Source organism: Curtobacterium sp. NPDC098951 (assembly GCF_044759965.1).
In the GTDB taxonomy this organism is placed as follows: Bacteria; Actinomycetota; Actinomycetes; order Actinomycetales; family Microbacteriaceae; genus Curtobacterium.
In genome coordinates this window covers 1-228627 of record NZ_JBIWAG010000002.1, presented here as the reverse complement: position 1 = coordinate 228627, position 228627 = coordinate 1, and the positions used below count along the sequence as shown (strand labels likewise).

The 228627-nt window shown below is 72.1% G+C and carries 207 protein-coding genes, 5 tRNA genes and 1 riboswitch (1 of these 213 only partly in view); of the genes, 137 read left to right on the top strand and 75 right to left on the bottom strand.

All coding sequences use genetic code 11. From position 1 onward, the window contains the following. Positions 1-1479 carry the 5' portion of a long-chain-fatty-acid--CoA ligase gene (locus ACIQUC_RS05785; RefSeq protein ID WP_402264303.1) on the bottom strand. The gene continues 210 nt to the left of window position 1, outside the view, so 1479 of the gene's 1689 nt are visible here — the first part of the coding sequence; it begins with the start codon at positions 1477-1479; the stop codon falls past the left edge of the window. A gap of 169 nt (positions 1480-1648) precedes the next feature. On the opposite strand from ACIQUC_RS05785, the gene ACIQUC_RS05780 reads away from it, so the two are divergent. Further along, entirely contained in the window at positions 1649-2581 is a 933-nt protein-coding gene (locus ACIQUC_RS05780; RefSeq protein ID WP_402264300.1) for an oxygenase MpaB family protein, read from the top strand. A 57-nt stretch (positions 2582-2638) separates the two neighbouring features. Here ACIQUC_RS05780 and ACIQUC_RS05775 read toward each other — a convergent pair whose 3' ends face one another. The 4 genes from ACIQUC_RS05775 to ACIQUC_RS05760 all read right to left on the bottom strand — a co-directional run bounded on the left by ACIQUC_RS05775 (position 2639) and on the right by ACIQUC_RS05760 (position 7025). Then, positions 2639-3565, bottom strand: a complete 927-nt coding sequence (locus ACIQUC_RS05775; RefSeq protein ID WP_402265676.1) for an aldo/keto reductase — start codon at positions 3563-3565, stop codon at positions 2639-2641. A 296-nt stretch (positions 3566-3861) separates the two neighbouring features. After that, the gene (locus ACIQUC_RS05770) at positions 3862-4428 is read right to left on the bottom strand and encodes a TIGR03086 family metal-binding protein (protein WP_022905367.1); all 567 of its coding nucleotides are present in this window, start codon (positions 4426-4428) and stop codon (positions 3862-3864) included. Positions 4429-5390: 962 nt separating this feature from the next. Then, positions 5391-5951 carry a YceI family protein gene (locus ACIQUC_RS05765; RefSeq protein ID WP_022908461.1) on the bottom strand — a complete coding sequence of 187 codons (561 nt, stop codon included), beginning with the start codon at positions 5949-5951 and terminating at the stop codon, positions 5391-5393. Positions 5952-6080: 129 nt separating this feature from the next. Next, positions 6081-7025, bottom strand: coding sequence for a hypothetical protein (locus tag ACIQUC_RS05760; protein WP_402264296.1), 945 nt, complete (start codon positions 7023-7025; stop codon positions 6081-6083). Between the two features lie 702 nt (positions 7026-7727). On the opposite strand from ACIQUC_RS05760, the gene ACIQUC_RS05755 reads away from it, so the two are divergent. The 8 genes from ACIQUC_RS05755 to ACIQUC_RS05720 all read left to right on the top strand — a co-directional run bounded on the left by ACIQUC_RS05755 (position 7728) and on the right by ACIQUC_RS05720 (position 16643). Next, on the top strand, positions 7728-8732 hold the full coding sequence (locus ACIQUC_RS05755; RefSeq protein WP_402264293.1) for an aldo/keto reductase family protein: 1005 nt from the start codon (positions 7728-7730) through the stop codon (positions 8730-8732). A 204-nt stretch (positions 8733-8936) separates the two neighbouring features. Further along, positions 8937-9434 carry a GtrA family protein gene (locus ACIQUC_RS05750; RefSeq protein WP_402264290.1) on the top strand — a complete coding sequence of 166 codons (498 nt, stop codon included), beginning with the start codon at positions 8937-8939 and terminating at the stop codon, positions 9432-9434. Continuing rightward, positions 9431-10939: a glycosyltransferase gene (locus ACIQUC_RS05745; RefSeq protein ID WP_402264287.1), complete on the top strand. Its 1509-nt coding sequence runs from the start codon at positions 9431-9433 to the stop codon at positions 10937-10939. Before ACIQUC_RS05750 ends, ACIQUC_RS05745 begins: the two co-directional genes overlap by 4 nt. Further along, positions 10936-12924, top strand: a complete 1989-nt coding sequence (locus tag ACIQUC_RS05740; RefSeq protein ID WP_402264284.1) for an ArnT family glycosyltransferase — start codon at positions 10936-10938, stop codon at positions 12922-12924. Before ACIQUC_RS05745 ends, ACIQUC_RS05740 begins: the two co-directional genes overlap by 4 nt. A gap of 59 nt (positions 12925-12983) precedes the next feature. Then, positions 12984-13814 (top strand): DUF4397 domain-containing protein, encoded by an 831-nt coding sequence (locus ACIQUC_RS05735; protein WP_402264281.1) that lies wholly within the window; start codon positions 12984-12986, stop codon positions 13812-13814. Positions 13815-13908: 94 nt separating this feature from the next. After that, on the top strand, positions 13909-15060 hold the full coding sequence (locus ACIQUC_RS05730; RefSeq protein WP_402264278.1) for a glycosyl hydrolase family 8: 1152 nt from the start codon (positions 13909-13911) through the stop codon (positions 15058-15060). Beyond that, positions 15057-15803 carry a class F sortase gene (locus ACIQUC_RS05725; protein WP_402264275.1) on the top strand — a complete coding sequence of 249 codons (747 nt, stop codon included), beginning with the start codon at positions 15057-15059 and terminating at the stop codon, positions 15801-15803. Before ACIQUC_RS05730 ends, ACIQUC_RS05725 begins: the two co-directional genes overlap by 4 nt. Before the next feature lie 45 nt (positions 15804-15848). Next, the gene (locus ACIQUC_RS05720) at positions 15849-16643 is read left to right on the top strand and encodes a polyprenol monophosphomannose synthase (RefSeq protein ID WP_402264272.1); all 795 of its coding nucleotides are present in this window, start codon (positions 15849-15851) and stop codon (positions 16641-16643) included. A gap of 259 nt (positions 16644-16902) precedes the next feature. On the opposite strand, the gene treZ is transcribed toward ACIQUC_RS05720, so the two are convergent. The 3 genes from treZ to glgX are packed head-to-tail and all read right to left on the bottom strand — an operon-like array spanning position 16903 to position 23413. Next, a complete protein-coding gene (gene treZ / locus ACIQUC_RS05715) occupies positions 16903-18657 on the bottom strand; it encodes a malto-oligosyltrehalose trehalohydrolase (RefSeq protein ID WP_402264269.1) in 1755 nt (584 codons plus the stop codon). After that, a complete protein-coding gene (gene treY / locus ACIQUC_RS05710; RefSeq protein WP_402264266.1) occupies positions 18654-21179 on the bottom strand; it encodes a malto-oligosyltrehalose synthase in 2526 nt (841 codons plus the stop codon). The genes treZ and treY overlap by 4 nt, the downstream gene beginning before the upstream one ends. Then, complete coding sequence (gene glgX / locus ACIQUC_RS05705; protein WP_402264263.1) at positions 21176-23413, bottom strand: glycogen debranching protein GlgX; 2238 nt, start codon at positions 23411-23413, stop codon at positions 21176-21178. Before glgX ends, treY begins: the two co-directional genes overlap by 4 nt. A 129-nt stretch (positions 23414-23542) precedes the next feature. Between glgX and ACIQUC_RS05700 the strand changes: the two genes are divergently transcribed. From ACIQUC_RS05700 to ACIQUC_RS05680, 5 genes are all read left to right on the top strand, one after another. After that, a complete protein-coding gene (locus ACIQUC_RS05700) occupies positions 23543-23866 on the top strand; it encodes a hypothetical protein (protein ID WP_402264260.1) in 324 nt (107 codons plus the stop codon). A gap of 99 nt (positions 23867-23965) precedes the next feature. Then, positions 23966-24077, top strand: a riboswitch (TPP riboswitch). Beyond that, on the top strand, positions 24074-24712 hold the full coding sequence (locus tag ACIQUC_RS05695) for an ECF transporter S component (protein WP_402265673.1): 639 nt from the start codon (positions 24074-24076) through the stop codon (positions 24710-24712). Its footprint overlaps the riboswitch before it by 4 nt. Then, positions 24709-26352 carry an ABC transporter ATP-binding protein gene (locus tag ACIQUC_RS05690; protein WP_402264258.1) on the top strand — a complete coding sequence of 548 codons (1644 nt, stop codon included), beginning with the start codon at positions 24709-24711 and terminating at the stop codon, positions 26350-26352. Before ACIQUC_RS05695 ends, ACIQUC_RS05690 begins: the two co-directional genes overlap by 4 nt. Next, positions 26349-27170 carry an energy-coupling factor transporter transmembrane component T family protein gene (locus ACIQUC_RS05685; RefSeq protein WP_402264255.1) on the top strand — a complete coding sequence of 274 codons (822 nt, stop codon included), beginning with the start codon at positions 26349-26351 and terminating at the stop codon, positions 27168-27170. Before ACIQUC_RS05690 ends, ACIQUC_RS05685 begins: the two co-directional genes overlap by 4 nt. Beyond that, positions 27163-27831, top strand: coding sequence for an ATP-binding protein (locus ACIQUC_RS05680; RefSeq protein ID WP_402264252.1), 669 nt, complete (start codon positions 27163-27165; stop codon positions 27829-27831). The genes ACIQUC_RS05685 and ACIQUC_RS05680 overlap by 8 nt, the downstream gene beginning before the upstream one ends. A 331-nt stretch (positions 27832-28162) precedes the next feature. On the opposite strand, the gene ACIQUC_RS05675 is transcribed toward ACIQUC_RS05680, so the two are convergent. Together ACIQUC_RS05675 and ACIQUC_RS05670 are read right to left on the bottom strand one after the other, a co-directional pair. Next, positions 28163-29146 carry a carboxypeptidase-like regulatory domain-containing protein gene (locus tag ACIQUC_RS05675; RefSeq protein ID WP_402264249.1) on the bottom strand — a complete coding sequence of 328 codons (984 nt, stop codon included), beginning with the start codon at positions 29144-29146 and terminating at the stop codon, positions 28163-28165. Positions 29147-29322: 176 nt separating this feature from the next. Then, positions 29323-29712: a MerR family transcriptional regulator gene (locus tag ACIQUC_RS05670; protein WP_402264246.1), complete on the bottom strand. Its 390-nt coding sequence runs from the start codon at positions 29710-29712 to the stop codon at positions 29323-29325. Between the two features lie 236 nt (positions 29713-29948). Here ACIQUC_RS05670 and ACIQUC_RS05665 point away from each other — a divergent pair, with 236 nt between their 5' ends. Further along, a complete protein-coding gene (locus tag ACIQUC_RS05665) occupies positions 29949-31469 on the top strand; it encodes a SulP family inorganic anion transporter (RefSeq protein WP_402264243.1) in 1521 nt (506 codons plus the stop codon). 303 nt (positions 31470-31772) lie between these two features. On the opposite strand, the gene ACIQUC_RS05660 is transcribed toward ACIQUC_RS05665, so the two are convergent. The 5 genes from ACIQUC_RS05660 to ACIQUC_RS05640 form a co-directional block, all read right to left on the bottom strand. Continuing rightward, positions 31773-32117 carry a metallopeptidase family protein gene (locus tag ACIQUC_RS05660; protein WP_402265671.1) on the bottom strand — a complete coding sequence of 115 codons (345 nt, stop codon included), beginning with the start codon at positions 32115-32117 and terminating at the stop codon, positions 31773-31775. A gap of 127 nt (positions 32118-32244) precedes the next feature. Next, positions 32245-32320, bottom strand: a tRNA-His gene (locus tag ACIQUC_RS05655). 111 nt (positions 32321-32431) lie between these two features. Next, positions 32432-33058 (bottom strand): oligoribonuclease, encoded by a 627-nt coding sequence (orn, locus tag ACIQUC_RS05650; RefSeq protein WP_022907434.1) that lies wholly within the window; start codon positions 33056-33058, stop codon positions 32432-32434. A 780-nt stretch (positions 33059-33838) separates the two neighbouring features. After that, a complete protein-coding gene (locus tag ACIQUC_RS05645) occupies positions 33839-35080 on the bottom strand; it encodes an MFS transporter (RefSeq protein WP_402264240.1) in 1242 nt (413 codons plus the stop codon). Next, on the bottom strand, positions 35077-35523 hold the full coding sequence (locus tag ACIQUC_RS05640; protein ID WP_402264237.1) for a MarR family winged helix-turn-helix transcriptional regulator: 447 nt from the start codon (positions 35521-35523) through the stop codon (positions 35077-35079). Before ACIQUC_RS05640 ends, ACIQUC_RS05645 begins: the two co-directional genes overlap by 4 nt. A gap of 61 nt (positions 35524-35584) precedes the next feature. Here ACIQUC_RS05640 and ACIQUC_RS05635 point away from each other — a divergent pair, with 61 nt between their 5' ends. Next, entirely contained in the window at positions 35585-35875 is a 291-nt protein-coding gene (locus tag ACIQUC_RS05635) for a hypothetical protein (RefSeq protein ID WP_071295918.1), read from the top strand. A gap of 96 nt (positions 35876-35971) precedes the next feature. Then, positions 35972-36232, top strand: a complete 261-nt coding sequence (locus ACIQUC_RS05630) for a thioredoxin family protein (protein WP_022907438.1) — start codon at positions 35972-35974, stop codon at positions 36230-36232. On the opposite strand, the gene ACIQUC_RS05625 is transcribed toward ACIQUC_RS05630, so the two are convergent. Genes ACIQUC_RS05625 through ACIQUC_RS05615 form a run of 3 tightly spaced genes read right to left on the bottom strand, consistent with a single transcriptional unit; the run spans position 36176 to position 39320 of the window. Beyond that, complete coding sequence (locus ACIQUC_RS05625; RefSeq protein ID WP_402264233.1) at positions 36176-37675, bottom strand: DUF6716 putative glycosyltransferase; 1500 nt, start codon at positions 37673-37675, stop codon at positions 36176-36178. The genes ACIQUC_RS05630 and ACIQUC_RS05625 overlap by 57 nt on opposite strands. Further along, positions 37672-38544, bottom strand: coding sequence for an N-acetylneuraminate synthase family protein (locus ACIQUC_RS05620; protein ID WP_402264230.1), 873 nt, complete (start codon positions 38542-38544; stop codon positions 37672-37674). The genes ACIQUC_RS05625 and ACIQUC_RS05620 overlap by 4 nt, the downstream gene beginning before the upstream one ends. Then, the gene (locus ACIQUC_RS05615; protein WP_402264227.1) at positions 38541-39320 is read right to left on the bottom strand and encodes a cytidylyltransferase domain-containing protein; all 780 of its coding nucleotides are present in this window, start codon (positions 39318-39320) and stop codon (positions 38541-38543) included. Before ACIQUC_RS05615 ends, ACIQUC_RS05620 begins: the two co-directional genes overlap by 4 nt. Positions 39321-39480: 160 nt before the next feature. On the opposite strand from ACIQUC_RS05615, the gene ACIQUC_RS05610 reads away from it, so the two are divergent. From ACIQUC_RS05610 to ACIQUC_RS05600, 3 genes are all read left to right on the top strand, one after another. Continuing rightward, the gene (locus ACIQUC_RS05610; protein ID WP_402264224.1) at positions 39481-41856 is read left to right on the top strand and encodes an ArnT family glycosyltransferase; all 2376 of its coding nucleotides are present in this window, start codon (positions 39481-39483) and stop codon (positions 41854-41856) included. Positions 41857-41865: 9 nt separating this feature from the next. Next, a complete protein-coding gene (locus ACIQUC_RS05605; RefSeq protein ID WP_402264221.1) occupies positions 41866-42426 on the top strand; it encodes an AAA family ATPase in 561 nt (186 codons plus the stop codon). A gap of 14 nt (positions 42427-42440) precedes the next feature. Beyond that, positions 42441-42513: transfer RNA gene (locus ACIQUC_RS05600), tRNA-Arg, on the top strand. A 58-nt stretch (positions 42514-42571) separates the two neighbouring features. Here ACIQUC_RS05600 and ACIQUC_RS05595 read toward each other — a convergent pair. Both ACIQUC_RS05595 and ACIQUC_RS05590 read right to left on the bottom strand, forming a co-directional pair. Beyond that, entirely contained in the window at positions 42572-44032 is a 1461-nt protein-coding gene (locus ACIQUC_RS05595; protein ID WP_402264218.1) for a hypothetical protein, read from the bottom strand. Between the two features lie 100 nt (positions 44033-44132). Then, a complete protein-coding gene (locus ACIQUC_RS05590) occupies positions 44133-44399 on the bottom strand; it encodes a hypothetical protein (protein WP_022907443.1) in 267 nt (88 codons plus the stop codon). Between the two features lie 164 nt (positions 44400-44563). On the opposite strand from ACIQUC_RS05590, the gene msrA reads away from it, so the two are divergent. From msrA to ACIQUC_RS05575, 3 genes are all read left to right on the top strand, one after another. Beyond that, on the top strand, positions 44564-45091 hold the full coding sequence (gene msrA, locus ACIQUC_RS05585) for a peptide-methionine (S)-S-oxide reductase MsrA (RefSeq protein ID WP_402264215.1): 528 nt from the start codon (positions 44564-44566) through the stop codon (positions 45089-45091). Between the two features lie 38 nt (positions 45092-45129). Beyond that, entirely contained in the window at positions 45130-45333 is a 204-nt protein-coding gene (locus ACIQUC_RS05580; RefSeq protein WP_070416606.1) for a hypothetical protein, read from the top strand. 120 nt (positions 45334-45453) lie between these two features. Then, positions 45454-46083: a single-stranded DNA-binding protein gene (locus tag ACIQUC_RS05575; protein WP_402264212.1), complete on the top strand. Its 630-nt coding sequence runs from the start codon at positions 45454-45456 to the stop codon at positions 46081-46083. A gap of 28 nt (positions 46084-46111) precedes the next feature. Here the strand turns inward: ACIQUC_RS05575 and ACIQUC_RS05570 are convergent, their stop codons facing one another. Beyond that, the gene (locus ACIQUC_RS05570) at positions 46112-46834 is read right to left on the bottom strand and encodes a hypothetical protein (protein WP_022907447.1); all 723 of its coding nucleotides are present in this window, start codon (positions 46832-46834) and stop codon (positions 46112-46114) included. Positions 46835-46991: 157 nt separating this feature from the next. Between ACIQUC_RS05570 and ettA the strand changes: the two genes are divergently transcribed. Together ettA and ACIQUC_RS05560 are read left to right on the top strand one after the other, a co-directional pair. Further along, positions 46992-48677, top strand: a complete 1686-nt coding sequence (ettA, locus tag ACIQUC_RS05565) for an energy-dependent translational throttle protein EttA (RefSeq protein ID WP_402264209.1) — start codon at positions 46992-46994, stop codon at positions 48675-48677. A 29-nt stretch (positions 48678-48706) separates the two neighbouring features. Next, positions 48707-49162, top strand: a complete 456-nt coding sequence (locus ACIQUC_RS05560; protein WP_031262723.1) for a thioesterase family protein — start codon at positions 48707-48709, stop codon at positions 49160-49162. A gap of 92 nt (positions 49163-49254) precedes the next feature. On the opposite strand, the gene ACIQUC_RS05555 is transcribed toward ACIQUC_RS05560, so the two are convergent. Continuing rightward, a complete protein-coding gene (locus ACIQUC_RS05555) occupies positions 49255-50112 on the bottom strand; it encodes an acyl-CoA thioesterase (protein ID WP_402264206.1) in 858 nt (285 codons plus the stop codon). A 57-nt stretch (positions 50113-50169) separates the two neighbouring features. Here ACIQUC_RS05555 and ACIQUC_RS05550 point away from each other — a divergent pair, with 57 nt between their 5' ends. Continuing rightward, a complete protein-coding gene (locus ACIQUC_RS05550; RefSeq protein ID WP_402264203.1) occupies positions 50170-50871 on the top strand; it encodes a hypothetical protein in 702 nt (233 codons plus the stop codon). A gap of 37 nt (positions 50872-50908) precedes the next feature. Next, entirely contained in the window at positions 50909-51751 is an 843-nt protein-coding gene (locus ACIQUC_RS05545) for an NAD(P)H-binding protein (protein ID WP_402264200.1), read from the top strand. A 2-nt stretch (positions 51752-51753) separates the two neighbouring features. Here ACIQUC_RS05545 and ACIQUC_RS05540 read toward each other — a convergent pair whose 3' ends face one another. The 3 genes from ACIQUC_RS05540 to pepN all read right to left on the bottom strand — a co-directional run bounded on the left by ACIQUC_RS05540 (position 51754) and on the right by pepN (position 55921). Continuing rightward, positions 51754-52194 carry a globin gene (locus ACIQUC_RS05540; RefSeq protein ID WP_022907453.1) on the bottom strand — a complete coding sequence of 147 codons (441 nt, stop codon included), beginning with the start codon at positions 52192-52194 and terminating at the stop codon, positions 51754-51756. Beyond that, positions 52191-53264 carry a mechanosensitive ion channel family protein gene (locus ACIQUC_RS05535; protein ID WP_022907454.1) on the bottom strand — a complete coding sequence of 358 codons (1074 nt, stop codon included), beginning with the start codon at positions 53262-53264 and terminating at the stop codon, positions 52191-52193. Before ACIQUC_RS05535 ends, ACIQUC_RS05540 begins: the two co-directional genes overlap by 4 nt. A gap of 77 nt (positions 53265-53341) precedes the next feature. Next, the gene (pepN, locus tag ACIQUC_RS05530) at positions 53342-55921 is read right to left on the bottom strand and encodes an aminopeptidase N (protein WP_402264197.1); all 2580 of its coding nucleotides are present in this window, start codon (positions 55919-55921) and stop codon (positions 53342-53344) included. 125 nt (positions 55922-56046) lie between these two features. Here pepN and ACIQUC_RS05525 point away from each other — a divergent pair, with 125 nt between their 5' ends. Further along, positions 56047-56691, top strand: coding sequence for a DsbA family protein (locus tag ACIQUC_RS05525; RefSeq protein ID WP_402264194.1), 645 nt, complete (start codon positions 56047-56049; stop codon positions 56689-56691). Positions 56692-56727: 36 nt separating this feature from the next. Here the strand turns inward: ACIQUC_RS05525 and ACIQUC_RS05520 are convergent, their stop codons facing one another. Further along, positions 56728-57246, bottom strand: coding sequence for a GNAT family N-acetyltransferase (locus ACIQUC_RS05520; protein WP_402264192.1), 519 nt, complete (start codon positions 57244-57246; stop codon positions 56728-56730). On the opposite strand from ACIQUC_RS05520, the gene ACIQUC_RS05515 reads away from it, so the two are divergent. From ACIQUC_RS05515 to ACIQUC_RS05505, 3 genes are read left to right on the top strand one after another with little or no spacing between them, the layout of a single operon-like run. Continuing rightward, on the top strand, positions 57245-57886 hold the full coding sequence (locus ACIQUC_RS05515) for a helix-turn-helix domain-containing protein (protein ID WP_402264189.1): 642 nt from the start codon (positions 57245-57247) through the stop codon (positions 57884-57886). The two genes, ACIQUC_RS05520 and ACIQUC_RS05515, sit on opposite strands and share 2 nt — an antisense overlap. A 22-nt stretch (positions 57887-57908) precedes the next feature. Further along, on the top strand, positions 57909-58406 hold the full coding sequence (locus ACIQUC_RS05510) for a ribose-5-phosphate isomerase (RefSeq protein ID WP_022907460.1): 498 nt from the start codon (positions 57909-57911) through the stop codon (positions 58404-58406). A 9-nt stretch (positions 58407-58415) separates the two neighbouring features. Next, the gene (locus tag ACIQUC_RS05505) at positions 58416-59345 is read left to right on the top strand and encodes an Fpg/Nei family DNA glycosylase (protein ID WP_402264186.1); all 930 of its coding nucleotides are present in this window, start codon (positions 58416-58418) and stop codon (positions 59343-59345) included. 6 nt (positions 59346-59351) lie between these two features. Here ACIQUC_RS05505 and ACIQUC_RS05500 read toward each other — a convergent pair whose 3' ends face one another. After that, positions 59352-60827: an amidohydrolase gene (locus ACIQUC_RS05500; RefSeq protein WP_402264183.1), complete on the bottom strand. Its 1476-nt coding sequence runs from the start codon at positions 60825-60827 to the stop codon at positions 59352-59354. Next, on the bottom strand, positions 60824-61477 hold the full coding sequence (locus ACIQUC_RS05495) for an FMN-binding negative transcriptional regulator (RefSeq protein ID WP_402264180.1): 654 nt from the start codon (positions 61475-61477) through the stop codon (positions 60824-60826). The genes ACIQUC_RS05500 and ACIQUC_RS05495 overlap by 4 nt, the downstream gene beginning before the upstream one ends. A gap of 183 nt (positions 61478-61660) precedes the next feature. On the opposite strand from ACIQUC_RS05495, the gene ACIQUC_RS05490 reads away from it, so the two are divergent. The 7 genes from ACIQUC_RS05490 to ACIQUC_RS05460 are packed head-to-tail and all read left to right on the top strand — an operon-like array spanning position 61661 to position 70176. Then, a complete protein-coding gene (locus ACIQUC_RS05490; RefSeq protein WP_402264178.1) occupies positions 61661-63253 on the top strand; it encodes an ABC transporter substrate-binding protein in 1593 nt (530 codons plus the stop codon). A 16-nt stretch (positions 63254-63269) separates the two neighbouring features. Next, positions 63270-64670 carry a M14 family zinc carboxypeptidase gene (locus tag ACIQUC_RS05485; protein ID WP_402264175.1) on the top strand — a complete coding sequence of 467 codons (1401 nt, stop codon included), beginning with the start codon at positions 63270-63272 and terminating at the stop codon, positions 64668-64670. Beyond that, positions 64670-65611 (top strand): ABC transporter permease, encoded by a 942-nt coding sequence (locus tag ACIQUC_RS05480; RefSeq protein ID WP_402265669.1) that lies wholly within the window; start codon positions 64670-64672, stop codon positions 65609-65611. The genes ACIQUC_RS05485 and ACIQUC_RS05480 overlap by 1 nt, the downstream gene beginning before the upstream one ends. After that, complete coding sequence (locus tag ACIQUC_RS05475) at positions 65608-66498, top strand: ABC transporter permease (protein ID WP_022907467.1); 891 nt, start codon at positions 65608-65610, stop codon at positions 66496-66498. The genes ACIQUC_RS05480 and ACIQUC_RS05475 overlap by 4 nt, the downstream gene beginning before the upstream one ends. A gap of 41 nt (positions 66499-66539) precedes the next feature. Beyond that, on the top strand, positions 66540-67949 hold the full coding sequence (locus ACIQUC_RS05470) for a serine hydrolase (protein ID WP_402264173.1): 1410 nt from the start codon (positions 66540-66542) through the stop codon (positions 67947-67949). Next, complete coding sequence (locus ACIQUC_RS05465; protein ID WP_402264170.1) at positions 67946-68527, top strand: GbsR/MarR family transcriptional regulator; 582 nt, start codon at positions 67946-67948, stop codon at positions 68525-68527. Before ACIQUC_RS05470 ends, ACIQUC_RS05465 begins: the two co-directional genes overlap by 4 nt. Further along, entirely contained in the window at positions 68524-70176 is a 1653-nt protein-coding gene (locus tag ACIQUC_RS05460) for a dipeptide ABC transporter ATP-binding protein (protein WP_402264167.1), read from the top strand. The genes ACIQUC_RS05465 and ACIQUC_RS05460 overlap by 4 nt, the downstream gene beginning before the upstream one ends. 306 nt (positions 70177-70482) lie before the next feature. On the opposite strand, the gene ACIQUC_RS05455 is transcribed toward ACIQUC_RS05460, so the two are convergent. Beyond that, positions 70483-71310 carry a helix-turn-helix domain-containing protein gene (locus ACIQUC_RS05455; RefSeq protein WP_402264164.1) on the bottom strand — a complete coding sequence of 276 codons (828 nt, stop codon included), beginning with the start codon at positions 71308-71310 and terminating at the stop codon, positions 70483-70485. A 66-nt stretch (positions 71311-71376) separates the two neighbouring features. Next, positions 71377-71955, bottom strand: a complete 579-nt coding sequence (locus ACIQUC_RS05450) for a hypothetical protein (RefSeq protein WP_402264161.1) — start codon at positions 71953-71955, stop codon at positions 71377-71379. 96 nt (positions 71956-72051) lie between these two features. Between ACIQUC_RS05450 and ACIQUC_RS05445 the strand changes: the two genes are divergently transcribed. The 3 genes from ACIQUC_RS05445 to ACIQUC_RS05435 are packed head-to-tail and all read left to right on the top strand — an operon-like array spanning position 72052 to position 75219. After that, complete coding sequence (locus ACIQUC_RS05445; protein ID WP_402264158.1) at positions 72052-73563, top strand: sensor histidine kinase; 1512 nt, start codon at positions 72052-72054, stop codon at positions 73561-73563. Between the two features lie 40 nt (positions 73564-73603). Next, the gene (locus tag ACIQUC_RS05440; protein ID WP_022907474.1) at positions 73604-74266 is read left to right on the top strand and encodes a response regulator transcription factor; all 663 of its coding nucleotides are present in this window, start codon (positions 73604-73606) and stop codon (positions 74264-74266) included. Further along, positions 74263-75219: an EamA family transporter gene (locus tag ACIQUC_RS05435; RefSeq protein WP_402264155.1), complete on the top strand. Its 957-nt coding sequence runs from the start codon at positions 74263-74265 to the stop codon at positions 75217-75219. Before ACIQUC_RS05440 ends, ACIQUC_RS05435 begins: the two co-directional genes overlap by 4 nt. A 36-nt stretch (positions 75220-75255) precedes the next feature. Here the strand turns inward: ACIQUC_RS05435 and ACIQUC_RS05430 are convergent, their stop codons facing one another. The 3 genes from ACIQUC_RS05430 to ACIQUC_RS05420 all read right to left on the bottom strand — a co-directional run bounded on the left by ACIQUC_RS05430 (position 75256) and on the right by ACIQUC_RS05420 (position 76966). Continuing rightward, the gene (locus ACIQUC_RS05430; protein WP_402264153.1) at positions 75256-75408 is read right to left on the bottom strand and encodes a hypothetical protein; all 153 of its coding nucleotides are present in this window, start codon (positions 75406-75408) and stop codon (positions 75256-75258) included. 101 nt (positions 75409-75509) lie between these two features. Then, a complete protein-coding gene (locus ACIQUC_RS05425) occupies positions 75510-75833 on the bottom strand; it encodes a hypothetical protein (protein WP_402264150.1) in 324 nt (107 codons plus the stop codon). A 101-nt stretch (positions 75834-75934) separates the two neighbouring features. Continuing rightward, entirely contained in the window at positions 75935-76966 is a 1032-nt protein-coding gene (locus ACIQUC_RS05420; RefSeq protein ID WP_402264147.1) for a LacI family DNA-binding transcriptional regulator, read from the bottom strand. A gap of 111 nt (positions 76967-77077) precedes the next feature. On the opposite strand from ACIQUC_RS05420, the gene ACIQUC_RS05415 reads away from it, so the two are divergent. The 7 genes from ACIQUC_RS05415 (at position 77078) to ACIQUC_RS05385 (ending at position 86549) form a co-directional block, all read left to right on the top strand. Then, positions 77078-78373, top strand: a complete 1296-nt coding sequence (locus ACIQUC_RS05415) for a sugar ABC transporter substrate-binding protein (protein WP_042723887.1) — start codon at positions 77078-77080, stop codon at positions 78371-78373. Next, positions 78373-79251 (top strand): carbohydrate ABC transporter permease, encoded by an 879-nt coding sequence (locus tag ACIQUC_RS05410; RefSeq protein ID WP_022907480.1) that lies wholly within the window; start codon positions 78373-78375, stop codon positions 79249-79251. The genes ACIQUC_RS05415 and ACIQUC_RS05410 overlap by 1 nt, the downstream gene beginning before the upstream one ends. Further along, positions 79248-80243 (top strand): carbohydrate ABC transporter permease, encoded by a 996-nt coding sequence (locus ACIQUC_RS05405; RefSeq protein ID WP_022907481.1) that lies wholly within the window; start codon positions 79248-79250, stop codon positions 80241-80243. Before ACIQUC_RS05410 ends, ACIQUC_RS05405 begins: the two co-directional genes overlap by 4 nt. Next, positions 80243-81631 (top strand): glycosyl hydrolase, encoded by a 1389-nt coding sequence (locus ACIQUC_RS05400; protein ID WP_402264142.1) that lies wholly within the window; start codon positions 80243-80245, stop codon positions 81629-81631. Before ACIQUC_RS05405 ends, ACIQUC_RS05400 begins: the two co-directional genes overlap by 1 nt. 99 nt (positions 81632-81730) lie before the next feature. Continuing rightward, complete coding sequence (locus tag ACIQUC_RS05395; protein WP_402264139.1) at positions 81731-84835, top strand: alpha-mannosidase; 3105 nt, start codon at positions 81731-81733, stop codon at positions 84833-84835. An 84-nt stretch (positions 84836-84919) separates the two neighbouring features. Beyond that, positions 84920-85879, top strand: a complete 960-nt coding sequence (locus ACIQUC_RS05390; RefSeq protein ID WP_402264136.1) for an endo-beta-N-acetylglucosaminidase H — start codon at positions 84920-84922, stop codon at positions 85877-85879. Positions 85880-86258: 379 nt separating this feature from the next. Further along, a complete protein-coding gene (locus ACIQUC_RS05385) occupies positions 86259-86549 on the top strand; it encodes a DUF1905 domain-containing protein (RefSeq protein WP_402264133.1) in 291 nt (96 codons plus the stop codon). Between the two features lie 46 nt (positions 86550-86595). Here ACIQUC_RS05385 and ACIQUC_RS05380 read toward each other — a convergent pair whose 3' ends face one another. From ACIQUC_RS05380 to ACIQUC_RS05370, 3 genes are all read right to left on the bottom strand, one after another. Continuing rightward, on the bottom strand, positions 86596-86832 hold the full coding sequence (locus ACIQUC_RS05380; protein ID WP_022907485.1) for a hypothetical protein: 237 nt from the start codon (positions 86830-86832) through the stop codon (positions 86596-86598). Beyond that, positions 86829-87422, bottom strand: a complete 594-nt coding sequence (locus ACIQUC_RS05375; RefSeq protein WP_402264130.1) for an ArsR/SmtB family transcription factor — start codon at positions 87420-87422, stop codon at positions 86829-86831. The genes ACIQUC_RS05380 and ACIQUC_RS05375 overlap by 4 nt, the downstream gene beginning before the upstream one ends. 637 nt (positions 87423-88059) lie before the next feature. Beyond that, positions 88060-88133: transfer RNA gene (locus ACIQUC_RS05370), tRNA-Gly, on the bottom strand. A 54-nt stretch (positions 88134-88187) separates the two neighbouring features. Between ACIQUC_RS05370 and ACIQUC_RS05365 the strand changes: the two genes are divergently transcribed. From ACIQUC_RS05365 to ACIQUC_RS05345, 5 genes are all read left to right on the top strand, one after another. Then, the gene (locus ACIQUC_RS05365; protein WP_402264127.1) at positions 88188-88526 is read left to right on the top strand and encodes a hypothetical protein; all 339 of its coding nucleotides are present in this window, start codon (positions 88188-88190) and stop codon (positions 88524-88526) included. 57 nt (positions 88527-88583) lie between these two features. Beyond that, positions 88584-88660 (top strand) — tRNA-Pro (locus ACIQUC_RS05360). Positions 88661-88711: 51 nt separating this feature from the next. After that, on the top strand, positions 88712-90019 hold the full coding sequence (gene tig / locus ACIQUC_RS05355) for a trigger factor (RefSeq protein ID WP_402264125.1): 1308 nt from the start codon (positions 88712-88714) through the stop codon (positions 90017-90019). 168 nt (positions 90020-90187) lie between these two features. Beyond that, entirely contained in the window at positions 90188-90817 is a 630-nt protein-coding gene (locus tag ACIQUC_RS05350; protein WP_070416573.1) for an ATP-dependent Clp protease proteolytic subunit, read from the top strand. A gap of 29 nt (positions 90818-90846) precedes the next feature. Next, positions 90847-91506, top strand: coding sequence for an ATP-dependent Clp protease proteolytic subunit (locus ACIQUC_RS05345; protein ID WP_031262502.1), 660 nt, complete (start codon positions 90847-90849; stop codon positions 91504-91506). A gap of 109 nt (positions 91507-91615) precedes the next feature. Here the strand turns inward: ACIQUC_RS05345 and ACIQUC_RS05340 are convergent, their stop codons facing one another. Both ACIQUC_RS05340 and ACIQUC_RS05335 read right to left on the bottom strand, forming a co-directional pair. Then, complete coding sequence (locus ACIQUC_RS05340; protein WP_402264122.1) at positions 91616-92344, bottom strand: copper resistance protein CopC; 729 nt, start codon at positions 92342-92344, stop codon at positions 91616-91618. After that, positions 92341-93066, bottom strand: a complete 726-nt coding sequence (locus tag ACIQUC_RS05335; RefSeq protein WP_402264118.1) for a YcnI family protein — start codon at positions 93064-93066, stop codon at positions 92341-92343. The genes ACIQUC_RS05340 and ACIQUC_RS05335 overlap by 4 nt, the downstream gene beginning before the upstream one ends. 194 nt (positions 93067-93260) lie before the next feature. Here ACIQUC_RS05335 and clpX point away from each other — a divergent pair, with 194 nt between their 5' ends. Continuing rightward, complete coding sequence (gene clpX, locus ACIQUC_RS05330) at positions 93261-94541, top strand: ATP-dependent Clp protease ATP-binding subunit ClpX (RefSeq protein WP_022907244.1); 1281 nt, start codon at positions 93261-93263, stop codon at positions 94539-94541. A 210-nt stretch (positions 94542-94751) separates the two neighbouring features. Here clpX and ACIQUC_RS05325 read toward each other — a convergent pair whose 3' ends face one another. From ACIQUC_RS05325 to valS, 4 genes are all read right to left on the bottom strand, one after another. Next, positions 94752-96779 (bottom strand): M3 family metallopeptidase, encoded by a 2028-nt coding sequence (locus ACIQUC_RS05325; protein ID WP_402264115.1) that lies wholly within the window; start codon positions 96777-96779, stop codon positions 94752-94754. A 212-nt stretch (positions 96780-96991) separates the two neighbouring features. Beyond that, positions 96992-97582, bottom strand: coding sequence for a TetR/AcrR family transcriptional regulator (locus ACIQUC_RS05320; protein ID WP_402264113.1), 591 nt, complete (start codon positions 97580-97582; stop codon positions 96992-96994). 272 nt (positions 97583-97854) lie between these two features. Beyond that, positions 97855-98106, bottom strand: a complete 252-nt coding sequence (locus tag ACIQUC_RS05315) for a hypothetical protein (RefSeq protein ID WP_402264110.1) — start codon at positions 98104-98106, stop codon at positions 97855-97857. Between the two features lie 61 nt (positions 98107-98167). Continuing rightward, entirely contained in the window at positions 98168-100762 is a 2595-nt protein-coding gene (gene valS, locus ACIQUC_RS05310) for a valine--tRNA ligase (protein ID WP_402264107.1), read from the bottom strand. Between the two features lie 277 nt (positions 100763-101039). On the opposite strand from valS, the gene proP reads away from it, so the two are divergent. Next, on the top strand, positions 101040-102620 hold the full coding sequence (proP, locus tag ACIQUC_RS05305) for a glycine betaine/L-proline transporter ProP (RefSeq protein WP_022907236.1): 1581 nt from the start codon (positions 101040-101042) through the stop codon (positions 102618-102620). Between the two features lie 219 nt (positions 102621-102839). Here the strand turns inward: proP and ACIQUC_RS05300 are convergent, their stop codons facing one another. Genes ACIQUC_RS05300 through ACIQUC_RS05285 form a run of 4 tightly spaced genes read right to left on the bottom strand, consistent with a single transcriptional unit; the run spans position 102840 to position 108320 of the window. Next, positions 102840-104756, bottom strand: coding sequence for an ATP-binding cassette domain-containing protein (locus ACIQUC_RS05300; protein WP_402264103.1), 1917 nt, complete (start codon positions 104754-104756; stop codon positions 102840-102842). Continuing rightward, positions 104753-105634: an ABC transporter permease gene (locus ACIQUC_RS05295; RefSeq protein ID WP_402264101.1), complete on the bottom strand. Its 882-nt coding sequence runs from the start codon at positions 105632-105634 to the stop codon at positions 104753-104755. Before ACIQUC_RS05295 ends, ACIQUC_RS05300 begins: the two co-directional genes overlap by 4 nt. Continuing rightward, entirely contained in the window at positions 105631-106656 is a 1026-nt protein-coding gene (locus tag ACIQUC_RS05290) for an ABC transporter permease (RefSeq protein WP_402264098.1), read from the bottom strand. Before ACIQUC_RS05290 ends, ACIQUC_RS05295 begins: the two co-directional genes overlap by 4 nt. Positions 106657-106691: 35 nt before the next feature. Then, positions 106692-108320, bottom strand: a complete 1629-nt coding sequence (locus ACIQUC_RS05285) for an ABC transporter substrate-binding protein (protein ID WP_402264095.1) — start codon at positions 108318-108320, stop codon at positions 106692-106694. Between the two features lie 32 nt (positions 108321-108352). Between ACIQUC_RS05285 and ACIQUC_RS05280 the strand changes: the two genes are divergently transcribed. Together ACIQUC_RS05280 and ACIQUC_RS05275 are read left to right on the top strand one after the other, a co-directional pair. After that, on the top strand, positions 108353-108967 hold the full coding sequence (locus ACIQUC_RS05280) for a TetR/AcrR family transcriptional regulator (RefSeq protein WP_022908574.1): 615 nt from the start codon (positions 108353-108355) through the stop codon (positions 108965-108967). Positions 108968-108978: 11 nt separating this feature from the next. Next, entirely contained in the window at positions 108979-110478 is a 1500-nt protein-coding gene (locus ACIQUC_RS05275) for a phospholipid carrier-dependent glycosyltransferase (RefSeq protein ID WP_402264092.1), read from the top strand. A gap of 96 nt (positions 110479-110574) precedes the next feature. On the opposite strand, the gene ACIQUC_RS05270 is transcribed toward ACIQUC_RS05275, so the two are convergent. Then, on the bottom strand, positions 110575-111606 hold the full coding sequence (locus ACIQUC_RS05270) for a cation diffusion facilitator family transporter (protein ID WP_022908576.1): 1032 nt from the start codon (positions 111604-111606) through the stop codon (positions 110575-110577). 246 nt (positions 111607-111852) lie between these two features. On the opposite strand from ACIQUC_RS05270, the gene ileS reads away from it, so the two are divergent. From ileS to ACIQUC_RS05245, 5 genes are read left to right on the top strand one after another with little or no spacing between them, the layout of a single operon-like run. Continuing rightward, complete coding sequence (gene ileS / locus ACIQUC_RS05265; RefSeq protein ID WP_402264089.1) at positions 111853-115101, top strand: isoleucine--tRNA ligase; 3249 nt, start codon at positions 111853-111855, stop codon at positions 115099-115101. Beyond that, positions 115098-116552, top strand: a complete 1455-nt coding sequence (locus tag ACIQUC_RS05260; protein ID WP_402264087.1) for a bifunctional folylpolyglutamate synthase/dihydrofolate synthase — start codon at positions 115098-115100, stop codon at positions 116550-116552. The genes ileS and ACIQUC_RS05260 overlap by 4 nt, the downstream gene beginning before the upstream one ends. After that, positions 116549-116956, top strand: coding sequence for a DUF4233 domain-containing protein (locus ACIQUC_RS05255; protein WP_022905376.1), 408 nt, complete (start codon positions 116549-116551; stop codon positions 116954-116956). The genes ACIQUC_RS05260 and ACIQUC_RS05255 overlap by 4 nt, the downstream gene beginning before the upstream one ends. 36 nt (positions 116957-116992) lie before the next feature. Further along, positions 116993-117412: a nucleoside-diphosphate kinase gene (ndk, locus tag ACIQUC_RS05250; RefSeq protein WP_022905375.1), complete on the top strand. Its 420-nt coding sequence runs from the start codon at positions 116993-116995 to the stop codon at positions 117410-117412. Positions 117413-117428: 16 nt separating this feature from the next. Next, entirely contained in the window at positions 117429-118277 is an 849-nt protein-coding gene (locus ACIQUC_RS05245) for a DsbA family protein (RefSeq protein ID WP_402264082.1), read from the top strand. Positions 118278-118350: 73 nt separating this feature from the next. Here the strand turns inward: ACIQUC_RS05245 and ACIQUC_RS05240 are convergent, their stop codons facing one another. Both ACIQUC_RS05240 and ACIQUC_RS05235 read right to left on the bottom strand, forming a co-directional pair. Continuing rightward, positions 118351-119202: a DsbA family protein gene (locus ACIQUC_RS05240; RefSeq protein WP_402264080.1), complete on the bottom strand. Its 852-nt coding sequence runs from the start codon at positions 119200-119202 to the stop codon at positions 118351-118353. A 100-nt stretch (positions 119203-119302) separates the two neighbouring features. Then, complete coding sequence (locus ACIQUC_RS05235) at positions 119303-119905, bottom strand: vitamin K epoxide reductase family protein (RefSeq protein WP_402264077.1); 603 nt, start codon at positions 119903-119905, stop codon at positions 119303-119305. Between the two features lie 328 nt (positions 119906-120233). Here ACIQUC_RS05235 and ACIQUC_RS05230 point away from each other — a divergent pair, with 328 nt between their 5' ends. Both ACIQUC_RS05230 and ACIQUC_RS05225 read left to right on the top strand, forming a co-directional pair. Further along, complete coding sequence (locus ACIQUC_RS05230) at positions 120234-123116, top strand: Rne/Rng family ribonuclease (RefSeq protein ID WP_402265666.1); 2883 nt, start codon at positions 120234-120236, stop codon at positions 123114-123116. 293 nt (positions 123117-123409) lie between these two features. Beyond that, positions 123410-124186 (top strand): hypothetical protein, encoded by a 777-nt coding sequence (locus tag ACIQUC_RS05225; RefSeq protein WP_402264075.1) that lies wholly within the window; start codon positions 123410-123412, stop codon positions 124184-124186. A 570-nt stretch (positions 124187-124756) separates the two neighbouring features. Here the strand turns inward: ACIQUC_RS05225 and ACIQUC_RS05220 are convergent. After that, entirely contained in the window at positions 124757-125029 is a 273-nt protein-coding gene (locus ACIQUC_RS05220; protein ID WP_022905370.1) for a DUF4031 domain-containing protein, read from the bottom strand. A 179-nt stretch (positions 125030-125208) separates the two neighbouring features. Here ACIQUC_RS05220 and rplU point away from each other — a divergent pair, with 179 nt between their 5' ends. From rplU to ACIQUC_RS05145, 15 genes are all read left to right on the top strand, one after another. Beyond that, positions 125209-125517, top strand: coding sequence for a 50S ribosomal protein L21 (gene rplU / locus ACIQUC_RS05215; protein WP_022905369.1), 309 nt, complete (start codon positions 125209-125211; stop codon positions 125515-125517). Positions 125518-125531: 14 nt separating this feature from the next. Then, positions 125532-125783, top strand: a complete 252-nt coding sequence (rpmA, locus tag ACIQUC_RS05210) for a 50S ribosomal protein L27 (protein ID WP_022905368.1) — start codon at positions 125532-125534, stop codon at positions 125781-125783. An 86-nt stretch (positions 125784-125869) separates the two neighbouring features. Then, a complete protein-coding gene (obgE, locus tag ACIQUC_RS05205; protein ID WP_022905365.1) occupies positions 125870-127384 on the top strand; it encodes a GTPase ObgE in 1515 nt (504 codons plus the stop codon). Positions 127385-127391: 7 nt separating this feature from the next. Beyond that, a complete protein-coding gene (gene proB / locus ACIQUC_RS05200; RefSeq protein ID WP_402264071.1) occupies positions 127392-128210 on the top strand; it encodes a glutamate 5-kinase in 819 nt (272 codons plus the stop codon). A gap of 373 nt (positions 128211-128583) precedes the next feature. Further along, positions 128584-129849, top strand: coding sequence for a glutamate-5-semialdehyde dehydrogenase (locus ACIQUC_RS05195; protein ID WP_402264069.1), 1266 nt, complete (start codon positions 128584-128586; stop codon positions 129847-129849). Positions 129850-129891: 42 nt separating this feature from the next. After that, positions 129892-130092, top strand: coding sequence for a hypothetical protein (locus tag ACIQUC_RS05190; protein ID WP_022907293.1), 201 nt, complete (start codon positions 129892-129894; stop codon positions 130090-130092). A gap of 11 nt (positions 130093-130103) precedes the next feature. After that, positions 130104-130703, top strand: coding sequence for a nicotinate-nucleotide adenylyltransferase (gene nadD, locus ACIQUC_RS05185; protein ID WP_022907294.1), 600 nt, complete (start codon positions 130104-130106; stop codon positions 130701-130703). Continuing rightward, positions 130700-132160: a hypothetical protein gene (locus ACIQUC_RS05180; RefSeq protein WP_402264066.1), complete on the top strand. Its 1461-nt coding sequence runs from the start codon at positions 130700-130702 to the stop codon at positions 132158-132160. Before nadD ends, ACIQUC_RS05180 begins: the two co-directional genes overlap by 4 nt. Before the next feature lie 107 nt (positions 132161-132267). After that, positions 132268-132642, top strand: coding sequence for a ribosome silencing factor (gene rsfS / locus ACIQUC_RS05175; protein WP_022907296.1), 375 nt, complete (start codon positions 132268-132270; stop codon positions 132640-132642). 117 nt (positions 132643-132759) lie between these two features. Continuing rightward, positions 132760-132832: transfer RNA gene (locus tag ACIQUC_RS05170), tRNA-Ala, on the top strand. Positions 132833-132958: 126 nt separating this feature from the next. Continuing rightward, entirely contained in the window at positions 132959-133882 is a 924-nt protein-coding gene (locus ACIQUC_RS05165; protein ID WP_402264062.1) for an aldose 1-epimerase family protein, read from the top strand. Further along, positions 133861-135393 (top strand): anthranilate synthase component I family protein, encoded by a 1533-nt coding sequence (locus ACIQUC_RS05160; RefSeq protein ID WP_402264059.1) that lies wholly within the window; start codon positions 133861-133863, stop codon positions 135391-135393. Before ACIQUC_RS05165 ends, ACIQUC_RS05160 begins: the two co-directional genes overlap by 22 nt. Before the next feature lie 102 nt (positions 135394-135495). Continuing rightward, positions 135496-136353: a hypothetical protein gene (locus tag ACIQUC_RS05155; RefSeq protein ID WP_402264056.1), complete on the top strand. Its 858-nt coding sequence runs from the start codon at positions 135496-135498 to the stop codon at positions 136351-136353. Between the two features lie 113 nt (positions 136354-136466). Beyond that, a complete protein-coding gene (locus ACIQUC_RS05150; protein ID WP_402265663.1) occupies positions 136467-138077 on the top strand; it encodes a DNA polymerase Y family protein in 1611 nt (536 codons plus the stop codon). Positions 138078-138099: 22 nt separating this feature from the next. After that, positions 138100-141594, top strand: a complete 3495-nt coding sequence (locus tag ACIQUC_RS05145) for an error-prone DNA polymerase (protein WP_402264053.1) — start codon at positions 138100-138102, stop codon at positions 141592-141594. A 48-nt stretch (positions 141595-141642) separates the two neighbouring features. Here ACIQUC_RS05145 and ACIQUC_RS05140 read toward each other — a convergent pair whose 3' ends face one another. Together ACIQUC_RS05140 and ACIQUC_RS05135 are read right to left on the bottom strand one after the other, a co-directional pair. Beyond that, positions 141643-143121 carry a sensor histidine kinase gene (locus tag ACIQUC_RS05140; protein ID WP_402264050.1) on the bottom strand — a complete coding sequence of 493 codons (1479 nt, stop codon included), beginning with the start codon at positions 143119-143121 and terminating at the stop codon, positions 141643-141645. Beyond that, entirely contained in the window at positions 143118-143795 is a 678-nt protein-coding gene (locus ACIQUC_RS05135) for a response regulator transcription factor (protein ID WP_022908633.1), read from the bottom strand. The genes ACIQUC_RS05140 and ACIQUC_RS05135 overlap by 4 nt, the downstream gene beginning before the upstream one ends. 216 nt (positions 143796-144011) lie before the next feature. Between ACIQUC_RS05135 and ACIQUC_RS05130 the strand changes: the two genes are divergently transcribed. Further along, positions 144012-144311 (top strand): hypothetical protein, encoded by a 300-nt coding sequence (locus ACIQUC_RS05130; protein ID WP_148287079.1) that lies wholly within the window; start codon positions 144012-144014, stop codon positions 144309-144311. Between the two features lie 14 nt (positions 144312-144325). Here ACIQUC_RS05130 and ACIQUC_RS05125 read toward each other — a convergent pair whose 3' ends face one another. Continuing rightward, positions 144326-145420 (bottom strand): aromatic acid exporter family protein, encoded by a 1095-nt coding sequence (locus ACIQUC_RS05125; protein WP_402264046.1) that lies wholly within the window; start codon positions 145418-145420, stop codon positions 144326-144328. 35 nt (positions 145421-145455) lie between these two features. Between ACIQUC_RS05125 and ACIQUC_RS05120 the strand changes: the two genes are divergently transcribed. Together ACIQUC_RS05120 and ACIQUC_RS05115 are read left to right on the top strand one after the other, a co-directional pair. Then, positions 145456-146745, top strand: coding sequence for an aminoglycoside phosphotransferase family protein (locus tag ACIQUC_RS05120; protein WP_402264043.1), 1290 nt, complete (start codon positions 145456-145458; stop codon positions 146743-146745). 519 nt (positions 146746-147264) lie between these two features. Next, positions 147265-149391, top strand: a complete 2127-nt coding sequence (locus ACIQUC_RS05115) for a DEAD/DEAH box helicase (protein WP_402264040.1) — start codon at positions 147265-147267, stop codon at positions 149389-149391. Positions 149392-149491: 100 nt separating this feature from the next. Here ACIQUC_RS05115 and ACIQUC_RS05110 read toward each other — a convergent pair whose 3' ends face one another. Next, positions 149492-149764 (bottom strand): mycoredoxin, encoded by a 273-nt coding sequence (locus ACIQUC_RS05110; RefSeq protein ID WP_022908628.1) that lies wholly within the window; start codon positions 149762-149764, stop codon positions 149492-149494. Between the two features lie 68 nt (positions 149765-149832). Between ACIQUC_RS05110 and ACIQUC_RS05105 the strand changes: the two genes are divergently transcribed. Genes ACIQUC_RS05105 through ACIQUC_RS05095 form a run of 3 tightly spaced genes read left to right on the top strand, consistent with a single transcriptional unit; the run spans position 149833 to position 152524 of the window. Continuing rightward, complete coding sequence (locus ACIQUC_RS05105) at positions 149833-150162, top strand: PadR family transcriptional regulator (protein ID WP_402264037.1); 330 nt, start codon at positions 149833-149835, stop codon at positions 150160-150162. Beyond that, positions 150159-150998 (top strand): hypothetical protein, encoded by an 840-nt coding sequence (locus ACIQUC_RS05100; RefSeq protein ID WP_402264034.1) that lies wholly within the window; start codon positions 150159-150161, stop codon positions 150996-150998. Before ACIQUC_RS05105 ends, ACIQUC_RS05100 begins: the two co-directional genes overlap by 4 nt. After that, the gene (locus ACIQUC_RS05095; protein WP_402264031.1) at positions 150995-152524 is read left to right on the top strand and encodes a CYTH domain-containing protein; all 1530 of its coding nucleotides are present in this window, start codon (positions 150995-150997) and stop codon (positions 152522-152524) included. Before ACIQUC_RS05100 ends, ACIQUC_RS05095 begins: the two co-directional genes overlap by 4 nt. 92 nt (positions 152525-152616) lie before the next feature. On the opposite strand, the gene ACIQUC_RS05090 is transcribed toward ACIQUC_RS05095, so the two are convergent. Then, the gene (locus ACIQUC_RS05090; RefSeq protein ID WP_402264028.1) at positions 152617-154761 is read right to left on the bottom strand and encodes a S9 family peptidase; all 2145 of its coding nucleotides are present in this window, start codon (positions 154759-154761) and stop codon (positions 152617-152619) included. Then, positions 154758-155996, bottom strand: a complete 1239-nt coding sequence (locus ACIQUC_RS05085) for a Fic family protein (RefSeq protein ID WP_402264025.1) — start codon at positions 155994-155996, stop codon at positions 154758-154760. The genes ACIQUC_RS05090 and ACIQUC_RS05085 overlap by 4 nt, the downstream gene beginning before the upstream one ends. Before the next feature lie 126 nt (positions 155997-156122). Between ACIQUC_RS05085 and ACIQUC_RS05080 the strand changes: the two genes are divergently transcribed. Then, positions 156123-157322, top strand: a complete 1200-nt coding sequence (locus ACIQUC_RS05080) for an amidohydrolase (protein WP_402264022.1) — start codon at positions 156123-156125, stop codon at positions 157320-157322. An 88-nt stretch (positions 157323-157410) separates the two neighbouring features. Here ACIQUC_RS05080 and ACIQUC_RS05075 read toward each other — a convergent pair whose 3' ends face one another. Together ACIQUC_RS05075 and ACIQUC_RS05070 are read right to left on the bottom strand one after the other, a co-directional pair. Continuing rightward, positions 157411-158301, bottom strand: coding sequence for an aminodeoxychorismate lyase (locus tag ACIQUC_RS05075; RefSeq protein ID WP_402264019.1), 891 nt, complete (start codon positions 158299-158301; stop codon positions 157411-157413). Between the two features lie 34 nt (positions 158302-158335). Further along, positions 158336-158686: a hypothetical protein gene (locus tag ACIQUC_RS05070; protein ID WP_022908622.1), complete on the bottom strand. Its 351-nt coding sequence runs from the start codon at positions 158684-158686 to the stop codon at positions 158336-158338. 96 nt (positions 158687-158782) lie between these two features. Between ACIQUC_RS05070 and ACIQUC_RS05065 the strand changes: the two genes are divergently transcribed. Further along, entirely contained in the window at positions 158783-159319 is a 537-nt protein-coding gene (locus ACIQUC_RS05065) for an 8-oxo-dGTP diphosphatase (RefSeq protein ID WP_402264016.1), read from the top strand. On the opposite strand, the gene ACIQUC_RS05060 is transcribed toward ACIQUC_RS05065, so the two are convergent. From ACIQUC_RS05060 to ACIQUC_RS05050, 3 genes are all read right to left on the bottom strand, one after another. Continuing rightward, positions 159316-159600 carry a hypothetical protein gene (locus tag ACIQUC_RS05060; protein ID WP_022905776.1) on the bottom strand — a complete coding sequence of 95 codons (285 nt, stop codon included), beginning with the start codon at positions 159598-159600 and terminating at the stop codon, positions 159316-159318. The two genes, ACIQUC_RS05065 and ACIQUC_RS05060, sit on opposite strands and share 4 nt — an antisense overlap. A 143-nt stretch (positions 159601-159743) precedes the next feature. Further along, complete coding sequence (locus tag ACIQUC_RS05055) at positions 159744-161372, bottom strand: ABC transporter permease (protein WP_402264013.1); 1629 nt, start codon at positions 161370-161372, stop codon at positions 159744-159746. Between the two features lie 144 nt (positions 161373-161516). Next, positions 161517-163205, bottom strand: coding sequence for a sodium:proton antiporter (locus ACIQUC_RS05050; protein WP_022908619.1), 1689 nt, complete (start codon positions 163203-163205; stop codon positions 161517-161519). Between the two features lie 116 nt (positions 163206-163321). Here ACIQUC_RS05050 and ACIQUC_RS05045 point away from each other — a divergent pair, with 116 nt between their 5' ends. The 3 genes from ACIQUC_RS05045 (at position 163322) to ACIQUC_RS05035 (ending at position 166543) form a co-directional block, all read left to right on the top strand. After that, the gene (locus ACIQUC_RS05045; RefSeq protein WP_402264009.1) at positions 163322-164578 is read left to right on the top strand and encodes an inorganic phosphate transporter; all 1257 of its coding nucleotides are present in this window, start codon (positions 163322-163324) and stop codon (positions 164576-164578) included. Beyond that, entirely contained in the window at positions 164578-164874 is a 297-nt protein-coding gene (locus tag ACIQUC_RS05040; protein WP_022908617.1) for a hypothetical protein, read from the top strand. The genes ACIQUC_RS05045 and ACIQUC_RS05040 overlap by 1 nt, the downstream gene beginning before the upstream one ends. A 196-nt stretch (positions 164875-165070) precedes the next feature. Beyond that, positions 165071-166543, top strand: coding sequence for an aspartate ammonia-lyase (locus ACIQUC_RS05035; RefSeq protein ID WP_042724125.1), 1473 nt, complete (start codon positions 165071-165073; stop codon positions 166541-166543). Positions 166544-166601: 58 nt separating this feature from the next. On the opposite strand, the gene ACIQUC_RS05030 is transcribed toward ACIQUC_RS05035, so the two are convergent. Then, entirely contained in the window at positions 166602-167693 is a 1092-nt protein-coding gene (locus ACIQUC_RS05030) for a YihY/virulence factor BrkB family protein (RefSeq protein ID WP_402264005.1), read from the bottom strand. A gap of 101 nt (positions 167694-167794) precedes the next feature. Then, entirely contained in the window at positions 167795-169117 is a 1323-nt protein-coding gene (locus tag ACIQUC_RS05025; protein ID WP_402264002.1) for an MFS transporter, read from the bottom strand. Between the two features lie 69 nt (positions 169118-169186). Here ACIQUC_RS05025 and ACIQUC_RS05020 point away from each other — a divergent pair, with 69 nt between their 5' ends. Genes ACIQUC_RS05020 through ACIQUC_RS05010 form a run of 3 tightly spaced genes read left to right on the top strand, consistent with a single transcriptional unit; the run spans position 169187 to position 172697 of the window. Further along, positions 169187-169558, top strand: coding sequence for an FKBP-type peptidyl-prolyl cis-trans isomerase (locus tag ACIQUC_RS05020; protein ID WP_022908613.1), 372 nt, complete (start codon positions 169187-169189; stop codon positions 169556-169558). Next, complete coding sequence (locus ACIQUC_RS05015; RefSeq protein ID WP_022908612.1) at positions 169558-170394, top strand: aldo/keto reductase; 837 nt, start codon at positions 169558-169560, stop codon at positions 170392-170394. Before ACIQUC_RS05020 ends, ACIQUC_RS05015 begins: the two co-directional genes overlap by 1 nt. A 59-nt stretch (positions 170395-170453) precedes the next feature. Continuing rightward, positions 170454-172697: a HelD family protein gene (locus tag ACIQUC_RS05010; protein ID WP_402263998.1), complete on the top strand. Its 2244-nt coding sequence runs from the start codon at positions 170454-170456 to the stop codon at positions 172695-172697. A 210-nt stretch (positions 172698-172907) separates the two neighbouring features. Here ACIQUC_RS05010 and ACIQUC_RS05005 read toward each other — a convergent pair whose 3' ends face one another. Genes ACIQUC_RS05005 through ACIQUC_RS04995 form a run of 3 tightly spaced genes read right to left on the bottom strand, consistent with a single transcriptional unit; the run spans position 172908 to position 175339 of the window. Continuing rightward, on the bottom strand, positions 172908-173180 hold the full coding sequence (locus tag ACIQUC_RS05005) for a protealysin inhibitor emfourin (protein WP_402263995.1): 273 nt from the start codon (positions 173178-173180) through the stop codon (positions 172908-172910). Positions 173181-173208: 28 nt separating this feature from the next. Continuing rightward, positions 173209-174258 carry a M4 family metallopeptidase gene (locus tag ACIQUC_RS05000; protein ID WP_402263992.1) on the bottom strand — a complete coding sequence of 350 codons (1050 nt, stop codon included), beginning with the start codon at positions 174256-174258 and terminating at the stop codon, positions 173209-173211. Positions 174259-174292: 34 nt separating this feature from the next. Then, positions 174293-175339, bottom strand: a complete 1047-nt coding sequence (locus ACIQUC_RS04995; RefSeq protein ID WP_402263989.1) for a glycoside hydrolase family 6 protein — start codon at positions 175337-175339, stop codon at positions 174293-174295. A 111-nt stretch (positions 175340-175450) separates the two neighbouring features. Here ACIQUC_RS04995 and ACIQUC_RS04990 point away from each other — a divergent pair, with 111 nt between their 5' ends. The 7 genes from ACIQUC_RS04990 to ACIQUC_RS04960 all read left to right on the top strand — a co-directional run bounded on the left by ACIQUC_RS04990 (position 175451) and on the right by ACIQUC_RS04960 (position 180553). Further along, the gene (locus tag ACIQUC_RS04990; protein ID WP_402263986.1) at positions 175451-175897 is read left to right on the top strand and encodes a VanZ family protein; all 447 of its coding nucleotides are present in this window, start codon (positions 175451-175453) and stop codon (positions 175895-175897) included. 101 nt (positions 175898-175998) lie between these two features. Then, positions 175999-176268, top strand: a complete 270-nt coding sequence (rpsO, locus tag ACIQUC_RS04985) for a 30S ribosomal protein S15 (RefSeq protein WP_070416523.1) — start codon at positions 175999-176001, stop codon at positions 176266-176268. A gap of 139 nt (positions 176269-176407) precedes the next feature. Beyond that, the gene (locus tag ACIQUC_RS04980) at positions 176408-177058 is read left to right on the top strand and encodes a CE1759 family FMN reductase (RefSeq protein ID WP_402263982.1); all 651 of its coding nucleotides are present in this window, start codon (positions 176408-176410) and stop codon (positions 177056-177058) included. 192 nt (positions 177059-177250) lie between these two features. Next, positions 177251-178501: an FAD:protein FMN transferase gene (locus ACIQUC_RS04975; RefSeq protein ID WP_402263979.1), complete on the top strand. Its 1251-nt coding sequence runs from the start codon at positions 177251-177253 to the stop codon at positions 178499-178501. Beyond that, positions 178501-179058, top strand: coding sequence for a ferric reductase-like transmembrane domain-containing protein (locus ACIQUC_RS04970; protein ID WP_402263976.1), 558 nt, complete (start codon positions 178501-178503; stop codon positions 179056-179058). The genes ACIQUC_RS04975 and ACIQUC_RS04970 overlap by 1 nt, the downstream gene beginning before the upstream one ends. After that, positions 179055-180341, top strand: coding sequence for an NADH-ubiquinone oxidoreductase-F iron-sulfur binding region domain-containing protein (locus ACIQUC_RS04965; protein ID WP_402263973.1), 1287 nt, complete (start codon positions 179055-179057; stop codon positions 180339-180341). The genes ACIQUC_RS04970 and ACIQUC_RS04965 overlap by 4 nt, the downstream gene beginning before the upstream one ends. Beyond that, the gene (locus ACIQUC_RS04960) at positions 180338-180553 is read left to right on the top strand and encodes a ferredoxin (RefSeq protein ID WP_402263970.1); all 216 of its coding nucleotides are present in this window, start codon (positions 180338-180340) and stop codon (positions 180551-180553) included. Before ACIQUC_RS04965 ends, ACIQUC_RS04960 begins: the two co-directional genes overlap by 4 nt. A 10-nt stretch (positions 180554-180563) precedes the next feature. Here the strand turns inward: ACIQUC_RS04960 and ACIQUC_RS04955 are convergent, their stop codons facing one another. Beyond that, the gene (locus tag ACIQUC_RS04955) at positions 180564-181784 is read right to left on the bottom strand and encodes a coiled-coil domain-containing protein (protein ID WP_402263967.1); all 1221 of its coding nucleotides are present in this window, start codon (positions 181782-181784) and stop codon (positions 180564-180566) included. A gap of 278 nt (positions 181785-182062) precedes the next feature. Here ACIQUC_RS04955 and ACIQUC_RS04950 point away from each other — a divergent pair, with 278 nt between their 5' ends. Further along, positions 182063-184336 carry a polyribonucleotide nucleotidyltransferase gene (locus tag ACIQUC_RS04950; protein ID WP_402263964.1) on the top strand — a complete coding sequence of 758 codons (2274 nt, stop codon included), beginning with the start codon at positions 182063-182065 and terminating at the stop codon, positions 184334-184336. 246 nt (positions 184337-184582) lie between these two features. Here ACIQUC_RS04950 and ACIQUC_RS04945 read toward each other — a convergent pair whose 3' ends face one another. Continuing rightward, the gene (locus ACIQUC_RS04945) at positions 184583-185110 is read right to left on the bottom strand and encodes a YbhB/YbcL family Raf kinase inhibitor-like protein (protein ID WP_402263961.1); all 528 of its coding nucleotides are present in this window, start codon (positions 185108-185110) and stop codon (positions 184583-184585) included. Positions 185111-185969: 859 nt separating this feature from the next. Next, entirely contained in the window at positions 185970-186617 is a 648-nt protein-coding gene (locus ACIQUC_RS04940) for a TetR/AcrR family transcriptional regulator (RefSeq protein ID WP_402263958.1), read from the bottom strand. Between the two features lie 249 nt (positions 186618-186866). Here ACIQUC_RS04940 and ACIQUC_RS04935 point away from each other — a divergent pair, with 249 nt between their 5' ends. Together ACIQUC_RS04935 and ACIQUC_RS04930 are read left to right on the top strand one after the other, a co-directional pair. Beyond that, the gene (locus ACIQUC_RS04935; RefSeq protein WP_402263955.1) at positions 186867-188201 is read left to right on the top strand and encodes a M16 family metallopeptidase; all 1335 of its coding nucleotides are present in this window, start codon (positions 186867-186869) and stop codon (positions 188199-188201) included. Between the two features lie 8 nt (positions 188202-188209). Further along, the gene (locus tag ACIQUC_RS04930) at positions 188210-188812 is read left to right on the top strand and encodes a histidine phosphatase family protein (protein ID WP_031261117.1); all 603 of its coding nucleotides are present in this window, start codon (positions 188210-188212) and stop codon (positions 188810-188812) included. Positions 188813-188852: 40 nt separating this feature from the next. Here the strand turns inward: ACIQUC_RS04930 and ACIQUC_RS04925 are convergent, their stop codons facing one another. Next, the gene (locus tag ACIQUC_RS04925; RefSeq protein ID WP_402263952.1) at positions 188853-189329 is read right to left on the bottom strand and encodes a GNAT family N-acetyltransferase; all 477 of its coding nucleotides are present in this window, start codon (positions 189327-189329) and stop codon (positions 188853-188855) included. A gap of 23 nt (positions 189330-189352) precedes the next feature. On the opposite strand from ACIQUC_RS04925, the gene dapB reads away from it, so the two are divergent. After that, on the top strand, positions 189353-190099 hold the full coding sequence (gene dapB / locus ACIQUC_RS04920; protein ID WP_402263949.1) for a 4-hydroxy-tetrahydrodipicolinate reductase: 747 nt from the start codon (positions 189353-189355) through the stop codon (positions 190097-190099). Positions 190100-190103: 4 nt separating this feature from the next. Next, positions 190104-190565: a tetratricopeptide repeat protein gene (locus ACIQUC_RS04915; protein WP_402263946.1), complete on the top strand. Its 462-nt coding sequence runs from the start codon at positions 190104-190106 to the stop codon at positions 190563-190565. Positions 190566-190681: 116 nt separating this feature from the next. On the opposite strand, the gene ACIQUC_RS04910 is transcribed toward ACIQUC_RS04915, so the two are convergent. Beyond that, on the bottom strand, positions 190682-191590 hold the full coding sequence (locus tag ACIQUC_RS04910) for a TIGR01777 family oxidoreductase (RefSeq protein ID WP_402263943.1): 909 nt from the start codon (positions 191588-191590) through the stop codon (positions 190682-190684). Between the two features lie 36 nt (positions 191591-191626). Between ACIQUC_RS04910 and ACIQUC_RS04905 the strand changes: the two genes are divergently transcribed. The 14 genes from ACIQUC_RS04905 to dapF all read left to right on the top strand — a co-directional run bounded on the left by ACIQUC_RS04905 (position 191627) and on the right by dapF (position 206715). Beyond that, positions 191627-192451 (top strand): thymidylate synthase, encoded by an 825-nt coding sequence (locus ACIQUC_RS04905; RefSeq protein WP_402263940.1) that lies wholly within the window; start codon positions 191627-191629, stop codon positions 192449-192451. A 38-nt stretch (positions 192452-192489) separates the two neighbouring features. Continuing rightward, positions 192490-192975, top strand: a complete 486-nt coding sequence (locus ACIQUC_RS04900; protein WP_402263937.1) for a dihydrofolate reductase — start codon at positions 192490-192492, stop codon at positions 192973-192975. A 142-nt stretch (positions 192976-193117) separates the two neighbouring features. Continuing rightward, entirely contained in the window at positions 193118-194095 is a 978-nt protein-coding gene (dapA, locus tag ACIQUC_RS04895; protein WP_031262666.1) for a 4-hydroxy-tetrahydrodipicolinate synthase, read from the top strand. Positions 194096-194144: 49 nt separating this feature from the next. Beyond that, the gene (locus ACIQUC_RS04890) at positions 194145-195821 is read left to right on the top strand and encodes a ribonuclease J (protein ID WP_022907388.1); all 1677 of its coding nucleotides are present in this window, start codon (positions 194145-194147) and stop codon (positions 195819-195821) included. Positions 195822-196017: 196 nt separating this feature from the next. Next, complete coding sequence (locus ACIQUC_RS04885; protein ID WP_402263934.1) at positions 196018-198981, top strand: DNA translocase FtsK; 2964 nt, start codon at positions 196018-196020, stop codon at positions 198979-198981. Further along, positions 198978-199631, top strand: a complete 654-nt coding sequence (pgsA, locus tag ACIQUC_RS04880; protein ID WP_402263931.1) for a CDP-diacylglycerol--glycerol-3-phosphate 3-phosphatidyltransferase — start codon at positions 198978-198980, stop codon at positions 199629-199631. Before ACIQUC_RS04885 ends, pgsA begins: the two co-directional genes overlap by 4 nt. Further along, positions 199628-200143 (top strand): CinA family protein, encoded by a 516-nt coding sequence (locus tag ACIQUC_RS04875; RefSeq protein ID WP_402263929.1) that lies wholly within the window; start codon positions 199628-199630, stop codon positions 200141-200143. The genes pgsA and ACIQUC_RS04875 overlap by 4 nt, the downstream gene beginning before the upstream one ends. A 154-nt stretch (positions 200144-200297) precedes the next feature. Further along, positions 200298-200606: a helix-turn-helix domain-containing protein gene (locus ACIQUC_RS04870; RefSeq protein ID WP_022907384.1), complete on the top strand. Its 309-nt coding sequence runs from the start codon at positions 200298-200300 to the stop codon at positions 200604-200606. Positions 200607-200692: 86 nt separating this feature from the next. Beyond that, entirely contained in the window at positions 200693-200917 is a 225-nt protein-coding gene (locus ACIQUC_RS04865; RefSeq protein WP_022907383.1) for a DUF3046 domain-containing protein, read from the top strand. Between the two features lie 295 nt (positions 200918-201212). Next, entirely contained in the window at positions 201213-202280 is a 1068-nt protein-coding gene (recA, locus tag ACIQUC_RS04860) for a recombinase RecA (protein ID WP_022907382.1), read from the top strand. Beyond that, the gene (locus tag ACIQUC_RS04855; RefSeq protein ID WP_402263924.1) at positions 202277-203203 is read left to right on the top strand and encodes a regulatory protein RecX; all 927 of its coding nucleotides are present in this window, start codon (positions 202277-202279) and stop codon (positions 203201-203203) included. The genes recA and ACIQUC_RS04855 overlap by 4 nt, the downstream gene beginning before the upstream one ends. Before the next feature lie 29 nt (positions 203204-203232). Further along, positions 203233-204732, top strand: coding sequence for a tRNA (N6-isopentenyl adenosine(37)-C2)-methylthiotransferase MiaB (gene miaB / locus ACIQUC_RS04850; RefSeq protein WP_402263921.1), 1500 nt, complete (start codon positions 203233-203235; stop codon positions 204730-204732). A gap of 145 nt (positions 204733-204877) precedes the next feature. Continuing rightward, complete coding sequence (miaA, locus tag ACIQUC_RS04845) at positions 204878-205828, top strand: tRNA (adenosine(37)-N6)-dimethylallyltransferase MiaA (protein ID WP_402265658.1); 951 nt, start codon at positions 204878-204880, stop codon at positions 205826-205828. Beyond that, positions 205825-206715, top strand: a complete 891-nt coding sequence (dapF, locus tag ACIQUC_RS04840) for a diaminopimelate epimerase (protein WP_402263918.1) — start codon at positions 205825-205827, stop codon at positions 206713-206715. The genes miaA and dapF overlap by 4 nt, the downstream gene beginning before the upstream one ends. A 311-nt stretch (positions 206716-207026) precedes the next feature. Here dapF and ACIQUC_RS04835 read toward each other — a convergent pair whose 3' ends face one another. After that, positions 207027-207641, bottom strand: a complete 615-nt coding sequence (locus ACIQUC_RS04835) for a class I SAM-dependent methyltransferase (RefSeq protein ID WP_402263915.1) — start codon at positions 207639-207641, stop codon at positions 207027-207029. A 61-nt stretch (positions 207642-207702) separates the two neighbouring features. Between ACIQUC_RS04835 and hflX the strand changes: the two genes are divergently transcribed. Next, positions 207703-209241, top strand: coding sequence for a GTPase HflX (hflX, locus tag ACIQUC_RS04830; RefSeq protein ID WP_402263912.1), 1539 nt, complete (start codon positions 207703-207705; stop codon positions 209239-209241). Positions 209242-209446: 205 nt separating this feature from the next. On the opposite strand, the gene lexA is transcribed toward hflX, so the two are convergent. After that, the gene (lexA, locus tag ACIQUC_RS04825; RefSeq protein WP_022907347.1) at positions 209447-210091 is read right to left on the bottom strand and encodes a transcriptional repressor LexA; all 645 of its coding nucleotides are present in this window, start codon (positions 210089-210091) and stop codon (positions 209447-209449) included. A gap of 236 nt (positions 210092-210327) precedes the next feature. Here lexA and ACIQUC_RS04820 point away from each other — a divergent pair, with 236 nt between their 5' ends. The 9 genes from ACIQUC_RS04820 to scpB all read left to right on the top strand — a co-directional run bounded on the left by ACIQUC_RS04820 (position 210328) and on the right by scpB (position 217369). Next, positions 210328-210693 (top strand): LysM peptidoglycan-binding domain-containing protein, encoded by a 366-nt coding sequence (locus ACIQUC_RS04820; RefSeq protein WP_402263908.1) that lies wholly within the window; start codon positions 210328-210330, stop codon positions 210691-210693. Positions 210694-210791: 98 nt separating this feature from the next. After that, positions 210792-211916, top strand: coding sequence for a histidinol-phosphate transaminase (locus ACIQUC_RS04815; protein ID WP_402263906.1), 1125 nt, complete (start codon positions 210792-210794; stop codon positions 211914-211916). Further along, positions 211913-212515, top strand: coding sequence for an imidazoleglycerol-phosphate dehydratase HisB (hisB, locus tag ACIQUC_RS04810; RefSeq protein ID WP_402263900.1), 603 nt, complete (start codon positions 211913-211915; stop codon positions 212513-212515). The genes ACIQUC_RS04815 and hisB overlap by 4 nt, the downstream gene beginning before the upstream one ends. Next, entirely contained in the window at positions 212512-213153 is a 642-nt protein-coding gene (gene hisH, locus ACIQUC_RS04805; protein WP_402263898.1) for an imidazole glycerol phosphate synthase subunit HisH, read from the top strand. The genes hisB and hisH overlap by 4 nt, the downstream gene beginning before the upstream one ends. Positions 213154-213248: 95 nt before the next feature. Then, positions 213249-213995, top strand: coding sequence for a bifunctional 1-(5-phosphoribosyl)-5-((5-phosphoribosylamino)methylideneamino)imidazole-4-carboxamide isomerase/phosphoribosylanthranilate isomerase PriA (priA, locus tag ACIQUC_RS04800; RefSeq protein ID WP_402263895.1), 747 nt, complete (start codon positions 213249-213251; stop codon positions 213993-213995). Between the two features lie 4 nt (positions 213996-213999). Next, on the top strand, positions 214000-214836 hold the full coding sequence (locus ACIQUC_RS04795; protein WP_402263893.1) for an SseB family protein: 837 nt from the start codon (positions 214000-214002) through the stop codon (positions 214834-214836). A 71-nt stretch (positions 214837-214907) separates the two neighbouring features. Further along, entirely contained in the window at positions 214908-215786 is an 879-nt protein-coding gene (locus tag ACIQUC_RS04790) for a ParA family protein (RefSeq protein ID WP_402263890.1), read from the top strand. Continuing rightward, positions 215770-216690 (top strand): segregation and condensation protein A, encoded by a 921-nt coding sequence (locus ACIQUC_RS04785; RefSeq protein WP_402263887.1) that lies wholly within the window; start codon positions 215770-215772, stop codon positions 216688-216690. Before ACIQUC_RS04790 ends, ACIQUC_RS04785 begins: the two co-directional genes overlap by 17 nt. After that, positions 216680-217369 (top strand): SMC-Scp complex subunit ScpB, encoded by a 690-nt coding sequence (gene scpB / locus ACIQUC_RS04780; RefSeq protein WP_402263885.1) that lies wholly within the window; start codon positions 216680-216682, stop codon positions 217367-217369. The genes ACIQUC_RS04785 and scpB overlap by 11 nt, the downstream gene beginning before the upstream one ends. Before the next feature lie 70 nt (positions 217370-217439). Here the strand turns inward: scpB and ACIQUC_RS04775 are convergent, their stop codons facing one another. Further along, positions 217440-218357 (bottom strand): hypothetical protein, encoded by a 918-nt coding sequence (locus tag ACIQUC_RS04775; protein WP_402265729.1) that lies wholly within the window; start codon positions 218355-218357, stop codon positions 217440-217442. A gap of 234 nt (positions 218358-218591) precedes the next feature. On the opposite strand from ACIQUC_RS04775, the gene ACIQUC_RS04770 reads away from it, so the two are divergent. The 7 genes from ACIQUC_RS04770 to ACIQUC_RS04740 all read left to right on the top strand — a co-directional run bounded on the left by ACIQUC_RS04770 (position 218592) and on the right by ACIQUC_RS04740 (position 226615). Further along, positions 218592-219374 carry a pseudouridine synthase gene (locus tag ACIQUC_RS04770; protein ID WP_402265655.1) on the top strand — a complete coding sequence of 261 codons (783 nt, stop codon included), beginning with the start codon at positions 218592-218594 and terminating at the stop codon, positions 219372-219374. Between the two features lie 76 nt (positions 219375-219450). Further along, positions 219451-221790 (top strand): Ig-like domain-containing protein, encoded by a 2340-nt coding sequence (locus ACIQUC_RS04765; RefSeq protein WP_402263882.1) that lies wholly within the window; start codon positions 219451-219453, stop codon positions 221788-221790. An 80-nt stretch (positions 221791-221870) separates the two neighbouring features. Beyond that, entirely contained in the window at positions 221871-222995 is a 1125-nt protein-coding gene (locus ACIQUC_RS04760; protein WP_402263879.1) for a prephenate dehydrogenase, read from the top strand. Positions 222996-223180: 185 nt separating this feature from the next. Next, positions 223181-223846 (top strand): (d)CMP kinase, encoded by a 666-nt coding sequence (cmk, locus tag ACIQUC_RS04755; protein WP_402265652.1) that lies wholly within the window; start codon positions 223181-223183, stop codon positions 223844-223846. A gap of 68 nt (positions 223847-223914) precedes the next feature. Further along, positions 223915-225435 carry a ribosome biogenesis GTPase Der gene (der, locus tag ACIQUC_RS04750; protein WP_402263876.1) on the top strand — a complete coding sequence of 507 codons (1521 nt, stop codon included), beginning with the start codon at positions 223915-223917 and terminating at the stop codon, positions 225433-225435. 8 nt (positions 225436-225443) lie between these two features. Beyond that, complete coding sequence (locus tag ACIQUC_RS04745; protein WP_402263874.1) at positions 225444-226034, top strand: hypothetical protein; 591 nt, start codon at positions 225444-225446, stop codon at positions 226032-226034. Between the two features lie 59 nt (positions 226035-226093). Then, positions 226094-226615, top strand: a complete 522-nt coding sequence (locus tag ACIQUC_RS04740) for a hypothetical protein (RefSeq protein WP_402263871.1) — start codon at positions 226094-226096, stop codon at positions 226613-226615. Between the two features lie 33 nt (positions 226616-226648). Here ACIQUC_RS04740 and ACIQUC_RS04735 read toward each other — a convergent pair whose 3' ends face one another. After that, positions 226649-227524: a helix-turn-helix domain-containing protein gene (locus ACIQUC_RS04735; RefSeq protein WP_402263868.1), complete on the bottom strand. Its 876-nt coding sequence runs from the start codon at positions 227522-227524 to the stop codon at positions 226649-226651. Positions 227525-227627: 103 nt separating this feature from the next. Between ACIQUC_RS04735 and ACIQUC_RS04730 the strand changes: the two genes are divergently transcribed. Next, the gene (locus ACIQUC_RS04730; protein WP_402263865.1) at positions 227628-228500 is read left to right on the top strand and encodes an oxidoreductase; all 873 of its coding nucleotides are present in this window, start codon (positions 227628-227630) and stop codon (positions 228498-228500) included. Positions 228501-228627: the final 127 nt, after the last annotated feature.

The following is a 228627-nucleotide window of genomic DNA, read 5'->3' as shown; positions in this document are numbered from 1 at the left end:
GATGCCGACGACCGCCACCTCGCGGACGCTGGGGTGCTTGAGCAGTGCGTCCTCGACCTCGGTCGGGGAGACGTTGAACCCGCCCGTGATGATGAGCTCCTTGAGGCGGTCCACGATCCGGACGAAGCCGTCCTCGCCGATCGCCACGATGTCGCCGGTCCGGAACCAGCCGTCCGGCGTGAAGACCTCGTCGGTCGCCTCGGCCTTGCCCCAGTACCCGCGGAAGACCTGCGGCCCGCGCACCTGGAGCTCGCCCGGTTCGTCCGTCCCGAGGACCTTCGTCGGGTCGTCCGGGTCCGCCACCCGCGCCTCGGTCGAGGACAGCGGCAGGCCGATCGACCCGAGCCGACGAGCAGGGGACACCGGGTTGGCGAGCAGCACGGGGGAGCACTCCGACAGGCCGTAGCCCTCGACGAGGTAGCCGCCGGTGCGGGCCTCCCAGGGTTCGACGACCTCCTTCGAGAGCGCCATGGCCCCCGAGATGCCGATCTGGATCCCCTGGAGCGACACCTTCGCCGATTCGGCCGCGTGCTGCAGCCGGGCGTAGATCGGGGGCACCGCCGGCAGGAAGGTCGGCGGGTGGTGCTTCATCGCCTTGAGCACGAGGGCCGGGTCGAACGCCGGGAAGAGCACGAGTCGCGAGGCCATGCTCATCGCGAAGGTCAGGCAGAGCGTCAGGCCGTACGCGTGGAACATCGGGAGCACCGCGTAGACCACGCTGCCGTCTCCCGGCTGGATCTGCGGCACCCACGCCCGCGCCTGCGCGGCGTTGGCGATGAGGTTCCCGTGCGAGAGCACCGCGCCCTTCGGAACGCCGGTCGTGCCGGAGGTGTACTGGATGAGCGCGACGTCGTCGGTGCCGGGGCGCGCATGGCGCTTCGACAGCTTCCGGTTCGACACGAGGTCGTCCCAATTCGTCGTGCCGCGGACCTTCGTGGTCAGCTTCGCCCGGGACTCCCGGGCCTTCGCCACCGGCAGCGACAGCGCGATCCGGGTGCTGCGCGGCATCGCCCGGGTGAGGTCCACCGAGACGATCGCGTCGAGCCGCACGTCCGAGGGGAAGTCCTGCAGCGATGCCACCGACTTGTCCCAGGCGATGGCGACCGTGGCGCCGTGGTCCTCGAACTGGTGCCGGAGCTCCCGAGGCGTGTACAGCGGGTTGTGCTCGACGACGACCGCGCCGAGGCGGAGCACCGCGTAGAAGGCGACGATGTGCTGCGGGCAGTTCGGCAGGACGATCGCCACCCGGTCGCCAGCGGTCACCCCGAGCTTGCGCAGACCGTTCGCCGCGCGGAGGATCTGCTCCTCGAGTTCGGCGTACGTCGTCGTCCTGCCGAAGAACTCGAGCGCGACCTTCTTCGGGAAGCGCCTGGAGGACTGCTCCACGATGTCGTACAGCGAGCCCGTCGGCTCGTCGATGTCGTGCGGGACCCCCGGGGCGTACGAGGCAAGCCAGGGACGAGGCGTGTCGATGCTCACGCCGACCAACCTAGCGGGCCACCCGGGCGACGGCTGGGAGGCATCGCACGCACGCGCCCCGCTCGCATGCACCCGCCCGCCCGCTCGTCGACGCGTGCGTCGACGCCGGCGCACGCGCTGTTCGCGCGATGCCGGGCGCGTTGTCAGGGGCAGGACGGACGATGGCCTCATGCCCTCTGTCGCCGACGCCTTCCGATCCCGCCTCAACGACACGTTCACCGGTGGTGCCACGGAGCGCCCGGCGTGGATCGACGAGCTCGAGCAGGGCACCGACGCCGGGTTCTTCGGACCCGGCTCCGCGACCTGGTCGGTGCACGGCGGGAAGCAGACGATCCTCGCCGGTGTCCGGGCGCTCCTCGTACAGGCCCTGCACCCCGGCGCGCTCGCGGGCGTCGCCGACCACTCCCGCTACCGCGAGGACCCGTTCGGTCGCCTCGCCGGCACCATCCGCTGGATCTACACGGTCTCGCACGGTGACACCACGGCGGCGCGGTCCGCGAGCGCCTGGGTCCGGCAGCTGCACGAACGCGTCCGTGGCGAGTACGTCGACGGGCACGGGGTCACGACGCCCTACGCCGCCAACGACCCGGACCTCGCCCGGTGGGTGCACCTCGCGTTCACGGACGCCTTCCTCCGCAGCGCGCAGCTGTGGGGCGACCCCATCCCCGGCGGCGCCGACGCCTACGTCCGCGAGTGGGCGATCGCCGGCCGGCTGATGGGCGTCGAGGACGCTCCCGAGTCCGAGGCCGAGCTCCGCGCCCAGATGAACGGGTACCTCGACCGCGGGGAACTCGTCGCGACCGCGCGGACGCTCGACGTGGTCCGGTTCATCAAGGACCCGCCGCTCGCACGCCTGCTGCGCCCCGGGTACCGCGCGCTCTTCGACGGCGCGGTCGTCTCGCTCGACCCACGACACCGCTCGATGCTCGGGCTGCGGACGCCGTCCGTCGGGCCGATCGAGTTCCCGGCCCGCCGGACGGCCGGCGCCGTGCTCGACGGCATCGGTGCCGTGCTCGGCCACCAGCCCGGGACGGAGCGCGCAGCGCTCGTCCGCATCGCGCGGCTGGACGGCGCGCGATCGGCTCCGGACACGACCGTGTGACGGACGGGAGGCGCGGTGCCAGCCGGCACCGCGCCTCCCGTCCCACAGGTTGGTGCGTCAGAAACCGGACGGCACCCGGGGTGTGTACGCGGATTCGAGTCGCGTGACCTCGTCGTCGGTGAGCGTGATCCGGCTCGCGGCCACGGCGTCGTCGATGTGGTGCTCCTTCGTCGCGCCGACGATGGGCGCGGAGACCGCGTCCTTCCCGGCCACCCACGCCAGGGCGATCTGGGCCATGCTCACGTCGTGTGCCTCGGCGACCTGCTGTACCGCGTCGACGATCGTGCGGTTCGCGTGCTCGTCCTGGCGGTAGAGCGTCTTGCCGAACTCGTCCGTGTCCGCCCGGCTCCCCGAGCCCTGCGCGTCCCACGGGCGCGTGAGCTTGCCGCGTGCGAGGGGGCTCCACGGGATCACGCCGACGCCGGTGTGGGCGCAGAAGGGGTGCATCTCGCGCTCCTCCTCGCGTTCGAGGAGGTTGTACTGGTCCTGCATGCTCACGAAGGGCGTCCAGCCGTGCAGCTCGGCGACGTGCTGCATCTCGGCGAACTGCCACGCCCACATGCTGCTCGCGCCGATGTACCGCGCCTTGCCGGCCTTGACGACGTCGTGCAGCGCCTCCATCGTCTCCTCGGCCGGGGTGTGCGGGTCGAAGCGGTGGATCTGGTACAGGTCGACGTAGTCGGTGCCGAGGCGGGTCAGCGAGGCGTCGATCTCGTGCATGATCGCCGCCCGTGAGAGCCCGGCGCCGTTCGGGCCGGGGCGCATGCGGTTGAAGACCTTCGTGAAGACCTGAACCTCCTCGCGCGGGGCGAGTTCCTTGAGGAGCGTGCCGGTGATCTCCTCGCTGCTGCCGGCGGAGTACACGTTCGCGGTGTCGAACGTCGTGATGCCGGCCTCGTAGGCGCGGCGGACGAAGGGGCGGGCCTCGTCGATGCCGACGCTCCACTCGTGGGCGCCCTTGTCGGGGTCGCCGTAGGACATCATGCCGAGGATCACGGAGCTGATCTGGAGGCCGGAGGCGCCGAGGCGGGCGGTGTCCGGGCGGGGCGCGGGCGCGTCGGCGGTGGGCGCGTCGGTGTTGCGCGTGTTCGCGTTGGGCGCGTCGGGGCGGCCCGGCGCCGAGTGGGCGGTTTCGGTTCCGGGAGTTGCCGAGCGGGCGGTTTCCGGGGCTGCCGAGTGGGCGGTTTCGGGGCTTGCCGAGCGGGCGGGTTCTGCTGCGGCGTCGGCCGCGTTCGTTCCCGAGCGGGCGGATTCGGGGCTTGCCGAGCGGGCGGATTCTGTCATGCTGCCACCCTGGCATCGCGCCCTGTGACCGCGAGGAGGCGGACCTGCAGCGGCGCATCATCGTCGACGTCGACCGGGGCGGCGTAGAGGCCCGTCGCGGCGAGGTCCTCGATCTGCGGCTCGAAGTGTTCCCACACGGCCTGCACCAGTTCGTCCGGGAGGGTCTCGTCGCTGCCGGTCGCCCGCGCGAGGTCCCACGTGTGGATCGTGATGTCGCTGGTCTGCTCGGTGAGGTACTGGCCGGCGGGGACGACGTCCGTGGCGAGGTGCACCGGCGTGTCAGCGGGCGTTCGCTGCCATGCCTCGATGGCTTCGGCGGCGAACTTCGCCCACTCGGCGGCGAGGTCGGGGCCGACCGCCTCGAGGTCCGCCTCGGCCTGCGCGTAGTCGCACCCCGTCAGGAGCTTCGGGATCCACCGCTGTTCCTCGACGACGTGTCGCACGAGGTCTCTGGTGGTCCATTCGGAGTCGGGGGTCGAGGCGTCCCAATCCGTGACGGCGGCGACGCGGCGGCCGAACTCGGCTGCCGCGAGGGCCTGCAGCGCGATCCAGTCGGTGGCCATGGTGGTGCTCCTGTTCGTGGGTCCTGCGGGGTGCTGCGTGCGGGGTGCTTCGTGCTGTCTCGAGTCGAGCGGCCGATCACGGTCTCGTGCGTTCCGCGCGGGCTCGTGGTGTTCCGTGTTCGCCTGCAACCGTGCTGTACGGGTTCCGATTCCCGGCGACCGGAGTGGTCCGGTGTCGGGCGCCGCAGCCTCACGCTACTGCGCACGGTGCGGCGCTGGTCGCGTGCGGCCGGCCGCGAGCGGGCGGATGCGGCGGGGCCGCGAGCGGGCCCATGCGGTGCGGCCGCGAGCGGGCGGTTCCCGTCGACTGGTGGGCGGTGCCGATTGGCGAGCGGGCGGAACGTGGCCTGGTGCGGTTGCCGCCTGGGCCGGATTCGCCCGCTCGACACGTCGAGCGCCGGCCCCGGTCACGTGCCACCGCGACGAAATCGTCTGCGTGCCCCGAGACTCGAGCTCCGCAGCTCGCACCGGCGGGCGCGGGGCCGAGCGGGCGGAACGGGCGCGCTCGAGACTCCGGACCGGACAGGCTTCGCCCGCTCGATGGCGACGGGCTGCCGGAGGCACGACCGGCCCGACGCTGCGCCACACAACGACTGCGTTCCCACGCGCAGGACGTGCGAGCGGGTGAAATCGACCAGCTTCCGATGGTGAACATGACGTACTTCGCCCGATCGACGGGGGCGCGGAGACGAGGGCACGGAGACGGGGCACGGAGACGAGAGCACGGAGCGCTCCGGACCAGGACGGTGACGCGCGACGCGCGACGAGAGACGAGCGACGGGCAACGCGCGACCGGCGACGTCCAAGCGACCCGCCCCCGACCCCGCTCCGGGAACGACGAACGGCCCGGCTCCGTGGGGGAGGAGCCGGGCCGTTCGTCTCGGGTGCTGCAGAGTCCTGCTGTTCGGTGTCCCTCAGGTCACGCGCAACGCGGTGACCCGCGGGTCAGGAGGTGCGAGGTGTCAGGCCGCCTGGAGGACGAACTGCACGTCGAGGTTGATCGTCACGTCGTTGCCGAGCGTGAAGCCACCGGCCTCGAGCGCCGCGTTCCAGTTCACGCCGAACTCGGTGCGGTCGATCTTGGTCGAGGCCTCTGCGCCGAACTTGACCTGGCCGTAGCCGTCGGTCGTGAAGCCACCGAGCTCGGCCTTGAGGACGACCGGCTTGGTCACGCCGCGCAGAGTCAGCTCGCCGGCGATGTGCAGGTCGTCGCCCTTGGCCTCGATGCTCGTCGAGCGGAAGGTGAGCTGCGGGTGCTCCTCGGTGAGGAAGAAGTCGCTCGTCTTGAGGTGCTGGTCGCGCTGCTCCTGGCCGGTGTTGATCGATGCGACGTCGATGTTAGCCTCGACGGTCGACTCGAGCGGGTTCTCGGCGGTGACGACGGTGGCGTCGAAGGTCTCGAACTTGCCCTTGACCTTGCTGATCGCGAGGTGGCGGACCGAGAACGTGACCTCGGAGTGCGTGGGGTCGATCTTCCAGGTACCGGTCTGGTAGCCGGGGATGGTCGAGGCGGTGAGCGTCATGGTGACTCCTTCGAAGCGTGTGGACTGCGTTCCCGAGCAGGCGTCGGGCGGAACCGCGATTCCATGCGCCTGCATCGAAGTTGATGCTAGCCCATTCTGCACGCGTTTGGTTGAAGCGTCAACTAATGTTCATCTCGATGACGCAGGACGGCGTGTCGGACGTGGGTCGTGCCTCCCGGCTGACACACCGTCGAGCAGGCGACGCACGCGCCGGACGAGCGCGTCGATCCCCGGGCCCACGTCGTCCGCGGTGGCGCGCAGCAGCCACCATCCGGCGTCCTTGAGGTGTTCCCCACGAGTCAGGTCCTTCCGGAACGAGCGTTCGTCGGTGCGGTGCAGATCGCTCTCGTACTCGATCGCGACGCGAGCGTCCGGGTAGGCCAGGTCGACGCACGCGATCCAACGACCGTCGACCACGACGTCGTGGTTCAGCGCGGGCTGTGGGAGTCCGCGCCTCGTCAGGGCGAGCCGGAGTCGGGTCTCGCCGGGGGAGCGTGAGCCGGGGCGGATCTCCGCGAGCGCCGCTTGGACCCGACGGATGCCGCGCGCTCCGCGGAAACGGCGGGCCGCCGCGACGAGTTCGGCGTGGTCGCACCAGCCGAGCCACCCGATGAGCGCGTCGCCGACCACGATGAGTTCGTCGCGGTTCAGGAGTGTCGCCAGCGCCACGAAGGTGTCGGCGGGATGCGTCAGTGCGGCGGTGCCCGAGTGGACGACCTGCAGTCTGCCTCGTCGTGCACGGTGGCCGATCGTGCCGCGGACGCGGAGTGCCTGGTCGGTCCCCATCGTCGTCACGTGCACGCGGTGGTCGCGTTCGAGGCGTCGGGGGAGCGGGAAGCCGAGGATCGCCGCGGCGGTCGTGTGGCTGAACGCCTGGTCGGGGCGCAGTCGTGGCTGCACGGCTCGTGCGCGCTCGTCGTGGGTCTGCGGTTCGGCCCAGGCGCGGATGCCGTGGAACGGCCGGAGGAACGCGCGGGAACGAAGACGGCCGGCGCTGACGCCGCGACGCAGGGCCTCGCGGACGCGGAAAGGGCGGCCGCGGAGGGCCATCGGGAAGGTCGCGTCGACGTGCATCTGGTCAGCGTGGCCGCTGCCCCCGCTTCGCAGCGGGGATCGGCGCGATCTGTGGACGATGAGCGCGCACCGCCACCTGTGGACGGATGGCCGGCACGCGGGTTCGGGCCGGGAGGCGCGGCGCGAGCGGGCGGAACGGGTGCGTTCGGAGCGGGGTCGGGTGCGGGTTCCGCCCGCTCGGCGGGTCCGGCGTGCGGGCTCGCCGATGTGGGCGGGTTCGGGCCGGGAGGCACGGCGCGAGCGGGTGAAACGCGTGCGTTCGGAGCGGGGTCGGGGGCGGGTTCCGCCCGCTCGGCGGGTCCGGCGTGCGGGCTCGCCGATGTGGGCGGGTTCGGGCCGGGAGGCGCGGCGCGAGCGGGCGGAACGCGTGCGTTCGGAGCGTGGTCGGGTGCGGGTTCCGCCCGCTCGCGCCCGCCCCGCGCGTTCCGCCCGCTCGCGCCTGCCCCGCGCGTTCCGCCCGCTCGCGCCCGCCCCGCGCGTTCCGCCCGCGCCCGCCCCGCGGGTTCCGCCCGCTCGCGCCTGCCCCGCAGGATCCGCCCGCCCGCACCCCGCCCGCCCCGCTCGTGCCCGCCCCGCGCCCGCTCGCCCCCGCCCCGCGCCGGACCCCGCCCGCCCGCGCCCCGCCCGCCCCGCACGGGACCCCCGCACCCAGGTACTCGCACGGCCCCTCACGGCACGGGGAAGCCCGCTAGCGTCGGCAGCATGGAATTCAGGTACCTGGGCAACTCCGGACTCAAGATCTCCGAGATCACCTACGGCAACTGGCTGACGCACGGCTCGCAGGTCGAGAACGACGTCGCCACGCAGTGCGTGCGGGCAGCGCTCGACGCCGGCATCACCACGTTCGACACCGCCGACACGTACGCCAACACGGCAGCCGAGCAGGTCCTCGGCGAGGCGCTCAAGGCCGAGCGCCGCCAGTCGCTGGAGATCTTCACGAAGGTCTACTGGCCCACCGGACCGAAGGGGCACAACGACGTCGGGCTCAGCCGCAAGCACATCACGGAGTCGATCGACGGCTCGCTGACCCGTCTGCAGACCGACTACGTCGACCTCTACCAGGCGCACCGCTACGACCACGAGACCCCGCTCGAGGAGACGATGCAGGCCTTCGCCGACGTCGTCCGCCAGGGCAAGGCGCTGTACATCGGCGTCAGCGAGTGGAACGCCGAGCAGATCCGCGCCGGCGCCGCCCTCGCGAAGGAGCTCGGGTTCCAGCTCATCTCGAACCAGCCGCAGTACTCGATGCTGTGGCGGGTCATCGAGGGCGAGGTCGTGCCCGCGTCGAAGCAGCTCGGCCTGTCGCAGATCGTGTGGTCGCCGATCGCGCAGGGTGTCCTCACCGGCAAGTACAAGCCGGGTCAGCCGCTGCCCGAGGGCTCGCGTGCCACGGACGAGAAGGGCGGCGCGGACATGATCAAGCGGTTCATGCGCGACGAGGTCCTCGAGGCCGTGCAGCGCCTACAGCCCGTCGCCGACCAGGCCGGTCTGACCCTCGCGCAGCTCGCCATCGCGTGGACGCTCCAGAACGAGAACGTCGCGAGCGCGATCGTCGGCGCCTCCCGTCCGGAGCAGGTCACCGACAACGTCAAGGCCGCGGGTGTGCGGCTCGACGCCGACGCCCTCGCGGCGATCGACCAGGCCCTGGGGGACATCCCGGAGCGCGACGCGTCGAAGACCGTCAGCCCGGCGTCGCGCCCCGCGTAGACGCGGCCACCTGCCGGACGGGAGGCGCGGTGCCGGCTGGCACCGCGCCTCCCGTCCGTTGCGTGGGCGCGTCCACCGCGACCCGCATGTGAACAGCAGGTGTCGCGAAACTGGCAGAAGCCTCCGGATGGCTGTACCCCACCCAAACCACCTCGCGAAGCCCCCCGAATCGGGGGCATGACCCGAACCGATACCCCCGTTGTGGTGCCACGCGCCACCGGAGCGGTGCCCGTCCCGTCGCGCGTGCCCCTCGCGCGACTGCTCACCCTGGCCCGCCAGCTCGTCTCCTTCGGGAGCATCGGCGCCGTGTGCTTCGTCATCGACCTCGGCGTCTACAACCTCCTCCGCGCGACCGTGATGCCCGACGGTCCCATCGCCGCGAAGATCGTCTCCGCCGTCGTGTCCACGGCCGTCGCCTGGATCGGCAACCGGTTCATCACCTTCCGCGCCGAACGGCAGACCGGCCGACGCGAGACCGTCCGCGAGGGGTTGCTCTTCGCCGTCACGAACCTCATCGGGCTGGGCATCGCCGCGGCGTGCCTGTTCGTCTCCCACTACGTCCTCGGATTCACCTCCACCCTCGCCGACAACGTCGCCGGCAACGGGGTGGGTCTCGTGCTCGGCACCGCGTTCCGGTTCGCCGCGTACAAGGCCCTCGTCTTCCGTTCCACCGACGCTCACGCGAAGGAGCTCGCCGAATGACCATCTCCGCCATGCTGCTGACGGCCGCCGGGCCGTTGCTCCAGCCGAACGAGGGGACCGCTCCGTCGAGCGTCCCGAACCGCGGTACGACCGACGTGCCGACGGGAGGCTCGGGTCAGGTCCCGCAGGCCGCCTGGTCGGTCGGCGAGTGGGTCGGGTACTCGGCCCTCATCGCGATCTCCGTGCTGCTCACGATCATCGCGCTCACCACGCTGTGGTGGATGCTGCACGCCTGGCGCTCGCGCGACGCGCTCAAGTCGACGAGCTTCAGCCAGACCCCGCGTCCGGCCGCGCACCGGTTCACGCTGCTGGTCCCCGGCCGCCACGAGCAGGACGTCATGGGGGAGACCCTCGACATGCTCGCGAAGCAGGACCACCCGGACTTCGAGATCATCGCGATCGTCGGCGAGGACGACCCCGAGACGGACGCCGTCGTGCGTGCCGCCGCGGCCCGGCACCCGGAGCTCATCCGGGTCGTCGTGGACGACACCCTGCCGAAGAACAAGCCGAAGGCGATGAACCTCGCGCTGCAGTACGCGACGGGCGACATCGTCGGCGTGTTCGACGCCGAGGACGAGGTCTACCCGCGGCTGCTGTCGCTCGTCGACTCGCGCTTCCAGGAGACCGGCGCCGACGTGGTGCAGGGCGGCGTGCAGCTGATGAACTTCAAGTCGAGCTGGTGGTCGCTGCGGAACGTGCTCGAGTACTACTTCTGGTTCCGCTCGCGCCTGCACTTCCACGCCGGGTCGAAGTTCATCCCGCTCGGCGGCAACACCGTCTTCGTGACGAAGGAGCGCCTGGACTGGTCGAACGGCTGGGACGCGCACTGCCTCGCCGAGGACTGCGAGCTCGGCGTCCGCCTGTCCGCCGACGGCGCCAAGGTCGTCGTCGCGTACAGCCCCGAGGCCGTCACCCGTGAGGAGACCCCGCCCACCTTCGCGTCGCTCCTCAAGCAGCGGACCCGGTGGAACCAGGGCTTCCTGCAGGTCCTCGGCAAGGGCGAGTGGAAGAAGCTCCCGTCGTTCCGGCAGCGGTTCTTCGCCCGGTACATGCTCACGATGCCGTTCATCCAGGCGGCCACCGGGCTCCTCATCCCGCTCAGCGTCCTGATGATCCTGTTCGTGAAGGTGCCGACGGCGATCGCCCTCGTGTCCTTCATCCCCGTTGCGCCGACGCTCATGCTGCTCGCGGTCGAGATCGTCGGCCTCAACGAGTTCGGTCGGCTCTACCAGGAGAAGGTCCGCTTCCGTGACTACGTGAAGCTCGTCCTCGGCCTCGTGCCGTACCAGATCTTCCTCGCCGCGGCGGCGGTCCGGGCCGTGGTCCGGCACGCCAAGGGCCAGAACGGGTGGGAGAAGACCGAGCACACCGGGCAGCACCGGACGGCTGGGCAGCCGGCCGAGGTCGTCGGGTTCGCCAACGCGGTCACCACACGTGTGCCTGCATCACCCGACCACGCGGACGACCGCGAGCTCGCCACCTCGACCACCGGAGGGAACCGATGAGCGCCAGCATCACGAACACCACCGGCATCCCGATCCGCGGCGCCGTCGCCGGGTCCGGCATCGGCGCGTGGTTCCGTCGGCACGCCGCGAGCCTCGGCTGGCTGCTGCCCGTCCTCGCCGTCACCGTCGTGGTGCAGACGTGGAACATGTCCGGCACCCCGCAGCGCATCGACGACGAGGGCACGTACACGGCCCAGGCGTGGGCGATCGCGCACCTCGGCGAGATCACCCACTACACGTACTGGTACGACCACCCGCCGCTCGGGTGGATCCAGATCGCGGGGTACACCTCGCTCACCGGCGCCTTCGCGCGCTACCCGTTCGCCGTCGAGGCCGGGCGCGAGGCGATGGTCTTCTTCGCCGCCGTCTCGAGCATCCTGCTCTTCGTCCTCGCCCGTCGACTCGGGAGCGGCCGGGCCACCGCCGCGGTCGCCGGACTCGTGTTCGCGCTGTCGCCGCTGGCCCTGCAGTACCACCGCACGGTCTACATCGACAACGTCGCGACGCCGTGGCTCCTCGCCGCGTTCGTCCTCGTGCTCAGCCGTCGGCAGCAGCTCGCCGGGTTCGCCGGCGCGGCCGCCTGCCTCGGCATCGCCGTGCTCTCGAAGGAGACCTACCTGCTCGCGCTGCCGTTCCTCATCTGGATCGCGGTGCGTCGGGCCGACCGGAGCACCCGTCGTTACACCCTGAGCGTCGCCGGAGCCGTCCTCATCGTCATCGGTGGCGGCTACCTGCTGCTCGCGGCGGTGAAGGGCGAGCTGCTGCCCGGTGCCGGACGAGTGAGCCTCCTCCAGGGCATCACGTACCAGCTCGGTTCCCGAGCGGCCAGCGGCTCGGTGTTCGACGCGGGCAGCCTCGCGAACGAGGCCGCGTCGCAGTGGTGGGCGCTCGACCCGGTGTTCATCGTGCTCGGCTCGGCGGCCGCCGTCGTGGGGCTGTTCCTCCGCCGGGTCCGCCCGATCGCGGCGATGCTCGTGTTCCTGCTCCTCATGATGTTCCGCCCGAACGGGTACCTGCCCGTGCCGTACGTGATCATGCTCATCCCGTTCGCCGCGCTCCTGATCGCCTACACCGCCGAGCGCGCCGTCCTCACCGTCCTCGGTCGCCTGCGCGGCACGTCCGGGACCTCGGGCCGTGCGATCGTCCGTCGTGGCCTCGGCACCTCGTGGGCCGTCGTCACGTCCGCGGCGCTCCTCGTGGCGCTCCCGCTGTGGGGCGCGCAGCTCCGTGGGTTCGTGCTCGGCAACCTCGACCTGCCGATGCAGCAGGCCGAGCAGTGGGTGGGCGACAACGTCCCGAAGTCCTCGAGGCTCCTCGTCGACGACGCCATGTGGGTCGACCTCGTGCAGGACGGCTTCGCCCGGAACAACGTCATCTGGTACTACAAGCTCGACACCGACGCCGCGGTCGAACGCCAGTCGCCGAACGGCTGGAAGGACTCGGACTACGTCATCACGACGGACTCCATGCGCACGGGTGGCAACTCGTCGACGGACGTCCGACAGGCGATCGAGAACTCGACGTCCGTGGCCGCGTTCGGCACCGGCAACCAGCGGGTCGACGTCCGGCGCATCCACTCCGAGGGGTCGACGGCCGCCGAGGCCGCGATCACCCGGGCCTCCGACGTCCGGAAGACCATGGGCACCGAGCTCGCGGCGAACCCGGCGCTCCGGGCCGACTCCGGGACGAAGTCGCAGTTCCGTGCCGGCCAGGTGGACTCGCGGGCGATGATCGCGCTCGGGCAGGTCCTCGCCGACCGGCCCGTCGAGGTCGAGCGGTTCACGCCGATGACCGGCGAGACCGGACAGCCCTTCCGTCGGGTGGTGCTGCAGGCCTCGGGGAGCGCCGAGGCCACCCGCATCGCGGCCACCCTCGACGCGATGGCGGACGACTTCCGGCCCGCATCGGTCGAGCGTGACGGGGCCCGCCTGACGGTGGTCTACACCCCGGCCGACCCGACCACGACCGCCACGAGCGCCACGTGACCCGCGCGCCCGCCGCACCCCCGCACCAGACCCGAACCACGACCAGAAGGAGCACCACCATGCCCGCACCTCGTCGCACCCTCCTCGTCGGCGCCCTCGCCACGAGCCTCGTCGCCGCAGCCGTCGGCCTCGCCCCGCAGGCCGCCACCGCCGCGACCACCGCCGCACCCGCCGCGGGCAGCTCCGGCGAGGGCTGGCTCCGCGTCGGCCACCTCTCCCCGGACACGAAGGGCGTCGACGTCGAACTGTCGAGCCTGTCCGGCGGCAAGAAGGTCTTCGAACTCGACGACGTCACCTACGGCCAGGTCAGCCCGTACCAGGAGCTGCCGGTCGGCACCTACGTCCTGTCGATGCGCGCCGCGGACGCGCCGGACTCCACGCCCGTGATCTCCACCGACGTCACGGTGGACGAGGGCGACGCGAGCACGGTCGTCGCCTACGGCACGAACGCGAAGCTCCGGACGACCGCCTTCACGGACGACCTCCAGCAGCCCGGTGACGGCAAGGCGAAGCTCCGGCTCGTGCAGGCCGCGACCACGGCGAAGTCGGTCGACGTGAGCACCTCCGAGGGCACCGCCGTCGCCGAGGACGCCGCGTTCGGCACCGCCACGAAGTACGCGACCGTCGACGCCGGCAAGTGGACGCTCGACGTCTCGGGCAGCGGGCAGCGGGGGACGGCGAAGGTCGACCTCGCGGGCAACACCGTCTCGACGCTGTTCGTGCTCGACGACAGCAAGGGCGACCTCACCGTCGTGCCCGTCACCGACGCGGCAGCGACGGCGTCCACGCCGTCCGGCGGGGTCCAGACCGGTGGCGGCGGCGCAGCCGCCGACCCGGTCGAGCAGGCCACCCACGAGCTGATCGCGACGCTCCGGTCGCTGTTCCGCTGATCGCAGGACAGGAGGCGCGGATCACCCCGGCGGGTCCGCCCGCGTGATCCGCGCCTCCGGGCCCACCCCGCACCCACTCAGGAAGGCAGGCCGCATGACCCGCAGGACCTGGATCCCCGTGACCGCCGCAGCCGCGGTCATCGTCGCGCTCGGCATCGCGCTCGTCGCGGTGCGCCCGTGGGGCGCCTCGCAGCCGGAGGCCGGAGGCGCGTCGACCCCGACGTCCTCGGCGGCGCCGGACGCAGCGCGCTCGCCCGAGCAGCTCCGGACCGACTTCCTCGACCGGTACGTCCGTGACGGCCGCGTCGTCCGCACCGACCAGGGCGGCGACACCGTCAGCGAGGGACAGGCGTACGGCCTGCTCATCGCCTACGCGAACGGCGACCGTCGGCGCTTCGGCGAGATCTGGTCGTGGACGAAGCGGCACCTGCTCACCGACGACCACCTGCTCGCGTGGCGGTGGACGCCGGACGGCGGCGTCGCGGACGGCCAGTCCGCGAGCGACGCGGACCTCGACGCCGCCAGGGCACTCGTGCTCGCCGGGTCCTCGTGGGACGAGTCCCGGTACACGGCAGCGGGGAAGACCATGGCATCGGCGATCCTCGAGCACGAGACCGCCACGACCGACCTCGGCACGATCCTGCTGCCAGGGCCGTGGGCCGACTCGGAGCCGTACCGGTACGACGCCTCGTACGCGTCGCCGGTGGCCTACCAGGTGCTGGCGAAGGCGACCGGCGACGACCGCTGGGACGCCCTCGCCACCGGGTCCCGCGCCGTCACCGCGGCCGTGCTCGAGCAGTCGGACCTGCCGAGCGACTGGTCGCAGGTGCACGCCGACGGCAGCGTCGACCCGATGCCCGCCACGGGTGGTGACGACCGCGTGCTCTACGGGTACGACGCCATGCGCCTGCCGCTCCGGTACGCCGAGGCGTGCTCCACCGGAGACCGCTCGCTCGCCGGCTCGATCGCGCCGACGCTCCGCCGGCAGACGCAGTTGGCGGCGCAGCTCGACCTGGGCGGCACGGCCGTGACCGGTGACACGAACGCCCTCGCGTACGTGGCGCGGGCGGCGGCGGAGCAGGCCTCCGGGCAGTCGGCAGCGGCCGCCGCGGACCTGCGTCGGGCCGACCGGACGGCCGCGACGACGCCGACCTACTACGGGGACGCGTGGGCGGCGCTCGGCGCGACGATGCTCACGTCGGACGTGCTCGGCGGGTGCGCCACGGCGGCCGGGGGTGCCTCGTGAGCGGGCGGCGCCGGGCGTCCGGCAAGCCGACACTCGGGCTCGGCGGACCGCGGCGTCGGGGCGTGATCGTCGGCGCCGTCGTCGCGGGGGTGCTCGTGGTGGGCGGGGTCGCCGGGGTCGCGGTCGCGGCGACGAACAGCACCGGCGGCGCGACGGACGCAGCTGCGTCCTCGTCAGCGTCCGCTGCTCCCTCGTCCTCGACCGGGTCGTCGGCCGGGTCGTCCACCGGGTCGTCCACCGCCGGTCGGAACGGCGCCGCGGGGTTCCAGGACCCGGCAGCCCCCGCCGCCCGCTCCGACGCGACCCCGGTCCGCGTGACGATCCCCGCCATCGGGGTGTCCTCGTCGCTCGAGGACCTCCACCGGGGTGCCGCCGGCGAGCTCGACCCGCCGAAGGACTGGGACAGTGCCGGCTGGTTCAGCGACGGCATCGTCCCGGGCGAGGTCGGCCCCGCCGTCATCGCCGGGCACGTCGACAGCCCCACCGCCGCAGCCGTGTTCTTCCGGCTCGACGAACTGGTCCCCGGCGACGCCATCCACGTCGCCATGTCGGACGGCTCCACCCGGACCTTCACGGTGGAGCGGTCCGAGCGTGCCGCGAAGTCGGCGTTCCCGACGAGCGACGTCTACGGCACCGCACCCACACCGCAGCTGCGCCTCATCACGTGCGACGGCACGTTCGACACGGCCACAGGGCACTACACGGACAATCTGATCGTGTTCGCAGAGCTCTCGTCGGACTGACGCAGCGACCGGCCGATATCTTCGATGAGAAGCGCAAGGAGCACCATGAGCACGACACTGGTCATCATCCCGACCTACGACGAGGCGGAGAACGTCCGACCCATCGTCGAGCGCACGCTGGCGGCCACCGACGAGACCGTGCACGTGCTCGTCGTGGACGACAACTCCCCGGACGGCACCGGCGACATCGCCGACGAGATCGCCCTCGAGACCGACCGCGTGCACGTGATGCACCGCACCGTGAAGGACGGCCTCGGCGGCGCGTACCTCGCCGGGTTCGCCTGGGGCCTCGACCACGGCTACGACAAGCTCGTCGAGATGGACGCGGACGGCTCGCACCACCCCGAGTACCTGCCGTGGATGATCGAGCTCGCCGACACGAACGACCTCGTCCTCGGGTCGCGCTGGATCAAGGGCGGCACGGTCGAGAACTGGCCCTGGTACCGGGAGCTGCTCTCCCGCGGCGGCAACCTCTACACGCGCCTCGCCCTCGGCATCGCCGTGCGCGACGCGACCGGCGGCTTCCGCGTGTTCACCTCGCGGGCGTTCGAGCGGATCGACCTCGCCGGCGTCGCCTCGAAGGGCTACTGCTTCCAGGTGGACCTCTGCTGGCGCGCGCTCGAGGCCGGCCTCCGCGTCGTCGAGACCCCGATCACGTTCACCGAACGCGAGTTCGGTGTGTCGAAGATGAGCGGCAACATCGTCCGCGAGAGCCTCACCCTCGTCACGAAGTGGGGCATCGACCGGCGCATCCGCGAGGCCCGTTCCCTCGTCAAGGACCACCGCCGACTGCCGTCGGTCCGGGCGAACGCGCACGCGGTCGCCGACCACGCGGCCTGACGAACCGAACCCGGGTCGCCCCGCGGCCGGGGACCGACCGTCCACGGACAGGAGGCGCGGTGCCAGCTGGCACCGCGCCTCCTGTCCGTCATGGCGCTGTCCGTCATCGCGACTGTCCGTCGTCGTGACGAGTCCCGTCGGCCGTGTCGTCGCGTCCGCGGGGCGTCGCACGCAGACGGACGGCCCGCGGGGCCTCGCACGGAGACGGACGGCCCGCGGCGGTGTCGCCACGGGCCGTCCGGTCACGCATCGGCAGCGGTCAGCGCAGCACGACCACACCGCGCCCCGCGAAGCGGACGCAGTCCGTCTCGACGTCCGCCTCGCCGAAGCGGTAGAGCTCCTCGCCCGTGGCGCCCGGCACGGGCACCTCGGCCGCGTCGTCGAGGAAGTTCACCACGACGTGCACCGGGCGGGCGTCGGGTCCGAGCAGCCCGCGGGTCAGGACGAGCCACCGGCGGTCCTCGCTGAACCGCACGGCGTTCGCTTCGTAGCGCTGGTCGACGAAGGCCCCGTCGGTCCGCCGCAGCGCGACGAGCACCCGGTAGGCCCGGAGGATCGCCGCCCCCCGCTCGGACTCGACGTCCGACCAGTCGAGCTTCGAGTTCGTGAACGTCGTCGGGTCCTGCGGGTCCGGCACGGCGGACTCGTCCCAGCCGTGTTCCGCGAACTCCGTGATGCGCCCCTCGGCGGTGGCCTTGCCGAGCTCCGGTTCGGGGTGCGACGTGAAGAACTGCCACGGGGTCGAGGCAGCGAACTCCTCGCCCATGAAGAGCATCGGCGTGAAGGGGCCGAGCAGCGTCAGCGCGGCGGCGATCACGAGGCCCTCGTCGGTCAGGCTCGCGGCGAGCCGGTCGCCGGTCGCGCGGTTGCCGATCTGGTCGTGGTTCTGGTTCGCCACGACGAGCGCCGTGGCCGGCGAGGTCCCGCGGTCGATGGGCCGTCCGTGCCGCTTCCGCCGGAACGACGACCACGTGCCGTCGTGGAAGAAGCCGTGCTCGAGCACCTTCGCCAGTGCCGAGAGGGGAGCGAAGTCGCCGTAGTACCCGTTCGTCTCACCGGTCAGGGCGACGTGCACGGCGTGGTGGAAGTCGTCCGACCACTGCCCGGCGAGTCCGTAGCCCGCGGCGTCCTGCGAGCGGAACATGATCGGGTCGTTGAGGTCGGACTCCGCGATGAGCGACAGCGGCCGCCCGACGAACGCCGAGTACGCGTCCGTCTCGGAGGCCATCGCCTGCAGCAGGTGCGGCCGGGTGGTGTCCCGCAGGGCGTGCACGGCGTCGAGCCGCAGCCCGTCGACGTGGTGGTCACGGAACCACATCCGCACGTTGTCGAGCACGTAGCGCCGGACCTCGGGGTGCTCGACGTTCACCGAGTCACCCCAGGTGTTGCCGAGCCCCGCGAGCAGGTACGGCCCGTACAGCGGCAGGTAGTTGCCGCTCGGTCCGAGGTGGTTGTAGACGACGTCCTGGATGACGCCGAGACCGAGGGTGTGCGCGCGGTCGACGAAGCGGTCGTACGCGTCCGGTCCGCCGTACGGCGCGTGCACCGCGAACCAGCCGACGCCGTCGTAGCCCCAGTTCCACTCGCCGTTCACCGCGTTGACGGGCAGGAGTTCGACGAACTCGACGCCGAGCTCGACGAGGTGGTCGAGCTTCGCCGCGGCGGCGTCCAGCGTGCCCTCGGGCGTGTAGGTGCCGACGTGCATCTCGTAGATGACGCCGCCGCGGGCCGGACGCCCGGTCCAGGCGTCGTCCGTCCACGAGAACCGCGCCGGGTCGACGACCTCGGACGGGCCGTGCACCCCTTCGGGCTGGAACCGGCTGCGCGGGTCGGGTCGCACGGCGTCGTCGTCCCCGATGCGGAAGCCGTAGCGGGCACCCACGACGGGGGCGATCCGGTCGGTCGTCCACCAGTCGTCGTCGCCGCGGGTCAGCGGGTACTCCGTGTCGTCGACCACGAGGCGCACGCGCTCCGGTGTGGGCGCCCAGACGGCGTAGCGGTCGGGTGCGGTCATGCGTGACCCTCCAGGATGTCGATCTCGGCCTGCGCGTCGGATTCGTCGGCAGCGGCAGCGGCAGCGGCAGGCGCGTCGGTGGTGTCGGGACCGGCGGCGACACCGGTGCCGTGGGTCGCCGCGGTGCCGTCGCCCGCCGCGGTGCCGTGGGCGTTCGCCTCGGTGCCGTGGTCGGTCGCCTCGGCCACGTGAGCCGGCACGAGCAACGCCACCGGGTAGTCGGTGAGCAGGTCGGCGAGGGCGATGCCCCGGTCGGCGGGGACCCGGCGGCCGGTGAGCAGGTCGACGCGGTCCGTCGGCACGGCGTGCACGAGGGTGTCCCCCCATCCGCCGACGCGCTCGAGGCCGATCGGCAGGCGCGTCGCGATCGTGATCGCACCCCCGCGGTCGAAGGCGAGCACGTGGTCCGCCGCGCTGCCGGTCGCCTCGAGCGCGAGGTAGCGGGTGAAGAGCTCCGGGTGGTCGCGCCGCACGCGGAGCGCACGACTCGTCACGAGGAGCTTCGCCCGGCCGTCCAGCCCGACTGCGGGCAGCTGTTCGGGCCCGTCGTCGTCCGGCCCGTCGAGCTCGGCCAGGACGTGCCGACGCTCGGTGTAGTCCACCGGCCGGCGGTTGTCCGGGTCGACGAGGGACCGGTCCCAGGACTCGGTGCCCTGGTAGACGTCCGGGACGCCCGGTGCGGTGAGCTGCACGAGCTTCTGCCCGAGGCCGTTCGACCACCCCGCGGCGTCGATCCGTTCGTCGAGGGCATCGAGGACGGCGACGACGGCCGGGTCGTCGAACGCGGCGTCGACGAGCGCGTGCATCCGGCGTTCGAAGTCCTCGTCCGGCGCCGTCCACGTGGTGCTGTCGCCGGCCTCGCGCGACGCCTTCTCGGCGTAGGCGTGCAGCCGTTCCCGGCTGGCCGGACGGGCGCCCACGATCGCCTGCCAGAGCAGGTCGGAGAAGACGGCGTCGTCGAGCGGCGCGAGTGACTGCAGCCGCGCGAGCGTGCTCGCCCACTCCGGCCCGAGCTCGGCCAGCACGGCGATCCGCGCACGGGTGTCCTCGCTGCGCTTGGTGTCGTGCGTGGTGAGGGTCGTCATGGTGTGCGGCCAGCTGCCGAGGCGGTCACGCTGCGCCTGGTGGAAGTCGTCGACCGAGACCGAGAACACGCTCGGGTCGCCGCCGACCTCGCTCAGGGACGTCAGCCGGGACGTCCGGTAGAACGCGGTGTCCTCGACGCCCTTCGCCATCACCATGCCGCTCGTCTGCTGCAGGCGGATCGCCGCCGCGTTCGCCGGGTCGATGAGCGCGGGCGCGATCCGGTCGATCACGTCGCCGAGGTCCGGCCGTGCCGCAGCGGCACGCTCGAGCGCGGCGATGAGGTGGTGGGCGCCCTCGGGCAGGTAGGTCCGGTACACGTCGAACGACGCGACGATCTCGGCGACCGCGTCGACGATCCGCTCGTGGGGGAGCGGTGCGGACGCGGCGCCGCCGGTACCCGGGCCGAGCAGCCGGGCGAGCCGCTCGACCTCGCTGCCGAGGATGCCGTCCGCGATGCCACGACGGGTGTCGTGCGTCAGCCGCTGCCAGTCGGTCGGTTCGGCCCCGGACGCCGCGGTCAGGGACGCCTCGCCCGCCGGGTCGACGAACACGCGGTCGAGCACCCCGAGGGCGTCGTAGCCGGTGGTGCCGTCGACCGGCCAGCTGGACGGCAGTTCCTCGCCCGGCTCGAGGATCTTCTCGACGAGCGTGTACGCGCCGTCGGTGAGCGCCGCGAGGTCCTGCAGGTACCCGGCCGGGTCGTACAGGCCGTCGGGGTGGTCGATGCGGAGCCCGTCCACGAGGCCGTCGCGGAACCACGCCCCGATCGTGCTGTGGGACGCCGCGAACACCTCGGGCTCCTCGACCCGGATCGCCGCGAGCGTGTTCACCGCGAAGAAGCGTCGGTAGTTCAGCTCGTGGTCGGCGCGCTTCCAGTGCACGAACTCGTAGTGCTGTCGCGCGTGGACGTCCGCCACCGAGTCGCCGTCGTGCACCGTCCCGGGTGCGGTCGGGTACGCGGTGTCGCCGAGGTACAGCCGGCCGTCGCGGAGTTCGACCGCGTCGAGCAGCCGGTCGTCGAGCACCGGCACGCGCAGCTTGCCGTCGCCGGCGTCCCAGTCGACGTCGAACGCCCACGCGACGGGGGAGCCCTGGCCCTGTTCGAGCACGGACCACCACCACGGGTTCGACGCGGGCGTGGCCACACCGACGTGGTTCGGCACGACGTCGACGAGGACACCGAGCCCGACGGCGTGCGCGGCCTCGGCGAGTGCACGGAGCGCTTCGTCCCCGCCGCGTTCGGCGTCGACCCTGGTGTGGTCGACGACGTCGTACCCGTGCTGCGAGCCCGGCTCGGCCTGGAGCACGGGCGACAGGTAGAGCCAGTCGGCACCGAGGTCGCGCACGTAGTCGACGACGTCCCGTGCGGCGCCCAGGTCGAAGTCCGGCGTGACCTGCAGCCGGTACGTCGACGTGGGGACCCGACGCGCGGTCACTGCTGGCCGCCGCTCGTGGCGGAGGGAGCCGTGGCACCGGCGGGGTTGATCGGAGTGACGGCGTCCTGCGGTGCCGCCGTGGCCGGTCGGCGTGCGTCGGTGTCCACCGGGGTCACCGTGACCTCGAGGTCCGGCTCGGCGCGCAGCACGATCATCGAGCGCGCGGGGACGTCGAGCGGGGTGCCGGCGTCGAGGACGTCGTCGCGCGCACCGGGCTCGGCCGTGTCGATCCGGACCGTCCAGCCCGGTGAGTACTCCTCGGGAGGGAGGGTGAACGTCACGGTGTCGTCGTGCGCGTTGAAGTAGGTGATGAACCCGACGTCGGTGACGCGCTCGCCGCGGGAGTCGCGCCCGCGGATCCCGTTGCCGTTCAGGTACATGCCGACGCTCTTGCCGAAGCCGGAGTCCCAGTCCTCGGGTTCCATCGCGTCACCGGAGGGTGTGAGCCACACGACGTCCGGCAGCGGTTCGTCCTGCCCGCGGCGGACCGGACGCCCGTTGAAGTACCGCGTGCGGCGGAACGTCGGGTGGTCGTGCCGGAGCTTCACGACGTCGGCCGTGAACTGGACGAGGTCGTCGTCGGCTGCCTCCCAGTCGATCCAGCTGATCGCGGAGTCCTGCGCGTAGACGTTGTTGTTGCCGGACTGCGTGCGGCCGAGCTCGTCGCCGTGCGCGATCATCGGCACGCCCTGGCTGAGCAGCAGGGTCGCCAGGAAGTTCCGGCGGCGCTGCAGCCGGAGGGCGTTCACGTCCGGGTCGTCGGTCGGGCCCTCGACGCCGGAGTTCCAGGAGCGGTTGTGGCTCTCGCCGTCGTTGTTGTCCTCGCCGTTGGCGTCGTTGTGCTTCTCGTTGTAGGCGACGAGGTCGTACAGCGTGAAGCCGTCGTGCGCGGTGATGAAGTTGATGCTCGCCTTGGGCGTCCGGCCGTCGTGCTCGTAGAGGTCGGCGGAGCCGGAGATGCGCGAGGCGAACTCACCGAGCGTCGAGGGCTCGCCCCGCCAGAAGTCGCGCACCGTGTCGCGGTACTTGCCGTTCCACTCGGACCACTGCGGCGGGAAGTTGCCGACCTGGTAGCCGCCGGGACCGACGTCCCACGGCTCGGCGATGAGCTTCACCTGCGACACGATCGGGTCCTGCTGGACGAGTTCGAAGAAGGCCGCCAGGCGGTCGACCTCGTAGAACTCACGGGCGAGGGCCGCGGCGAGGTCGAAGCGGAAGCCGTCGACGTGCATCTCGGTCACCCAGTAGCGCAGCGAGTCCATGATCAGCTGCAGCGAGTGCGGGTGGCCGACGTTGAGCGAGTTGCCCGTGCCGGTGGTGTCCATGTAGTACCGCTTGTCGTCGTCGACGAGGCGGTAGTACGCCGCGTTGTCGATGCCGCGGAAGGACAGCGTCGGGCCGAGGTGGTTGCCCTCGGCCGTGTGGTTGTAGACGACGTCGAGGACGACCTCGATGCCGGCCCGGTGCAGCTCGCGGACCATCGCCTTGAACTCCTGCACCTGCTGGCCGTGGTCACCCGACGACGAGTAGTGCGAGTGCGGCGCGAAGAACCCGATGGTGTTGTAGCCCCAGTAGTTCGACAGCCCCTTCTCCTGCAGCGTCGAGTCGTTCACGAACTGGTGCACGGGCATGAGTTCGAGCGTGGTGACGCCGAGCCGCTGCAGGTGCGCGATGACCGCCGGGTGTGCGACGCCGGCGTAGGTGCCGCGCTGCTCCTCGGGTACGTCGGGGTGCGTCTCGGTGAGGCCCTTGACGTGTGCCTCGTAGATGACGGTCTCGCCGTAGGGGATGCGCGGCGCCCGGTCGCCCTGCCAGTCGAAGAACGGGTTGATGACGACGCCCTTCATCATGTGGGCCGCCGAGTCGTCGTCGTTCGTCGAGTCCGGGTCGCCGAACGTGTACGAGAAGAGCGCCTGGTCCCAGTCGATGTCGCCGCTGGTCGCCTTGGCGTACGGGTCGAGCAGGAGCTTCTTCGGGTTCGCGCGGAGGCCCTTGTCGGGGGCGTACTCGCCGTGGACGCGGAAGCCGTACTGCTGGCCCGGTCCGACGTTCGGGAGGTACGCGTGCCAGACGTACGCATCGACCTCGACGAGGTCGATGCACTGTTCGTTCCCGTCGTCGTCGAAGAGACAGAGTTCCACGCGTTCGGCGACCTCGCTGAAGAGGGCGAAGTTCGTGCCGCTCCCGTCGTAGGTCGCCCCGAGCGGGTACGGGTTGCCGGGCCAGGTGTGCAAACGGTCCTCCAGTGGTGGGTCACGCCAACATATCGGCGCGGGTGCTCCACGTCCGCAGACAAGGCCCCACGGTGGACGGATCCGCTCGGACCGCAGCCTGTGGAGGAACCGGCGAGTAGCCTCCGGGCCATGGCCAACATCGTGACGCAGATCGCAGAGAAGGTGCGCCCCGCCGGCGTCGCCACGAACTACGGGGAGCCGGTCGAGGTCGGTGACCAGACCCTCATCCCGGTGTCCCTCGGCTGGTTCGGCTTCGGTGGCGGCGGGGACGGCGACGAGAGCGGCGGCGGGGGCGGCGGCGCCGTCTCGATCCCGATCGGCGCGTACGTCCGCCGACCGGGCAAGGACCTCGAGTTCGAGCCGAACCTGATCTCCCTCCTCGCGGTGAGCGTCCCGGTCATCTGGGTCACCGGGACGGTTCTCCGCAAGCTGGTCCGCGTCCTCAAGAAGTGACGTCCTGACGGACAGGAGGCGCGGTGCGGGCCCGCACCGCGCCTCCTGTCCGTCGTGCGGTCGCGATCCGTCACCCGGTCGCGCACGCGTTTATGATGGTGGGACACACACGGGAGTCCGGGACCGCCGGGCTGAGAGGGAGCGAGTGGCGCTCCGACCGTCGAACCTGATCCGGGTCATGCCGGCGCAGGGAGGAGTCCTCGAATGATGCCCATCGGCACGTCGTCAGCAGTACCGTCCACCGTCACCCGTTCACTGCGGTGGCGCGTCGTCGACATCGTCGTCGCGAGCGTGCTCGCCGTCGCGATCGGTGTCGTCTTCAAGCTCTGGGAGTTCGGCTACGAGCCGATCAGCGCCGTGATGGCGCTCGTGCTGCCCGGCACGCAGGCGCTGTTCGGCGGGGTCTGGCTGCTCGCCGGCCCCGTCGTCGCGATCATCGTCCGGAAGCCGGGCGCCGCGCTCTACGCCGAGGTGGTCGCCGCCTCGGTCGAGGCGCTCCTCGGCACGCAGTGGGGGTTCCTCACGCTCGAGGCCGGCCTCGTGCAGGGGCTCGGCGCCGAACTGGTGCTCGCCCTGTTCCTGTACCGCGTCTACCGTCTGCCGGTCGTCGTGCTCGCCGGGGCCGCGGCCGGTCTCGCCCTGGGCATCAACGACACGGTGCTCTGGTACCCCGGGCTCGACCTCGCGTTCAAGATCGTCTACGTCGTCTCGGCGATCGTCTCGGGTGCGCTCATCGCGGGCGTCGGCTCGTGGTTCCTCGTCCGCGCCCTCGCTGCGACGGGCGTCCTGTCGTCCTTCGCCGCCGGTCGCGAGCACGCCAGGCGCCGTCCGCGCGTCGTCGCGTGACCAGCACCGCCGCGCGGATCACCTTCGAGGACTGGGGCTGGCGGTACGCGGAACGTGACGCCTGGGCCGTCCGAGGCGTCGACCTCCGGGTGGAACCGGGGGAGCGGGTCGCGGTCGTCGGCCCGTCCGGCGCCGGCAAGTCGACGCTCCTGCGGGCCGTCGCGGGCGTGCTCCCGGACGAACCGGACGCCACCGACGACACCGCCGCCTCGGTCCGGGGAACGGTCCTCGTCGACGGTGGCGAACCCCGTGCGGTCCGCGGGCGCGTCGGCCTCGTCATGCAGGACCCCGAGGCGCACACCGTGATGTCCCGCGTCGGCGACGACGTGGCGTTCGGATGCGAGAACGCCGGGGTCCCGCGCGACGAGACCTGGCAGCGCGTCCGGCACGCGCTCGAGGTCGTCGGCCTCGACCTGCCGCTCGACCGGTCCACCACGATGCTGTCCGGTGGGCAGCGGCAGCGGCTCGCCCTCGCCGGTGTGCTCGCCATGCGCCCGGGAGCCCTCGTGCTCGACGAGCCGTGCGCGAACCTCGACCCCGCCGGGGTCGTGCAGGTCCACGACGCCGTCCGGGCGCTCCTCGACGAGACCGGGGCGACCCTGCTCGTCGTCGAACACCGGATCGGCACCTGGCTGGACCTGGTCGACCGGCTCGTGCTGCTCGAACCGGCCGGCGGTGTCGTCGCCGACGGTGCGCCGGCGGATGTCCTCGCCGCCCACGGCCCGACGCTCACCGCCGCCGGCGTCTGGGTGCCGGGATCGGAGCCCGCGCGCGGTTCGGCTCGTCGGAGCACCCGCACGCCGCCGCGAACGGGCGGAACGGGCGCGGTCGCCACCGGGGGACCGAGCGGATCCCGCCCGTTCGACGAGGCGGGAGCGGACGGCGGCACGGACGCACCCGTGGGCGACGCCGTCCTGCTCGCGGCGCGCGGGCTCGGGACCGCCCGGGGTCGGCGGCAGCCGGTCGGGAGCGGGATCGACCTCGACGTCCGGGCCGGACGCGTGCTCGCCGTCACCGGGCCGAACGGTGTCGGCAAGTCGACGCTCGGCCTGACGCTCGCCGGACTCCTGCGCCCGGCCGCCGGCTCCCTCCGCGCGGGCACGGACCTCGCCGACGGGATCGGCGACGCGCCCGCCGCCTGGACGAGCACGCAGCTGGCCGGTCGGATCGGCACGGTCTTCCAGGACCCCGAGCACCAGTTCGTCGCCCGCACCGTCCGCGAGGAACTCGCCGTCGGCCCCCGGGCACTCGGCGCACCGGACGTCGACGAGCGGGTCGACGAGCTGCTCGACGCGTTCGGTCTCGCGCACCTCGCGGACGCCAACCCGTTCACGCTGTCCGGCGGCGAGCAGCGGCGGCTGGCGATCGGCACGGTCGTCGCCTCGCGGCCGACCGTCATCGTGCTCGACGAGCCGACGTCCGGGCAGGACCGGGCGACGTGGCAGGCCGTGGTCGAACGCCTCGGCGGACTGGCCGACGCCGGCACCGCGATCGTCGCCGTGACCCACGACCAGGACCTCGTCCGCGCCCTCGACGCCGACGAGGTCGTGCTCGGCGCGACCGGGGTGACGGCGGTGAGCGGAGCACCCGCCGCGCCGGTGCGGGGCAGGCACGGGCCGGCCACGGGGGTGTCCCGGTGACCACGCACCCCACCGCAGCCGGTCTGCCCGGACGAGCCGCGCCTCCCGGCCCACCCGACGGCACCACGCGCGCCCGTGGCGTCCGCGGGGTCCAGCCGGTCGCCTCGCTGCTGGGCGTCCTCGCGCTCGGGATCTGTCTGGTGCTGAGCCTCGACGTCGTGTCCGCGACCGTCGCGCTCGGCCTGGAGCTCCTGCTCCTGCCGCTGCTCCGGATCCCGCCGCGCACCCTGTTGCTGCGCACGTCGCCGGTCCTCGTCGCGGTCCCCCTGACCGCGCTGAGCATCGCGTTGTACGGGCGGGCCTCCGGTCGCGAGTGGTTCGACCTCGGCTTCGCCCACGTGACCGACGGGTCCCTCGAGCTCGCGCTCGCGACGGCGTTGCGTGTGCTCGCGGTCGGCCTGCCGGCGGTGGCGTTGTTCGTCCGGGTGGACCCGACGGACCTCGCGGACGGGCTGGCGCAGCTGCTGCGGCTGCCCGCACGGTTCGTGCTCGGGTCGCTGGCGGCGATCCGGATGACGACCCTCCTCGGAGACGACTGGCGACAGCTCGGCATGGCCCGTCGTGCCCGGGGCGTCGCGGACACCGGCCGGCTGCGGCGAGGCGCGTCGATGGCGTTCGCGCTGCTCGTGCTCGCGCTGCGGCGGGCGACGACGCTGGCGGTGGCGATGGAGTCGCGCGGGTTCGGCGCTCCCGGGCGGCGGACGTGGGCACGGACCGCCCGGTTCGCGGGGCCGGAGTGGGCGATGGTCGGCGTGCTCGTCGGCATCGGGGTCGTGTCGATCGTGGTCGCCGTGGCGGCGGGGACCTGGCGTGCCTGAGCGCGGCGCCGTCGGCGCTTCCGGCGCTGTCGGCGCGGCCGGCGCCGTGGACGCGGCCGGTGCTGTCGGCGCTGTCGGCGCGGCCGGTGCCGTGGACGCGGCCGGTGCTGTCGGCGCTGCCGGCGCTGCCGGTCCGGCGGACTCGCTCGTCGAGGGCCTCGCCGCCGCGGCAGCCGGGGTCGCGACCGCGTCGGGCACCCGGCTCGTCGTGCTCGTCGACGGGCGGTCCGGCACCGGGAAGACGACGCTCGGCACCGTGCTCGGCGACCGGCTCGGCGCCGAGGTCGTGCACCTCGACGACGTCTACCCGGGGTGGGACGGACTGGCCGCCGCCGCTCGGGCCGTGGTGACCGACGTCCTGGGGGAGCCGTCGGGGTACCGGCGGTGGGACTGGGCGACGTCCTCGCCGGCGGAGTGGGCACCCGTCGACCCCGAGCGCCCGATCGTCGTCGAGGGGTGTGGTGCGCTCTCGCGCGGTTCGGCGCCGCTGGCGTCGCTCCGGGTGTGGCTCGAGGCCGACGACGGCACCCGGTGGGACCGGGCGATCGGCCGTGACGGCGACGTGTTCGCCCGGGAGTGGGAGCGCTGGGCAGCCCAGGAGTCGGCGTTCATCGCGGCCGAGCGGCCCGCGAAGCTCGCGGACGTGGTGCTGCGGACGTAGCGCGCCGCGCCTCCGTGCCTCCCGCTCGGCGCCGCGCCGCGCCGCCCGCCTGCCGCCCGCCCCGCCCCGCGCCGCCCGCCCCGCCCCGCGCCGCCCGCCGCCCGACGACTTCACGGGCTGGTCGACACCTCACGCTTGGACACGCCCGTGAGGTGTCGCCCAGCGCGAAACCTCGGCGCGGATGCTCCGTGCCGTGCCGTGCCGTGCCGTGCCCTGCGCCGCCCGCCGGCGCCGCCGGCCGTCCCGCGAGCGAACGTCACGGGCTGGCCGACACCGCACGCCCGGACGCGCCCGTGAAGTGTCGGTCAGCGCGAAACCTCGGCGCGGATGCTCAGCGCACTGCGGCGTCCGGGACGGCCCCGCCCCACCCGTTGAACCCGCCGAACACGACCCGGACGGGTACGGCCTGCGCGCGCCCGGTCACGTACCGGTACCCGCCAGCCGGACGTGCGAGCCACAGTGTCCGCGCCGGCGTCGCACTCGTCGCCGCCGTCCGCAGCTCCACCACGTACTGCCCCGAGGGGATCTGGAACTGCGCGGTCTGCTCGCTGTCGAGCACCGTCGAGAACCGGGTCGAGGACGACGCACCGGTCGCCACGTCGGTCACCGTGACGCGTGCGCCGCTGAGCTGTGCCGACGAGGTGCCGGACGTCGCGAAGACGAGCAGGTCGTAGTCGCTGTGCGCGTAGTGCCGTGACAACGTCACCTGGGAAGCCGGCAGCGTCCCTCGCTGCTGGTACACCCGGGTCTTCCAGACGGCGGGCGAGGCCAACCCGTTCGCGTACGCCTCGATGCGGTACAGCCCGGTGCTCAGGCCGACGAACCGGTACTCGCCCGCGCCGTCCGAGGTCGTGCGGAACACCTGCGAGGTGTCCTCGTTCCACGCGTACATCAGGCGTCCGGCGGCCGGGCCGTCGGGTCCGACCACCCCGCCCTGCACGGTGGCGCCGACCACCAGCGGCACGGTGACCGCGACCGTCGAACCACCGCGCACCGCGATGCCCGCGCGGAGGCCGGGCGCGTACGTGTCTGCTCCGTGCGGCGGCAGCTGCCGTGTCGTCACCGTGACGGTGTCCGGTGCGGGGATGCCCGTGAACGTCGCGGTGCCGTCGTCGTCGGTGGTGGCGTTCCCGATGACGACGTCGACGCCGATCGCCGCGAGCTCCACGTCCGCCAGGCGGATCGGGGTGCCGTCCGGTGAGGCGAGCTGCACGGTGATCGCCCCGGAGCCGAGCGCGGTCGCCGGTGGCGCCACACCGACCAGCGCTGCCGCCGCCAGTGCCACGACGAGTGTCGTCCCGGTGATGAGTCGCATCGCGTTCCCCGATCGCTCGCCGCTCGTGCGTTGCGTGGGACTGTACGCGGCGACGCGCCTGCGCGCGCGACCCCGCCGTGCGGCGCGTGCGGACGCACCGGCCAGGAGGCGCGACCCGCCCTGCGGACGCACGTCGCGCCTCCTGGCCGGTCACCGCTCGGGCGGTCGGGCCGCGGCTACCGACTGCGGAGGATCCCGAGGAACTCGTCGGCCATGCCGAGCTGCTGTTCCAGCTTCGCGCGGCGCAGCTCGGTGTCGCGGACGTACGCGTCGAGCTCGCCACGGAGGCGGGCTCGTTCGGCGTCGTCGTCGGTCCGGTCGAGGGCGTCGACGACGGCCAGGAGCTCGGCCATCTGCTCGAGACTGAACCCGAGGGGCTTCATGCGGCGGATGACGAGCAGTCGAGCGAGGTCCGTGTCGGTGTACAGCCGGAACCCGCCCTCGGAGCGACCGGAAGGACGGAGCAGACCGACCTCGTCGTAGTGGCGGATCGTGCGGTGGGACAGGCCGGTGCGTTCGGCGAGGTCGCCGATGTGCATCGTGGTCGGTGCCGCGTCGTCCGTCATGCCAGGAGCCTCCGTGCCGTCGTCGTGTCCTGGCGAGCGTACCGCCGCGCGATCTGCAGTCCCGGTCTTGCGCACCAACCCTCCCGTTGCGTTAGAGTCGAACCACAGCAACTCTCCCGCGACGGAAGAGTTGAGATGTGCCGCACGCCTCGACGTCGCCGGCCGTGCGCGATGACGCGCCCCACGAACAGCTCTCGCGGGCGCAGCGCCCGCACCCCACCATCCGAAGGAGAACCGTGACGACCGTCACGCAGTCCGTGCCCGTCCAGGCGCATCCCAGTCCCACCGTCCTGTCCGCCCTGCGGAACCCGAAGGTCCTGCTCCGCGAGGTCTTCGCCGGCCTCGTCGTCGCCCTCGCCCTGATCCCCGAGGCGATCTCGTTCTCGATCATCGCCGGCGTCGACCCCCGTGTCGGCCTGTTCTCGGCGTTCGTGATGGCCGTCGTCATCTCGTTCGTCGGTGGCCGAGCCGCGATGATCACCGGCGCCACCGGCGCGATCGCCCTCGTCGTCGCCCCGGTCGTCAAGGAGCACGGCCTCGACTACCTCATCGCCACCGTCCTGCTCGGCGGGGTCTTCCAGCTGATCCTCGGCGGGCTGGGAGCGGCGAAGCTGATGCGGTTCGTGCCCCGGTCGGTGATGGTCGGCTTCGTCAACGCGCTCGCCATCCTCATCTTCACCGCGCAGCTGCCGAACATCATCGGCGTCTCGTGGCTGGTGTGGCCGATCGCCGCCGCCGGCATCGCGATCATCGTCCTGCTGCCCCGGTTCACCACGGCGATCCCCGCACCGCTCGTCGCGATCGTCGTCCTGACCCTGGTGACCGTGTTCGCGTCGATCGCCATCCCGACCGTCGGTGACGAGGGCAAGCTCCCCGACAGCCTCCCGACACTGGTCATCCCGAACGTGCCGCTGACCCTCGAGACCCTCACGATCATCGCCCCGTACGCACTCGCGATGGCCCTGGTCGGGCTCCTCGAGTCGCTGATGACGGCGAAGCTCGTCGACGAGGTCACCGACACCGGCTCCCGGAAGACCCGAGAGGCCCTCGGCCAGGGCGTCGCGAACATCGCCTCCGGATTGTTCGGTGGCATGGGCGGATGCGCGATGATCGGGCAGACCATGATCAACGTGAAGGCCTCCGGTGCCCGCACGCGCATCTCGACCTTCCTGTCCGGAGTCTTCCTGCTCGTGCTGGTGGTCGGTCTCGGCGACGTCGTCGCGATCATCCCGATGGCCGCCCTCGTCGCCGTCATGGTGATGGTCTCGGTCGGCACCTTCGACTGGCACAGCATCAGGCCTGCCACCCTGAAGCGGATGCCTGTCGGCGAGACCATCGTCATGGTGCTCACCGTCGTGATCGTGGTCGCCACCGACAACCTCGCGATCGGCGTCATCATCGGCGTCGTCGCCGCGATGGTCGTCTTCGCCCGCCGCGTCTCCCACTTCACGAACGTGTCGCGGAGCATCGAGACGCTGCCGGACGGCGCGCAGCATGCCCTGTACGCGGTCGAGGGTGAGCTCTTCTTCGCCTCCTCGAACGACCTCACCACCCAGTTCGACTACACCGACGACCCGGATCTCGTGGTGATCGACATGACGAGGTCGCATGTGTGGGACGCCTCCACCGTCGCGGCGCTCGACGCGATCGAGACGAAGTACCACCAGCACGGCAAGCGCGTCGAGATCCGCGGGATGAACGACGCCAGCCGGGCGTTCCACGGCCGCCTCGCCGGCACCCTCGGATCCGGTCACTGACGACCACCTCGACCTCCGCCCGGCCCCGACGGGGCACCGAGTGAACGGGCGGAGCCGTGAGGCCGGGACCTGATTCCCCGACCTCGCAGCGGGCATCGTCGCGTCGAACCGCGACGGTGCCCGCACCCGCCCGTCGTGTCGCGCGGGGCGGGCTGCGCCCGTCGTGCCGCGCGGGGCGGGCTGCGCCCGTCGTGCCGCGCGGGGTGGGCTGCGCCGCCCCGAGACTCGGCTCGGCGGACGGTTTCGCGCCGCCGCGCCGCGAAACTGTCCGCGGGGCCGAGACTCGGGCGCGGGAGCGGCGGGCTACGCCCAGCCGAGCTCGTGCAGGCGCTCGTCGTCGATGCCGTAGAAGTGCCCGATCTCGTGCACGAGCGTGGTGTGCACCTCGTCCTTGAGTTCCTCGAGCGTGTCGCACTCGGCGAGGTGCTGCTTCCGGAACACCACGATCCGGTCGGGCAGCTCGCCGAAGCCGTACTGGCCGCGCTCGGTCGCCGCGACGCCGTCGTACACGCCGAAGAGCTGTTCGCCGTCCTCCGGTTCGTCCTCGACGACGAACACTACGTTGTCGAGTCCGTCGACCATCTCGTCGGGGAGCAGGTCGAGCTCGTCGGTCACGAGCTGCTCGAAGGCATCGGCGGACATCTCCATCACGCCGCCGATCGTCTCACGGCGTGCTGGCCGTCCGCGCGGCGAAGCCGCACGGCGCCGGAGGCGCCCAGACAAACACTGAGGGAGAGCCCCGGTTGCGTCTCACGCAACCGGACTCTCCCTCGACTGGGGTGAATAACGGGTCTCGAACCCGCGACCTCCTAGACCACAACCAGGCGCTCTACCAACTGAGCTATATCCACCATGTGCACACCGGGCGACCGGCGCGACCACTCAATAGTAGTACATGCCGGAGGCGGGTCGGACCACGTGGGGCGAGCCGCGCCTCCTGGACGCGCCGGAGGCGGCGTGTCCTACTGCGCGAGCCGCGGCTCCCACTTGGTGACGACCTCGTTCGCGACCGCCTTGACGTCCTCCGAGGAGGGCCCGGGCTCGGCGACGAAGCCGGCGCGGCGGTAGTACTCGAGCTCGCGGATGGACTCGAGGATGTCCGCGAGCGCCCGGTGCCCGCCGTGCTTCTCGGGGGCGTTGAAGTAGACGCGCGGGAACCAGCGGCGGCAGAGCTCCTTGATGCTCGAGACGTCGACGCTGCGGTAGTGCAGGTGGCCGTCGACGCGGGGCATGTACTTCGACAGGAACGAGCGGTCGGTGCCGATCGTGTTGCCCGCGAGGGGAGCGGAACCCTCGGCGGGGACGTGTTCGAGGATGTACTCGAGCACCTGGTACTCGGCGTCCGCGAGGCTCACACCGTTCGGGATCTCCTCGAGCAGCCCCGAGGTGGTGTGCATGTTCGTGACGAACTCGTTCATGTTGTCGAGCGCCGACTGGTCGGGCTTGATCACGATGTCGAAGCCGGGGTGCACGGGGACGAGGTCGAAGTCGGTGACGACGACGGCCACCTCGACGAGTTCGTCGACCTCGAGGTCGAGGCCCGTCATCTCGCAGTCGATCCAGACGAGGCGGTCGTTCGCAGTTGCCATGGTGTCGATCCTATTCCGCGGTGGCGCGGGGCCCGGTGCTGGGTGGGAGTGCGGGCTGGCGCTCGGGGGGTCGCTCGGGTGCTGGGGTGCTCGCTCGGGTGCTCGGTGGCGCGCGCGGGCGATCGCGTGCTGGGTGGCGCGCTCGCGAGCGGGCGATGTCTGCAACGCTCGTGGCGCGACCGGGACGTTTCCCGCCCGCTCGCCGGGTGGGCTGCCCGAGCGGGCGGGGGAGGAGCGCTGAACGGGCGGATTGTGCGGCGACCTTGGCGGGCGCGGAACGGGTTCCGCCCGCTCGCTGCGCGCTCCGCGCGAGCGGGCGATCGGTGCAGCGCGAGGGGCGTACGCCGAACGTGTTCCGCCCGATCGCGCCCTCCGGTGGGTTGAGGGCGACTGCCTGGAGGCGCGGGCCGGCCCCTCGGGACCGTGTCGCGCCTCCAGACGGTCACCCTGCGGACGGGCGCAGCTGGCCAACGGGCGAATCCGGTCGCGTGCCCGCGGTCGCCACGACGACTTCCGCCCGCTCGCGCGGGGGAGGCGCGAGCGGGCGGGATGTGGTGGGTGCGGGGCGTGAGCGGGACGTGTTTCGCCCGCTCGCGCGGCGGTGGCGCGCGCGGGCGGGATGTGTCGGGCACGGGGCGTGAGCGGGACGTGTTTCGCCCGCTCGCGCGGCGGAGGCGCGAGCGGGCGGGATGTGGTGTGTGCGGGGCGGGAGCGGGACGTGTTTCGCCCGCTCGCGCGGGGGAAGCGCGAGCGGGCGGAAGGGGACGAGCGGGCCCCGGGCTAGGCCATCTCGCCGGCGCCGATGGCCTCGGCCTCGACGCGCTCCGGCTCGGCGCCGTCGTCCACCCGGCGCAGCACGCGCGTGGTGCACACGACCACGACGAACGCGACGGCGACGGACAGCCCCGCGAAGACGTACGCGGCGGACGGGGCGAAGCGGTGGGCGAGCAGCGTGGCCACGGGTGGGGCGATCGCGCCGCCGATGAAGCGCACGGCCGAGTAGGCGCTCGACGCGACGGAGCGGGGGAGGTCGGTGGCCTCCATGACGCACTCGGTGAGGACGGTGTTGAGGACACCGAGCACGAGACCGCCGACGATGACCGAGATGACCAGGCCGACCTGCGAGTGCACGACCACGGCGGCGGCGAACAGGTCGAGCGCGAGCAGCGGGAGCGCGATCTTCAGCACGGTGGTGCGGCGGAGTCGGGCGGTGAGCATCGGGGCGACCCAGACCGAGGTGATCGCGAGGCCCACGCCCCAGCCGAAGAACGTGAAGCCGATGCCGAGCGCGCCGAAGCCGAGCGGGAAGGGCGTGTACGCCAGCAGGACGAAGAAGCCGATGTTGTAGAAGAGCGCGGTGACGGCGAGGGCGGCGAGTGCCGGACGACCGAGCGCGCGGAACGGTGCGGAGAGCTTCGTCGGGGTCGGCTTCTCGAGGCCCGAGGACTTCAGGAGCGTGACGATGGCGATGAACGCGATGGCCATGAGAGTGGTGACGCCGAAGAACGGGCCGCGCCAGCTCACCGAGCCCAGCAGGCCGCCGACGAGCGGGCCGACCGCGATGCCGAGGCCGAGCGCCGCCTCGTACAGGATGATCGCGGACGCGGTGCCGCCCGAGGCCGCACCGACGATCGTCGCGAGGGCGGTGGAGATGAAGAGCGCGTTCCCGAGGCCCCATCCGGCGCGGAAGTCGATGATCGTCCACACACTGTTCGACGTCGCCGCGAGCACCGAGAACAGCACGATGAGCGCGAGGCCGATGAGCAGCGTGTTCTTCGCACCGATGCGGCTGGAGACCCAGCTGGTGAAGAACATCGCGACACCGGTGACGGCGAGGTAGCTCGTGAAGAGCAGCTCGGTCTGGGCGGCGGTGGCCCGCAGCGACGAGGCGATCGCGGGGAGGATCGGGTCGACGAGCCCGATGCCCATGAAGGCGACGACGCAGGCGAAGGCGATCGCCCAGACCGCTGACGACTGCTTGAGGATGCTGCCGGACTGTCCGGCGGGTGCGTGGGCGTTCACGCGTGGGTCTCCGTTCTGGTGGCGGTGGAGGTGCGGGAGGCGATGATCTCGACGGCGTCGTGCAGGGTGTCCCACTCGTCCTCGGTCAGGTCGGCGAAGAGCGGGCCGACCGTCCGGGTGAGGGTGACCCGCCAGGACACCAGCCGTTCGTGGCCGGCCTCGGTGAGTTCGATGAGCTGCCCGCGCGAGTCGTCCGGGTCGACGCTGCGGGTCACGAGGCCGTCGGCGAGCATGCCGGCGACGAGCCTCGTCATCGTCGGCTGCGCGACGCGGGAGGCGGCCGCGAGCTCGCCGAGGCGGAGCGGCTGGTCGGTCTCGAGGATGCCGAGCGTGCGCCAGACGGCGGAGGAGGTGGTGTTCCCCGTCGCCTGCGCTGCGGTGCGGATCAGGCGGTTGACGGAGACGAGGAGCGTCTCGATCGTCTGCTCGCGCGGTGATTCCATAGCAAAACTATATAGCGAAGCTATGAAGTCGTCAACAGGTGGCCCCTGGTAGAAGGGATGCATGAGCGACATCACCATCCACGAAGGCGACGAGTACACCGCGATCTTCCACGGCGGACCCTTCGACGGCACGACCGACACCCGCACGGCCACGAGCGACGCGCTGGACGACGAGGTCACGGTGTTCGCCGACGTCGAGGGCCTCCAGACCGCGTTCACCTATCGCATGACGAAGTCGCGCCAGGTGCTCGACCAGACCTCGGCCGAGTTCGAGTACGTGCCGGGCGAGTCCGACCCGGTCGACGACCTCGCCGACCGCGGGGACCGCAGCGGCGAGTTCGACCGCGAGTAACCGACGGCGCCGCGGCGCGCGGCGGACATCGCGCACCGCGGCACCCCGCTCCACGCGGCGGGAGTAGAACCCCGCCCGCCCGCGTTGCAGGACTCCATGCAGCTCGACCTCTGGACCTCCTCGTTCTGCGCCCCGTGCGCCGCCGCCCGCCGGGTGTCGGCCGAGGCGTCCGAGCTCGTCCCCGGGCTGCACGTCACGGAGCGGGACGTGGCGAACCACCCCGACCAGGCGGAGGACCTCGGCATCCGGTCGACCCCCACGATCATCGTGCGGCGGGACGACGGGGCCGAGGTCTTCCGTTCACCCGGCGTCCCGACCCGGGACCAGCTGCTCCTCGCGATCGCCAAGGCGATCTGACCCGCCCACGCGCGACGCAGCTCCGGGCGGCCGGTCTCCGAGTCGACCCGGCGCCTCCCCGCGCTGGCTCGTCGGCGCGAGCAGCACCGGCGGCTCCGCCGGACGCAGCAGTCGGCGTCCCTGCCGCAGCACCCGCTTCAGCGCCCGCACCGGCGCCCCGATCGCCAGGGCGACGGCTCCGAGCACACTGCGGTCGTCCGGCCCGAGGGCGTTCTTGCGCTCCCAGGCCCGGCGGAGCACACCGCCCCGGCTCCGGCGCGCGGCCGGCCGATCGCGCAGCACCCCGGCGTCGCGTGACGCCATGAGCCGCTCGGCCCGCTCCGCCCAGTCGTTCTCGGACTCCGGGTGGAAGTGGTTGTCGTGCATCCACGCGGGCCGGACCGTCCCGAACCGGCCGTCCACGAGGTCGATCGCGTCGCCCTCGAGGCCGCTGCCCACGAACGCCTCGTTGATGAGGTGCCGGCCGATGCCGAAGTCGGTCAGGGTGAGCGCGGGGATGCCCCGGGCCGCCGCCTCGAGCACGGCCGTCGAGCTGATCGTCACGAGGGCCACCGCGCGGTCGAGGTGGACCGACATCGGCCCGCTCTCGACCACGAGGTTCGCCGGGGCGTCCGCGGGCACGAGGTCCGGGTACGGGTCCTGCTCACGGTGCGTCTGGTGTTCGCCGGCGCCGGCCCGGACCTTGATCACCACCCGCCACTCCGGGTGTCGGCGCGCGGTCTCGGCGAGCCACCCGACGACACGCTCGCGGTCGGCACGCTCGGCGGGGACGCTCGGCTGCGCAGCGAAGACGACGGCGTCGCGGGGTGGCGATCCGACGGTTGCGCCCGCGTCCGACGCCGCCGGCCGCGCGAACGGCAGCGTCGCGAGCGCGAAGTGCGGCTCGACGCCGCCCTCGGCCGCGAGCTCCTCGTACGCCCGGACCTCGCGGTGGCTGTGCAGCACGAACAGGTCGGCGCGCGCCCGGAAGAACACGCCCTTCCACTTCGCCGGGTACGAGATGCCCGGCAGCCCCGTCACGAGGACGGGCCGCCGCGGCACCCGACGGTGGACCTCCTCGATGACGAGTTCGGCGACCGGTCCGATCAGGGACACCAGGACCGCGTCCGGCGGGTCGGTGCGGAGTCGATCGACGATCGCGTCGACGTCGAGCGGCTCCGGCGGTGTCGCCGCCAGGTGCGCCAGCCGGCCGTCGAGCCCCCGGAACGCGGACCGCAGCTGCGCCGGGCTCGCGGATCGCGGCGTCGCCACCGTGACGAGTTCCAGCTCCCAGTGCGCGGGTGCGGCGGCGAGCAGGTGGGCGCCCCACTTCGCGAACGAGTCGGTGTCGACCAGGCCGACCACCCGACGGACGCGCGGCGATCCGGCGGACGGGAGGCGCGCCTCCCGTCCGCCCGTCGCCCCGCGTCCGTCGCCGGTCGCGTCCAGGGCGTCGCCGGTCACGCTCCGACGCGGCGAAGCTTCGCGAGCGGTGCCCGCTCGCCCGGCATGACCCGCTTGACCCCGTCGCCGAGTGCGGTCTCGATGATGCGGACGTCGCGCGCCAGGGTCTGCAGCCCGTGCGGCTCGAGCGAGGCAGCGTGGTCCGAGCCCCACATCGTCCGGTCGAGCGTGATGTGGCGCTCGAGGGCGGTGGCGCCGAGGGCGACGGCGGCGATGGAGATCTGCAGGCCCGGCTCGTGCCCCGAGTACCCGACCGGGACCCCCGCGTACCGGGTCGCGAGGGTGTCGATCATCCGCAGGTTCGCCTCTTCGGCGGGGAGCGGGTACGTCGACGTCGCGTGCATGAGCACGAGGCGCTCGGTGCCGAGGGCGTCGACGGCGCGGTCGATCTGCTCGAGCGTCGACATGCCGGTCGACAGGATCACGGGCTTGCCGGTCGCGGCGACCTCGGCGAGGAGACCGAGGTCCGTCACCGACGCCGAGGCGATCTTGTACGCGACCACGTTCAGGTCCTCGAGGAACGCGACCGACGGCTCGTCCCACGGCGAGGCGAACCAGTCGAGCCCCCGGAGCGTCGCGTGGTCCCCGATCTCGATGTACTGGTCGCGGTCGAACTCGACGCGGTACCGGTACTCGAGGTACGTCATCTCGCCCCACGGCGTGCTGCGGGGCGTCTGCTTCATGTGTTCCGGCGTCGCGACCTCCGGCGTGCGCTTCTGGAACTTCACCGCCTGCAGCCCGGCGTCGGCCGCGACGTCGATGAGCCGCTTGGCGATGTCGACGTCGCCGTTGTGGTTCAGGCCGATCTCGCCGATGAGGTACGCGGGGTGGCCCGCGCCGATCGTGGACGTGCCGATGGTGACGGTCATGGTGCTCCGTTCGGTGCGGGGACGTGCGGCGCGGTCGCCGGACGGGGGTCGGGTGCGTGCTCGGTGGAGCGGCTCGTGCTCGTCGGCCGGTCCAGCCGGGTCGCGAGGGCGGACGCGAGGGCGAGGTCCGCCGGCTCGTCGACGTCGATCGCGCCCGCACCGTCCACGACGACGAGTTCGACCCGGCCGTGGAACCGGTGCCGGTGCTCGCGGAAGCCGGTCGCGCGGAAGACGTAGAAGGCGCCCGTCTCACGGAACTCCGGGGCGCGGTCCTGCCGGCGGGGGCGGACCGCCTGCTCGTGGTTCACGGCGCGGGCGGTGCCGTCGTCGTCGACGCGCCAGAGGAAGGCGTGCGAGGGCGCCGCGGCGAACACCGCGTCGGCGTGCCCGTCCCGGACCCGGGTGACGGCGGCGTCGAGGTCGGCCGGGTCGATGAACGGCGAGGTCGCCTGCACGAACACGACGACCTCGGGCTCCTCGCCCGCGGCCGCGAGTACGTCGAGGACGTGCAGCACCGCCGACTCCGACGAGGCCTCGTCACCGGCCAGCTCCGGCGGGCGGCGGACCACCCGGGCGCCGGCGGACACGGCCTCGGCCGCGATGGCGTCACCGTCGGTCGAGACCACGACGGCGTCGATCGTCGGGCTCGCGAGCGCGGCCTCGACGGCACGGCGCACCAGCGACCGCCCGGCGACCTGGCGGAGGTTCTTGCCCGGGATGCCCTTCGAACCCGCACGGGCCGGGACGACCGCGACGACGGAACCGGTGGAGCGCATGCCCGGGACGCTACGAAGCTGCGGTGTCGCACAGGCGAACGGCAGGCAGACGTGCGCCGAAGGGTTCCGGAACCCGACCTGGCGGACGTCCGCCGCGCCTCCCGGCTCTTCCACAGCGGCAGCAACGGATGCCGAAAGCCGGTCCGGTGACCCTTGACCCATGAGTCGCACCTCCCGCACACCCGCCGTCCAGCGAGCACGCTGGGAACGTCCCGCCTTCTTCGGGCTGCTCCTCGCCACGGGCGTGCTGTACCTGGTGAACCTCGGCGTCAACGGGTACGCGAACGCGTTCTACTCGGCCGCCGTCCAGGCCGGGAGCCAGAGCTGGGAGGCCTTCTTCTACGGGTCCTCGGACGCCGGCAACTCGATCACCGTCGACAAGCCGCCGGCGTTCCTCTGGGTGATGGAGCTGTCGGTCCGGCTGTTCGGCCTGAACTCGTGGGCGATCCTCGTCCCCGAGGCGCTGATGGGGGTCGCCATCGTCGCGCTGCTGTACGCGATCGTCCGCCGACGCTTCTCCGCCGGGGCGGCGCTCACCGCCGGAGCCGCACTCGCCACGACCCCTGTCGCCACCCTGATGTTCCGCTTCAACAACCCGGACGCGCTCCTCACCCTGCTCATGGTGCTGTCGCTCTGGCTCGTCCTGCGCGGTGTCGACACCGGGAAGCTGCGGTACGTGGTCTGGGCGGGCGTCGCCGTCGGGTTCGCCTTCCTCACGAAGCAGCTGCAGGGCTTCCTGATCCTGCCCGTCCTCGTCGGCGTGTACCTGTACTGCTCGTCGCTGCCGTTCGTGAAGCGGGTCGTGCACCTGCTCTGGGCCGCCCTCGCCGTGGTCGTCGCCGGCGGCTGGTGGGTCGCCGTCGTGGAACTCGTGCCCTCGTCGTCCCGTCCGTACGTCGGGGGATCGCAGACGAACTCGTTCCTCGAGCTCACCTTCGGCTACAACGGCCTCGGTCGGGTCACCGGCGACGAGACCGGCAGCGTGACCGGCGGTGGCGGGACCGCCGGCGCCGGCTCCTGGGGTGCCACCGGGATCCTCCGGCTGTTCGGCTCGGAGTTCGCGGGACAGATCACCTGGCTGCTGCCCACCGCGCTCGTCCTGCTCGTCGCCGCCCTCGTCGCGATCGGCTTCCGGCAGCGGACCTCGCCGCGGCTGGCGACCGTCCTCGCGCTCGGCGGTGCGCTGCTCCTGACCGGGCTGGTCTTCAGCTTCATGGGCGGGATCTTCCACCCGTACTACACGGTGGCGCTCGCCCCGTACATCGCCGGACTCGTGGGCATCGGCGCCGGGGTGCTGTGGGAGCGGCGCTCGTCGTGGTGGTGGCGCGGGACGGCTGCGCTCGCCGTGGTGGTGACCGTGGTGTGGCAGTGGCACCTGCTGACGGCGGCGTCGGGGTGGCAGCCGTGGATCCGGTGGGTGGTGCTCGTGGCCGGGGTGGTGACGGCGGTGGCGGTGCTCGTGCCGGTGCGGTCGGGGGCCGCTGCCTCGGCTCCCGGCGCGGGTGCGGAGGCAGCCGGTGCGGAGCTGGTGGCGGCCGGTGCGGGTGCTGCCGGGGCCGGTGCTGCCGCGGCCGGTGAGGGGTCGGCGGCAGGCGCGGGCCCGGCGGCGGGCCCGGCGGCGGGGCCGGCCGTGGCTGGTGCCGGGGCCTCGGCTGCTGTCGACGGGTGGGAGCGTGTGCCGCGGGTGATCGGCGAGCCCGGGTCCGACGTCACCCCCGCCCCCGCCGATCGTGGGCTGTCCGCCAGGTGGTCACGACCGGTCGGCAGCATCGTGGTGGTCGGCGCGGTCGTCACGGCGCTCCTCGGACCGACGGCGTACTCGATCGACACGGTGACGACCGCGCACACCGGTTCGCTGCCGTCGGCCGGGCCGACGGTCGCGGGCGCCGGCTTCGGCGGCGGCGGACGCGGCGGGTTCGGTGGCGGACGCGGTGGGTTCGGTGGTGGCGGGACCGCCGGTGGCGGGACCGCCGGTGGTGCGACCGGGACCAACGGTGGTGTTCCGGGAGGCGCGGGTGGCGCTGGCGGCACCGGTGGACCCGGTGGGGCGGGTGCGCCCGGCGGGACCGGCACAGGGACGGGTGGCGGCACCGGGACCGGCACCGCGCCGGGTGGCGGCACCGGGACGGGCACGGGTGCGGGTCGTGCGGGTGGTGGCGGGTTCGGCGGTGCCGGTGGGCTGCTCGGCGGATCGACCGAGATCTCCTCGACGCTGCGGAAGGCGCTCCTGGAGGACGCCGACGACTACACCTGGGTGGCTGCGACCATCGGGTCGAACAGCGCCGCGACCTACCAGCTCGCGACCGGCGCCTCGGTGATGCCGATCGGCGGCTTCAACGGCTCGGACCCGTCACCGACCCTCGCCGAGTTCGAGGCGGACGTGGCTGCGGGGAAGATCCACTACTTCATCGCTGGCAGCGTCGGGCAGTCGAACGGCGGCAGCGATGCGGCGTCGAAGATCTCGGCGTGGGTGGAGTCGAACTTCACCGCGTCGACCATCGGCGGGGTCACGGTCTACGACCTCACGGCGGGCTAGGGTCGAGGGGTGCTCGGAGCGGACGACCACCTCGACCCCGCGCCCCGTCGTGTCCTCGTCGCCGGCACCACGGGTGTCGGGAAGACCACCACGGCGGGGCGGATCGGCCGGGTCCTCGGCCTCCCGCACACCGAGATCGACTCGCTCTACCACGGGCCCGGCTGGGTCCCGCGGGACACCTTCGTCGCCGACGTCGAGCGGTACACGAGCGAACCCGCATGGGTGACGGAGTGGCAGTACACGTCCGTCCGGGCGATGCTGGCCGAGCGTGCGGACACGCTCGTGTGGATCGACCTGCCGACGGCCCAGGCACTCTGGCGGCTCCTGCGTCGGACGCTCCACCGTCGGTTCCGACGCATCGAGATGTGGAACGGCAACACCGAACCGTCGCTTTGGACGTTCTTCACCGACCGCGGGCACATCGTGCGGTGGGGCATCAGTACCCGCAACGACTCGCGCCGCCGAGTGCCGGCGCTCGTCGAGACCGCGCCGCACCTGCGCATCGTCCACCTGCGGTCGCAGCGGGAGGTCGACCGGTTCGTGCAGCACCTCGGCGAGGGTCGCGGATAGAATCGGGGCCGTCCGCCTCCGTAGCTCAGTGGATAGAGCAGGTGGTTTCTACCCACCGTGCCGCGGGTTCGATTCCTGCCGGGGGCACCCACGACGAAGGCCGCCGTCCATCAGGACGGCGGCCTTCGCGCAGTTCGGGGAGCGCCTACTCGTCGTCGTCGGCAGCGCGGCGACGGAGCTCGCTCGCGCTGATCGGCTGGGTGTAGGGCGCCTCGGAGGTCTCGTCGGCGTCCGCGGGTTCGGCGGGGCCACCGGCGATGCGGGTCGGGATCGACCGGGTCTGCGCTGCGGTCGGGCCGTCGGCCGCGCGGGCGTCGCCGCCCGTGGTGCGGTTGACGTGCGCGTCCGCCGAGGTCGGCTGCGCGACCGGCGGCGGGACGGGAGCGCCGGCGCCGCGGGCGGCAGGCTCCTGGTCGCCGGACTCGCCGACGTCGTTCGACCGCGCACCGTTCGACCGCGCGTCGTCCGACCGCGTGTCGTTCCCACGGGCCGTCGGACCCGCGACGGGAGCCGCGCTGCCCGCTGCGGACCCGTCCGTCGTGGTCCCGCGTGCACCGGAGGGGCGGACGTCGTCCACCGCGTCCGCGTTGTCGGCGTCCGGAGCGCCGACGGAGCTCGGGTTCCGTCCGGAGACGGGGGAGGCGGGCGACCCGAGCGGCGCGCGCGTCGGGGCGTCGGCAGCGGGCCCGGCCCCGGCAGGACGCGTCGCGTCGTCCCCGTACGCGCGGGTCGCCCCGTCGCCGTACGCCCGGGTCGCCCCGTCCCCGTACGCGCGGGTCGCGCCGTCGCCGTACGCCCGCGTGGTGGTCGCGTCCGAGATCGGGGTCGTCCGGTTGCTCGAGGTGTCCGAGATGGGGGTGGTCGCGTTCGGGTCGACCGGCGCGGAACCGCCGCGGGTCACCGAGAACCCGGCACCCGCCGACGGCGCGGACGTGCTCCCGACACCGGCACCGGCAGCGGCACCCGGCGCGGGACGGAGCGAGGTCGTCGTCGGTGTCGGACGCTCGGCCGGAGCCGCCGCGGCCGAGCCGGCGTCGGAGGTGCGCGAGGCGCTCGCCTGGTCGGCGTTCCAGTCCTGCTGCCTGGTGATGAGTTCGGCGTCGGGATCGGGCGAGTCGAACTTCCAGCGCTCGAGGTCGCTCTTGAACAGCTTGCGCGCACGGTTCGGACGCGCCTGCCACTCGAGGATGCGGTCACGGAACTCGGCGAGGGACTGTTCCGCCTGGAAGCTGAACGTCGAGGAGTTCTTCTTGATGTCGGCGATCTCGTGCTGGGTCCAGTTCGCCGCGAGGGGCGCACCTACGACGGGCAGCAGCCGCAGTCGGATGTCGGCGTCCTCGGCGAGGTGGTCCGCGTAGGCGCGCTCGTCGTGCCCGAGGGAACCCCAGGTCGCCGCCTTGCGTGCAGCCGAGACGATGCCCGCGACGGCCGCGTTCCGGGCTTCGCGTTCCTGCATCGTCACGACCCGCTTGGTCGCCCCGCGTCCGATGAGCGCCGCGACGATGCCCGCCACGACGATCGCGACGAACGGGATGAGCGCGCCGGAGATCACGCGCCAGCCGTCGTCGGACGAGATCCAGTCGCTCAGGTCGTTCCACCAGTTCATGCGCGCACCCTACTCACGGAACGGTCAGGTATCGGGGAGGTCGGGCGGCGTTCCGCGGACCGGGTGTTCCCCGCGCGCTGGCCGATCCGCCGGCTCGGACTCATCCCCAGCGCAGGCAGTCGACCGCGTCGTCGGCCGACCACACGTTCGGGAGCTCGACGAAGCGCCGTTCGGTCGACACGTACCGCCGCGCGCGGTAGGCCGTGCCCCCGGCGACGTCCACGCGGTCCACGTACCCGACGATCTCCCCGTTCGCCCGGGTCACGCGGCTGAGGTCGTCGCGGACGTCGAGGATCCGGAGGTCGCCGCGCGAGCGGGCAACGGGTGCGGTGCGGATCCTGAGGACGGGTTCGTTCGTCGCCTGCATCGTCGTGCCTCCTGCTCGTCGGTGTGTGTCCGACGGTACGGCCGACCACCGACACGCCGGGCACCGTCGGGCCTTCTGTGCACGGGCATCGCGAGCGTGCGCATCGTGGAGGACCTGTGCCCCGGTCGCGGGTCGCTCAGAGGCGCGCGCGGTACGGTGACGCCATGACCACGTTCGTGCTCGCAGGTGGATGTTTCTGGTGTCTCGACGCCGTGTACCGCACGCTCCAGGGCGTGCAGGACGTGGTGTCGGGCTACGTCGGCGGGGCGGTGGCCGACCCGTCCTACGAGCTGGTCTGCACCGGCACGACCGGTCACGCCGAGGCCGTCGCGGTCACGTTCGACGAGGCGGTCATCCCGGCCGACGTCATCCTCGACGTGTTCTTCACGCTCCACGACCCGCGTCAGCTGAACCGGCAGGGCGCCGATGTTGGCACGCAGTACCGCTCGGCGATGTTCCCGGCGGACGAGGACCAGAAGGCGCTGTTCGAGCGGGCGATCGCGCGCGCCTCGGACATCTGGGACGGCGGCATCGTGACGACCATCGAGCCGCTCGGTACCTTCTACCGTGCGGAGGAGTACCACCAGGACTTCTTCGCGAAGAACCCTGGTCAGGGCTACTGCCTCGCAGTGGCGCTGCCGAAGGTGAACAAGGTCCGCAAGGCCTACAGTCAGTACATCCTGGCGTCCTGAGACTCCGGACGTCGGGGCCACGAGGAGGTGGTCGAACGATGACGAACAACACCGGGACCTGGGTCGCGGTCGGACCAGCGGGAGCGGTCGGCAGCATCCACCGAGCCGACGGAGGGTTCCGCGTCGAGCTCTACGGGCGGAGCGCGGGTGGCGGGACGTACCCGTCCCTCGAGTCGGCGAAGGGCGCGGTGCACGCGGCCCTCGGCCCGCTGGCGGACCGTCCGGAGTTCCGCGCGCACTGACCGCGTTCCGGCCGGGAGGCGCGGGGGACTCGTCCTCCACAGCGCACCTCTCCGAGTCGACCAGTCACAGATCGAGTCCCGGGCCGCTTGCGCGGCCCGGGGCTCGATGACGATCGACCCATGAACGACACCATCACCGTCTGCGGGATCATCGCCACCGAGCCGCGTCACCTCGTGACCGACACCGGCATCGCCATCACGAGCATGCGCCTCGCCTCGCCCTCCCGACGCTGGGACCGGACGACCTCCACCTGGAGCAACGGCGCCACGAACTGGTACACCGTCACCGCCTTCCGGTCGCTCGCGGCCAACGTGCACCGCTCCCTGAAGAAGGGGGACCGCATCGTCGTCACCGGCCGCATCCGCATCCGCACGTGGGAGCGCGACGGCCGGGGCGGGACGTCCGTCGAGATCGACGCCGAGGCGCTCGGGCACGACCTCGCGTGGGGCATCAGCAACTGGGTCCGCGTCCCGCGCCACGCGGGGGAGTCCTCCGCGGCTCCGGGCAGCACCCCCGCGATCGTCTCCGTCGTGGACCCGGTCACGGGTGAGGTCGGCGCCGTCCCCACCGACGACGGCCCCGGGCCGGACCACCGGGTCGGACCGGACCACCAGGGCGAACCGGACGCCGTCGAGGAGCTCCCGGACGGCGCCGAGGCGGCCCGCCACACGGCGGCGATCCTCGACCACCCGTTCGACGCGGTCGGCGACGACCCGACGGAGGACGGCGACGAGCGTGCCGCGGCCTGAACCGGCACCCGCCGCCGTCCGGGCGGGGCTACCGCCAGTTCTGCGCGATCATCGCGATGCCCGCGACCTCGGTCGTGTCCCAGTTGCCGCCACGCGGGAGGCCCGAGACACGGCCGTCGATCGAGAAGCTCGCGCCCTGGACCTTCGGGCTGTTCGTCTGCTTCGCCTTGAGGCCGTGGAACGTGAAGCTCGTGTCCCACTTGCCGGCGAGCCCGGTGCGGCCCGACGAGTCGCCGACCTTGATCGAGATGTCGTTGACCTGCGAGTGCACCACGTCCCCGTTGACGCGGGCGTTCGCCTCGGCGTTGAAGAACAGCCGTCCGTCGAGGTTCAGGGCGATCGTGCCGACCGTGCGATTGTTGAGGATGACCGACGCGACGTCGTTCTTGTACCAGCGCAGCCCGACCGAGGTCTTGCTGTGCGACGCGCCGCCCATGTAGCCGTACGTGAACTTGCCGTTCTGCACGCGCTCCCAGATGAACCGCGGCTGCCCCTTGCTCACGGTCGACGCGGTGTCCGACTGGATCCCCACGGCGAAGGCGTTGTTGTGGGCGTCGTGGACGTTGATGTAGGACGAGTACCCGGTGCCGGACCCGTTCTCCACGAGGTGCGCCGTGTACTGCACGTAGGGGCTGCCGTGCGGGACGGGCGACGCCGCCGAGGCAGCGCTCGCCGGCGCCAAGAGCGCGACGGTGAGCGCGGTGGCACCCGCGATGGGGAGCGCGAGGCGGCGCAGACGCTTGGTGAACATGACCTGATCCTCTCCGGTGGTCGGACGACCCTGCTCCCGGTGCGGAGCGGGGAAACCGTACGTCGAAGTCGGCGAGCGCAACAGCCCCCGTGCGGGATACGGCGAACCGACGGCACGGCAGACGCGGGACCCGCACTGTCAGTACACTTGGCGCGATATGGCTGAGTACATCTACCAGATGGTCCGCGCCCGCAAGGCGGTCGGCGACAAGCTGATCCTCGACGACGTCACGATGTCGTTCCTCCCCGGCGCCAAGATCGGCGTCGTCGGGCCGAACGGTGCGGGCAAGTCGACGATCCTGAAGATCATGGCGGGTCTCGACCAGCCGTCCAACGGCGAGGCGAAGCTCACACCGGGCTTCACCGTCGGCATCCTCATGCAGGAGCCGGAGCTCGACGAGACCAAGACGGTGCTCGAGAACGTGCAGGAGGGCGTCGGCGAGATCCACGCCAAGATCACGCGCTTCAACGAGATCTCCGCGCTGATGGCCGAGCCGGACGCCGACTTCGACGCACTGCTCGCCGAGATGGGCACGCTGCAGGAGGAGATCGACGCGGCGGACGCGTGGGACCTCGACTCGCAGCTCGAGCAGGCGATGGCCGCGCTCCAGTGCCCCCCGGGGGACGAACTGGTCACGCACCTCTCCGGTGGTGAGAAGCGTCGTGTGGCGCTCTGCAAGCTCCTGCTCCAGAAGCCCGACCTGCTCCTCCTCGACGAGCCCACCAACCACCTCGACGCCGAGTCCGTGCTCTGGCTCGAGCAGCACCTGCAGCAGTACCACGGTGCCGTCCTGGCCGTGACCCACGACCGGTACTTCCTCGACCACGTCGCGCAGTGGATCGCCGAGGTCGACCGCGGTCGTCTGTACCCGTACGAGGGCAACTACTCGACCTACCTCGAGAAGAAGCGTGCTCGCCTCGAGGTCCAGGGCAAGAAGGACGCCAAGCTCGCGAAGCGGCTGTCGTCGGAGCTCGACTGGGTCCGCAGCAACACGAAGGGACGCCAGGCGAAGTCGAAGGCGCGTCTCGCCCGCTACGAGGAGATGGTCACCGAGGCCGAGCGCACGCGCAAGCTCGACTTCGAGGAGATCGTCATCCCCGTCGGACCCCGCCTGGGTTCGCAGGTCATCGACGCCGAGAAGCTCCACAAGCAGTTCGGCGAGCGCGTCATCATCGACGACCTGTCCTTCACGCTGCCCCGCAACGGCATCGTCGGCGTGATCGGCCCGAACGGCGTCGGCAAGACCACGCTCTTCAAGACGATCGTCGGCCTCGAGCCGCTCGACGGCGGCACGCTGAAGATCGGTGAGACGGTCGACATCTCGTACGTCGACCAGAGCCGTGGCGGCATCGACCCGAACAAGAACCTGTGGGAGGTCGTGTCCGACGGACTCGACTACATCCAGGTGGGCAAGACCGAGATCCCGTCGCGGGCCTACGTCTCGCAGTTCGGCTTCAAGGGGCCGGACCAGCAGAAGCGTGCCGGCATCCTGTCCGGTGGTGAGCGCAACCGTCTGAACCTGGCGCTGACGCTCAAGCAGGGCGGCAACCTGCTGCTCCTGGACGAGCCGACGAACGACCTGGACGTCGAGACCCTCGGCAGCCTCGAGAACGCCCTGCTCGAGTACCCCGGTTGTGCCGTGGTCATCACCCACGACCGGTGGTTCCTCGACCGGATCGCGACGCACATCCTCGCGTGGGAGGGCCTGAACGAGGACGGCACCCCCAACTGGTACTGGTTCGAGGGCAACTTCGAGGCGTACGAGGAGAACAAGATCGAGCGTCTCGGCGCCGATGCGGCGAAGCCCGGCCGGGCGACGTACCGCAAGCTCACCCGCGACTGACCGTGGCGCGGTTGCACGCTCCGGTCCGCATGCGGTGGAGCGACATCGACGCGTACGGGCACGTCAACAACTCCGCGATGCTGCGTCTCCTGGAAGAGGCGCGCATCGTGGGGTTCTGGGGTCCCGACCCCGAGGAACGTGCGCCGGACGGGTCCGTCCCCGAGCCGATCATCGACGGCCGTCCCGGGTCCGGCACGATGACCGTCATCGCGGCACAGCGCCTCGAGTACCTCGCGTCGATCCCGTACCTGCGGCAGCCGCTCGACATCCAGATGTGGATCGGGCGGCTCGGCGGGGCGAGCATCGACGTGTCCTACGAGGTCTGGTCACCGGTCGGACAGGAGCCCGCGGTGCTGTACACCCGGGCGACCACGGCGCTCGTGATGGTCGACGCGGTCAGCAACCGTCCGCGCCGGTTGACCGAGGCCGAGCGAGCGGCGTGCGCCGACTACGTCGAAGCCCCGGTGGCGTTCTCCCGCCCGTAGCACGGACCGGATCCGGCCCCCAACGACGGATCGAGCGCCGCTGAGGACGGCTCGAGCGCCGCTGTGGGACGGATCACGCACCGATGTGTGCATCAGCGGGGGACGCGCATCATCCCCTCCTGCGCGACCGATGCGAGGAGCCGTCCGTCCGGCGAGAACATCCGGCCGAACGCGAGTCCCCGACCGCCCTGTGCGCTCGGGGACTCCTGCGTGTAGAGCACCCACTCGTCGGCACGGGCGTCGCGGTGCCACCACATCGCGTGGTCGAGACTCGCGCTCTTCACGCCCGGCGTTCCCCAGGCGACCCCGTGCCGGCGCATGATCGGCTCGAGGATGGACAGGTCGCTCGCGTAGGCGAGGACGGCACGGTGGAGCGCAGGGTCGGCGGGGAGGTCGCCCTCCACCCGGAACCACACCGCCTGGTGCGCGACGTGCTCGCCCTGCACGTCGACGAACACCGGACCCTCGACGTGCCGCAGGTCGATCGAGCGTTCCGCCCAGGCCCGGGCGACCGGGTGGTCGATGGCGGACAGGATCGAGGAGGCCGAGGGCAGCGACTCGGGCTCCGGCACGTCGACGGGGAACGGGTCCTGGTGCTCCACGCCGGCGTCCGGGCGTTGGAACGACGCGATCATCGAGAAGATCGGCACGCCGCGCTGGTACGCCTGCACCCGGCGCGCAGCGAACGACCGGCCGTCGTGGATGCGCTCGACGCCGAAGGTGATCGGCACGTCGATGTCACCGGGGCGCAGGAAGTAGCCGTGCATCGAGTGGATGTCGCGGTCCTCGATGGTGGCCTGCGCGGCGACGATGCACTGCGCGAGCACCTGCCCACCGAAGACTCGGCCCCCTGGCGACCAGTGGCTCGCACCGGTGAGGATCGTCTCGCCCGTGCTCGCGCCCGTGTCCTCGAGTCGGAGGGTCCGCAGGAAGTCCGGTTCGCCGTTCACACCGTGCAGTCTACGAACGCCGCGCCGCCGGGTCCTGCCGGTAGGCTTCGGGGTGACATGGGCACCTCGTTCACGCTTCCCGACGCAGCCTCCCTCGGGGACCTGCGCACCTACCTCGGACGGGCCGCCCGCATCGAGGACGGCTCGGTCCGCCTCATCGCGGACTCCGGCGTCCTCGCGGTCTACACCGCGATCCTCTACCCGCTCGGCCTGCTCGACGAGCTGCCGACCGTGCTCGGGCTCCGGACGTTCTCGCTCGCGCAGCCGGCGACGATCGACGCGGTCGTCCCGCTCGCCTCGCTGCAGGAACGTCTGCGGCTGCTCGCCGACGCGCAGGACGCCGAACACGCCGACGGCGCCGACCCCACGCGGGCGACCCCGATCGAGGTGGAGCTGCCGCTCGAGGTCCACACGGTCACCTGGGCGGCGATCTCCCCGCCCCGGGGCGGGTGGGTCCCGCTGCCCGACGTCTCGCCGGAGCTCCTGCGCCGTGCCGCCCGGGACGGCATCGCCGAGGTCGCCGACGCCGTCCCGACGAACGCGGGCGACGCGATCGTCCGCAAGGTCCGCTCCGAGGTGTGGGGGCGTCCGGTCGCGGGCATCGAGCACGTCCCGGCCGGTGCCGGCTTCGCGGGGGAGAGCCTCGGGTTCCTCGGGCACGACCCCGTCCGGCTGTTCGAGACCGGACCCTGGAGCCGCCTGACCACGTCGCGCGGGCACGTACTCGTCAAGCGTCGCGCCTGGACCCTCACCTCGTAGGCAGCCCGCTCCCGACGGCGGGTGGTTGGCTGGCGCCATGCACGTCTTCCTCACCGGCGCGTCCGGCTACATCGGTTCCTCGGTCCTCCGCGCACTCGTCGCCGACGGGCACGAGGTCACCGCCCTCGTCCGCACCGACGAGAAGGCGCAGGCCGTCCGCGACGCCGGCGGCAATGCCCTCGTCGGTGACGTCACCGACACCGACGTCGTCCGGAGCCTCGCCCACGAGGCGGACGCCGTGGTGCACACCGCCTCGGCCGAGCGCATCGACCCGGACTTCATCCGGACGGTGCTCGCAGCGCTCGACGGCACTCCGAAGCCGTTCGTGCACACCGGCGGGATCTTCACGTTCGGGAACTCCACCGACATCTCCGAGCAGTCACCGGTGTCGCCGCCCGCGCTCACCGCGTGGCGGGTGCCGAACGAGGCCACGGTGCGGGCCAGTGCGGTCCGCACGACGATCATCGCCCCTGGCATCGTGTACGGCCGCGGAGCCGGCATCCCCGCGATGTTCGTCGGCGACAGCGATCACGAGGTCCGGCTCGTCGGCGACGGTTCCCAGCGGTGGACGACGGTGCACGTCGACGACCTCGGCGAGCTCTACGTCCTCGCGCTCCACCGCGGCGAGCAGGACGGCTACGTCGTCGCGGCCACCGGCGACAACCCGACGGTCCGCGAGATCGCGGAGGCGGGCGCACACGGCTCGCCGGTCGTCGCCGAGAGCGTCGACGCCAGCCGCGAGCGCCTCGGCGCCGACTTCGCCGATGCGCTGCTGCTCCACCAGGAGGCCTCCGGCGCACACGCGCGCACCGTGTTCGGGTGGAACCCGACCCGGCCCACCCTCGTGCAGGACCTCGCCGACGGCTCGGGCGTCCGCTGACGTCAGTCGAAGGTGTTCGTCATCGCGTGCGCCGCGCGGTCGAGGTACGCCCACAGCTCGGCCTCGTCGAGGGGTGCGAGGCCGAGCGACTCGACCGCGTCGCGCATGTGGTGGAGCCATCGCTCACGCGCCTCCGGCGTGATCCGGAACGGCTGGTGGCGCATCCGCAGCCGGGGGTGACCGCGTTCGGCGCTGTACGTGCCGGGGCCGCCCCAGTACTGCTGCAGGAACGTCGAGAGGCGCCAGATCGCGCCCTCGAGGTCGTCGGCCGGGTACATCGGCCAGATGACGTCGTCCTGTTGCACGCCCTCGTAGAAGCGGCGGACGAGGCGGTCGAAGGCGGGTGCGCCGCCGATGCGCTCGTAGAGCGAACCCGTGGCCGAGGCGCCGTGCTGGCCGACCCGCAGCGTGATCGGCTGGGCGGGCGGGGTGGGGTCGGTCATCGGGGGTCCTTCCCGGAGTCGGGGTCGTCGGTCCGGATCGGCTGACCGAGGAGGTTCCGGCTGCGCCGCGGCTTCGTCGGTGCCGGTGTGGGCTGGGTGCGGACGGTGCGGAGGCCGTTGATCGAGGTGGCGTTCTCCCACCCGGCGGGCATGATCATCGCCATGGCGGGCAGGGTCACGCCGAGCTCGTCGACGGCGTGCTTCAGTCGGACCCGGAGCTCGCGGCCGACGACGTCGAGCTCGGACGCCCGGGTCTTCACGACGAGGCGGAACACCATGCCGGCGTCGGTGATCGACTGCATGCCCCAGATCTCCGGCTTCTCGACGATGCGCTGGCGCCACCGGGGCTCCTGCGACATCGTGACCGCCGCCTTGAGGAGGGCGTCCTGCACGGCGTCGATGTCGGTGTCGTACGGGACGGTGATGTCGACGAGCACCCGCGACCAGCCCTGCGAGAGGTTCCCGACGCGCAGGATCTGCCCGTTCGGCACGAACCAGAGGATCCCGTTCACGTCACGGATCTGCATGACCCGCAGCCCGACGTTCTCGACGACGCCGGTCGCCTGGCCCGTGTCGACGACGTCGCCGACGCCCGCCTGGTCCTCGAGGATCATGAAGATGCCGGAGAGCAGGTCGCGCACGATGCTCTGCGCGCCGACCGCGAGCCCGGCCGCGACGAGCGAGGCGCCACCGACGATGCCGACCGCGGCGTTCGGGATGACCAGCGGGATGATCACCACGAGCGCGAGCACGACGACGATCACCGTCGCGAGGTTCTCGAGCACGCTGCCGAGCGTGCGCGTGCGCTGGACGACCCGGGCGGTCTGGATCGGTGAGGCGATGAGTGCCTGGGTGTCCGTCGCGCCCTGGCGCTTCTTCACACCGGTCACGACACGGTCGACGATCCCCTTGATGGAGTGCCGGAGGATCAGCCGCAGGACGAGAGCGGCGAGGATCGTGATGACGATCGTGATCGGGATGTGCCACGTGTCGACGAACTCGCCGAACGACTGCGAGACGGCCTCTGCCGCGCCGGACGGGGTCGGGGAGGGAACTGCAACCAAGGTCATGATCCGGTCGATGCTAGAGGGCGGGGCCCTGGCATCCCCTGGGGAACGCCAGGACCCCGCCGATCCTCATCCGCTGCTCAGGCGTCCGCTGCCTGGACCCGCAGGGCGCGCTCGGTCCCGGCGACGCTCTCGGACACGATGCGACGGAGCGCCGGCGTCTCGGGGTGCGCCTCGAGCCACGCGACCGCCGCGTCCCGGAGTTCGGCCGACGCGAGCGGCGCCGGGTAGAGCCCCGAGACGATGGTGTCGGCCATGTGGTAGCTGCGCTCGGCCCAGATGCGCGTGAGCACGTCGAAGTACTTCGGGACGAGCCCCTCGAGCACGACCGGGCTGTTCACGTGCTGGAACCCGACCGTGGTCTGGCGCACGATCGCGTTCGGCAGCTCGGCCGAGTCCACGAGCGACGAGAACGCCGCGAGCTTGCCCTCGGCCGTCGGGATGGTCGCACGGGCACGCGCGGCGGCCTGTTCGCCCGACGCGGTCTTGTCGGCCGCGAGCTCGGCGTCGATCTCGGCACCGGAGGCAACACCGGCGAGCACGAGGCCCTCGAGCAGCTCCCAGCGCAGGTCGGTGTCGATCTCGAGACCGCTCAGCGTGACCGAGCCGTCGCGCAGCCCGGCGAGCGTCGCCACGTGCTCGGGCGTCGACGCGATCTGCGCGAAGAACTTCACGAACTGGAACTGCGCGTCCGAACCGGCCTCGGCGCTCGACGCGAGGTTCCAGAGCGTGTCGCCCACGGTGCGGACCGTGGCGTCCACCTTCGCCGGCGCGACGTAGTTGCGCGTCGTCAGGAGGAGCTGCGACAGCGTCGTGCGGATGGTCGTCGACTCGGTCTCGGTGGCGATGTTGCCGAGGACCAGGCGGACGTAGTCGCTCGCGGGGGACTCGGCGTCGCGCGTGGCGTCCCACATCGCCCCCCAGACGATGGAGCGGGCGAGCGGGTTCGCGATCGAGGCGAGGTGCTCGATGGCGGTCCGGCGCGAGTGTTCGTCGAGGCGGATCTTCGCGTAGGCGAGGTCGTCGTCGTTGAGCAGGACGAGGTCGCCGCGCTGCACGCCGACGAGCTCGGGCACCTCCGTGCGGGCGCCGTCGACGTCGATCTCGACGCGGTGCGTGCGATCGAGCTTGCCGCCGGAGGACGCCGTGTCGGCGCCGAACGGGGCGTCGGTGTGCTCGGTGAAGGCGTACACGCCGATGGCGAGGCGGTGCGGGCGGAGCGTCGGGTGGTCGGCCGGCGCTTCCTGCAGGACGGCGAACGACGTGATCGCGCCGGACTCGTCGACCTCGATCTCGGGGCGGAGCGTGTTCACGCCGGCGGTCTCGAGCCACAGCTTCGACCACTCGGACAGCTCGCGGCCGCTGGTGGCCTCGAGCTCGACGAGCAGGTCGCGCAGCTCGGTGTTGCCGTGGTGGTGCTTCTTGAAGTACGCCGAGACGCCCGCGAAGAACGCGTCGATGCCGACCCACGCCACGAGCTGCTTCAGGACGGAGCCGCCCTTGGCGTACGTGATGCCGTCGAAGTTGACCTGGACGTCCTCGAGGTCGTTGATCGTCGCGACGATCGGGTGCGTCGAGGGGAGCTGGTCCTGGCGGTAGGCCCAGGACTTCTCCATCGCCTGGAACGTCGTCCACGCCTCGGTCCACTCGGTGGCCTCGGCCGTGGCGATCGTGGAGGCCCACTCGGCGAACGACTCGTTCAGCCAGAGGTCGTTCCACCACTTCATGGTGACCAGGTCGCCGAACCACATGTGCGCGAGCTCGTGCAGGATCGTGACGACCCGGCGCTCCTTGATGGCGTCGGTCACCTTCGAGCGGAAGACGTAGGTCTCGGTGAACGTGACCGCGCCCGCGTTCTCCATCGCGCCGGCGTTGAACTCCGGGACGAAGAGCTGGTCGTACTTCTCGAACGGGTACGGGACGTCGAACTTCTCCTCGTAGTAGGCGAAGCCCTTCTTCGTGGTCTCGAAGACGTACTCGGGGTCGAGGTACTCGGCGAGCGACTTCCGCGCGAAGACGCCGAGCGGGATGGTGCGGCCGTCGCTGCTCGTCAGTTCGTCGCGGACGACCTCGTACGGGCCGGCGATGAGCGCCGTGATGTAGCTCGAGATGGTCGCGGTGGGCGGGAAGGCCCACGTGGCGATGTCACCGTCGACGTGCGGCTCGGGCGTGGGGGAGTTCGACACGACCTGCCACCGGGACGGCGCCGTCACGGTGAAGGTGAACTCGGCCTTGAGGTCGGGCTGCTCGAACACGGCGAACATGCGCCGCGAGTCCGGCACCTCGAACTGGGAGTACAGGTAGACCTCGTCGTCGACGGGGTCGACGAAGCGGTGCAGGCCCTCGCCCGTGTTCGTGTACAGCGCGTCGCTGACGACCACGAGCTCGTTCTGCTCCTGCAGGTCGTCGAGCTGGATGCGGACGCCGTCGTTCACCGCGGCGACGTCGAGCGCGGTGCCGTTCAGGGTGACGGAGTGCACGGTCTTCGTGATCGCGTCGATGAACGTGGACGCACCGGCGGTCGCGGTGAAGCGCACGTGGGTGGTGCTGCCGAAGGTCTCGGCGCCGCGGGTCAGGTCGAGCTCGACGTCGTACGTCTGCACGTCGACGATCGCGGCACGTTCCTGGGCTTCGATTCGGGTGAGGTTCTCTCCGGGCACGGACGCTCCATCTTCGCGGTTGCACACGGACGGTCCTTGTCCGTGTGGAGGGGAGTCCCGGCACGGCGTCGTGCACCGGCGGGACGGTCGCCTCCAGCCTAGCGAGCGCGCGTACGCTCGCATCCGTGACCGACACGACTGTGGACAAGACGACCGCCGACCGCACCGCTGTGGAGTTCTGGTTCGACCCGAACTGCCCCTGGGCCTGGATGACGAGCCGCTGGGTCGGCGAGGTCGCCCGGCACCGCGACCTCGACGTGACCTGGAACGTGATGAGCCTGTTCGTCCTCAACGAGCACCAGGACGTCCCGGACACCTACCGCGAGCGCCTCACCGCGGGGCAGGTCTACCCCCGCATCGTGACCGCGGCACGGCTCCGCCTCGGCCAGGAGATCGTCAAGCCGCTCTACGACGCGCTCGGCGAGCACATCCACCACCGCCAGGAACAGGACCCGGAGCAGGTCGTGCCGGCGGTGCTCGCGGAACTCGGGCTCGACGCCGACCTGCTCGAGGACGCCTGGACGGACGAGGTCGACCAGGCCGTCCGCGCCAGCCACCAGGACGGCATCGACCGGGTCGGCCAGGACGTCGGGACGCCCGTCATCGCCGTCGAGGGCACCGCCTTCTTCGGACCGGTCATCTCCCCGGCACCCACGGGCCAGGAGGCGCTCGACCTGTGGGACGGCGTCGTCGCCGTGGCCAAGTACCCCGGCTTCTTCGAGCTCAAGCGCTCGCGCACGGTCGGCCCGATCTTCGACACCACCGACTGACGGGAGGCGCGGCTCGCCACCGTCTCGTCCGTTCCGTCAGGCGAGGGGCAGGCGCATGAGCGTCAGGTCCAGCCAGCGGTCGAACTTGCGTCCGACCTCGGGCAGCACGCCAACGGTCGCGAACCCGAGCCGTTCGTGCAACGCGATCGACCCCGTGTTCGACGAGCAGATGCCCGCCATCATGACGTGGTGGCCGTCGGCTCGTGCACGGTCGACAAGAGCGCCCATGAGCACCGTCGCGACACCCCGCCCGCGGAACGCCTCGACCACGTAGACGCTGTGCTCGACCGTGTGCCGGTAGCCCGCGTGCGGCCGGAACCCGCTGTAGCTCGCGTAGCCGGCGACGACACCGTCCACCTCGGCGACGAGCACGGGGAGCCCGGCACCACGGCGCTCGGCGAGCCAGCCGTCGAAGTACGCGCGCGGGTGCGGTTCCTCCTGCCAGATGGCGGTGGAGTGCAGCACGGCGTCGACGTGCAGGGCGTGCACGACGTCGAGGTCGGCCGGGGTACAGTCGCGGACCACGACCCCGTTCGTCGCATATGCTGTCGTCATGTCTCACATCGTAGACGAACCGATCGTCGATGACGCAACCGCCGCCGACGACGCGGGCGCAGACGAACAGCGTGCCCTCGGCGAGCGCCTGCAGCGGCTCCGCACCGAACGGAAGTGGAGCCTCACCGAGCTCGCCGAGGAGTCCGGTGTCTCCCGCGCGATGATCAACCGCGTCGAGCGCGGGGTGTCCAGCCCCACCGCGACGATCCTCGGCCGGCTCTCCGGGGCGTTCGGCCTCACGGTCTCGCAGCTCCTCGACGAGGCCCTCGAGCACGAGGTGCCCAGGGCGACCGATCCCGACGACGCACGCGGCATCCAACGCGGCGCGACCGCCGAGTCCTGGACCGATCCCGACACCGGGTACCGCCGCCGTCCGGTCTCGAGTGCGGCCTTCCCCGCGGACGTGACCGAGGTGCGCCTCCCGGCCGGCCGCGAAGTGGCCTACCCGGCGTCCGCCTACGCGTTCTTGCGCCACTGCATCTGGGTGGTCGACGGCGTGCTCGAACTCGTCGTCGGCGGTGAGCCGACGCGGCTCGCGGCGGGGGACCGCATCGAGCTCGGCGAGCCCGCCGACGTCGTGTACCGGAACCCGGGCGAGGAGCCCACCCGGTACGTCGTCGTCGTGGTCCGGGGGCAGTAGGCGCAGGAATAGGATCGATGCCATGCGCATCCACCTCGGAACGGACCACGCCGGCCTCGAGTTCAACAAGACCCTCGCCACCCACCTGACCGAGGCCGGGCACGACGTGGTGGACCACGGTCCGACCGAGTACGACGCGCTCGACGACTACCCCTCGTTCTGCATCAACGCCGCGCACGCCGTGGTCGAGGACCAGCGCGCCGGCGTCCAGGCGCTCGGCGTGGTGTTCGGCGGCTCCGGCAACGGCGAGCAGATCGCCGCGAACAAGGTCGAGGGCGTCCGTGCCGCGCTCGTGTGGAACGAGTCGACCGCCCTCCTCGCGCGCCAGCACAACGACGCGAACGTCATCTCGATCGGCGCTCGCCAGCACACCGAGGACGAGGCGATCCGCTTCGTCGACCTGTTCATCGCCGAGCCGTTCTCCGGCGAGGAGCGCCACGCCCGTCGCATCGCGCAGCTCGCGGAGTACGAGACGACGGGGCACATCGCCGGCAAGCAGATCGACGGCTCGGCCGAGTAGACAGGTCCCATGCCCGAGGGTCACTCCGTCCACCGCATCGCCAACCAGTTCTCCCGGCACTTCGTCGGCAAACGCTGCGAGGTGTCCAGCCCGCAGGGTCGGTTCGCCGCCGGCGCCGCCCAGCTCGACGGCACGCGCATGGTCGCCGCCCGGGCGGTCGGCAAGCAGATGTTCCTCGAGTTCGAGGGCGACCGGTTCCTGCGCGTGCACCTCGGCCTCTACGGCGCGTGGGACTTCGCGGGCGTGATCTCGTCGGCCGAGGCGCTGTCCGAGGACGGCGACGGCGAGGAGTCGCTGTCGTCGATCGGCGCGCCCCGGCTCGCCCGCTACCGGATGGCCGAGCAGGAGAAGGCGGAGGACCCGATCGAGGCCTTCCCGCCGGACCCGGTCGGACAGGTGCGCGTCCGGATCCTCACCGAGGACACCGTCGCGGACCTGCGCGGCCCGACGGCGTGCGTCGTCGAGGACCCCGCCGGCGTGCAGAAGGCCCTCGACAAGCTCGGTCCCGACCCGATCAACGACGACGGGCCCGAGGCCGAGAAGACCTTCGTCGAGAACGTCCGGAAGCGGAACGTCGCGATCGGGCAGCTGCTCATGGACCAGGCCGTCGTGAGCGGCATCGGCAACATCTACCGCGCCGAGCTGCTGTTCCGGCAGCGCATCGACCCGTACAAGCCCGGCAAGAAGATCACGGTGAAGCAGGCCAAGGCGCTCTGGCACGACTGGTCGAAGCTCCTGCACGACGGCGTCCGCGACGGCCTCATGCTCACGATGGACGGCCTGTCGAAGAGCGACCACGCGAAGGCCGTCCGGTCGCGGAAGGACCGGCACTGGGTCTACCACCGCGAGGGGCAGCCGTGCCGGGTCTGCGGCACCGAGATCCGGGTGGCCGACATGGCCGGCCGGAAGCTCTACTGGTGCCCGAAGGACCAGAAGTAGCGCCGGTCAGACCTCGCGGTGGGTGAACCGCCCGGCGATCGCGGCCCCGAGGACTCGCGCCCGTCGGAGCGGTCCCGACCCGGTCGCGGCGAGCGGGTCCGCCTCGAGCAGGACGAGGTCCGCGACGTCACCGACGGCGACGCCGACCCGACCGCCCTCGGTCGACCCGCGCCAGGCGGTCAGCACGGCGAGCCGCTCAGCCGGGTGCCACGGTTCACGGCCGCCCCGGTCGCGTCCGACGGCCGCGGCCATCGACACCCACGGGTCGAGCGGCGCCACCGGCGCATCGGACCCGAGCAACAGCGTCGCTCCGGCACGGTCGAGGGAGGCGAACGGGAACGCCCGGTCGGTCATCCCGGCCCAGTACCGGTCGGCGAGGTCGCGGTCGTCCATCGCGTGCTCCGGCTGCACGGACGCGGCCACCCCGAGTCGGGCGAACCGTTCGACGTCGGTGTCGGCGAGCAGCTGGGCGTGTTCGATGGTGCCGCGGGCGCCGACGGTCTCGAAGACGTCGAGGGCCAGCGTGTTCGCCCGGTCGCCGATCGCGTGGACGGCGGGCACGAGTCCGGCGTCGACGGCCCGGCGGACCATCTCGACGAGGTCCTCGAACGCGTACGCCAGCACGCCCCCGCCCGACGTCATCGCCGCGGTCCGCGTGCCGAGCGACCCGTCGGTGATGACCTTGAACGGCCCCATCCGCACCAGTCCCCGAGTGCCCGGGACGACGTCACCGGTCCGGAGTCCGCGCGCGACGGCGGCGTCGAGGTCGTTCGGGTAGACCCCCGAGTCGACGCGGAGGCCGTCGGTGCCGGCCTGCACACGCCGGGTCCAGCGGTCCAGTCCGAACACCATCTCGAGGTCCCGCACCCGCGTCACCCCGCGGGCGGCGGCCGCGTCGACGGCGTCGGCGACGAAGCCGTCGAGCACCTCGTCCGGCACCCGCGAGAGCGCACCGGTCACGTCGAACGCGTCCTGCTCGCGCAGCACGCCGTCGTCGCCGGTGGAGAGCGGGCGTCCGAGGACGCCGGAGAAGTGCTCCAGCGCCGCGGCGTTGCACCAGACCGCGTGCAGGTCGCCGCTGATGACGACGACCGGGAGGCGCGGGTCGACCCGGTCGAGCATCTCGCGTCGCGCGGGGCGAGGCCACATCCCGTCGCGGTAGCCGTGGCCGATCAGGACACGGTCCGCCACACCGGTGCGGGCCACCGCGCGCAGGAGGTCCGCCGTCGCCTCGGCGGAGTCCGCGGTGGACACGTCGACGCGGCGGCGGACGAGGGCCCACTGGTCGAAGTGCACGTGGTGGTCGACGAGCCCGGGGCCGAGCCACGCGCCGGCGGCCTCGACGACGTCGGTGTCGGCGTCGGTGGCCTCGAGCGTGCCGGCCGGTGCGACGGCGGTGACCCGACCGTCGACGATGCGGACGTCGGACGGGGCACCGGACGTGCCCACCCGTCGGACGGTGCGGAGCAAGACCTCGCTCATCGCGCCTCCTGGGTCGCCGCGCGTGCCGCGTGTGCCCGGGCCATCTCGTCGGCGAGCGCCGGCGAGGCGTAGGGACCGTCCGAACGGAGGCCCTCGACGATCCGGTCCACGACCTCGGGCGCCTTGTTCTGCGACAGCTTCGCGCGGGCGTCGAACCGGGTGACCCGGATGCGGATCCCGACGGTGCCCTTCGCCATCCGGCGTGCCGTCTCCTCGTCGACCTCGAGCGACACGGGCTCCGGCATCACCCGCTCGAAGTGGTCGACGAGCTCGCCGAGGACGCGGAAGTTCTCGTCGTCGGACAGGATCTCCGGCGTGCCCCAGCAGTGCGCGGTCACGTGGTTCCAGGTCGGCACGAACTGCTCCGGCGGGTACCAGGCGGGGGAGACGTAGCCGTGCGGACCCTGGAACACCACGAGCACCTCGTGTCGTCCGAGTTCGTGGGCCACCTCGTCCGGGCGTCCGACGTGCGACACGAGCACGAGGCCGTCGGGGTCGTCGCCCGGTGCCGGCGTCTCGAGGAGGAACGGGTAGTGCGACGCGACCAGAGCGGCGTCGGTGTGGGAGACGATCGTCGCCCACGGGTGCTCCCCGATGAGGCGCCGCACCTCGTCGACGTCGGTCATCAGGAAGTGCGGGGTGTGTCGCATGCACGCCAGCGTTCCACACCGGACGGGGGCGACGCGAGCGCCGCCGTTTCCGGTGTGTTTCAGAACAGTAAAGCTTTCAGAGATCACTGAAAGAAGTCTTGTGTTCGGGTTTCTACCGGGCCTAGCTTCTCGGTCAACGACGACCGGGCCGGACCCGGGAGCGCTGGGACTCGAGGAGCAGACATGCGACGCAGGACGATCGCCGCGCTGGCCGCCGCGGCCACGGTGGCGCTGGTGGCCACGGGCTGTTCGGCCACCGGGAACGCCGACGACCAGGCCGGAGCCGGGGGCAGCCTCGTCTACGCCACCGGCGAGCCCGACCACCTCACCCCCGGTCGCCAGACGGTGGCGTTCACGCAGGTGCTCAGCCTGTTCGCCCCGCTCACCGAGACCGACTCGAAGGGGAAGCTGCACGACGTCGCCGCGAAGAGCGTCACCTCGAGCGACAACACCACGTGGACGATCACGCTCCGCGACGGCTGGACGTTCCAGAACGGCGAGGAGGTCACGCCCGAGAGCTACGTCAAGGCGTGGAACCACACCGCGTACGGCCCGAACGCGTGGGAGAACAGCGGCGAGCTCGCCGCGATCGTCGGGTACGACGACCTGAACCCGGCGTCCGGCACTCCCAAGACCCAGGAGATGTCGGGACTCAAGGTGACCGGGAAGGACACCTTCACCGTCACGCTCGACCACGCGGACAGCCAGTTCCCGCTCCAGCTCAGCCAGGCGCAGACCGCCTTCTACCCGATGCCCGAGGCCGCCTACGAGGACCTCAAGGCCTACGACGCGAAGCCGATCGGCAACGGCCCGTACGAGATGACCGAGGCGTGGAAGGCGAACCAGCCGTTCACCGTCACCGCGTGGAAGGGCTTCGAGGGCACGAAGGCGAAGACGAAGGACGTCACCTTCAAGAGCTACTCGGACATGAACACCGCGTACACCGACGTGCTCGCCGGGAACGCCGACGTGCTGTTCCTGCCCGCCGACAAGATGACGAGCGCCGGCGCGGACTTCGGCGACCGGCTGCACTCCTTCGACGCACCGGGCATCGACTACCTCGGCTTCCCGCTCTGGGACGAGCGGTACTCGGACCCCGACGTCCGCCGTGCGATCTCGATGTCGATCAACCGCGAGCAGGTCAACAAGGCGATCTACGGCGGCCTGTACGAACCGGCCACCGCGCTCACCCCGCCGAACATGTCCGGCACGCAGGAGGGCATCTGCGGCGAAGCGTGCGAGTTCTCCCCCTCGAAGGCCAAGGCGCTCCTGGCGAAGGCCGGCGGGTTCGACGGCACCATCACGCTCGTCTACCCGGGCGGCAACGGCCTCGACTCCCTCTACCAGGCGTACGCGAACCAGATCCGGCAGAACCTCGGCGTCGACACCGTCGCGAAGGCCACCACCGACTGGGCGTCGTACTACTCGGAGCTGACCGACAAGAAGGTCGCAGGACCGCACTTCGGGCACTGGGGCGCGCTCTACGCCAGCCAGCAGAACACGCTCCGCGCCCTCTTCACGAAGGCCGGCGGCTGCGCCCCGTGCACCGGGTACTACCAGTCGGACGAGGTCGACCAGCTCCTCGCGAAGGCGGACTCCGCCGGGTCGCAGGCCGAGGCGAACGAGTACTACGCCCAGACGCAGAAGGCGGTGCTGGAGGACTTCCCGGTCGTCCCGACCTTCTTCGACAAGTACTCGTACGTCGTGAGCGACAAGATCGCCTCGTTGCCCGCCGTCGACGGCAGCCCGGTCGTCCCCGCGATCACCGTCAAGTAGGGACCGGCACCACCGCATGGACCAGCGCACCATCCTCCGCCTCGCCACCTCGGTCCCCGACCACGACGGCTTCCCGCTCGTCGACGACCTGCACGCCCGGTTCGACGCGCTCGCCGCGGCGCACCCGGACCAGGTCACGGTCACCCGGATCGGGACGAGTCGGCTCGGTGAGCCGCTCCACAGCTACCGCATCGGATCCGGGTCGCACGCCGCCGTCGTCGTCGGCGGCGTGCACCCGAACGAACCGATCGGGTCGTGGACGGCGCTGCACCTCGCCGAGACGATGGTCACCGACGCGGTGACGGCCGAGGCGCTGGACACGACCTGGCACATCGTGCCGACGATCGACCCGGACGGCATGCGGCTGAACGAGGCGTGGTTCGACGACCCGTTCGACCGGGTCCGGTACGCACGGCACTTCTACCGCCCCGCGCCGGACAGCCAGGTGGAGTGGACGTTCCCGAACAGCCACGGGTCGGTGTACTTCGACCAGGTGCTGCCGGAGACGCTCGCGTTCATGCGACTCATCGACGACGTCCGGCCGGAGCTCCTCGTCTCCCTGCACAACGGCGAGATGGGCGGGGTCTACTACTACCTGTCCGAGGACCTCCCGGACGTGATCGACACCCTGCACGCCGTGCCCCGGGCACTCGGACTCCCACTCGACACCGGCGAACCGGAGTCGCCGTACCTCCGCGAACTCGCGCCGGCGGTGTTCGCGATGGACGGCGTCGAGGCCGCGTACGACTACCTCGAGGGCCTCGGCGTCGACCCGGGCGAGCACATCCACGGTGCGTCGAGCGCCGCGTGGGCGATGCGGCACGGCGCGCTCTGCGTCGTCGCCGAACTGCCCTACTGGAGCCATCCGGACGCCGACGACCAGACGCCGACGACGGAGCCGTACGCCGAGCTCCTCCGTCGCTGTGCGGACGAGCTCGACGCGTCGGGGCGGGAGCTCCAGGAGATCCTCGACGCGGCGTCGCCGATGCTCACCATCGAGACGCCCTTCCTCGAGGGGTCCCGCGCGTTCGTCCCGATGATCGCCGGGATGGTCGACACCGACCGTGCCCGGGCCGACCGCGAGCCCGCCGCCCGCGTCGCCACCGTCGCCGAACGGTTCGGCTGCGAGGACCTCGTCCGCTGCTTCCGGCTGCGCTACGGCGGGATGCTGCTCCGCGCGCTCGAGTCCGAGACGACCGCCGGGACCGCACCCGCGGCGGTGCGGCGGCTCCGCGACCGCCTCGCCGAGCGCTACGCGAGCTGGCAGGCCGACGAGGCGACCGGCTCGGAACCGATCGCGATCAGCAGGCTGGTGGGCGTGCAGTTCGGGGCGATCCTCGCCTGCGCGAGCCACGTGGCGGACCCGACCCGCGCCTCCCGTCCGTCCCTCGCCACCACCACGACGGGAGGCGCGTGATGCGCCCGGCGATCACCGTCGGTCGCCGACTCGGCGGCCTGGTCGTCGTGTTCCTCGGGGTGACGTTCCTCATCTACGCGATGACCTTCGCGCTGCCCGGCGACCCGATCAAGGCGCTCGGCGGCGACCGGCCGCTCAGCGACGCCGTGGTGCGGGCGCTCCGCGCGGAGTACCACCTCGACCAGCCGCTCTGGCTGCAGTACCTGCAGTACCTCGCCGGCCTCTTCCGCGGCGACTTCGGCACGGACTTCAGCGGCCAGTCGGTCGGCGCGCAGATGGCCTCGCGCTGGCCGGTCACGATCACGCTCGCCCTCACCGCGTGGGCGATCGAGATCGTCCTCGGCATCGGGCTCGGGGTCGTCTCGGCCCTCCGACGCGGCACCGTGCTCGACAAGACCGTCCTGGTCGGCACGATCGTCGTCGGCGCCGTCCCGGTCTTCGTGCTCGGCGTCGCCCTGCAACTGGTGTTCTCGGTGCGGTTGCACTGGTTCCCGGTGGCCGGCGCGACGGCCGGCTGGCCGACCGCCTACGTCCTGCCGGCGTTCGTGATCGCGCTGTTCGGGCTCGCCGCGGTGTCCCGCCTGACCCGGACGTCGATGATCGAGACGCTGGACGCCGACTTCGTGCGGACCGCCCGCGCCAAGGGGCTCACCCCGGGGCGGATCGTCGGCGTGCACGTCATGCGCAACTCGCTCATCCCGACGGCCACGTACCTCGCCACCGACCTCGGCTACCTGATGGGCGGGACGGTCATCGTCGAGGGCATCTTCAACCTGCCGGGCGTCGGCAACCTGCTGTTCCAGGGGATCCGGTCGCACGAGGGAGCGGTCGTCGTCGGCATCTCCACGGCCCTCATCCTCGTGTTCCTCGTCACCAGCGTGCTCGTCGACCTCCTGCACGCCGCACTCGATCCGCGCGTCCGGGCAGGAGCCTCCGCATGACCACCTCCGCCATCGGCGCCACCGTCCCGCCGTCCGTCGTCACCAAGCGTCGACCGCTGCGCGCCGCGGTCCGCCGTCCCGGGTTCTGGCTCCCCGCCGGGGTGCTCGCCGTCGTCGTGCTCGTCGCCGTCTTCCCCGGGGCCTTCGCCGGCCTCTTCGGCCACGGCGACCCTCGCGCGTGCGACCTCGGTCGCAGCGGCGCGTCGCCGACCGGCGGCCACCCATTCGGGTTCGACCTGCAGGGGTGCGACGTCTACGCCAACGTCGTCTACGGCACGCGGTCCTCGATCGCGGTGGCCGTCCTCACGACGGTGCTCGCCGGCGTCGTCGCGGTGGTCGTCGGGACCGTCGCGGGCATGGTCGGCGGCTGGGTGGACGCCGTGCTGGCGCGGCTCACCGACGTGTTCCTCGGCTTCCCGTTCCTGCTCGGAGCCGTCGTGGTCCTGAACAGCGTGGGGGAGCGGTCGGTGCTCACGGTGTCGCTCGTCCTGGCCCTGTTCGGCTGGCCGACCATGGCACGGCTCGTGCGGTCGAGCGTCCGGAGCGTCCGGAACGCCGAGTTCGTCCTCGCCGCCCGCACGATGGGGCTCTCGACGTGGCGGATCACGACCCGGTACGTCCTGCCGTCGTCGATCTCCCCGCTGCTCGTGCTCGCGACCATCACGGTGGGCGGGGTGATCGTGTCGGAGTCGTCGCTGACCTACCTCGGCATCGGGTTGGAGAGCCCGGCGATCTCCTGGGGCCTGCAGCTGTCCGCCGCGACGAGCCAGTTCCTCCGGGCACCGCACATGCTCATCGCGCCCGCCGTGTTCCTCGCCGTGACGGTGCTCTCCGTCATCGCGCTCGGGGACACGCTGCGCGCCGCACTCGACCCACGACGGCGCTGATCCGTCAGACTCGACCCACACCCGTTCTCGAAAGGACCACCGTGACCGACACCCTCGCCGCCTACCGGAAGACGCTGCCGTACATCCACGAGTGGGTGTCGTACAAGGTGTGGCAGCTCCGGGTCCCCGGGGTGCAGGTCGCGATCGGGTACGCCGGCGAGGTCCTGTTCGACGAGGCCTGGGGCTACGCGGACGTCGAGGCCGGCCGCCGCCTCACCACCACCGACCTCTTCCGCATCGCGTCGCACTCGAAGACCTTCACCGCGACCGCGCTCCTGCAGCTCGCCGAGCGCGGCGCGCTCCGGCTCGACGACACCGTCGGGACCCACGTCCCGGCGCTCGTCGCGGGCGGGTCGCCCCTCGCCGACGCCACGATCCGGGAGCTCATGGAGATGGGCGCCGGCGTCATCCGCGACGGGCACGACGGCGACTACTGGTCGCTCGCGCGTCCGTTCCCCGACGAGCAGGAACTCCTCGACCTCGTCCTCGACCGCGGGCAGAAGGTCCCGACCGGGTCGTCGTTCAACTACTCGAACCTCGGCTACTCGCTGCTCGGCCTCGTCATCGCCCGGGTCTCCGGACGGTCGTACAACGACTTCGTCCGCGAGTCGATCACCGAACCCCTCGGCCTGCGGAACACCGGACCCGACTGGGACCCGACGCGCGCCGACGACTTCGTGGTCGGCTACACCGGCTTCCACGTCGCCCGCCAGCGGCGTCGGATCGACCACGTCGACACCCGCGCGATGGCCGCGGCGACCGGCTTCCACGGCACTGCCTCCGACCTCGTGCGGTACTTCTCGGAGCACGTCATCGGCCAGGGCACGCTGCTCGACGACCACTCGAAGCGCCTCGCGCAGCGGAAGGCCTGGAGCGCGACCGACGACCCCGCCGCGCGCGGCTACGGCGCCGGGTTCATCGTCGACCGGATCGGCGGACGCGAGATCCGCGGCCACTCGGGTGGCTTCCCCGGGCAGATCACGCAGTCGATGTTCGACCCCGCGTCGGGTCTCGTCGTCTCGGTGCTGACGAGCGCCGCCGCCGGTCCCGCGACCCTCATCGCCACGGCGATCATCGCGATGCTCGACGCGGCGGCCGACGACGACGCCCCCGGCACGCCGGTGCCGGACGACGTCGACACGACCGCGTACACCGGACGCTTCGCGAACCCGTGGGGTGTCACGGACGTCGCGCGGATCGGCGACCGGCTCGTCGAGGTCGACCCCTCGAGCCCCGAACCCCTCGACACGCCGACGCGCCTCGAGGTCGTCGACGCGGACACGCTCCGGATGACCCACGGCAACCGCTTCGGGTCGATCGACGAGGACATCACCTTCGAGCGTGACGCCGACGGCACCGTGCGCTCGATCCGTGGGGGCGGTGGCATGAGCCAGGAGCCGTGGGCGATCCCGTCCGAACGGCCCGAGGTCGCGGCGGGACTGGCGCCGTGAGCGACGAGACCCGGGGCGGCTCCGGCGCAGGAGCCCCGTCCGACACCGTCGACGACGTCGTGCTCGAACCCGAGCGCCAGGCCTTCGTCGAGGAGTTCGCCCTCATGCTCAACGACGCCGCGGGCATGCCCCTGACCGATGCGCGGGTCCTCGGCTACCTCATGGTGACGCGCGCGCCGCACTCGTCGTCCGCCGACCTGCAGGCGGCGCTCGGCGCCAGCTCGGGTTCCGTCTCGATGGCCACCCGACGACTCGTCGACTCCGGGTTCGTCAAGCGGCACACGGTGCCCGGCGAACGCAGCCACTACTTCCGTGCCGAGGCCGACGTGTGGGGCTCGTGGCTCGCGAGCGAGCGCAAGTACCTCGACCGCGAGCGCGACGTCATCGGGCGCGGACTCGCCGTCGTCGAGGCGGCTGGCCGGACGGGCCCCGGCGACGTCGACGCCGAGGTCCGCGAGCGCCTGCTGAACGGGCGCGACTACATGCAGTGGCTGCAGGGGTACCACCGCAAGATGCTCGAGGAGTGGGAAGCGTTCAAGGCCGCCCGCGACCACCCGGACCGATCGGAGACCCCGTGAACGACGTCCTCACCGTCGACCACCTCAGCGTGACCTTCGACGTCGACGGCGTCGTCGTCCGAGCGGTCGACGACGCCTCGTTCACGGTCGGCCGAGGCGAGGTCGTCGCCGTCGTCGGCGAGTCGGGCTCCGGCAAGAGCATGACCGCGATGACCGCGATGGGCATCGCCCCGGACGGTGCCCGTGCCGCAGGCAGCATCCGGCTCGGGGACCTCGAGGTGCTCGACGCCGACGAACGCACCCTCCGCGAGGTCCGTGGCCGCCGCGTCTCGATGATCTTCCAGGACCCGTCCGCGGCCCTGAACCCCGTCTTCACCGTCGGGTTCCAGCTCGCCGAGGCGGTCCGTCGTGCCGAGTACGGCCTCGACCGCGCCGACGTCCGTGCGCGCTCGCTCGACCTGCTGCGCGCCGTCGAGGTCCCGGACCCCGAGCGGCGACTCGGCCAGTACCCGCACGAGCTCTCCGGCGGCCAGTGCCAGCGCGTGATGATCGCGATGGCCCTCGCCGCGGACCCCGACCTCCTCATCGCCGACGAGCCGACGACCGCACTGGACGTGACCGTCCAGGCCGAGGTCCTCGACGTCCTGCGCCGCCTGCGCGAGCGCACCGGCACCGCGATCCTGCTCATCACGCACGACATGGGCGTGGTCGCGGACATCGCCGACCGCGTCGTCGTGATGCGCCGCGGGAGCGTCGTCGAGACCGGTCCGGCGAGCGCCGTCTTCGGCGCACCGGTCGCCGACTACACGCGCGAACTCCTCGCGTCCGTCCCGCGCATGGGCACCGGCGCGGTCCAGGAGGCGCGGGTCGACCCCGCCCCGGACGTCGCCGCACCGGTCCTCGACGTCCGGCACCTCGTGGTCGAGTACGGCGGTGCGCTCCGCGGTCGGTTCCGCGCGGTCGACGACGTGTCGTTCACGGTCGGGCGCGGGGAGATCGTCGGGCTGGTCGGCGAGTCCGGCAGCGGCAAGACCACGATCGGACGCGCCGCGATCGGCCTCGCGCCGATCACGGGAGGTGCGGTCCTCGTCGAGGGGACGGACGTGGCGGGCGCACGCCGCGCCTCCCGGCGTGCGATGCGTCGTCGTGTCGGAGTGGTCTTCCAGAACCCACTGCGCTCCCTCAACCCGCGGTACACGGTCGGCCAGACCGTCGCCGAGCCGCTCCGGCAGATCCTGCGCCTGTCCGCGGCCGACGTCGAGCAGCGGGTGGAGGGCCTGCTCGCCGACGTCGGGCTCGACGGCGGCTTCCGTGAGCGCTTCCCGCACGAGCTGTCCGGTGGCCAACGGCAACGCGTGGCGATCGCCCGCGCGGTCGCACTCGACCCCGCCCTGCTCATCGCCGACGAACCGACCAGCGCGCTCGACGTCTCCGTGCAGGCGAGGGTGCTCGACGTCTTCCGCGAGCTCCAGGAACGCCTCGGCTTCGCGTGTCTGTTCGTGACGCACGACCTCGCCGTGGTGGACACGCTCTGCGACCGGGTCGTGGTCCTCCACGGCGGACGGGTCGCCGAACAGGGGAGCCGCGACGCGATCCTCCGCGCTCCGGAGGACCCGTACACGCGGCGGCTCATCCAGGCGGCGCCGGTGCCCGATCCGGTCGAGCAGGCTGCGCGTCGCTCCGAGCGTGCGGCGTCCCTCCGAGCCTGAGCGCGGGCGACGAGGTTTCCTGTCCGGCGCGTGACCGTTCCGGTTCGCGGATCCCGGCAATCGCGAACCAGGACGGTCACAGCGCGGACAGAACACGGACCTCGGGCGCGCGGACACGCCGGAGCGAGCGCCGCATCGAGCCGGTGGTGCTGAACCCGGCGTCCGCCGCGACGACGGCCGGGTCCGCGTCGTCGGCGGCGCTCGACCGTGCGGGGTCCCTCCAGGCCTGAGCGGGGGCGACGAGGTTTCCTGTCCGGCGCGTGACCGTTCCGGTTCGCGGATCCCGGCAATCGCGAACCAGGACGGTCACAGCGCGGACAGAACACGGACCTCGGGAGCCCGGACGCGCCGGAGCGAGCGCCGCATCGAGCCCGTGGTGCTGAACCCGGCGTGCGCCGCGACGACGGCGGGGTCCGCGTCGGCGGCGGCGAGTGCCGCGCGGACCGGCAGCGACCGGAACCACCGCCACAGCTCGTCGGGCGAGCAGCCGGTGGTCGCGCGGAACCGGCGCCGCACGGTGCTCGCGGACAGACCGGTGCCGCGTCGCAGGTCGTCGATCGGCACGGGGCCGGCGCTGTCGAGGAGTCGGTCGATGCAGCGGGTGAGGCTGGCGTCGCGGAGGAACGCGGGCGGGTTGTCCTCGACCACGCTCATCACGACGACCCGGGCGAGCGCATCACGGTGCGCCGCGTGCCACCTGCCGGCCACCAGCGACCGGAGGTGCGCCAGTGCGAGGACGACGTCCGTGCACGGAGCACCGAGCGGCTCGGTGCGGAGGGACGGCGCCAGCCCGAGCGCCTCGTCCACGAACGGACCGAACGTCGCGGTGCCCCAGTGCACACCGGTCGGAGCGGGCCAGTCGTCGCAGGCCGAGGGCGGTGCGGAGCGGTCGGGACCGGCGCCGATCGTCACCGTCGCCCCGGGTGCGACGAGCGCCGCGGTCCCCGGAACCACCACGCCGACGTCGTCGTCACGGCGGATCCACACCTCGGTGCGGGCGGACGAGGCGACCCAGACGTGGCTGTCGGTCGCCCCCAGGTCCAGCGTCCACCGGTCGTCGTCGGCGAGGACCTCGTCGCCGTACCGGACGTCGAGGCCGACGGCGTCGACGAGTGCTCGGAGTGCATCGGTCACGCAGCGACCGTGCCACGGGGCACCCCCGCGGCACCGGGCCCGCGGAGGATCTGTGGAGCGTGCGGGTCAGCGGACCTCGGCGGAGGACCAGAGCGCACCGGCACCCCGGCCGACGACACGGAGGAGGGGCACCGCGACGAGGACGGCCGCAGCGAGGAACGCCACCGCCTGCAGCAGGCCCGGGATCGCGTACACCACGACGAGCACCTCCTGCGCGGTCGACGGCGGTGGCACCGTCTGCGTCAGGAGGGACGCGACGAACCACAGCGCCGCCGCGATCGTCACGATCCAGCCGACCGTGCGCTGCGGCCCGCGCAGGCCGCGGACGGTCAGCACGCCGAACGCGACGAGTGCCGCCGGCGGGACCCAGTACAGGGCGGTGGCCAGCGCGCCGGGGAGGAACCAGGCCAGGGCGAACGCGAGCACGGCGACGCCGAAGGCCCCGGCTCGCCGGTCCCGTGCGCGGAGCGCGGCCACGAGCACGACGACCCCGCACACGCCGGCGACCACCGACGCGCCGAGCCGCACCACCGGCCACCACGGCACCTGCAGCACCGCCGTGTCACCGAGCCCGAGCACCCCGTACACGAGTGCCCCGACCACCGCGGTCGCCGAGACGATCCGTACCCCGTTGTCGTTCCCCATGGCCGTCACGGTACTCCCGGGCGGGGGATAACCCCACCCCGGGTCCGGGAGAGGGCAGGATGGGGGATCGGCCCGGTGATCGCGAGGCTGGGTGTCATGACCGACACCGCCCGCCTCGACCAGGCCGAGACCGTCCCACTGCACGACTCCGTCCCGCCGGGAGCCACCGAACCGATGCCCGCCCAGCCGAACCCCACGCCGCCGAGCTGGTCGTCGACGCCGCCGCCGAGCGGGCAGGGCGCCGCGGTCCCGCCGCCGCCCGTGACGACGTCCGGCGGATCGGGATCGGGCACGGGCATGACGGCCGGCGCGTTCTACCGCGAGGCGTGGAAACGGCTGCCGCGGGACTTCGGGTACATGGCGCTCACGGCGGTGCTGCTCTGCACGCTCTACGCCGCGTTCCCGGCGGCGATCTTCGGCGGGGGCTTCCGCGACCTCTTCAACCCGTTCGTCCTGCTGATGTTCTTCATCGCGCTGTTCGTGGCGCGGTGGCTCGGCCAGTTCGAGAAGCTCCGCATCGGATGGGCCGACAGCCGTCCGATCCGGCCGGTCGACTGGACGCCGAGGTGGCAGCAGAACTGGTGGACCCGCACCGGTTCGGCCGTCGCCAACCCGCACTACTGGCTGTACCTGCTGCACGCGGCGGTCGTGTACCCGATCGCGGCGCTCTGCACCGTGGGCGCGGGGGCGCTGCTGCTCGCCGGCTTCGTGTGGCCGATCGGCCTCGCCGGATTCGCGTTCGTGAACGGCGTGAGCGCGCAGTACTTCGGGTGGGAAACGGCCTCCGTCGTCGGCTTCGGGTTCCTCGGGCTCCTGTCGATGGCCGCCTCGGTCGTGCTGTTCCCGCTGTGGGCCCGCGGTTCGGTCATCGCCCACTTCTGGATCGACTTCGGGCTGCTCGGCGGGTTCCGTGCCGAGCAGCTGGAGCGTCGCGTGGCCGGGCTCCAGGCGTCGCGTGCCGGCGCCGTCACCGCCGAGGGCCAGGCACTCCGGCAGATCGAGCGCGACCTGCACGACGGCCCGCAGCAGCGCCTCGTCCGGCTGCGCATGGACCTGTCCGCCGCCGAGCGCGCCTTCGACAAGGACCCGGTGAAGGCGAAGCAGCTCATCGGCGAGGCGTCGGAGCACGCCCAGGACGCCCTCGACGAACTCCGCGCCCTGTCCCGCGGGTTCGCGCCGCCCATCCTGCTCGACCGCGGCCTCGTCGCCGCGCTCGAGGCCCTCGTCGCCCGCACCCCGATCCCGGTCGGACTCGACGTCCGCCTGCCCGACGGGCTCGAACTCGCGACCGAGATCCAGCGCAACGTCTACTTCACGGTGAGCGAGCTGCTGACGAACACCACCAAGCACGCCGGGGCCGCAGCCGCGGGCGTGTACCTCGGACTCGTGGTCGACGCCTCCGGCCTCTGGTACCTCACGGTCAGCGTCACCGACGACGGCCGCGGTGGCGCCCGCCCGCAGGAAGGGCACGGCATCGAGGGGCTGATGGGCCGCATGCGTGCGCTCGACGGCGAACTGACGGTGTCCAGCCCCGAGGGCGGTCCGACCGAGGCGACGGCGCGGATCCCGCTCGGATCGTTGAACGGCGTGCCGACGGCGCGCGCCTGACACCACGGGGAGCGTCCGCGCTCCCGGTAGGCTGGTCGGCATGAGCGACGGCCCGGATGCAGCACGCATCCGGGCCGTCGTCGTCGACGACGCCGTCCTCCTGCGCGAGGGGCTCGCCCGTGTGCTCGACGAAGCCGGCATCGACGTCGTCGGCCAGTACGCTGACGCCGACTCGTTCCTCGCGACGCTCACCGACGACGCCCCCGACGTCGTCGTGATGGACGTGCGGATGCCGCCGACGTTCACGGACGAGGGGGTCCGCGCGGCCGTCGAGACCCGACGCCGGGCACCGCGCACGGGTGTGCTCCTGCTGTCCCAGTACGTCGAGGCCACCTACGCCGAGGACGTCCTCGCCGCGGGGGCGACCGGCATCGGCTACCTGCTCAAGGACCGGGTCACCCGGCTCGAGGAGATCGACGACGCCGTCCGCCGCATCGCCGCCGGCGGCACCGTGCTCGACCCCGAGGTCGTCACGCAGCTCATGAGCCGGCGCCGCGACCCGCTCGCCGCGCTGACCCCGCGCGAGCGTGAGGTCCTCGGGCTGATGGCCGAGGGGCGCACGAACGCCGCGATCGCCCGCGCGCTCGTGATCGGCACCGGCGCGGTCGAGAAGCACGTCTCGAGCATCTTCGGCAAGCTCGCGCTCGAGGACACGGGCGAGGACCACCGCCGGGTCCTCGCCGTGCTGGCGTACCTCGGGTGACCGAGCCCGCAGGCAGCGCCGAGCCCGCAGGCGGCACCGAGCCAGCGCGCCGCACCGGGCCCGCGCGCCGCACGGTGCCCGCGCCGCTCCTGGCCCTCGCCGCCATGGTGTCGGTGCAGCTCGGCGCCGCGATCGCGAAGACCCGCTTCGACGAGGTCGGCTCGGTCGGTGCGGCGACGCTGCGGCTCGTGATCGGCGCGGTCGTGCTCGCTCTCGTGGTGCGCCCGCGCGTCCGGAACTGGACCCGGCAGCAGTGGCTCGGCGCCCTCGGCCTCGGGCTGGCGCTCGGCGGCATGAACGTGTTCATCTACGTCGCGTTCGCGAGCATCCCGATCGGCGTCGCGGTGACGATCGAGTTCCTCGGCCCGCTGGCGCTCTCGCTCGCCCACACCCGGCGCTGGCGGGACGTCCTCTGGGCGGTGCTGGCGCTCGTCGGCGTCGTGCTGCTCGGGGTCGGTCCGGCGGCCGTGACCGCGGTCGGCGGCGTCGTGTTCGCCGTCCTCGCCGCGGCGTGCTGGGCGGGCTACATCGTCATGAACCGGCACGTCGGCGCCGCGATCCCCGGCGTGGACGGCCTCGCGGTCTCGATGGTGGTCGCGATGCTCGTGTCGCTGCCGTTCGGTCTGCGGTCGGCCGTCGACGGGGTCGTCCGCGAGCCGGCGCTCCTCGTCGTCTTCGGCGGCGTCGCCGTGCTCTCGAGCGTCCTGCCGTACGCGCTCGAGATGCTGGCGCTCCGGCGGATGCCGACGCGCGTCTTCGGCGTGCTGCAGAGTCTCGGTCCGGCGATCGCGGCCCTCGCGGGCCTGCTGATCCTGCACGAGGCGCTCGCGGCGCTCGAGGTCGTCGCCCTCGCCTGCGTCACCGCGGCGAGCGTGGGGGTCACGCTGACCGCGCGGCGCGCGCGCGGAGGCGGGCCCGGTGGGCGGACTGGAGGCGCGGCGCACGTTCCGTGACCACGGAACGCGATCCGCGCCTCCTGGAAGACCCGCCTACTCGTCGCGGAGGAAGTCCGCGTACGTGGGTTCCGTGTGCTCACCCGTCAGGAGCGACGGGTCGTTGACCCGCCGTTCGACGTAGGCCGCGATGACCTCGGGCGGGGTGAGCACGTGGGCGACCCAGGACGGCACCTCGCTCTTCTTCATGGTGCCTCCTCCCAGATGCAGCACTCGGATCGAATGTCTCGATCAGTGAGTTACTTGCTGAACCGGTACTGCGTAAACGATCCTCGCCATGTCGGGGGAAGTCAATGCGGTGCGTTCTCCGGACTGCTGCGGCGCGTGTCCGCCCGCAGGGTGCGGTGCTTCACGGCGGACCGCCACACCCACGCCTCCGCCTGCTGCCCGAACTGCGCCCACTCGACGAGCACGGCGTCACGGGTCCAGCTCTTCGCGAAGGCCTTCACCCGGACGTGGAACGTCGGGAACTGGATCCACGCCCACACCGGCACCGGGGTGACGGCGTGGCAGACGTCCGGGCCGCGGGCGTCGTCGGACAGGGAGTAGGCGCGCGGACGCTCGACCTCCGGGTGTTCCGGGGGCTGCCACCGGTTCTCGCGACGCCGTCCCACGACAGTATTCGAACGTGTGTTCGAACGGACGTCAAGTCGACCGCGTGGTCCGTGCGCGCCGACGACCCGGGATCGGCGTGTCGACGGACCCGCGGCACGTGTCAGGCGTGCGCGCGACCGGTGGACTCGCGCACGCTGAGCGTCAGGGAGGGCCCCGGTCGCGACGGCAGCGGGGTCCCCGCGTCGATCTGCTCGCGGAGGAGCGTCGCCGCCCGCTGCCCGAGCTCGACCGTGTCGCGCGTGAGCGAGGTGATCGACGGCCGCACGAGCCGCACCATCGCCGAGTCGTCGAACGACACGATCGACACGTCGGCCGGCACGCGGACGCCCATCTCGCTCGCCACGCCCAGTCCGGCGACCGCGAGCACGTCGTTGTCGTACACGATCGCGGTGGGCCGGACGCTCCGCGAGAGCAGGGTCCGGGTCGCACGCGCCCCCGCGTCGGCGGAGTAGTCGGTGGGGATCGACTCGGCGCCGTCCAGCCCCTCGGCCGCGGTGAACGCCCGGACGCGGTCGATCCGCATCGCCGTGTGCTCGAACTCGGGTCGTCCGGCGACGTGCGCGATCCGCCGGTGCCCGAGCGCGTGCAGGTACCGCAGCACGGTGTCGGTCGCGTCCGAGTCGTCGATCCAGACGGTCGGCGCCGCGGGCTCCGACGAGGGGTGCGACCCGACGACCACGGTGGGCATCCCGAGCTCGGCGAGCAGCGCGAGCCGGTCGTCGTCCCGCCGCGGGTCGATCACGATCACGCCGTCGACCCGGTGCCCGCGCCACCAGTCGCGGTAGGTCTGCAGCTCCTCGGCCGCGTCCCGCGCGACGAGCAGGTTCATCCCGACGTGGCTGCCGGCGAGCCCGAGCTGGATCCCGGAGATGAGGTCGCCGAAGAACGACTCGGTGCCGAGCGTGCGGGCCGGCCGGTTGAGCACGAAGCCGATCGAGCCGGCCTTCGCCCCGCCGAGTGCCCGCGCCGCGGTGTGCGGCTGCCAGTCGAGTTCGCGCGCGACGGCACGCACCCGTCTGCGGGTCTCGTCGGACACCCCGGGTCGGTCGTTGAGCGCGAACGAGACCGCGCTGATGGACACGCCGGCCCGGGCGGCGATGTCGGCGATCGTCGTGCGACGGTTCTTGGCCACGGGCTTGACTATAACGCTTTAGTTCGCAAACATCACTGCCACCGAACGGTTCGCCACATCCAACTGAACCGGTTCAGCAGCATCCGCAGCACGACAAAGGAGTCACGAGCGATGAAGAAGACCACACGCAGGACCACGGGACGCGCCGTGGCGCTGCTCGCCGGAGCGGCCGTCACGGCGCTTGCGCTGACCGCCTGCTCGAGCGGCAGCGGCGCCGACAGCGGCAGCGGCAGCGGGAAGATCGACGGGTCGATCACCCTGCAGACCTGGGCACTGACGCCCACGTACACCGACTACCTCAACGGCGTGATCAAGGACTTCGAGAAGCAGTACCCGGACGCCAAGGTCAAGCTCGTCGACCAGCCCGGCGACGGCTACGCCGACAAGGTCCTCAGCCAGGCCTCGTCGAACTCCCTGCCGGACGTCATCAACCTGCCGCCGGACATCGCCCTGCCCCTCGCCAAGCGCGGGTTCCTGCAGGACGTGGCGAAGGACGACTCGAAGCTCTCGAGCACCTACGTGAAGGGCGCGCTCGCCGCCTACAACTACAAGGGCGTCGACGGCACCTTCGGCTACCCCTGGTACCTCAACACGGACGTCGACTACTGGAACAAGTCGATGTTCGAGCAGTGCGGCCTCGACCCGGCGAACCCGCCGAAGACGACCGACGAGCTGTTCGCGCAGGCCGAGACCATGCACCAGAAGTGCCCGGACGACTACCTGATGAGCCGCAAGCCCGGCCTGTCCGACTTCTCCCTCGCCGGCGTCAAGATCATCAACGACCAGGGCACGAAGTTCACCTTCGCGAACTCGTCGAAGGCAGCCGACCTCATCGCGAAGTACGCCAAGGCCTACAAGGAGGGCCTCATGCCCTCGTCGGTGCTCAACACCGACTACCTCGGCAACTCCACGCTGTTCACGCAGGGCAAGGTCGCCTGGACCACCGGTGGCGCCACGGCGATCAGCGACTTCGAGAAGAACAACCCGTCGCTCAAGGGCAACATCGTGGTCTCCCCGGCCCTCGACAACCCGCCGCTGTACGTCCAGGGCCTCAGCGTCAGCGCCAAGAGCAAGCACGTCGCCACGGCCGAGGCGCTCGCCGCGTTCATGACGAACGCGAAGAACCAGGAGGCCTTCGCCCACCTGGTGAACATCTTCCCGTCGACCACCTCGTCGCAGTCCGACCCGTACTTCTCGAAGGACGACGGCACGGTCGAGGCCAAGGCCCGCGTGCTCGCCAACGACGCCCTGAAGACGGCGAAGAACCTCAACCCGGTCGAGGCGAACTCCGCGATGACCGACTTCCTCGACCAGCAGATCGCGCTGGCGATGAAGGGCGGCACGACGCCCGAGCAGGCGCTGCAGACCGCGCAGACCAAGATGAACAGCCTGCTGGCGAACAGCTGATGCGCGCCAACCGCTGGTTCACGCCCTGGCTGCTCGTCCTGCCGGCGCTCGTCTGGTTGCTCGCGTTCAGCCTCTGGCCGTCGATCAACACCGTCCGGCTGTCGTTCACGAACGCCAGCCCGCTCGGGGGCGTGAGCCAGTGGGTGGGCCTCAAGAACTTCGAGACGCTCCTCGCCGACCCGCAGGTCTGGGAGGCGCTCCTCAACAGCGTCATCTACATGGCGGTGTGCCTGCCGCTCCTGACGGTCCTGCCGCTCCTCATGGCGGTGCTCGTCGAACGGAAGCTCCCCGGCATCGCGTTCTTCCGGACCGCGTACTACACGCCGGTGATCGCCAGCGCGGTCGTCGTCGGGCTCATCTGGAACTGGATCCTCGACGACCGCGGGGTCATCAACGAGATGGCGCAGCACCTCGGGATCGTGCAGCAGTCGATCCCGTTCCTGACCGACCGGTGGCTGCTCGTCTTCAGCGCGATCAGCCTGACGGTCTGGAAGGGCCTCGGCTACTACATGATCATCTTCCTCGCGGCCCTCGGGAACGTCGGGAAGGACCTGCACGAAGCGGCCGCGCTCGACGGCGCCGGGTCCGTCCGGCGGTTCTGGTCGGTGACCATGCCGGGTGTCCGGGGGACCATGACCCTCGTCGGCATCCTCGTGTGCGTGAGCGCGCTCCGGGTGTTCAGCGAGCTCTACATCCTCACCAACGGCACGGGTGGCCCCGGCGGGCAGGACAACTCGCTCGTCATGCTCATCCAGCAGTACGCCCGCGGCTTCACCGGCAACCTCGGCTACGCGTCCGCCCTGAGCCTCCTGCTCTTCGTCGTGACGCTCATCCCGATGCTCGCCCTCGCCCGGATGAACAGCAAGGCGGAGAAGTGACCAACACGACCTCGACCACCGAACCCGTCCTCGGGGGCGCCGCCGGCGCGGCCGCACCCGCGCCGGACGTGACCGGCGCGACCGGCCGGACTCGCGCCTCCCGGCCGAACGGACGCAACGAACGCGACGGACGCACCGGACGCAAGCGGCGCCGCGCCGCGTGGGGCGTCATGTCCACCCGCGAGAAGGTCCTCCGCTACGTCCTGCTCGTCGTGGTGCTCTTCATCACGATCGGGCCGTTCCTCTGGCAGCTGTCGACCTCGCTCAAGGGCACGGGGGAGGACATCTACACGGCGAACCCGTCGTTCATCCCCACGCAGCCGACCTTCGGCAACTACCTGCGGGTCGGCGAGGCGATCCCCGTCTTCGGGTACATCGGCAACTCGCTCGTCGTCGCGGCGATCGACGTGCTCGGCAACATCGTGTTCGCCACCCTCGCGGGGTTCGCGCTCGCGCGCCTGCAGTGGCGTTTCCGCAAGGCCGTGCTCGGGCTCTTCCTCGCGACCCTCGTGCTGCCCGGCGAGGCGACGATCATCTCCCAGTTCGTCACCGTGAAGGACCTCGGGCTCGCCGACTCCCTCGTCGGCGTCGCGCTCCCGGGCATGATCGCCGCGCTCAACGTCCTGCTGATGTTCAACGCGTTCCGGCAGATCCCCGAGGAGATCGACCAGGCCGCGGTGATGGACGGTGCGAACGCCCTGCAGCGGCTCCGGTACATCTCGCTGCCCGCCGTGCAGGGGACCATCGCCGTCATCGCGATCTTCTCGTTCATCGGGGCGTGGGACGACTTCCTCTGGCCGCTCATCGTGCTGCAGTCGCCGGACAAGCTGACCCTGACGGTCGGGCTGCAGTACCTGCAGGGCACCTTCGCGACCGACCAGCGCATGATCGCCGCCGGCACGATGATCGCGTTCATCCCGATCGCGGTGATCTTCTCGATCCTGCAGCGCTTCTTCTTCAAGGGCGTCGAAGAGGGCGGGGTGAAGGGCTGATGCGCTTCGGCGTCAACCACACCCCCTCGGTCGGCTGGTTCCACTCGTGGCTCGACTTCTCGCCGTCGGACACGGCCAGGGACATGGAGCAGATCGCGTCGCTCGGCGCGGACCACGTGCGGATCTTCCCGCTCTGGCCCGTCGTCCAGCCGAACCGGACGCTCATCCGGCGCCAGGCACTCGCGGACGTCGCGACCGTGGTCGACATCGCGGGATCGTTCGGCCTCGACGTCAACGTCGACGCGCTGCAGGGGCACCTGTCGAGCTTCGACTTCGTGCCCGCGTGGCTCGAGAGCTGGCACCGCCGCAACATGTTCACCGACCCCGCGGTCGTCACGTCGACGGCCACCTACGTCGAGGCGCTCGCCGCGGCCGTCGCCGACAAGCCGAACCTGCTCGGCATCACCATCGGCAACGAGGTGAACCAGTTCGCACACGCGCCGCACCCGACGCCGCACGACATCACCGCGGAGCAGGGGCACGCCTGGGCGGCGACGATGGTCGCGGCGGCGCGGGCCGGGCTGGCGTCCGGCGTCGACCTGGAGGCGCGGCTCGGCTCGGCGCCGTCGGCACGCCCCGGCACGGGGTCGCGTCCACGGCCGCTGGTCACCGTCGCGCAGTACGACGCGGCCTGGTACGACGACGCCCAGCCGTTCGGCCCCGAACACGCGGCCGACCACGGCGACGCGACCGTCACGCACTCGTGGGTGTTCAACGGCTCGGCGGCGCTGCACGGGGCGCTCGGTGCCGGATCGGTCCGGCACGGGGAGTACCTGGTGCAGCTCGCCGCGGCCTGGAACCACGATGCCGGGCGGCCGAACTGGCTCCAGGAGGTGGGCGCCCCGACGAACGTCGTCGACCCCGCCGACGCCGCGTCGTTCACCGAGCAGACGATCCGGCACGTGCTCGACGCGCAGGACGTCCTCGGCGTCACCTGGTGGTGTTCGCACGACGTCTCCCGGTCCCTCGCGGACTTCCCGGAGCTCGAGTACGACCTCGGCCTGTTCACGAACGACGGTCGGCTGAAGCCCGCCGGCGAGGCGTTCGCCGCCCTCGCCCACGAGCACGGCACCCGCGGCCGGGCCGACACGACCGGTGCCGTGTCCGCACCACCGCCGGCCACCGCGCTCGTGTTCGACGACGTGCTGGCCGACGGCACCGTACGCAGCGGGCTCCGGGCCGACTGCGCGCCGGGCGGCCGGTTCGCCGCGGCCTGGCTCGACCTCGCCTCCGCCGCCGCCGACGGACGCGGGCCCCAGGTGGTCCTGCGCTCGCGACTCCACGACGACGCGCTGCTCGCCGCGCGGGGCATCACCCGGTGCGTCGACGTGCCCGAGGGCGCCGCCACCGCGCTCCTGTCGGTCGCCCACCCCGCGACGATGGCCTGAGCCGACCACCACCCCGCACGACCCGCACGACCTCGCACGACCCGCACCACCGTCCGACCCGCCGGCACCGACGCCGGCCCTCCCACCAGGAAGGCCCCCATGCACGACGACATCCCCCTCACCACCGGCCGAGCGCGACGCGTCCTCGACGAGCGCATCCTGCCGGCGGTGCACGCCACCGCGACGCCGCTCGACACCGCGTGGCACGAGCTGCCGGGCGAGCCGATCCCGTCGGCGTCGGGCCTGGCGCTCGACTACTCGCCGTACGAGGTGGGCACGACCTGGGGCGCCGCGTGGGGGACGACCTGGTTCCGGCTGACCGGGACCGTGCCGGACGAGTGGGCCGGGAAGCGCGTCGAGGCGGTCGTCGACCTCGGCTTCGACAAGAACATGCCGGGGTTCCAGTGCGAGGGCCTCGTCTACCGGGCGGACGGCACCCCCGTGAAGTCGATCAACCCCCGGAACCAGTGGGTGCTCATCACGGAAGCGGCCGTCGGCGGCGAGACCGTCGAGCTCTTCGTCGAGGCGGCGTCCAACCCCGTCCTGCTCGACTACCACCCCTTCCTCCCGACGCAGGAGGGCGACGTCCAGACCTCGTCGTCGGCGCGCCTCTACACGTCGCGCCGGATGGACCTCGCCGTCTTCGAGTCCGAGGTGCACGAACTCGCGCTCGACATCGACGTCCTGCTCGAACTGCAGGCCGAGCTGCCCGAGGGGCCGCGACGCATGCGGATCCTGCAGGCGCTCGACGACGCGCTCGACCGACTCGACCTGCAGCACATCGCCGCCACCGCCGGTGACGCGCGTGCGGCGCTCGCCGAGGTCCTCGCCGCACCGGCCGAGGCGTCGGCACACACGATCTCCGCCGTCGGGCACGCGCACATCGACTCCGCCTGGCTCTGGCCGGTCCGCGAGACGATCCGCAAGGTCGCCCGCACCACCTCGACGATGACCGAGCTCATCGACCAGACCGACGACTTCCTGTACGGCATGTCGAGCGCGCAGCAGTACGCGTGGATCAAGGAGCACCGGCCCGAGGTCTACGCCCGGGTCACGGCCGCCGTCGAGGCCGGGCGCTTCCTGCCGATCGGCGGCATGTGGGTGGAGTCCGACACCGTGATGCCGACCGGCGAGAGCATCGTCCGCCAGTTCTCGCAGGGGCAGCGCTTCTTCGAGCGCGAGTTCGGCATCCGTCCGAAGGGCGTCTGGCTGCCCGACAGCTTCGGGTACTCGCCCGCCCTGCCGCAGCTCATGCGCCGCGCGGGCTTCGAGTGGTTCTTCACGCAGAAGATCTCGTGGAACCAGGTCAACAGGTTCCCGCACCACACGTTCCTCTGGGAGGGCATCGACGGCTCGCGGGTCTTCTCGCACTTCCCGTCGATGGACACCTACAACTCGCGTCTGTCCGGCAGCGAGGTCGCCAAGGCCTCCCGGCAGTTCCGCGAGAACCGTCTGGCGACCGGGTCGATCGCGCCGGTCGGTTGGGGAGACGGCGGCGGCGGCACCACCCGCGAGATGACCGGCACGGCGAAGCGCCTCGCGGACCTCGAGGGCAGCGCCAAGGTCCGCTGGGAGCACCCGGACACGTTCTTCGACCGCGCGAAGGCCGAGCTGCCCGACCCGCCCGTGTGGGTGGGGGAGCTGTACCTCGAGCTGCACCGTGCCACGCTCACCAGCCAGCACCAGACCAAGCAGGGCAACCGCCGGTCGGAGCAGCTCCTCCTCGAGGCCGAGCTCTGGGCGTCGACCGCCGCCGCCCGCACCGACTTCGCGTACCCGTACGACGAACTCGACGCCCTCTGGCAGCAGGTCCTCCTGCAGCAGTTCCACGACATCCTGCCGGGCACCTCGATCGCCTGGGTGCACCGTGAGGCGGTCGCGAAGTACGCCGAGACGGCCCGTGCGCTGACCGCGATCATCGACCGGGCGCTCGCGGCGCTCGCCGGTGTCGGAGCGGCGGCCGTCGTCGTGAACCCCGCCCCGTTCCTCCAGGCCGGTGCACCCGCGCAGGGCGCGGTCCTGGCGACCGACCTGGCGGAGCCGTCCGCGGTGGCACTGACCGAGCAGGACGGCGGGTACGTGCTCGCCAACGACCTCGTCCGGGTCGTCGTCGACCCGCAGGGCCTCGTGACGAGCGCGGTCGACCTGGCGAGCGGGCGCGAGGCGATCGCCCCCGGTCAGGCCGCGAACCTGCTGCAGCTCCACCAGGACTTCCCGAACATGTGGGACGCGTGGGACGTCGACCGCTACTACCGCAACCGGGTCGAGGACCTCGTCACGGTGTCGTCGCTCGACGCCTCGGTCGGGACGGACGGCGTCGCCCGTGTCGTCGTCGAGCGGGCCTTCGGCGACTCGACCGTGCGCCAGGAGATCCTGCTCGCGCCCGGCTCCCGCACCCTCGAGTTCGACCAGACGACCGACTGGCACGAGACCGAGAAGTTCCTCAAGGTGGCGTTCCCGCTCGACGTCCGTGCCGAGCACACCGTCGCCGAGACGCAGTTCGGGGCGCAGAAGCGGGTGACGCACACGAACACCTCGTGGGAGGCCGCGAAGTTCGAGACCTCGATGCACCGCTACGTCCTGGTCGCCGAGCCCGGCTTCGGCGTCGCGCTCGTGAACGACTCGATCCACGGGTTCGACACCACCCGCGACGCGGTCGACGGGCACGTCACCGCCACCGTGCGGCTCTCGCTGCTGCGGGCACCGCGGTTCCCCGACCCCGAGACGGACCAGGGCGTGCAGACCCACCGGTACGGCATCGTCGTCGGGACCGATCAGCTCGGCGCGACCTCGGCGGGTGTGGTCATGAACGCCCCCGTGCGGACGGTCACGGGCGCGCACGGCTTCGCGCCGCTCGTGCGGGTGTCCGGGGGCGTCGTGCTGTCGAGCGTGAAGCTCGCCGACGACCGCTCCGGCGACCTGGTCGTGCGGGTGTACGAGCCGTCGGGGCGCCGGGGGAGCGGCGGCATCGCGGTGGCCGAGGGCGACGGCAACGCCTTCGGGCCCGGCGCCGAGGTCACGCTGCTCGAGGAGCCGCTGTCGGCGGCAGGCGCCGCGGCCTCGGACCCCGTCGCCGCGTCCTCGGACCCCGTCGCCGCGTCCTCGGACCCCGTCGCCGCGTCCTCGGACCCCGTCGACGCGTCCTCGTTCGCCGTCGACGCCTACGAGGTGCGCACCTTCCGGTTCCCGCGCGTGCGCGGCTGAGACCCCGGCGCCGGGACTTCGGGTGTCCCGGCGCCGGCCCCGGTCGGCGACCGCCGGCCGGTTCATCACTCGAAGAGGAGTGCCATGAAGAAGTCCATGCAGTTCGGGATCGTGGCGGCGATCGCCGCGATGGTGGTCGCACCGCTTGTGCCGGCGGCAGCGTCCGCCGCACCGTCGCCCACCGGCCTCGCACACGGCGTCGGGGCATACCACGGGGTCGGCCACGGCGCGCAGCCGCACGCCACCCCGACGAAGTCCGGGCCGACGAGCATCGCCTACGTCGAGGTCAACAACGACCAGCTCGCCAACGTCGGTCGCTACCAGTTGGCGAACGGCGCGAACGCGTTCGACGTCGCGATCATCTTCGCGGCGAACATCAACTGGAACGGCTCGAAGGCCGTCCTGTACAACAACGAGAACGTGCAGGCGACGCTCGACGACGCGGCCACGCAGATCAGGCCGCTGCAGGCGAAGGGCATCAAGGTCTCGCTGTCGATCCTCGGCAACCACCAGGGAGCCGGGATCGCCAACTTCCCGACCCAGGCAGCCGCCGAGGACTTCGCCGCCCAGGTCTCCGCCACCGTGTCGAAGTACGGGCTCGACGGCGTCGACCTCGACGACGAGTACTCCGACTACGGCACGAACGGCACCCCGCAGCCGAACCAGCAGTCGATCGGCTGGCTCATCAGCGCGCTCCGTGCCGACATGCCGGGCAAGCTCATCTCGTTCTACGACATCGGCCCGGCGTCCTCGGCGCTGTCCTCGTCGAGCAGCACCATCGGCTCGAAGCTCGACTACGCCTGGAACCCGTATTACGGCACCTACTCGGCGCCGTCGATCCCGGGGCTCGACAAGTCGCGTCTGTCGGCCGCCGCGGTCGACGTCCAGAACACCCCGCAGTCCACGGCCGTCTCGCTCGCGCAGCGCACCAAGGCCGACGGGTACGGCGTCTTCATGACGTACAACCTGCCGGACGGTGACGTCTCGCCGTACGTGTCGTCGATGACGAAGGTGCTCTACGGGCAGGCCGCCACGTACCACTGACGTCGCGTCCGGTGCGGCGACTCGCGCCCCGCGTCTCCTCGGCTCCGGCCAGGAGGCGCGGGGCGCACCCGTCCCGTCGCGCGCCTCGTTGCCGGAGCAGGTTCCGCGCGCTTCGTTGCCGGAGCAGGTTCCGCGCGCTTCGTTGCCGGAGCGGGTCCCGCGCGCTTCGTTGCCGGAGCAGGTTCCGTGCGCCTGCTGGCCGGAGCAGGTCTCACGCGCCCGCTGGCCGGAGCAGGTCTCACGCGCCCGCTGGCCGGAGCAGGTTTCGTGCGTGCGCGCTGACCGTTCTGGTTCGCGGAACCCGGGGATCATGAACCGGAACGGTCACGAACGCGGCCGACCCCACCCGTCCGCGTGCGGCGCGCCGTACGATCGCGACGTGGAGCTCGAGTTCAGCGGCGAGGTGATCGAGTGGCGCGGCCCGGCGCCCTACTTCTACGCGGTCGTGCCTCCGGACGCCGCCGAGGTCATCCACGAGCTCGCGCCGATGCTCACCTACGGCTGGGGTGTGATCCCGGCGCGCGTGACGATCGGGTCGGTGACCTGGACGACCTCGCTGTTCCCGAAGGACAGCGGGTACCTCGTGCCGTTGCGCGCGGCGGAACGGAAGCGTGCGGGAGTCGAGCTGGGCGACGAACTCGTGCTCACCCTCGAGCTCGGCGGCCCCTGAGCCCGGCGGACGGACGTCGTGTGCGCGGACATCGCGCGCACTCCGGTCACCAGCGCCGTCGGAGTTCCGCCGCGACGAGGTCGGTCGTCGTGCTCGTGATCGCCGGAGCGTGTCCGCCGACCGCGCGGCGATGGGCACGTTCGCGGGCGGTGACCGCTCGGAGTGCGCGGCGCTCGGCGTGCCGGAGGCTCCAGCGCACGAGCGCCAGACCGAGCCGGTTCGTCAGGACCTCGACCGGCGAGATCGGCGGGACCGGGAGCGTACGGGGCTGGTAGGTGGTCACGGTGTCGGCTCCTCGTCGATGATCGGGACGCTGCGGACCTGGGCGAACACGCGTCGGACGCCCTCGGGGAGGTCGGCGACCTGCCCGCGGATGGCTCGGTACCGCTCGATGACGCTCTCGAACTCGCGCCACATCGCGCTGTACTCGTCGGCGGTGAGCGCCACGTAGGTCGACGACCCCGAGACGCCGCGCCAGTCGGCGGGGACGGACTCGGGATCGCGGGTGGTCCAGTCACGGACCAGGTCGTTTTCGGCCTCCATGACCGCCAGGCTCGCGAGCTGCGTCGCGGTCTGGTGTGCGGGGGAGGGCGCCGGACCCTCGTCGGGGTCGCCGATGCTGATGCGTCCGGCGGTGCGCTCCCACCAGCGTTCGCGGGCGTTGCCCCGGTCGGGGAGCTCGTGCACGAACCCGTGCCGTTCGAGCTGCCGGAGGTGGTAGCTCGTCGATCCACTCGACTCGCCCAACTTCGCGCCGAGCGAGGTCGCGGTCGACGGGCCCTGCTGGGAGAGCAGGTCGAGCAGCCGCGCCCGGAGCGGGTGCGCCAACGCCTTGAGTGCGGCGACGTCGAGGATGCGGGTCTCGTCGGTCATGGCATGACCGTACACCGCAAAGACCCGTTTGCAAACACTTCTTCGCAAAGTTTTCTTTGCGGTCCTACGGTCAACCGGTGCTCCGTGCTCGTTGTGCACCGTGCGGACTCCGCCAGTCGGTGCGGGGTTGGCCGCTGAGTGCGGGGCCGCAAGCTCGCACCGAGCGTGCAGCCCGCCGCCCGGTGAGCAAGACAGCACCGTGCGCGCGCCCGCCGCGGAACCCGGCACCGTGCGGACTCCGCCAGTCGGTGCGGGGTTGGCCGCTGGGTGCGGCGCTACAAGCTCGCACCGAGCGAGCAGCCCGGCACCGCTCGCACAAGCCGGCACCGTGCACGCGCCCGACTCGGAACCCGGCACCGTGCGGACTCGTCCAGCCGGTGCAGGGTTGGTCGCTGGGTGCGGCGCCACAAGCTCGCACCGAGCGTGCAGCCCGGCACCGGGCGCGCAAGACAGCCCCGTGCGCGCGCCCGGCGGGCGGGCCGGCACCGTGCGGACTCGTCCGGCCGGTGCGGGGTTGGTCGCTCGGTGCGGCGCTACAAGCTCGCACCGAGCGAGCAGCCCGGCACCGCTTGGGCAAGCCAGCACCGTGCGCGCACGGCAGCCGGGAGGCGCGACTGCGGAGACGCAACCGGAGGAGTGGAGGGGATGACGGGAATCGAACCCGCGTGGCCAGTTTGGAAGACTGGGGCTCTACCATTGAGCTACATCCCCGCGCCCGCGCACCAGGCGCAGCCCGACCATCGTAGCGGACGAACGAGCACCGACATGCCACCACGCACCGTGCCGTCCCGGGTCGTGCTCCCGCCGAGCGATCGGGATGCCCGGCGGATCAAGCGGTCACGGGTCCTCTCGTACGTGCTGGTCGTCCTCGCGGCGACGGCGTTCTCGCTGCGCCCGGAGCTGTTCGGGGACCCGCAGACCCAGCCCGCGCACGCGCTCCTGCACGGCTGGCGCATCGTCGTCGGCATCGTGCTCGCGGTCGCCGCGCTCGGCGTCCAGGTCGTGGTCGGCGTCCGGTGGCGGGCGGGCCTGCGCCGGCGCGCGCACGACGACTCCGGAGACGACTCCGAGCCTTCCGGGAACCGCGCACCCGGGGACCGCTAGACTCATCGGCGTCGCATGCGCCTGCCGGCGTGAGCGGACACCCCTGGCCCAGTCGAACGGGGCGTAGCTCAGCTTGGTAGAGCGCCCGCTTTGGGAGCGGGAGGTCGCAGGTTCAAATCCTGTCGCCCCGACCAGGTCCACCAGAACACCGACCACACGAACGTCAACCAACAGGAGTACTCCCCTTGGCCACCAGCACCGTCGACAAGGTGAGCGACACCCGCGTCAAGCTCACCGTGAACGTGACGCCGGAAGATCTCAAGCCGAGCATCGACCACGCGTACAAGCACATCGCCGAGCAGATCAACATCCCCGGCTTCCGCAAGGGCAAGGTCCCGCCGGCGATCGTCGACCAGCGTGTCGGCCGCGGCGAGGTCCTGAACCACGCCGTCGGTGACGCCATCGACAACTTCTACCGCCAGGCGGTGGAGGAGCAGGAGCTGCGCATCCTCGGTCGCGCCGAGGCCGACGTCGCCGAGCTCCCGAACGTGAAGGACTTCACGGGCGACCTCGTCCTCACCTTCGAGGTGGACGTGCGTCCCGAGTTCGACCTGCCGGAGTACGACAAGTACGAGCTGACCGTCGACGCTGTCGAGGTCTCCGACGACGAGATCGAAGAGGAGCTGCAGAACCTGCGCACCCGCTTCGGCACCCTCGTGACCGTCGACCGCCCGGCCACGACCGGCGACTTCGCCCAGATCGACCTCACCGCCACGATCGGTGACGACGAGGTCGACTCGGCCACCGGCGTCTCCTACGAGATCGGCTCGGGCGACCTGCTCGAGGGCATCGACGAGGCGCTCGAGTCCCTGACCGCCGGCGAGTCCACCACCTTCGAGTCCAAGCTCGTCGGTGGCGACCGCGAGGGCGAGACCGCCCAGATCGCCGTGACCGTCACCGCCGTCAAGGAGCGCGAGCTCCCCGAGGCCGACGACGAGTTCGCCCAGATCGCCAGCCAGTTCGACACGATCGACGAGCTCAAGGCGGACCTCAAGGAGCAGATCGCGAAGTCCAAGACCTTCGGTCAGGGCGCCGCGGCTCGCGACAAGCTCGTCGAGAAGCTCATCGAGGACGTCGACATCCCGATCTCGGAGCAGCTCATCGAGGACGAGGTGCACCGTCACCTCGAGCAGGAGAACCGCCTCGAGGACGACGAGCACCGCAAGGAGGTCTCCGAGTCCAGCGAGAAGGCCTTCCGCTCGCAGATCCTCCTCGACTCGATCGCCGAGAAGGAGGAGATCCAGGTCTCCCAGGAGGAACTCACGCAGTACCTCATCCAGGCCGCCGCGCAGTACGGCATGGAGCCGGGCGAGTTCATCAAGGTCATCGACCAGAACGGGCAGATCCCGGGCATGGTCGGCGAGGTCGCGCGCTCGAAGGCCGTCGCGACCGTCCTCTCGAAGGTGACCGTCAAGGACACCAACGGTGACGACGTCGACCTCTCCGCCTTCACGGCGGGGGTCGCGCAGACGCCTGCGGAGGACGCCGAGTAACGATCTCGACGCCACCGGAACGACGGACGGGAGGCGCGGTGCCAGCTGGCACCGCGCCTCCCGTCCCGTATTTCGGCACCACCGCATTGCCGACAGCGAACAGACGAGAAGTGGTGCGTTGCACCCGATAAGTTCGACAACAAGCGACAACTGAACGGGAGCTTTTCCATGGCCGAAGCGACACTGAACCCCAGTGTTTTTGACCGCCTTCTGAGAGACCGGATCGTGTGGCTCGGCTCCGAGGTCCGCGACGACAACTCGAACGAGATCGCAGCCAAGCTGCTGATGCTCGCCGCCGAGGACCCTGAGAAGGACATCTACCTCTACATCAACTCGCCCGGTGGTTCGATCACCGCCGGCATGGCGATCTACGACACGATGCAGTTCGTGCCGAACGACATAGTCACGGTGGGCATCGGCCTGGCCGCCTCGATGGGGCAGTTCCTGCTCTCGTCGGGCACCCCGGGCAAGCGCTACATCACCCCGAACGCGCGCGTGCTCCTGCACCAGCCGTCGGGTGGGTTCGGTGGCACCGCCGCCGACATCCAGACGCAGGCGAAGGTCATCCTCGACATGAAGCAGCGGATGGCCGAGCTCACGGCGGAGCAGACCGGCAAGTCGATCGAGCAGATCCTCAAGGACAACGACCGCGACAACTGGTTCACGGCGCAGGAAGCCCTCGAGTACGGCTTCGTCGACCACCTCCGTGCATCGTCGACCGAGGTCATCGGCGGCGGTGGCACCGTCGGCGACGGCGAGACCCCGACCGACGCGGCCGAGCCCGACGCCCAGTCCTGATCCCACCCACCGAAGAAAAGGAAACGAGAATGCATCTCCCCATGCTCGGTGGCGCGCAGAACGTCCCGGCCCCCACTGATCGGTACATCCTGCCGAGCTTCGAAGAGCGCACGGCCTACGGCTACAAGCGGCAGGACCCGTACGCGAAGCTGTTCGAGGACCGCATCGTGTTCCTCGGCGTCCAGGTCGACGACGCGTCGGCCGACGACGTCATGGCCCAGCTGCTCGTGCTCGAGTCGATGGACCCGGACCGCGACATCGTGATGTACATCAACTCGCCCGGTGGCTCGTTCACCGCGATGACGGCGATCTACGACACGATGCAGTACATCCGTCCGCAGATCCAGACGGTCTGCCTCGGCCAGGCTGCATCGGCGGCGTCCGTGCTCCTCGCTGCCGGCACCCCCGGCAAGCGTCTGGCGCTCCCGAACGCCCGCGTGCTCATCCACCAGCCGGCGGTCCAGCAGGGCGGCGGCCAGGCCTCCGACATCGAGATCCAGGCGGCGGAGATCCTCCGCATGCGCACCTGGCTCGAGGAGACCCTGTCGAAGCACTCGAACAAGACGGCGGCCGAGGTCAACAACGACATCGAGCGCGACAAGATCATGTCCGCCGAGGAGGCGCTCGAGTACGGCCTGATCGACCAGGTCCTCACGAGCCGCAAGAACCTGCCGGCGCTCGTCAAGTAGCACCGCACCACGAAGGCCCCGCACCGTTCGGTGCGGGGCCTTCGTGCGTCGCCGGGGCCGGTCCGGGTCGCGGGTCCTGGAGGCGCGGTGCGGGTCCGGTGGGTCGGCGTCAGTTCTCGGCGGGGTCGTCGTCGGCCGCGGGGGCGGGTCGGCGACGCACGAGCAGCAGGAGCGCGACGACGAGGCCGACGAGGACGATGCCGCCGGCGCCGATCCAGAGCGCGTCGGACGCGGCGGAGTCGGTGCTGCCGGAGGCCGTGCCCGTGGTGTCGGCGGGGGTGCTCGCCGTGCTGCCGGCGGTCGCGCAGACGGGCGGCTTCACGGATCCCGTCGCGGGTTCGAACCCGGCGGGGGCGTCCCACCGGAACCGGTACTCGTCGGAGACGGTGTGACCGTCGGCGGAGACGATCTGCCACTCGACGGTGTACTCGCCCGAGGCGCCGAGCGCGGCCGTCGTGGTCATCGACGGGCCGTCGACGGCGAGGCAGCCGTCCTCGTAGTACTTCCCGTCGGGACCGACGATCCGGTATGCGAAGCCGGAGTTCGTGTCGTCGATGTCGAGCAGCTTGTCGTTCGTCGTGATCTCGAAGGCCTTCGGCAGCGCCGTGAGGGTGCCGTCGACCTTCGGGGTCGAGGCGATCATGTAGTTGTGCGCGCTGGCGGGGGCGGCGAGGCCGAGGACCGCACCGCCCACGACGGCGAGGGTGGCGGCGATGCCGGCACCGCGCCTCCAGACCCGCCGGAGGCGCGGCGACCGTCTCGTCGACGTGTCCCGCTCCGTCGACGTGTCGTGCTCCGTCGAGGTGCCCCGCTTCGTCGACGTGTCGCCGTCCGTCACTTGGAGGCGCTCCGGCGGCGGGTGTTCGCGACGGCGACGACCAGGGCGACCGCACCGAGGACGAGGCCGCCGAGGCCGAGGAACCGACCGACGAGGTCGGGGTCGGCGGGGGTGGTCGAGGCCGCTGCCGCCGCCGTCGGGGTGGCCGCGACGGGGTCGCCGTCGTCGTCCGTGGCGGTGGCCGCGGTCAGGGTGATCGAGGGCGCCGGGTGCTCCGGCTCGGCCTGGCCGGCCTTCTGCTCCTGGTCCCAGTTCACCGAGCCCTTCTCGCAGGTCTGCACCGCCGGGAACTCGACGAGGTCGCCGGCCTTGCCGTCCGGCAGCGAGAAGGACAGCGAGAACGTGTCGCGCTCGTCGGCGGGGAGCGGGGTCTTCGCCGTGTAGGTGACGCTCGTGACGCGTTCGCCGGCGTCCTCGGCGGACTCGTCGTCCGCGGCGGCCGACGCGCTCGTGTACGGCGCCGTCGCCTTCGTGATGGTCCAGTTCGGGTTCACGGTGGGCGTGACCTCGATGATGGACTTCGGCACCTCGAACGTGATCTTCGTCGTGGGGGAGCCGTCGCAGCCGTGCGGGAGCGAGAAGGTGGTCGTCGTGTACGAGTTCGCCGCGGTCGAGGTGGCCGTCGCCGAGACGTGGGCGCTGGCGACACCCGCGGTGCCGAGGACGATCGCAGCGGTGACGCCGAGGGTCGCGGTGCCGACGACGGCGAGGCGCTTGGACATGGGGTTCCTTCCGGGACTGCGGGTTCTACAACTTGTAGAGAAGTCGTGGACACGCTAGCAGGATCGAACGCCCTGGGCGAACGCGCCGGAGGAAACCGGCCTGGCGTCGCCGTCGGTGTCACCGGTTGCGATTAGGCTCGGTACGAGTCGGGCAGGTCGTCGACCTGCATCGGTCAACCAGGGAGGGCACCGACATGGCACGCATCGGAGAGAGCGCTGACCTGCTCAAGTGCTCCTTCTGCGGCAAGAGCCAGAAGCAGGTCCAGCAGCTGATCGCCGGTCCCGGCGTGTACATCTGCGACGAGTGCGTCGAGCTGTGCAACGAGATCATCGAGGAGCGACTGGCCGAAGCCGGCGAGGACACCGCCAGCGGTGACTTCGAGCTCCCCAAGCCGCGCGAGATCTTCGACTTCCTGCAGGAGTACGTCATCGGGCAGGACCCGGCGAAGCGCTCCCTGGCCGTGGCCGTCTACAACCACTACAAGCGCATCCGCGCGCAGGGGCAGATCACCGCAGCGGAAGACCGCGACGACATCGAGATCGCGAAGTCGAACATCCTGCTGATCGGGCCGACCGGCTGCGGCAAGACCTACCTCGCGCAGACCCTGGCGAAGCGGCTCAACGTCCCCTTCGCGGTCGCGGACGCCACTGCCCTGACCGAGGCCGGGTACGTCGGCGAGGACGTTGAGAACATCCTGCTGAAGCTCATCCAGGCAGCCGACTACGACGTGAAGCGTGCCGAGACCGGCATCATCTACATCGACGAGGTCGACAAGATCGCGCGGAAGGCCGAGAACCCCTCGATCACGCGCGACGTCTCCGGTGAAGGCGTGCAGCAGGCGCTGCTCAAGATCCTCGAGGGCACGGTCGCCTCGGTCCCGCCGCAGGGCGGTCGGAAGCACCCGCACCAGGAGTTCATCCAGATCGACACGACGAACGTGCTGTTCATCGTGGCGGGGGCGTTCGCCGGGCTCGAGGACATCGTGTCGTCGCGCGTGGGCAAGCGGGGGATCGGCTTCGGTGCGCCCTTGCACAGCCCGCTCGACCAGCAGGACCTCTACGCCGACGTCCTGCCGGAAGACCTGCACAAGTTCGGGCTCATCCCGGAGTTCATCGGGCGTCTCCCCGTCGTGACCACGGTGTCGCAGCTCGACCAGTCCGCGCTGATGCAGATCCTCACCGAGCCGAAGAACGCGCTCGTGAAGCAGTACCAGCGGATGTTCCAGATCGACGGCGTCGAGCTCGAGTTCGACCGTGGTGCGCTCGAGGCGATCGCCGACCTCGCGGTACTGCGGCAGACGGGTGCTCGTGGGCTCCGGGCGATCCTCGAAGAGGTGCTCGGCCCGGTGATGTTCGACGTGCCGTCCGACGACGACGTCGCACGGGTCGTGATCACCCGCGAGTCGGTGCTCGAGAACGCTGCGCCGACGATCGTGCCGCGGCCCCGGGCGAAGCGCGTCGAGAAGTCCGCGTAGCCCGCAGCCCGCAGCTCGCGACGAAGCCCCGCACCGGATCGGTGCGGGGCTTCGTCGTGGGCGGGCGGCGGGCGGTCGCCGCGCCCCGCGGATCGACGTCTGGTTCTTCCCATGACGGCTGCGATGGAAGGTGAGATCGGGCGTACCTGGACGGAATTCCCGACCAGGTACGCCCGATTCGACGCTGTACGCCCGGAACCGCCCGGTCGCCTACTCGAGCCCGCGGCGCCGCAGCAGCGGCCCGACCTCGGCGTCACGCCCGCGGAAGTCCCGGTACGCCTCGAGCGGGTCCTTCGCCCCGCCCACGCCGAGCAGCCGTTCCGCGAAGCGTCGACCGGCTGCACGGTCCAGCCCGCCGTTCTCGCGGAACCACTCGACCGTGTCGGCGTCGAGCACCTCGGACCAGATGTACCCGTAGTACCCGGCGTCGTACCCGCCCGCGAACGTGTGCGCGAAGTACGTCGACGAGTACCGCGGCGGCACGGCCTCGACGGCGATGCCCGCGTCCGAGAGGGCCTGGCGCTCGAAGTCCTCGACCGAGGTCACCGCAGCGGCTGAGGCTGCCGAGAGCCGGTGCCACGCCTGGTCGAGCAGCGCCGCCGCGAGGTACTCGGTCGTCGCGAACCCCTCGTTGAACCCGGCGGAGTCGCTCAGCCCGAGGACGAGCTCCGGCGGCAGGGGTGCCCCGGTCTCGTGGTGCTTGGCGTAGTTCGCCAGGACGGACGGCCACGACATCCACATCTCGTTCACCTGCGACGGGAACTCGACGAAGTCCCGCTCGACGTTGGTTCCGGAGAAGCGCGGGTAGGTCGTGCGGGCGATGAGGCCGTGCAGCGCGTGCCCGAACTCGTGGAAGAGCGTCTCGACCTCGTCCTGGATGAGGAGCGTCGGCGATCCGGCTGCGGGCTTCGCGACGTTGAGGTTGTTCACGACGACGGGCAGCGTGCCGAGCAGCGCGGACTGCTCGACGACCGGGTTCATCCACGCTCCGCCGCGCTTGCCGTCCCGCGTGTACAGGTCGAGCAGGTAGAGCCCGACCTCCTCGCCGTCGGACCCGCGCACCTCGAACACCCGGACCTCGTCGTTGTACCCGTGCAGGTCGGGACGTTCGGTGAAGGTGAGGCCGTAGAGCTCGCCGGCCGCGTGGAAGACGCCGTCGTGCAGGACCCGGTCGGCCTCGAAGTACGGGCGGAGCGCCGAGCTGTCCGCCGCGAACTGCTCGCCGCGCAGGAGCTCGGTCGCGTACGCCCAGTCCCACGACTCGACCTCGTGCCCGAGCACCCGGGCGCGGACCGCTCGTTCGTCGTCCGCGTTGCGCGCGGCCGCGCCGACGAGGGACGACAGCAGTCCGTCGACCGCCTCGGGCGTGCCCGCGGTCTCGTCGGCGGTGACCACGGCGGCGTGGTTCGGGAAGCCGAGGAGCTCGGCCCGCTCGGCCCGGAGCCGGACGATGCGCAGGAGGACGTCGCGGTTGTCGTGTTCGTTGCCTCGACGGCCACGAACGAGCGAGGCCTCCATGATCCGCGCGCGCAGGCCGCGGTCTGTCAGGGACGCCAGCCACGGGTGCCCCGTGTAGAGCGGCAGCGTGATGAGCCAGCCGTCGAGCCCACGGTCCGCTGCGGCTGCGGCGGCGGCGGACTTCGCGCCGTCGTCGAGGCCGGCCAGTTCCGCCTCGTCGGACACGTGCACGGCGAGGTCGTTGGTGTCCTCGAGCAGGTTCCGCTCGAAGGTCGTGGTGAGCGTCGAAAGCTCCTGGTTGATCGCGGTGAGGCGTTCCTTGCCCGCGTCGTCCAGCCCGGCGCCGGCCAGGGTCATCTCGGTGTACGTCCGCTCGACCAGTCGACGGTCCTCGTCGGTGAGGTCCGTCCGGTCGGCGAGTGACGCACGGACCGCTGCGACCCGTGCGTACAGGCGGCTGTCGAGCGTGATCGCGTCACGGTGCGCGGCGAGGAGCGGGGAGACCTCGGCCTCGAGGTCGTGCAGCTCCGGCGTCGAGTCCGCCGACGACAGGGTGAAGAACACGTGGCTGACGCGGGCGAGCAGCTGCCCGGTGCGCTCGAGCGCCACGAGGGTGTTCTCGAACGTCGGCTCGTCGGGGGAGGAGGCGATGGCCTCGACCTCGGTGCGCTGCTCGGCCATGCCGGCGTCGAACGCGGGGCGGTGGTGCTCGAGCCGTACCTCACGGAACGGCGGGAGGGAGTAGGGAAGAGTGCTCGGTCCATCGAACGGGGTTGCCATCGCTCCACCCTACGGACCCTGGTCGCTGTGGGGCGGGAGGCGCGGTGCGGGCCCGACCCGCGCCTCCCGTCGGGCCGCTGGGTGCGTTCCTTCCCACAGCGACTGGACTGGAAAGCGGGAACGGGCGTACCTGGTCGAAATTATCGATCAGGTACGCGCGATTCGACCCGGTACGCCCGGAAGGGCCTGGCCCGGAACTGCAGGGCTCGCGCTCAGCGCGTCGCTGCGTCGATCAGCGTCTCGGCCGCGCGCCGCGCGTGCCGCGCCGGCGTCGACGAGCCGGCGATGGCGGCCGTGGTCTGCGCGCCCTCGGCGAGGAGGGCGAGCTGCGCGGCGAGTTCCTCGGCAGTGGTGGGATCCGCGACGACCGACGCCGCGAGGTCCTGCACGAAGCGCTGGAACGAGTCCTTGTGGGCACGCGCGATCTCGGCGACGGCGGGGGAGGTGGCCCCGAGTTCCCCGAAGGCGTTGATGAAGCCGCAGCCGCGGAAGGTGTCGTCGCCGAACCACGACTCGAGGAAGTCGTAGACCGCGAGCAGCTTGTCCCGCGGGGTCGCGGCGCTGTCGACCGCACCGTGCACGCCGAGTTCCCAGATGTCGTGGCGTCCGGCGAGGACCGCCGCGATCAGCTGCTCCTTGCCGGGGAACGCGGCGTAGAGCTTCTTCAGCGACACCCCGGCGCCGGTGCGGATCTCGTCCATGCCGACGGCCTGGATGCCGCGGGCGTAGAAGAGCTGGTCGGCGACGTCGACGATGTGTGCCCGGACGTCGGGGTCGACGGTCGGGAGGGTGCTGGCTGCCATGGGCGGACCTCGTTCGCTGCGTGTTCACCGTTCTCGACCCGCGCCGGGAACGACCGTTCTCTAGTGTAGGTCACATCGACGGAGAACGACCGTTCCTCCTTGCCGCACCCCGAGTCCGTCGAGATCGAGGGCGTTCCGCACGGCCTGCAACGAGGTCGGGCTGGGCGGGCTCGCGAAGGAGCGCGCGTGCTCGCATCGTGAGCAGAAATGGTCGGGTTGCCCAGCGGGACCCGACCATTTCTGCTCACCAAGCGATGCGCGGGCGCGCGCGCTCAGTCCTCTTCGGCGGCGTCGTCCGGGTTCGTCACCTGGGCACGCCCGGCGTCGTCGAGGTGGATCGAGGTGCCGTCGTCGAGCGCGACCATCGGCTTGCCCTCGAGGAACGTCAGGGTCCAGCCCCACCCCGCCGTGTCGACGGACTCGTCCACGAGCTCGGCCTCGACGCCCCGCACGGCGACGACCATCGCCTCGGGGAGTTGCCCGGGTGCCTCGGCACCCACGTTCCAGCGTCTGCCCAACTGCATCCGTGCCTCCAGTCCGTGTGCCGGGCCGCATCGGTGACGCGACCCGGCCGGTGTGCCGACGTTACGCCTGCTGCTCCGCCAGCTCGATCTCGGTGACCGTGAGCTCCGCGCCGTCCTCGAACGACAGGTTCTCGATGCGGCCGACGGCCGCCAGGTCGACCGCCGCACGCTCGATGAGCGCTCGGGTCTCGGCCGGCGCCTGCACGACGGCACGCGTCACGGGCGTCTTCTGCGAGGCCTTCGCCGCGGTCTTTGCGCCGCGGATGCCGATGAGTGCCTGCCCCACCGCGCCGAGGAGTCCGGTCGGCTCGGCCTGCGTGGGCAGCTCGGCCACGGTCGGCCAGGAGGCGCGGTGCACGCTGGTCTCGTGGGTCCAGGCCCACACCTCCTCCGTCGCGAACGGGAGGAACGGTGCGAGCAGGCGCAGCAGCGCGTCGATGGCGGCGCGGAGGGCGAGGACCGCGCTCGCCTGCGTCTCGTGCGTCGCGTCGGACGCGGTGCCGTACGCCCGCTCCTTGACGAGCTCGAGGTAGTCGTCGCAGAAGGTCCAGAAGAAGCGCTCGATCACCTCGAGGGCACGGGCGTGGTCGAAGGCGTCGAACGCCGTCGTGGCCTGGTCGATGACCGACCCGAGCTCGGCGAGTACGTCGACGTCGAGCGGCTCCGTGACGCTCGTGGCGCCCTCGGGCAGCGGGAAGCCGTAGACGAACTTCGCGGCGTTCAGGACCTTGATCGCCAGACGGCGGCCGACCTTGATCTGCTTCGGGTTCTGCGGGTCGAACGCCGCGTCGGTGCCGAGTTTCGACGAAGCCGCCCAGTAGCGGACCGCGTCGGCGCCGTGCTGCTCGAGGATCGACAGCGGCGTGACGACGTTGCCCTTGGACTTCGACATCTTCTTGCGGTCGGGGTCCACGATGAAGCCGGAGATCGACGCGTGCTTCCACGGCACGGTGTCCGCTTCGAGCTGGCTGCGGAGCACCGTCGTGAAGAGCCACGTGCGGATGATGTCCTGCGCCTGCGGGCGGACGTCGTACGGGTACACGAGGTCGTACAGCGCCGGGTCGGTCTCCCACTTGCCCGCGAGCTGCGGGGTGAGCGACGAGGTGGCCCAGGTGTCCATCACGTCGAGCTCGCCCTGGAACCCGCCGGCGACGCCGCGCTGGTCCTCGGTGTAGCCAGGGGCCGGCTCGGACGCCGGGTCGACGGGGAGCTGGGCCTCGGTCGGGACGATCGGCTGGTCGAAGACCGGGTTGCCGTCACCGTCGAGCGGGTACCAGACCGGCAGCGGCACGCCGAAGAAGCGCTGGCGCGAGATGAGCCAGTCGCCCGACAGGCCGCCGACCCAGTTGTCGTACCGAACGCGCATGAAGTCCGGGTGGAACGCGATCTCGTCGCCGCGGCGCCGGAGCGTCGCCTTGAGCTCCTCGTCGCGGGCGCCGTTCACGATGTACCACTGGCGCGTCGAGACGATCTCGAGCGGCTTGTCGCCCTTCTCGAAGAACTTCACCGGGTGGGTGATCGTCTTCACGTCGCCGATCAGGTCACCGGACGCGGTGAGGGCGTCCACGACGACCTTCTTCGCCGAGAACACGGTCTTGCCGGCCATCTCGGCGTAGAGGGCCTTGCCGCCCTCGGACTCGATCCAGGCCGGCTCGTCGGAGCGCACGCGGCCGTCGAAGCCGATGATCGCGCGGTTCGGCAGCTGCAGTTCGCGCCACCAGACGACGTCGGTGGTGTCGCCGAACGTGCAGACCATCGCGATGCCGGCACCCTTGTCCTGCTGCGCGAGGTGGTGCGCGAGCACCGGGACCTCGACGTCGAACAGGGGGGAGCGGACCGTGGTGCCGAAGAGGTCCTGGAAGCGCTCGTCGTCCGGGTGCGCGACGAGGGCGACGCACGCGGGGAGGAGCTCGGGGCGGGTGGTCTGGATGACGACGTCGTCGCCGCCGTCGGTGCGGTGGAAGGCGATGCCGTGGTACGCGCCGGGCATCTCCTTGTCCTCGAGCTCGGCCTGGGCCACGGCCGTGCGGAACGTCACGTCCCAGAGCGTCGGGGCGTCGGCCTGGTAGGCCTCGCCGCGCTGGAGGTTGCGGAGGAAGGCACGCTGTGCGCTCGCCCGCGAGGTGTCGTCGATCGTCCGGTACGACTGGGTCCAGTCGACCGACAGGCCGAGCGTGCGGAAGAGGTGCTCGAACTGCTGCTCGTCCTGCACGGTCAGGCGCTCGCACAGCTCGATGAAGTTGCGGCGCGACACCGGGATCTGGTCGGCGGCCTTCGACGACTTGCCGTCCCCGCCCTCGAACGGCGGCACGAAGGTGGCGTCGTAGGGGAGCTGCGGGTCGCAGCGGACGCCGTAGTAGTTCTGCACGCGGCGCTCGGTCGGCAGGCCGTTGTCGTCCCAGCCCATCGGGTAGAAGACGTGCTTGCCGCGCATGCGCTCGTACCGGGCCTTGAGGTCGGTGTGCGTGTACGAGAACACGTGCCCGATGTGCAGCGAACCCGAGGCGGTGGGCGGCGGGGTGTCGATCGAGTAGACGTTGCTGCGGTCGCCGGCGGCGTCGCGGTCGAACCGGTAGGTGCCGTCCTGCTCCCAGACCGGGCCCCAGACGTCTTCGAGTCCGTCCACCGTGGGCTTCTCGGGCATGGGCTTCGACATGGCGGGCCTTCCGTTCGGCGCGGTGCTGCGACCGCTGTGTGCGGCACCGAGTCCGTGGTGAGGTGCCTGAATGTCCACGCACGTGCGGCGCGGTACTCCCGATGGTAGCGGCTCGCACCGTCATCGCTGACGGTCGGTACCACACGGTCCTGACGGACACGCCGGGTGTTTGGTAGGCTGTCGGAGTTTGTCCGGCGGGCGCGGGGTTCGCGAGGACTGCATCGTCGCCGTTCGCCGGGCGCCCGAAGGCAAGACGCAGCACTACCGGAGGAACGATTTGTCACCGAACCAGACCAGCCCCGCGAACGGCGATCGGCCGCTCCGGACGAAGGGCGCCGTGAAGCGGGCCCGCCGCAAGCTGACGAAGGACGACGTCACCGTCGTCGAGGAGTCGCTCCTCAAGCGCGCCGTCGCCGCGGCAGCCCTCGGCAACGCGATGGAGTGGTTCGACTTCGGCATCTTCGCGTACCTCACGGTGACCATCTCGCAGGTCTTCCTGCCGAAGGGCGACCCGGCCGCGAACATCGTCGCGACCTTCGGCTTCTTCGCCGCGGCGTTCATCGTGCGCCCGATCGGTGGTGCCGTCTTCGGCCCGATCGGCGACAAGATCGGCCGCCAGAAGGTCCTCGCGCTGACGATGATCCTGATGGCCGCCGGCACGCTCATGATCGGCCTCATCCCCTCGTACCAGACCATCGGGTTCTGGGCCCCGGTCCTGCTGCTCGTCGCGCGCTTCGTGCAGGGCTTCTCGACCGGTGGTGAGTACGGCGGCGCCGCGACCTTCATCGCCGAGTACTCGCCGGACAAGCGCCGCGGGTTCATGGGCTCGTGGCTCGAGTTCGGCACGCTCGCGGGCTACGTGCTCGGCGCGTCGATCGTCACCGGCCTGCAGTTCGGTCTCTCCGAGGACGCCCTCCTCAGCTGGGGCTGGCGCATCCCGTTCATCGTCGCCGGTCCGCTCGGCCTCATCGGGCTCTACCTCCGCCTCAAGCTCGAGGAGACCCCGGCCTTCCAGAAGCAGCAGGAGCAGGCCGCCGAGCGCGAGTCGCAGAAGACGCCGTTCCTCAAGCTCTTCGCGGAGAACTGGCGCGGGCTCATCATCTGCATCGGTCTCGTCCTGGTCTTCAACGTGACCGACTACATGCTCCTGTCGTACATGCCGACGTACCTCGAGCAGAACCTCGGGCAGAACGCGACCTTCGGGCTCATCCTGATCGTCATCGTGATGATCCTCATGATGGTCGTCATCACGTTCGGCGGCCGGCTGTCCGACAGGTTCGGCCGTCGTCCGGTCCTCGCGACCGGCTGCATCGGGTTCCTGCTGCTGTCGTGGCCGTCGCTCAAGCTCGTCCAGAGCGGCACCGGGGTCGGCGTGTTCTTCGGGCTGCTCATCCTCGGTCTCGTGCTCGTGACCTTCACGTCCACGATGCCCTCGACGCTCCCCGCGCTCTTCCCGACGATCATCCGCTACGGCGCCCTCGCCATCGCGTTCAACGTGTCGGTGTCGCTCTTCGGTGGGACGACCCCGCTCGCGACCGCCGCGCTCATCAACGCCGCGAAGGACGCCGGCTACGGCTGGGCCGAGGACATCCCGGCCTTCTACCTGATGGCCGCCGCCCTCATCGGGCTCGTCGCCGTGTACTTCACGAAGGAGACCGCCGCGACGCCGCTCATGGGGTCCGGACCGACGGTGGCGCACGAGGACGAGATCGCGGACGTCATCAAGGACTACAACGACCCGGAGTCCGACCTGGCGCAGTCCGACTGGGCGAAGGACTTCTCGACCAGCGAGATCCCGATCATCTCGGGCGACGTGCCGTCGTCCGGTGCGGGGTCGAAGGAGCCAGCGGGCTCCTAGTCGCAGCCTGCTGCTCCGTACGAGCGGCCGGCCTGGAGGCACGGTGCGCGTCCGCCACGGACGTCGCCCCGTGCCTCCGCTCGTCCGGCGCGGCGCGGTGCATGGCCGAGACTCGGCTGGGCGGACGTTCCTCGGGCTTCCGCACCGCGAAAGTGTCCGCCCGGCCGAGTCTCGGCAGCCGTCCGCGGCGGCGCAGGGGGCGGCCCGCGCGCGGGCGCGCTACGCGGCGCCGGCCTCGGGCCGCGGGCCGGCGGCGAGCCGCTCGGCGGCGCGCAACAAGCGCGCGGTCACGGCGTGCGTCGGACGGTCGAACACCGTCGCCGCGGAGCCGTGCTCGACCACGCGGCCCTCGTGCACGACCAGCACGTCGTCCGCCATCCGCCGGACGGCCCGGAGGTCGTGCGACACGAACACCATGGCCACGCCCGTGCTGTCGCGCAGCCCCTCGAGGAGCGTCAGCACCGCGTCCTGCACCGTGGCGTCGAGTGCGGTGACCGGTTCGTCGAGCACGATGACCTCGGGCGAGGTGGCCAGCGCCCGGGCGATCGCGAGGCGCTGCCGCTGCCCGCCGGACAGTGTGGACGGCGAGCGTCGGCGGAGCGCGGGGTCGAGGCCCACCTGGTCGAGCGCAGCGTCGACGCGGGGACCGAGGGCACCACGGGCCGACCGCTCCGCCCCGCCCGAGAACGCGTCCGCGAGGACCCGCTCGACGTTCCACCGCTCGTCGAACGTCGCACCGGGGTCCTGCACCACCGCCGCGACCCGGTGCCGCATCGGTCGTCGTGTGCGCTCGTCGAGGGGGACCCACGGCGACGAGTCGAGCGTGACCGTGCCGGCGTCGGGGACCTCGAGGCCGAGGAGCATCCGCGCGAGCGTGGTCTTGCCGGACCCCGAGGCGCCGATCACCCCGAGGACGCGCCCGCGACCGAGGCCGAACGACACGTCCCGGACCGCGGGGACGCCGTCGAACGCGCGCGCGAGCCCCTCGGCCGCGAGCACGACGTCCGCACCGTGCGGGTCTGGTGATCCCGTGCGGTGTTGCTCGCTCGGTGCGGGGCTGGAAGGTCGCACGGGGCGGTCATCCTCCACCGGGCTGGCGGATGCCGCACGGTGCGGGGTGGGTGATCCGGTGCGGTGTTGCTCGCTCGGTGCGCGGCTGGAAGCTCGCACGGGGCGGTCGTCCTCGACGTGGCTGACGGATGCCGCACGGTGCGGGGTCGGTGATCCGGTGCGGTGTTGCTCGCTCGGTGCGGGGCTGGAAGGTCGCACGGGGCGGTCGTCCTCGACCCGGCCGACGAACTCCGCACCGTGCGAGCCGCCGCCCCCGCCACCAACGCGACCGCCGCCCCCGCCACCGCCGCCGTGACCGCGGCCACCTCCGGCCGCGCGCACCAGCGCCCGCGTCGCCTCGTGCCGGGGCGCCTCGAGGACGGACGCCACCGGTCCCTCCTCCACGACGCGCCCCTCGTGCACGACGACCACCCGGTCCGCCCACCCCGCGACGAGCCCGAGGTCGTGCGTGATCACGAGGAGCCCCGCCCCGCGCGACTGCGCCGCACGGAGCTGCTCCATCACGGTGACCGCCACCCCGGCGTCGAGCGCCGTCGTGGGCTCGTCCGCCACCACGAGCGCCGGCGAGCCCACGGTCGCCGCCGCGATGAGCGCGCGCTGCCGCATCCCGCCCGACAGCGAGCCCGCGAGTCGGCCGTCGGTGGCCATCGCGGGGTCGAGCCCGACGGCCTCGAGCGCGGCGCGCACGGCCTCGACGCGCTCCGCGGCCCGCAGGTCCGTGTGCAGCCGCAGGGCGTCGGCGACCTCGCGCCCGACGGGGCGGAGCGGGTCGAGGGCGCCGAGCGCCTCCTGGCCGACGTACCCCACGCGTGACCCGCGCACGCTCCGCCACCGGCGGTCCGAGAACGCCCGGACGTCGAGCCCGGCCACCCGCAACCGGTCGACCCGGACGGACGACCCGGGCGCCGACAGGCCGAGCGCGGCCCGGGCGGTCACGGTCTTGCCGGAGCCGGAGGCACCGACGAGGGCGACGCACTCGCCGGCCTCGACGCGCAACGCGACGTCCCGCACGACCACCGTCCCGCCGATGGCGACGGTCAACCCCTGCACGTCGAGCACGGTCATCGGATCACTCCTGTTCGTCGGATCGCCCGGCCGAGCACCGTGACCGCGGTCGCGGTGACCACGATCGCGAGGCCGGGGAAGGCGCTCATCCACGGCGCGGTCTGCAGGTACGTGCGACCGTCCGCCAGCATCGCGCCCCACTCCGGTGCCGGCGGCGGGGTACCGACGCCGAGGTAGCTCAGCGCGGAGGCCCACACGATCGCCTGCCCGACCCCGAGCGTCCCGACGGCCACGACCGGCCAGAGGGCCGCCGGGAGCACGTGCCGCAGGGTGATCACGGCGGGGGAGCGTCCCATCAGCACGGCGGTCTCGACCACCTGCGAGCGGCGCGCACGGAGCACGAGGCCGCGCACGATCCGGGCGTACCCGGGCGCGGTGGCGAACCCGACCGCGAGCATCGCCGGGACGGGTCCGGGGCCGGTCACCGCGATGACGACCAGCGCGACGAGGAGCAGCGGGAGCGCGAACGCCACCTCGGTGAGCCGGCCGACGACCGCGTCCACGATCCGTCCGCCGAGGCCGGCCAGGACGCCGAGCGCGATGCCGACCCCGCCGCCGACGAGGGTCGCGACCACGCCCACCACGAGCGACGCCCGCGTGCCGGCGACGACCCGGGCGAGCACGTCCCGCCCGGACTCGTCGGTGCCGAACGGACTCGACCACGACGGCGCCCGGAGCGCCTCGGACGGGTGCACGGCGAGCGGGTCGCCGCCGCCGAGCAGCGCCGGCCAGGCCGCCGCGACCACGGCCAGCGCCACGACGGCGGCCGCAGTCCATCCGGCCGGGCCGAGCGTCCCCCCACGGACTCGCTCGGACCGTCCGGCGGACGCGTCACCCTGGGCACCGGCCTGGAGGCGCGGTTCGGCGATCCCGCTCACCGTGCGCCCGCCCCGTGCCGGGTGACGCGCGGGGCGCGACGCCGGGTCGCCCCCGCCGTCCCGGCGGCACGCGGGTCCACCGCACGCTCGACGAGGTCCGCCACGGCCAGCACGACCACGTACGCCGCGGCCGACACGAGCGCGATGCCGGCGACGAGCGGCATGTCCCGCTGCGTCACCGCCGTCACGAGCGCGCGCCCGATCCCCGGCAGCGCGAACACCGACTCGACGACGACCGCGCCGGACACGAGCGAACCGAACGCCCATGCAGACAGGGCGATCCCGGGCAGCGCGGCGTGCCGGAGCAGGTGCCGGCCGAAGAGCCCGGCGCGGGTCTCACCGCGGCTGCGGGCGGCGAGCGCGAACGCCGAGCGCTGCGCGTCGACCACGCCGTCCCGGACGGTCTCGGCGAGGTACCCGGCGACCGGGACCGCGACGGTGACGACCGGCAGCACCCAGCCGCGGACGGTGCCGTCGCTGACCGCCGGCACCCAGCCGAGGGCGCTGGCGAACACCACGATGAGGACGCTGCCGAGCCAGAAGTGCGGCGTGACGCTCGCGGTGACGGTGATGGCGCTCGTCAGGCCTGCGGCGAACCGCCCGCGCTGCGTCGACCACCACGCGGCGACGATCGCGAGGGCCCAGGCGACGACGAGCCCGAGCACGGCGAGGGTGAGCGTCACGTGCAGCTGCTGCCCGAGGAGCGTCGCCACCGGGGTGCGGAAGGCGTAGGAGTCCCCGAGGTGCCCGGTCGCCAGGCGACCGAGGAACACCGCGTACTGCACGACCACCGGTCGGTCGAGGCCGTACTCCTGGCGGACCTGCGCGACCGCCTCGGCCGAGGCCTGCGACCCCGGGCCGCCGAGGATGGCGAGGGCGGGGTCGCCCGGGATGAGCCGGATCGCGACGAACACGATCGTGGCGACCGCCCAGAGCACCCCGACGCCGCCGGCCAGGCGGCGGAGGCCCCACAGGGCCCAGCCCGACCACCCGGTGCGCCGTGGCCGACGTCCGCGACGCAATCCGTGCCTCCTGTCCGACGATCCGGGCGTCGCGATCAGCGGTCGATCCAGGCCGTGCCGAACCACGGCGTCGACACCGCGGTGGTCTGCACGCCGTGCACGCTCGACCGCAGCAGGAAGTGGTTCTGCTGGTCGTAGAGCGGGAGCACCGTGCCGCTCGACAGGATGGTCTGCTGCGCCTGCTCGTACAGCTTCCCGCGCTCGGACGCGTCCGAGGTCCGCGCGGCCCGCCGGAGCAGGTCGTCGAGCGCCGGGTCGTCGAGCTGTGCGAGGTTCGCGAAGTAGCCGGACGGTGCGGGCGTGATGCTGGCGGAGTCGTACAGGATCCGCAGGACGTCGGCACCGACCTTCGTGTACGGCGCGCTCACGACGTCGTACTCGTTCGCCGCGAGGGCCGCGTACCAGCTGGACAGGTCGAGCTCCTCGAGGACGACCTTGAAGCCGACCGCCTTCTCGGAGGCCTGGATCTGCTGGAACAGGCTGCGCTCCGCGGGGACCGACTGGTTCGTCGACACCGGGAACGTGACCGTCAGCTGCTTGCCGTCCTTCTCGCGGATGCCGTCGCTGCCGACCTTCCAGCCGGCGTCGTCGAGCAGCTGCTCCGCCTTCGTGGGGGAGTAGCGGAACAGACTCTTGTCCGAGTACGCGTACGGCTCGACGCTGGAGAGCACCGAGTAGGAGCGCTTCGCCGTCCCGAGGAAGAGCGACCGGATGCCGGGATCGATCTCGGCGCCGGCGATGAAGGCCTTGCGGACGGCCTCGTCGCGGAACACCCCGTGGCCGGAGTTCAGCTCGAGGCGGTTCGACGCACCGGGGCGCGGGGCGTCGAGGTCGCGGATGGACCCCTTCGACGACGCCGCCTGGATCTGGTCGGGCTGGGCGTTGTCGATGACGTCGACCTGGCCGGACTGCAGGGCCGCGTACCGCGACGTCGAGTCGGGCAGGAAGCGCCAGGCGATCCCGTCGAGGCGCGGCTTCGTGTCGCCGTCGAGCGGCGTGTAGTCGCTGTTCTTCCGGAGCGTGACGCGATCGCCGTGCTTCCACCCGGTGACCTCGAACGGGCCGGTGCCGACGGGCGACTCGCAGTTGACCGCCTGCGAGCGCTCCAGTGCCTTCGGGGACTCCATGCCGACCCACGGCTGCGAGAACGACTCGAGCAGCGCGCTGTCCGGGCGGCTCAGGGTCAGCGTGACGGTGTGGTCGTCGGTGGCCGTCGCCTTCGTGATCGACTGCAGCGCGAGGTAGCCCGTGCTCGAGGCGGTCGCGGGGTCCTGCACGTGCTCGATGTTCGCCACCACGGCGGCCGCGTCGAAGGGCGTGCCGTCGGTGAACGTGACGTCGTCGCGCAGGGTGAACGTCAGGGTCGTCCCGTCGTCGCTCGTCGTCCACGACTTCGCGAGCGCCGGCACGGGCTTGCCGTCCTCGAGCGCGGTGAGCTCCTCGATGTACTGGGTGGACAGCAGCGCCTGCGGGTAGTTGCCACCGACGTGCGGGTCGAGGCAGGTCGGCTCGGCGTCGCCCGAGGCGTAGACGAGCGTGCCGCCGTCGACGGGGGTGCTGCTCGAGCCGGCGGTGCCACCACCGGTGCAGCCCGCGAGCACGAGGAGGAGCGCGGTGGCACCGGCGACCGCGGCCGCTGTTTTCTGTACTGAGTCCAAGATCATCGCCGAACGAGTCTAGCGGTTTACTGGGGGCCATGGACGAACCGATGCGCCGCGGTGGCCGCCCCCGACGCTCGAGCGCCGAGGTGCTCGCCGACGCCGCAGCCGAGCTGTTCCTCGAGCAGGGCTACGGCCGGACGACGGTCGACCACATCGCCGCTCGGGCCGGCGTGAGCCGGGCGACCTTCTTCAACTACTTCACCGCGAAGTCCGACGTGCTCTGGCTCGACCTCGACGCCGCGGTCGCCACGCTGCCGGCATGCCTCGCGGCCTCGACCGAGGAGTCCGCTGTCCGCGCGGTCGAGGCCGCCCTCCTCGCCACCGCCCGTGCCCACGACCCCGAGCGGGTGCCGTGGGCCATCGCGCAGGCCGAGGTGATGGGCATCGGTGACGAACTCGTCGCGAGCGTCGCGGCTCGCGTGGGCGCCCAGCACGCCGCCGTGTCGGCCTTCGTGGCCCGTCGGACCGGCGAACACCCCGCCGCCCTCTGGCCCCAGACGGTGTCCGGCGCCATGCTCGGCGCCGCCGCTGCCGCGTTCGGCGTCTGGGTGGCCGACGGCGTCGGTCGTCGCTCCCTCGTCGAGTACGTCGGCGCGGCGCTCACCCCGGTGGCCGCGGGTCTCGATCCGCTCGAGCCCCCGGCGCAATAGGCTCTCTCTCCGTGACCCGAGCGCGACCGACGATCCGAGTGGTCGCCCTCGCGGCGATCGCGCTCGCCGGGCTGTTCGTCGCGTACTGGCACATCGGCCGGCAGAGCCCCTACGTCGACGAGTTCACCTACACGCGCGCCGGGTGGGCCTACGTGCACGGGGTGCTCACCGACAACCTGCAGCACCCGCCGACCGCCAAGTACCTGTTCGGCCTCGCGCAGCTCGTCGTGGGCGAGGGCGTCCTCGGGCCCCGACTCGTCGCCGCGACCGCGTCGTTCGGCACCGGCGTCGTCCTGTTCGCCTGGCTCCGGCGGCCCGTCGGACACTGGGGCGCGCTCCTCGCGGCCGGACTGTGGTGGCTCACGCCGCGCGGCGATTCGCCGACGTGGACCGACGTCGCCTCCGGGACCGCGGCGCGCATCGACCGGCTCGCGCTGCTCGAGCCGGTCATGACGTTCTTCGCCGTCGCGGGGCTCGCCGCCGCGTGGCAGTGGGCGGCTCGGCCGAGGCGGGCGGCCGACCGGACGCCGGCCTGGGACGGCTGGTGGTGGATGGCGCTCGCCGGTGCCCTGCTCGCGCTGTCGGTGACGTCGAAGGTCAGCACGGCCGTCCTCGTGCTCGCGGTCGTCGCCGTCCCGCTGCTGTTCCGCCGCTGGTCGGGACTCGTCACCGGCGGTGTCGCCGCCACCGGGGCGTTCGCGGTGGTCTTCGTCGCGGCGTACGTGCCCGTCGGCGGCACCCGGGCGATCGCGTACATGCTCGCGTTCCAGGGGGAGCACGACACCAAGGGGCACGAGATCTCGGTCCTCGGGAAGACGTACATGCTCGCGCCGTGGTGGACGAACTTCGTGCGGGTCGTCGAGGGCGTGGGCTGGCCGGCGGTCGTCGTGCTCCTCGTCGGGATCGTCGCGGCCTTCGTGCTCCGTCCGGACCGGCTCGTCGCGCTCCTCGGCATCGCCCTCGGGATCCTCGTCGTCTTCTACGCCACCGCGAACGTCGCCCTGCCGCACTACTACCAGGCGTGGATGCCGTGGGCCGTCGCGCTCGCCGCCGTCGGGTACGCCCGGCTCGCCCGGTCGCGGCCGCCGGTGACGACCGTGGTGGCGCTCGTCCTGGTCGCCGTGACGATCGTCCCCGCGGCGGTCGTCGTGCGCACCGTCGCCGAGACCCGCACCACCGGGTACGCCCGGCTCGACGCGGCGCTCGACGCGCACGGGGTCCCGCGGACGGACAAGGTCCTGGTGTCCGGGGCGTCGCAGCAGGCGTTCGCGGTGTTCATCGGCCACCGTGGTGCGACCCAGGCGGTGCAGTACGGCGACTACGGAGTGCTCGTCGCCGGGATCGACCCACGGTTCCCGATGGACGACGAGCTCCGGGCACTGCTCCGTGACCACCCGGACCGGTTCGAGGAGTTCCGGCTCGACGCGCTGCGGGTCTGGGTCGTGCAGGACGGGCTCACGATCCAGCGTCGCGGGGACACCGCCACGCTGGCGCCGGCCGCGGCCGGCTGAGACACCGAGCCGCGCGGCGGGAGCAGGCCGCCCCGCCCCGCCCCGCGCAGCGTGAGCCCGCGCAGCGCGAGCCCGCGCCGCCCGCCCCTCGGAGCCTCAGTTCGCCCGCAGCGTCCCGGCCCCGCCCGCCGCGACGTCCTCGGCCGTGCCGTCCCGGACCACCTCCGGCACCTCCTCGCCCGTCGGGGTGAGCGACTCGTCGCCGGGGTAGCTCAGGGTGAGGACCGCCTCCTCGATGTACTGGCTCTCCTCGAGCGACTTCTCGACGTCGCGGAGCCGCACCGCGACGTGCTCCTCGACCTCGTTGCCCGTGAGGTCGACCGCTGCGACGAGGTACACCCGCGACGGACCGACGAACTCGAGGTGCAGGTAGGTGACCCGTTCGATCTGCGACCGGCCGAGCAGCTCCACGAGCACCGCGTTCTCGAGCTCCGGCGACGTGCTCTCACCGAGCAGGAACCGACGGTTGCGGTCGATGAGGACGATCGCGACGACCCCGAGCAGCACGCCGATCGCGATGGAGCCGACCGCGTCGAAGACCGCGAGGCCGGTGAGCTGGTGGAGGAACACCCCGAGGAACGCGACGACCAGACCGATCAGGGCGGCGGCGTCCTCGGCGAAGACGGCTCGCAGCGTCGGGTTCGAGGACTGCAGCACGTGGCGGAGCACCGGCACCTTCCGCTTCGTCGCCGCGCCGTGCGCCTGTCGGTACGCCTGCACGAAGCTCGTCCCCTCGAGGCAGAACGACACCGCGAGCACGATGTAGTTCAGCAGGACGTCCTCGGCCGGGCCGGTCTCGCCGAGCTCCGAGATGCCGTGGGAGATCGACACGACGGCACCGGCGGTGAAGAGGCCGAACGCGGCGAACATCGACCAGATGTAGGTCTCGCGCCCGTACCCGAGCGGGTGCCGGGCGTCGCGCTTGCGGGCGCCACGCCGTTCCGCGACGAGCAGGAAGATCTCGTTGCCGGTGTCGGCCCACGAGTGTGCGGCCTCGGCCACCATCGAGGCCGATCCAGAGATCAGGGAGGCGATCGTCTTGGCGATCGCGACGAGCAGGTTCGCGCCGAACGCGATGATGACGGTCAGCAGGGATTCGGGACGATCCTGCTCGGAAGAGTCGGGCATCGCTCCAGCATGCTCCCGTCCGCTAAACTCGTGTGCACAGGCGTCGATCCGGCCATCACCGGGGAGCCTCCGGAAGAACCCGGCAGTCGGCACGATCGACGGCCGGCAGTAGAACCGGGCGGACCGGGCCGCACAGCCCCGGCAACGAGCGGTCGGCCACAGCGCGAGCGGTGGTCGGCAAGCGAGGTGGTACCGCGGAGTGTGCTCCGTCCTCGTGGAGATCGAGCGAACCCACAAGGAGTCCCGGTGCCGTACCCGCTGAACGCCGATGCCGATGGCGTCGTCCCCTCGCCGTCCTTCCCCGCCGTCGAGCGGGGGATCCTCGCCTTCTGGAAGGGCGACCGCACGTTCCAGGCGTCGATCGACCAGCGTGAGGGCTGCCCCGAGTGGACCTTCTACGACGGCCCGCCGTTCGCGAACGGCCTGCCGCACTACGGGCACCTGCTGACGGGCTACGCCAAGGACGTCTTCCCGCGCTACCAGACGATGCGCGGCAAGCAGGTGCACCGTCGCTTCGGCTGGGACACGCACGGGCTGCCCGCCGAGCTCGAGGCCATGCGCCAGCTCGGCATCACCGAGAAGCACGAGATCGACGAGATGGGCGTCGACGTCTTCAACGCCGCCGCCAAGAAGTCCGTCCTGCAGTACACCGACGAGTGGCAGCAGTACGTCACCCGCCAGGCGCGCTGGGTCGACTTCGAGGACGACTACAAGACCCTCGACACCACGTTCATGGAGAGCGTGCTCTGGGCGTGGAAGCAGCTCTGGGACAAGGGCCTCGCGTACGAGGGCTTCCGGGTCCTGCCGTACTGCTGGAACGACCAGACGCCGCTGTCGAACCACGAGCTGCGCATGGACGACGACGTCTACAAGATGCGCCAGGACCAGTCCGTCACGGTGTCCTTCCCGCTGCACGGGTCGCGCGCGGAGTCCCTCGACCTGGTCGGCGTGCGCGCCCTCGCCTGGACGACGACCCCGTGGACGCTGCCGACGAACGCCGCCCTCGCGGTCGGCCCGGAGATCGCCTACGCGGTCGTCCCGGCCGGGCCAGGAGGCGCGGCTGACGGTGCCGACGCCGGTTCCGTCCACTACCTGCTGGCTTCGGACACCGTGGCCGCGCACGCGAAGGACCTCGGCTACGAGACGGGCGAGGACGCCGCTGCCGCGGTCGTCCGCACCCTGACGGGCGCGGAGCTCGACGGCGTGGAGTACGAGCGCCTGTTCGACTTCCTCGCGGACGCCGAGGGCATGGAGAACGCCTGGAAGATCCTCGTCGCCGACTACGTCGAGACGGGCGAGGGCACGGGCATCGTGCACCAGGCCCCGGCGTACGGCGCCGACGACCAGGAGGTCTGCGCCGCCGCGGGGATCCCCGTGGTGCTCTCCCTGGACGAGGGCGGCGTCTTCACTGCGCAGTTCGGCGAGGTCGCCGGCCTCCTCTGGTCGGACGCGAACAAGCCGCTCACCAAGGCGGTCCGCGACGCCGGACGGCTGCTCCGCCAGGCGTCCTACGAGCACAGCTACCCGCACTGCTGGCGGTGCCGGAAGCCCCTCATCTACAAGGCCGTGTCCTCGTGGTTCGTGCGGGTCACCGACATCCGCGACCGCATGGGCGAGCTGAACCAGGACATCAACTGGGTGCCGGACAACGTCAAGGACGGCCAGTTCGGCAAGTGGGTCGGGAACGCCATCGACTGGTCGGTGTCGCGCAACCGGTACTTCGGCACGCCGATCCCGGTGTGGCAGTCGGACGACCCCGAGCACCCGCGCACCGACGTGTACGGCTCGCTCGAGGAGATCGAGCGCGACTTCGGTCGCCTGCCCGTGAACGCCGACGGCGAGGTCGACCTGCACCGTCCGTTCATCGACGACCTGACGCGCCCGAACCCGGACGACCCCACCGGGAACTCGACGATGCGCCGGATCACCGACGTGTTCGACGTCTGGTTCGACTCCGGCTCGATGCCCTACGCCCAGGTGCACTACCCGTTCGAGAACCGGGAGTGGTTCGAGTCGCACAACCCGGCCGACTTCATCGTCGAGTACATCGGGCAGACGCGCGGCTGGTTCTACGTCATGCACGTGCTGTCCACCGCGCTGTTCGACCGGCCGGCGTACCAGAACGTCATCAGCCACGGCATCGTGCTCGGTTCCGACGGCCAGAAGATGTCGAAGTCGCTCCGCAACTACCCGGACGTCTCCGAGGTGTTCGACCGCGACGGTGCCGACGCCATGCGCTGGTTCCTCATGTCGTCGTCGGTGATCCGCGGCGGCAACCTCGTCGTCACCGAAGAGGGCATCCGTCAGGGCGTCCGCGAGTTCCTGCTGCCGCTCTGGTCGACGTACTACTTCTTCACCCTCTACGCCAACGCCTCCGGGGCGGACGGGTACCAGGCGTCGCGGAGCACGGCGAGCACCGACGTCCTCGACCGCTACCTGCTCGCGAAGACCCGGGTCCTGGTGTCCGACGTGCAGCGGCACCTCGACGCGCTCGACACCCCGCTCGCGGCCCAGGCCGTGCGCGACTTCGCCGACGTCCTGACCAACTGGTACGTGCGCCGCTCCCGCGACAAGTTCTGGCTCGGCGCGGAGTCCTCGCCCGAGGCCCGCGCGGCGTTCGACACGCTGTACACCGTGCTCGAGACGCTCACCCGCGTCGCCGCCCCGCTCGCCCCGCTCGTCACCGAGGAGATCTGGAAGGGCCTGACCGGTGGCCGCAGCGTCCACCTCGAGGACTTCCCGGACGCCGACGAGTTCCCGGCCGACGACGCGCTCGTCGACGCCATGGACCGCGTGCGCGACGTCGCCTCGAAGGGGCTCGCGCTCCGCAAGGCGACCGGTCGTCGCGTCCGTCTGCCGCTCGCGACGCTGACGCTCGTCGTCCCCGACCCGGGCGCGATCGAGCCGTTCGCGGACATCCTCCGCGACGAGCTCAACGTGAAGCGGGTCGTGCTCGAGCAGCAGGAGGAGTCCTCGCTCGGCCGGTACGGCATCGAGCGCAAGCTCACCGTGAACGCCCGTGCCGCGGGACCGCGCATCGGCAAGCAGGTCCAGCAGGTGATCCCGGCCGCCAAGCGGGGCGACTGGGTCGCGACCGAGTCCGGCGTCACGGTCGGCGGGATCGACCTCGTCGAGGGCGAGTACACGCTCGACCTCACGGTCGCCGACGACGCCGTCGCGGTGGCCTTCCTCGACGGCGGCGGCTTCGCGGTGCTCGACACCGTGACCACCCCCGAGCTCGAGGCCGAGGGCCTCGCCCGCGACGTCGTGCGTGCCGTCCAGCAGGCCCGTCGCGACGCCGACCTCGACGTGAGCGACCGCATCGTGCTGACCCTCGGGGTGGACGACGTCGCCGACACGGCGGTCCGCACCCACCAGCAGCTCATCGCGGGGGAGACCCTGGCGACGAGTGTCGAGATCGTGCCCCTCGGGGCCGGTACCACCGCCGACGTCGGTGACGGTGCCAAGGTGTCCGTGGAGGTGGCACGCGCATGAGCGAACACGACGACGAGATCGGCGACGAGACCCCGGACGGCATCGAGATCCCGGTCGGCCCGGTCGGCGACCAGGCTCCGGCCGACACGGTTCCCTACGGCGGGGACGACGACGATGTCAAGCGCGTCGAGGCGGCGCTGTACGCCCGCATCGGCGAGCAGGCACCGGAGCACCGGCTGTCGGCGACCCGGCGTGCCGTCGAGCTCCTCGGCGACCCGCACCTGTCCTACCCGGTGATCCACCTGACCGGCACCAACGGCAAGACCTCGACCGCCCGGATGGCCGAGAGCATCGTCCGCGCGCACGGTCTCCGGACCGGTCTCATGACGAGCCCGCACCTGGTGTCGATCCGGGAGCGCATCGTCATCGACGGCGCCCCGATCCAGCCGGACCGCTTCGTCGAGAACTGGGACGACATCGCCCCGATCCTCGAGATGACCGACCAGGAGCTCACGGCCAAGGGCGAGCTCCCGCTGACCTTCTTCGAGGCGCTGACCGTCCTCGCCCTGGCGTGCTTCGCCGAGGCCCCGGTCGACGTCGCCGTGATCGAGGTCGGCATGGGCGGTGAGTGGGACTCCACCAACGTGGTGCAGAGCCAGGTGGCGGTGTTCACGCCGATCGCGATCGACCACGCCAAGCAGCTCGGCAGCACCGTCGCCGAGATCGCCCGGACGAAGTCGGGCATCATCAAGCCCGCGTCGTCGGTCGTGTCGAGCGCGCAGGCCCCCGAGGCGCTCGCGGAGCTCCAGCGCGCCGCCGAGCTCACCGAGTCGACCCTGGCCGTCGAGGGCGAGGCGTTCCGGGTCGTCGACGTGACGCCGGCCGTCGGCGGGCAGCTCATCACCGTGCAGGGCGTCGCCGGTCGGTACGACGACCTCTTCCTGCCGCTGTTCGGCCGCCACCAGGCCGACAACGCCGCCGTCGCGATCGCGGCCGTCGAAGCCTTCCTCGGCCGCGGCTCCCAGCCCCTCGACGAGGACGTCCTGTCCGAGGGGCTCGCCGGTGCGACGAGCCCCGGCCGGCTCCAGCCGATCGCCCAGGACCCGACCGTCGTGGTCGACGCGGCGCACAACCCGCACGGCGCCCGTGCCCTCGCCGAGGCGCTGCCCGTGGCGTTCCCGTCCGGCCACGTGGTCGGCGTCGTGGCGATCCTCGGCGACAAGGACGCCCGCGGGTTCGTCCGCGCGCTCAAGGACACGGTGGCGACCTTCGTGGTGACCCAGCCACCGGGGGAGCGTGCGCTCGACGCGGACGCGTTCGCGCGCGTCGTCGTCGACGAGGTCGGCGAGGACCGGGTGGTCGTCGAGCCGTCCCTCGCGGCCGCCCTGCAGGAGGCGCGTGACCTCGCCGACGACGCCGAGGCGGACGACGCCATGGTGCTCGTCGCCGGCTCGATCGTGATGGTGGGCCGGGTCATGGACCTGGTCCACGCGGAGGGCGAGGCGAAGTGACGGAGCCGAGCCGCGCCTCCAGGCCCGCCCGGGTGCGGAAGCCGCGTCGCGAACGCGGCGCGCGCGAGAGCCTGCTGTCGATCAGCCTCGTGCTCGAGGCGATCATGTTCTTCTTCCCGATGCTCGTCGTCTTCGGCAAGGGGACCCTGCCGCCGGCGGTCGCGTTCGGCGGTGGCATCGGTGCGATGGTCGTGCTGGCGCTGGCCTCACGTCTGACCGGCAACCGGGCCGGTGTAGGGTTCGGGTGGCTGCTGCAGGCGGCCATCCTCGCCACCGGGTTCATCGAACCGTTCATGTTCGCCGTGGCCGTGGTGTTCCTGGCGCTGTGGGTCTTCTGCTTCGTCAAGGGCGGTCAGCTCGACCGTCAGAACGCCGCGAGACGCGCGGCCCTCGGCGAGGACTGACCACCCCGTTCGACCACGAAACACCAGGAGTTCTGCGTGTCCGATCTCGAAGAGACCCTCGTCCTCGTCAAGCCCGACGGCGTCGCCCGCCAGCTCACCGGTGAGATCCTGCGCCGGATCGAGGCCAAGGGCTACGAGATCGTCGACCTGAAGATGCTGACGGCGCCCCGCGACCTGCTCGACGCCCACTACGAGGAGCACCAGGGCAAGCCGTTCTTCGAGCCGCTCGTCGAGTTCATGCAGTCCGGCCCGGTCGTCGCCGTGCGCCTCGCCGGCAACGGCGTGATCGCCGGCTTCCGGTCGCTCGCCGGCACCACCGACCCGACCTCGGCCGCCCCCGGCACCATCCGCGGCGACCTCGGCCGCGACTGGGGCCTCAAGGTCCAACAGAACCTCGTGCACGGCTCGGACAGCCCCGAGTCGTCGGCACGCGAGCTCGCCCTCTGGTTCGCCTGAGCTCCGGGAGCGCCGCGTGACGAACAACGACCGTCCCTCGAAGAACGAGCGTCGCCAGCACGCCCGTGACGTCGCCCGGCAGCGGGCCGAGGCTGAGAAGCGCCGCAAGCGTCGCAACCGCTGGTTCCTGCAGGGCGGCATCGGCCTCGGCATCATCGCGATCGCGGCCGTCGTCGCCATCGTCGTCGTGAACGTGAACAACCAGCCCGCCGTGTCCGCGGCCGGACCGAAGAACATGGCGACCGGCGCGATCCAGTTCACCGGCAGCGGCGGCGAGGTCACCCCGGTGACCACCCCGGCGGTCGGCGCGTCCGCGACCCCGTCGGCCGTGCCCACCGCGGCCGCCGACGGGAAGGTCCAGGTCACCGAGTACGTCGACTGGGCCTGCCCGGTCTGCAAGCAGTTCGAGGCGGCCTACGCCGACCAGATCCTCGACAAGGTGAAGTCCGGGGACGCGACGCTCGCGATCCAGCCCGTGTCGATCCTCGACCGCAGCTACCAGAACTCGCGCTACGCCAGCCGTGCCGCGAACGCCGCGATGTGCGTCGCGAACTACGCCCCGGACACGTTCCTCGACGTCCAGACGCAGTTCTTCGACAACCAGCCGGAGGAGGGCACGAAGGGCCTGACGAACGCCGAGATCGCGAAGCTCGTGAAGGCGGGCGGCGCGACCGGGTCGGACGTCTCCTCGTGCCTGTCGAGCGAACGGTTCCGCGGATGGGTGACGAAGTCCACGAACGCCGTGCTGGCCGATCCCGCACTGCAGGGCACGCAGGGCTTCGGCACGCCGACCGTCCTCGTGAACGGCAAGAAGATCGCCACGCTGACGGACGTCATCACCGAGATCGACGCCGCGTCGGAGTAGCACGCACCACGAACGACGGCCCCCACTCCCGGCCGGGAGCGGGGGCCGTCGTCGTACCGGCGCCGGGGTGGGACTACGCCTTCCCACCGTTCTGCTCGACGAACGCCGCGAACGCGTCCGTGTCGGTGAGCGAGCCGTTGTACTGCTTGCCGTTCACGATCACGGTGGGGGTCCCGGTGACCTTGTCGAGCGACGAGTTCGGGATCGGGTCGTTCAGCACCCGGTTCGTCGCGTCGGCGACCCACCCGGCGAACGTCTGGTCCGTGATGCAGGACGCCACGTGCTCGTTCGTCGCCCCGGCGGCCTTCGCCAGCGATGCGAGCTTGTCGTTCGTCAGGCCGCGGGTGCTCTCGGACGGCTGGTTCTCGTAGAGCGACGTGTTGTACGCCAGGAACGCGTCCGGGTCGTAGTTCGCGACGCAGGCCGCGGCTGCCGCCGAGCGCGTCGAGTACTTCGACCCGAGCGACACGCGGTCGAGCAGGTTGAACGGGTGCAGCTCGAGCGTCGCCGAGCCGTCCTGCACCCACTGCTTGATCTGGGACATCTGGCTGGTCTCGAACTGGTTGCAGTAGGGGCACATGTAGTCCGAGTACACGGTGATGTTCGCGACCGAGTCGTCCTGCTTCGTGGGCGTCGGCGTCCCGCCCTCCGGCGTCGCCTTGGTGGTCACGGGGACGATCTGCCCGTTCGAGCCCTTCAGGAGCACGCCGTCGCTCGCCATGTTCTTCGGCCCGGGGCCCGCGGGCTGCACGGAGTTCGCGACCACCACGACGACGATCGCAGCGACCGCGAGCGCACCCACGATGATGCCGCTGATCCCCAGCGTCTTGTTGCGGCGTCGACGCGCCTGCTCCTTCGCGCGGGCGAGGCGTGCGCGCTCCCGCGCCGCCTCCCGCCGGGCCTTCTTGCTCTCGTTCTCGCTCATCGCCATCGAGCGTAGGTCGAACGGGTGTGCCGATCGGCCGATCTGGCTGGGAAGGACCCAGGAATTCGATGACGCGTCATCGGTGACGCTCAGCGGACGATCAGAAGGACGAGAGGATCGTCGGGAACTTGATGAGGATCGTGACCACGATGAACAGGTAGTTCGCCAGCGGGAACGCCCAGCAGAACGGCAGCAGGGTCCGGCCGACCCGCTGTGCGCCGGCGCCGAAACGCCCCTGTGCGGCGTTCCAGATCGTGAACACCCAGAACATCGGGATCGTCATCGACCAGACGAGCATGCACCAGGGGCACAGCGCGCCGATGAACCACACGGTCTGGGTGAAGAGCCACGTGACGAACACCCACGCCAGGAACACGCCCGCGTTGAACGCGATCCAGAACCACCGCGAGCCGTTCCGGAACCCGGCGAGGAGCATGACCGCGACCGCGATCGGCGCGACGAAGCCCATCACGCCGAGCAGCGGGTTCGGGAAGCCGAACAGGTGACCCTGCCAGCTGGCCATCACGTCGGAGCAGCTGATGAACGGGTTGACGTCGCACGACAGGGCCTGCTTCGGGTTCGCGTACTTGGCGAACTCGTCGAGGACGAGGGAGAAGGACCCGAACAGGCCCACCACGCCGGTGACCAGGAGGAAGACGGCCATGGCGATCGGACGGCGGGCTGCGGGTGCTGGCGTGCTCACGGCTTCATCATCGCACGCTCGATCCGGTCCTTTCCCGGTGCGGCATGCGATAATCCTCGGAGGTCGTGCGGCCATCCGCACGACGACGAAAGCTTTCCGGGCCCAGCCCGGACGATCAGGTGCGGTGAGAGCGCACCGTGACCGGGACGCGCGTCACTCCGACGCCGAGCCGATCGGGCCGGGTGCCCGACGGAACGGCTGCGGACACCACAAGTTGACGCACCGGCCACAAGACAGCGAACGCGGGGGCGTGGTCGCCACCCGCTACAACTACAGAATTCCCGCCGTCCGTCAGGACGCGAGCGGGGTCAAGGAGTGCACCAGGTCCATGGTGGAGCAGAACAACGACAACACGAACAACGAAGAAGTCGCACCGAAGCGTCGCAGCCGCCTGTTCGGCGGTCGGCGTGCCCGGTCGACCGGCCAGGAGGCACGGGGGGACGCCCTGCAGACGGGTCCCGTCGAGCAGGTGACCGGGTCCCGGGCAGACGGCGTCTCCGACGCCGGCGACGCTCCGACGGAGGTCGGCGCGGAGACGCTCGCGGTGACGGACGCAACGCCGGACGCCGGGGGAGCGCCGGAGGCGCCCACCGTGTCGGTCGCCGTCGAGGCGACCGCCGGCGGTGACGAGCCGCACGACGTCAGCACCCTCACCGGCGACCTGCCGGTGATCGCCGCCGGTGACGACGCCGAGACCGCTGCCGCACCGGCCGCGACGGCCGGGGCGGACGTGAGCCGCGCCTCCAGTCCGGCGGAGTCCGCCGACGAGCCGTTCGTCCCCAAGGCGACCAGCACGCTCAGCCTGATCTTCCACGCGCCGGTGCTGCCGGACCTGCCCGAGCGCGCGCCGCGGCACGACGAGGACGACGACGACGAGCAGCCCGGTGGCCGCCGTCGCTCGCGCCGTCGCGGCACGAGCGCCGACCGCGAGGGCCGTGAGCCGCGCGAGGGCCGTGAGCCGCGTGAGCCGCGCGACCACCTGGAGCCCCGCCGCCGCGAGGTCGAGTACATCACCGAGCCGCAGAAGGTGAAGGGCTCGACGCGACTCGAGGCCAAGAAGCAGCGCCGTCGCGACGGTCGCGACGCCGGACGGCGTCGCCAGGTCGTCACCGAGGACGAGTTCCTCGCCCGTCGCGAGAGCGTCGACCGGCAGATGATCGTCCGGTCGAGCGCCTCGAAGATCGAGATCGGCGTGCTCGAGGACGGGATCCTCGCCGAGCACTACGTGACGAAGTCGCACAACGTGTCGCTCATCGGCAACGTGTACCTCGGCAAGGTGCAGAACGTGCTGCCCTCGATGGAGGCGGCGTTCGTCGACATCGGCCGCGGGCGCAACGCCGTGCTGTACGCCGGCGAGGTCGACTGGAACTCGGTCGACACCGGCAACCACGGCCGTCGCATCGAGGCCGCGCTGAAGCCGGGTGACAAGGTGCTCGTGCAGGTCACGAAGGACCCGGTCGGCCACAAGGGCGCCCGGCTGACGAGCCAGGTCTCGCTGCCCGGTCGCTACCTCGTGTACGTGCCGAACGGCTCGATGAACGGCATCTCCCGCAAGCTGCCGGACACCGAGCGGGCGCGGCTGAAGAAGATCCTCAAGGAGGTCCTCCCGGAGCACGCGGGCGTCATCGTCCGCACCGCCGCCGAGGGCGCCACCGAGGAGCAGCTCACCCGCGACGTGCAGCGCCTCACCAGCCAGTGGGAGGCGATCCAGAAGAAGGTCGCGAACGGCCAGGCGCCGGTCATGCTCCACTCGGAGCCCGACCTGCTCGTGAAGATCGTCCGCGACGTCTTCAACGAGGACTTCACGAAGCTCATCATCGACGGGTCCGCCGCGCGCGAGACCATCGACGAGTACCTCACCGCGGTCGCGCCCGACCTCAAGGACCGGGTGGAGATCTACGACGGGCCCGACTCGTTCGAGGAGCACCGCCTCAACGAGCAGATCGAGAAGGCGCTCGACCGCAAGGTGTGGCTGCCCTCCGGTGGCTCGCTCGTGATCGACCGCACCGAGGCCATGACCGTCGTCGACGTCAACACGGGGAAGTTCGTCGGGTCCGGCGGCAACCTCGAGGAGACCGTCACGAAGAACAACCTCGAGGCGGCCGAGGAGATCGTCCGGCAGCTCCGCCTGCGCGACATCGGCGGCATCATCGTCGTCGACTTCATCGACATGGTGCTCGAGTCGAACCGCGACCTCGTGCTGCGTCGCCTCATCGAGTGCCTCAGCCGTGACCGCACGAAGCACCAGGTCGCCGAGGTCACCTCGCTCGGCCTCGTGCAGATGACCCGCAAGAAGATCGGCGTCGGCCTCCGCGAGTCCCTCGACGAGGTCAACGCCAAGGTCAACGACAACAACGCCGACCCGGGGCCGTCCAAGAGCCGTCGGAAGAGCCGCGGCGGGGCCGGGAACGGTAACGGCAACGGGAACACCTCCGGCAACGGCGGGGGCAACGGTTCGTCGTCGAACGGGTCGTCGAACAGCTCGCACGCGCACCAGATCACGGACGACGTGAAGAACGCGCTGTCCCGGATCGCCGCTTCGACCATCCCGCACGAGGAGCACGACGGGGCCGCGGCTCCGGCCTCCGCGCCGTCGGCCGGGTCGGGTGCGTCGGAGGCGTCGGCATCGGCTGCGTCGGCCGCGTCGGCTGCGGATGCGCCTGCGTCCGACGGCGAGCAGCCGTCCGGACCGAAGCGTCGTCGGCGCCGCGGTGGTCGCGGTGCCGGTGCACCCGAGTCGACGGTGGAGACCGCTTCCGGCTCGTCGGACACGTCCGGTGCGCCGGCTGCGTCCGAGCCTGCTGCCGCTCCTGCCGCTGCTCCTGCTGCTGCCGCTCCTGCTGCTCCCGCGGCTGCTCCTGCGGCTGCGGCCGAGCCGGTCGCTGCCGCTCCGGCTGCTGCTCCGGTCGCCGAGGAGGCCCCGGCCAAGGCGCCGACCCGACGCCGCGTGAGCTCGAGCGCCCCGGTGACGCCGACCGAGACGTCCGTCGCGATCCTGGACATCCCGATCGCGGCGACGAAGCGCGAACCGCGCCGGGTCAGCGGCGACGCCGAGTCCCTGCTCGACTCCGTCCTGCAGGCGCTCCCGGAGCCCAAGCAGCCGGGGCAGGGGCGTTCGCGGTCCCGTCGTGTCTCGTCCCCGAGCATCAGCGCGCCGGCGACGGCCGAGGGTGACGACACCGACGACGGCGCCGTGATCCTGGGGAACTGACGATGTCGAACCCCGGCGACCCGCAGCGGTCGCAGCACGATCGCGGGTACTACGGCGCGGGCTGGTCACAGCCCGCGCCGCCGGCGCAGCCGTACGGGGCGCCCCAGGGCGGTTCGGACCCGGGCGCGCCGCAGGGTGCGCCGTACGCGGGGGCACCGCAGGGCGGGCCGTACGCGGGTGGGCCCCACCAACGTGCGCCGTACCAGGGTGCGCCCCAGGGTGGGCCGTACCCGGCTCCCCGACCGCCCCGGGCAGCGGCGGACCCGCGCCGGGCCTTCGCGCCGGGAGCCTCGGTGACGAACACCGCCGGGGCGCTCATCGCGGTCGTGTCGATCGTGCTCGTCGAGTTCGTCTCGGGCCTCATCGGGTTGCTCGGCGCCTCGTTCGTCGTGCACCCGTTCGCCAGCTACGGCGCCGGCGGCAGCCTCATCGGCGGGTTCGTGTCCGGGGTGTTCGCCGCGCCGTTCCCGTTCTACGCCGGAGCGTTCCTCGCCCTGGCGTTCCTCACGCCCATCGACCGTCGGAGTCCGCTGCCGACGGTCCTCCTCCGCGCCGTGCTCGCCGGAGCCGCCGGCACCATCGCGCTCGCGCTCGTCGGGGTGTTCACGGGGACCCTCGGTGCCGTCCGGTCCGGAGGCGCGCAGATCCTCATCGACGTCGTCACCCGGCCGCTGCAGTCCGGTGTGCCGTTCACGCTCATGCTCATCGCGACCTCCACCGCGGCGTGGCTCTGGCTCGGGCGTCCCCGGGGCGGTCGTCGGGCGCTCGGGGCTCCCGGCACGCCCGGGACGGTCCGTCCGGCCGACGCCGTGCCCCCGGCGACGGTGCAGTCCGGCGCGTCGGGTGTGCAGGGCCAGCCGGGAGGGCAGGGCCACCCGGGTCCCTCCGGCCAGCCGCCGCACGGCCAGCCGGGACAGTCCGGACAGTCGGGTGCTGGTCAGTCGGGTGTTGGTCAGCCGGGTGTTGGTCAGCCGGGTGTTGGTCAGCCGGGTGCGCAGTGGCCGCCGGTGCCCCCGTCCGCGCCGCCGCAGGCTCCGTCGAACCCCTGGGGTCCTCCGGCCGCTCGCTGACCGCTCAGCGGCCCGCTGTGGCCTCGTGGGCCGTTCGCGGCCCCGTGCGCTGGGTCGCGCGGTGGTGCGGCGTTCGGCGTTCGTTGCCGGGTGCGAGGTTGCACGCGTGGTGCGCGCTTGTGGCGGCGCACGGTGCGGGCAACCTCGCACCGAGTGCGCAACCGCGCACGGTGCGGCGTGGCGGGCGTGTGCTGCGCCTCCTGGCTGCCGTGGTGCGGCGTTCGGTACCGGGTGCGAGGTTGCACGCGTGGTGCGCGCTTGTGGCGGCGCACGGTGCGGGCAACCTCGCACGGAGTGCGCGACCGCGCACGGTGCGGCGTGGCGGGCGTGCGTCGCGCCTCCTGGCTGCCGTGGTGCGGCGTTCGGTACCGGGTGCGAGGTTGCACGCGTGGTGCGCGCTTGTGGCGCCGCACGGTGCGGTCAACCTCGCACGGAGTGCTCAAGCGCGCACGGTGCGCCGTGCCGCCACCAGCGCCGCCGCCGCCCCGTCGCCGCCCCGTCGCCGCCCGTCGCCGCGCGCGGCCGCCGCGCGCAGCCGCCGCGGCCCCGCAGCGGCCCGGCCGGGGCCGGTCAGAACGTGTGCTTGTCCCGCTGCGCGACCCGCAGCCCGCTGCGGATCAGCCGCAGTACCAGCTCGCGCCCGGTGACCGCCGTGGCCCCCGCGGCGACGAGTTCGTCGTAACGCGCGAGCGGCACGTCGTAGTGATCGTGGTCGAACGCGCGCCGTGGGATACCGGCCCGTCGGGCGAACTCGTGCAACTCGTCGTATGATGTGTCACTGACGAGGTGCGACCACAGAGTGTCGTGAGCGGGCCACGTCGGCGGGTCGATCATCACGGTCACACGGCAATCGTACGTGTGTCGCCGTTTGACCGGACCTGGGGGCATCGAGTATTCTCGATCCCTGGTGTCAGCGGGCCGTTCTGCCTGCGTCGCCGATCGGGCCCGGCCCTCCGGGAACCGCTCGTGCAGAAGTGGGCACCCGAGACTTCCCTCAAGCAGAGTTACGTAAGGATTTCCACGTGGTTTACGCAGTAGTGCGCGCCGGCGGCCGTCAGGAGAAGGTCGAGGTCGGCACGATCATCACGATCGACCGTGCCAAGGCCGACGACAAGGGCAACATCGACCTCGCCCCGGTGCTCCTCGTGGACGGTGACAAGATCACGTCGGCGGCTTCCGAGCTCGCCAACGTGACGGTCACCGCCGAGGTGCTCGAGGACCTCCGCGGTCCCAAGGTCGTCATCCAGAAGTTCAAGAACAAGACCGGGTACAAGAAGCGTCAGGGTTTCCGCGCTGAGCTCACCCGCGTCAAGATCACCTCGATCGCGTAAGGCGGGAGTAGAAGATGGCACACAAGAAGGGTGCGAGCTCCACTCGCAACGGTCGTGACTCGAACGCACAGCGCCTCGGCGTGAAGCGCTTCGGTGGCGAGGTCGTCAACGCCGGCGAGATCATCCTGCGCCAGCGCGGTACCCACTTCCACCCGGGCGCCAACGTCGGCCGCGGTGGCGACGACACGCTGTTCGCCCTCTCGGCCGGTTCGGTCGAGTTCGGCACCAAGGGCGGCCGCAAGGTCGTCAACATCGTCAACGCGTAAGCAGTTCGACGATCTGACTCTGCGGGAGGGGCGGGCCACGTGCCCGCCCCTCCCGTTCTTTCGTTGCAACACCTAGGAGTGGACCCATGGCGACATTCGTCGACCGCGTGACCCTGCACCTCACCGCGGGGAACGGCGGCAACGGCTGCGTGTCGGTCCGCCGTGAGAAGTTCAAGCCGCTGGCCGGCCCGGACGGCGGCAACGGCGGTGACGGTGGCGACATCGTCCTCGTCGCCGACCCCCAGGTGACGACCCTGCTCGGCTACCACCGTTCCCCGCACCGCTCGTCCAAGAACGGGCAGCCCGGCATGGGCGACATGCGGAGCGGCATCAGCGGGGAGACCCTCGAGCTCCCGCTGCCGATCGGCACGGTCGTGTACGACGAGAACGGTGACGTCCTGGCGGACATGACCGAGCCCGGCATGCGGGTCGTCATCGCTCCCGGCGGGCAGGGCGGCCTCGGCAACGCCGCGCTCTCGACCACGAAGCGCAAGGCCCCCGGCTTCGCGCTCCTCGGCACCGAGGGCTGGGCCGGCGACGTCAGCCTCGAGCTGAAGACGATCGCCGATGTCGCCCTCGTCGGGTTCCCGAGCGCCGGCAAGTCCTCGCTCATCGCCGCGATCTCCGCCGCGAAGCCGAAGATCGCCGATTACCCCTTCACGACCCTCACGCCGAACCTCGGCGTCGTCGAGTCCGGATCCACCCGCTTCACCGTCGCCGACGTCCCCGGTCTGATCGAGGGCGCGTCCGAGGGCAAGGGTCTCGGCCTCGAGTTCCTGCGCCACGTCGAGCGCTGCGAGGCCCTCCTGCACGTCATCGACTGCGCCACGCTCGACCCCGGGCGCGACCCGATCAGCGACCTCGACGTCATCCTCGGCGAACTCGAGCGCTACCCGGTCCCCGAGGGCCAGGTGCCGCTGCTCGAGCGTCCGCAGATGATCGCGCTCAACAAGGTCGACGTGCCCGAGGCCGAGGAACTCGCCGCCTTCGTGCGCGAGGAGCTCGAGGGCCGTGGCTACCGCGTCTTCCCGATCTCGACCGCGTCCCGCAAGGGCCTGCGCGAGCTGACGTTCGCGTTGGCCGACGTCGTGGAGCAGGCCCGCGCCTCCCGTGCGGCCGAGCCGGTCGCCGAGCGGATCGTCCTCCGCCCCAAGGCGGTCGACGACAAGCCGTTCACGATCCGCGCCGAGGGCGGCGAGGAGCACCGCTTCTACCGCATCCGCGGGTCGAAGCCGGAGCGCTGGGTCCAGCAGACCGACTTCACCAACGAGGAGGCGATCGGCTACCTGGCCGACCGACTGGCGAAGCTCGGTGTCGAGGACGGTCTGTTCAAGGCCGGAGCCGTCGCGGGGTCCACCGTCGTGATCGGTGGCGACGGCGGCACGATCTTCGACTGGGAGCCGACGCTCACCTCGACCGCCGAGCTCATCACGAGTGCCCGCGGGACCGACGCCCGCATCGGCGCGACCTCGCGTCCGACCCGCAACGAGCGGCGCGAGGAGTACTTCGAGCGCATGGACGCCAAGGCCGCGGCGCGCGCCGAGCTCGAGCAGGAGCGCATCGCCGGTCTCTGGGCCGACGACGAGGACGACAGGGACTGACCACGGCATGACCGACACGACCGCACGCACCGACCTCGGACCCGTCACCCGGCACGAGGACATCCCGCGTGCCAGGCGGATCGTGGTCAAGGTCGGCTCGTCGTCGGTCAGCGGGGACAACACCGGGCAGATCGCCCGGCTCGTGGACGCCCTCGCGCTCGCGCACGCCCGGGGGACCGAGGTCGTCCTCGTGTCCTCCGGCGCGATCGCGACCGGCTTCCCGTTCCTCGGGATCGAGGGACGCCCCGACGACCTCGCCACCCAGCAGGCGGCGGCGGCGACGGGGCAGAACGTGCTGATGTTCCGCTACCAGAAGGAACTCGACCGGCACGCGGTCGTCGCCGCGCAGATCCTGCTGACCGCCGGCGACCTGCAGAACCCGACGCACCGGGTGAACGCGCAGCGGGCCATCGACCGGCTCCTCGCGCTGCGGGTGCTGCCGATCGTGAACGAGAACGACACCGTGGCCACGCACGAGATCCGGTTCGGTGACAACGACCGGCTCGCGGCGCTCGTCGCGCGACTGCTCGGCGCCGATGCGCTCGTGCTGCTCTCCGACGTCGAGTCCCTGTACACGCGCCCCCCGGAGCAGCCCGGCGCCGAGCCGATCACCCACGTCCCCTTCGGCGACGAGCTCGCCGGGGTCACCTTCGGTTCGATCGGTGCCGCGGGCGTGGGCACCGGAGGAGCGGGGACGAAGGTCGCGGCGGCCAGGCTCGCGGCCGAGGCCGGAACCTCCGTGCTCGTGACGGCGACGGCGCTCGTCGAGCGGGCGTTGGCCGGTGAGCAGGTCGGCACCTGGTTCGAGGCGGCACCGCGGGGCTGACGCCCGGCCTGGAGGCGCGGGTCGGCCCCGACGCGCGGCTCGCGTGCGCGTCGACGCGCGGCTCACGTCCGCGTCGGCGTGCCGCACACGTCCGTGGCGGCGTGCCGCGCACGTCCGTGGCGGCGTGCCGCGCACGTCCGCCGAGGGGGCACATTCCGTCACGCTCGACGCCTCCGAGCGACGGATCCCGCGACCTCGGCGGCACGCCTGCGGCGTGTCGTGCCCGCTCGCGAGACGAGCGGACCGAGCGGATCGAGTGGTGCGTGCGCTGCGGACGGAGGGTGACTCCTCCACAGGAGCCGCGCCTCCTGGCCCGTCCACAGGTGCGCCCCTCGGCCGTCATGTGGCCGACCCCCGCGCCTAGAATCGAGCCATGCCGCTGACCGCACCCGCCCCGACCCTGACCGACAAGCTCGTCGCCGCGCGCGACGCCTCGTCGGTGCTCGCCACGGCGACCACCGCGGTGAAGGATGCGGCGCTCCGCGCGATCGCCGCCTCCGTGCGACAGGCGACGGACGAGATCGTCCGGGCGAACCACGACGACCTCGTCGCGGGCGAGGAGAACGGGCTCTCGTCGGGGCTGCTCGACCGGCTGCGACTCGATCCCGCGCGCATCGACGCCCTCGCGGCGGCGGTCGAGCACGTCGTCGGTCTGACCGACCCGGTGGGGCAGCACGTCCGGGGATCGCGGCTGCCGAACGGCCTGCAGCTCTCGCAGGTCCGGGTGCCGTTCGGTGTGGTCGGCGCGATCTACGAAGCCCGGCCGAACGTCACGGTCGACATCGCCGGCCTCGCGCTGAAGAGCGGCAACGCGGTCGTCCTGCGCGGCGGATCGGCGGCGCAGCGGACCAATGCCGTGTTGGTCGCCCGCATCCAGGACGCGGTCGCCTCGGCGGGGCTCCCGCGTGAACTCGTGCAGACGATCGACGAGTTCGGGCGTGCCGGTGCGACAGAGCTGATGCGGGCACGCGGGCTCGTGGACGTGCTCATCCCGCGGGGCAGCGCGTCGCTGATCCAGACCGTCGTGACCGAGTCCCAGGTGCCCGTGATCGAGACCGGTGCCGGTGTCGTGCACGTCTTCCTCGACGAGTCGGCGCCGCTCGACCGCTCGATCGACATCGTCCTCAACAGCAAGGTGCAGCGTCCCAGCGTCTGCAACGCGCTCGAGACGCTCCTCGTGCACGAGCGGGCGGCGGACCGGCTCCTGCCCGCGTTGGCCGACCGGCTCCGCGCCGCCGGGGTGACGCTCCGCGGCGACGACGCCACCCGGGTGATCGTGCCCGGTGTGCTCCGTGCGACCGACGACGACTGGGCGACCGAGTCGATGGACCTCGACCTCTCGGTGCGGGTCGTCCAGGACGTCGACGCCGCGATGGCGCACATCGCACGCTGGTCGACGCACCACACCGAGTCGATCGTCACGAACGACGTCGACACGGCCGAGCGCTTCCTCGCCGAGGTGGACTCCGCGGTCGTGATGGCCAACGCCTCGACCCGGTTCACCGACGGCGGGGAGTTCGGCTTCGGCGCCGAGGTGGGGATCTCCACCCAGAAACTGCACGCCCGCGGGCCGATGGGGCTGCCCGAGCTGACGAGCACCAAGTGGATCGTGCGCGGGCAGGGACAGATCCGCGGCTAGACTGGGCGGCGACTTCCCCCGACCGAACGGAGCATCGGACCCATGACCTTCCTCGCTGAAGCCGCAGAGCACGCCTCCGGGGTCCCCGCGTACGTGTTCCCGCTCGTCGGTGTCCTCTTCTTCGCGTTCCTCGGGTTCGTCACCTGGAGCTTCCGTGACGTGGCCTACCGTCACTCGCACAAGTTCGAGGCGACGCGCACCCACGAGACGGGTGTCGACGAGTTCGGTCGCGCCGAGCACTGACCCGCGACTCCATGCTCGAGAGCACGGGGCGGCCTCGCATCGGCGTGATGGGTGGCACGTTCGACCCGATCCACAACGGCCACCTCGTGGCAGCGTCCGAAGTGGCGCGCGCCTTCGACCTCGACGAAGTCGTGTTCGTCCCCACCGGCCAGCCGTACATGAAGTCCGGTGTGACCGACGCCGAACACCGCTACCTCATGACCGTCGTGGCGACCGCGTCGAACCCGATGTTCACGGTGAGCCGGGTCGACATCGACCGTCCGGGCCCGACCTACACGGTCGACACGCTCAAGGACCTGCACGAGCAGCGTCCCGATGCGCAGCTGGTCTTCATCTCCGGCGCAGACGCCGTCCAGCAGATTGTCGACTGGAAAGACCATGATGGCCTCTGGGACCTCGCGCACTTCGTCGCCGTGACACGTCCGGGACACGCCTTGAGCATCACGGGTTTGCCCGAACGCGACGTAAGCTTGCTCGAAGTTCCCGCGCTGGCAATATCGTCGACCGACTGCCGCGACCGGGTGAGACGTGGTTTCCCCGTGTGGTACTTGGTCCCCGACGGTGTCGTCCAGTACATCTCCAAGCACCATCTGTATCGGAGCGTTGCATGAGTTCGTCCGACGCGCAGCCGCCCCTGTCGCGGCGCCAGGCGCGCGAGCGGGAGCGTGCCGCCGCGGCCGGTGCGCAGCCCGTCACGCCGCCACCGACCGTCGCGGCCCCGGCTGACCAGCCGGAGTCCCGCCAGCGTCCCGGCAGTCACGTCGCGCCCGCACCGGGCGCCCCCGCCCAGTCCGCCGTGCCGACGTCGGCCGTCTCGCCGTCGTCCGCCGCCCAGGCCGGCACCGGCTTCCCGTCCATGCCCCCGGCCTCGGCGACCGAGATCGTCCCCGGGTCGGGCGGGCTGACCCGTCGTCAGATCCGCCAGATGCGCGCGGCCGAAGGGCAGGCCGTCCAGCCCGTCCCGCTGCAGAACCCGACTCCGCAGTCGTCCGACCGCACCGTCGAGGACGTCATCGGTTCGGTCGACACGCTGCAGGGCGGCGCCGGTCCGTCCGAGCCGGAACCGCCCGCGCAGGAGCCGTCCGTCCCCGAGGAGCCCTCGGCCGAGACCGTGGTGCTCGACCAGGCAGCGGTGGCGCAGGCGACCGAGGCCGACGGGTCGCCGGACGCGATCGAGCCGCTCGAGGAAGCCGCGGCCCACGGCGAGGAGCCGCGTCGACACCGGTCGACCTGGGCGCCCCCGGACGCCGAGACGCCTGCCGCCGACGACGCGGCCCCCGCTGCGGAGGCGCCCGCCCAGGAGCGCTCGACCCCGGTGCAGTCCACGCCCGTGCAGTCCACCCCGGTGCAGTCGACTCCGGTGCAGCGGGCCCCGATCGAGTCGTCGACGCCGGCGGTGTTCCCGCTCTCGCTGGACGAGGACGACACGAACGAGGTCCCGGTCCAGGCAGCCCAGCCCGCGCGCGCAGCCTCGGCACCGACCTCGGGCGGCACGCCGACGTCCGCCGCCGGTGACGACGGCGATGCCGACGCGCCCCGCGTGCCGGCGTCGTTCCAGCGCCCCACCGAGCCGAAGCCCGTCACGACGGCGTTCGCGCCGCCGGTCGGGCACTGGTCGCAGCAGGCCCACGACTCGAACGACGCCGAGGTCCACGACGAGGAGACCGGCACCCGCCGCGTCGCCGTGACCAACACGAACGCGATCATCCTGCCGAACTCGGCCCTCGCCGACCCCACTGGTGCGCTGAACGCCACGGGCGAGGTCATCCTCACCGGCTCGATCGACCTGCCGGCGTCGCTGTCCTCGACCGGTTCGCACCGGCCGATCGACGGGGCCGAGGTCGACCGCCTGCTCGAGCAGCACGACGAGCAGCCCGAGACGGACGCCAGCCCGGTCCGTGCCAGCCGTGCGGTGTCGAGTCACACCTCGACCCGACAGGTCGTCCTCGCGGCGGCCAAGCCGAAGGAGTCGCGCACGCCGCTCATCCTCGGCGTCACGGTCGGTGCTGTCGGCATCGCTGCCGCCGCGGTCATCATCGTCGCACTCGTCACCACGCACACGTTCTGAGCCGTCCCCATCGCACGCGGCCTGGCCGTGTGTCGGTGGGGTGGCTTATGATCGTGACCCATCAAGCGATCCGGCAGCCTGCCAGGTCGACAGACCGGAAGGAATCCGTGACCGCCTCCTCACGCGCACTGGAACTCGTGCAGATCGCCGCCCAGGCGGCCGACGCCAAGCAGGCCGAAGACCTCGTCGCCCTCGACGTGACCGGGCCGCTGCAGCTCACGGACGTGTTCCTGCTCGCGACCGGCCGGAACGAGCGCAACGTGCTCGCCATTGCGGACGAGATCGAAGAGCGCCTCCTCGACGCCGGGGCCAAGCCGCTCCGCCGCGAAGGCCGGAGCGAGGGCCGCTGGGTCCTCATCGACTTCGGTGACATCGTCGTGCACGTCTTCCACGAAGAAGACCGTCAGTACTACTCGCTCGAGCGTCTCTGGTCGGACTGCCCGACCATCCCGCTCGAGCTCCCGGTGGACCACACCGCCTAGACGCGACTCGCCCGGGTGGCGGCGACGATTTCGTCACCCGGCGTTCGCATGGTGTACGCTTCACTGGTGCCTCCGGGGAACGGAGGACGATGAAGTCGGTGGAAACACCAACACTTCGGGTCTGTGGCGCAGCTGGTAGCGCACCTGCATGGCATGCAGGGGGTCAGGGGTTCGAGTCCCCTCAGATCCACAATCACCCCCGCGGTTCTCCGGAACCGCGGGGGTTTTCTCGTTCCGCAGGTGCACGGCACCGTTCCCGACCGGACGCGTTCCGCACCGGCTCGGCGCGTCCCTCGCTCCCCACTACGCTGAGCGCATGAGCAGCGACGCACCCCTGTCCGGTTCCGCCCTGACCATCACCGCCGGCGGCTACACGGCCGAGATCGCCTCGGTGGGGGCGACCCTGCGGACGCTTCGGTTCGAGGGGCGCGATCTGGTCGTGCCGTTCGACGCCGACGAGGTCCGCCCGGCCTTCCGCGGAGCCGTCCTCGCACCGTGGCCGAACCGGGTCGTCGACGGGAAGTACACGTTCGGCGGAACGGAGCACGAGCTGGCGCTGACCGAGCCCAAGCGACAGCACGCGCTGCACGGACTGGTCGCATGGACCGACTTCCGGACCGTCGCGCACGAACCCGACCGCGCGGTCCTCGCCACGACGGTGCCGGCGCAGGAGGGGTACCCGTTCCGTGTCGAGGTCCTGGTGGAGTACCGCGTCGACGCCGACGGGCTGCACACCACGATCACGGGGACGAACACCGGCGCCGACGCAGCACCGTGGGGGACCGGTCCGCACCCGTACCTCGTCGCCGGCGCCGGCCGTGTCGACGACTGGACCCTGACGCTCCCCGCAGCAGAGGTGCTCGAGGTCACCGAGGACCGGCTGATCCCGACCGGTCTCGCGCCGGTGCACGACGAGTTCGACCTGCGCTCCGCGACGCGCATCGGCGACCGCTTCATCGACCACGCCTTCACCGGGTTCGACCGCGACGCCGACGGCACCGCGACGATCGCCCTCACCGCCGCCGACGGCCACGGTGTGCGCGTCTCGTTCGGCCCGGAGTGCGGGTGGGCGCAGGTGCACACCGCCGACCACGTCGTCCCCGAGTACCACCGTGCCGGACTCGCGGTCGAGCCGATGACCTGTGCACCGGACGCGTTCAACGCCGGCTCCGACGCGGGACTCGTCGTGCTCGAGAGTGGTTCGTCGGCGGCGGCCTCGTGGACGATCGCCGCGGTCTGACGGCAGCGCCTCCTGCCGCGCGGATCGAGGTCCGGCGGCTGACCACGCCCCCTGACCTCGGCGCGCTCGCGGCCGCGGCCGGTCCCGACGTGGTCTGGCTCGACTCCTCGGTGCCGGCCGGTTCGCCCGCGACCGCGCACGACCGCGCCCGGTGGTCGGTCCTCGCGCTGACGGACGGTCCGTTCGCGGCGCGGTTCCGGCACGAGACGCGACGGGCGTTCGTCGAGACGACCCCAGCGTCCCACGCGTGGTTCGGGGGCGTCGCGACCGTCGAGGGATCGGACGGACTTGCCTTCGCGGTCCTCGCCGAGTTGCTCGCGCGCACCCCGGTGCTGCCGGAACCGGTGCCTGGCTGCGGTTTCGCGCTCGGCTGGGTGGGGTTCCTCGGCTACGAGCTCGGTCGGGAGTCCGGCGGCGTCGACCGGACCGCCGAGGGGCACGCGGACGCGGACCTCCGGTTCGTCGACCGCGCGGTGGTCACCGACGCGACCGGCGGCGCCTGGGCACTCGCGCTGGTGGCCGGTGCGGAACCTGCGGCCAGCGCCCGGAACCGAGCGTGGCTCGAGGAGGTGACCACACCGGTCACGCGGGCCGACGGCGGCGACGCGGCCCCGTTCCTCCCGGACACGGTCCCCGCGACCGGTCGCGTCACGCGCACCGCCTACGAGACGGCGGTGGACGCGTGCCGCGCCGAGATCCGCGCGGGCAACGCGTTCCAGGTGTGTCTCACGACCGCCTTCGCGGTGCCGCAGGTCCTCCAGGAGGCGTGGGTCGACCCCGCCACGGATCCCCACCTGGTCGAGTACCTGCGGCTGCGCGCGACGGATCCCGTCCCGTTCGGCGCGTACCTGCGGCTCGGGCCGCTGCGCGTGGCGAGCAGGTCGCCTGAGCGGTTCCTGCGGATCGACGCCGCCGGACGGGTGTCCGCGGAGCCGATCAAGGGCACCAGACGGCGCTCCGACGACCCTGTGGAGGACGAAGCGGCCCGTGTGGAACTCGCCGCGAGCGTGAAGGATCGGGCCGAGAACGTGATGATCGTCGACCTGCTCCGGAACGACCTGCTCCGGACGGCGGTGCCGGGGTCGGTGCACGTCGACCGGCTCTGCGCGGTCGAGACCTACGCGAGCGTGCACCAGATGGTCTCGACGATCGGGGCGGTCCTGCCGGAGGGGACGTCGCGGGCCGCCGTGGTGCGTGCCGCGTTCCCGCCCGGGTCGATGACGGGCGCCCCGAAGATCCGTGCCATGGCGATCGCGGATCGGCTCGAGGGCGGGCCTCGCGGGGTGTACTCCGGGGCGATCGGCTACTTCTCGGCCAGCGGCGCGGTCGACCTGTCGGTGGTGATCCGCACACTGGTGACGGTCCTCGACGGCCGGGGCGCGGTACGGTCGCGGTCGTTCGGGGCCGGTGGCGCGGTGACGTGGTCGTCGGTCGCCGCGGACGAGGCGGACGAGGTCGAGACGAAGACCCGGTCGGTGTTCGCCGGTGTGGGAGCGACCGTCCGCTGGTGACGGCGGATCGTTCGGCGGCGGTGCCGGGGCGCTCCTCCACAGGGCGCTGATCCACCGCTCGCACGGCGTGTCGAACGCGTGTTCGAGGGAACTGTCCACAGGATGTCAGACCCGATTGACATCATCGAACACATGTTCGAATATGAGGGCATGCAGACGGCGGCGGCACTCCGATCGCCCGGGGCTCCAGGGGAGTCGACCGGGCGGTCCGGTCCTGCCCGCCCGGTGCGGCGGGTCGACCACCTGGGGGACGCCCGCGCCGCACTCGAACGGATCACCTCGCTGCGGTCGCGCGTGGCCGAGATGGAGTCCACCCGGGTCGACACCGAGGGGCTGCCGACGGCCGAGGCGCTCGCGCCGCTCCTGCCGGGTGGTGCGATCCGCGTGGGCGGGTCCTACGCGGTGCACGAGTCGGTGCTCCTCGCGATGACGATGCTGCAGGCCGCCTCGGCCGCCGGTGCCTGGTGTGCGGTGGTGGGGGTGCCGTCCTTCGGGGTCGAGGCGGCGGCCGCTGCGGGCATCGACCTCGAACGCCTCGTGCTCGTCCCCGACCCGGGTGACCAGTGGCTCACCGTGACCGCCGCGCTGGCGGACGTCGCCCAGATCGTCCTCACCCGCCCGCTCGGCCGGGTGGTGCCCGGCGACGTCTCCCGGCTGTCGGCACGGCTGCGGCAGCGGGGCGGGGCGCTCGTGGCGCTCGGGTCCTGGCCGGGCGCCGACGTCACGCTGCGGGTGACCCGGTCCGAGTGGAGCGGCATCGGGGACGGGCACGGCTTCCTGACGGAGCGACGGGTCACGGTGTCGGCCGCCGGTCGGGCCGGTGCGGGACGACCGGTGGACGCCGACCTGCTGCTGCCAGCGGCCGACGGAACCGTCCGTGCTGCGGCGCCCGCCGCGGTGGCCTCGGGTTCCGGTGCGACGACGGCCCCGGTGCTGCGTCCCGTGGCGGTGGCGTCGTGAGCCCCCGCGGGCGTGGTCGGACCCGGGCCACGGGGTCCCGGGTCACGGGTGCCCTCGCCGGACGCGGGCCCGGTGCCGGCACGGGGGCCGCGGGCGTGCCCGACGCGCGGTCGATCCGCGCCGATGCGCTCGCCCGCGGCGGTGCACTGCCCGAGCCGCCGCCGACGCGGACGATCGTGCTGTGGTGCCCGGACTGGCCGGTGATCGCGGCCGCTCGCGCCGCCGGGTCGCCGCCGGACCACCCGTTCGCCCTCGTGGCGAAGGGGCAGGTGTACGCCAGCTCCGCCAGCGCCCGGCAGTCCGGCGTGGTCCGCGGGCTCCGTGTGCGCGAGGCGCAGGCGCGCTGCCCCGAACTCGTCCTGCAGCCCTACGACGACGCGCTCGACCACCGGGCGTTCGAGCCGGTCATCCGCGCGGTCGAGGCGGCGGTCCCCGGGGTCGAGGTCCTCCGGCCGGGCACCCTCGCGCTGCGCTCCCGCGGGCCGGCACGGTACTACGGCGGTGAGCGTGCCGCGGCGGCGACCCTCGCCGGGATCGCTGCCGACCACGGCGCCCCGGGTGTGCGGGCCGGCGTCGCGGACACCCCGTTCGCCGCCGAACAGGCCGCTCGGGCACGCCCGGCCCGGCCGGGGGAACGGGTCCGGATCGTGCCCGTCGACGGCTCGGCCCCGTTCCTGGCCGGGTTGCCGCTCGGGGTGCTCGGCGACGCCGACCTCGCGATGCTGCTCGGGCGCCTCGGCATCCAGACCCTCGGCGAGTTCGCCGCGTTGGCGGACGAGCAGGTGCGCGACCGGTTCGGACTCGCCGGAGCGTTCCTGCACCGGCTCGCGGGCGGTCGTGACCCGCGAGAGGTCGCGGCGCGGGCGGTCCCGCCGGAACTCCGGGTCGAGGCGTCGTTCGAACCCCCGCTCGACCGCGCCGACCAGATCGCCTTCGCGTTCCGACGCTCCGCCGACGACTTCGCCGCACGCCTGCGGGCCGCAGGGCTCGTCGCCACGACGATCCGGGTCGGCATCGTCGACGAGCGGGACATCCTGCTCGAGCGCACGTGGGTGCACCCGCGCTGGTTCGACGCCGCCGACGTGGTGGACCGGGTCCGCTGGCAGCTCGCCGGCGGGGTGGACCCGACCGGGCTCGAGGCGCCGGTGGTGCAGGTGGTGCTCGAGCCGGTCGCGGTCGACGACATGGCGAACCACGAACGCGGGCTCTGGGGGACCGGGCCGGACGAACGGGTCCACCACGGGCTCGCCCGCGTGCAGGGACTCGTCGGCCACGACGGGGTGGTCACGCCGCGCATCGGCGGTGGGCGCACCCTGGCCGAACGCGTGGTGCTCGTGCCGTGGGGTGACGCCCCCGTCGGTGGCGAGCGTGCCCTCGCGACCGTCCGCGACCGGCCGTGGCCCGGCAAGCTGCCGGGGCCGCCGCCGGCAACCGTGCTCGACCGTCCGCGCCCGGTGGACGTCGTGACCGGTGACGGCGGCACCGTCGACGTCGACGACCGCGGCGTCCTCACCGGGGTGCCCGAGCGGTTCCGTGCCGAGGGGGAGCGCGGCGGCCGGTTCGACGCCGTGACGGCCTGGGCCGGACCGTGGCCGCTCGTGGTGCGCTGGTGGGAAGCCGGTGGCCGGCGACTCCACCGGCTGCAGCTCGTCGACGCCGACGGCCGGGCGTGGTACCTCGTGCTCGCCGACCACCGCTGGTGGGCCGAGGCGGTGGCGACGTGACCGCCAGGACGGGGGAGTGCTGATGGGGTACAGCAACCCGCCGATCCCGTGGTCCCAGTTCGAACGCGCCCTGTCCGACAAGCGGAGCCCCGGCAGCGCGCACGCCGGTGACGGCGGGGACAGCCCCGCGTGGTCCCGCAAGCGCGAGCCGTACACCCCGACGCCCCCGCCGGTGCAGGACGGTGCGAACGTGCCGGTCGTGCCGTACGCCGAGCTGCACGCGCACTCGACGTTCAGTTTCCTCGACGGTGCGAGCGGTCCGGAACAGCTCTTCGAAGAGGCCGCGCGACTGCACCTGCACGGGCTCGCGCTCACCGACCACGACGGCTTCTACGGTGCCGCGCGCATGGCCGAGGTGGCCGAGGCCTACCCGACGGTCGCCACGGTGTACGGCACCGAGCTGTCCCTCGGGCTGACCGAACCGCAGAACGGCGTGCCCGACCCCGAGGGCACGCACCTGCTCCTGCTGGCCGACGGGCAGGACGGGTACCACCGGCTCGCCGGCGCCGTCACCCGCGCACACCTGGCGGCCGGCGCCGAGAAGGGTCGTCCCCGGTACGACCTCGACGACCTCGCCGCACGGTCGGACGGGCACTGGCGGGTCCTGACCGGGTGCCGCAAGGGCGCCGTCCGGCAGGCGCTCGAGCGCGGGGGCGAGTCCGCCGCCGAGGACGCCCTGCGTGCCCTGCTCGACCGGTTCGGCACGGCCGGTGTCGTCGTCGAGCTCATCGACCACGGCGACCCGATGGACACCGCACGGAACGACGCCCTCGCCGCCCTCGCCACCAAGCACGCCCTGCCGGTGGTGGCCACGGGCAACGTGCACTACGCCACCCCCGACCGGTTCCCGGTGGCGACCGCCCTCGCCGCTGTCCGGGCACGGCGCAGTCTCGACGAGATCGACGGGTGGCTGCCGGCCGCCCCCACGGCGTACCTCCGTTCCGGGGCGGAGATGACCCGGCGGTTCGCCCGCTATCCGGGGGCCGTCGAGTACAGCGTCGAACTCGCCGACGAGCTCGGGTTCCGGCTGAAGACGGTCAAGCCCGGACTGCCGGACATCGACGTCCCCGACGGGTTCACCACGATGTCCTGGCTGCGGGAGCTCACCTGGCGGGGTGCCCGGCGGTTCTACCCCGGCAGCGCCGACGGTGTCGACCCGCACAAGCGCGAGCGCATCGAGCGCGAGCTCTCGGTGATCGAGGACAAGGACTTCCCCGGGTACTTCCTCATCGTGCGGGACATGGTGCAGTACGCCCGCGAACGCGGCATTCTCTGCCAGGGCCGCGGCTCGGCGGCGAACTCGGCGGTCTGCTACCTGCTCGAGATCACCGCGGTCGACTCGATCCGGTACGGGTTGCCGTTCGAGCGCTTCCTGTCGGCCATGCGCGACGAGGAACCCGACATCGACGTCGACTTCGACTCCGACCGCCGCGAAGAGGTCATCCAGTACGTCTACGAGAAGTACGGCCGGTTCAACGCCGCCCAGGTCGCGAACGTCATCACCTACCGGCCGAAGGGTGCCGTCCGCGACATGGCGAAGGCGCTCGGCCACAGCCCGGGGCAGCAGGACGCCTGGTCGAAGCAGGTCGAACGCTGGGGGTCGGTGACCGAGAGCCAGGACCACGACATCCCGGACGCCGTGGTCGACATGGCCCAGCAGGTCCTCGGGTTCCCGCGGCACCTCGGCATCCACTCCGGCGGCATGGTGCTCACCGACCGGCCCGTCGGCGAGGTCGTGCCGATCGAGCACGCCCGCATGGACGGCCGCACGGTGCTGCAGTGGGACAAGGACGACTGCGCGTACATGGGGCTCGTGAAGTTCGACATGCTCGGACTCGGCATGCTCGCCGCGCTGCAGTACTCGTTCGACCTCGCCGCCGAGCACTGCGGGGAGCGGTGGGACATGCACTCCATCCCGAAGGAGGAGCAGGGCGTCTACGACCAGCTGTGCCGGGCGGACACCATCGGGGTGTTCCAGGTGGAGTCCCGCGCGCAGATGGGGACGCTGCCCCGACTGCTGCCGCGACGGTTCTACGACCTCGTGATCGAGGTCGCCCTGGTGCGCCCCGGGCCGATCCAGGGCGGCGCGGTCCACCCCTACATCCGGCGACGCACGGGCGAGGAACCGATCACCTACATCCACCCGTCGCTCGAACCGGTGCTCGAACGGACCCTCGGGGTCCCGCTGTTCCAGGAACAGCTCATGCAGATGGCGATCGCGGTGGGCGGGTGCTCGGGGGACGACGCCGACCTGCTCCGGCGTGCGATGGGGTCGAAGCGTGGGCACGAGAAGATCGACCGGCTCCGCGAGAAGCTCTACGCCGGGATGGCCGCGAACGACATCCACGGCGAGGACGCCGACGCCATCTACGCGAAGATCCAGGCGTTCGCGAACTTCGGGTTCGCCGAGAGCCACTCGATCAGCTTCGCGCTCATCGTCTACGCGAGCGCGTGGATGCGGCTGCACTACCCCGGAGCCTTCCTCGCCGCCCTGCTCCGCGCGCAGCCCATGGGCTTCTACTCACCGCAGTCCCTGGTGGCCGACGCCCGTCGACACGGGGTGACGGTGCTCCGTCCGGACATCCTGCGCTCCGGCGTGGACGCCACGCTCGAGCCACTGGTCGGCTCCCGCGACGGTGCCGACACGGCCGGGGCCGGCGACGGTGCCGCCGGGTCCGACGGCGGTCCAGGAGGCGCGGCGCACGTCCGCGCGACGGGTCACGACGACTGCCTGGCCGAGGAACAACCCCCGGTGCTGCCGTTCGACAAGGCCGCGCCCGACGACACGGCGCAGCACCGGCGGGACGGCGCCTTCGCGGTCCGTCTCGGCCTCGCCGAGGTCTCGTCGCTCGGCCGGAAGAGTGCCGAGAAGATCGTCGCCGAGCGGGACGCCCACGGTCCTTACACCGACATGTCCGACCTCGCCCGGCGGGTAGGGCTGACCACGGCGCAGCTCGAGGCGCTCGCCGCGGCCGACGCCTTCGCGTCGATCGGGGTCGACCGTCGCGGTGGCATGTGGTCGGCGGCACAGGCGGCAGCCGAGCGCCCCGACCAGCTGCCCGACACGCAGGTGACGGTGCAGCCACCGCTGTTCGGGCAGATGACGAGCGGCGACGTCCTCATCGCGGACATGTGGTCGACGGGGATGACGACGGACGACCACCCCGTCCGGCACGTGCGGGGTGGCCTCGTCGCCCGCGGGGTCTTGAGCGTCCAGGACACCGCCACGGCCGAGACCGGACGCCGGGTCGAGGTCGGCGGGATCGTGACGCACCGGCAGCGACCGGCGACGGCGTCCGGCATCACGTTCATGAACGTCGAGGACGAGACCGGGCTGGTGAACGTGATCTGCAGCGTCGGGGTGTGGGGACGGTACCGGCGCGTCGCACGAGAGGCACCTGCGGTGATCGTGCGGGGGATCCTCGAGCGGTCACCGGACGGGGTGGTGAACCTGGTGGCCGACCGGATCGAACACCTCTCCCTGTCGGTCCGCACGCGGTCGCGGGACTTCCAGTGAGCGGCCCAGAGCGGCCCGGAGCGGCTCGAGCGGGCCGTGCCCGTCCGGTCAGCGGACCTCGGGGATGCGGATCGTGACCTCGAGCCCGCCGGAGCGCACGTTCCGGAGCGACGCCGTCCCGCCGGCACGCTCCGCGACGGCCCGGACGATCGCGAGGCCGAGCCCGGAACCACCAGGCAGCGGGATCGCACCGGTCGCGGGGTCCGGGTTCGGGCGGGACTTCCGGGCCTCGTCGGGGCGGGTGAACCGGTCGAAGGCGACGGGGATGAACGACTCCGGGACGCCGGGGCCGTCGTCCGTGATCTGCAGGATGCCCTCGCCGCCAGCGCTGCGCCACGAGACGAAGACGCCGCCGCCGCGGGGGAGCGCCGACACGGCGTTGCCGGCGATGTTCGTGACGAGCTGCGCCATGCCGCCGGTGTCGAGTCGGTACCGCGGTTCGTCGGTGTCGCTGCCGGTGTCCGGGCCCGGACCCGCGACCGGGGCCTCCAGGTCGAAGTCCACGGTGATGTCCTTGGCGGAGGCGATCAGACGGACGCGGTCGACGGCGCTCATGACCTCGTCGCCGAGGTCGGACCACCCGGTCGGCTGCTGTTCGGCGCCGTCCTGCTCACGACGCTCCGACTCCTCGATGCGGGACAGCGCCAGCAGGTCGTTCGCCAGGCGCGACAACCGCGCGACGCTGAGCTTCGCGCGTTCGATGTGCGCCGCGAGCGCGGCCGCGTCGTCACCGTCGAGCGACGCCAGGTCGAGCTGGGTCGTGAGGATGGCCAGCGGCGTGCGGAGTTCGTGGCTCGCATCCGAGACCATCTGGCGCTCGCGTTCGGTCGCCTGGCGGGTGCGGGCGAGGAAGGCGTTCAGGGTGGTCGCCAGGGACGCGAGCTCGTCCTCGGCGGGACCGACCGGCAGCTCCGCACGCTCGGGGGCGACGGAGAGACGTTCGGCTTCGCGACGCATGCGGTTCACGGGCCGGAGCGCGGCGGTCGCGAGCGCCCACGACGCGACGCCGAACGCGACGAGGATCGCGAGTCCGGTCAGCGACAGCGTCGAGGTCAGGTCGTCGACGACGATCGCCTCGGCCTGCGAGTTGCGCGCCGCCACGACGGTCCACCGCCCCGCCTGGTTGACGGGGTGCTCCACGACGACGCGGTACTGCGACCCGGAGACGTTGATGACCGAGGTGCCGGCCTTGGTCGAGGTCAGGCTGCCGAGGGCCCGCTCGACCTTCGTCGGCATGGTCGACAGGGCGATCTTGCCCGAGGGCGACACGACCGCGACGAGCTGCAGGTTCCCGGGCGGTGACAGGTCGGGATTGCTGTCGACCTCGAGCGTCGCCACGTACGGGTCGGCGTCGGCGTCGAGCAGGGTGCGGGTGGCACTGGCGACGACGCTCACGACCTGGAAGCGCATGACGAGCACGAGCAGCACGATGACCACTGCCGCGATCGCCGTCGACCCGATGGTGATCCGAGCCCGGAGCGAGAGGTTCCGCAGCGGACGGATCAGGCCACGCCCGGGACCGGTCACGCCCCGAGCAGATCGAGCCGGTAGCCGCGGCCGCGCACGGTCGAGATGGCGACGGTCGCCTCGTGCGAGGTCAACTTCTTGCGGAGGTACGAGATGTACTGCTCGACGACGTTCGGGTCGACGTGCTGCGAGCCGTCCCAGACCTCCTCGAGGATCTTCGGGCGGTCGACCACCGTGCCCACGGACCGCGCGAGCAGGCGGAGGAGGGCGAACTCGGTGGGGCTGACGGCGACCCGCTGGCCCTTGATCATGATGCGACGGGCCTCGGAGTCGATCGCCACGTCGCCCACCTCGATGGTCCGCGGGGCGCCGGCGGACTCCCGACGGCCGAGCGCGCGGAGACGGGCGGTCAGCTCGGCGAAGGCGAACGGCTTCGTGAGGTAGTCGTCGGCACCGGCGTCGAGGCCGAACACCCGGTCGTCCACGGCGTCACGGGCGGTGACGAGGAGGATCCGCACGGGGTCCTCGCGCTCGCGGATGCGTCGGGCGAGCTCGAAACCGGACATGCCCGGCATCATGACGTCCACGACGGCCAGGTCGAACGCCTGGTCGCCGAGGGCGATCAGCGCCTCGACCCCGTTCTCGACCGCGGTGACGCGGTACCCCTCTGCCGCGAGCCCACGCTCCATGAGCGCACGCATCTCGTCATCGTCCTCGACCACCAACAGGCGCATAGCGACCTCCTCGACCCCATGGTGGCATCGAACCTGTACACGCGGGAGATCCCACGGCCGATCTCGCTGAATCTCGTCACAGTCACGGCGGACGGACAGGTAGAACGGTCTGTCCCCCGTTCGTGGGACATGAGGACTGCTTGCTTCGTTGCTATGCTCGCGCACCGGAGGAGACGTACCCGACGTCGAGTCCGCACTGGGGGCACCATGAACGACATGCCGGAACACCCGGCCCTCGTCCGTCTGCGTGCCGAGCTCGACGCCGCCTGGAAGGGCATCGGCGCGCTCGGTGACATGGAGGACGTCAGCCGCGACCGTGTGGTCGCCGAGCTCCGGGCGGCCGTCCCGGACGTCGCGAGCCTGGCTGCCCGCGCGGCGGGGGCGGACCTCGTCGTCGCCGAGATCTGTCGGTTCGCCGAAGCCGAGGTGGTCGCGACCGACTCCACGGTCCCGACGGCGACGATCTGGGACGACATCGTGCACTCCGCGGCCGAGGCCGCGTCCGCCGCGCGCTGACCGGAGACGTCCCGTCAGTCGTCCTCGCCGAGGAGCTCCTCGCGCACGCGCCGGATGTCCTCGAGCAGCGCGCCGATCAGGATCCAGTGCCGTGAGTTCGGGCGGATCACCTCGAGGGGTGCGGTGAGCGCCGGCTCGACGACGTCCTCGTCGTGCTGCGGCGTGACCGTCGCCGACGACCGCGGCCGGGGCGCTCCGGCGGTCGACACCGGCACCTCCTTGGCCGCGACGCGGGCACTGAGCGCCCGGACGTCCGCCCCGATCCGGGCGACCTCGGTGGCGATGCTGCCGACGACCGGGTCGGCGCGGAGGTCCGGTGCCGTGTTGTCCTGGATCGCACGGGTCATGCCGGTCACCCGGGTGGCGAGCACGCGCAGGTGCTCGGCCACGACGATGTCCTCGTCGAGGACGGTCCGGTGGCGGCCGCCGCGCGGGTTCATGGTGAGGGACTCGCGGGCCGCGGTGAGCGAGGCCTCGGCGCGGGCGTGCTGCTGCCGGAGGGCCCGGGCCTGCAGCAGGGCCTCGTGCCAGCGCTCCGCGTCCCAGCCCTCGGTGAGCCCGATCGCGACGCGCTCGAACGCCGCGGCGGTGTCGCGTGCGAGTCGTGCGACCGCGAGGTGCGCCGGCCCGAGCAGCACGGGCGGCACGATGACCGCGTTCACGATGAGGGCGACGACCGCGCCGAGCACGGTCTCGAGGATCCGGTCCGCCGAGTAGTTCGGCGTGACGACGCCCGCGGTGAGCACGAGCATCCCGCTGATCCCGACCTGCGTCGCCGAGGTCGGGGTGAGCCGCAGCGCCCACGCGATGAGGATCGCGAGGACGATCACGAGCAGGACGACCCAGACGGTGTCGCCGAGCAGCAGGTGGAACCCGGTGGCGAGCACGACCCCGAGGACGACCCCGGCGCTGCGCTCGAGTCCCTTCACGAACGACTGGTTGATGCTCGGCTGCACGACGAGCAGCGCGGCGATGGCGGCGAACGTCGGGAACGGCCCGTCGATGAGCACCCGGCAGAGGAGCACGGCCGCGACCACCGCGACCGCGGTCTTGACGACCTGCAGGAACGGCGTGCGACTGGAGCTGCGGAGACGCGCGACCGGGTTCACGACGACCACGGTAGCCACGGTGCGCGCGCCGAGCCGTGAACGAACGCGACGAATCCCGTCCGGTCCGGTTGACTGGTCTCGTGTGGCCCAACCACGAGCGCGTCATCCCGCAGGCCTTCGCCGGCTCCGGGACATCCGTCGTGGCCGCACGCGCCCACTCGGTCGAGCCGTCCGGCAACGGGTACCTGTACGGCTACGAGGTCGACACGGTGGACCGGAACGGCCAGCGCGCCACGGTCCTCACCTACGTCGACACGGGCGGGACCCACGACCAGAACAGCGCCATCGTCACGGACCCAGCGACGGGGGAGCCGGTGTCGGTGTGGGCGTACCCGAACGATCCCGGGCTGCCCGTCCTGCCGCAGGTGACCTACCGTGACGCGGTCGCCGAGCTCCTGACGACCCTCGGCATGCCGGTGACCGACCCGACGCTGACCGTGGCGGCCTACCGTCCGGGCAAGCGCGCCGTGGTCCGGGTCGACGCGGCCGAGGGGACCCTGTTCCTCAAGGTGGTGCGCCCCCACCGGGTTGCCCCGATCGAGCGATCGCACGGGCAGTTCGTCGCGGCCGGGCTCCCGGTGCCCCGGGTCCTGTCGAGCCGCGGGGACGGCCTGCTCGTGCTCGAGCGCATCCGCGGGGTCCCGGCGGGCAGCCGCATCCTCGAGATCGCGGACGACCCGCGGTTCGTCGCCTCGCTGGCGGCACTCACCGGCCGCATCGCGACGGTCCCGATGACGCAGCAGGCCCGCGCCGACGCGATGGACCACGCCGACTGGCACCGCCGCACCCTCGTCGCCGCGCTGCCGCAGGACGCCGAGGAGATCGACACCCTGTACGACGCCATCGGCCGGCGCTCGATCGGCTGGGCCGCGGCGACGAAGCAGGTCGTGCACGGTGACCTCCACCTCGAGCAGGTCTTCGTCGACGAGGAGGAGCCCTGGCGGATCTCCGGCCTGCTCGACATCGACACGGCCGGCTGGGGCTACCCGGTGCGCGACATCGGTGCCGTGGTCGCGCACCTCGTCGTCACCGGACTCTGGCACCGCTCCCGCGGGGACGCGGACCGCGGAGCCGCCGCGGAGCGCCTCGCCGACGCCGTCGCGCGCGACTGGGTCGCGCGGAACCCCGACCAGTCCGACCGGATCGGTCCGGCGATCGGTGCACAGCTCCTCGCGCACGCCGGTGGCCAGGCGACGACCGGTTCGGCGAACGGGATCCAGACGGCGGAGCAGCTGCTCGCGGCGACGCAGGCCGCCCTCGCCGAGGCGACGCCGGTCGTGCCGTCCGACGGCCTCGTCCGTCCGCGGTCCGCACCCCAGCTCTGACGACGGCGCGCGTCCGTCGGCTCCACGGCGGACGGGCGGTGCGGTCGCTCGCGACGCGACCACGTACCGGACGGGAGGCGCGGGTCGGGCCCGCACCGCGCCTCCCGTCCGACAGGTGGGGACGACCGACCGCACGGCGCGACGCGCGCGGGCGTCGCCGAGTCGCCTCCGTCGGTGGTCGGGGAGTAAACTGAACGCGCACGCACCGCGTTCCCGCGTGCCGCGTCGATTCCGGACGCAGCAGTCGGTCGCTTGACCGGCGTGGGAGCCGGATCCGTGACGGTCCCGAGGGGGCCGCACGTGCGTGTGACGGCGCCGGATCCCGGCGCGGACCGTCCTGTCCGGTACCCACGCGGTGGCCGAGGGGAACGGTCCGCGGGACTCCTCGTCCCGAGGCGGGGACCGGCGAAGCGGCGGGCCACGGTGGCCCCCGGACACCGGAGCCGTGCCAGGCACCGGTTCAGGACTTCCGCCCCGCGGGGCGGCTCGCTCGCACGGACGGGCGGAACAGGAGGAGCGTTGGCTCGATCAGGCACCCGGCGTGCTGCAGGCGGGACGCGGACCGCGTCGCGTCGCACCAGGCCGCTCGACAACGACGGCGTCATCCCCGTCCTCGCCCGCGCGGTGCGCGAGGTCGAGGCGGCGGCACAGCGCGGACCGCTCAAGGCGTCGAACCGTTCGAAGTTCCAGGCGGTCGCCCTGCTCATGCGCGAGGAACGCGCACGGGTCAAGGCGGACACCGAACTCACCGACTCGCAGCGCGCCGAGCAGCTCAAGCGGCTCGACGGCGTCGCGACCATCCTCGCGAAGACGGCGGCTCGGGACACCAGCGTGATCCAGCTCCTCACCGAAGAGGCATCGGTCAGCGAGACGACCCGCACCGTCAAGCGGGACATGATGATCGCGGGCGGCATGGAGCTGCAGCCCGAGGAGCTCGTCATCGCGGCGGAGCCCTCGCCGGTGGTCGAGACCCCGGTCCGCGCGGTCGTGCCGCAGGCGGTCGTGCAGCGACAGCTCGCGAACCCGTTCCTGCCCCCGGACTTCGCCCTCGCCGACCAGCCCGTCGCCCACCCGCGACGCCTGGCGAACTGGGAGCTGTTCGGTCCGCTCTTCAAGTCGTTCGAGTACGGCGCCGGTGGGGGTGCGGCGACGATGCCGCTGCCCGAGCCCACGACGCTGCACTCCAAGTCCGGCACCACGCTCATGAAGCACCAGGCGGAGCTCATCGCCGCGGCCGCGGAGGGGCACCGCACCTTCCTGCTGGCCGACGAGCCCGGTCTCGGCAAGACCGCGCAGTCGCTGCTCGCCGCCGAGGCCGCGAACGCGTTCCCGCTGCTGGTCGTCGTGCCGAACGTCGTCAAGACGAACTGGAAGCGCGAGGCCGCCCGCTGGGTCCCGAACCGCACCGCCACGGTCATCCACGGCGACGGGGACGACCTCGACGGGTTCGCCGACATCGTCATCGTGAACTACGAGATCCTCGACCGGCACGCCGGGTGGCTCGGGAACTTCGGGTTCAAGGGCATGGTCGTCGACGAGGCGCACTTCATCAAGAACAAGGACTCGCAGCGCTCGAGGTTCGTGCTGCAGCTCGCCGAGGCGATCCGGTCGCGCACGGCCGCACCGCTGCTGATGGCCCTCACCGGCACGCCGCTGATCAACTCGGTCGAGGACTTCCGGACCATCTGGGAGTACCTCGGCTGGATCGACGACAAGAAGCCCCGCGCGAAGCTCATGAACGAGCTCGAGGAGATCGGCCTGACGCCGGCCGACCCCGGGTTCTTCGTCGAGGCGCGCAAGGCCGTCATCGACCAGGGCATCGTCCGACGCCGCAAGGTGGACGTCGCGGCGGACATTCCCGCGCGTCGCATCGCCGACATCCCCGTCGAGCTCGACGGCGAAGAGGGCCGCTCGATCCGCGACGCCGAGCGCGAGCTCACCGCGAAGCTCGTCAAGCGGTACCACCAGGCGCTCGACGCCCGCACCGGGCAGGACCCGGTCGTCGGCATCGACCACAAGCTCGTGCGGCAGGTCGCGCGCTGGGAGCTCGAGGACCAGGACGCCTCGTCCACCGGCGAGAACGTGTTCTCGATGGTGCGGCGGATCGGGCGGGCCAAGGCGCAGCTCGCGGCGGACTACGCGGCGCAGCTCGCCTCGAACGTCGGCAAGGTCGTCTTCTTCGCCAAGCACCTGGACGTCATGGACCAGGCGGAGGAGGTCTTCGCACGTCGGGGCCTCCGCACCGCGACCGTCCGGGGCGACCAGACGCCGGCGCAGCGCACGGCCGAGATCGACTCCTTCGTGAACGACCCCGACGTCGCCGTGATCGTCTGCTCGCTCACCGCGGCGGGCGTCGGCCTGAACCTGCAGGTGTCGTCCAACGTCGTGCTCGCCGAGCTGTCGTGGACGAGCGCCGAGCAGACCCAGGCGATCGACCGCGTGCACCGCATCGGGCAGGAGGAGCCCGTGACGGCGTGGCGCATCATCGCCGCACAGACGATCGACACCAAGATCGCCGAGCTCATCGACTCGAAGGCGTCCCTGGCCGCCCGCGCGCTCGACGGTTCGGACGAGGAGGTCGTCGACTCCGGCGACATCCAGCTCGACGCCATGGCGGCGCTGCTGACCGAGGCGCTCGGGGGCTAGGCCCCTCGCGCCCTGCTACGAACCACGAAACCGACATCGAACCGGGGCTTCGGCCTGGTTCGATGTCGGTTTCGTGGTTCGGCGTGGGCGCCCCGCGGCGTCAGATGCGCGACTGGACCTCGGCGAGCGAGGGGTTCGTCGCCGTGCTGCCGTCCGGGAACACCAGCGTCGGCACGGTCTGGTTGCCGCCGTTGACCTCGGCGACGAGCTCGGCCGTGCCGGGCGTCTGCTCGATGTCGACCTCGGTGAAGGGCACGCCGGCCTTCGACATCTGGTTCTTCAGCCGCGCGCAGTAGCCGCACCAGGAGGTCGTGAACATCGTGACGCCGCCGGCCTCGGGGGTGAACTGTTCGCGGGTGATCGTGTCGCTCATGCGAGCAGGCTAACCCGACTTCCTGGACGGGCTTGACGGCCTTGTTCTACATAGCTAGGTTAAGCCGCATGGAACCGATCCGACGCGTCACCGCCACGACGCTCGACGTGCTCGACGCCCTGCTGGCCGCCGACGGTCCGGCCTGGGGGCTGCTCGTCATCAAGGCCACCGGGCGCCAGGCCGGCACCGTCTACCCGATCCTCGAACGACTCGAACGACAGGGGTGGATCACGTCGTCGTGGGACGACGAGACCGACCGCCCCGGTCCGCGACGGCGGCTCTACGAGTTCACCGGCGACGGCGTCGAGGCCGCTCGTACGCTGCTCGCCGAGCGGCAGCCCGCAGCCGGACCGTCCCGCGGGACGATGCGGCCGAGCCACCGGCCGGTGACCTCGTGAACGGGGTGGACCGGGCGCTCGTGGGCGTCGCGGTCGCACTCTCGCCCGCGGGGCACCGTGCCGCCCGTCGGGAGCAGTGGCTCGCCGACGTCCGGGACGCCCCGGAGCTCGACCTCTCGCCGACCGCTCTCGCGTTCGGCGCACTCACCACGGCGCTCTTCCACCGACGCACCGACCGACGTTCCACCTGGGGGGACACCATGACCGCAGCACCGCTCCACGTCCGTCCCGCGCCGCACACGATCGCCACCGTGCCGGTGCTGCTCGTCCTCGCCGTCGGGTCCTTCCTCGCGGCGAGCATCGGGATCGGCCTCCTGCAGCGCTACAACGGCTTCGGCTCGACCGTCCCGATGTTCCTGCTCCTGTCGATCGGTCTGGCGGTGGTGCCCGGCCTGGCCGTCGCGACGAGTGTGCTCCTGGCGGTGGGTGTTCCCCTCCGTCGCCGCGCGCTCGGTGCGGTCGTCGTGCTGGCCGTGACCGCCGTCTGGCTCGCCGTCGTCACCGGACTCGTCAGCCTCCCGCTGTACCCCTGGCTCCTCCTCGGACTCGTGGCCGGCGCGTGGGGCGCGACTTGGCTGGCCGTGCTCCGTCGTCCGGCGTGGACGTGGTCACTCCTGCTGCTCCCGATCGTCACGTCCCTGCTGGTCCTGCCGCTGTCGAACGCGGTGTGGGAGATCGGTTCCGCCTACTCGGTCAAGGCCATGCTGTCGTGCGCCGTCCAGCTCCTGCCCTTCCTGGTGGCCCTCGTCGCCACCGTCGTGGCCGGCCGCTTCTCCACAGGTGCGCCCGTCCGGTTCGAGGCGCACGGCGAACCCCTGGTAGACAAGACCGTGTGAGCGACACCCACCTCGAGATCGAGCGCACCTACGACCTCCCCGAGGGTGGTGCCCTGCCCGACCTCGTCGGCGTGGGCGGCATCCTCCGTACCGAGCACCAAGACCCGTTCGAGCTCGACGCGACGTACTGGGACACCGACCGCTACGACCTCGTGGCCGCCCGGGTCACGGTCCGGCGCCGCACCGGGGGACCGGACGCCGGCTGGCACATCAAGCGCTCCGAGTCGGACACGGTCCGTCACGAGCAGCACTTCCCGTTGACCGACGACGCCGACACCGTCCCGACCGAGGTCCTCGCGGCGCTGTTCACCGAGCGTCGCGGCCGCGGCCTGCACCCGGTCGTCCGGATCACCACGACGCGGACCGTCACGCGGCTCCTCGACGAGGACGGCGACCAGGTCGCCGAACTCGCCGACGACCTGGTCCACGCCCAGCGCCTCGACGACGACGCCCCCGAGACCCCGAGCACCTGGCGCGAGGTCGAGGTCGAGACCGTCGACGGCGTCGACGCGCAGGTCGCCCACGAACTCTTCGCCGCCCTGGACGGGCGCTTCGCGGACGTCGGGGCCGGCCCCGCCGCCGTCGCGTCCAAGCTGGCACGCGGGCTGGCCGGCGCACCGGCACCGCGCCTCCAGACCGCGGAGAAGCCGGACAAGGGCACGACCGCCCGCGTGCTCGTGAAGCGGCTGCGGAAGCTGCGCACCGCGCTGCTCACCCAGGAGGCGCGGCTCCGCTCCGGCGACACGACCGACCTCCGGCAGGCGGCCGACACCGCACTCGAGATCGCAGCGATCATGGGTGGCTACCGTCCGGCGTTCGCCGCGGGCGACGCCCTCGACCGCGCTGCCGAGGCGGCGGACGGGCTGGCCGAGGTCACCGCGCGCGCCGCGCTGGCGGAGTACCTCGTCGACCGCCTGCCGCGGGCGTCGAGCCCGGCACAGGACGAGCTCGTCGACGCGATGACCCGCGAGCGGATCCTCGCGGCGACACGCGAACGGCGCGACCAGTCCGTGCGCGACGTCGTGGTGTTCCTGCACGGCGAGCCGTTCCTCGAACTCCTCGACGCCCTCGACGACGCCGTGGAGCGCCCGGCGCCGACCGCGTGGGCGCTCCGATCGCCGAAGAAGGTCGCCCAGGACGTCGGCGCCGAGGTGAAGCCGCACGTCCGTGAACTCGTGCGGGCCGCGGTGGCCGACGACACCTCCGACACCGCGGCCGAGCGCGAGGCCGCCGACCGCGCCACGACCGAGGCCGCCTGGCAGGCGACGATGCGCGCACGGCTGACGATGGACGTGCTCGGCGACGACGCGTTCCCGCACGCCCTGTGGAAGCGCATCGGGACCGCGGCCGACGTCCTGACCGAGCGGGTGCGGGCCCTGCACGCGCTCGACGCCCTGCGCACGACCGCGGCGATCGCGGAGCGCGGCGGCGAGGGCACGTTCGGCTACGGCGTCCTCGCGGGGGACCGGGTCCGGCTCGCGGAGGAGTCCTACGACGAGGCGGTGCACGCACTCAACCGCGTGTGAGCGTGCGGGCGCGCGCGGGCACGCCGTGCGCTTGGTGAGCAGAAATGGTCGGGTGCCCACGGGCAACCCGACCATTCCTGCTCACGAGGTCGTCACGCGGTGGGCGCTTCGTCCGCCAACCCGAGCACGTCGAGGAGCCACGCGAGTTCGAACGCCCGCTCCTTCCACGAGTCGTAGCGCCCGCTCACGCCGCCGTGGCCCGCCGCCATCTCGGTCTTCAGCAGCACCGGCGCACCGACCTCCCGCAGTCGAGCCGTCCACTTCGCGGGCTCGACGTACAGCACGCGGGTGTCGTTGATCGACGTCACGGCGAGGATCTTCGGGTACTGCACGTCGTCGCGCACGTTCTCGTACGGCGAGTACTCGCTCATGTACCGGTAGACCTCGGGGTCGTGCAGCGGGTCGCCCCACTCGTCCCACTCGATCACCGTCAGCGGCAGGTCGGGGTCGAGGATGCTCGTCAGGGCGTCGACGAACGGCACCGCCGCGAGGATCCCGGCGAAGCGTTCCGGTGCGAGGTTCGCCACGGCGCCCATGAGGAGCCCGCCGGCACTGCCGCCCTCGGCGACGAGGCGGTCGGCGGTGGTGCGGCCGGAGTCGATGAGGTGCCCGGCGACGGCGACGAAGTCCGAGAAGGTGTTCTTCTTCGTGAGGGTCTTGCCGTTCTCGTACCAATGCCGACCCATCTCGCCGCCACCGCGGACGTGCGCGACGGCGAACACGACGCCGCGGTCGAGCATCGACAGGCGCATGACGCTGAACCCGGGGTCGATGGAGTGCTCGTACGACCCGTAGCCGTAGAGGTGCAGCGGCGCCGGGCGCTCGGTGTCGACCGCGTCACGGCGCCACACGAGCGAGATCGGCACGCGGGTGCCGTCGTCGGCGGTGGCCCAGTCGCGCTCCTGCACGTAGTCGGACGGGTCGTACCCGCCGAGCACCGGCTGGCGCTTCAGGACCGTGACCTCGCCGGTCGCGAGGTCGAGGTCGCTCACCTCGGACGGGGTGACGAACGACGTGAAGCCGATCCGGAGCGTCGGCTGGTCCCACTCCGGGTTGCCCCCGAGCCCTGCGGAGAAGAGGGCCTCGTCGAAGGGGACCTCGTGGGCGTCGCCGTAGCCGTCACCCTCGATCGGGATGATCGCGACGCGGGGGAGGGCTTCGGACCGGTACTCGAGCGCGAGGTGCCCGGCGAAGGCGTCCACCGACTCGATGCGTCGCTCGGCGTGGTGCGCGACGACGACACGGCGGTCCCGCTCGGAGGTCGGGTCGTCCGCCGGGACGTCGACGAGCTCGAAGTTCTCGGCGCCGTCGTTGTGCAGGACCAGGAAGCGGTCGCTGCCGCCGACGATCGCGTGCTCGATCTCGTACTCGACGCCCTCGCGTCGCGGCCACACGACCTGGAACTCGCCGGTCGGGTCCGCCGCGTCGAGGACGAGCGCCTCGGAGGTGATCTTCGAACCGAGCTCGATCACGATGTACTGGGACGACCGGGTGACGCCGACCCCGACCCAGTAGCGGTCGTCCGGCTCCTCGAAGACGACCACGTCGTCCGCCGCGGGGCTGCCGACGGTGTGCCGCCAGATGCGGTTCGGACGCCACGAGTCGTCGACGGTGGGGTAGAAGACGAAGCGGCCGGACGGGTCGAACGTCGCGCCGGACCCGGTGTTCGGGATCTCGTCCCCGAGGTCGGCGCCGGTCGTGAGGTCCCGCACGTGCAGGGTGTAGCGCTCGTCGCCCTCGACGTCGATGCCGTAGACGAGTCGCGTGCCGTCGTCGCTGATGTCGTAGGAGCCGAGCGAGAAGAAGTCGTGCCCGGCCGCGAGGGCGTTGCCGTCGAGGACGACCTGCTCGCCCGGGAGCGTGGCTTCGCCCTCGGCCACCGTCGGCGGGGTCCAGTCGTTCGGCCCGGTGATCGGCGCCCGGCAGTGCACGCCGTACTGGCTGCCCTCGGCCGTGCGGGTGAAGTACCACCAGTCGCCCATGCGGACGGGCACCGAGAGGTCGGTCTCCTGCACGCGGTTCTTCACCTCGGTGAAGATCTGGTCGCGCAGTCCGTCGAGGTGCGCCGTCGCCTGCTCGGTGTGCGCGTTCTCGGCCTCGAGGTAGGCCAGCGTGTCCGGGGACTCCTTGTCACGCAGCCACTCGTAGTCGTCGACGAAGTCGATGCCGTGGTGGGTCCGTGTCACGGGCCGCTTGGCGGCGGTGGGCGGGGTGGCCTGGGTGTGCTCGCTGCTCACCACCCCACCCTATTCGCCCGGTGCGTGACGACGTCGTGGACGCGGTCGGTGAACGCCGTCACCGCATCGGCAGCGGCGACCCCGAGCCACGCGCGTCGCCGGCGCCGCTCGGTGACCGATCGGAGGGCCCCGATCCGGCACAGGTCGTCGGTCACGGCGTCGATCGCTACGGCATCGCCGCCGAGCAGGTGCTCGAGGTGTTCCTCGGTGACGACGGGATCGTCGACGAGGGTCCGGGCGACGGCGTCGTGCGCCCGTGTCGGCCACCACGACGACGCGCGGGCGTCGGCGGAGGGGGCGAGGGGAGGCACCGCCACCGCGGCTTCGTCGAGGAGCAGCGCGGTGGCGGTTGCCTCGTCGCACACCGTGCCGACGGCGATCGCGAGGTCGCGGACCCACTCGTCGACGGCACCGCGGCGGGAGCGGTCGAGGTGCCAGAAGTACCGGTCGCGTTCGGCGACCAGTGCGGTCGCGACCGGCGCGGTGACGACGCGTGCGAGACCACGACGGCGCAGCACGGCGGCGATGAGCGCGCGACCGATCCGCCCGTTGCCGTCGGTGAACGGGTGGATGGACTCGAACTGGGCGTGCGCGATGGCCGCCTGCGCGATCGGGTGCAGGTCGTCGCGGGCCAGGAAGGCGAACAGGTCGTCCATCAGCTCCGGCACGAGCCCGGGTGGTGGCGGGACGTGCCGCGCGAGCCGGGGTGTGGCGCCGCCGCCGATCCAGTTCTGCACGTCCCGCCAGCGCCCGGCGGACGGGCCGTCGACCGGGTCGTCGCGCAGGAGCCGGTGGTGCGCCGCGAGCACGGCCCGTTCCGAGATCGTGCCGGACGCGGCGGAGGACACGAGCGTCTCGATCGCGCCGCCGGCCCGGACCATCGCCGTCGCGCTCCGGTTCGCCCGGACGCCGACCACCGCCCGCGCGAGGTCGTCGAGCGTGGCGTGCTCGTCCTCGATGCGGGAGGAGGAGACGGCCTCGGTCCGGTCGAGCAGGCGACCGAGCACGGCGAGCCGGTCGCCGTCCTGCTCGTCGAGGGCCACGAGCGCGGCGGCGGCCCGGTCGAGGAGGGCCGCGGTGTCGGCGTCCGGGACCCAGGGGAGTCGGGCGATGCGCGGCGGGACGGACGCCACCACCGACGTCGTCTCGCGGTCGTGCCGCGGGCCGCGCACGCTGCTGCGCCACGGGACCGTGACGGTGGTGTGGGACGGCCAGGGGTGCTCGGTCCGGGGCATCGGTTCCTCCACGTGGGACGAGACGGGACGACGCGTCGATGCTGGAGCACGCCCGGCCGCCGCCGCGAGGAATCTGCATGTCGTGTGCACGGCCGCGGTGTCCGTGCCCGTGGGTACCGTGGTGCCATGAGCAACTCCTTCGTCGTGACGAACGCACACGTGGTCCCCGTCGCCGCTCCCGAGTTCGACGGCGGCGCCGTCGTGGTCGAGGACGGACGCATCACCGCGATCGGCCCGGACGTCTCGCCCCCGGCCGGGCTGCCGGTCGTCGACGCCGCGGGCGCGTGGCTCGTCCCGGGCTTCGTCGAGTCGCACGGGCACGTCGGCATCCACGAGGAGGCCAACGGCGAGGTGGGCAACGACACGAACGAGATGACCGGCCCGAACATGGCCGGCGTGCGCGCCATCGACGCGATCGACATCGACGACGAGGGCTTCCGTGACGCCCTCGCCGGCGGCATCACCTCGATCGTCGTCAAGCCCGGGTCGGGGAACCCGATCGGTGGCCAGACCGTCGCGATCAAGACCTGGGGCGGCCGCACGATCGACGAGCAGCTCATCTCCGACGCGGTGAGCATCAAGAGCGCGCTCGGCGAGAACCCGAAGCGCGTGTACGGCGGCAAGGGCCAGACCCCCTCCACCCGGCTCGGCGTCGCGAAGATCATCCGCGACGCCTTCGTCGAGGCCCAGAACTACCGTGCCGCCCGCGACGCCGCGGCCGCGAAGGGCGACCCGTTCGCCCGCGACCTCTCGAAGGAGGCGCTCGTCCGCGTCCTCGACGGTGAGCTCGCGTGGGACCAGCACACCCACCGCCACGACGACATCGCCACCGCGATCCGGCTGGCCGAGGAGTTCGGGTACCGCCTCGTCGTGAACCACGGCACCGAGGCGCACAAGATCGCGCACGTCCTCGCCGAGAAGGACATCCCGGTCATCTACGGCCCGCTCTTCACGAGCCGCTCGAAGGTCGAGCTCCGCGACCGCGGGATCCCGAACCTCGCGGCGATCGCGGCCGCCGGGGTCCGTGTGGCGATCACGACGGACGCCCCGGTCGTCCCGATCGGCATGCTCGTCGACCAGGCCACCGCCGCGGTGAAGGAGGGGCTGCCCCGGCAGACCGCGCTCGAGGCGCTGACGACGAACCCCGCCGACTTCCTCGGGTTCGGGGACCGCGTCGGCCGCCTCGCCGAGGGCTACGACGCCGACCTCGTCCTGTGGGACGGCGACCCGCTCGACGCGACCAGCCGCGCGACGCGCGTCTGGATCGCGGGCGAGTCCGTCTTCGAGTGGGCGGACGGTACGGGCGTCACCACGCCGCGCTGGTAGCGACCGCAGCCGGACGGGAGGCGCGGTGCGGGCCCGCACCGCGCCTCCCGTCGATCGCGGGGTCAGCCCACCGACGGCACGGCGGGTCTCAGACCTCGCGCGCGAGCAGGAAGTCGTTGATGCGCGTGGTGAGGGCCGCGTCGATCTCCCGCGCGACGCCGTTCACCGACCGGATCGGGGCCGCCTGCCGCACGCTCGAGACGAGCCAGGCCGCGTCGGCGGCGTGGAAGTCGTCGAGCGTCACGAGCTCGTACGCGGTCTCGATCCCGGCGTCCTCGGCGAAGCGGAACACGTCGGCCTGCGTCGTGCCGGCGAGGATCCCGATGTCGGTGCGCGGCGTCACGAGCCGACCGCCGACGGACAGGATCAGGTTCGCGCGCGTGCCCTCGAGCACGTAGCCGTCGGTGGAGACGAACACCGCGTCGTCGGCGCCGCGTCGACCGGCCTCGCGGAGTGCCGCCATGTTCACCGCGTACGAGAGCGTCTTCGCGCCCTGCAGCAGCCACGGCGAGGTCCGCTCGACGTCGTGCCGGTACCCGCGGTCGAGCGTGACGACGGAGATGCCCTCGGTGCGGGCAGCCGTCGAGTCCGGGGACGGTGCCGCGTAGACCCACCCGGTCGGTCGCCCGGAACCCTCGACACCGCGCGTGAGGACCGTCTTCACCGCGGCCTCGCGCACCGGGTCGAGCCGCGCGCACACCGCCTCGATCGCCTGTCGCCAGGCGTCGACGTCCGGCGCGGGCAGGTCGAGCATCGCTGCCGAACGGGTGAACCGGGCGAGGTGCGGCTCGAGCGCCTGCGGGTGCCCGTCGATGACCGTGATCGTCTCGAACACCCCGTCGCCGCGGATGATCCCGAGGTCCTGCACCTGGATGTGCTCCTCGAGCGGCTTCGCCCACGTGAACGTGTCCGCCGCGGGGTCGTGCGGTGCGGCGTCGCGGGAGGGCTGGTTCAGGACGGCGAGGACGGTTTCGGTCATGGGACCATCCAACCGCAGCCCGACGGCGAGCGGGTCAGCCGGCCTCGGGCAGCGCGCCCATCAGCTTCCACACCGCCGGCGTGAGCTCGGGGTGCTGCAGCGCGATGCGACGCAGGCGGTGGTACTCCTCGCCCATCCGGGTGCCCTGCCCGGACGCGGGGTGCATCGACCACTGCGCGCTCCGCTGCCCGATCGCGGCGTCGAGCTCGACGGCGTCCGCGCGGAGGATCAGCACGACCTGCTCGTCGACGGTGGGCAGCGTCGGCATGAACTCCCACGGGTCCTCGCCCTGGCGGCTGCGGTGCTCGACGATCATCGAGATCTCCTCGGCCGCCTCGGCGCGCAGCACTTCGAGGCTGCGCCCGGTCCTGCCCGGCTCAGCCATGGTGCCCCCGCAGCACGCCTGCCATGGAAAAAGCGTACGCCACTTCTCGGCAGCGCCCGGACGCCCCAGCGCCGCGGCGTCCGCCACACTGGACGGGTGACTCCACGCGATATGAGCAAGTCCCAGCACCCCGCCGTGGTCGTGGTCTACCTCGTGCGCGACGGCGCGGCCGGACCCGAGGTGCTCCTCGGCGAGAAGCGGCGCGGCCTCGGCACGGGCCGGCTCGTCGGCCCCGGCGGGAAGCGGGAGCCGGGCGAGAGCGCGGTCGAGACCGCGGTGCGCGAGGTCGCCGAGGAGGTCGGCCTCGGGATCGAGACGGCCGACCTGGAGGCGCGGGGCACGTTGGACTACCGGTTCCCGTACCGTCCGTCCTGGTCCCAGGTCTCGGACGTCTTCGTCTGCCGCCGCTGGCAGGGCAGCCCGTCGGGCAGCGACGAACTCGAACCGCGCTGGGTCCCGGTCGACGCCGTGCCGTACGACGCGATGTGGGACGACGCGAAGTACTGGCTGCCGGGGGTGCTCGGCGGGGGCACGGTGCGGGCGCGGTTCACCTTCGCCGAGGACGACGCCACCGTGTCCGGCTACACCGGCACCGGGGTCGCCGCGCCGTCGGACGCCGAGCGGGGCGCCTAGCGCGTCTGCGTGCGGGTGCTGCCGGTGCGGGCTTCCTCGGCGGCGGCGATGACCTCGGCGTCACCGCTCCGGCCACCGAGCGGGCGCACGAAGAAGTCGATGATGCCGAACACGATCGCGCCGATCATCGCGAACATCGCCCAGCCGACGAACAGCCCGGCGACGTTCCGGCCGTCGGCGGGGGCGAGCAGGACGCTCGCGGCGTAGAACCCGACCGTCAGCACGAGGAACACGACGACGACGGTGACGAGGACGCGGTGCCAGGCGATGCGCGGGTTCATCCCCCCAGGATACGCGCCGGCCGCGGCGGATCGGTCCGCCGAGGTACCCCGTGCGCGTGCATCGTGCGACGTTCCACGCGTCGATCGACTCGCGTGGCGTCGGAGTGTGCGCACGCCCGGGGCACGCGACCGCCCTCCGGGGCCTAGCGGTCCGCGTGCCGCCCGTGCGGACGCTCACCGGCGCCGTCGACGGCGTGACCCGGTGCGTCGACGCGACCCGGTGCGTCGACGCGACCCGGTGCCCTGGAGCCGTCGGCCCGTGGGACGGGACGGGTGCGGGGGCCGGTACCGGCGCCTCCCGGACGCTGCGCCGGACCGGGCCGGTCGCTCCGCACCACCGGGATGCGACCCGTGGGCGTCGTCTCGGTCTCGAGCCCGTCGCGGCCGCCCATGAAGACGTCGCCGCCGACGCGCTCGTCCTCCCAGTCGTCGTCGCGGAGGACGCTCAGCGTCCCGGTCTCCGTCGAGGTCAGGCCGTGCCGCTCGAGCTCGGCGTCGCGCTGCTTGCCGAGGAACTCGCGGTTCGCGTTCTGGGCGTCCTGGAACATCGTGGTGCGGCCGGTGACGATGGCGCGGATGCGGCGGCGCTCCCACCACTTCTTGCCGAAGTACATGAGGACGAGTCCGGCCCCGGCGTAGCAGGCCATCGTGATGAGGCCGCGCGAGTACGACGGCCCGACGCCGTAGATCTGGTGCTTGATCATGTCGACCATGCTCGAGCCGACGACGACGTGGTTGAGCCACGCGAACGGCTCCGGCATGAACCACTTCGGGTAGGCGCCACCGGACGACGGCATCGACAGGAAGACGAAGCAGATCATGGCCGGCGCGGCGATGAACCGGCCGACGAAGTAGCTCAGGCCGTTGACCGCGAGACCGATCGCGACGATCCAGCCCCACGCGATGAGGACGAGCGGGAGGAAGTGGCCGTGGATCGCGCCGACGACCGGTCCCGCGAGGGTGTTCGTGATGAGCGAGATGACCAGACCGCCGACGACGATGACCGCCATGCGGGTGCGGTGCCGGAGCGGGCCGCCCATGATGCCGATGAACATCGCGACCATGTAGCCGCCGATGCACCAGGCGAGCATGACGTACATGGGGACCGTGCCGTACTCGTCCCATGCGGGGAGCGGGGCGAGCTCGGTCACGGTGGGGGCGGTGACGCCGATGCCCGTCAGGACGGTGCTGAGCGTCACCGGGACGAGCGAGGCGACCTGGAACTGGTGCGCCGTCGCCTTGAAGACCTCGTTCGTCGACGGGTCGTAGGCCACCGCCATGGTGCCCGCGAGCACGTCCCGCTTCGCCTGGGCGAGGGAGTCGTAGGTGTGGAAGAGGTACTCACCGGGGAGCGCCTTCTGCATCGCCTGGACGAGGGTCGGGTCGCTGCCGACGAGGGCCACGGGCACGTCGTGCGGGTGCGGGGCGTGGAAGGCGAAGACGTAGCAGAGGCAGAAGCCGACGATGAAGAACAGCGGCATCCAGAGCTGCAGGCCGATCAGCTGGAGCGAGGGGTGCAGCGTGCCGAACCAGCGGCGGTAGCGGCTGATGCGCTGCGGCTGGGGGACCGGCGCCTGTCGGACACGACCTCCGCCGGTCTGCCCGGTGCGAGCAGGGCGGGTGCCGGCGACCGGGGCGCCGCGTCGGGGCTTCGACCCGCCGCGGGTGGACGGGCGTGTGGCGCGCGGCTTGGGAGCAGCGGACTGCCGCGGCCCTCCGTCACGATCCGGGAGGTCGTTGTTCCTGGGGACGTCGTTCCGCGGCGTGCTCACTCGGCGATGCGCTCCTGTTCTGGGTCGGGCCGCCAGGATACGCCCGGGTCCCTGGCCGCGCCCGGCCTGCGGCCGGCCGGCGGCCCGCGCCTGCCTGGCGGCCTGCGCCCACCCGGCGGCCCGCGCCCGGCCGGCCGCGACCCGTCAGGACCGGCTGCGCGACGCCTGCGCCGAGTCCATCGCGAGCTCCTCGGCGTCGAGGGTCACGAGCACGCGGCGCATGACCTCCTCGTCGAGGTTGCCCTTCTCGCGTTCCTCGAGCACGATCTCGCGCCGCCGGTCGAGGAGCTCGCGCCGGATGTCCTGGATCTGCGCGCCCCGCAGTCGCATCGGGGCGTTCCGCTCCTCGTCCTCCTCCTCGAGCGCGTCCTGACGGAAGGTCTCGACCTGCCGTTCGAGACGCGCCTTCAACCGGTTCACGACGGAGTCGACGGCGTCGGCCCCGTACTGCGCCGACCAGTCCGGACGCCGCTTCTCGAGCAGCTCGATCGCCGCCTCGGTCGTGCGCTGGTTCAACCGCATCTCGCTGCGGACGTCCTCCTCGCCCTCGGCCGGGTCCTGCACCTTGAGTGCCCGGATCACGAACGGCAGCGTGAGTCCCTGCAGCAGGAGGGTCCCCACCGTCACGATGAACGCGATGATGAAGATGGTGTCCTGGGCCTTGATGTCGACGGGGTTCGCCACGACCGACACGGCGGCGGCGAGGGTCACCACGCCGCGCATGCCCGTCCACGAGATCACGGTCAGCTCGCGCCAGTTCAGCTTCGGTTCGGCCGTACCGCGCATCCACCGCAGGGACGGGTGCCCGCGGGACAGCTTGATGCGCAGGGGCCGGAACCACCTGCCGTTGAAGCGGTTGCGGACGTAGGACTCGAACACGAACAGCGGCCGCACGAGGATCACCACGACGAGCACCACCGCGGCGGCGGTGAGGGTCTGCCCGAGGCTCCGTTCGCTCTCGACGAGGTCCTGCACCACGGTGTTGAGCTGGAGGCCGATGAGGGCGAAGACGAAGCCCTCGAGGATGACGTCGATGCTCGTCCAGAGCGGACGCTCCTGCAGTCGGGTCGCGTAGCCCTCCTTCGGCGAGTTGTAGCCGATGTAGAGACCGGCGGTCACCACCGCGATGACCCCGGAGCCGGAGAGGTCCTCGGCGAGGATGTACGCGACGAACGGCAGCAGGATGCTCATGATCGTCTCGACCACCGGGTCGTTGATCCGCATCCGGATCCAGTGCACCGCGACGCCGAGGACGATGCCGACCGCCAGCCCGACGCCGATCGCGAGGCCGAAGATCCCGAGGTCCTGCCAGATCGTCAGCGAGGTGCCCGCCGCGATCAGGGTGAAGACCCGCACGAGCGTCAGGGACGCGGCGTCGTTGATGAGGCTCTCGCCGGACAGCACCGTCATGACGCGGCGGGGGAGCCCGAGCTTCCGACCGATCGCAGCGGCGGAAACGGCGTCCGGCGGGGCGACGATCGCGCCGAGCAGGATCGCGGCCGGCCAGTCCATGTCGGGGATGATGATGTACGCCGCGAGCCCGACGGCCAGCGCCGTGATGATCACGAGGAAGATGCCGAGTCGGCGGATCTGCTTGATCGACTGCCGGAAGCTCTGCCACGACACGTCGAGTGCCGCCGAGTAGAGCAGCGGCGGCAGGATGATCGTCAGGATGACCTCGGAGTCGATCTCGATCGGCGGCAGCCCCGGCAGGAACGACGCCGCGAGGGCGACGGCGGTCACGAGCAGGGGCGCCGGCAGTCCCTTGGCCCGGGCGAACCCGGTCACCGCGAGCGATCCGACCAACAGGATGAGGAGCTCGACGGTGTCCATGGCGTCCATTCTTCCATCGGAATGGTTCCGATCCTGAACGACTCCGCAGGCGGGATGAACGACAGGTGAACGACAGGGTTTGCCAGGGGCCGTCCCGCCTGGGACACTTGCCCGCGGTGGACATCACACTCATAGTCGTCCTGGTCATCGCGTTGGCCCTCTTCTTCGACTTCACAAACGGTTTTCACGACACCGCCAACGCGATGGCGACACCGATCGCAACGGGCGCCATGAAGCCCAAGGTGGCCGTCACGGTCGCCGCGGTGCTCAACCTCGTCGGTGCGTTCCTCAGCACTGCGGTGGCGACGTCGATCTCGCACGGCCTCATCAACGAGGGGCCGGGTGGCGTCGCGATCACCCCCGAGATGATCTTCGCGGGCCTCATCGGTGCGGTCGTCTGGAACATGATCACGTGGCTGCGCGGCCTGCCGTCGTCGTCCTCGCACGCGCTGTTCGGCGGGCTCATCGGTGCCGCGATCGTCGGCGCCGGGTTCGACGCCGTGAACTACGCGGCGCTGCTGACGGTGGTGATCATCCCCGCGTTCCTGTCGCCGGTGATCGCGGCGCTCGTGTCGTTCCTCTCGACCCGGATCGCGTACCGGATCACCCGTCGCCCGGTCTTCCCGAACGAGCGCGGCGGCTTCCGCATCGGCCAGGTCTTCACGAGCTCGATGGTGTCGCTCGCGCACGGCACGAACGACGCGCAGAAGACGATGGGCGTCATCACGCTGACGCTGATCGCCTCGGGAGCGCAGTCGACCGAGCAGGGCGTGCAGTTCTGGGTCGTGATCGCCTGTGCGCTCGCGATCGCCCTCGGCACGTACACCGGCGGGTGGCGCATCATCCGCACGCTCGGCTCGGGCATCACCGAGATCCGCGCGACGCAGGGCTTCGCGGCCGAGGCCTCGACGGCGGCGACGATCCTCGCCTCGAGCCACCTCGGGTTCGCGCTCTCCACCACGCAGGTGTCCTCCGGCTCGATCATCGGTGCCGGCCTCGGCCGCCGCGGGTCGAAGATCCAGTGGTCCACCGCGGGCAAGATCGTCATCGCCTGGTTCATCACCCTGCCGGCTGCTGCCGCCGTCGGTGCGGTCGCCTCCGGGATCGCCCTCCTCGGCGTCACCGGACTCGTCATCGACGCGGTCGTCGGTGCGGCGGTGATCCTCGGGCTGTACCTGTGGTCGCTCCGGAAGCCGCACGAGCAGGCTGCCGCGATCGAGGTGGACGTCGCCGCCAACGCGGTGTTCACCCGCAAGGAGCTGCGTGACCTGCAGCGGAAGAAGCGCGCCGAGACCGTCGCCGCGCGCCGAGCCGAGCTGAGCCGCGAGCGCACCCTGCGCCGCATGGCCGGTCGCAAGGGAGGACGTCGCTGATGGGTATCGACTGGTTCGCGTTCCTGACGGTCGCGATCGTCTCGCTCGTCGGCGCGTGCTTCGTGGTCACGGTCTACTCGATCGGCCTGCGCTTCTGGAGCGCGGCCGACACCCGCGCCGGCAAGTTCACCGTGAAGGACGACGGCACCATCGGTCCGGCGACGGTCGGGTTCCCGCACCCGTCGAACGTCACGACCGCCGTGCGCTGGCTCCGGACGCTGTCCGTCGCCTGCTTCGTCGTCTCCGGCGCGGCCGTGCTCTACGGCATCTACCTCATCGTCCCGCAGTTCCACTGACCGATCCGGCGCTGACCGGCGTGCGCGCCCTGGGCGCGACCCCCTGACGGCCCGGAGGCGCGGTGCCGGCCCGCACCGCGCCTCCAGGCCGTCTCCGCGTGGGTCCACCGCGCCGCCTGGATCGGGCGCGCGTCGCGACGCGCCCGCCCGGCCCGGGGCCCGGCCCCGACCGGCCGGACGGGCTACCCTCGTGGGCGTGACCGGCAACGAAGCAGCACAGACCCGTACCGAGACCGACTCCCTGGGGTCGCGCGACGTCCCAGCGGACGCGTACTGGGGCATCAACACCCTCCGCGCGCTCGAGAACTTCCCCATCACCTCGGTCCCGATCGCGGTCTACCCGGACCTCGTCGAGGCCCTCGCGACGGTGAAGCAGGCGGCGGCCCGGGCGAACAAGGCGATCGGGGTGCTCGACGCCGAGCGCGCCGACGCCATCGACCGTGCCGCGCAGGAGGTCCGCGACGGCGCGCTGCGCGACCAGTTCGTCGTCGACATCGTGCAGGGTGGCGCTGGTACCTCGACGAACATGAACACGAACGAGGTGCTCGCGAACCGGGCCCTCGAGCTCCTCGGGCGTGAGAAGGGCGACTACGCCTACCTGCACCCGATCGACCACGTGAACCGCAGCCAGTCGACGAACGACACGTACCCGACGAGCATCAAGCTCGCGATGATCCTCGGCGTGCAGCGGCTCACCGAGCAGCTGTCCCTGCTGTCCGACGCCTTCGCCGAGCGTGGGCACGCCTTCGCCGACGTGTTGAAGATCGGCCGCACGCAGCTGCAGGACGCGGTGCCGATGACCCTCGGGCAGGAGTTCACCGGCTTCGCGCACACCATCCAGGAGGACGTCCTCCTGCTCTCCAAGGTCATGCCGCTGCTCGCCGAGACGAACCTCGGTGCGACGGCGATCGGCACCGGGATCACGGCCGACCCCCAGTACCGCGACGAGGTGCGCCGGCAGCTGCAGGTCGCGTCCGGGCTCGACATCGTGACGGCGCCGGACCTCATCGAGGCCACGAGCGACGCCGGCGCCTTCATGACCCTGTCCGGCACCGTGAAGCGGAGCGCCGCGAAGCTCTCGAAGATCTGCAACGACCTACGGCTGCTCGCCTCGGGGCCGCAGGCGGGGCTCGGCGAGATCACCCTGCCCGCGCGCCAGGCAGGGTCGTCGATCATGCCGGGCAAGGTGAACCCGGTCATCCCCGAGGTCGTGAACCAGATCGCGTTCGCCGTCGTCGGCGCGGACACCACCGTCACCATGGCGGCCGAGGGTGGGCAGCTGCAGCTCAACGCCTTCGAGCCGATCATCGCCCACTCGATCCTGCAGTCGCTGCAGTGGATGGCGAGCGGCTGCGCGACGCTCCGGATCAACTGCGTGACGGGCATCGAGGCGAACGAGGCCAAGCTCGCGGCGCAGGTCGACACGAACGTCGGCGTCGTCACCGCGCTCACGCCGTACATCGGGTACGCGGCCGCGGCGTCGATCGCGCACACGGCACTGACGACCTCGACGCCCATCTCGACGCTCGTCACGGCGGCGGGGCTCATGGAGGAGGACCAGGTGCAGCGTGTCCTCAGCCCGGCCCGGCTCTCCGGGATCGAGCTGGCGACGGGGGCGATCCCGGTGGTCACCGAGGAGATGCTCGACCGGGCCGCGCGGGAGCGCTGAGCCGCGCGGGAGCGCGGGAACGCGGAATCGCGGGAGCGCTGAGCCGCGCGGGGCGCGTCTACGGCAGCGGCGGTTCGCCGACCCGCACCTGCCGGGCCATGTCCCGCAGGTGCGCCGCCGCCTCGGCCTCGGCCGGGTCGGCGTCCTCGTCGGCGGCCCGCTGCGCGGCGATCGTCCGGACGTGGTGCGCGGCGGCGATGTCGGCGTCCCGCCACCGGGCGAGCGTGAAGTTCCGCGTGACGTCCCGCAGCGGCAGCCGGATCGACTCGTCGGCCTCGATGCCGGCGAGCAGCTGGCGCATCCGGATCACCTCGGAGTCGAGCTCCCCGCCCACGACGAGCACGAAGTTCGAGATGTAGAGGTACACCAGCAGCAGGATCGCGCCACCGAGCCAGCCGTACGCCTTGTTGCCGCCGCCGACCGTCTCGACGTACAGCGAGAACCCGAGCGTCGCCAGCGCCCACGTCACGATCGCGAACCCGGCGCCCGCGGACACCCACCGCAGCTGCGGCGTCTTCACGTTCGGCGTGGCGTAGTAGAGCACCGCCACCATCACCACGAGGTCCGCGGCGAGGATCGGCCACTTCACGACGTTCCACAGGTCGTCGATCCACGGCGCCCACCCGAACGACCGGATGACGGCGGCGGAGATCGTCGGGGTGCCGAGCAGGATCACGATCGCGATCGCCCCGCCGGCCATCACGAGGAGCGTGACGAGGAGCATCATGCTGCGGAACTTCCAGATGCGCCGACCCTCCTCGACCTCGTACGCGGTGTTCATCGCCCGGCCGAACGCGGTCGCGTAGCCGGAGAGCGACCACAGCGTCAGGACGACCCCGATCGCGAAGCCGAGCCACGGGTTGTCGAGGGTGAGGAGCTGCCGGAGCGGACCCTCGAGGTGCGCGGCCGTCTCCGGGCGCACGATGAACCCGAGGATGCCGATGATGTCCTCGAGGCTGTCCCCCTGCCGGTCCACGATCGACAGCGCGGACACGACGGTCAGCGTCGTCGGGAACACCGTGAGGAGCGCGAAGAACGTGAGCGCCGCCGCCGCGTCGACGACGCGGTGCCGGATCACCGAGTGGTAGGTGCGCCGGACCACGGCGCGGACTCCCGTCCGCTGGAGGTCACGGGATGCGCTGTCCGGCATGCGTTGTACGGTACCCGACGCCTGCGGGCCGGGAGGTGCGTGCCGGGCCCGCACCGCGCCTCCCGTCCGGTGGGCGGTCGCGTCCGGCGGCCGCCCCGGCGTCAGTTCGCGTGCGGGTGCCGGGCGTCGTACCGGCGGAAGGACGGCACCGCACGGAGGAGCAGCGCGACCAGGCCGATGATGAGCACGCCGCCGATGATCGGCGGGTACGCGATGCCGGCGGCCACCACGAGCCCCGCGTAGAGGTCGCCGAGCCGCGGGCCCCCCGTGACGACGACGATGAAGATGCCCTGCAAGCGCCCACGCATGCCGTCCGGCGACGCCGCCTGCAGGATCGTGTTCCGGAACACCGAGCTGACGTTGTCCGCGCCGCCGGCCGCCGCGAGGAAGAGCGCCGCCAGGCCGAGCGCCGGCAGGATGCCGGTGGTGAACGCGTCGCCCTGGCGACCGCCGAGCGCGTGGGCGCAGGCGATGACCACGCCGAACGCCGCGATCGCGCCGCCGTAGGCGGTGATCGCCCAGCCGACCGCCTCGCCCTGGCGGCGGACGTGCCCGAGCGGACCGGAGAAGACGCTCGAGAGCAGGGCGCCGATCGCGTACGCGGCGGTGAGGGTGCCGACCGTGATCGACCCGCCGCCGATCACGAGCGCGCCGATCGCCGGGAAGAGCACGCGCGGCTGCCCGAACGTCATCGCGACGATGTCGAGCACGAACGTCATGGTGATGTTCCGGGAGCGTCGGAGGAACCGCGCACCCTCGACGAGCGAGCCGAGCCCCGGCCGGAGCGCGTCGCGGTCGGCGGCCATCCGCGGCAGGGTGAACACCCCGAGGAACGCGAAGGTGAACAGCACGACGTCGATCGTGTAGGTCGGGGCGAAGCCGACGGCCGCGATGAGCACGCCCGCGACCGCGGGACCCACCGTGACCTGGAAGCCCGAGGCGATGCCACCGAGGGCGCTCGCCGCGGGGAGCAGGTCGGTGCCGACCAGGCGCGGCACGATCGCCGAGCGCGAGGCGTTGCTGACGGTCGCGGCGACGGCGTTCACCGTGGCGAGCACGTACAGCAGGGCGACGCTGTGGAGCCCGAGCCAGGCGTGCGTGGCGATCAGGGCGACCGCGGCCCAGGCGATGATCGCGGACACGAGGGCGACCGTGCGCCGGTCGAAGGCGTCGGCGAGCATCCCGCCGTAGAGGCCGGCGACGATCATCGGCAGCAGCGCGATCACGCCGACGAGGGCGACCGCGAAGGTCGAGCCGGTGATGTCGTAGACCTCGAGGCCGACGGCGACGGTCGTCATCTGCGTGCCGATGCCGGCGATCGCGGTCCCGAGCCACAGCCTGGCGAAGGCGGGGGAGCGGCGGAGCGGGGTGAGGTCGGCGAGGAGACGGCGTCGGCGCGCGTCGGTCGGTGTGGATGATGTCACGGTGGAACCATTCTGGGGGCTGGACGGTCGGTGCGCCTGCCGTTGTCCACCTCTGGTTGACTGGCGGGCATGACTGACCTGAACAGCAAGCCCGAGTTCGACGCCCCCGAGGGCCCCGCCCCCACCGAGCTCGTCGTCACCGACATCGTCGAGGGCTCCGGCGACGTGGCCTCCGCCGGGTCGACCGTCAAGGTGCACTACGCCGGCGTCGAGTACGAGACCGGCGAGGAGTTCGACAGCTCGTGGAACCGCGGCGAGCCGATCGACTTCCCGCTCGCGGCCCTGGTGCGCGGCTGGCAGGAGGGCATCCCCGGCATGAAGGTCGGCGGGCGCCGCAAGCTCGTCGTCCCGCCGGAGCTCGCCTACGGCCCCGCGGGCGGCGGCCACTTCCTGTCCGGCAAGACCCTGATCTTCGTCATCGACCTGCTCGGGGTCCGCTGATGCAGGTCGGCGCCCCGACCATCGAGCTGAACGACGGCCACCGCTTCCCGGAGCTCGGCCTCGGCACGTACGGCCTGAACGGCGACGAGGGCGCGGCGGCGGTCGGCACCGCGCTCGCGGGCGGCTACCGGCTGCTCGACACGGCGCTGAACTACGGCAACGAGGACGCCGTCGGCAAGGCCGTCCGCGAGTCCGACGTCGCGCGCGAGGACATCGTCGTGACCTCGAAGCTCCCCGGGCGCCACCACGGCTACGACGAGGCACACCGGTCCATCGACGAGACCCTGGGCAACCTCGGTCTCGACTCCGTCGACCTGTACCTCATCCACTGGCCGAACCCCTCGGTGGACAAGTTCGTCGACACCTGGAAGGCCTTCGTCGACCTGCGCGACAGCGGCAAGGTGCGCTCGATCGGCGTCTCGAACTTCACGCCGGAGCACCTGCGCCGCATCGTGGACGCGACGGGCGTCGCGCCGGCCGTGAACCAGGTCGAGCTGCACCCGTACTTCCCCCAGGCGGAACTGCGGAAGGTGCACCAGGAGCTCGGCATCGTGACCGAGAGCTGGAGCCCCCTGGCGAAGCGGTCGGAACTGCTCAGCGAGCAGCCCGTCGTCGACGCCGCGGCCGCGCACGGGGTCGCACCCGGCCAGGTCGTGCTCCGCTGGCACGTCCAGATCGGTGCCGTCCCGGTGCCGAAGTCCGGCGACGCGGACCGGCAGCGCGAGAACCTCGACGTCTTCGGCTTCGCGCTGACCGACGACGAGGTGGCGGCGATCTCCGGCCTCGAGCGCGGACGCCTCTGGGACGGCGACCCGGACACGCACGAAGAGATGTAGGAAGTCTCACTTCGGGATGGGGGGACTACACTGGGTTCCCCTGTCCCGAAGGGTTGTGTGTGTCCGAACCGACCGAGATCGACCGCGAGCGCGGCTACGTGGACGGCCTCTTCGGCCGTCTCGACGAGCTGACCGCCGAGGCCGAACAGCGTCTCGCCGAAACCCGCCGCCAGGCGGTCGGCGGGAACCACCAGAGCCGCAGCGAGCGCGATGCGTACGCCCGGCTCTACGAGGACACCATCGTGACGCTCGAACGCGTCGGCGACCGGCTGGTGTTCGGTCGGCTCGAGGTGTCCGAACCGGACAGCGACGAGGACGCCTTCCGCTACATCGGCCGCGTGGGCCTGCGGGACCGTGACCACCGTCCGCTCCTGCTCGACTGGCGGGTCCCCGGGGCGAGCGCCTTCTACCAGGCGACCGCGGCGCACCCGATGGGCATGCGCGCCCGTCGGCACCTGACGCTCGACGGCCGCAGCGTCATCGGCGTCGAGGACGAGGTCTTCGACGCCAGCCTCTACGACGACGAGCGCACCCACCTGCAGGGCGAGGGCGCGCTCCTCGCCGCGGTCACCGCCGAGCGCACCGGCCGGATGACCGACATCGTCGCGACGATCCAGGGCGAGCAGGACCGCATCATCCGGTCGCCGCTCGAGGGCGTGCTCATCGTCCAGGGCGGCCCCGGTACCGGCAAGACCGCTGTCGCCCTGCACCGTGCCGCGTACCTGCTCTACTCCTACCGCGAACGACTCCGGGGCTCCGGCGTGCTCATGGTCGGCCCGTCGCCGGCGTTCCTCACCTACATCGAGCAGGTGCTGCCGTCGCTCGGCGAGACCGGCGTGGTGATGGCCTCGCTCGGCTCGCTCTACCCGGGCGTGCACGCCACCCGGCACGATCAGCGCGACGTCGCCGCGGTGAAGGGCTCGGCCGAGATGGCGCAGCTGCTCCGTCGTGCCGTGAAGTCCCGCCAGGTCGTCCCGACCGAGTCGGTCACGCTCGACGTCGAGGGGGAGCGGCTCGTCGTGCCGCCCGAGCTCGTCGCCGACGCCATGAGGCGCGCGCAGGACCGCGGGAAGCCCCACAACGCCGCCCGCGTCACGTTCAACAAGATCGCCCTCGACGCGATGACACGCCTGCTCGCCGAGCAGCTCCGTGAGCGCGGGACCACCGTCGACGAGGCGGACGAGAAGGTCCTGCGCGAGGACATCCGCTCGTCGTACGACGCCCGCGTGCTGCTCAACACCGCGTGGCTGCCGCTGCCGCCCGAGAAGTTCCTCGAGGACCTGTACGCCCGACCGAACTGGCTCGCCACGCTCACCCCGCACTGGACCCCGGAACGCCGGGCACTCCTGCTGCGCGACCGCGGTGCCGAGTTCACGGTCGAGGACGTCCCGCTCCTCGACGAGGCCGCCGAGCTCCTCGGCCCGTTCGACCCCACCGGCGGGGCCGCGAAGCGTGCGGCCAAGGCGAGCCGCAACCGCGACATCGAGAACGCCCGCCAGGCGATCGAGAACATGGGGGTCGAGGGCATCGTCACGGCCGAGCAGGTCGCCGGGTCCTTCGCCGAGGGCGGCGACCCCCGCTCCACGGCCGAGCGCGCCGCCGAGGACCGCGAGTGGACCTACGGCCACATCGTCGTCGACGAGGCGCAGGAGCTCTCGCCGATGCAGTGGCGCGTGCTCGCCCGCCGGAACCCGCTCCGGTCGTTCACCATCGTGGGCGACATGGCGCAGGGGTCCTCGCCCGGGGCCGCGCGCTCGTGGGACGACGTGGTCGGCGCCCTCGCCCGTCGTCGTCGGGGTCGTGCGCCGCTGGTGCCGATCGAGCACCGCGTCGAGGAGCTCACCGTGAACTACCGCACCCCGCGGTCGATCGTGCTCGCCGCTGGGGAGTTCGCCGACGCGGCGGGGTTGATGGTCACGAAGACCGAAGCCGTCCGCGACGGTGACCCCGTGCAGCGCGTCACGTCCGATCGGGCAGCGGTGCTCGACACGGTCGCCGCGCTCGTCGAGGCCGAACGAGCCGCGATCGGCAGCGGCACGACCGGTGTCATCGTGCCCGAGGCCGACGTCGACGCCGTCCGGGAGCGCTTGGCCCGGACGACGGCGGACGTCCGGTCGCTCGGGTCGCCCCGGCCGGGGTCCGTCACGGTGCTCACGGGTGCCGATGCGAAGGGCCTCGAGTTCGACGGCGTGCTGCTGGTCGATCCGGAGCGGGTCGGACAGGACGCGGCTCGTGCGGCTGCTGCCGTGTACGTCGCGATGACGCGCCCGACGCGTCGCCTGACCGTCGTCGACGTCACCTGAGGGCCGCCCGCGGCACGTCGTGCGCGCGTCGTGCGGGTCACGTCGCGCGCGCGTCGTGCGGGTCACTTCGCGCGCGCGTCGTGCGTCGTGCGAGCCACTTCGTGAGCAGGAATGGTCGGGTGCGCGCGGGCGACCCGACCATTTCTGCTCACCAAGCGCACTGGCGCGGGCGCGCGGGCGCGAGCGGACGGGAGGCGCGGGGCGCGTCCGTCAGGTCGGGGCGCCCTCGGTCCGCACGCGCGTCACGAGTGCCGCCCACGGGCCGTCGAGGCGGGTGCCGGGGATCGTGACCGTCGTCCGTTCGACGGTGATCGTCCACGTGAAGTCGTCGCGGACGCCCGGTGCCGGGGCGCTCGGGGCGTCGCGGGGGAGCGCCCCGACGAGCTCCGACCACCCGGCGGGGTCGTCCGACGCATCGGTGTCGACGCGCCACCCCCTGGTCGTGCCGGCGATGCCCCCACTGCGGCGGACGTCGATGTGCATGGTGCCGACGGTACGCCGACGGCCTGGTTCAGTCGAGCACGCTCACCGTCCGCCAGGCGTCCGCGACGGCGGTGTGCTCGGCGGAGCCGTCGCCGAAGCGGGTGCGGGCGGCGTCGACCGTGACGGCCGCGAACCCGGCGAAGTCGATCGACGCGGTCACCGCGCTCGACGTGAGGGCGTCCCACCAGACGGTGCCGGCCCCCTCCCACGCGTTGCCCCCGATGGCGGTGGCGGCGAGGTAGAACGCGTGGTTCGGGATGCCGGAGTTGGTGTGCACGCCGCCGGAGTCCTCGGTGGTGTCGACGTACCCGGCCATGGTCGCGGGCTGCGGGTCCTTGCCGAGCACCGGGTCGTCGTACGCGGTGCCCGGTGCCTTCATGGACCGCAGGGCGACCCCGTGCACCGCCGGTGTGAAGAGCCCCTCGCCGATGAGCCACGACGCCTGGTCGGCGCTCTGGCGCCTCGCGTACTGGGCGACGAGCGAGCCGAACACGTCGCTGATCGACTCGTTCAGCGCGCCGGACTGCCCCTCGTACGTCAGGTCGGCGGTGTACTGCGTCACACCGTGCGCGAGTTCGTGGCCGATGACGTCGACCGCGATCGTGAAGCGCTCGAAGACCTCGCCGTCACCGTCGCCGAAGACCATCCGGCTGCCGTCCCAGTAGGCGTTGTCGTAGTCCTGCCCGTAGTGCACCGTGGCGTCGAGGGGCAGCCCGACGCCGTCGATCGACACCCGTCCGAACACCTCGAGCCAGAAGGCGTGCGTGTCGCCGAGGCCGGTGTACGCCTCGTCCACCGCGGCGTCACCGGTGACCGGGTCGCCCTCGCGCCGGACGGTCGTGCCGGGCAGGGTCGTGCCCCCGTGGGCGTCGGAGATGGTCCGCTTCGGCGAACGGTCGACCGTGCCGCTGACGCCCTGCGGCGGAACCCGGTGGTCGTGCTTCGGTCGCTGCACGGTGTCGAGCGAGGCCAGCGCCGTCCGGGCGGCCGACGACGCACGGGGGAAGCCCTGGGCGTCGGCCACGGCGCGGAGCAGGTACGGCGGGACGACGGATCGGATGCGGTCGCGCGGGGTCATGGCGTCATGCAACCACCGGGCACCGACACCGCCCTCAGCCCTCCTTGCGGTTCTCCACGAGGGCGAGCGCGTAGGACTCCCACCACACGCCGGCAGGGGGTCCGCCGTTGCAGGTGCCGTCGCTCAGCCCGGGCGTCTTCACCCAGAGCAGGGCGTCGAGCCGGGTGGAGCCGCGGGTGACGTGCGGGGTCTGCCCGAGCCCCGCGCCCTCGGGGTTGCACCAGGTGCCGCGCCAGCCCTGCCCGTTGCGCGAGACGTCGATGACGAAGTGCGGGTCGCCCCCGATCGCGTCGGCGAGCCGGTCGGCCCAGGCGCGTTCCTGGTCGACGCGGTAGAAGTTGGACACGTTCGTGAAGAAGCCCTGCACCCGGTCGACCCCGGCCTCGCGCAGCCACCGCGCCATCGTCGCCGTCGGCACGCGGTTCTCGTTCCCGCCGTCGAGGTAGACGGTGAGGCCGTGCCCGGTGAGCTCGTCGACGGCCTTGCGGAGCAGCGGCAGGCGGTCGCGTTCGAGGCGCTTGCACACCTGGATCTGGGCGATGGCGTCGGGTTCGACCAGGACCACCGCGTGCGAGCCGGCCATCGCTCGCACTGCCGACCGGACCCACGGCAGGTACGCGTCCGCCGCGGTCCCGCCCTTCGAGTAGCTGCCGCAGTCGCGGTCGGGGACGTTGTAGAGGACGAACACCGGTGTCTTCCGTTGCCGCTCGGCGCTGCGGACGACGTCCCGGATGGTCTGACGCGTCTCGGACACCGAGGTGTTCGTCAGCCAGGTGGCGATCGGCTGGTCGGCGATCACGGCGATCTTCCGCGCCGTCGCGCTGTCGCCGTCGGCCCGCGCCGTGGCCTCGCGTCGGCCGGGTTGGTTCTCGGCGGCGGGCTGCTCGGCGAGTCCGCCGGGGAAGACCTCGGCCGCCGTCTTCCGCTCGGCGACCTGCCGGCCCGTCGGTGCGGTGTCTCGGGGGAGCACCAGCACGAGCGTCACGACGAGTGCGGCGACCACGACCGCGGCGAGCCCGATCCAGGTCCACTGGCGGCGGCCGGGGCTCCGGCGTGCACGGGTTCCGTCGAGGCTCGGCATGCGCCCATGCTCGCAGGTGTGACCCGCACGCGGCCAGGCCCGGAGGACGCACCGGGCGTTCACCCAGCGTGGCCGTCGGTTCTTGCCAGGACGGTGCCCCAGACTGTCCGGATGTTCCGGAAGCTCCTCCTCCTCGCCCTGACCGCGGCGTACGCCTGGGTGATCTGGCGGATAACCCTCACGCCGCAGGTCTTCACCTCGGCGCAGAACTCCCTCGTCCTGCACGCCATCGCCTGGGTGCAGCAGCTCCCGCACGGCGCGTGGTTCACGTACGAGCGCACGGAGTTCCTCGCCAACATCGCGATGTTCGTCCCCGTCGGCATGCTCGCCGCGCTCTGGCTCCCGCGTCGGTGGTGGATCCTCGGCGCACTCGTCGCCGTCGTGCTGTCCACCGGGATCGAGTTCGCGCAGGCCACCTACCTGCCGTACCGCGTCGCCGATCCGCGCGACGTCCTGTCCAACGGGCTCGGCGGCCTGCTCGGCGCCACCCTCGTCGGCCTCGTCCGGAGCCTGCTGCCGGCTCCGCGGCGGCGTCGACTGCGTGCCAGGACGGCGTGAGGATCTGGTAGTCTTGCGCGGTTGCCGTCGAACGGCCGCGGACAAAGAGCGCTCGTGCATCAGGCACGGGCACCGCGCAACGGACAGGAAGGGGATCATCCATGGCACTTGACGCGAAGGTCAAGCAGGAGATCATCGAAGAGTACGCGACCCACCCGGGCGACACCGGATCCCCCGAGGTCCAGGTCGCCGTTCTGACGCGTCGCATCAACGACCTGAACGAGCACCTCAAGGAGCACAAGCACGACCACCACTCGCGTCGTGGTCTGCTGCTCATGGTCGGTCAGCGTCGCCGTCTCCTCGGTTACCTCTCCGACGTCGACATCGCCCGCTACCGTGCGCTCATCGAGCGTCTCGGCCTGCGTCGCTAGTCGACCGACCCACGGCTTGACCGAACGCCCCGGCCCTCGAACGAGGACCGGGGCGTTCTCCGTTCCCACGGGAATGCTTGCGGCAGCGGCGCGGTTCGGTACGATGTTCATGCAAATGCATCGAAAGTCGGGATCCACCATGACCACCATCGCCGTCGTCTCCGCCGGGCTCTCCGAGCCCAGCTCCACCCGCCTGCTCGCCGACCGCCTCGGCGAGGCCACCGTCGCGGCGCTCGCGGCACCGAGTCCGTCCGGACTGCCAGGAGGCGCGGCGCACGTCCGGCACGTCGACCTGCGTCCGCTGGCGCACGAGATCACCGACGCGATGCTCACCGGGTTCGCCGCGCCGGCGCTGTCCGCCGCGACGGCGACCGTCGTCGAGGCCGACGCCGTCGTGTTCGTCACGCCGATCTTCACCGCCGGAGTGAGCGGCCTCGCGAAGTCGTTCCTCGACGTGCTCGACAAGGACTCGCTCGCCGACATGCCGGTCCTGCTCGGGGCGACCGGCGGCACCGCACGGCACTCGCTCGCGATCGACCACGCGCTGCGTCCGGTGTTCGCGTACCTCCGCGCCGCCGTCGTCCCCACCGGGGTGTTCGCGGCCACGGACGACTGGGGGAGCGCCGGGGACTCGGCCGCACTCGACGGTCGCATCCGCCGGGCCGGGGACGACCTGGCCTGGGCGATCCGCGCCTCCCGTCGGACCCCGCAGACGGCCGACGCGCTCCCCGTGACCGCGGACTTCCAGACCATGCTCGGCGGCCTCGGCCGGCAGGCCGCGCGCTCTTAGACCCGCCACAGGGTTCGTCCGGCCGGGGCGCAGCCCGTCCTCGGCCCGCTCATCGGTGCGCTCGGGAACCTCGTCTCGACGACGAGGAGGACCGATGGACACCAGACGGAACGGCAGGCGCTCCGCCCGGATCACGAGTGCGCTCGTGAGCCTGGGCGGACTCGCGGTCGCGATGGTCACCGGGGCCGGGCTGTGGTTCGGGCACGAGCAGGCCACGACCACGACGGACGGGACGACGAGCGGGTCGTCGAGCTCGAGCACGAGCACGACGAGCGACCCGGACTCGTCGACGTCCTCGTCCTCCTCGTCGTCGTCCGGCGACTCGACGTCGACGGACTCCTCGTCGAGCGGTTCGTCCTCGAACGACTCGTCCTCGAACGACTCGTCGTCGAGCGACTCGTCCTCGACCGACTCGGGCACGTCCAGCGACTCCGGGACGTCCACCGACCAGGGCGTGACGCAGGGCACCACGGGCGGGTCCAGCTCCTCCGACGCGACGACGACGGGGTCGTGACCGTGCGCGCCGCAGCCGAGTGGGACCTCTGGACCACCACCGCCCGTGTCGTCCTCGACCACCGCGACCGTCGCCACCTCGACGCCGCCCGGTCCTGCGTCGACGAGGTCACCGCCGCCGTCGACGCGGCGTGCGGCCGCTTCCGGAGCGACTCCGAGCTCGTCGCGCGCGCCGACGAGCTCGTCCGCGGCGCCGAGGTCTCCCCGCTCCTCGCCGCGCTCGTGCACCAGGCGCTCGACGCGGCCCGGGCCACCGACGGCGACGTCGACCCGACCCTCGGCACCCGCATGGTGTCCCTCGGGTACGACGCCGCGTTCGCCGACGCCCCGCCCGTCGCCACGCCCGAGGCCGTCGCCCGCGCACTCGACGCCCGACCGGCGTGGCAGCGCGTCCTGCTGGCCGGCACGTTCCTGCGCGTCCCCGAGGGCGTCACGCTCGACCTCGGCGCCACCGCCAAGGCCGCCGCCGCCGACATGGCCGCCGCGAGCATCGCCGCCCGCCTCGGCATCGGCGCCCTCGTCTCGCTCGGCGGGGACGTCGCGACCGCCGGCCCGGACCCGTCCGGCGGCTGGCAGGTGCGCGTGCAGGACCTCGACGAGGACCCCGTCGACCACGTCCGGATCGCCTCCGGCTGGTCCGTCGCGACCTCGAGCACCCAGAAGCGCCGCTGGGAGCAGGACGGCCACGCCCGACACCACATCCTCGACCCGCGGTGGGGGCTGCCGGCCGACCCCGTCTGGCGCTCGGTCACCGTCGTCGCGCCGTCGTGCGTCACCGCCAACACGATGACGACCGCGGCGATCGTCCGCGGCCACGGCGCCACCGAGATGCTCCGGCAGAGCGGGCGGGCCGCGCGGCTCGTCGCCGCCGACGGCACCGTCGTCCGACTCGGCGGCTGGCCCGCCGACGACGCACGGACGGCCGCCTGATGGACACCGCACTCTGGGTCGTCGGCCGCGGTGCCGGTGTCGCCGCGGTCCTGCTCCTGACGCTCACCGTGCTCCTGGGCATCGTCACGCGCGGCGGACGCCCGCTCCCGGGACTGCCGCGGTTCGCCGTGCAGCTGGTGCACCGGGACGTCTCCCTCGCCTCCACCGTGCTGGTCGTCGTGCACGTGGCGACGCTGCTGCTCGACGCCGAGGCCGAGCTGCGCCTGATCGACACCGTCGTCCCGTTCACCGGGTCGTACCGGTGGTTCTGGCTCGGACTCGGCACCCTCGCCGTGGACCTGCTCGTCGTGCTCGTCGTCACGGCGCTCCTCCGACGGGTCATCGGCCCCCGGGTCTTCCGTGCGGTGCACTGGGCGGCCTACGCGATGTGGCCCGTCGCGATGGCGCACGCGATCGGGACCGGGACGGACGGCACGTCCGTGTGGTTCCTCGTCATCGCCGGGGTCTGCGCCGCCGCGGTCGTCGGCGCGGTCGCCTGGCGCTGCACCACCCGCGTCACCGAGTTCCACTCCATCCGACCGGAGGCCGTCCGATGACCACCACCATCCCCATCACCACCGCCGCGCCGCCCACCGGCACCCGGCGTCTCCTCGGCGCGACCGGCCCGGACCTGGCGGCCCACCTCACCGCCCACGGCCCGGTGCCGGCGATCGGCCCGGGCATCGTCGACGAGATCGGCCTCGCCGGGATCGACGGTCGCGGCGGCGCCGGGTTCCCCCTCGCGCGGAAGCTCCAGGTCGTCGCCGGACAGGCGCGCCGCGGGCGGAGCGGACGCTCACCCGTCATCGTCGGGAACGGCGCCGAGGGCGAGCCGGCCAGCCGCAAGGACGCCGTGCTCCTCGAACGGGCCCCGCACCTCGTGCTCGACGGCCTCGTCGTCGCGGCCGTCGCCGTGGGGGCCACCGAGGCCGTCGTCGCGACGAGCGAGCGTCTCGCCGAGCACGTCCGCCGGGCGATCGACGAGCGGACGGCCGTGGCCGCTCGGCACGGTCGCGCGTCGGACCCGGTGACCCTCGACGTCCGTGCCCTGCCGCACAACTCGTTCGTGTCCGGTGAAGCCGGCGCCCTCGCGTCCGCCGTGTCGGGCGGACGCGGACTGCCGGAGGACCGCGTCGTGCGCCTCGCCGAGCGCGGTCCGAGCGGACGCCCCACCCTCGTGTCGAACGTCGAGACCCTCGCGCAGGCGGCGCTCGTCGCCCGGTACGGGGCGGCGTGGGCGCGGAGCGTCGGGAGCGCGACGGCTCCCGGGACCCGCCTCGTCACCGTGAGCGGTGTGACCGACCCGGCCCGTGCCGTGGTGCTGGAGACCGCCGGGGGTGCGCCGCTCGGGGACCTGTTGGGAGCCTCCCGGCTGGACACGGCCGACCCACGCCGGACGCGCGCCGTCCTGGTCGGCGGATGGGGCGGGACCTGGGTGCCGGCGACGGCGCTCGACGCCCCCTTCGACGTGGACGGCCTCGCGCCGTGGGGAGCGGCACCCGGTGCCGGCGTCCTCGCGGTGCTCGACGACCGGACCTGTCCGATCGCGGTGACGGCGCGGATCGCGGCGGCGCTCGGCGACGCGTCGGCGGGGCGGTGCGGACCGTGCGTGAACGGCCTGCCACGGATCGCGGAGGTGGTGGCGGCGCTCGCCTCCGGGCGCCCGGCCGGGGACCTGGCGGCGGAGGTGCGGCGGCTCGTCGGCCTCGTCGACGGCCGGGGCGCGTGCCACCACCCCGACGGCGTGGCACGCATGGTCCGGAGCGCGATGACCGTGTTCCGGGACGACGTGCAGGCGCACCTCGGGGGTCACTGCCAGGTCGTGGGAGGTGCCCGGTGACCGCCCTGCACGTGGACTGGACCCGGTGCCGTGGGCGCGGGCTCTGCACGGAGCTCCTCGCCGGGCGGCTCGCGCGCGACGAGTGGGGCTACCCGATCACGACGGACGGCAGCGGGACGCGGGACGTCCCGGTCCGGCCGGACGAGCTGGACGCGGCCCGGGACGCGGTCGCGATGTGCCCGCTGCAGGCCTTGCGACTCACCTCGGACTGACGGCGGCCGATCAGTACCAGTGCGGGTCGACGCTCATCTCGTGGTTCCACGCACCGCACGGCGACCCGTACGCGTCGTGGATGTAGGCCAGGCCCCAGTTGATCTGCGTCGCCGCGTTCGTCCGCCAGTCCGCACCCGCGACCGCCATCTTCTCCGCCGGGAGCGACTGGGGGATGCCGTAGGCGCCGCTCGACGTGTTCAGCGCGTTCGCCCGCCAACCGGACTCCTGGGTCCACAGGGACACCAGGCACGAGAACTGGTCGGAGCCCCAGCCGTAGGCGCCGATCGCGCTGCGGGCGTAGGCCTGTGCTCCCGACGGGTCGACCACGACGCCGCCCGTGCTCGGGTAGGACGGCCCGACGCCGCCCGTGCTGGGGTAGGACGACGCGTCACCGCTCGTCGAGTGGGAGGCCGAGGCCGCGGCAGCTGCCGCTGCCGCGGCCGCTGCTGCCTCGCGCTTCCGCTGCTGCTCGGCCTTCTGCGCCGCGACCTGCACGCCGAGCTGGTACCGCTGTTCGGTCGTCGCGGTGGTGTCCTTGAGCGCCGCCAGCTGGGCGTACAGCTCGTCGCTGTGCTGCTGCGTGTCGTCGACGGCGGCGTTCGCGACCGCCTCCGCGTCCTCCGCAGCGCTCGCCGTCGACTCCGCCCGGGCCGCGAGGGCGGCACGCTCGTCCTCGGCGCGGGTGGCCTGGTCGTGCAGCGACGACGCGGTCCCCGCGGCGACCGAGGCGTCGTCCATCACGTCGGCCCACGTCGACGACAGCTGGTCGAGCGCCCCGAGCTGGTAGAGCAGCTGCGAGGGGTCCTTCGCCGTCGCGATGCGGGTGGTCATCTGACTCGTGCTGCTGTCGCGGTAGAGGTTCGCGGCGAGCTGGCCGGCGCGCTGCTCGGCGCGCTCCGCGGTCGCCGCCGCGTGGTCGGCCTGGGCCTGGAGGGCCGTGGCGGCCTGGGTGGCGGAGGCCAGCGCCGCCTCGGCAGCGTCCGCCTTCCGGGAGGCGTCGAGCGCGGCCTGCGACTTCACCGCTGCGGCCTGCTGCGCGGACCCGAGGGCGGCCTGGACCCGGGCGACCTCGGTCTTCTTCGCCTGCTCGTCACCCTTCGCGCGCTCGACGTCCTGCCAGGTCGGGTACTCCGTCGCGTTCGCCGGGACAGCGGTGACCACGGGGGCGACGAGCGCGCCGACGACCACAGCGGCCGCGACGAACCAGCCCCGGGAAGGGGTGAGGCGCATGCGGGCAGGCTACCGAGGACACGCCCGTTCGCCCTGAGCCTCGCCGTCGAACGGCTGAGGACTGGTAAAGTCCATCACGTCCGAGGACCGTTTCCCCGGACGTCACACAAACACTGCGCAGGCCGGGCACGGAGCTGGTCATCGGTGGTGGCTCGCGGGCCGGACGGTTTCCCGAGTGCTTCTACTGCTGGCCAGACATGCGTCCCGAACTCTTCGGCGCGCACGCACCATCGGGTGCCGTGGCCCCAGCCTGCCGAACACATCAAGGAGGCACCCTTTTGGAGGGTCCCGAGATCAAGTTCGCCGAGGCCGTTCTCGACAACGGCAAGTACGGCAAGCGCACCGTCCGGTTCGAGACCGGTCGGCTCGCACAGCAGGCCCAGGGCGCGGTCGCCGCGTACCTCGACGAGGACACGATGCTCCTCTCGGCCACCAGCGCCGGCAAGCACCCGCGTGAGGGCTTCGACTTCTTCCCGCTGACCGTCGACGTCGAGGAGCGCTCGTACGCCGCCGGCAAGATCCCTGGTTCGTTCTTCCGTCGCGAAGGCCGTCCCAGCACCGAGGCGATCCTCGTCTGCCGTCTCATCGACCGGCCGCTGCGCCCGTCGTTCGTCGACGGCCTCCGCAACGAGGTCCAGATCGTCATCACCGTCCTGAGCATCGCTCCGGACGAGTTCTACGACGCGCTCGCGATCAACGCGGCGTCCGCGTCGACGCAGATCTCCGGTCTGCCGTTCTCCGGCCCGATCGCCGGTGTGCGCCTCGCGCTCATCGGTGACCAGTGGGTCGCGTTCCCGAAGGCGTCGCAGCTCGCCGAGGCCGTCTTCGACCTCACGGTCGCGGGCCGCGTCGTCACGGACGAGGCCGGCAACGAGGACGTCGCCATCATGATGGTCGAGGCCGAGGCCACCGAGCACAGCTGGGACCTCATCCAGGGCGGCGCCACCAAGCCCGACGAGGCCGTCGTCGCGCAGGGTCTCGAGGCGGCGAAGCCGTTCCTCAAGCAGCTCGTCGAGGCGCAGGCGAAGATGGCCGCCCAGTCGGCCAAGGAGATCCAGGACTACCCGGTCTTCCCGCCGTACGCCCCCGAGGTCTACGACGCGGTCGAGGCCATCGCGCTCTCCGAGCTCGGCGACGTCTACAAGATCGCCGGCAAGCTCGAGCGCCAGGACGCCGACGACGCCCTCAAGGCTCGCGTCAAGGAGGCCATCGCCGCCAAGGTGACGGCCGGCGAGCTCCCCGAGAGCGCCAACGGCCAGGTCAGCGGCGCCTACAAGTCGGTCACGAAGAAGGTCGTCCGCGGCCGCATCCTGACCGAGCAGGTCCGCATGGACGGTCGCGGCCTCGCCGACATCCGTCCGCTCGACGCCGAGGTCGCCGTGATCCCGCGCGTCCACGGTTCGGCGATCTTCCAGCGCGGCGAGACCCAGATCCTGGGCGTCACCACGCTGAACATGCTCAAGATGGAGCAGCAGATCGACTCGCTGTCGCCCGTCACCAAGAAGCGCTACCTGCACCACTACAACTTCCCGCCGTACTCGACAGGTGAGACCGGTCGTGTCGGTTCGCCGAAGCGTCGCGAGATCGGGCACGGCTTCCTCGCCGAGCGCGCCCTCGTGCCGGTGCTGCCGTCGCGCGAGGAGTTCCCCTACGCCATCCGTCAGGTGTCCGAGGCCCTCGGCTCCAACGGTTCGACGTCGATGGGCTCCGTCTGCGCCTCGACCCTGTCACTCCTCAACGCCGGTGTGCCCCTCAAGGCCCCGGTCGCGGGCATCGCGATGGGCCTCGTGTCCGACACCGTCGACGGTCAGACCCGCTACGCGGCGCTGACCGACATCCTCGGTGCCGAGGACGCGCTCGGCGACATGGACTTCAAGGTCGCCGGGACCTCGGACTTCGTCACGGCCATCCAGCTGGACACGAAGCTCGACGGCATCCCGTCGTCGGTCCTCGACGCCGCGCTCAAGCAGGCCAAGGAGGCCCGCTCGGCCATCCTCGGTGTGCTCAACGAGGCGATCGACGCCCCCGACGAGATGGCGGACACCGCTCCTCGTGTCATCTCGGTGCAGATCCCCGTCGACAAGATCGGCGAGCTGATCGGTCCGAAGGGCAAGACGATCAACGGCATCCAGGACGAGACCGGCGCCGACATCTCCATCGAGGACGACGGCACCGTGTACATCGGCGCCGTCGACGGTCCGTCGGCCGAGGCCGCCCGCGCCCAGGTCAACGCGATCGCGAACCCGACGAACCCGGAGATCGGGGACCAGTTCCTCGGCACGGTCGTCAAGATCGCGACCTTCGGTGCGTTCGTGTCGCTGCTCCCGGGCCGCGACGGTCTGCTCCACGTCTCCGAGGTGCGCAAGCTCGCCGGCGGCAAGCGTGTGGAGAACGTGGAGGACGTCCTCGGCGTCGGCCAGAAGATCCTGGTCGAGGTCACCAAGGTCGACGACCGCGGCAAGCTGTCGCTCGCGCCGGTCGTCGCCGACGAGGTGGACACCGAGGGTGGCAAGGGTCACGAGACCCACGCCGAGGCCCCGGCCGAGGGCTGATCCCTCCCGCGTCCTGACGCATGAACGGCCGCCGTCCCTTCCGGGGTGGCGGCCGTTCGGCGTTGCGGGGCGTGGCGCGGGCGGCGCGCCACCTGGGTCAGGTTTCGCGCTGACCGTGCGCCAGCTCGGTCAGGTTTCGCGCTGCCCGTGTGTCGGCTGGACCAGGTTTCGCGCTGACCGACAGTTCACGGCCCGCCGAGCGCGTGACCTGTCGGTGAGCGCGAAAGCACCCGGCGCCCGGCGCGACTACGCCGCGGGGGTCTCCTGCGTGCCGACCAGCTGCGCGCGTCCGAGCAGGTGCTCGCGGAGCACGAAGCCCACGACCGCGGGTGTCGCGTCGGCCGGTGCCTCGAGGACCGGCACGTCGAGCGCGCTCAGCGTGAAGAAGTACCGGTGCGGCCCGTGCCCGGCAGGCGGAGCGGCGCCGAGGAAGGTGTCCGTGCCGAACTCGTTCCGGCGGCGGAGCGCCTCGGCGGGGAGCAGCGCGTCGTCGGTCCCCGCTCCGGCGGGCAGTGAGGTCGCCGAGGCCGGGATGTCGGTCAGGCTCCAGTGCCAGAACCCGGAGCCGGTCGGGGCATCGGGGTCGTACACCGTCAAGACGAAGCTCTGCGTGCCCTCGGGCGCGCCGGACCACTCGAGCGCGGGGGAGCGGTCCTCGCCGCCGACGTCGCTGCCGCGCGCGGACGTCGGGAGCACACCGCCGTCGCTGAAGTCGGGGCTGGTCAGGGTGAAGGTGGGCACCTCGGGGAGGTTCCAGTTGGGGTCGTTGGCCATGCCCCCAGCCAACACCCGCGGCCTCGGACGTCGCTCGGTGCCGCCGCACGGTGCGTCTTTCGTCGGCTGGCGCGGTGTTGGTGGCTTGGTGCGGCGCCACAGGCCGGCACGGTGCGCGGAACCGCGCACCGGATGGGTCGGTGCGCACGGTGCGCACGGTGCGGACTGGAGGCGCGGTGCCGGCCCGCCACGTCCCTCCCGTCCGCACGGTGCGCGACTTGTCGGCTGGTGAGGCGTTCGTGACGGTGGCCGCGCACGGTGCGCGTTTCTTCAGCCGGTGCGGTGTTGGTGGCTGGGTGCGGCGCTCCAGGCCGGCACGGTGCGTGGAACCTCGCACGGGGTGCGCAGGTGCGCACGGTGCGGACTGGAGGCGCGACGCAAGGCCGCCACGTCCTCCCGTCCGCACGGTGCGCGTCTCGTCAGCCGGTGCGGCGTTGGTCGCTGGGTGCGGCGCCGGAAGCCGGCACGGTGCGCGGAACCGCGCACGGGGTGCGCAACCGCGCACGGCGCGGACTGGAGGCGCGGTGCCGGGCCGCTACGTTCCTCCCGTCCGCACGGTGCGCGCCTTGTCGGCTGGTGCGGTGTTGGTGGCTGGGTGCGGGGCTTCAGGTCGGCACGGTGCGTGCAACCTCTCACGGGGTGCGCAACCGCGCACGGTGCGGAGTGGAGGCGCGGTGCCGGGCCGCTACGTTCCTCCCGTCCGCACGGTGCGCGCCTTGTCGGCTGGTGCGGTGTTGGTGGCTGGGTGCGGCGCTCCAGGCCGGCACGGTGCGTGCAACCTCGCACGGGGTGCGCGACCGCGCACCGTGCGACAGGACAGCCGCGCGCCGCGCGCCGCAGCCGCCGCGCCCCCGCGCCGTCAGGCCGCGAGCACGCGCTCGACGACGCGGCCGAGGGCCGCCGTCGCCGCGATCGCGTCACCGGCGTACGCGCCGGACATGGCGCCGTCGCGCGCGAGCATGAGCTCGTCCGCGCCGTCGCCGGGGAGCGCGTGGCCCGATGCCTGCAGCAGGTCGGCCAGCCGCTCCGTGTACCAGTCACGGTGCATGGCGACGACCTCGCGGACGGGGTCGCGCGCATCGTGGTACTCGGCCGCCGCGTTGAGGAACGCGCAGCCGCGGAACTCGGGGTCGTTCACCTCGTCGGTGAGGGCGGCGACCCACGCACGCACGGCGGCCTCGGGGGAGCCGGCGTCGGTGATGAGCTGCTCCATCCGCTGCTGCACGCGCTCGTGCTGCGTCCGGATGTAGGCCAGGATCAGGTTGTCCTTCGACCCGTAGTGCTTGTAGAACGTCGCCTTCGTGACGCTCGCCTCGGAGATGAGACGGTCGACGCCGACGCCGTGGATGCCCTCCTCGTAGAAGAGCCGCGTCGCGGTCTCGAGGATACGGACCTTCGCGCCGCCGGAGCGGGGAGCCGGGGGGACGCTCGACCCGTCCGGCGACGCGAGGTTCGTGCTCGGGCCAGGGAGACGCTGGACGGTCGGTTGGGGGGAATCGACCGTCACAGCGTGGCTCTCCTTGGACTCATCGGCTCCGCGGCGGAGCGGGGGGACTCGTACCGCGTGAGGACTGATGTCCCGAGCCACCGGATCGGAATATAGGGGGGCTTCCGATCCGGTGACGAAACTGTACCACAGTGAGGACAGACAGACGAGTCTTTCTATCCTCTATTTCTGTACCCCACTTCGAGTGACAGGCCGGGTGCCTGTGGAAACTGGGCGATGGCCGCTCTGGGGTCAGTAGGCTCGTCTGCGATGAACCACCCAGTGCCGTTGCCGCTCGAGGCCCCGGACACGTCGTTCCTGACGTCCGGGGGCGCCTTCGTCCGCCGAACCGTCCTCCCGTCCGGCGTGCGGGTCCTGACCGAGTCCATGCCGGGGGCCAGTTCGACGAGCCTCGGCTTCTGGGTCGGGGTGGGATCACGCGACGAGCGCGACGGCCAGTACGGCTCGACGCACTTCCTCGAGCACCTGCTGTTCAAGGGCACCGCGACCCGCTCCGCGCTCGACATCGCGATCTCGTTCGACTCCGTCGGCGGCGAACACAACGCCGCGACCGCCAAGGAGTACACCTGCTACTACTCGCGGGTCCGGGACGCCGACGTGCCGATGGCCGTCGCGGTCATCGGTGACATGGTCACCGGGTCCGTCCTCGACGAAGCCGCGTTCGACGTCGAGCGCGGGGTCATCCTCGAAGAGCTGGCGATGGCGGCCGACGACCCGGCCGACGTCGCGGGCGAGGCGTTCTTCGCCGCGGCGTTCGACGGGCACGCCCTCGGCCGACCGATCGGCGGCACGCCCGAGAGCATCCGCGCCGTCCAGCGCGACGAGGTGCTCGCCCACTACCGCGAGCACTACGCCCCGAACGGCATCGTCGTCACCGCGGCCGGAGCGGTCGACCACGACCGGTTCTGCGCGCTGGTGGAAGCCGAGTTCCAGGGGGCGCCCAAGGCCTCCCCGCTGGCACGCCGCTCGCCGCAGCCCGTCGCCGACCCCGCCGTCCCGAAGCTCTCGGTCGTGCACCGTCCGACCGAGCAGGTCTCGATGCTGCGCGGCTCGCAGGGACTCGACCTCCGCGACGAGCGGCGTCCGGTCCTCAGCGTCCTGAACGCCGTGCTCGGCGGCGGCATGAGCTCGCGCCTCTTCCAAGAGGTCCGCGAGCGCCGCGGGCTCGCCTACGCGGTGAGCTCCTTCGCGCCCGCCTACCTCGACAACGGTGCCTTCGGCGTCTACGCCGGCTGCGCGCCCGACAACGTCGCCGGTGTGATCGAGATCGTCGACGCCGAGTTCCGCCGCATGGTCGACGACGGCATCACGAGCGACGAGCTGCGCCGCGCGAAGGGGCAGATCGAGGGTGCGCTCACGCTCTCGCTCGAGGACTCCGACGCCCGGATGACCCGGCTCGGCCGCTCCGAGCTCGGCACGGGGGAGTTCACCGACCTCGCCACCGCCCTCGAGCGGGTGGACCAGGTCACCACCGACGACGTCCTCGAGCTGGCCCGTGACCTCCTGACCCGCCCCACGATCACCTCGGTGGTCGGCGCGGTGCAGCAGGACGAACTCGCGGAAGCGATCGGGATCGGCGGTTGAGCACCGACATGTCGCACTACCTCTACCTCGTCCGACACGGTGAGCACCAGGACGCGGAACACGGACTCCGGGACGGCCGGCTGTCCGAACGCGGCAAGCGTCAGGCGATGCTCGTCGCGGACCGCCTCGGCGGCGTGCCCTTCGACGGCGTCTACCACTCGCCGCTCGAGGCGCCGAGCGAGACCGCGTCCTTCCTGGCGCAGCGGCTGCCGGCGATCGAACCGGAACCCTCGACGCTGCTCTTCGACTGCATCCCCTCCGGACCGACGCCGGACATGCCGCACGCGTACCAGGGCTGGTACGGCGGCATCACCGAAGAGGAGATCATCGCCGGCCAGGCCCAGATGGGCGACGCGGTCGCCGAGTGGTTCACCCCGGCGCGCGAGGACCGGCACGACCTGCTCATCACCCACAACGCCGTCATCGGCTGGTTCGTGCGCGAGGCGTTCCAGGCGCCGGAGTGGCGCTGGATGGGGACGAACGTCGCGCACACGGCGCTCACGATCATCCGGATCCGCTCGGCCAAGCCGGCCGAGGTGGTCGCGCTGAACGACCTGGCGCACCTGCCGGTCGAGCTCCGCACCGGGCTGCCGGTGGGCCAGCCCGTCTAGCGGCCGCCGCCGCGGGACCGTCCAGGAGGCGCGACCCGCCTCAGCGCACCGGCTTGCGGTACCAGGCGGTCGCGTTCGGGTTGTCGTTGAACGCGGGCACCCGCTCGTAGTCCCGGCTCCGGTACATCGCCCCCGCGGCGACGAGGGAGTCGTTCGTGTCGAGCACGATCGCGGTCGCGCCGAGCGCCGCCCCACCGGCCTCGAGCGCGTCCATCACCGCCGTCGCCACCCCGCGCCCGCGACCGTCCGGGGTCACGAACACGTGCTTCACCTCGAACCGGACGTCGTCGCCGTCGTCCGGGATCCGCCGCAGCCCGCCGCACCCGACTGCCCGGCCGTCCTCGGACGCGACGACGAAGGTGCCGCGTGGCGGGGTGAACTCGGCCGCGGGGGTCCGCTTCCTGGCGTAGGAGCCCTGCGCGCTCGGGAACGTGGCCTCGCGTTCGTCGAGGTAGGCGTCGAGCAGCGCGTCGACCTCGGGGGTGTCTGCCGGCACGGTCCTGACCTCGAGCGTCATGCGTCGATCCTAGGATGGTGGGCATGGTCACTCCCGTCGCCGTCGTCGGCGCCACCGGTCGTCTCGGGGGCCTCGTGGCCGCCGTCGTCGAGGAACTGCCCGACTTCGAGCTCGTCACGAGCCTGTCCTCGAAGGACGGTGCGCACGAAGCGGGGCCCGACGTGTTCGGCGGCGCGGCGATCGTGGTGGACGTGACCGTCCCGGCCCTCAGCCCGGCGATCGTGGACAACGCCCTCGCGAGCGGCGCCAACGTGCTCGTCGGCACGTCCGGGTGGTCCGGCGCCCGACTCGCGACGCTCCGTGCGGGGCTCGAGGAGCGCCCGGAGCAGGGCGTCTTCGTGGTCCCGAACTTCTCGATCGGGTCGGTCCTCGGCACACACCTGGCGACCATCGCCGCGCCGTGGTTCCCCTCGGTGGAGATCGTCGAGACGCACCACGCCGGCAAGATCGACTCCCCGTCCGGCACCGCCGTCCGCACCGCCGAGCTCATCGCCGACGCCCGCCGCGAGGTCGGTCCGGTCGACGCACCCCACGTCGACCAGCGCGCTCGCGGCCAGCAGGTCGCGAGCGTCCCGATCCACTCGCTCCGGCTGCCGGGCGTGACGGCCGTGCAGGACGTGGTGCTGAGTGGCCCCGGCGAGACCCTGACCATCCGGCACGACACGAACGACGACGTCGCCTACGTCGCCGGCATCCGGGCGGCACTGTCCGCCGTGGGGTCGATGCGCGGTCTCACGGTCGGCCTCGGCAGCGTCCTCGGCATCGGCTGACGCCGTGCGCCTGCCCCGGTTGCTCCGTTCGCCCTTCTGGGGCGCCGCGCTCATGGCGCTGCTCCTCGCGCTCTACATCGTCCTCGTCGGGCAGCGCGCGGTGGCGTTCATCGCGACCGGCATCCCGATCGGCATCGGCATCGGTGTCGCGCTCTTCGTCGTCGCGGCGATCGGCGCGCTGCTGCTCGTGCTCGAGTTCCGTTTCGGGCTGCGCATCACGCGGCTCGGCGCCCGGCTGGAGCGCGAGGGCGGGGCCCCGGCCGACGTCGTGCCGGTCCGGCCGTCCGGTCGCCCCACGCGTGAGGCGGCCGACGAGCTCTTCCCGCAGTACCGGGCCGCCGTCGAGGACGACCCGGCCGACTGGCGCGGCTGGTACCGCCTCGGCGTCGTCTACGACGCCGCCGGTGACCGCAAGCGGGCGCGGGCTGCGATGCGCGAAGCGCTCACCAGGGCACGCGTGTCCTGACGGGAGGCGCGGTGCGGGCCCGCTCCGCGCCTCCCTCGCAGGCGCGGTCGGCGCGTCCCGGGTGCCGCCGGCGCGTCACCGCTGAGCGGGCCGCGCCGGTCCGTCAGCCGGTCGCGTCAGAACGCGGCGTCGACCGCGTCCTCGGCGCGCTGGTACCGGAACGCGTACCCGGACTCCAGCAGCTTCGTCGGCACCATCTGCTGGTTCGACAGGAGCATCTCGTCGGCGGCCTGCTGCAGCAGGAGCCGGAGCGCGAACTCGGGGATCCGGAACAGGTAGGGACGGTGCAGGTCCTCGGCGACGCGCTTGGTGATGCGGTCGGACACGGCGGCCTCGGGGCCGGCGAGGTTCACGGGCCCGACGACGTCGGCCGCGTCCGGGCTCGTCGCCAGGTGCACGATCGCGCCGACCTCGTCCTCGAGCGCGATCCACGGCCAGTACTGCCCGCCGGTGCCGAGCCGACCGCCCATTCCGGCCTTCGTGAGCGGGACGAGGGGCGCGAGCGCGCCGCCGCCCTTCCCCACCACGATGCCGGTGCGGAGCGTCACCACGCGGACCGCGTCCGGTGCGGCGTTCGCGGCGGCCTCCCAGGCGGTGCAGACCTCGGCGAGGAAGCCCGTCCCGGCCGCCGCGTCGTCGGCGAGGACGTCGGCGGGGCGGTCGCCGTACACGCCGGAGGCCGACCCGGACAGGAACAGGGCCGGCGGGTTCGTCGCGCGGCGCATCGCCTCGACCAGCGTGTCGGTGGCGGAGACCCGCGAGCGGAGGATCTCCTGCTTGTACGACTCGGTCCAGGGGAGCTTGCCGATGTTCGCCCCGGCGAGGTTGATCACGACGTCGGCCCCGTCGAGGATCGCGGGATCGAGCTTCCGGGAGCCGGGGGACCAGCGGAACTCGCTCGCAGTGCGCGGTTCGCGCCGCACCAGCGTGGTGACGTGGTGGCCCGCCTCGCGCAGGGCGTGGACGAGGGGCGTGCCGATGAAGCCGGACGCGCCGGCGACCAGGATCGAGAGGGGCGGTGTCATGTCGCTCACCGTACCCAACGGACGTAGGCTCTTCGTGTGACCGAGACCGTGCTGCCCGACGCCTCCGTTCCGACCCCCTACGAGGACCTGCTGCGACGCGTCCTGACCGAGGGGACACCGAAGGGCGACCGCACCGGGACCGGCACCCGCAGCCTCTTCGGCGCGCAGCTCCGGTACGACCTGGCGGAGGGCTTCCCGCTCGTCACCACGAAGCGCGTGCACTTCAAGTCGGTGGCGTACGAACTGCTCTGGTTCCTGCGCGGCGACGGCAACGCCCGCTGGCTGCAGGAGCACGGCGTCCGGATCTGGAACGAGTGGGCGGACGAGGACGGCGACCTCGGTCCGGTCTACGGCGTGCAGTGGCGCTCGTGGCCGACGCCGTCGGGGGAGCACGTCGACCAGATCGCGCAGGTCATCGAGCAGATCAGGACGAACCCGGACTCGCGCCGCCTGATCGTCTCGGCGTGGAACGTCGCCGACATCCCCGAGATGGCCCTCGCCCCGTGCCACGCCTTCTTCCAGTTCTACGTCGTGGACGGCAAGCTCTCGTGCCAGCTCTACCAGCGGAGCGCGGACATGTTCCTCGGTGTCCCGTTCAACATCGCCTCGTACGCGCTGCTCACCCACATGATCGCGGCGCAGACCGGCCTCGAGGTCGGCGAGTTCGTGTGGACCGGCGGCGACTGCCACGTCTACGACAACCACGTCGAGCAGGTCGAGGAGCAGCTGTCCCGCACGGCGTACGCGCTGCCGACGCTCGAGCTCGCACCGCGTGACTCGATCGACGACTACGAGTACGAGGACTTCACGGTCGTCGGGTACCACCACCACCCGGCGATCCGGGCCGCGGTCGCCGTCTGATGTCGTCCTCGTGGGCCGAACCCGTCCGGGGTGTCGGCATGGTCTGGGCGCGCGCGACGAACGGCGTCATCGGCGCGGACGGCGGGATGCCGTGGCACGTGCCGGAGGACCTCGCGCACTTCCGACAGGTGACGGGTGACGCCACCGTGGTGATGGGCCGTCGGACGTGGGAGTCGCTGCCGGAACGCTTCCGACCGCTGCCGGGGCGCCGGAACGTCGTGCTGACCCGGGACGCCGCGTGGGCGTCGTCCGAGGCCGCGTCCGGAGCCGAGGTGGTGCACGACCTCGCGACCGCGCTCGACACGGACGAGCCGGTGTGGATCATGGGCGGCGGGCAGGTGTACGCGGCGGGGGTGCCCTTCGCCGACCGCGTGTCCGAGACGGTCATCGACGTCGAGGTCCCGGGCGACACCGTCGCGCCGGAGCTCGACGACGCCTGGGTCCTGGCCGACGAGGGCCCGTGGCAGGAGTCGCGCGTCGACGGGATGCGGTACCGCTTCCTCGAGTGGCGCCGGCGCGCGTAGCGCCGGGTGCCGCGCTCGGCGCGTGCCGCACGGCCGCAGGGTGCGAGCCGGGGCCGCGCCGCGCCTCCCGGCCCCCGCGCTCCGGACCGCACCGTCCACGCGGACGGCAGCCCCCGCGCGCATCCCCGGTACGCTGGTGCCCGTGTCCCCGCGTGAGAATCCCTTCGGCCAGGTCCTCGTCGCCCTCGTGACCCCGTTCACGGCTGACGGCGAGGTCGACTGGCCCGGCGTCGAGCAGCACATCGACGACTGCATCACGGCCGGCGCCGACGGCATCGTCGTCACCGGGACGACCGGCGAGACGTCGACGCTCACCGACCCCGAGAAGCTCCGGCTCGTCGAGGTCGGCAAGTCCGTCGCCGCGGGGCGCGCGAAGATCATCACCGGCGGCGGCTCGAACGAGACCGCGCACGCGATCCACCTGTACAAGCAGAGCGAGCGGGCCGGCGCCGACGGCGTGATGATCGTCACGCCGTACTACAACAAGCCGACCCAGTCCGGCGTGCTCACCCACTTCCGGATGATCGCCGACGCCACCGACCTGCCGGTGATCCTGTACGACATCCCCGGACGCACGGGCATCCCGATCACGTACGAGACGATCGTGCGGGCCTCGCACCACCCGAACATCCTCGCCGTGAAGGACGCCAAGGGCGACTTCGCCGAGGTGTCCCGGGTGCTCAACAACACCGACCTCATGTACTTCTCCGGCGACGACACGAACGTGCTCCCGCACCTGTCGATCGGCGCGACGGGGCTCATCGGCGTGACCGCGAACATCACGAGCACGCCGTACCGCACCATCGTCGACGCCGTGAACCGCGGCGACCTCGCCACCGCGACCGCCGAGCACAAGCGCGTCGAACCGCTCGTCCGTGCGATCATGACCCACGTCCCGGGGACCGTCGCGGCGAAGTACGTGCTGCACGGGCTCGGTCGCATCGGCAGCCCCCGCGTGCGCCTGCCGCTCGTCGGCCCCGAGGACTCCGAGGCGTACGCCATCGAGACCTCGCTCGAGGCCGTCCGGGACATCCCGGGCGCCGACTTCTCCAACTTCCGCCCCGACCGCAACGCAGCGGCCGGCGGTGCTCTACCGAAGGTGCCAGGCACCACCCGCTAGCGAACACCGCGGCACGCTCCCCGCGTGTCGCCCGAATCCGTAGGACCGAATGCCCACACAGATCTCCACACCGCAGCCGCTCGAACCCGGCACCCTCCGCGTCATCCCCGTCGGGGGACTCGGCGAGATCGGTCGCAACATGACCGTCTACGAGTACGAGGGCAAGCTGCTCGTCGTCGACGCCGGTGTGCTCTTCCCCGAGGAGCACCAGCCGGGCGTCGACCTGATCCTGCCGGACTTCTCGCCGATCCGGGACCGCCTCGACGACGTCCTCGGTGTCGTGCTCACGCACGGCCACGAGGACCACATCGGCGCCGTCCCGTACCTGCTGAAGCTCAAGGGCGACATCCCCCTGATCGGCTCCACGCTGACCCTCGCGCTCGTCGAGGCGAAGCTCAAGGAACACCGGATCAAGCCGTACACGCTCGTCGTGGCCGAGGACCAGACCGAGCAGCTCGGCCCGTTCCACCTCGAGTTCGTGGCCGTGAACCACTCCATCCCGGACGCCCTCGCCGTCGCGATCACGACCCCCGCCGGTCGGGTCCTGCACACGGGCGACTTCAAGATGGACCAGCTCCCGCTCGACGACCGCATCACCGACCTGCGTGCCTTCGCGCGGCTCGGTGAACAGGGCGTCGACCTGTTCCTGCCGGACTCCACCAACGCCGACGTGCCCGGGTTCACCGCGCCCGAGCGCGACATCGGACCGGTGCTCGAGAACATCATCACGCGTGCCCGCAAGAAGGTCGTCGTGGCGAGCTTCTCGTCGCACGTCCACCGCGTGCAGCAGGTGCTCGACGCCGCCGCGGCCGCGAACCGCAAGGTCGCGTTCATGGGTCGCTCGATGATCCGCAACATGACCATCGCCGCCGACCTCGGCTACCTCCGGGTGCCCGAGAACGTGCTCATCGACACGAAGAAGGCGAAGAACGTCCCCGACGACCAGATCGTCTACATGTCGACCGGGTCCCAGGGCGAGCCGATGGCCGTGCTGGCCCGCATGGCGAACCTCGAGCACCAGATCGAGATCGGCGAGGGCGACACCGTCATCCTCGCCTCGTCGCTGATCCCCGGCAACGAGAACGCCGTGTACCGCGTGATCGACGGGCTCACCAAGCTCGGCGCGAAGGTCGTGCACAAGGGCAACGCGAAGGTGCACGTCTCCGGGCACGCGTCTGCCGGCGAGCTGCTCTACTGCTACAACATCCTGCGTCCGCGCAACGTCCTGCCCGTGCACGGCGAGCACCGCCACCTGTACGCCAACGCGGACCTCGCGATCCAGACCGGTGTCCCGCCGCGCAACGTCATCCTCGGCCAGGACGGCATCGTCGTCGACCTGAAGGACGGCGTCGCCACGGTCGCCGGACAGCTCGACATCGGGTACGTCTACGTCGACGGGTCGACCGTCGGCGAGATCACCGACGCCGACCTCAAGGACCGTCGGGTCCTGGCGGAGGAGGGCTTCATCTCGATCTTCGCCGCGGTGGACTTCACCACCGGCCAGTGTGTCGTCGGCCCGGAGATCCAGTCGCGCGGCTTCGCCGAGGACGACTCGGTCTTCGACGACGTCCGTCCGCAGATCGCGAAGGCCCTGGCCGAGGCGGCCGCGAACGGCACGCGCGACGGGCATGCCTTCGGGCAGGTCGTCCGCCGGACCGTGGGCCGCTGGGTGAACACGAAGCACCGTCGGCGGCCGATGATCGTTCCGGTGGTCATCGAGGCGTGACGCGCCGCGGCCGACGCGCACGTCGCGTCGGCCGCGTCCGAGACCGTCCAGGAGGCGCGGTGCACGTTCCGTCGGGAACGCGCGCCGCGCCTCCTGGCACGTCCGGCGGAGTCTGCAACCCGCGTGCGCGCGCCGGGGACCGCATCCGCGGCGGGGCTTCCTCGGAATGTCCTGCGTGGGGCTTAGGGTTCTGCCCATGGCCGGAGGCACCAAGTCGACCACGCGCTCACGCGCGTCCTCGTCGTCCCGTGGGAGCGGGACGCGCGGGACGTCGCGCACCCAGGCCACGACGAAGAAGCTCCCACCGGCGGCCCCCGGTCCGGTCTTCCGCGAGCAGAACCCCCTGGTGACGTTCTGGCTCGCGATGGCGCACGGCGTCGGCGCGGTCTTCCGGCTGCTCGGCACCGAGACCCTCGAGAAGGACCAGCGACGCGACGGCTTCCCGTTCCTGCTGTTCGTGCTCGCGGTGGCCGGCGCCGTGGTCGAGTGGCTCAACCCGACGAACGCGGTCTCGGTCGCGCTCGACGCCTACACGTTCGGCGGCCTGTTCGGACGACTCGCGTTCGCGCTGCCCGTGATCATGGTCGTCTTCGCCGGCTGGCTCTTCCGGCACCCGGCCTCCGTGCACGACAACACCCGGATCGGGATCGGCCTCGGGCTGCTGCTCGTCTCGATCGCGGCGCTCTGCCACGTGTTCGGCGGCCAGCCGCGCGCCTCGGACGGCATGCCCGCGCTGGCGACGGCCGGCGGCGTGATCGGCTGGGTCGTCATCGCCTGGTTGGTCGCGGTCGCCACCGAGTGGGTGGCGGTGCCGGTCGCCGTGCTGCTCCTCGTGCTCTCGCTCTTCATCATCACCAAGACGCCGCCGAACAAGATCGGCCGACGCCTGCACGAGCTCTACGCGTACCTGTTCGGCGCGCCGGCCCCGGCGACCGAGACGGACGAACCCGTCGCCGAGACGCCCGCGACGCGGACGAAGCCGACGAAGAAGCGGGGCGCGAAGGGCGACACCGACTTCCAGCTCTTCGACGACCTCGGCTTCGACGACGAGCGCGCGGCGGCCGAGGCAGACGCCGACGGCGGCACCGTGCCGTGGTGGCGCCGCAACAAGTCCGGCCGCGAAGAGGACCCCGCGTACGACAGCCCCGTGATCAGCGGCGCGACGTCGACCGTGCCCCCGGCGGCCGCCCCCGCCGCGGGTTCCGATGCCGGTGCCGCGGCCGGCCTGGTCGACCACACACCGGCCGAGCCGGGCTCGGTCAACCTCAACGACTCGGTCGAGCAAGACCTCGAGATCGCCGAGCAGGCGCTCCGCGACTTCGGGACCCCGGTGCCGGAGCGTCCCGCCGCGGCCGAGGTCGTCCGTCCGGACGCCGCGGTGTCGCCGGTGGTGTCCCCGTCGCTCCCGGTCGAGGAACCCCAGCTCGACGCCACGGACGATGCGGACGGCCTGCCCCCGGTCGCCGGCCCCGACGAGGACCCCGCCGCCCCGTACCGGCTGCCCGCCGCGACGACGCTGAGCTCCGGTACACCGTCCGTCGCCCGCAGCCAGGCCAACGACGACATCGTCGCCGCGATCACGAGCGTCCTCACCGAGTTCAAGGTGGACGCGAAGGTCACCGGCTTCTCGCGCGGCCCGACCGTCACCCGGTACGAGATCGAGCTCGGACCCGGCGTGAAGGTGGAGCGGGTCACCGCGCTGTCGAAGAACCTGTCGTACGCGGTCGCCTCGAACGAGGTCCGCATCCTCTCGCCGATCCCGGGCAAGAGCGCGATCGGTGTCGAGATCCCGAACACCGACCGCGAGACGGTGTCCCTCGGCGACGTGCTGCGGTCGAACGCGGCACGGAAGTCCAAGCACCCGATGACCATCGGCGTCGGCAAGGACGTCGAGGGTGGCTTCGTCGTGGCGAACCTCGCGAAGATGCCGCACCTGCTCGTCGCCGGCTCCACCGGGTCCGGCAAGTCGGTGTTCATCAACTCGATGATCACCTCGCTGCTCATGCGCGCGAAGCCGTCCGAGGTCCGCATGGTCCTCGTCGACCCGAAGCGCGTCGAGCTCTCGATCTACGCCGGCGTCCCGCACCTCATCACGCCCATCATCACGAACCCCAAGAAGGCTGCCGAGGCGCTGCAGTGGGTCGTGAAGGAGATGGACATGCGGTACGACGACCTGGCGTCGTTCGGGTTCCGGCACGTCGACGACTTCAACAAGGCGATCGCCAACAACGAGATCATCCTGCCCGCGGGCAGCGAGCGGAAGCTCAAGCCCTACCCGTACCTGCTCGTCGTCGTCGACGAGCTCGCGGACCTGATGCTCGTCGCGCCCCGTGACGTCGAGGAGTCGATCGTCCGCATCACCCAGCTCGCCCGAGCCGCCGGCATCCACCTGGTGCTCGCGACGCAGCGCCCGTCGGTCGACGTCATCACCGGACTGATCAAGGCCAACGTGCCGTCGCGCATCGCGTTCGCGGTGACGAGCGTCACCGACTCCCGGGTCATCCTCGACCAGCCGGGCGCCGACAAGCTCATCGGCCAGGGCGACGCGCTCTTCCTGCCGATGGGGTCCTCGAAGTCCCTGCGCGTGCAGGGCGCCTGGGTGCAGGAGAGCGAGGTCGCCGAGGTCGTCCAGCACGTCACCCGGCAGGCCCGCCCGGAGTACCGGCAGGACGTCCAGGCCGTGGTGGAGCGCAAGGAGATCGACGCGGACATCGGCGACGACCTCGAACTGCTGCTCGCGGCCGTCGAGCAGGTCGTGTCGACGCAGTTCGGGTCGACCTCGATGCTGCAGCGGAAGCTCCGAGTCGGGTTCGCCAAGGCCGGACGACTCATGGACCTCATGGAGTCCCGCGACATCGTCGGGCCCTCCGAGGGCTCCAAGGCACGCGACGTCCTCGTGACGACCGACCAGCTGCCGGCCGTGCTCGCGAAGCTCCGGGGCGAGGAGCCCCCAGCGGGTGCCGCAGCGGCCGCCGCTGTCCCCGCCCCCGCCGGCGGTCCCACCGGCACTCCGGCCGCCGCGGTCCCGACGTCGCTGTCCGCGCCGACCGGCGACAGCGACCGGTACGGTTCCGATCCGGTGGCGGACATGACCCGCGGGTACGATGAGGTCGACGACGAGCCCGATGAGGACGCGTGGGGACTGACGGGCAGGGAGTGAGTGCGATGACCGCCTCGGACAGCACGGAGACCACGCACGGCGCACGCTTCCCGTGGCGCGGCCGGCTCCTGCGCAAGGGCCCCGGCCCGGCGTCGACGGGCAACGTCGCGAACATCATCACGGTCGTGCGCATCCTCATGGCGCCGCTGTTCTTCGTGCTGCTGTTGACGGATGCCGGTGCCGACGGGTCGCTGCGCATCTGGGCGGCCGTCGTCTTCGTGGTGGCGATCGTGACGGACAGCGCCGACGGGATCATCGCCCGGCGGCAGAACCTCGTCACCGACTTCGGGAAGCTCGTCGACCCGATCGCCGACAAGGTCCTCATCGGTGGGGCGCTCGTCGCCCTGTCGATCCTCGGCGAGCTGCCCTGGTACGTGACCGTGCTGATCATGGTGCGTGAGATCGGCATCACGGTGTTCCGCTTCGCGGTCCTCTCCGACCGGGTGATCCCGGCGAGCCGGGGCGGCAAGATCAAGACCGTCCTGCAGGCCGTCGCGCTGACCGCCGCGCTCTTCCCGTGGTGGAACCTCGTCGGGGACTGGGCGCACTGGGTGAACGGCATCCTGATGACCGCGGCGCTCCTGGCGACCGTCCTGAGCGGGATCGACTACCTGTACCAGGCGTGGAAGCACAACCGGACCGCTGCGTGACCCCGGACGACCGGGCCGACGTCGCTGCGGTTGCCCGCGACCTCGTCGCCCGGCTGACGGACGCGGGGGAGACCGTCGCGGTGGCCGAGTCGCTCACCGGCGGCCTCGTCGTGTCGACGTTGGTGGCGGTCCCCGGAGCCAGCGCGGTGGTCCGCGGCGGGGTGGTGGCCTACGCGACGCCCGTGAAGCACACCGTGCTCGGTGTCTCCGAGGCGCTGCTCGCGTCGAACGGCGCCGTCGACCCCGAGGTCGCGCGGCAGATGGCGGCCGGCGTCCGGCGGGCTCTGGCGGTCGACGGCGATCCCGCGACCTGGGGGATCAGCACGACCGGTGTCGCCGGGCCGGACCCGCAGGACGGTCAGCCCGTGGGCACCGTGTTCGTCGGCATCGCGGACGCAGACGGCGCCGTGTCCTTCGAACTGCACCTCGACGGCGACCGCGATGCAATCCGACGGGCGACCGTCTCCGAACTCCTGGCACGGATGTCGTCCACGATCCGGGGCCGGGAATAGGTCCCGTTTCCACTGGGTTACATCTCACGCAATCTCCAGCAGTAGAGCAGCCAGCGTGGTTAGCATGCTGCAACCGGCAACGCTACTGTTGCTGAACCCGAACTCGGCCACCCGGACCGAGCGGGCGCGGAGACGACAGAGAGGAGGAGTTCTCATGGTTCTCGTTCGTCAGGAAATCGGCGACGTTCTGCGGGACTTCCGCTTGCAGAAGGGCCGGACCCTCCGTCAGGTCGCGTCCAAGGCCAGCGTGGCTCTCGGGTACCTCAGCGAGGTCGAGCGCGGGCAGAAGGAAGCCAGCTCGGAGATCCTCGCGTCCGTCGCGGACGCGCTGGACACCCCGATCTCGACCATCATGCGTGAGGTCGGTGACCGTCTCGCGGTCATCGAGGGACTCACTCCGGTCCCCGACACGCTCCCGGACGACCTCGTCGCCGAGTTCGACAACGACCTCGCGGTGCGCTGACGCCACCGCTTCGAAGAACGCCGCCGTCGGTCCGCCGGCGGGGGCGTTCGTCGTTCGCGGGGTGGCGCCGTGGCTACTCTGGAACGATGCGTGTGAGTGAGTTCTGGCGGGCCGTCGACCAGGTGTTCGGCGATGCGTACGGTGCCGTCGTCAGCCGTGACGTCGTGCTCGAGGAGCTCGGTGGGCGATCGGCGGCCGAGGCACTCGACGCGGGGATCGATGCGCGCCGCGTGTGGGAGGCGCTGTGCGAGTCGCAGGACGTCCCGCTCGAGAAGCGGCACGGCAAGGGGTTGGCGGAGCCGAGGGACTGAGGCGGGGCGGGCGCGGGCGGGCGGGCGCGCGCATCGCTCACGCGCTGTCCGAAACTCTGTTCGGCGTGTTGCTCGAACGGGTGTTCGATCGGTGGTAGCTTCCTCCACAGCGGCGCTGTCCAGTGAGTTCGTCCACAGATCGCGTGGCCGTCGGCAGTGATGTCGGTGGCCCGCCCTAGGTTCGAGTCAACGGGAACAGCCCGAAGCCTTGTCGCTGAAGCACCGGCCCTGCACCATCGGCCGGGTGGACGCGACAGCCTACAGGCGGCCGACACCGAGCACGAAGGAGCACACCATGCCATCACCCCAGGACCGCGAGAAGGCCCTCGAGACCGCTCTCGCCCAGATCGACCGTCAGTTCGGCAAGGGCACGGTCATGCGCCTCGGCTCGGACGAGCGTGCTCCCGTCGCCACCATCCCGACGGGGTCGGTCGCGCTCGACGTCGCGCTCGGCATCGGCGGACTCCCGCGCGGCCGCATCATCGAGATCTACGGCCCGGAGTCGTCGGGTAAGACGACCCTGACGCTGCACGCGATCGCCAACGCCCAGCGCGCGGGCGGCATCGCAGCCTTCATCGACGCCGAGCACGCGCTCGACCCCGAGTACGCGAAGAAGCTCGGTGTCGACATCGATGCGCTGCTCGTCTCCCAGCCGGACACCGGTGAGCAGGCGCTCGAGATCGCCGACATGCTCGTCCGTTCCGGTTCCATCGACCTCGTCGTCATCGACTCCGTCGCCGCGCTCGTGCCCCGTGCCGAGATCGAGGGCGAGATGGGTGACTCGCACGTCGGTCTGCAGGCCCGACTCATGTCGCAGGCGCTCCGCAAGCTCGCCGGTGGCCTCAACCAGACGCAGACCACGATGATCTTCATCAACCAGCTGCGCGAGAAGATCGGTGTGTTCTTCGGTAGCCCGGAGACCACCGCCGGCGGCAAGGCGCTGAAGTTCTACGCCTCGGTCCGTCTCGACATCCGTCGCATCGAGACGCTCAAGAGCGGTACCGACGCGGTCGGCAACCGCACCCGCGTCAAGGTCGTGAAGAACAAGATGGCCCCGCCCTTCAAGCAGGCCGAGTTCGACATCCTGTACGGCACGGGCATCTCGCGCGAGGGCTCGTTGCTCGACTTCGGTGTCGACCACGGCATCGTCAAGAAGTCGGGTGCCTGGTACACCTACGACGGTGACCAGCTCGGACAGGGCAAGGAGAACTCGCGTTCCTTCCTGATCCAGAACCCCGAGATCGCGGCCGAGATCGAGGGCAAGATCCTCGCGAAGCTCGGTGTCGGCGGTGCGTCGGCCGAAGCGGTCGAGGCGCCCGTCGACTCCATCGCGCCGAAGATCGCGGAGCGCAAGGGCGCGTGACGACCGACCACGACGGTGACGAGGGCCTCGCACCGGTCACCGACCTCTTCGGTGCACGCGGTGCGCGGTCCCGTCGCCCCGCGGCCGGTCCGGCTGCCACGCCGGACACAGCCGCGCACGACCGGGCGAACCGCCATGACACCGGACCCCTTGCCGGTCGCGGCAGCGGCGGCGCCAGCGACACTCCCGCCGACACCCTCGCCGACGCCGATGCGCCGGTCCCGCTGCCGGTCCGGGGCGCCAGGGCGCAGGCCGAATGGCTCTCACCCGTCGTCGGGGACGGCTCTGGTCCGAGTGCCCGCGCTGAGCAGGACGGCTACGACGACCGCACCGCGGACGCCACGACCGCGTCCGTCTTCGCGATCGACGGCGGTGCCGAGCTCGACCCGGCCGACGCGCCCCGTCCGGTCGACGAACAGCGCGCGGATGCCGAACGGCTGAGCATGCGTGCACTCGGGCGCAAGGGCGTCAGCGAGTCCGAGCTCCGGACGATGCTGACGAAGAACGACCTCGACCCGGACGTCGTCGAGTTCGAGATCCAGCGACTCACCCGTGTCGGTCTCGTGGACGACGTGGCACTCGCGACCGACCTCGTGGACCGTCTGCACGACCGGAAGGGTCTCGGCCGGCAAGGGGTCGTCGCCGAGCTCCGACGGCGCGGGATCGACCAGGCAGCGATCGACGCGGCACTCGAAGCGGCTGCCGACGACGAGGACGACGAGTTCGTCCGCGCGATCGAACTGGCGCAGAAGCGTGCGGGCCAGCTCCGCGGCCTCGACCGGGCCACGGCGGAACGTCGGCTCTCCGGGTTCCTGATGCGCAAGGGCTACAACGGCGGAGTCGTCCGCATCGCGGTCGAGCGTGCGCTCGGCGGCGGAGGCCGCCCGCCGGCCGGCCCGCGCGGTTCCGTCCGCTTCGAGTAGCGTCCCGACGGTTTTACACTGGGACGACCATGGCCACCGTCGCAGCGCGCCCCCGCACCTACCAAGTCCGCACCTACGGGTGCCAGATGAACGTGCACGACTCCGAGCGGTTGAGCGGGTCACTGCAGGCCGCCGGCTACGTCGCGGCCGACGGCGAGCAGGCGGACGTCGTCGTCATCAACACGTGCGCCGTGCGCGAGAACGCCGACAACCGGCTGTACGGCAACCTCGGGCAGCTCGCGGGCATCAAGCGCGAGCACCCCGGCATGCAGATCGCGGTCGGCGGGTGCCTGGCGCAGAAGGACAAGAACGTCATCCTCGAGAAGGCGCCGTGGGTCGACGTCGTCTTCGGCACGCACAACATGGGCTCGCTGCCCACCCTGCTCGAACGTGCCCGGCACAACGACGAGGCGCAGATCGAGATCCTCGAGTCGCTCGACGTCTTCCCGTCCACCCTGCCGACGAAGCGCGACTCCACGCACAGCGGATGGGTGTCGATCTCGGTCGGCTGCAACAACACGTGCACGTTCTGCATCGTGCCGTCACTCCGCGGCAAGGAGAAGGACCGCCGCCCGGGTGACGTGCTCGCCGAGATCCAGGCGCTCGTCGACGACGGGGCGATCGAGGTGACACTGCTCGGTCAGAACGTGAACTCCTACGGGGTCGAGTTCGGGGACCGCCAGGCGTTCGGCAAGCTCCTGCGCGCCGCCGGGCAGATCGACGGCCTCGAGCGGATCCGGTTCACGAGCCCGCACCCGGCCGCCTTCACGGACGACGTCATCGACGCCATGGCAGAGACGCCGAACGTGATGCCGCAGCTGCACATGCCGTTGCAGTCCGGCTCGGACCGCGTCCTCAAGGCGATGCGCCGCAGCTACCGGAGCGAGCGGTTCCTCGGCATCCTCGACCGAGTCCGGGCGAAGATCCCGCACGCGGCGATCTCGACCGACATCATCGTCGGGTTCCCCGGTGAGACCGACGCCGACTTCGAGGACACCCTGCGCGTCGTCGAGCAGTCGCGCTTCGCGTCGGCGTTCACGTTCCAGTACTCGATCCGTCCGGGAACCCCCGCGGCGACGATGGACGAGCAGCTGCCGAAGGACGTCGTGCAGGAGCGCTACGAGCGCCTCGTCGCCCTGCAGGAGCACATCACCGCCGAGGAGAACGCGAAGCAGGTCGGCCGCACGGTCGAGGTGCTCGTCGCGGCGGGCGAGGGCAAGAAGGACGACGCGACCCGGCGGCTGTCCGGACGCGCCGAGGACTCGCGGCTCGTGCACTTCTCGGTGCCGGACGGCTCCGACGTGCCCCGGCCCGGCGACGTCGTCACGGTCGAGGTCACGCGGTCGGCGCCGCACTTCCTCCTCGCCGACGGCGACGCGCCGCTGCGGATCCGTCGCACCCGCGCCGGCGATGCGTGGGACCGGGCCCAGGCCGAGAGCTGCGGGGTGCCGACGCCGACCACGGCCGGCGCCACGGACGTTCCGCGGCCGGTCTCGCTCGGCCTGCCCACGCTCCGTGTCGGGCGCTGACGAGGAGCGCGCCGACCTCGCGCGCCCCGCCGACCCCGCGCGACCCGCCGACCCCGCGCGCGCAGCCGACCCCGCGCGCGCAGCCGACCCCGCGCGCCCCGCCGACCCCGCGCGACCCGCCGACCCCGCGCGCGCTGCCGACGCCGTGAGCGCTGCCGACGCCGCGCGCGCAGCCGACGCCGATCTGATCGCGGTCGTCGGGGCGACCGGCACCGGCAAGTCCGACCTCGGCATCGCCATCGCCGAACGCCTCCACGCCGCAGGCCGACCGGCCGAGATCGTCAACGCCGACGCCATGCAGCTCTACCGGGGTATGGACATCGGCACCGCGAAAGTCGGGCTCGAGGAGCGCCGGGGCATCCCGCACCACCAGCTCGACGTCCTGGACGTCACCGACGAGGCCAGTGTGGCCGCGTACCAGCGCGACGCCCGGGCAGAGATCGAGGCGATCCACCGCCGCGGGGCCGTCGCCCTGCTCGTCGGCGGGAGCGGGCTCTACGTGTCCGCGGTGCTGTTCGACCTGGCCTTCCCGGGGACCGACCCCGAGTTGCGGGCACGGCTCGAGCGCGAGCACGAGGAACGCGGCCCGGGCATCCTGCTGGAGCGGCTCCGCGGCCTCGACCCGTCGGCGGCGGCGACCATCGACGCGCGCAACCCGCGGCGGTTGATCCGCGCACTCGAGATCGCGAGCCGGTCCGAGGTCGTGACCCCGAGCCTCCCGTCCGCGCCCCGCGCCTGGCGACCCGCGCGCATCCTGCGCCTGCACCGTGAACGCGCCGAGCTCGTCGACGCGCTCCACGAGCGCGCGGCGTGCATGTTCGCCGCGGGGCTGGTCGACGAGGTCGAGGGCCTCCGCGAGCGCGGACTCGAGTCGGGGCGGACCGCGCGGGCGGCGATCGGGTACTCGCAGGCGCTCGAGGTGCTGCGCGGCGACGCGTCCGTCGATCAGGCGATCGAGGCGACCGGCGTCGCGACCCGGAAGTACGCCCGACGGCAGGTGTCGTGGTTCCGGCGGTACACGGACGCCGAGGTCCTCGACGTGACCGGCGCGGACCGGGCTGCGCTGACGGCGGCTGCCCGTAGGATCGTCCCGTGACCGAGCTGCACTTCACCAAGGGCCAGGGGACCGGCAACGACTTCGTCCTGTTCGCCGACCCCGACGCGTCGGTCGACCTGACCCCCGAGCGGATCCGCGCCATCGCGGACCGCCGGTTCGGTGTGGGGGGCGACGGAGTCATCCGCGCCGTCCGGTCCGAGTCACTGCCCGAGGGGCGCGCGCTCGTCGCCGAAGACCCCGCGGCGACGTGGTTCATGGACTACCACAACGCCGACGGCACGGTCGCCGAGATGTGCGGCAACGGCATCCGCGTGTTCGCGCGGTACCTCACCGAGTCCGGGCTCGTCGACCTCGCCCCCGGCGAGACGCTGACCGTCGGCAGCCGCAAGGGACTCGTCGACATCCAGCGGACGACCAACGGCTTCTCCGCCGACCTCGGGCGCTGGGGCCTCGGCATCGAGGGCGGCGGCTCGGACGACGTGCTCGTGCGGGCGAAGAACCTCGACGGAGCACGCCCCGGGCTCGGCATCGACGTCGGCAACCCCCACGTGGTGGTCGCTGTCGCGACCGAGGACGAACTCGCCGAGGTCGACCTCACGTACGTGCCGGTGCTCGATCCGGTCCCCGCGGCCGGCGCGAACGTCGAGTTCGTGCTGCCCGGCGACCCGCTCGTGCAGGACGGGGTGGGACAGATCACGATGCGCGTCCACGAGCGCGGCAGCGGCGAGACCCTGTCGTGCGGCACCGGTGCGGTGGCTGCGGCCCTGGCGACGCGGTACTGGGCGGGCAACGGGGCGCCGGACACCTGGCGCGTGCGCGTTCCCGGCGGCGTCGTGACGGTGCGCATCTTCGCGGCGGAGGACGGCGAGCACGTCGCGCTCTCCGGTCCGGCGGAACTCGTCTTCTCGGGGGACCTGACGGTCTGACCCCGGCTGGGCTCCGGCCAGGAGGCGCGGCTCGGCTCGCCGATGCCGGTCGCGCTGGCCGACTGCGGCGCGCGGGCCGCGCTGGCCGCTGCGGCGCGCTGGTCGCGCTGGTCGACTGCGGCGCGCGGGTCGCGCTGCCCGGCCGCGGGGGCATCGAACCACGTTCCCGACATCGCGCCACCCGCTCGCGCTGGTTCGATGTCGGAACCGTGGTTCCATCCGGACCGATCGCCCGGAGCGCCCGGAGCGCCCGGCGCGCCCGGAGAGCCCGGAGCGCCCGAGTGCCCCGTTCGCCGTGGACCGCCCCCGGCCTACTCGGCCGCGCGGTGCACCCGCAGCACCCGGAACCCCTTGTCCGTCGACGCCCGCGACACGTGGAACCCACCGTCGAGCGTGTCGTGCAACCACCGCTGCAGCGAGTCGCCGCCGAGGTCCTTCGACACGACCAGCCAGGCGTCGCCCCCGACCTCGAGCCGGGGCAACCACGTCAACAGGATCTGGTGCAGCTCGTCCTTGCCGACCCGGATGGGCGGGTTCGACCAGATCGTCCGGAACCGCAGGTCGGCGGGCACCTCGTCCGGCAGGGCGACGGTGACGTTGTCGAGCCCCGCGGTCGCGGCGTTCGCCCGGGCGAGCCCCAGGACACGCTCGTTGACGTCGACGCCCCACACCTCGGCACCGGGGGAGTCGAGCGCCATCGTGATCGCGATCGGGCCCCAGCCGCACCCGACGTCGAGCAGGGCGCCGTCGTGCGCCGGGGGCGGCACGGAGCCGAGCAGCACCCGGGTCCCGCGGTCGAGGCCGTCGGGGCTGAAGACCCCCGCAGCGGTGGTCAGCGTGAGCGGCCGACCGGCGAGGGTGACGTGGATCTGGCGTTCGCGGGTGTCCGACGACGGGTTCGCGGAGAAGTAGTGGTCGTTCGCCATGGATGAACCGTACCGGGAACCCCGTGTGTCCCGAGGCCCCGAGCGGTACCCTGTGGAGAAGATGACGGACACCACGAACCGAGACGCAGAGACCACCGACGACAACGCTGCTGGTGTCGTCGAGCGGGTCCTGCGCAACGCCGACTCCCGCGCGAGTTCCTCGATCTTCGCCCCCGCGCAGGCGATCCAGACCCGATCGGTCGACGACCACGCCTGGACGGGCGACGGCGACCAGTACGACCGCGAAGACCGTGCGGCGCTCCGCCGCGTCGCCGGGCTCTCCACCGAACTCGAGGACGTCACCGAGGTCGAGTACCGGCAGCTCCGGCTCGAGCAGGTCGTCCTGATCGGTGTGTACCCGCACGGGGACGCCGCCGACGCCGAGAACTCGCTCCGCGAACTCGCCGCCCTCGCCGAGACCGCGGGTGCCGTGGTGCTCGACGGCCTGCTGCAGCGGCGCCCGAACCCCGACCCCTCCACCTACCTCGGCAAGGGCAAGGCGGAGGAGCTCGCGATGGTCGTCAAGGCGACCGGCGCGGACACGGTCATCGCGGACACCGAACTCGCACCGTCCCAGCGTCGTGCGCTCGAGGACGTGGTGAAGGTCAAGGTGATCGACCGGACGGCCGTGATCCTCGACATCTTCAGCCAGCACGCCAAGAGCCGCGAGGGCAAGGCGCAGGTCGAGCTCGCCCAGCTCGAGTACCTCCTGCCGCGTCTACGTGGTTGGGGTGAGTCGATGTCCCGCCAGGCCGGTGGTCAGGTCTCGGGCGGTGCGGGCATGGGCTCGCGTGGTCCCGGTGAGACGAAGATCGAGCTCGACCGTCGTCGCATCCACACGCGCATGTCGAAGCTCCGTCGTCAGATCGCCTCGTTCCGACCCGCGCGCGAGGCCAAGCGCGCCGAGCGCAACCGCAACGAGGTCCCGAGCGTCGCGATCGCCGGCTACACCAACGCCGGCAAGTCCTCGCTGCTCAACCGGCTGACGAGCGCGGGCGTCCTCGTGCAGAACCAGCTGTTCGCGACGCTGGACTCGACCGTCCGCCGCACCAACTCGGCGAAGGGTCGCGAGTACACGTTCGCCGACACGGTCGGGTTCGTGCGCAACCTGCCGCACCAGCTCGTCGAGGCCTTCCGCTCCACCCTCGAAGAAGTCGGTGACGCGGACGTCATCGTGCACGTCGTCGACGGCTCCCACCCGGACCCGGCGGCGCAGCTCGCGACCGTGCGGGACGTCATCGGCGACGTGGGCGCCCGGGACATCCCCGAGATCGTGGCGTTCAACAAGTCGGACCTCATCGACGAGTCGCAGCGGCTCGTCCTGGTCGGCCTCGTCCCGGACGCCGTGTTCGTCTCGGCGCGCACGGGCGAGGGCATCCAGGACCTGCTCGAGGCGATCGAGTCGCGGCTGCCCGAGCCGGACGTCGAGCTGACCGTCGTGGTGCCGTACGACCGAGGGGACCTCGTGTCGTCGCTGCACGACGCGGGTGCGGTCGAGCACGTCGACTACGTCGAGGACGGCACCCGGCTGCAGGTCCGCGTGTTCCAGCGTCAGGTCGCAGAGCTCGACCCCTTCGTGGTCGCGCCCGTCGCGTCCTGAGCCGTCCGGCGCGCTGACGCGGTCCAGGAGGCGCGGCGCAAGCCCGCCTTCGGGCCCACGCAGGCTGAGCGGTTCCGCTCGGCGCCGCACAACGAAAGCCGGTCCGAACCACGTCATCACGTGGTTCGGACCGGCTTCGGTTGTTCCTGAGCTCGCACGGCCGACCCTGCCCGACCCGGGTGCCCGGAGCCCGACGCGGTCGACGTCAGATGGAGCGGAGGACCGCGACGACCTTGCCGAGCACGGTCGCGGCATCGCCGAGGATCGGCTCGAACGCGGTGTTGCGGGGGAGCAGCCACGTGTGGCCGTCCCGCTGCCGGAAGACCTTGACGGTGGCTTCCTCGTCGAGCATGGCGGCGACGATGTCACCGTTCTCGGCGGTCTGCTGCGATCGCACGACCACCCAGTCCCCGTCGCAGATGGCGGCGTCGATCATCGACTCGCCCACGACCTTGAGCATGAACAGGTCGCCCGTGCCGACGAGCTGTCGGGGGAGCGGGACGATCTCGTCGACGTGCTGCTCGGCGGTGATCGGCACACCCGCGGCGATGCGACCGACCAGCGGGACGAGGGTCGTCGCGTCGACGTCGGGGCCCTCGGTGTCGGGCGTCGGTTCGTCCACGAGCACCTCGAGCGCCCGCGGACGGTTCGGGTCACGACGGATCCACCCACCGAGCTCGAGCTGCCCGAGCTGGTGGGAGACGCTCGACAGTGAGGAGAGGCCGGCGGCGTCCCCGATCTCGCGCATGCTCGGCGGGTAGCCCCGGCTCGCGATCGACGCACGGATCGCGTCGAGGATCGCCTGCTGCTTCGCCGTCAGCGGCTTCTGGCCCCGCAGTTCGTCCGCCACGTCGTCTCGCCCTTCGTCGGTGCCGGGCCGTGCCCGCGGGAATGTCGGTGGTCCCCGCTTGACTTGTCCCAGTCGATCGAAACAGTATCCGACCGGTCACCGCCGGACAAACACCTGTTCGAGCGTGTCGGCAGAAAACCCACCAGAAATCTCCGCACAGGACTTGTGCGGCTCGTCATTCGAAACTATGTTCGGTACAGGACTTCGGTTCACCCGAACGGGAAGGCAAGAACGACATGAGCACCATCGCCATCGCTGACATCCAGCGCACCGCGCCCGCCGTGCGTACGCGCCTGCGCCTCACGCGTCGCGGTCGGGTCGTCCTGACGACGCTCGCCGCGATCCCGATGCTGATCGGTGTGGCACTCGCCGTGCTGAACGGCGGGCAGGCGTCCGCCGGCAACACCGAGTCGCACGCCCACTTCGAGACCGTGACGATCCAGCCGGGCGAGACGCTCTGGCAGCTCGCCGAAGAGACCGCGCCGAACGCCGACCCGCGTGACTTCGTGCAGGACGTCGTGAGCCTCAACGCCCTCGACGGCTCCGGTCTGCAGGCCGGTCAGGAGATCGCGATCCCGGCGCAGTACACCGCCGCGCACTGACGCGACGCCGGCCGCCACGGAGCGCCGCAGAAGTGTCGCGACGGCCCACCGTCCGGACGGCCGGTCGTCCGACCGCCCATGCGGCCTACGATGGATCGGTGGCATTCACGCTCGAAGACCTCCCGATCCGAGACGACCTGCGCGGGCAGAGCCCGTACGGCGCACCGCAGAAGCACGTGCGCGTGCAGCTCAACGTCAACGAGAACACGCATCCGGTGCCGGCTGACGTCGCCGAGGACATCGTGTCGTCGATCCGGCAGGCGCTGACCACCGTGAACCGCTACCCGGACCGCGAGTTCTCCGAGCTGCGCCAGTCCCTCGCGGACTACCTGCAGCGAGACACCGCGCCGGGGCAGTCGCTCGGCCCGGAACAGATCTGGGCGGCCAACGGCTCGAACGAGGTCCTCCAACAGCTCCTGCAGGCGTTCGGCGGGCCGGGGCGCAGCGTGCTCGGGTTCCCTCCGACCTACTCGATGCACTCGATCCTGGCCTCGGGCACCGGCACGACGTGGATCCCCGCCCAGCGCGACGACGAGTTCCGGATCTCGCCCGAGACGGTCGTGGCGGCCATCCGCGAGCACCAGCCGGACATCGTGTTCCTCTGCGGGCCGAACAACCCGACCGGGACCCCGCTCCCGATCGAGACGATCGAGGCCGCGTACGCCGCGACCGACGGCGTCGTGATGGTGGACGAGGCCTACGCCGAGTTCATGCCGGCCGACGCTCCGAGCGCGCTGACGCTGCTGCCCGGCCGCGAGCGCCTCGTCGTGTCGCGCACCATGAGCAAGGCCTTCGCGTTCGCCGGGGCCCGTGTTGGCTACATGGCCGCCCACCCGGCCGTCATCGACGCGATCCGGCTCGTCCGGCTGCCGTACCACCTGTCCGCCCTGACGCAGGCGGCCGCGGTCGCAGCGCTCCGGCACGCGCCCGCGATGCTGGCGATGGTGGACGACATCACCCGGCAGCGCGACCGCATGGTGGCCGAGCTCGGCGCGATGGGGTACCGCACCTACGAGACCTGGTCGAACTTCGTCCTGTTCGGGGGCGTTGCAGACCCGCACGCCGCGTTCGAGGCGCTCCTCGAGCAGGACGTGATCGTCCGTGACCTCGGCATCCCGAACCACCTGCGCGTGAGCGCCGGCACCGAGGAGGAGACCACGGTGTTCCTCGACGCCATGCGCCGCGTCGCCGCCGATCAGCCGCCGGTTAGGGTTGCAGCATGACCGCGCGCACCGCCACGATCAGCCGGAGCACGAGCGAGTCGAGCATCGAGCTCGAACTCGACCTCGACGGCACCGGCACGTCCGACATCTCGACGAGCGTGCCGTTCTTCGACCACATGCTGACCGCGTTCAGCAAGCACTCGCTCATCGACCTCCGCGTGCGTTCGACGGGCGACACCCACATCGACGTGCACCACACCGTCGAGGACACCGGCATCGTGCTCGGCCAGGCGCTCAAGCAGGCCCTGGGCAACCGTGCCGGCATCGGCCGCTACGGCGACGCGCTGGTGCCGCTCGACGAAGCCCTCGCGCAGGCGGTCGTCGACGTGTCGGGCCGTCCGTTCCTCGTGCACTCCGGCGAGCCCGCCGGCTTCGAGTTCCACCGCATCGGCGGGCACTTCACCGGCTCGATGGTCCGCCACGTGTTCGAGGCCATCACGTTCAACGCCGGCATCACGGTGCACGTCCGCGTGCTCGCGGGCCGCGACCCGCACCACATCGCCGAAGCCGAGTTCAAGGCGTTCGCGCGGGCGATGCGCACCGCGGTGGAGCTCGACCCCCGCGTGGACGGCATCCCGTCCACCAAGGGCTCGCTGTGACGGCGGGCGCGAAGCCGAACGTCGTCGTCCTCGACTACGGGTCCGGCAACGTCCACTCGGCCGCCAAGGCGCTCGAGCGCGCCGGCGCCGACGTCACCCTGACCGCCGACAAGCAGAGTGCGCTCCGCGCCGACGGCCTGCTCGTCCCGGGCGTCGGGGCGTTCGGTGCCGTCGTGGAGCAGCTCGAGAGTGTGCAGGGCGGCGAGATCGTCGACCACCGCCTGGCCGGCGGACGTCCGGTCCTCGGCATCTGCGTCGGCATGCAGGTGCTGTTCTCCCGCGGCATCGAGCGCGGTGCCGACGTCGAGGGACTCGGCCAGTGGCCGGGCACCGTCGAGCAGATCCAGGCCGACGTCCTGCCCCACATGGGCTGGAACACCGTCGACGCGCCCGCCGACTCGGTACTGTTCGACGGCCTGCACGACGAGCGCTTCTACTTCGTGCACTCCTACGGCGTGACCGACTTCCCGCTCGAGGCGTACGGCCCGTTCCGGGCGCCCCGGCTGACCTGGGCCGAGCACGGGCAGCGGTTCGTCGCCGCCGTCGAGAACGGCCCGCTCACCGCCACCCAGTTCCACCCCGAGAAGTCCGGCGAGCCGGGCATCCGACTGCTCCGCAACTGGGTGCAGTCGCTCTGAACCCGGCCACGGGTCCGGCGGCGCGGTCCGTGACGGACCCGCACCGCTCCTCCCGACCAGCGCACCGCGCCCGCTCCCGCAACGAAGACAGGACCATGACCGAGCTCTCCTCCACCACGCCCCTCGTCCTGCTGCCCGCCGTGGACGTCGTCGACGGCCAGGCGGTGCGTCTCACGCAGGGCGAGGCCGGCAGCGAGACCTCCTACGGCGACCCGGTGACGGCGGCCCGGACGTGGCGCGACCAGGGCGCGGAGTGGATCCACCTCGTCGACCTCGACGCGGCGTTCGGCCGCGGCGACAACCGCAGGGTGATCGCGCACGCCGTCCGCGAGGTCGAGGGCGTGGCGGTCGAGCTGTCCGGCGGCATCCGCGACGACGCCTCGCTCGAGGCCGCCCTCGCGACCGGCGCGGCACGCGTGAACCTCGGCACCGCGGCGCTCGAGGACCCGGAGTGGGCGGCGCGCGTCATCCGGCAGTACGGCGAGCAGATCGCCGTCGGACTCGACGTGCGCGGGACGACCCTCGCCAGCCGCGGGTGGACCGAGGACGCCGGCGACCTGTGGGAGGTCCTGGACCGCCTCGAGGACGCCGGCTGCGCCCGCTACGTCGTCACCGACGTCACCAAGGACGGCACGCTGCAGGGGCCGAACGTCGACCTGCTCCGGGCCGTCTGCGACCGCACCGACCAGCCCGTGGTGGCGTCCGGTGGGATCTCGACGCTCGACGACCTGCGTGCCCTGCGCGCGCTCGTGCCGCACGGTCTCGAGGGCGCGATCATCGGCAAGGCGCTCTACTCGGGGGCGTTCACGCTCCCCGCCGCCCTCGACGTCGCGTCGGAGTAGCGGCGTGTCGGGCATCTCGAACGGTCGCGGGACCGGTCCCGAGGTCCCGGACGGCACCGGGCACCCGGACGACGCCCACACCCCCGGCGGCGCCGCCGACTCGGCCGGCACCGCGTGGGCCGGGCGTACGTTCGACCAGCACGACACGACCTTCGACGACGACGACGGACTCGCCGACCCGGCGGTCGTCGACGCGATCAGGGCGCTGCCCGACGGCGGCTCCCAGCGGGCGGTGGTCGACGCGCTCCGCACCGCGCGGCTGCTCATCCCGCTCATCGCCGAGGCCGGCGACGTCGGCCACACCGACACCGGCAAGCTCGTCGACAAGACGCAGGAGCTCTCGATCGTCACGGTCGCCGGCCCGGACGGCCGGAGCGTGATGCCCGCGTTCACCTCGGTCGAGGCGATGCGGACCTGGGACGCCGACGCCCGGCCGGTCCCCGCCGATTCGCGTCGGGTCGCGATGGCCGCCGCGAGCGAGGAGACCCAGCTCGTGGTCCTCGACCCGACGGCACCGACCGAGTTCGTGCTCCGCCGTCCCGCCGTGTGGGCGATCGGGCAGGACCTGCCGTGGACGCCCTGCTTCGAGGACCCGGAGGTCGCCCAGGCCTTCGCCGACTCCGTCGTGGGGGAGCGTGCCGTGGCGCGGGTCGAGCTCGGCCCGGGGGACCCGCTCGGACGCTTCGCCGGTGCGGAGCTGACGGTGGGCCTGGCGCTGCACCCGGGTCTCGACCAGTCCCAGGTGCAGGAGCTCGTCGGACGCCTGCAGCAGCGCTGGACGGCGGACGCCGTCATCGCGGACCGCGTGGACAGCATGCGGGTGGCGCTGCGCCCAGCGTGAGTCGCGCCTCCTGGCCCCGTCCTGCGGCGGTGCGGCCAGGCCCGGCGGCCGGTCGCCGGTACGATGACGGGGTGAGCACGAACCCGACGACCAGCCCCGGAACCGGCGAGACCACCTACGGTCCGACCGGACGGCCCGTCCGGCAGTTCGCGGTGCCCGAGGAGCTCGACGGCCACGGTCCCGCTCGCATCATCGCGCTGTGCAACCAGAAGGGCGGCGTCGGCAAGACGACGACGTCGATCAACCTCGGTGCGGCGCTGGCCGAGTACGGCCGCAAGGTCCTCGCGGTGGACTTCGACCCGCAGGGCGCGCTGTCGGCGGGTCTCGGCGTGCGGACCCACGACATCCCCACCGTCTACGACCTGCTGATGGGGTCGATCAAGGACCCGAACCAGGTCATCCAGCCGACGAACACGCCCTACCTCGACGTGATCCCCGCGAACATCGACCTGTCCGCGGCCGAGGTCCACCTGGTGAACGAGGTCGCCCGCGAGCAGATCCTCGCGAGCGTGCTGCGCAAGGTCCAGAACGACTACGACGTGATCCTCGTCGACTGCCAGCCGTCGCTCGGTCTGCTCACCGTCAACGCCCTCACCGCGGCGCACGGCGTCCTCATCCCGCTCGAGTGCGAGTTCTTCGCGCTGCGTGGTGTGGCGCTGCTCATCGAGACGATCGACAAGGTGCGCGACCGCTTGAACCCGGCGCTGCAGCTCGACGGCATCCTCGCCACGATGTACGACTCGCGCACCCTGCACTCGCGCGAGGTCATGGAGCGCGTCGTCGACACCTTCGACGACCGCGTGCTCGACACCGTCATCGGTCGCACCGTGAAGTTCCCCGACGCCACCGTCTCGGCGCGGCCGATCACGCAGACCGCGCCGGACCACCAGGCCGCGCACGCGTACCGCCAGCTCGCCAGGGAGCTCGTCGAGCGTGGCGCCGTCGCCTGACGCCGACCCTGCCGAGGCGTCGGTGCGGCCGGACCGCGTCGCAGCCCCTGTCGAGTCGTCGGCGCGGCCGGACCGCGTCGCCGACACCCAGTCCGCTCCGGCCGGCACGCAGACCGCGCCCGGCTTCCGGGTCCGACTCGCCGGGTTCGACGGCCCGTTCGACCTGCTCCTCTCGCTCATCACGAAGCACGAACTCGACATCACCGAGGTGTCGCTCGGCGCGGTGACGGGGGAGTTCATCGCGTACGTGCGACAGGCCGAGTCCCAGGACGAACTCGACGAGGCGAGCGAGTTCCTCGTCGTCGCCGCGACCCTGCTCGACCTGAAGATCGCGGGGCTGCTGCCGCAGGGCGAGCTCGTCGACGCCGAGGACGTGGCCCTGCTCGAGGCCCGCGACCTGCTCTTCGCCCGACTGCTGCAGTACCGGGCGTTCAAGCAGGCCGCCGACTGGTTCGGGTCGCGGTGGCTGACCGAGTCCCGACGCCACGTCCGGAGCGTCCGGCTCGAGGAACGGTTCCGCGCCCGGACGCCCGAGCTCGTCTGGACCCTGTCGGTGCAGGACTTCGCCGCACTCGCCACCCTGGCGTTCGCGCCGCGCGAGCTCCCGACGGTCGGGCTCGACCACCTGCACGCCCCGCTCGTCAGCATCCGGGAGCAGGCCGCGATCGTCGTCTCGATCCTCCGCACGCGTGCCGACGAGGACGTCTCGTTCCGCGAACTGGTCGCCGGTGTCTCGGAGACGGGTATCGTGGTGGCTCGCTTCCTCGCGATCCTGGAGCTGTACCGGAACGCGTCCATCTCGTTCGAACAGTTCGAACCGCTCGGGGAGCTGACGCTGCGCTGGACCGCCGACGACTGGTCCGACGAGAGCCTCGCCGACCTGGGAGCCGACTATGACGGATGACGTGCACGACGGCTCCAGTGCCGAACCCGGCGGCGCCGACGAGATGGCCGACGCCCGCGCGATCGAGCGCGAGATCCACGAGGCGCACGAGCGTGCCGCCCGGCCGGAGATCCCCGTCGACCGACAGCTCGAGGCGATCCTCATGATCGCCGACGAACCCCAGTCGCTCGTGTCCCTCGGCGCCGCCGTCGGTGCGCCCGTCCCCGCCGTCCGACAGGCCATCGAGCGCCTCGTGGCGGACTTCGACGGCGTCGACGGCACGGTCCGTCGCGGGTTCGAACTCCGCGAGGTCGGCGGCGGCTGGCGCTTCTACGTCCGGCAGGACCTCGACGACGTCGTCGAGCAGTTCGTCGAGGCCGAGCGCCCCTCCCGCCTGTCGCAGGCCGCGCTCGAGACCCTCGCGGTCGTCGCGTACAAGCAGCCGATCACCCGGTCGCAGATCGCCTCGATCCGCGCCGTCAACGTCGACGGCGTCGTCCGCACGCTCGTCGCGCGCGGCCTCATCGAGGAGTCGTTCACCGACGCCGAGACCGGCGCCATCAACTACGTCACGTCCGACCTGCTGCTGCAGCAGCTCGGCATCAACTCGCTCGACGAGCTGCCGCTCATCTCGCCCCTCCTGGACGACGGTGCCGACGGCTTCGAGCAGAACGAAGGGATCCCCGATGGCCGCGTATGAGGAAGAACGACGAGGCGGCCCACGGGGCGGCGCGGGTGGCCGCGCCGGTTCGGGTCGGCCTGGAGGCGCGTCACGCGACCGCACCGCCGGCTCCGGCCGTGCCGGTGGCCGGTCCGAGGGCGCGGGTCGCGACGAGCGCGGTGGGTACCGCGGGCGCGACGAGCGCCCGGCCTCCGGCCGACGGGACGACGACCGTGGCGGCTCCCGCGGGCGTGACGACCGGGGTGCCGGCGGCGGGTACCGGGGTCGTGACGAGCGTCCGGCGTCCGGTGGGGGCTACCGGGGTCGTGACGAGCGTCCGGCGTCCGGCGGTGGGTACCGGGGCCGCGATGACCGTCCGGCGTCCGGTGGGGGCTACCGGGGTCGTGACGAGCGTCCGGCGTCCGGTGGGTACCGGGGCCGCGACGACCGTGCAGGATCGGGCCGCCGCGACGACGACCGTGGTGGGTACCGCGGCCGGGACGACCGTCGTGATGCTCCGCGCCGCGACGACCGCGGAGCCGAACGCGGTCGGTTCGTCGGCCGCGAGGACGACCGCCGCGGCGGTGACCGCGGGGGCTTCGTCCGCCGTGACGACGACCGTGGTGGGTACCGGGGCCGTGACGACCGTCGTGATGCGCCGCGCCGTGACGACGACCGTGGTGGGTACCGCGGCCGTGACGACCGTGCGGGCTCCGGCCGGACGGGCGACGACCGCGGTGGGTACCGCGGCCGTGACGATCGTCGCGATGCTCCGCGCCGGGACGACAGTCGCGGTGGCTACCGCGGCCGTGACGATCGTCGTGATGCCCCGCGCCGCGACGACAGTCGCGGTGGGTACCGCGGCCGTGACGACCGTGCGGGTTCCGGCCGGACGGGCGACGACCGCGGTGGGTACCGCGGCCGTGACGACCGTCGCGATGCTCCGCGCCGCGACGACGACCGCCGCCGCGACCCCGCCCGTGAGGACCGTCGGGCACCCGACGGCCGCCCGAGCACCGTCTGGCACAACGGCCGCCGGTACGTCGGCGGCACCACGACGGCGCGCAACGGCGACCGTCCCCGGGGCGGCGGGCCGCGTGGCACCGACCGGCGCACCACACCGCGCCCCGAGGGCACGCGCGACCAGCAGGGCCAGCCGCTCGAGGGCACGCCCGAGCGCCCGATCATCCCGGACTGGGACGCGGCGGACGCGACGGCGGGTGGCGGGGCCGCACCGTCCCTCCAGGCAGAGGGTGAGCGCCTGCAGAAGGTGATCGCCGCTGCGGGCGTGGCGTCCCGACGCGTCGCGGAGAACCTGATCGTCGAGGGCCGCGTGACCGTGAACGGCGAGGTCGTCGACGCGCTCGGCCGCCGCGTCGACCCGGAGACCGACGAGATCGCGGTGGACGGCGTCCCCGTGCAGATCGACACGTCGCGCCGCTACGTCGTCCTCAACAAGCCGACCGGCATCGTGTCGAGCCTGCAGGACGAGCGCGGTCGACGCGACCTCTCGGAGTTCGTGGACCGCTACGAGGAACGGCTCTTCAACGTCGGGCGACTCGACACCGAGACGTCCGGGCTGCTCGTCCTGACGAACGACGGCGACCTCGCGCACGTGCTCGCGCACCCCTCGTTCGGCGTGATGAAGACCTACATCGCGAAGGTCCGGGGCAACGTGAACCCGGGGACCGTGCAGCGTCTGCTCGACGGGGTCGACCTCGAGGACGGGCCCATCGCGGCCGACAAGGTGCGGCTGCTGGAGTCCTCCCGCGGGGAGTCGCTCGTCGAGATCACGCTGCACTCCGGTCGGAACCGGATCGTGCGCCGCATGCTCGACGAGGTCGACCACCCGGTGCTCGAGCTCGTCCGGCGCTCGTTCGGACCGCTGCACCTCGGATCGCTGCCCATCGGCAAGACCCGGGAGCTGTCGACGGTCGAGCTCGGGAAGCTCCTCCGCATCGCTCGCGACGCCAAGGGCGTGCCGGCCGACGGCGTGCCGGCCGACGGCGTGCCGGCCGACGGCGCGGAGGACTCCACCGACTAGGAGCACATCACAGTCGGAAGTATTTCATATTCACAATCTAGAGTCGTGCCGCCTCGTCCGACTCCAGAAAGTGCACATGAACACGCTCACCCGACGATCCGTCGCGGCAGCGGGAGCCTTCGCGCTCGCCGCTGCTGCGACGGGGATCGCCTTCACGTCCTCGCCGGCCGCTGCCGCGCAGACGGACGTCCCCCGCCAGCCCCTGCCGACCGAGTTCACGCTCGCCGTCCCGAGTGACGACGGCACCACCCTCGCCTGGACCGGCGCGCCCGACCGCTCCGAGCTGCGGGCGTACGCCAGTCCCGCCGCCGCAGCCGACGCGGGACTCACGCCGTTCTCCCTCATCCCGGACGCCAACGGCTTCGCCAAGATCGTCGCGGGTGGTGCGTCGTTCGGGTACTGCCTATACCTCGGCCAGACCACCGCCGGCACGGTCGGCGCCAGCCTCAGCAAGGACCGCTGCGGTGTCGCCGCGTCGAACTGGACGGTCACCGACGGCCGGATCACCTCGCCGTACGGGTACGCCCTCGGCAACGAGACCGCCCGTGTCGACGGCACGGCCGGACTCGCCGCGACCGCCTCGGCCACCGGCGCGGACTTCGGCATCGAGACCGGCTTCGCGGACGCCGTCCCGCCGACGACGTTCGACGTGACGTCCCCGACGACCAACGACCCGAACGACCGTGCGGTCCTCCGGGGCCGGACCGCGCCGTCGAGCACCGTCCTCGTCACCGACCGCAGGGGCGCCAGCCTGGTCCGGGGCACCGTGTTCACCGACGCCACGGGTGCGTGGGAAGCGCACATCGACTCCCCGCCCCGGGGCGTCACCGAGCTCGACGTCCTCGTGACGGTGTCCACCGGGCAGACCGTCCGCGAGCGGAGCTGGGGGACCGTGTCCTACGGCGCCGGCATCAGCGCCGCGTCGGACACCACACCGATCGGGGTCGACGGGACCACCTCCATCACGGGGACGGGCGACCCCGGTGCCGCGGTCCGGGTCGTGACGGGTGGCCGGGCCGACCCGGTCGTGGTCGGGCGCGACGGGACGTGGACGATCGACGTCACGGTGGACCGGACGAAGCGGGCAGCGACGTCGTCGGTCGTCCTCGAGATGGCCGGCGTCGGCGGACAGCGCACCGTCGTGCCCGTCGCCGTCCGGGCCGCATCGCTCGACGCCGACGTCGTGTTCCCGGCCGACGCGGCCGAGTCCGCCTACGTCGAGGGCGACGCCGAGCCCGGATCGACGATCGAGGTCCGCGCGACGGACGGTGCGGCCGTCGGGACGGCGACGACCGACGCCCGCGGTCACTTCGAGGTCGAGGTCGGCGCGCCGGACGCCAGCGGGCGGAAGGACCTCCGGGTCGTCGAGCGTTCGGACGGCGAGGTCTTCGCGCAGGACGACGTGACGGCGGACTACGGCGCGCCCGTGCGGATCCTCTCGCCGTCGACGGGTGGGAACCTCACGCCGGGGTCCGAGGTCGTCGGCACCGGGGAGCCCGGTGCCGAGGTCGCGCTCGAGCTCGGCGGGAAGACCGTGCACACCATCGTGGACGCGGACGGCGAGTGGAGCGCACGGTTCGGCGACGCCGGCGACCGTCCCTTCGCGCTGACGATCCCGGACGCCCTGCGCTTCACCGAACGCAGCAAGCCGGCGATCACCGGTACCGGCACCCCCGGTGCCGTCGTTCGTTTCCAGCCCACCGCCGGCGACGACACCGGACACACGGACACCACCGTGCGCCCCGACGGCACCTGGCGCATCGCGGGTGCCGACCTGCGGCTGACCGTCGGGCAGCGCTACGACGCGGCGGTCGTGCAGCGACCCGGTTCCGCCGACGAGCGCACCGAACGCGTCCGGCTCGAGAGCGACCTGCGCCCGATCACCGTGACCTCGCCGGAAGCCGGGGCGACGATCTCGCCCGACCACGGGTACGTCACGTTCAGCGGGACCGCCTCGCCCGGCGACCAGCTCGCCGTGCGCGTTCCCGGCGGCGACCGCGTCGCCAGCACGGTCGTCCGGGCCGACGGCACGTGGACCATCCCGGACGTGCTGTTCCCGCAGGGGCAGCACACCGCGCGGATCGTCGGACTGTACGGAGACGTCGACGTGTCCTTCACCGTGGCGTCCGACACCGGCTCCCAGCTCCGCATCACCTCGCCGACCGAGGGCAGCACCGTCGACGCCGACCCCGACTTCACGAACCCGGGCGTGCGGTTCAGTGGGACGGCGGCGCCCGGCGCGTACGGCGGCATCGTGGACCTCCGGGACGGCGCGGTGCGCGGGTTCCAGGTGGACGCGTACGGGGCGTGGCAGCAGACCCTGCCGCTCCGCGAGGGCGCGAGCCACGTGCGCGTCACCGACACGGTGAACGCGCCCGTCGAGCTGCGCTTCACCACGCGCTGGCCGGTCGGCTGACCGATCCGCGCCCCTCGACGGCTGCGCCCCGCACGGAACCCGTGCGGGGCGCTGCCGTCGGCGATCGGTAGGCTTGCCCGGTGACCGACGCCACCACCCAGCACGACGCACCGGAGATCGACCGGCGTCTGCGGGGACCCGTGCGGATCGTCGGCGCCGGGCTCCTCGGGGCCTCGATCGGGCTCGCCCTGCGGGAGAAGGGCGTCGAGGTCGTCCTCGACGACGTCTCGCCCGCAGCCCTCGCGCTCGCCGTGGACTACGGTGCCGGGCGACGCCCCGCCGCCGGCGACGCCCCGGAACTCGTCGTGGTGGCCGTGCCGCCGGACGTCGTCGCGACCGTGGTCGAGCGTGAGCTCCGCGCCTTCCCGGACGCCGTGGTGACCGACGTCGCGAGCGTGAAGTCGGGGCCGCTGACGAGCCTGCGGGCCGCCGGCGCCGACGTCAGCCGCTACATCGGCTCGCACCCGATGGCCGGACGCGAGCGCAGCGGGCCGACTGCCGCCCGCGCCGACCTGTTCCTCGGGCAGCCGTGGGTGATCGCCGGGCACGACGACATCACCTACCGGCGCGCCGCCGTGGTGGAGGACCTGGCGCTCGACCTCGGCGCGACCGTCGTCCCGATGGAACCCGAGTCGCACGACCTCGCGGTCGCCTACGTCTCGCACGCCCCGCAGCTCGTGTCGACGCTGATGGCCTCGCGGCTGCGCGACGCCCCGGACGGCTCGCTCGGGCTCGCCGGTGGCGGGGTCCGTGACGTCACCCGCATCGCCGCGAGCGACCCGGGGCTGTGGGTGCAGATCATCGGCGCGAACGCCGAGCGGATCCGCCCGGTGCTCGCCGACCTCCGCGACGACCTCGACCGGGTGCTCGCGGCCCTCGACGACCCGGCGGCCCCCGGCTCGCCGCGCGCCCTCGCCGAGACCATCGCCGCCGGCAACCGCGGTGTCGAACGGCTGCCGGGCAAGCACGGCACCACCAAGCGCTTCGCCCAGGTCGTCGTCCTCGTCGACGACACCCCCGGGCAGATCGCCGCGCTCCTCACGTTCATCGGGGAGATCGGCATCAACCTCGAGGACATGCGCCTCGAGCACTCACCGGGCGCGCAGATCGGCATCGTCGAGGTGTCGGTCCTGCCCGAGCAGGAACAGCGACTCGTCGACGAACTCGAGGGTCGCGGATGGAGGATCGCAGCAGCATGGGCGTGAACAACGACGACTCCGGCGTGACCGGTGGACCCGACGGACCCGACACCGGGCTCCCCACGCCCGGCGACCAGCCCGGGCCGATCGGCGGCGCCGGTGGGGCCGGCGGCGGGCTCGACGGGCAGGGCGGCGGCGAACCCGGTTCGACGCGCGACCCGCTCCCGGCCGGGCTGCCCGACGGTGCGTTCGTGGCCAAGTTCGTGATCGCGGTGGACGGTCCCGCCGGCAGCGGCAAGTCCAGCGTGTCCCGTGCGGCGGCGCGGGCGCTCGGCTTCGGCTACCAGGACACCGGTGCCGCGTACCGCGCGCTCGCCTGGCACGCGCTGGCCGAGCAGGTCGACCTCGACGACGCGTCCGCGGTCCTCGGCAGCTGGGACTCGTTCGACTACGAGATCGGGACGGACCCGGACGACTACTTCGTCCGGGTGAACGGCACCGACGTGACCGACGCGATCCGCACCCCCGAGGTCACGGGCGCGGTGGCCCACATCGCGAAGCTGCCCGAGGTCCGCCAGCGGCTCGTGCAGCTCTTCCGGAACGTGATGCGGAAGGCCGAGGGGCGGGGCATCATCACCGAGGGTCGGGACATCACCACGGTCGTCGCCCCCGACGCCGAGGTCCGGATCCTGCTGACCGCCGACGAGTCCGTTAGAATGGCCCGGCGTTCGGCTGAGGTCACGACCCAGTCGGCCGCCGAGACCTCCGCCGCACTCGCTCGTCGCGACGCGGCGGACGCGAAGGTCGTCGACTTCATGAACGCCGCCGACGGCGTCACGACGCTCGACTCCACCGACCTCGACTTCGACCAGACCGTGCAAGCGGTCGTCGACCTGGCCCGCGCGGCCGGGCACTGACCACCAGGGCCTCGCGCGGCCACGCACTGACAACACGCGGCCGAAGGGTCGCCGGCAAGGACACCCACATGGCGCAGCTGGACACCCCCGAACACGACGACTTCCCCGAGTACGACGACGCCCTCGGCGAGCGGCTCGCCGGACTCGACGACGCCGAGGCCGAGCAGCGGGCGAACGCGCTCCGCGCCGGGCTCGAGGACTACGAGCTCGACGAGGAGGACGTCGCCCTCCTCGACGCCGGGCAGCTCGGCGAGGACGGCATCACGTACCTGCCGGCCTACCCGGTGCTCGCGATCGTCGGCCGCCCGAACGTCGGCAAGTCGCAGCTCGTGAACCGCATCCTCGGCCGTCGCGAGGCCGTCGTGCAGGACACCCCCGGTGTCACGCGCGACCGCGTCTCGTACAAGGCGGAGTGGAACGACAAGCGGTTCACGCTCGTCGACACCGGTGGGTGGGAGCCCGACGCCAAGGGCATCAACGCCTCGGTCGCGGCGCAGGCCGAGGTCGCGATCGACCTCGCCGACGCCGTCCTCTTCGTCGTGGACGTCACGGTCGGGATCACCGCCACCGACGAGCACGTCGTGAAGATGCTGCGCGGGACGGACCGCCCGGTGATCGTCGTCGCGAACAAGTCGGACGACGACCGCCGCGACCTCGACGCGTACGAGCTCTGGAACCTCGGCCTGGGGGAGCCGCACCCGGTGTCGGCCCTGCACGGCCGGGGCGTCGCGGACCTCCTCGACCTCATCATCGCGACGCTCCCCGACACGTCGGCCGTCGCCAAGCAGGAGGTCGGCGGGCCCCGCCGCGTCGCGATCCTCGGCCGCCCGAACGTCGGCAAGAGCTCGCTCCTCAACAAGGCTGCCGGCGAGGAGCGCGTCGTCGTCAACGAGCTCTCGGGGACGACCCGCGACCCGGTGGACGAGCAGATCGAGCTCGGCGGGCGCGTCTGGCGCTTCGTCGACACCGCCGGCATCCGCAAGCGTGTCCACCTGCAGCAGGGCGCGGACTTCTACGCCTCGCTCCGCACCACCGCAGCGCTCGAGAAGGCCGAGGTCGCCGTCGTCGTCCTCGACGTCACCGAGCCGATCTCCGTGCAGGACCTGCGCATCATCGACCTCGTCCTCGAGTCCGGCCGCGCGCTGGTGCTGGCCTACAACAAGTGGGACCTGCTCGACGACGACCGACGCCGCTACCTCGAGCGCGAGATCGAACAGGACCTCGCGCACGTGTCGTGGGCGCCGCGGGTGAACATCTCCGCACGCACCGGACGCCACCTCGAGAAGCTCGTCCCCGCGCTGGAGACCGCCCTCGAGTCGTGGGACACCCGCATCCCGACTGGCAAGGTCAACGCCTTCATCGCCGAACTCGTGCAGGAGCACCCGCACCCGGTCCGTGGTGGCAAGCAGCCGCGCATCCTGTTCGGCACGCAGGCCTCGAGCCAGCCGCCGACGTTCGTGCTCTTCACCACGGGCTTCCTCGACCCGCAGTACCGACGGTTCATCACGCGTCGTCTGCGCGAGGTCTGGGGCTTCTCCGGGACGCCGATCAACGTCAACATGCGGGTCCGCGAGCGCCGCAAGCGCTGAGGCGTGCGATGGCGAGCGGACGGCGGGTGCTCCTCACCGGGGGCGTCGCCGTGCTGCTCGTCGTCGGAGCCGTCACGGCCGTGGTCGTGCAGCGCGGCGACGGCGGTGCACGGTCGGTCGACGGCACGTCCACCCCGGTGCCCGGCTCGGTGGACGCCGCCGGGTCGGAGCGACCGCTCACGCCGTCCAACGCCCTCGGTGCACCCGTCGTGGCACCCGAACCGTCGGCCCGGCAGGCGGACGGCCCCGGCGACCCGTCGACCACGGCCTGGTGGCGCCGCGTCCCGCCCGTCGCCGGCACACTGACGGCGTCGGACGGTCGGTCGATCGGCACCGTGACGATCCTCGGGACCGACGGGGACACCCTGACGATCACGGTCGCCGGCGACCCCGCGCTCCCCGCCGGGGCGACGCGAGCCGTCCTCACGTCCCCCGACGGCCGCGAGGAGGACCTCGGTGCGGTCACCCCGGACATGCGCGGCGTCGCGTTCGTGCTGGGGGCGACCTCGGCCGAGCGGCTCCCCGACCCCGTCCACGCGCTCGAACTCCGCGGTCCGGGCGGTCGGGTCGTCGCGTCGGCGGTGCTCCTGCCGGTCTGACCCACCCGCAGGCCGGGCGCGGTGCACGACCGGCCCGCCGGATGCGGCACCATTGTCTGGTGAGCCTCCGCAGCAACGACCTCGGCGCCGTCGCCGACCGACTGTGGTGCCGGCTGCGGCTGGACCGCCTCGCGGGCGGACGGCAGGCCGGCTACGTCATCCGCGAGGACATGCTCGAACACCCCGACACCGTGCGGTCGTTCCGGTGGATCCGCTGGCTGCTCGTCGCGGAGACCATCGTCGGCCTCACCGCGATCGTCGTCGCCGTGGTGCTGACCCGCGCTGGCGAGACCGTGCCGTGGGCGGTGTGGTTCCGGGCGACGGTCGTGCTGCTCATCACGCTGACGCTCTACGTCTTCGCGTGGCGTGCGCAGCTCGGGTACTACTGGGCGTACCAGCGGCTCCGGTTGTTCAGCCGGATCTTCCCGATCGTGACGCTCGTCGTCGCGGCGATCCCGGGCCTCTACCCGTTCTGGATGGTGATCGAGCAGATCGTGTTCTCGCTGCTGATGATCGGGATCGGCGACGTGCTCACCTCGGACCACATGCGGACGACCTTCCCGAAGCCCGCTCAGCGGTAGCCCGCCCCGCCGTCAGCCGGCGGTGCCCCGCCGTCAGTCGGCGGTGGTCCCGGCCGGTCGGTCCGCGACCCGGTCCGCGACCCGGTCCGCCACCCGCGACGCCGCGAGCGAGGCGAGCACGGCCAGCCGCTCCGCCGACGCCGAGCCTGGCTCCGCGTGGTGCACGACGAGCAGCTGCCCGTCCGTGCCGCCGACGCCGAGCTTCTCCCGCCGCAGCTCGAGGTCGCCCACCTCCGGGTGCCACATCCGGACCGCCGCGCCCGCGAGCGGCCGGACGTCGTGCCGCGCCCACAGCCGCCGGAAGTCCTCGCTGCCGAGGGACAGCTCGCCCACGAGCGCTGTGACGGCCGGGTCCTGCACGTCGGTGCCGATCGACGCCCGGAACGCGGCGACCATCCCGGCCATCTGGTCCTGCCAGTCCGGGTAGCGGGCGCTCTCGGCGTCGTCGAGGAACATCGTCCGGAGGCGGTTCTCGCCTGCGCGGAGACCGGGCGCGAGCTCGGTGGCGAGGGCGTTCGCGGCGAGGACGTCGAACGACCGGTCCTCGACGAACGCGGGCAGCCCGATCACGTCGACGAGCTGCAGCGTGCCCGACGGCACCCGCTCGGTCCGCGGTGTCCGCCGACGCGGCGCGGGGGAGGCGCCGGCGAGCCCGTGCAGGTAGTCGCGGGCCACCTGGTCCAGGCCGAACACCCGTGCGACCGCGTCGAGGACCTGCACGGAGGGGTTGCGGTCCCGACCCTGCTCGAGCCGCAGGTAGTAGTCGGCGCTGATGCCCGCGAGGGTCGCGACCTCCTCGCGGCGGAGACCCGGGGTCCGGCGCACCCCGGTCACCCGGATGCCGGCGTCCTCCGGCCGCACCAGCGCCCGCCGAGCGCGGAGGTACTCGCCGAGCGTGTTGTCGTCCACGGGCCCGATGCTACGACGGCGGCCGTCACCGATCCTGGTCCCCGCACTCCCAGGGTCCACGGGGACCTGCCGTGGGGACGCCGGCCGGCGCATCGTGGTGGACATGACGAACACGAACCTCCCCGGCGGCACCTACCGCCTCGCCGACGACCTCGAGCTCACCCGCGTCGGGTACGGCGCCATGCAGCTCGCCGGACCCGGGGTCTTCGGCCCGCCGATCGACCGCGACGAGGCGATCCGGGTGCTCCGCACGGTCGTCGAGCTCGGCATCACGCACATCGACACGTCCGACTTCTACGGTCCGCACGTCACGAACGAGATCATCCGCGAGGCGCTCCACCCCTACCCCGAGGGGCTCCACCTCGTGACGAAGGTCGGCGCCCGACGTGACGACCAGGGTGGGTGGCCGCACGCCCGCGAGCCCCACGAACTCGTCGAGCAGGTGCACGACAACCTCCGCACCCTCGGCCTCGAGCAGCTCGACGTGGTGAACCTCCGGATGGGCGGCTTCGACGCGCCCGAGCCGGGCAGCATCGCACCGCAGTTCGAGGCGCTCGCCGAGCTGCAGCAGCAGGGGCTCATCCGGCACCTCGGGCTCTCCACGGTGGACGCGGAGCAGCTCGCCGAGGCGCAGACGATCGCGCCCGTGGTCTGCGTCCAGAACATGTACAACGTGGCCCGCCGCGAGGACGACGCGCTCGTGGACGCCACCGCCGCACAGGGCATCGCCTACGTGCCGTACTTCCCGCTCGGCGGCTTCTCGCCGATCCAGTCCGGGGCGCTCGACGCCGTCGCCGACCGACTCGGGGTCACCCGCCTCACCGTCGCGCTGTCCTGGCTGCTGCAGCGCTCGCCGAACATGCTCCTCATCCCCGGGACCTCGTCGGTCGCGCACCTGCGCGACAACGTCGCGTCGGCGGGCTTCGCCCTGCCGGCGGACGCGGTGGCGGAGCTGGACGGCATCGGCGCGGCCTGACGACGCGAGGGCGTGCGGGCCAGGAGGCGCGGGGCGGGCCCCCCCCCCCCCCCCCCGCCCCCCCCGGGGGCCGGCCCCCCCCCCCCCCCCCACGCCCCCCCCCCCCCCCCCCCGCCGGGCCCCCAAA

What these genes read in the sequence shown, in the direction of transcription:
- ACIQUC_RS05515 (WP_402264189.1), top strand. Translation starts at nt 57,245, where the DNA reads ATGTCTCACATCGTAGACGAACCGATCGTCGATGACGCAACCGCCGCC.
- ACIQUC_RS05495 (WP_402264180.1), bottom strand. Translation starts at nt 61,477, where the DNA reads ATGCGACACACCCCGCACTTCCTGATGACCGACGTCGACGAGGTGCGG.
- ACIQUC_RS05180 (WP_402264066.1), top strand. Translation starts at nt 130,700, where the DNA reads ATGAGTTCGTCCGACGCGCAGCCGCCCCTGTCGCGGCGCCAGGCGCGC.
- ACIQUC_RS05700 (WP_402264260.1), top strand. Translation starts at nt 23,543, where the DNA reads ATGGCCAACATCGTGACGCAGATCGCAGAGAAGGTGCGCCCCGCCGGC.
- ACIQUC_RS05485 (WP_402264175.1), top strand. Translation starts at nt 63,270, where the DNA reads ATGGACCAGCGCACCATCCTCCGCCTCGCCACCTCGGTCCCCGACCAC.
- ACIQUC_RS05505 (WP_402264186.1), top strand. Translation starts at nt 58,416, where the DNA reads ATGCCCGAGGGTCACTCCGTCCACCGCATCGCCAACCAGTTCTCCCGG.
- recA (WP_022907382.1), top strand. Translation starts at nt 201,213, where the DNA reads ATGCCATCACCCCAGGACCGCGAGAAGGCCCTCGAGACCGCTCTCGCC.
- ACIQUC_RS05190 (WP_022907293.1), top strand. Translation starts at nt 129,892, where the DNA reads ATGACCTTCCTCGCTGAAGCCGCAGAGCACGCCTCCGGGGTCCCCGCG.
- ACIQUC_RS04910 (WP_402263943.1), bottom strand. Translation starts at nt 191,590, where the DNA reads ATGACACCGCCCCTCTCGATCCTGGTCGCCGGCGCGTCCGGCTTCATC.
- ACIQUC_RS05695 (WP_402265673.1), top strand. Translation starts at nt 24,074, where the DNA reads ATGCCCATCGGCACGTCGTCAGCAGTACCGTCCACCGTCACCCGTTCA.
- ACIQUC_RS05105 (WP_402264037.1), top strand. Translation starts at nt 149,833, where the DNA reads ATGGAACCGATCCGACGCGTCACCGCCACGACGCTCGACGTGCTCGAC.
- ACIQUC_RS05480 (WP_402265669.1), top strand. Translation starts at nt 64,670, where the DNA reads ATGCGCCCGGCGATCACCGTCGGTCGCCGACTCGGCGGCCTGGTCGTC.
- ACIQUC_RS05325 (WP_402264115.1), bottom strand. Translation starts at nt 96,779, where the DNA reads ATGGCAACCCCGTTCGATGGACCGAGCACTCTTCCCTACTCCCTCCCG.
- ACIQUC_RS05230 (WP_402265666.1), top strand. Translation starts at nt 120,234, where the DNA reads ATGGTGGAGCAGAACAACGACAACACGAACAACGAAGAAGTCGCACCG.
- ACIQUC_RS04970 (WP_402263976.1), top strand. Translation starts at nt 178,501, where the DNA reads ATGGACACCGCACTCTGGGTCGTCGGCCGCGGTGCCGGTGTCGCCGCG.
- ACIQUC_RS05510 (WP_022907460.1), top strand. Translation starts at nt 57,909, where the DNA reads ATGCGCATCCACCTCGGAACGGACCACGCCGGCCTCGAGTTCAACAAG.
- ACIQUC_RS05000 (WP_402263992.1), bottom strand. Translation starts at nt 174,258, where the DNA reads ATGACCCCGCGCGACCGCATCCGATCCGTCGTCCCGCCGTACCTGCTC.
- ACIQUC_RS05280 (WP_022908574.1), top strand. Translation starts at nt 108,353, where the DNA reads ATGGACGAACCGATGCGCCGCGGTGGCCGCCCCCGACGCTCGAGCGCC.
- ACIQUC_RS04925 (WP_402263952.1), bottom strand. Translation starts at nt 189,329, where the DNA reads ATGACGCTCGAGGTCAGGACCGTGCCGGCAGACACCCCCGAGGTCGAC.
- miaB (WP_402263921.1), top strand. Translation starts at nt 203,233, where the DNA reads ATGGCCACCGTCGCAGCGCGCCCCCGCACCTACCAAGTCCGCACCTAC.
- ACIQUC_RS05130 (WP_148287079.1), top strand. Translation starts at nt 144,012, where the DNA reads ATGCCGGAACACCCGGCCCTCGTCCGTCTGCGTGCCGAGCTCGACGCC.
- ACIQUC_RS05315 (WP_402264110.1), bottom strand. Translation starts at nt 98,106, where the DNA reads ATGCAGTTGGGCAGACGCTGGAACGTGGGTGCCGAGGCACCCGGGCAA.
- ACIQUC_RS04885 (WP_402263934.1), top strand. Translation starts at nt 196,018, where the DNA reads ATGGCCGGAGGCACCAAGTCGACCACGCGCTCACGCGCGTCCTCGTCG.
- dapB (WP_402263949.1), top strand. Translation starts at nt 189,353, where the DNA reads ATGGTCACTCCCGTCGCCGTCGTCGGCGCCACCGGTCGTCTCGGGGGC.
- ACIQUC_RS05300 (WP_402264103.1), bottom strand. Translation starts at nt 104,756, where the DNA reads ATGACCGTGCTCGACGTGCAGGGGTTGACCGTCGCCATCGGCGGGACG.
- ACIQUC_RS04890 (WP_022907388.1), top strand. Translation starts at nt 194,145, where the DNA reads ATGCCCACACAGATCTCCACACCGCAGCCGCTCGAACCCGGCACCCTC.
- ACIQUC_RS05110 (WP_022908628.1), bottom strand. Translation starts at nt 149,764, where the DNA reads ATGAGCGACACGATCACCCGCGAACAGTTCACCCCCGAGGCCGGCGGC.
- ACIQUC_RS05675 (WP_402264249.1), bottom strand. Translation starts at nt 29,146, where the DNA reads ATGCGACTCATCACCGGGACGACACTCGTCGTGGCACTGGCGGCGGCA.
- orn (WP_022907434.1), bottom strand. Translation starts at nt 33,058, where the DNA reads ATGGCAACTGCGAACGACCGCCTCGTCTGGATCGACTGCGAGATGACG.
- ACIQUC_RS05270 (WP_022908576.1), bottom strand. Translation starts at nt 111,606, where the DNA reads ATGCCCGACTCTTCCGAGCAGGATCGTCCCGAATCCCTGCTGACCGTC.
- ACIQUC_RS04935 (WP_402263955.1), top strand. Translation starts at nt 186,867, where the DNA reads ATGAACCACCCAGTGCCGTTGCCGCTCGAGGCCCCGGACACGTCGTTC.
- ACIQUC_RS04980 (WP_402263982.1), top strand. Translation starts at nt 176,408, where the DNA reads ATGACCACCATCGCCGTCGTCTCCGCCGGGCTCTCCGAGCCCAGCTCC.
- ACIQUC_RS05415 (WP_042723887.1), top strand. Translation starts at nt 77,078, where the DNA reads ATGAAGAAGACCACACGCAGGACCACGGGACGCGCCGTGGCGCTGCTC.
- ACIQUC_RS05060 (WP_022905776.1), bottom strand. Translation starts at nt 159,600, where the DNA reads ATGAACCCGCGCATCGCCTGGCACCGCGTCCTCGTCACCGTCGTCGTC.
- ACIQUC_RS04870 (WP_022907384.1), top strand. Translation starts at nt 200,298, where the DNA reads ATGGTTCTCGTTCGTCAGGAAATCGGCGACGTTCTGCGGGACTTCCGC.
- ACIQUC_RS05720 (WP_402264272.1), top strand. Translation starts at nt 15,849, where the DNA reads ATGAGCACGACACTGGTCATCATCCCGACCTACGACGAGGCGGAGAAC.
- ACIQUC_RS05335 (WP_402264118.1), bottom strand. Translation starts at nt 93,066, where the DNA reads ATGTCCAAGCGCCTCGCCGTCGTCGGCACCGCGACCCTCGGCGTCACC.
- ACIQUC_RS05320 (WP_402264113.1), bottom strand. Translation starts at nt 97,582, where the DNA reads ATGGCAGCCAGCACCCTCCCGACCGTCGACCCCGACGTCCGGGCACAC.
- ACIQUC_RS05640 (WP_402264237.1), bottom strand. Translation starts at nt 35,523, where the DNA reads ATGGAATCACCGCGCGAGCAGACGATCGAGACGCTCCTCGTCTCCGTC.
- ACIQUC_RS04820 (WP_402263908.1), top strand. Translation starts at nt 210,328, where the DNA reads ATGAGCACCATCGCCATCGCTGACATCCAGCGCACCGCGCCCGCCGTG.
- priA (WP_402263895.1), top strand. Translation starts at nt 213,249, where the DNA reads ATGACCGAGCTCTCCTCCACCACGCCCCTCGTCCTGCTGCCCGCCGTG.
- ACIQUC_RS04865 (WP_022907383.1), top strand. Translation starts at nt 200,693, where the DNA reads ATGCGTGTGAGTGAGTTCTGGCGGGCCGTCGACCAGGTGTTCGGCGAT.
- ACIQUC_RS05075 (WP_402264019.1), bottom strand. Translation starts at nt 158,301, where the DNA reads ATGACCGAAACCGTCCTCGCCGTCCTGAACCAGCCCTCCCGCGACGCC.
- ACIQUC_RS05195 (WP_402264069.1), top strand. Translation starts at nt 128,584, where the DNA reads ATGCCGCTGACCGCACCCGCCCCGACCCTGACCGACAAGCTCGTCGCC.
- ACIQUC_RS04835 (WP_402263915.1), bottom strand. Translation starts at nt 207,641, where the DNA reads ATGGCGAACGACCACTACTTCTCCGCGAACCCGTCGTCGGACACCCGC.
- ACIQUC_RS05350 (WP_070416573.1), top strand. Translation starts at nt 90,188, where the DNA reads ATGGCCGAAGCGACACTGAACCCCAGTGTTTTTGACCGCCTTCTGAGA.
- ACIQUC_RS05445 (WP_402264158.1), top strand. Translation starts at nt 72,052, where the DNA reads ATGACCGACACCGCCCGCCTCGACCAGGCCGAGACCGTCCCACTGCAC.
- ACIQUC_RS05165 (WP_402264062.1), top strand. Translation starts at nt 132,959, where the DNA reads ATGAGCAGCGACGCACCCCTGTCCGGTTCCGCCCTGACCATCACCGCC.
- ACIQUC_RS04730 (WP_402263865.1), top strand. Translation starts at nt 227,628, where the DNA reads ATGACGAACACGAACCTCCCCGGCGGCACCTACCGCCTCGCCGACGAC.
- ACIQUC_RS04955 (WP_402263967.1), bottom strand. Translation starts at nt 181,784, where the DNA reads ATGCGCCTCACCCCTTCCCGGGGCTGGTTCGTCGCGGCCGCTGTGGTC.
- ACIQUC_RS05030 (WP_402264005.1), bottom strand. Translation starts at nt 167,693, where the DNA reads ATGCCGGACAGCGCATCCCGTGACCTCCAGCGGACGGGAGTCCGCGCC.
- proB (WP_402264071.1), top strand. Translation starts at nt 127,392, where the DNA reads ATGACCGACACGACCGCACGCACCGACCTCGGACCCGTCACCCGGCAC.
- ACIQUC_RS05740 (WP_402264284.1), top strand. Translation starts at nt 10,936, where the DNA reads ATGAGCGCCAGCATCACGAACACCACCGGCATCCCGATCCGCGGCGCC.
- ACIQUC_RS05135 (WP_022908633.1), bottom strand. Translation starts at nt 143,795, where the DNA reads ATGCGCCTGTTGGTGGTCGAGGACGATGACGAGATGCGTGCGCTCATG.
- ACIQUC_RS05755 (WP_402264293.1), top strand. Translation starts at nt 7,728, where the DNA reads ATGGAATTCAGGTACCTGGGCAACTCCGGACTCAAGATCTCCGAGATC.
- ACIQUC_RS05410 (WP_022907480.1), top strand. Translation starts at nt 78,373, where the DNA reads ATGCGCGCCAACCGCTGGTTCACGCCCTGGCTGCTCGTCCTGCCGGCG.
- ACIQUC_RS05735 (WP_402264281.1), top strand. Translation starts at nt 12,984, where the DNA reads ATGCCCGCACCTCGTCGCACCCTCCTCGTCGGCGCCCTCGCCACGAGC.
- ACIQUC_RS05015 (WP_022908612.1), top strand. Translation starts at nt 169,558, where the DNA reads ATGCAGGTCGGCGCCCCGACCATCGAGCTGAACGACGGCCACCGCTTC.
- clpX (WP_022907244.1), top strand. Translation starts at nt 93,261, where the DNA reads ATGGCACGCATCGGAGAGAGCGCTGACCTGCTCAAGTGCTCCTTCTGC.
- ACIQUC_RS05395 (WP_402264139.1), top strand. Translation starts at nt 81,731, where the DNA reads ATGCACGACGACATCCCCCTCACCACCGGCCGAGCGCGACGCGTCCTC.
- ACIQUC_RS05500 (WP_402264183.1), bottom strand. Translation starts at nt 60,827, where the DNA reads ATGAGCGAGGTCTTGCTCCGCACCGTCCGACGGGTGGGCACGTCCGGT.
- ACIQUC_RS05760 (WP_402264296.1), bottom strand. Translation starts at nt 7,025, where the DNA reads ATGCACGTCGACGCGACCTTCCCGATGGCCCTCCGCGGCCGCCCTTTC.
- ACIQUC_RS05535 (WP_022907454.1), bottom strand. Translation starts at nt 53,264, where the DNA reads ATGACCTTGGTTGCAGTTCCCTCCCCGACCCCGTCCGGCGCGGCAGAG.
- ACIQUC_RS05070 (WP_022908622.1), bottom strand. Translation starts at nt 158,686, where the DNA reads ATGGCTGAGCCGGGCAGGACCGGGCGCAGCCTCGAAGTGCTGCGCGCC.
- ACIQUC_RS05345 (WP_031262502.1), top strand. Translation starts at nt 90,847, where the DNA reads ATGCATCTCCCCATGCTCGGTGGCGCGCAGAACGTCCCGGCCCCCACT.
- ACIQUC_RS05260 (WP_402264087.1), top strand. Translation starts at nt 115,098, where the DNA reads ATGAGCGAACACGACGACGAGATCGGCGACGAGACCCCGGACGGCATC.
- ACIQUC_RS05490 (WP_402264178.1), top strand. Translation starts at nt 61,661, where the DNA reads ATGCGACGCAGGACGATCGCCGCGCTGGCCGCCGCGGCCACGGTGGCG.
- ACIQUC_RS04995 (WP_402263989.1), bottom strand. Translation starts at nt 175,339, where the DNA reads ATGCCGAGCCTCGACGGAACCCGTGCACGCCGGAGCCCCGGCCGCCGC.
- ACIQUC_RS05730 (WP_402264278.1), top strand. Translation starts at nt 13,909, where the DNA reads ATGACCCGCAGGACCTGGATCCCCGTGACCGCCGCAGCCGCGGTCATC.
- ACIQUC_RS05620 (WP_402264230.1), bottom strand. Translation starts at nt 38,544, where the DNA reads ATGACCGTCACCATCGGCACGTCCACGATCGGCGCGGGCCACCCCGCG.
- ACIQUC_RS05610 (WP_402264224.1), top strand. Translation starts at nt 39,481, where the DNA reads ATGAGTCGCACCTCCCGCACACCCGCCGTCCAGCGAGCACGCTGGGAA.
- ACIQUC_RS05615 (WP_402264227.1), bottom strand. Translation starts at nt 39,320, where the DNA reads ATGCGCTCCACCGGTTCCGTCGTCGCGGTCGTCCCGGCCCGTGCGGGT.
- hflX (WP_402263912.1), top strand. Translation starts at nt 207,703, where the DNA reads ATGACGGACACCACGAACCGAGACGCAGAGACCACCGACGACAACGCT.
- ACIQUC_RS04945 (WP_402263961.1), bottom strand. Translation starts at nt 185,110, where the DNA reads ATGGCCAACGACCCCAACTGGAACCTCCCCGAGGTGCCCACCTTCACC.
- ACIQUC_RS05570 (WP_022907447.1), bottom strand. Translation starts at nt 46,834, where the DNA reads ATGTTCACCAAGCGTCTGCGCCGCCTCGCGCTCCCCATCGCGGGTGCC.
- msrA (WP_402264215.1), top strand. Translation starts at nt 44,564, where the DNA reads ATGACCACGTTCGTGCTCGCAGGTGGATGTTTCTGGTGTCTCGACGCC.
- der (WP_402263876.1), top strand. Translation starts at nt 223,915, where the DNA reads ATGGCGCAGCTGGACACCCCCGAACACGACGACTTCCCCGAGTACGAC.
- ACIQUC_RS05580 (WP_070416606.1), top strand. Translation starts at nt 45,130, where the DNA reads ATGACGAACAACACCGGGACCTGGGTCGCGGTCGGACCAGCGGGAGCG.
- ACIQUC_RS05155 (WP_402264056.1), top strand. Translation starts at nt 135,496, where the DNA reads ATGTCAGACCCGATTGACATCATCGAACACATGTTCGAATATGAGGGC.
- ACIQUC_RS05660 (WP_402265671.1), bottom strand. Translation starts at nt 32,117, where the DNA reads ATGGAGATGTCCGCCGATGCCTTCGAGCAGCTCGTGACCGACGAGCTC.
- nadD (WP_022907294.1), top strand. Translation starts at nt 130,104, where the DNA reads ATGCTCGAGAGCACGGGGCGGCCTCGCATCGGCGTGATGGGTGGCACG.
- rpmA (WP_022905368.1), top strand. Translation starts at nt 125,532, where the DNA reads ATGGCACACAAGAAGGGTGCGAGCTCCACTCGCAACGGTCGTGACTCG.
- ACIQUC_RS05145 (WP_402264053.1), top strand. Translation starts at nt 138,100, where the DNA reads ATGGGGTACAGCAACCCGCCGATCCCGTGGTCCCAGTTCGAACGCGCC.
- ACIQUC_RS05005 (WP_402263995.1), bottom strand. Translation starts at nt 173,180, where the DNA reads ATGCACATCGACGTCCGCCGCAGTGGGGGCATCGCCGGCACGACCAGG.
- ACIQUC_RS05780 (WP_402264300.1), top strand. Translation starts at nt 1,649, where the DNA reads ATGCCCTCTGTCGCCGACGCCTTCCGATCCCGCCTCAACGACACGTTC.
- ACIQUC_RS05375 (WP_402264130.1), bottom strand. Translation starts at nt 87,422, where the DNA reads ATGACCGACGAGACCCGCATCCTCGACGTCGCCGCACTCAAGGCGTTG.
- ACIQUC_RS05745 (WP_402264287.1), top strand. Translation starts at nt 9,431, where the DNA reads ATGACCATCTCCGCCATGCTGCTGACGGCCGCCGGGCCGTTGCTCCAG.
- ACIQUC_RS05520 (WP_402264192.1), bottom strand. Translation starts at nt 57,246, where the DNA reads ATGACGACAGCATATGCGACGAACGGGGTCGTGGTCCGCGACTGTACC.
- scpB (WP_402263885.1), top strand. Translation starts at nt 216,680, where the DNA reads ATGACGGATGACGTGCACGACGGCTCCAGTGCCGAACCCGGCGGCGCC.
- ACIQUC_RS05595 (WP_402264218.1), bottom strand. Translation starts at nt 44,032, where the DNA reads ATGAACTGGTGGAACGACCTGAGCGACTGGATCTCGTCCGACGACGGC.
- valS (WP_402264107.1), bottom strand. Translation starts at nt 100,762, where the DNA reads ATGTCGAAGCCCATGCCCGAGAAGCCCACGGTGGACGGACTCGAAGAC.
- ACIQUC_RS04930 (WP_031261117.1), top strand. Translation starts at nt 188,210, where the DNA reads ATGTCGCACTACCTCTACCTCGTCCGACACGGTGAGCACCAGGACGCG.
- hisB (WP_402263900.1), top strand. Translation starts at nt 211,913, where the DNA reads ATGACCGCGCGCACCGCCACGATCAGCCGGAGCACGAGCGAGTCGAGC.
- obgE (WP_022905365.1), top strand. Translation starts at nt 125,870, where the DNA reads ATGGCGACATTCGTCGACCGCGTGACCCTGCACCTCACCGCGGGGAAC.
- ACIQUC_RS05085 (WP_402264025.1), bottom strand. Translation starts at nt 155,996, where the DNA reads ATGCCCCGGACCGAGCACCCCTGGCCGTCCCACACCACCGTCACGGTC.
- ACIQUC_RS05450 (WP_402264161.1), bottom strand. Translation starts at nt 71,955, where the DNA reads ATGGGGAACGACAACGGGGTACGGATCGTCTCGGCGACCGCGGTGGTC.
- ACIQUC_RS05080 (WP_402264022.1), top strand. Translation starts at nt 156,123, where the DNA reads ATGAGCAACTCCTTCGTCGTGACGAACGCACACGTGGTCCCCGTCGCC.
- ACIQUC_RS05575 (WP_402264212.1), top strand. Translation starts at nt 45,454, where the DNA reads ATGAACGACACCATCACCGTCTGCGGGATCATCGCCACCGAGCCGCGT.
- ACIQUC_RS04965 (WP_402263973.1), top strand. Translation starts at nt 179,055, where the DNA reads ATGACCACCACCATCCCCATCACCACCGCCGCGCCGCCCACCGGCACC.
- ACIQUC_RS05475 (WP_022907467.1), top strand. Translation starts at nt 65,608, where the DNA reads ATGACCACCTCCGCCATCGGCGCCACCGTCCCGCCGTCCGTCGTCACC.
- ACIQUC_RS05050 (WP_022908619.1), bottom strand. Translation starts at nt 163,205, where the DNA reads ATGGACACCGTCGAGCTCCTCATCCTGTTGGTCGGATCGCTCGCGGTG.
- ACIQUC_RS04990 (WP_402263986.1), top strand. Translation starts at nt 175,451, where the DNA reads ATGTTCCGGAAGCTCCTCCTCCTCGCCCTGACCGCGGCGTACGCCTGG.
- ACIQUC_RS05365 (WP_402264127.1), top strand. Translation starts at nt 88,188, where the DNA reads ATGCCACCACGCACCGTGCCGTCCCGGGTCGTGCTCCCGCCGAGCGAT.
- ACIQUC_RS04900 (WP_402263937.1), top strand. Translation starts at nt 192,490, where the DNA reads ATGGTCTGGGCGCGCGCGACGAACGGCGTCATCGGCGCGGACGGCGGG.
- ettA (WP_402264209.1), top strand. Translation starts at nt 46,992, where the DNA reads ATGGCTGAGTACATCTACCAGATGGTCCGCGCCCGCAAGGCGGTCGGC.
- treZ (WP_402264269.1), bottom strand. Translation starts at nt 18,657, where the DNA reads ATGACCGCACCCGACCGCTACGCCGTCTGGGCGCCCACACCGGAGCGC.
- ACIQUC_RS05020 (WP_022908613.1), top strand. Translation starts at nt 169,187, where the DNA reads ATGACTGACCTGAACAGCAAGCCCGAGTTCGACGCCCCCGAGGGCCCC.
- ACIQUC_RS05765 (WP_022908461.1), bottom strand. Translation starts at nt 5,951, where the DNA reads ATGACGCTCACCGCCTCGACCATCCCCGGCTACCAGACCGGTACCTGG.
- ACIQUC_RS05285 (WP_402264095.1), bottom strand. Translation starts at nt 108,320, where the DNA reads ATGATCTTGGACTCAGTACAGAAAACAGCGGCCGCGGTCGCCGGTGCC.
- ACIQUC_RS04765 (WP_402263882.1), top strand. Translation starts at nt 219,451, where the DNA reads ATGAACACGCTCACCCGACGATCCGTCGCGGCAGCGGGAGCCTTCGCG.
- ACIQUC_RS05550 (WP_402264203.1), top strand. Translation starts at nt 50,170, where the DNA reads ATGGGCACCTCGTTCACGCTTCCCGACGCAGCCTCCCTCGGGGACCTG.
- ACIQUC_RS05545 (WP_402264200.1), top strand. Translation starts at nt 50,909, where the DNA reads ATGCACGTCTTCCTCACCGGCGCGTCCGGCTACATCGGTTCCTCGGTC.
- ACIQUC_RS05390 (WP_402264136.1), top strand. Translation starts at nt 84,920, where the DNA reads ATGAAGAAGTCCATGCAGTTCGGGATCGTGGCGGCGATCGCCGCGATG.
- ACIQUC_RS05400 (WP_402264142.1), top strand. Translation starts at nt 80,243, where the DNA reads ATGCGCTTCGGCGTCAACCACACCCCCTCGGTCGGCTGGTTCCACTCG.
- ACIQUC_RS05770 (WP_022905367.1), bottom strand. Translation starts at nt 4,428, where the DNA reads ATGGCCACCGACTGGATCGCGCTGCAGGCCCTCGCGGCAGCCGAGTTC.
- ACIQUC_RS05590 (WP_022907443.1), bottom strand. Translation starts at nt 44,399, where the DNA reads ATGCAGGCGACGAACGAACCCGTCCTCAGGATCCGCACCGCACCCGTT.
- ACIQUC_RS05560 (WP_031262723.1), top strand. Translation starts at nt 48,707, where the DNA reads ATGCGGTGGAGCGACATCGACGCGTACGGGCACGTCAACAACTCCGCG.
- ACIQUC_RS05040 (WP_022908617.1), top strand. Translation starts at nt 164,578, where the DNA reads ATGGGTATCGACTGGTTCGCGTTCCTGACGGTCGCGATCGTCTCGCTC.
- ACIQUC_RS05670 (WP_402264246.1), bottom strand. Translation starts at nt 29,712, where the DNA reads ATGACGGACGACGCGGCACCGACCACGATGCACATCGGCGACCTCGCC.
- ACIQUC_RS05635 (WP_071295918.1), top strand. Translation starts at nt 35,585, where the DNA reads ATGAGCGACATCACCATCCACGAAGGCGACGAGTACACCGCGATCTTC.
- ACIQUC_RS05430 (WP_402264153.1), bottom strand. Translation starts at nt 75,408, where the DNA reads ATGAAGAAGAGCGAGGTGCCGTCCTGGGTCGCCCACGTGCTCACCCCG.
- ACIQUC_RS05440 (WP_022907474.1), top strand. Translation starts at nt 73,604, where the DNA reads ATGAGCGACGGCCCGGATGCAGCACGCATCCGGGCCGTCGTCGTCGAC.
- ACIQUC_RS05775 (WP_402265676.1), bottom strand. Translation starts at nt 3,565, where the DNA reads ATGATGTCCTACGGCGACCCCGACAAGGGCGCCCACGAGTGGAGCGTC.
- ACIQUC_RS05540 (WP_022907453.1), bottom strand. Translation starts at nt 52,194, where the DNA reads ATGACCGACCCCACCCCGCCCGCCCAGCCGATCACGCTGCGGGTCGGC.
- ACIQUC_RS05240 (WP_402264080.1), bottom strand. Translation starts at nt 119,202, where the DNA reads ATGAGCGAGAACGAGAGCAAGAAGGCCCGGCGGGAGGCGGCGCGGGAG.
- ACIQUC_RS05630 (WP_022907438.1), top strand. Translation starts at nt 35,972, where the DNA reads ATGCAGCTCGACCTCTGGACCTCCTCGTTCTGCGCCCCGTGCGCCGCC.
- ACIQUC_RS04745 (WP_402263874.1), top strand. Translation starts at nt 225,444, where the DNA reads ATGGCGAGCGGACGGCGGGTGCTCCTCACCGGGGGCGTCGCCGTGCTG.
- rpsO (WP_070416523.1), top strand. Translation starts at nt 175,999, where the DNA reads ATGGCACTTGACGCGAAGGTCAAGCAGGAGATCATCGAAGAGTACGCG.